Source organism: Pseudomonas sp. IT-P218 (genome assembly GCF_949767605.1).
Classification (GTDB): Bacteria; Pseudomonadota; Gammaproteobacteria; order Pseudomonadales; family Pseudomonadaceae; genus Aquipseudomonas; species Aquipseudomonas putida_AE.
Map to the genome: position 1 here is coordinate 113,595 of NZ_CATKQQ010000022.1, position 230,686 is coordinate 344,280.

At 61.3% G+C, this 230,686-nt stretch carries 184 protein-coding genes, 1 tRNA gene and 4 pseudogenes (2 of these 189 only partly in view); 88 read left to right on the forward strand and 101 right to left on the reverse strand.

Annotated features, from left to right (window positions below; all coding sequences use genetic code 11):
• The 3 genes from ACM6I6_RS14700 to ACM6I6_RS14710 form a co-directional block, all read left to right on the forward strand.
• Positions 1 to 492, forward strand: the 3' portion of a protein-coding gene (locus tag ACM6I6_RS14700) for a LysR substrate-binding domain-containing protein (RefSeq protein WP_274076342.1). The gene continues 393 nt to the left of window position 1, outside the view; only the last 492 of its 885 coding nucleotides appear in the window; its start codon lies off the left edge, out of view; it ends in the stop codon at positions 490 to 492.
• Between the two features lie 100 nt (positions 493 to 592).
• Entirely contained in the window at positions 593 to 1,702 is a 1,110-nt protein-coding gene (gene aguA / locus ACM6I6_RS14705; RefSeq protein ID WP_323605978.1) for an agmatine deiminase, read from the forward strand.
• 3 nt (positions 1,703 to 1,705) lie between these two features.
• Positions 1,706 to 2,803 carry an extracellular solute-binding protein gene (locus tag ACM6I6_RS14710; RefSeq protein WP_323627149.1) on the forward strand — a complete coding sequence of 366 codons (1,098 nt, stop codon included), beginning with the start codon at positions 1,706 to 1,708 and terminating at the stop codon, positions 2,801 to 2,803.
• 113 nt (positions 2,804 to 2,916) lie between these two features.
• On the opposite strand, the gene ACM6I6_RS14715 is transcribed toward ACM6I6_RS14710, so the two are convergent.
• The 4 genes from ACM6I6_RS14715 to ACM6I6_RS14730 form a co-directional block, all read right to left on the reverse strand.
• On the reverse strand, positions 2,917 to 3,534 hold the full coding sequence (locus ACM6I6_RS14715) for a DNA-3-methyladenine glycosylase family protein (protein WP_274076345.1): 618 nt from the start codon (positions 3,532 to 3,534) through the stop codon (positions 2,917 to 2,919).
• A 39-nt stretch (positions 3,535 to 3,573) separates the two neighbouring features.
• The gene (locus tag ACM6I6_RS14720) at positions 3,574 to 4,656 is read right to left on the reverse strand and encodes a bifunctional transcriptional activator/DNA repair enzyme AdaA (RefSeq protein ID WP_414920110.1); all 1,083 of its coding nucleotides are present in this window, start codon (positions 4,654 to 4,656) and stop codon (positions 3,574 to 3,576) included.
• 176 nt (positions 4,657 to 4,832) lie between these two features.
• Positions 4,833 to 5,780, reverse strand: coding sequence for a Dyp-type peroxidase (locus ACM6I6_RS14725; RefSeq protein ID WP_414920111.1), 948 nt, complete (start codon positions 5,778 to 5,780; stop codon positions 4,833 to 4,835).
• A gap of 29 nt (positions 5,781 to 5,809) precedes the next feature.
• Positions 5,810 to 6,430 carry a LysE family translocator gene (locus tag ACM6I6_RS14730; RefSeq protein WP_414920112.1) on the reverse strand — a complete coding sequence of 207 codons (621 nt, stop codon included), beginning with the start codon at positions 6,428 to 6,430 and terminating at the stop codon, positions 5,810 to 5,812.
• Between the two features lie 226 nt (positions 6,431 to 6,656).
• Between ACM6I6_RS14730 and ACM6I6_RS14735 the strand changes: the two genes are divergently transcribed.
• Positions 6,657 to 7,562, forward strand: coding sequence for a leucine-rich repeat domain-containing protein (locus ACM6I6_RS14735; protein WP_406592189.1), 906 nt, complete (start codon positions 6,657 to 6,659; stop codon positions 7,560 to 7,562).
• Positions 7,563 to 7,629: 67 nt separating this feature from the next.
• Here ACM6I6_RS14735 and ACM6I6_RS14740 read toward each other — a convergent pair whose 3' ends face one another.
• Positions 7,630 to 8,526, reverse strand: a complete 897-nt coding sequence (locus tag ACM6I6_RS14740; RefSeq protein ID WP_414920113.1) for a DMT family transporter — start codon at positions 8,524 to 8,526, stop codon at positions 7,630 to 7,632.
• A gap of 87 nt (positions 8,527 to 8,613) precedes the next feature.
• Here ACM6I6_RS14740 and ACM6I6_RS14745 point away from each other — a divergent pair, with 87 nt between their 5' ends.
• On the forward strand, positions 8,614 to 9,945 hold the full coding sequence (locus ACM6I6_RS14745) for a PLP-dependent aminotransferase family protein (protein WP_414920114.1): 1,332 nt from the start codon (positions 8,614 to 8,616) through the stop codon (positions 9,943 to 9,945).
• 81 nt (positions 9,946 to 10,026) lie between these two features.
• Complete coding sequence (locus ACM6I6_RS14750; protein WP_414920115.1) at positions 10,027 to 10,614, forward strand: LysE family translocator; 588 nt, start codon at positions 10,027 to 10,029, stop codon at positions 10,612 to 10,614.
• On the opposite strand, the gene ACM6I6_RS14755 is transcribed toward ACM6I6_RS14750, so the two are convergent.
• Both ACM6I6_RS14755 and ACM6I6_RS14760 read right to left on the reverse strand, forming a co-directional pair.
• Positions 10,615 to 11,448, reverse strand: coding sequence for an AraC family transcriptional regulator (locus tag ACM6I6_RS14755; protein ID WP_414920116.1), 834 nt, complete (start codon positions 11,446 to 11,448; stop codon positions 10,615 to 10,617). It lies immediately after the preceding gene.
• Between the two features lie 33 nt (positions 11,449 to 11,481).
• Entirely contained in the window at positions 11,482 to 11,985 is a 504-nt protein-coding gene (locus ACM6I6_RS14760; RefSeq protein ID WP_274076354.1) for a VOC family protein, read from the reverse strand.
• Positions 11,986 to 12,250: 265 nt separating this feature from the next.
• Here ACM6I6_RS14760 and ACM6I6_RS14765 point away from each other — a divergent pair, with 265 nt between their 5' ends.
• The 7 genes from ACM6I6_RS14765 to ACM6I6_RS14795 all read left to right on the forward strand — a co-directional run bounded on the left by ACM6I6_RS14765 (position 12,251) and on the right by ACM6I6_RS14795 (position 19,521).
• The gene (locus ACM6I6_RS14765; protein ID WP_323627159.1) at positions 12,251 to 12,499 is read left to right on the forward strand and encodes a transmembrane sensor/regulator PpyR; all 249 of its coding nucleotides are present in this window, start codon (positions 12,251 to 12,253) and stop codon (positions 12,497 to 12,499) included.
• A complete protein-coding gene (locus ACM6I6_RS14770) occupies positions 12,499 to 13,653 on the forward strand; it encodes an NnrS family protein (protein WP_414920117.1) in 1,155 nt (384 codons plus the stop codon). Before ACM6I6_RS14765 ends, ACM6I6_RS14770 begins: the two co-directional genes overlap by 1 nt.
• 656 nt (positions 13,654 to 14,309) lie before the next feature.
• Positions 14,310 to 14,765 (forward strand): (2Fe-2S)-binding protein, encoded by a 456-nt coding sequence (locus ACM6I6_RS14775; protein WP_414920118.1) that lies wholly within the window; start codon positions 14,310 to 14,312, stop codon positions 14,763 to 14,765.
• Between the two features lie 5 nt (positions 14,766 to 14,770).
• The gene (locus ACM6I6_RS14780) at positions 14,771 to 16,939 is read left to right on the forward strand and encodes a molybdopterin cofactor-binding domain-containing protein (RefSeq protein ID WP_414920119.1); all 2,169 of its coding nucleotides are present in this window, start codon (positions 14,771 to 14,773) and stop codon (positions 16,937 to 16,939) included.
• Positions 16,940 to 16,952: 13 nt separating this feature from the next.
• Positions 16,953 to 17,534: a hypothetical protein gene (locus ACM6I6_RS14785; RefSeq protein ID WP_274077020.1), complete on the forward strand. Its 582-nt coding sequence runs from the start codon at positions 16,953 to 16,955 to the stop codon at positions 17,532 to 17,534.
• Positions 17,535 to 17,608: 74 nt separating this feature from the next.
• Positions 17,609 to 18,181: a GGDEF domain-containing protein gene (locus ACM6I6_RS14790; RefSeq protein ID WP_323626561.1), complete on the forward strand. Its 573-nt coding sequence runs from the start codon at positions 17,609 to 17,611 to the stop codon at positions 18,179 to 18,181.
• A 251-nt stretch (positions 18,182 to 18,432) separates the two neighbouring features.
• Positions 18,433 to 19,521 carry an RHS repeat-associated core domain-containing protein gene (locus tag ACM6I6_RS14795; protein WP_414920120.1) on the forward strand — a complete coding sequence of 363 codons (1,089 nt, stop codon included), beginning with the start codon at positions 18,433 to 18,435 and terminating at the stop codon, positions 19,519 to 19,521.
• 130 nt (positions 19,522 to 19,651) lie between these two features.
• Here the strand turns inward: ACM6I6_RS14795 and fabI are convergent, their stop codons facing one another.
• The 8 genes from fabI to gloB all read right to left on the reverse strand — a co-directional run bounded on the left by fabI (position 19,652) and on the right by gloB (position 30,432).
• A complete protein-coding gene (gene fabI / locus ACM6I6_RS14800) occupies positions 19,652 to 20,446 on the reverse strand; it encodes an enoyl-ACP reductase FabI (RefSeq protein ID WP_025213267.1) in 795 nt (264 codons plus the stop codon).
• Between the two features lie 20 nt (positions 20,447 to 20,466).
• Positions 20,467 to 22,077, reverse strand: a complete 1,611-nt coding sequence (locus ACM6I6_RS14805) for an ABC transporter ATP-binding protein (RefSeq protein WP_274077017.1) — start codon at positions 22,075 to 22,077, stop codon at positions 20,467 to 20,469.
• Between the two features lies 1 nt (position 22,078).
• Positions 22,079 to 23,098: an ABC transporter permease gene (locus tag ACM6I6_RS14810; RefSeq protein ID WP_274077016.1), complete on the reverse strand. Its 1,020-nt coding sequence runs from the start codon at positions 23,096 to 23,098 to the stop codon at positions 22,079 to 22,081.
• A 1-nt stretch (position 23,099) separates the two neighbouring features.
• Positions 23,100 to 24,173: a microcin C ABC transporter permease YejB gene (locus ACM6I6_RS14815; protein WP_323605954.1), complete on the reverse strand. Its 1,074-nt coding sequence runs from the start codon at positions 24,171 to 24,173 to the stop codon at positions 23,100 to 23,102.
• 4 nt (positions 24,174 to 24,177) lie between these two features.
• Entirely contained in the window at positions 24,178 to 26,019 is a 1,842-nt protein-coding gene (locus ACM6I6_RS14820) for an extracellular solute-binding protein (RefSeq protein WP_414920121.1), read from the reverse strand.
• On the reverse strand, positions 26,016 to 27,824 hold the full coding sequence (locus ACM6I6_RS14825) for an extracellular solute-binding protein (RefSeq protein ID WP_414920251.1): 1,809 nt from the start codon (positions 27,822 to 27,824) through the stop codon (positions 26,016 to 26,018). The genes ACM6I6_RS14820 and ACM6I6_RS14825 overlap by 4 nt, the downstream gene beginning before the upstream one ends.
• A 298-nt stretch (positions 27,825 to 28,122) precedes the next feature.
• Complete coding sequence (locus tag ACM6I6_RS14830) at positions 28,123 to 29,565, reverse strand: LysM peptidoglycan-binding domain-containing protein (RefSeq protein ID WP_406592199.1); 1,443 nt, start codon at positions 29,563 to 29,565, stop codon at positions 28,123 to 28,125.
• Between the two features lie 99 nt (positions 29,566 to 29,664).
• Positions 29,665 to 30,432 (reverse strand): hydroxyacylglutathione hydrolase, encoded by a 768-nt coding sequence (gene gloB, locus ACM6I6_RS14835; protein ID WP_323605949.1) that lies wholly within the window; start codon positions 30,430 to 30,432, stop codon positions 29,665 to 29,667.
• Between the two features lie 65 nt (positions 30,433 to 30,497).
• Between gloB and ACM6I6_RS14840 the strand changes: the two genes are divergently transcribed.
• The 5 genes from ACM6I6_RS14840 to ACM6I6_RS14860 all read left to right on the forward strand — a co-directional run bounded on the left by ACM6I6_RS14840 (position 30,498) and on the right by ACM6I6_RS14860 (position 35,833).
• Entirely contained in the window at positions 30,498 to 31,256 is a 759-nt protein-coding gene (locus ACM6I6_RS14840) for a class I SAM-dependent methyltransferase (RefSeq protein ID WP_274077011.1), read from the forward strand.
• A gap of 90 nt (positions 31,257 to 31,346) precedes the next feature.
• Positions 31,347 to 31,799 carry a ribonuclease HI gene (gene rnhA, locus ACM6I6_RS14845; protein WP_008062270.1) on the forward strand — a complete coding sequence of 151 codons (453 nt, stop codon included), beginning with the start codon at positions 31,347 to 31,349 and terminating at the stop codon, positions 31,797 to 31,799.
• 197 nt (positions 31,800 to 31,996) lie between these two features.
• Positions 31,997 to 32,761, forward strand: a complete 765-nt coding sequence (gene dnaQ / locus ACM6I6_RS14850) for a DNA polymerase III subunit epsilon (RefSeq protein ID WP_406592201.1) — start codon at positions 31,997 to 31,999, stop codon at positions 32,759 to 32,761.
• A 187-nt stretch (positions 32,762 to 32,948) separates the two neighbouring features.
• Complete coding sequence (locus ACM6I6_RS14855) at positions 32,949 to 35,204, forward strand: Orn/Lys/Arg decarboxylase N-terminal domain-containing protein (protein WP_323605852.1); 2,256 nt, start codon at positions 32,949 to 32,951, stop codon at positions 35,202 to 35,204.
• Positions 35,205 to 35,218: 14 nt separating this feature from the next.
• On the forward strand, positions 35,219 to 35,833 hold the full coding sequence (locus ACM6I6_RS14860) for a GNAT family N-acetyltransferase (protein ID WP_274077008.1): 615 nt from the start codon (positions 35,219 to 35,221) through the stop codon (positions 35,831 to 35,833).
• Here ACM6I6_RS14860 and ACM6I6_RS14865 read toward each other — a convergent pair.
• Positions 35,799 to 36,692 (reverse strand): LysR family transcriptional regulator, encoded by an 894-nt coding sequence (locus tag ACM6I6_RS14865; RefSeq protein ID WP_274077007.1) that lies wholly within the window; start codon positions 36,690 to 36,692, stop codon positions 35,799 to 35,801. The two genes, ACM6I6_RS14860 and ACM6I6_RS14865, sit on opposite strands and share 35 nt — an antisense overlap.
• A gap of 87 nt (positions 36,693 to 36,779) precedes the next feature.
• Positions 36,780 to 37,013, reverse strand: coding sequence for a hypothetical protein (locus ACM6I6_RS14870; protein WP_274077006.1), 234 nt, complete (start codon positions 37,011 to 37,013; stop codon positions 36,780 to 36,782).
• A 183-nt stretch (positions 37,014 to 37,196) separates the two neighbouring features.
• On the opposite strand from ACM6I6_RS14870, the gene ACM6I6_RS14875 reads away from it, so the two are divergent.
• Complete coding sequence (locus tag ACM6I6_RS14875) at positions 37,197 to 37,757, forward strand: NADPH-dependent FMN reductase (RefSeq protein WP_274077005.1); 561 nt, start codon at positions 37,197 to 37,199, stop codon at positions 37,755 to 37,757.
• Between the two features lie 9 nt (positions 37,758 to 37,766).
• Here ACM6I6_RS14875 and ACM6I6_RS14880 read toward each other — a convergent pair whose 3' ends face one another.
• Positions 37,767 to 38,426: a TetR/AcrR family transcriptional regulator gene (locus tag ACM6I6_RS14880; protein WP_414920122.1), complete on the reverse strand. Its 660-nt coding sequence runs from the start codon at positions 38,424 to 38,426 to the stop codon at positions 37,767 to 37,769.
• A gap of 55 nt (positions 38,427 to 38,481) precedes the next feature.
• Between ACM6I6_RS14880 and ACM6I6_RS14885 the strand changes: the two genes are divergently transcribed.
• Positions 38,482 to 39,585 carry a DUF2855 family protein gene (locus tag ACM6I6_RS14885; protein ID WP_414920123.1) on the forward strand — a complete coding sequence of 368 codons (1,104 nt, stop codon included), beginning with the start codon at positions 38,482 to 38,484 and terminating at the stop codon, positions 39,583 to 39,585.
• A gap of 103 nt (positions 39,586 to 39,688) precedes the next feature.
• Here the strand turns inward: ACM6I6_RS14885 and ACM6I6_RS14890 are convergent, their stop codons facing one another.
• Positions 39,689 to 40,639 carry a DUF1853 family protein gene (locus tag ACM6I6_RS14890; RefSeq protein ID WP_323626571.1) on the reverse strand — a complete coding sequence of 317 codons (951 nt, stop codon included), beginning with the start codon at positions 40,637 to 40,639 and terminating at the stop codon, positions 39,689 to 39,691.
• Positions 40,640 to 40,750: 111 nt separating this feature from the next.
• Here ACM6I6_RS14890 and ACM6I6_RS14895 point away from each other — a divergent pair, with 111 nt between their 5' ends.
• The 6 genes from ACM6I6_RS14895 to pepN are packed head-to-tail and all read left to right on the forward strand — an operon-like array spanning position 40,751 to position 47,268.
• The gene (locus ACM6I6_RS14895) at positions 40,751 to 41,641 is read left to right on the forward strand and encodes an NAD(+) kinase (RefSeq protein ID WP_274077001.1); all 891 of its coding nucleotides are present in this window, start codon (positions 40,751 to 40,753) and stop codon (positions 41,639 to 41,641) included.
• Positions 41,641 to 42,612, forward strand: a complete 972-nt coding sequence (locus tag ACM6I6_RS14900) for a metallophosphoesterase (protein WP_274077000.1) — start codon at positions 41,641 to 41,643, stop codon at positions 42,610 to 42,612. Before ACM6I6_RS14895 ends, ACM6I6_RS14900 begins: the two co-directional genes overlap by 1 nt.
• Positions 42,609 to 43,478 (forward strand): rhomboid family intramembrane serine protease, encoded by an 870-nt coding sequence (locus ACM6I6_RS14905; RefSeq protein ID WP_323626573.1) that lies wholly within the window; start codon positions 42,609 to 42,611, stop codon positions 43,476 to 43,478. Before ACM6I6_RS14900 ends, ACM6I6_RS14905 begins: the two co-directional genes overlap by 4 nt.
• A gap of 34 nt (positions 43,479 to 43,512) precedes the next feature.
• Entirely contained in the window at positions 43,513 to 43,773 is a 261-nt protein-coding gene (locus ACM6I6_RS14910; RefSeq protein WP_274076998.1) for a YeaC family protein, read from the forward strand.
• A complete protein-coding gene (locus ACM6I6_RS14915) occupies positions 43,770 to 44,600 on the forward strand; it encodes a DUF2797 domain-containing protein (protein ID WP_414920124.1) in 831 nt (276 codons plus the stop codon). Before ACM6I6_RS14910 ends, ACM6I6_RS14915 begins: the two co-directional genes overlap by 4 nt.
• 10 nt (positions 44,601 to 44,610) lie before the next feature.
• Entirely contained in the window at positions 44,611 to 47,268 is a 2,658-nt protein-coding gene (gene pepN / locus ACM6I6_RS14920) for an aminopeptidase N (RefSeq protein WP_414920125.1), read from the forward strand.
• A 142-nt stretch (positions 47,269 to 47,410) separates the two neighbouring features.
• Here the strand turns inward: pepN and ACM6I6_RS14925 are convergent.
• Positions 47,411 to 47,530: pseudogene (locus ACM6I6_RS14925) on the reverse strand (outer membrane lipoprotein carrier protein LolA); the annotation flags it as partial.
• 289 nt (positions 47,531 to 47,819) lie between these two features.
• Between ACM6I6_RS14925 and ACM6I6_RS14930 the strand changes: the two are divergent.
• Positions 47,820 to 48,872, forward strand: a complete 1,053-nt coding sequence (locus tag ACM6I6_RS14930; protein ID WP_414920126.1) for a WD40/YVTN/BNR-like repeat-containing protein — start codon at positions 47,820 to 47,822, stop codon at positions 48,870 to 48,872.
• A 28-nt stretch (positions 48,873 to 48,900) separates the two neighbouring features.
• Positions 48,901 to 51,285: an RND family transporter gene (locus ACM6I6_RS14935; protein ID WP_323605838.1), complete on the forward strand. Its 2,385-nt coding sequence runs from the start codon at positions 48,901 to 48,903 to the stop codon at positions 51,283 to 51,285.
• A 114-nt stretch (positions 51,286 to 51,399) separates the two neighbouring features.
• Here the strand turns inward: ACM6I6_RS14935 and ACM6I6_RS14940 are convergent, their stop codons facing one another.
• Together ACM6I6_RS14940 and ACM6I6_RS14945 are read right to left on the reverse strand one after the other, a co-directional pair.
• Positions 51,400 to 52,119 carry a FadR/GntR family transcriptional regulator gene (locus ACM6I6_RS14940; RefSeq protein WP_323605836.1) on the reverse strand — a complete coding sequence of 240 codons (720 nt, stop codon included), beginning with the start codon at positions 52,117 to 52,119 and terminating at the stop codon, positions 51,400 to 51,402.
• 202 nt (positions 52,120 to 52,321) lie between these two features.
• Entirely contained in the window at positions 52,322 to 54,058 is a 1,737-nt protein-coding gene (locus tag ACM6I6_RS14945; protein ID WP_166620189.1) for an IlvD/Edd family dehydratase, read from the reverse strand.
• 193 nt (positions 54,059 to 54,251) lie between these two features.
• Between ACM6I6_RS14945 and ACM6I6_RS14950 the strand changes: the two genes are divergently transcribed.
• The 9 genes from ACM6I6_RS14950 to ACM6I6_RS14990 all read left to right on the forward strand — a co-directional run bounded on the left by ACM6I6_RS14950 (position 54,252) and on the right by ACM6I6_RS14990 (position 61,173).
• The gene (locus ACM6I6_RS14950) at positions 54,252 to 55,574 is read left to right on the forward strand and encodes an MFS transporter (RefSeq protein WP_274076992.1); all 1,323 of its coding nucleotides are present in this window, start codon (positions 54,252 to 54,254) and stop codon (positions 55,572 to 55,574) included.
• Positions 55,575 to 55,727: 153 nt separating this feature from the next.
• On the forward strand, positions 55,728 to 56,720 hold the full coding sequence (gene araD1, locus ACM6I6_RS14955; protein ID WP_274076991.1) for an AraD1 family protein: 993 nt from the start codon (positions 55,728 to 55,730) through the stop codon (positions 56,718 to 56,720).
• A gap of 10 nt (positions 56,721 to 56,730) precedes the next feature.
• Positions 56,731 to 58,305 carry an aldehyde dehydrogenase (NADP(+)) gene (locus ACM6I6_RS14960; protein WP_414920127.1) on the forward strand — a complete coding sequence of 525 codons (1,575 nt, stop codon included), beginning with the start codon at positions 56,731 to 56,733 and terminating at the stop codon, positions 58,303 to 58,305.
• A 165-nt stretch (positions 58,306 to 58,470) separates the two neighbouring features.
• Complete coding sequence (locus ACM6I6_RS14965; protein WP_323605828.1) at positions 58,471 to 58,767, forward strand: DUF5629 family protein; 297 nt, start codon at positions 58,471 to 58,473, stop codon at positions 58,765 to 58,767.
• Positions 58,760 to 59,929, forward strand: a complete 1,170-nt coding sequence (locus tag ACM6I6_RS14970) for a lactonase family protein (RefSeq protein ID WP_414920128.1) — start codon at positions 58,760 to 58,762, stop codon at positions 59,927 to 59,929. Before ACM6I6_RS14965 ends, ACM6I6_RS14970 begins: the two co-directional genes overlap by 8 nt.
• A 156-nt stretch (positions 59,930 to 60,085) precedes the next feature.
• Entirely contained in the window at positions 60,086 to 60,265 is a 180-nt protein-coding gene (locus tag ACM6I6_RS14975) for a hypothetical protein (RefSeq protein WP_018926171.1), read from the forward strand.
• Positions 60,266 to 60,465: 200 nt separating this feature from the next.
• The gene (locus tag ACM6I6_RS14980) at positions 60,466 to 60,591 is read left to right on the forward strand and encodes a hypothetical protein (protein WP_274076987.1); all 126 of its coding nucleotides are present in this window, start codon (positions 60,466 to 60,468) and stop codon (positions 60,589 to 60,591) included.
• Between the two features lie 115 nt (positions 60,592 to 60,706).
• Entirely contained in the window at positions 60,707 to 60,919 is a 213-nt protein-coding gene (locus ACM6I6_RS14985) for a hypothetical protein (protein WP_274076986.1), read from the forward strand.
• The gene (locus ACM6I6_RS14990; RefSeq protein ID WP_274076985.1) at positions 60,916 to 61,173 is read left to right on the forward strand and encodes a hypothetical protein; all 258 of its coding nucleotides are present in this window, start codon (positions 60,916 to 60,918) and stop codon (positions 61,171 to 61,173) included. Before ACM6I6_RS14985 ends, ACM6I6_RS14990 begins: the two co-directional genes overlap by 4 nt.
• A gap of 9 nt (positions 61,174 to 61,182) precedes the next feature.
• Here ACM6I6_RS14990 and ACM6I6_RS14995 read toward each other — a convergent pair whose 3' ends face one another.
• The 3 genes from ACM6I6_RS14995 to ACM6I6_RS15005 are packed head-to-tail and all read right to left on the reverse strand — an operon-like array spanning position 61,183 to position 66,658.
• A complete protein-coding gene (locus tag ACM6I6_RS14995) occupies positions 61,183 to 61,779 on the reverse strand; it encodes a glutathione S-transferase (RefSeq protein ID WP_414920129.1) in 597 nt (198 codons plus the stop codon).
• Positions 61,776 to 65,417, reverse strand: coding sequence for an AAA family ATPase (locus ACM6I6_RS15000; protein WP_414920130.1), 3,642 nt, complete (start codon positions 65,415 to 65,417; stop codon positions 61,776 to 61,778). Before ACM6I6_RS15000 ends, ACM6I6_RS14995 begins: the two co-directional genes overlap by 4 nt.
• Complete coding sequence (locus ACM6I6_RS15005) at positions 65,414 to 66,658, reverse strand: exonuclease SbcCD subunit D C-terminal domain-containing protein (RefSeq protein ID WP_414920131.1); 1,245 nt, start codon at positions 66,656 to 66,658, stop codon at positions 65,414 to 65,416. Before ACM6I6_RS15005 ends, ACM6I6_RS15000 begins: the two co-directional genes overlap by 4 nt.
• 353 nt (positions 66,659 to 67,011) lie before the next feature.
• Here ACM6I6_RS15005 and ACM6I6_RS15010 point away from each other — a divergent pair, with 353 nt between their 5' ends.
• Positions 67,012 to 68,367 (forward strand): lytic polysaccharide monooxygenase, encoded by a 1,356-nt coding sequence (locus ACM6I6_RS15010; RefSeq protein ID WP_323605815.1) that lies wholly within the window; start codon positions 67,012 to 67,014, stop codon positions 68,365 to 68,367.
• Positions 68,368 to 68,463: 96 nt separating this feature from the next.
• Here ACM6I6_RS15010 and ACM6I6_RS15015 read toward each other — a convergent pair whose 3' ends face one another.
• The 7 genes from ACM6I6_RS15015 to ACM6I6_RS15045 form a co-directional block, all read right to left on the reverse strand.
• A complete protein-coding gene (locus ACM6I6_RS15015; RefSeq protein WP_274076980.1) occupies positions 68,464 to 70,116 on the reverse strand; it encodes a BatD family protein in 1,653 nt (550 codons plus the stop codon).
• Entirely contained in the window at positions 70,113 to 71,846 is a 1,734-nt protein-coding gene (locus tag ACM6I6_RS15020) for a tetratricopeptide repeat protein (RefSeq protein ID WP_274076979.1), read from the reverse strand. The genes ACM6I6_RS15015 and ACM6I6_RS15020 overlap by 4 nt, the downstream gene beginning before the upstream one ends.
• A complete protein-coding gene (locus ACM6I6_RS15025; RefSeq protein WP_274076978.1) occupies positions 71,843 to 72,922 on the reverse strand; it encodes a vWA domain-containing protein in 1,080 nt (359 codons plus the stop codon). Before ACM6I6_RS15025 ends, ACM6I6_RS15020 begins: the two co-directional genes overlap by 4 nt.
• Positions 72,915 to 73,409 (reverse strand): DUF4381 domain-containing protein, encoded by a 495-nt coding sequence (locus tag ACM6I6_RS15030; RefSeq protein WP_274076977.1) that lies wholly within the window; start codon positions 73,407 to 73,409, stop codon positions 72,915 to 72,917. Before ACM6I6_RS15030 ends, ACM6I6_RS15025 begins: the two co-directional genes overlap by 8 nt.
• Positions 73,406 to 74,350 (reverse strand): DUF58 domain-containing protein, encoded by a 945-nt coding sequence (locus ACM6I6_RS15035; protein ID WP_274076976.1) that lies wholly within the window; start codon positions 74,348 to 74,350, stop codon positions 73,406 to 73,408. The genes ACM6I6_RS15030 and ACM6I6_RS15035 overlap by 4 nt, the downstream gene beginning before the upstream one ends.
• 5 nt (positions 74,351 to 74,355) lie before the next feature.
• Positions 74,356 to 75,315 carry an AAA family ATPase gene (locus tag ACM6I6_RS15040; protein ID WP_008150800.1) on the reverse strand — a complete coding sequence of 320 codons (960 nt, stop codon included), beginning with the start codon at positions 75,313 to 75,315 and terminating at the stop codon, positions 74,356 to 74,358.
• 301 nt (positions 75,316 to 75,616) lie between these two features.
• The gene (locus ACM6I6_RS15045; RefSeq protein ID WP_414920132.1) at positions 75,617 to 75,970 is read right to left on the reverse strand and encodes a hypothetical protein; all 354 of its coding nucleotides are present in this window, start codon (positions 75,968 to 75,970) and stop codon (positions 75,617 to 75,619) included.
• Between the two features lie 356 nt (positions 75,971 to 76,326).
• Between ACM6I6_RS15045 and ACM6I6_RS15050 the strand changes: the two genes are divergently transcribed.
• Positions 76,327 to 77,721 (forward strand): hypothetical protein, encoded by a 1,395-nt coding sequence (locus ACM6I6_RS15050; protein WP_414920133.1) that lies wholly within the window; start codon positions 76,327 to 76,329, stop codon positions 77,719 to 77,721.
• A gap of 502 nt (positions 77,722 to 78,223) precedes the next feature.
• Entirely contained in the window at positions 78,224 to 83,113 is a 4,890-nt protein-coding gene (locus ACM6I6_RS15055) for an NAD-glutamate dehydrogenase (protein ID WP_274076972.1), read from the forward strand.
• 161 nt (positions 83,114 to 83,274) lie between these two features.
• Here ACM6I6_RS15055 and ACM6I6_RS15060 read toward each other — a convergent pair whose 3' ends face one another.
• The 4 genes from ACM6I6_RS15060 to ACM6I6_RS15075 all read right to left on the reverse strand — a co-directional run bounded on the left by ACM6I6_RS15060 (position 83,275) and on the right by ACM6I6_RS15075 (position 86,670).
• Positions 83,275 to 83,985 (reverse strand): ATPase, encoded by a 711-nt coding sequence (locus tag ACM6I6_RS15060; RefSeq protein ID WP_414920134.1) that lies wholly within the window; start codon positions 83,983 to 83,985, stop codon positions 83,275 to 83,277.
• A gap of 228 nt (positions 83,986 to 84,213) precedes the next feature.
• Positions 84,214 to 84,624, reverse strand: a complete 411-nt coding sequence (locus tag ACM6I6_RS15065; RefSeq protein WP_323605799.1) for a cupin domain-containing protein — start codon at positions 84,622 to 84,624, stop codon at positions 84,214 to 84,216.
• A 194-nt stretch (positions 84,625 to 84,818) separates the two neighbouring features.
• Positions 84,819 to 85,112 (reverse strand): putative quinol monooxygenase, encoded by a 294-nt coding sequence (locus tag ACM6I6_RS15070; protein WP_046818089.1) that lies wholly within the window; start codon positions 85,110 to 85,112, stop codon positions 84,819 to 84,821.
• Positions 85,113 to 85,236: 124 nt separating this feature from the next.
• The gene (locus tag ACM6I6_RS15075) at positions 85,237 to 86,670 is read right to left on the reverse strand and encodes a PLP-dependent aminotransferase family protein (protein WP_274076969.1); all 1,434 of its coding nucleotides are present in this window, start codon (positions 86,668 to 86,670) and stop codon (positions 85,237 to 85,239) included.
• A 205-nt stretch (positions 86,671 to 86,875) separates the two neighbouring features.
• Here ACM6I6_RS15075 and ACM6I6_RS15080 point away from each other — a divergent pair, with 205 nt between their 5' ends.
• Together ACM6I6_RS15080 and ACM6I6_RS15085 are read left to right on the forward strand one after the other, a co-directional pair.
• Entirely contained in the window at positions 86,876 to 87,316 is a 441-nt protein-coding gene (locus tag ACM6I6_RS15080; protein WP_414920135.1) for a carboxymuconolactone decarboxylase family protein, read from the forward strand.
• A gap of 73 nt (positions 87,317 to 87,389) precedes the next feature.
• Positions 87,390 to 88,370, forward strand: a complete 981-nt coding sequence (locus ACM6I6_RS15085; RefSeq protein ID WP_323605794.1) for a LysR family transcriptional regulator — start codon at positions 87,390 to 87,392, stop codon at positions 88,368 to 88,370.
• A 60-nt stretch (positions 88,371 to 88,430) separates the two neighbouring features.
• On the opposite strand, the gene ACM6I6_RS15090 is transcribed toward ACM6I6_RS15085, so the two are convergent.
• Positions 88,431 to 88,688, reverse strand: coding sequence for a bacteriocin immunity protein (locus ACM6I6_RS15090; protein ID WP_274076966.1), 258 nt, complete (start codon positions 88,686 to 88,688; stop codon positions 88,431 to 88,433).
• Positions 88,685 to 90,658: an S-type pyocin domain-containing protein gene (locus tag ACM6I6_RS15095; RefSeq protein WP_414920136.1), complete on the reverse strand. Its 1,974-nt coding sequence runs from the start codon at positions 90,656 to 90,658 to the stop codon at positions 88,685 to 88,687. Before ACM6I6_RS15095 ends, ACM6I6_RS15090 begins: the two co-directional genes overlap by 4 nt.
• Before the next feature lie 301 nt (positions 90,659 to 90,959).
• Between ACM6I6_RS15095 and ACM6I6_RS15100 the strand changes: the two genes are divergently transcribed.
• Both ACM6I6_RS15100 and ACM6I6_RS15105 read left to right on the forward strand, forming a co-directional pair.
• The gene (locus tag ACM6I6_RS15100; protein ID WP_274076964.1) at positions 90,960 to 91,481 is read left to right on the forward strand and encodes a GNAT family N-acetyltransferase; all 522 of its coding nucleotides are present in this window, start codon (positions 90,960 to 90,962) and stop codon (positions 91,479 to 91,481) included.
• A gap of 109 nt (positions 91,482 to 91,590) precedes the next feature.
• Positions 91,591 to 92,085: a hypothetical protein gene (locus tag ACM6I6_RS15105; RefSeq protein ID WP_274076963.1), complete on the forward strand. Its 495-nt coding sequence runs from the start codon at positions 91,591 to 91,593 to the stop codon at positions 92,083 to 92,085.
• A gap of 94 nt (positions 92,086 to 92,179) precedes the next feature.
• Here the strand turns inward: ACM6I6_RS15105 and ACM6I6_RS15110 are convergent, their stop codons facing one another.
• The 17 genes and pseudogenes from ACM6I6_RS15110 to ACM6I6_RS15190 all read right to left on the reverse strand — a co-directional run bounded on the left by ACM6I6_RS15110 (position 92,180) and on the right by ACM6I6_RS15190 (position 112,299).
• On the reverse strand, positions 92,180 to 92,401 hold the full coding sequence (locus ACM6I6_RS15110) for a cbb3-type cytochrome c oxidase subunit 3 (protein WP_274076962.1): 222 nt from the start codon (positions 92,399 to 92,401) through the stop codon (positions 92,180 to 92,182).
• Positions 92,401 to 92,601, reverse strand: a pseudogene (locus ACM6I6_RS15115) (cytochrome C oxidase Cbb3); the annotation flags it as partial. The pseudogene ACM6I6_RS15115 and the gene ACM6I6_RS15110, both read right to left, overlap by 1 nt.
• Before the next feature lie 513 nt (positions 92,602 to 93,114).
• The gene (locus ACM6I6_RS15120; RefSeq protein WP_414920137.1) at positions 93,115 to 95,481 is read right to left on the reverse strand and encodes a tetratricopeptide repeat protein; all 2,367 of its coding nucleotides are present in this window, start codon (positions 95,479 to 95,481) and stop codon (positions 93,115 to 93,117) included.
• A 187-nt stretch (positions 95,482 to 95,668) separates the two neighbouring features.
• Positions 95,669 to 98,182: a fused MFS/spermidine synthase gene (locus ACM6I6_RS15125; RefSeq protein ID WP_414920138.1), complete on the reverse strand. Its 2,514-nt coding sequence runs from the start codon at positions 98,180 to 98,182 to the stop codon at positions 95,669 to 95,671.
• Between the two features lie 184 nt (positions 98,183 to 98,366).
• Positions 98,367 to 99,947, reverse strand: coding sequence for an arylsulfatase (locus tag ACM6I6_RS15130; protein ID WP_274076958.1), 1,581 nt, complete (start codon positions 99,945 to 99,947; stop codon positions 98,367 to 98,369).
• A gap of 75 nt (positions 99,948 to 100,022) precedes the next feature.
• Positions 100,023 to 101,051: an HAD family hydrolase gene (locus tag ACM6I6_RS15135; RefSeq protein ID WP_414920139.1), complete on the reverse strand. Its 1,029-nt coding sequence runs from the start codon at positions 101,049 to 101,051 to the stop codon at positions 100,023 to 100,025.
• Positions 101,048 to 102,475 (reverse strand): hypothetical protein, encoded by a 1,428-nt coding sequence (locus ACM6I6_RS15140; protein ID WP_414920140.1) that lies wholly within the window; start codon positions 102,473 to 102,475, stop codon positions 101,048 to 101,050. The genes ACM6I6_RS15135 and ACM6I6_RS15140 overlap by 4 nt, the downstream gene beginning before the upstream one ends.
• Entirely contained in the window at positions 102,472 to 104,052 is a 1,581-nt protein-coding gene (locus tag ACM6I6_RS15145; protein ID WP_414920141.1) for a VWA domain-containing protein, read from the reverse strand. Before ACM6I6_RS15145 ends, ACM6I6_RS15140 begins: the two co-directional genes overlap by 4 nt.
• A gap of 1 nt (position 104,053) precedes the next feature.
• Positions 104,054 to 105,046, reverse strand: a complete 993-nt coding sequence (locus ACM6I6_RS15150; protein ID WP_414920142.1) for a vWA domain-containing protein — start codon at positions 105,044 to 105,046, stop codon at positions 104,054 to 104,056.
• Positions 105,033 to 105,608: a DUF4381 domain-containing protein gene (locus tag ACM6I6_RS15155; protein ID WP_414920143.1), complete on the reverse strand. Its 576-nt coding sequence runs from the start codon at positions 105,606 to 105,608 to the stop codon at positions 105,033 to 105,035. Before ACM6I6_RS15155 ends, ACM6I6_RS15150 begins: the two co-directional genes overlap by 14 nt.
• Positions 105,605 to 106,540, reverse strand: a complete 936-nt coding sequence (locus ACM6I6_RS15160; protein WP_274076952.1) for a DUF58 domain-containing protein — start codon at positions 106,538 to 106,540, stop codon at positions 105,605 to 105,607. The genes ACM6I6_RS15155 and ACM6I6_RS15160 overlap by 4 nt, the downstream gene beginning before the upstream one ends.
• Complete coding sequence (locus ACM6I6_RS15165; RefSeq protein WP_274076951.1) at positions 106,537 to 107,517, reverse strand: AAA family ATPase; 981 nt, start codon at positions 107,515 to 107,517, stop codon at positions 106,537 to 106,539. The genes ACM6I6_RS15160 and ACM6I6_RS15165 overlap by 4 nt, the downstream gene beginning before the upstream one ends.
• A gap of 8 nt (positions 107,518 to 107,525) precedes the next feature.
• A complete protein-coding gene (locus ACM6I6_RS15170; protein ID WP_414920144.1) occupies positions 107,526 to 108,473 on the reverse strand; it encodes a transporter in 948 nt (315 codons plus the stop codon).
• A gap of 23 nt (positions 108,474 to 108,496) precedes the next feature.
• A pseudogene (locus ACM6I6_RS15175) lies at positions 108,497 to 109,270 on the reverse strand (DUF1254 domain-containing protein); the annotation flags it as partial.
• A gap of 26 nt (positions 109,271 to 109,296) precedes the next feature.
• Positions 109,297 to 110,748 (reverse strand): DUF1254 domain-containing protein, encoded by a 1,452-nt coding sequence (locus ACM6I6_RS15180; protein ID WP_414920145.1) that lies wholly within the window; start codon positions 110,746 to 110,748, stop codon positions 109,297 to 109,299.
• A gap of 14 nt (positions 110,749 to 110,762) precedes the next feature.
• On the reverse strand, positions 110,763 to 111,554 hold the full coding sequence (locus ACM6I6_RS15185) for a hypothetical protein (RefSeq protein WP_274076948.1): 792 nt from the start codon (positions 111,552 to 111,554) through the stop codon (positions 110,763 to 110,765).
• A 319-nt stretch (positions 111,555 to 111,873) separates the two neighbouring features.
• A complete protein-coding gene (locus ACM6I6_RS15190) occupies positions 111,874 to 112,299 on the reverse strand; it encodes a YciI family protein (RefSeq protein WP_323605766.1) in 426 nt (141 codons plus the stop codon).
• A gap of 357 nt (positions 112,300 to 112,656) precedes the next feature.
• Here ACM6I6_RS15190 and tpx point away from each other — a divergent pair, with 357 nt between their 5' ends.
• From tpx to ACM6I6_RS15225, 7 genes are all read left to right on the forward strand, one after another.
• Positions 112,657 to 113,157, forward strand: a complete 501-nt coding sequence (gene tpx / locus ACM6I6_RS15195; RefSeq protein ID WP_274077334.1) for a thiol peroxidase — start codon at positions 112,657 to 112,659, stop codon at positions 113,155 to 113,157.
• A 178-nt stretch (positions 113,158 to 113,335) separates the two neighbouring features.
• On the forward strand, positions 113,336 to 114,652 hold the full coding sequence (locus ACM6I6_RS15200) for an MdtA/MuxA family multidrug efflux RND transporter periplasmic adaptor subunit (RefSeq protein WP_323605764.1): 1,317 nt from the start codon (positions 113,336 to 113,338) through the stop codon (positions 114,650 to 114,652).
• Entirely contained in the window at positions 114,649 to 117,753 is a 3,105-nt protein-coding gene (locus ACM6I6_RS15205) for an MdtB/MuxB family multidrug efflux RND transporter permease subunit (protein WP_274077332.1), read from the forward strand. The genes ACM6I6_RS15200 and ACM6I6_RS15205 overlap by 4 nt, the downstream gene beginning before the upstream one ends.
• Positions 117,750 to 120,857, forward strand: a complete 3,108-nt coding sequence (locus tag ACM6I6_RS15210) for an efflux RND transporter permease subunit (RefSeq protein ID WP_274077331.1) — start codon at positions 117,750 to 117,752, stop codon at positions 120,855 to 120,857. Before ACM6I6_RS15205 ends, ACM6I6_RS15210 begins: the two co-directional genes overlap by 4 nt.
• The gene (locus ACM6I6_RS15215; protein WP_414920146.1) at positions 120,854 to 122,317 is read left to right on the forward strand and encodes an efflux transporter outer membrane subunit; all 1,464 of its coding nucleotides are present in this window, start codon (positions 120,854 to 120,856) and stop codon (positions 122,315 to 122,317) included. The genes ACM6I6_RS15210 and ACM6I6_RS15215 overlap by 4 nt, the downstream gene beginning before the upstream one ends.
• A 378-nt stretch (positions 122,318 to 122,695) precedes the next feature.
• Positions 122,696 to 124,777 (forward strand): putative bifunctional diguanylate cyclase/phosphodiesterase, encoded by a 2,082-nt coding sequence (locus ACM6I6_RS15220; protein ID WP_323605760.1) that lies wholly within the window; start codon positions 122,696 to 122,698, stop codon positions 124,775 to 124,777.
• A gap of 92 nt (positions 124,778 to 124,869) precedes the next feature.
• On the forward strand, positions 124,870 to 125,616 hold the full coding sequence (locus tag ACM6I6_RS15225) for an SDR family oxidoreductase (protein WP_274077328.1): 747 nt from the start codon (positions 124,870 to 124,872) through the stop codon (positions 125,614 to 125,616).
• A 62-nt stretch (positions 125,617 to 125,678) separates the two neighbouring features.
• Here ACM6I6_RS15225 and mapR read toward each other — a convergent pair whose 3' ends face one another.
• The 3 genes from mapR to ACM6I6_RS15240 all read right to left on the reverse strand — a co-directional run bounded on the left by mapR (position 125,679) and on the right by ACM6I6_RS15240 (position 129,092).
• Positions 125,679 to 127,088 (reverse strand): GntR family transcriptional regulator MpaR, encoded by a 1,410-nt coding sequence (gene mapR / locus ACM6I6_RS15230; protein ID WP_323605758.1) that lies wholly within the window; start codon positions 127,086 to 127,088, stop codon positions 125,679 to 125,681.
• A 144-nt stretch (positions 127,089 to 127,232) separates the two neighbouring features.
• Positions 127,233 to 128,663, reverse strand: coding sequence for a cytochrome c oxidase accessory protein CcoG (gene ccoG / locus ACM6I6_RS15235; protein WP_414920147.1), 1,431 nt, complete (start codon positions 128,661 to 128,663; stop codon positions 127,233 to 127,235).
• A gap of 195 nt (positions 128,664 to 128,858) precedes the next feature.
• Positions 128,859 to 129,092, reverse strand: a complete 234-nt coding sequence (locus ACM6I6_RS15240; protein WP_274077325.1) for a DUF3203 family protein — start codon at positions 129,090 to 129,092, stop codon at positions 128,859 to 128,861.
• A gap of 125 nt (positions 129,093 to 129,217) precedes the next feature.
• Here ACM6I6_RS15240 and ACM6I6_RS15245 point away from each other — a divergent pair, with 125 nt between their 5' ends.
• Positions 129,218 to 129,721: an MgtC/SapB family protein gene (locus ACM6I6_RS15245; protein WP_274077324.1), complete on the forward strand. Its 504-nt coding sequence runs from the start codon at positions 129,218 to 129,220 to the stop codon at positions 129,719 to 129,721.
• A gap of 177 nt (positions 129,722 to 129,898) precedes the next feature.
• Here the strand turns inward: ACM6I6_RS15245 and ACM6I6_RS15250 are convergent, their stop codons facing one another.
• Positions 129,899 to 130,066, reverse strand: a complete 168-nt coding sequence (locus tag ACM6I6_RS15250; RefSeq protein WP_274077323.1) for a hypothetical protein — start codon at positions 130,064 to 130,066, stop codon at positions 129,899 to 129,901.
• Between the two features lie 219 nt (positions 130,067 to 130,285).
• Between ACM6I6_RS15250 and ACM6I6_RS15255 the strand changes: the two genes are divergently transcribed.
• From ACM6I6_RS15255 to glgB, 3 genes are all read left to right on the forward strand, one after another.
• A complete protein-coding gene (locus ACM6I6_RS15255) occupies positions 130,286 to 132,283 on the forward strand; it encodes an alpha-1,4-glucan--maltose-1-phosphate maltosyltransferase (protein WP_406592661.1) in 1,998 nt (665 codons plus the stop codon).
• 142 nt (positions 132,284 to 132,425) lie between these two features.
• A complete protein-coding gene (gene treS / locus ACM6I6_RS15260; protein ID WP_414920148.1) occupies positions 132,426 to 135,767 on the forward strand; it encodes a maltose alpha-D-glucosyltransferase in 3,342 nt (1,113 codons plus the stop codon).
• 2 nt (positions 135,768 to 135,769) lie between these two features.
• Positions 135,770 to 138,004 carry a 1,4-alpha-glucan branching protein GlgB gene (gene glgB / locus ACM6I6_RS15265; RefSeq protein WP_274077320.1) on the forward strand — a complete coding sequence of 745 codons (2,235 nt, stop codon included), beginning with the start codon at positions 135,770 to 135,772 and terminating at the stop codon, positions 138,002 to 138,004.
• Positions 138,005 to 138,083: 79 nt separating this feature from the next.
• On the opposite strand, the gene ACM6I6_RS15270 is transcribed toward glgB, so the two are convergent.
• From ACM6I6_RS15270 to glgA, 10 genes are all read right to left on the reverse strand, one after another.
• A complete protein-coding gene (locus tag ACM6I6_RS15270) occupies positions 138,084 to 139,151 on the reverse strand; it encodes an autotransporter outer membrane beta-barrel domain-containing protein (protein WP_323605749.1) in 1,068 nt (355 codons plus the stop codon).
• Between the two features lie 310 nt (positions 139,152 to 139,461).
• Complete coding sequence (locus tag ACM6I6_RS15275) at positions 139,462 to 142,176, reverse strand: autotransporter outer membrane beta-barrel domain-containing protein (protein ID WP_414920149.1); 2,715 nt, start codon at positions 142,174 to 142,176, stop codon at positions 139,462 to 139,464.
• 229 nt (positions 142,177 to 142,405) lie between these two features.
• Positions 142,406 to 143,206, reverse strand: coding sequence for an endonuclease/exonuclease/phosphatase family protein (locus ACM6I6_RS15280; RefSeq protein ID WP_274077317.1), 801 nt, complete (start codon positions 143,204 to 143,206; stop codon positions 142,406 to 142,408).
• A gap of 851 nt (positions 143,207 to 144,057) precedes the next feature.
• Positions 144,058 to 144,813, reverse strand: a complete 756-nt coding sequence (locus ACM6I6_RS15285; RefSeq protein WP_274077316.1) for a PIG-L deacetylase family protein — start codon at positions 144,811 to 144,813, stop codon at positions 144,058 to 144,060.
• Positions 144,814 to 145,006: 193 nt separating this feature from the next.
• Positions 145,007 to 147,166, reverse strand: coding sequence for a glycogen debranching protein GlgX (glgX, locus tag ACM6I6_RS15290; RefSeq protein WP_323628239.1), 2,160 nt, complete (start codon positions 147,164 to 147,166; stop codon positions 145,007 to 145,009).
• Positions 147,167 to 147,280: 114 nt separating this feature from the next.
• Positions 147,281 to 147,604, reverse strand: coding sequence for a DUF2934 domain-containing protein (locus ACM6I6_RS15295; RefSeq protein ID WP_274077314.1), 324 nt, complete (start codon positions 147,602 to 147,604; stop codon positions 147,281 to 147,283).
• 21 nt (positions 147,605 to 147,625) lie between these two features.
• Positions 147,626 to 150,400 carry a malto-oligosyltrehalose synthase gene (locus ACM6I6_RS15300; RefSeq protein ID WP_414920150.1) on the reverse strand — a complete coding sequence of 925 codons (2,775 nt, stop codon included), beginning with the start codon at positions 150,398 to 150,400 and terminating at the stop codon, positions 147,626 to 147,628.
• Positions 150,397 to 152,475 carry a 4-alpha-glucanotransferase gene (malQ, locus tag ACM6I6_RS15305; protein WP_323607150.1) on the reverse strand — a complete coding sequence of 693 codons (2,079 nt, stop codon included), beginning with the start codon at positions 152,473 to 152,475 and terminating at the stop codon, positions 150,397 to 150,399. The genes ACM6I6_RS15300 and malQ overlap by 4 nt, the downstream gene beginning before the upstream one ends.
• Complete coding sequence (treZ, locus tag ACM6I6_RS15310) at positions 152,472 to 154,268, reverse strand: malto-oligosyltrehalose trehalohydrolase (RefSeq protein ID WP_414920151.1); 1,797 nt, start codon at positions 154,266 to 154,268, stop codon at positions 152,472 to 152,474. Before treZ ends, malQ begins: the two co-directional genes overlap by 4 nt.
• 12 nt (positions 154,269 to 154,280) lie before the next feature.
• Entirely contained in the window at positions 154,281 to 155,867 is a 1,587-nt protein-coding gene (gene glgA / locus ACM6I6_RS15315; protein WP_274077310.1) for a glycogen synthase GlgA, read from the reverse strand.
• A 559-nt stretch (positions 155,868 to 156,426) separates the two neighbouring features.
• On the opposite strand from glgA, the gene ACM6I6_RS15320 reads away from it, so the two are divergent.
• Together ACM6I6_RS15320 and nudC are read left to right on the forward strand one after the other, a co-directional pair.
• A complete protein-coding gene (locus ACM6I6_RS15320) occupies positions 156,427 to 157,239 on the forward strand; it encodes a crotonase/enoyl-CoA hydratase family protein (RefSeq protein ID WP_408601042.1) in 813 nt (270 codons plus the stop codon).
• Between the two features lie 7 nt (positions 157,240 to 157,246).
• Positions 157,247 to 158,077 (forward strand): NAD(+) diphosphatase, encoded by an 831-nt coding sequence (gene nudC, locus ACM6I6_RS15325; protein WP_414920152.1) that lies wholly within the window; start codon positions 157,247 to 157,249, stop codon positions 158,075 to 158,077.
• Here nudC and ACM6I6_RS15330 read toward each other — a convergent pair.
• The 4 genes from ACM6I6_RS15330 to ACM6I6_RS15345 all read right to left on the reverse strand — a co-directional run bounded on the left by ACM6I6_RS15330 (position 158,045) and on the right by ACM6I6_RS15345 (position 160,194).
• On the reverse strand, positions 158,045 to 158,824 hold the full coding sequence (locus tag ACM6I6_RS15330) for a TSUP family transporter (protein ID WP_274077307.1): 780 nt from the start codon (positions 158,822 to 158,824) through the stop codon (positions 158,045 to 158,047). The genes nudC and ACM6I6_RS15330 overlap by 33 nt on opposite strands.
• Positions 158,825 to 158,885: 61 nt before the next feature.
• On the reverse strand, positions 158,886 to 159,071 hold the full coding sequence (locus tag ACM6I6_RS15335; protein ID WP_414920153.1) for a hypothetical protein: 186 nt from the start codon (positions 159,069 to 159,071) through the stop codon (positions 158,886 to 158,888).
• A gap of 25 nt (positions 159,072 to 159,096) precedes the next feature.
• A complete protein-coding gene (locus ACM6I6_RS15340; RefSeq protein ID WP_323607152.1) occupies positions 159,097 to 159,573 on the reverse strand; it encodes a nuclear transport factor 2 family protein in 477 nt (158 codons plus the stop codon).
• A 57-nt stretch (positions 159,574 to 159,630) separates the two neighbouring features.
• The gene (locus ACM6I6_RS15345; RefSeq protein ID WP_414920154.1) at positions 159,631 to 160,194 is read right to left on the reverse strand and encodes a TetR/AcrR family transcriptional regulator; all 564 of its coding nucleotides are present in this window, start codon (positions 160,192 to 160,194) and stop codon (positions 159,631 to 159,633) included.
• A gap of 216 nt (positions 160,195 to 160,410) precedes the next feature.
• On the opposite strand from ACM6I6_RS15345, the gene pssA reads away from it, so the two are divergent.
• On the forward strand, positions 160,411 to 161,754 hold the full coding sequence (gene pssA / locus ACM6I6_RS15350) for a CDP-diacylglycerol--serine O-phosphatidyltransferase (protein WP_274077303.1): 1,344 nt from the start codon (positions 160,411 to 160,413) through the stop codon (positions 161,752 to 161,754).
• A 130-nt stretch (positions 161,755 to 161,884) separates the two neighbouring features.
• On the opposite strand, the gene efeO (ACM6I6_RS15355) is transcribed toward pssA, so the two are convergent.
• The 4 genes from efeO (ACM6I6_RS15355) to efeU all read right to left on the reverse strand — a co-directional run bounded on the left by efeO (ACM6I6_RS15355) (position 161,885) and on the right by efeU (position 166,207).
• Positions 161,885 to 162,709: an iron uptake system protein EfeO gene (efeO, locus tag ACM6I6_RS15355; RefSeq protein ID WP_274077302.1), complete on the reverse strand. Its 825-nt coding sequence runs from the start codon at positions 162,707 to 162,709 to the stop codon at positions 161,885 to 161,887.
• 27 nt (positions 162,710 to 162,736) lie between these two features.
• Positions 162,737 to 164,035 carry an iron uptake transporter deferrochelatase/peroxidase subunit gene (gene efeB, locus ACM6I6_RS15360; RefSeq protein WP_414920155.1) on the reverse strand — a complete coding sequence of 433 codons (1,299 nt, stop codon included), beginning with the start codon at positions 164,033 to 164,035 and terminating at the stop codon, positions 162,737 to 162,739.
• Positions 164,036 to 164,053: 18 nt separating this feature from the next.
• Positions 164,054 to 165,259: an iron uptake system protein EfeO gene (gene efeO, locus ACM6I6_RS15365; RefSeq protein ID WP_414920156.1), complete on the reverse strand. Its 1,206-nt coding sequence runs from the start codon at positions 165,257 to 165,259 to the stop codon at positions 164,054 to 164,056.
• A gap of 102 nt (positions 165,260 to 165,361) precedes the next feature.
• Positions 165,362 to 166,207, reverse strand: a complete 846-nt coding sequence (efeU, locus tag ACM6I6_RS15370) for an iron uptake transporter permease EfeU (protein WP_414920157.1) — start codon at positions 166,205 to 166,207, stop codon at positions 165,362 to 165,364.
• A gap of 232 nt (positions 166,208 to 166,439) precedes the next feature.
• Between efeU and ACM6I6_RS15375 the strand changes: the two genes are divergently transcribed.
• Positions 166,440 to 167,672 carry an MFS transporter gene (locus tag ACM6I6_RS15375; RefSeq protein ID WP_406590685.1) on the forward strand — a complete coding sequence of 411 codons (1,233 nt, stop codon included), beginning with the start codon at positions 166,440 to 166,442 and terminating at the stop codon, positions 167,670 to 167,672.
• 33 nt (positions 167,673 to 167,705) lie between these two features.
• On the opposite strand, the gene ACM6I6_RS15380 is transcribed toward ACM6I6_RS15375, so the two are convergent.
• Positions 167,706 to 168,860, reverse strand: a complete 1,155-nt coding sequence (locus tag ACM6I6_RS15380) for a MalY/PatB family protein (RefSeq protein WP_414920158.1) — start codon at positions 168,858 to 168,860, stop codon at positions 167,706 to 167,708.
• A gap of 307 nt (positions 168,861 to 169,167) precedes the next feature.
• Between ACM6I6_RS15380 and fdnG the strand changes: the two genes are divergently transcribed.
• The 7 genes from fdnG (at position 169,168) to ACM6I6_RS15415 (ending at position 178,234) form a co-directional block, all read left to right on the forward strand.
• A complete protein-coding gene (gene fdnG, locus ACM6I6_RS15385) occupies positions 169,168 to 172,233 on the forward strand; it encodes a formate dehydrogenase-N subunit alpha (protein ID WP_414920159.1) in 3,066 nt (1,021 codons plus the stop codon).
• Complete coding sequence (gene fdxH / locus ACM6I6_RS15390; protein ID WP_414920160.1) at positions 172,234 to 173,169, forward strand: formate dehydrogenase subunit beta; 936 nt, start codon at positions 172,234 to 172,236, stop codon at positions 173,167 to 173,169.
• Positions 173,166 to 173,828: a formate dehydrogenase subunit gamma gene (locus tag ACM6I6_RS15395; RefSeq protein WP_414920161.1), complete on the forward strand. Its 663-nt coding sequence runs from the start codon at positions 173,166 to 173,168 to the stop codon at positions 173,826 to 173,828. Before fdxH ends, ACM6I6_RS15395 begins: the two co-directional genes overlap by 4 nt.
• Positions 173,829 to 173,832: 4 nt before the next feature.
• Entirely contained in the window at positions 173,833 to 174,759 is a 927-nt protein-coding gene (gene fdhE, locus ACM6I6_RS15400) for a formate dehydrogenase accessory protein FdhE (RefSeq protein ID WP_274077293.1), read from the forward strand.
• 45 nt (positions 174,760 to 174,804) lie between these two features.
• Positions 174,805 to 176,223, forward strand: coding sequence for an L-seryl-tRNA(Sec) selenium transferase (gene selA, locus ACM6I6_RS15405; RefSeq protein ID WP_414920162.1), 1,419 nt, complete (start codon positions 174,805 to 174,807; stop codon positions 176,221 to 176,223).
• 1 nt (position 176,224) lies between these two features.
• Positions 176,225 to 178,132, forward strand: a complete 1,908-nt coding sequence (selB, locus tag ACM6I6_RS15410) for a selenocysteine-specific translation elongation factor (RefSeq protein ID WP_414920163.1) — start codon at positions 176,225 to 176,227, stop codon at positions 178,130 to 178,132.
• Between the two features lie 6 nt (positions 178,133 to 178,138).
• Positions 178,139 to 178,234: transfer RNA gene (locus ACM6I6_RS15415), tRNA-Sec, on the forward strand.
• A gap of 43 nt (positions 178,235 to 178,277) precedes the next feature.
• Here ACM6I6_RS15415 and ACM6I6_RS15420 read toward each other — a convergent pair.
• Both ACM6I6_RS15420 and ACM6I6_RS15425 read right to left on the reverse strand, forming a co-directional pair.
• Positions 178,278 to 179,474 carry a HAMP domain-containing sensor histidine kinase gene (locus tag ACM6I6_RS15420; RefSeq protein ID WP_323628214.1) on the reverse strand — a complete coding sequence of 399 codons (1,197 nt, stop codon included), beginning with the start codon at positions 179,472 to 179,474 and terminating at the stop codon, positions 178,278 to 178,280.
• A complete protein-coding gene (locus ACM6I6_RS15425) occupies positions 179,458 to 180,138 on the reverse strand; it encodes a response regulator transcription factor (protein ID WP_274077289.1) in 681 nt (226 codons plus the stop codon). The genes ACM6I6_RS15420 and ACM6I6_RS15425 overlap by 17 nt, the downstream gene beginning before the upstream one ends.
• 104 nt (positions 180,139 to 180,242) lie before the next feature.
• On the opposite strand from ACM6I6_RS15425, the gene ACM6I6_RS15430 reads away from it, so the two are divergent.
• Genes ACM6I6_RS15430 through ACM6I6_RS15440 form a run of 3 tightly spaced genes read left to right on the forward strand, consistent with a single transcriptional unit; the run spans position 180,243 to position 182,942 of the window.
• Positions 180,243 to 180,617, forward strand: coding sequence for a GtrA family protein (locus ACM6I6_RS15430; protein WP_414920164.1), 375 nt, complete (start codon positions 180,243 to 180,245; stop codon positions 180,615 to 180,617).
• Positions 180,595 to 181,557: a glycosyltransferase family 2 protein gene (locus ACM6I6_RS15435; RefSeq protein WP_406590693.1), complete on the forward strand. Its 963-nt coding sequence runs from the start codon at positions 180,595 to 180,597 to the stop codon at positions 181,555 to 181,557. Before ACM6I6_RS15430 ends, ACM6I6_RS15435 begins: the two co-directional genes overlap by 23 nt.
• A complete protein-coding gene (locus ACM6I6_RS15440; RefSeq protein ID WP_414920165.1) occupies positions 181,554 to 182,942 on the forward strand; it encodes an ArnT family glycosyltransferase in 1,389 nt (462 codons plus the stop codon). Before ACM6I6_RS15435 ends, ACM6I6_RS15440 begins: the two co-directional genes overlap by 4 nt.
• 21 nt (positions 182,943 to 182,963) lie before the next feature.
• Here ACM6I6_RS15440 and phaC read toward each other — a convergent pair whose 3' ends face one another.
• A complete protein-coding gene (gene phaC, locus ACM6I6_RS15445) occupies positions 182,964 to 184,667 on the reverse strand; it encodes a class I poly(R)-hydroxyalkanoic acid synthase (protein ID WP_414920166.1) in 1,704 nt (567 codons plus the stop codon).
• A 273-nt stretch (positions 184,668 to 184,940) separates the two neighbouring features.
• On the opposite strand from phaC, the gene ACM6I6_RS15450 reads away from it, so the two are divergent.
• The gene (locus tag ACM6I6_RS15450) at positions 184,941 to 185,999 is read left to right on the forward strand and encodes an AraC family transcriptional regulator (protein WP_414920167.1); all 1,059 of its coding nucleotides are present in this window, start codon (positions 184,941 to 184,943) and stop codon (positions 185,997 to 185,999) included.
• On the opposite strand, the gene ACM6I6_RS15455 is transcribed toward ACM6I6_RS15450, so the two are convergent.
• Entirely contained in the window at positions 185,989 to 187,812 is a 1,824-nt protein-coding gene (locus ACM6I6_RS15455) for a DUF3141 domain-containing protein (protein WP_414920168.1), read from the reverse strand. The genes ACM6I6_RS15450 and ACM6I6_RS15455 overlap by 11 nt on opposite strands.
• A gap of 255 nt (positions 187,813 to 188,067) precedes the next feature.
• Between ACM6I6_RS15455 and phaP the strand changes: the two genes are divergently transcribed.
• The gene (gene phaP / locus ACM6I6_RS15460; RefSeq protein ID WP_323607173.1) at positions 188,068 to 188,649 is read left to right on the forward strand and encodes a TIGR01841 family phasin; all 582 of its coding nucleotides are present in this window, start codon (positions 188,068 to 188,070) and stop codon (positions 188,647 to 188,649) included.
• A gap of 35 nt (positions 188,650 to 188,684) precedes the next feature.
• Here phaP and phaR read toward each other — a convergent pair whose 3' ends face one another.
• The 6 genes from phaR to ACM6I6_RS15490 all read right to left on the reverse strand — a co-directional run bounded on the left by phaR (position 188,685) and on the right by ACM6I6_RS15490 (position 196,742).
• The gene (gene phaR, locus ACM6I6_RS15465; protein WP_323628204.1) at positions 188,685 to 189,233 is read right to left on the reverse strand and encodes a polyhydroxyalkanoate synthesis repressor PhaR; all 549 of its coding nucleotides are present in this window, start codon (positions 189,231 to 189,233) and stop codon (positions 188,685 to 188,687) included.
• 539 nt (positions 189,234 to 189,772) lie between these two features.
• A complete protein-coding gene (locus tag ACM6I6_RS15470) occupies positions 189,773 to 191,041 on the reverse strand; it encodes an OprD family porin (protein ID WP_414920169.1) in 1,269 nt (422 codons plus the stop codon).
• A gap of 126 nt (positions 191,042 to 191,167) precedes the next feature.
• Positions 191,168 to 192,940 carry an acyl-CoA dehydrogenase C-terminal domain-containing protein gene (locus ACM6I6_RS15475; protein ID WP_414920170.1) on the reverse strand — a complete coding sequence of 591 codons (1,773 nt, stop codon included), beginning with the start codon at positions 192,938 to 192,940 and terminating at the stop codon, positions 191,168 to 191,170.
• A gap of 62 nt (positions 192,941 to 193,002) precedes the next feature.
• A complete protein-coding gene (locus ACM6I6_RS15480; RefSeq protein ID WP_274075347.1) occupies positions 193,003 to 194,673 on the reverse strand; it encodes a cation acetate symporter in 1,671 nt (556 codons plus the stop codon).
• Positions 194,673 to 194,999 (reverse strand): DUF485 domain-containing protein, encoded by a 327-nt coding sequence (locus tag ACM6I6_RS15485; protein ID WP_274075346.1) that lies wholly within the window; start codon positions 194,997 to 194,999, stop codon positions 194,673 to 194,675. Before ACM6I6_RS15485 ends, ACM6I6_RS15480 begins: the two co-directional genes overlap by 1 nt.
• 120 nt (positions 195,000 to 195,119) lie before the next feature.
• Complete coding sequence (locus ACM6I6_RS15490) at positions 195,120 to 196,742, reverse strand: acyl-CoA synthetase (protein ID WP_274075345.1); 1,623 nt, start codon at positions 196,740 to 196,742, stop codon at positions 195,120 to 195,122.
• Between the two features lie 233 nt (positions 196,743 to 196,975).
• Here ACM6I6_RS15490 and ACM6I6_RS15495 point away from each other — a divergent pair, with 233 nt between their 5' ends.
• The 3 genes from ACM6I6_RS15495 to ACM6I6_RS15505 all read left to right on the forward strand — a co-directional run bounded on the left by ACM6I6_RS15495 (position 196,976) and on the right by ACM6I6_RS15505 (position 201,062).
• Positions 196,976 to 199,252, forward strand: a complete 2,277-nt coding sequence (locus ACM6I6_RS15495; protein ID WP_414920171.1) for a PAS domain S-box protein — start codon at positions 196,976 to 196,978, stop codon at positions 199,250 to 199,252.
• Between the two features lie 4 nt (positions 199,253 to 199,256).
• Positions 199,257 to 199,892: a response regulator transcription factor gene (locus tag ACM6I6_RS15500; RefSeq protein ID WP_414920172.1), complete on the forward strand. Its 636-nt coding sequence runs from the start codon at positions 199,257 to 199,259 to the stop codon at positions 199,890 to 199,892.
• Positions 199,893 to 199,967: 75 nt separating this feature from the next.
• Positions 199,968 to 201,062, forward strand: coding sequence for an AI-2E family transporter (locus ACM6I6_RS15505; RefSeq protein ID WP_274075342.1), 1,095 nt, complete (start codon positions 199,968 to 199,970; stop codon positions 201,060 to 201,062).
• A gap of 44 nt (positions 201,063 to 201,106) precedes the next feature.
• On the opposite strand, the gene ACM6I6_RS15510 is transcribed toward ACM6I6_RS15505, so the two are convergent.
• From ACM6I6_RS15510 to ACM6I6_RS15540, 7 genes are all read right to left on the reverse strand, one after another.
• The gene (locus ACM6I6_RS15510) at positions 201,107 to 201,688 is read right to left on the reverse strand and encodes a hypothetical protein (protein WP_323608194.1); all 582 of its coding nucleotides are present in this window, start codon (positions 201,686 to 201,688) and stop codon (positions 201,107 to 201,109) included.
• 132 nt (positions 201,689 to 201,820) lie between these two features.
• Positions 201,821 to 202,264, reverse strand: a complete 444-nt coding sequence (locus ACM6I6_RS15515; RefSeq protein WP_323608193.1) for a hypothetical protein — start codon at positions 202,262 to 202,264, stop codon at positions 201,821 to 201,823.
• 140 nt (positions 202,265 to 202,404) lie between these two features.
• Positions 202,405 to 203,985: a sensor domain-containing diguanylate cyclase gene (locus ACM6I6_RS15520; RefSeq protein WP_323608192.1), complete on the reverse strand. Its 1,581-nt coding sequence runs from the start codon at positions 203,983 to 203,985 to the stop codon at positions 202,405 to 202,407.
• Positions 203,986 to 204,202: 217 nt separating this feature from the next.
• Positions 204,203 to 204,640, reverse strand: coding sequence for a potassium channel family protein (locus tag ACM6I6_RS15525; protein WP_414920173.1), 438 nt, complete (start codon positions 204,638 to 204,640; stop codon positions 204,203 to 204,205).
• 146 nt (positions 204,641 to 204,786) lie between these two features.
• Positions 204,787 to 205,137 (reverse strand): RidA family protein, encoded by a 351-nt coding sequence (locus ACM6I6_RS15530; protein ID WP_274075337.1) that lies wholly within the window; start codon positions 205,135 to 205,137, stop codon positions 204,787 to 204,789.
• A gap of 28 nt (positions 205,138 to 205,165) precedes the next feature.
• Positions 205,166 to 206,410: an NAD(P)/FAD-dependent oxidoreductase gene (locus ACM6I6_RS15535; RefSeq protein WP_414920174.1), complete on the reverse strand. Its 1,245-nt coding sequence runs from the start codon at positions 206,408 to 206,410 to the stop codon at positions 205,166 to 205,168.
• 4 nt (positions 206,411 to 206,414) lie between these two features.
• Positions 206,415 to 207,833 carry a PLP-dependent aminotransferase family protein gene (locus ACM6I6_RS15540; protein WP_414920175.1) on the reverse strand — a complete coding sequence of 473 codons (1,419 nt, stop codon included), beginning with the start codon at positions 207,831 to 207,833 and terminating at the stop codon, positions 206,415 to 206,417.
• Positions 207,834 to 208,181: 348 nt separating this feature from the next.
• On the opposite strand from ACM6I6_RS15540, the gene ACM6I6_RS15545 reads away from it, so the two are divergent.
• From ACM6I6_RS15545 to ACM6I6_RS15575, 7 genes are all read left to right on the forward strand, one after another.
• Entirely contained in the window at positions 208,182 to 209,615 is a 1,434-nt protein-coding gene (locus tag ACM6I6_RS15545) for an amino acid permease (RefSeq protein WP_414920176.1), read from the forward strand.
• Between the two features lie 94 nt (positions 209,616 to 209,709).
• Positions 209,710 to 210,675, forward strand: coding sequence for a transporter substrate-binding domain-containing protein (locus ACM6I6_RS15550; RefSeq protein ID WP_414920177.1), 966 nt, complete (start codon positions 209,710 to 209,712; stop codon positions 210,673 to 210,675).
• Positions 210,676 to 210,691: 16 nt separating this feature from the next.
• A complete protein-coding gene (locus tag ACM6I6_RS15555) occupies positions 210,692 to 211,468 on the forward strand; it encodes an amino acid ABC transporter ATP-binding protein (RefSeq protein ID WP_274075332.1) in 777 nt (258 codons plus the stop codon).
• 3 nt (positions 211,469 to 211,471) lie between these two features.
• On the forward strand, positions 211,472 to 212,152 hold the full coding sequence (locus ACM6I6_RS15560) for an amino acid ABC transporter permease (protein ID WP_274075331.1): 681 nt from the start codon (positions 211,472 to 211,474) through the stop codon (positions 212,150 to 212,152).
• Between the two features lies 1 nt (position 212,153).
• Positions 212,154 to 212,801, forward strand: coding sequence for an amino acid ABC transporter permease (locus ACM6I6_RS15565; protein ID WP_274075330.1), 648 nt, complete (start codon positions 212,154 to 212,156; stop codon positions 212,799 to 212,801).
• 297 nt (positions 212,802 to 213,098) lie between these two features.
• Entirely contained in the window at positions 213,099 to 213,686 is a 588-nt protein-coding gene (locus ACM6I6_RS15570; protein WP_274075329.1) for an eCIS core domain-containing protein, read from the forward strand.
• 78 nt (positions 213,687 to 213,764) lie between these two features.
• The gene (locus ACM6I6_RS15575; protein WP_274075328.1) at positions 213,765 to 214,982 is read left to right on the forward strand and encodes a DUF3422 domain-containing protein; all 1,218 of its coding nucleotides are present in this window, start codon (positions 213,765 to 213,767) and stop codon (positions 214,980 to 214,982) included.
• On the opposite strand, the gene ACM6I6_RS15580 is transcribed toward ACM6I6_RS15575, so the two are convergent.
• Positions 214,969 to 215,967: an AraC family transcriptional regulator gene (locus ACM6I6_RS15580; protein WP_414920178.1), complete on the reverse strand. Its 999-nt coding sequence runs from the start codon at positions 215,965 to 215,967 to the stop codon at positions 214,969 to 214,971. The genes ACM6I6_RS15575 and ACM6I6_RS15580 overlap by 14 nt on opposite strands.
• A gap of 122 nt (positions 215,968 to 216,089) precedes the next feature.
• Here ACM6I6_RS15580 and ACM6I6_RS15585 point away from each other — a divergent pair, with 122 nt between their 5' ends.
• Positions 216,090 to 216,491, forward strand: a complete 402-nt coding sequence (locus tag ACM6I6_RS15585) for a carboxymuconolactone decarboxylase family protein (protein WP_274075326.1) — start codon at positions 216,090 to 216,092, stop codon at positions 216,489 to 216,491.
• A 61-nt stretch (positions 216,492 to 216,552) separates the two neighbouring features.
• Here ACM6I6_RS15585 and ACM6I6_RS15590 read toward each other — a convergent pair.
• The 5 genes and pseudogenes from ACM6I6_RS15590 to ACM6I6_RS15610 form a co-directional block, all read right to left on the reverse strand.
• A pseudogene (locus ACM6I6_RS15590) lies at positions 216,553 to 217,025 on the reverse strand (putative sulfate exporter family transporter).
• Between the two features lie 186 nt (positions 217,026 to 217,211).
• Positions 217,212 to 218,909 carry an AMP-binding protein gene (locus tag ACM6I6_RS15595; protein WP_274075325.1) on the reverse strand — a complete coding sequence of 566 codons (1,698 nt, stop codon included), beginning with the start codon at positions 218,907 to 218,909 and terminating at the stop codon, positions 217,212 to 217,214.
• Positions 218,910 to 218,928: 19 nt separating this feature from the next.
• The gene (locus ACM6I6_RS15600; RefSeq protein ID WP_274075324.1) at positions 218,929 to 219,255 is read right to left on the reverse strand and encodes a Rieske (2Fe-2S) protein; all 327 of its coding nucleotides are present in this window, start codon (positions 219,253 to 219,255) and stop codon (positions 218,929 to 218,931) included.
• A 60-nt stretch (positions 219,256 to 219,315) separates the two neighbouring features.
• On the reverse strand, positions 219,316 to 220,584 hold the full coding sequence (locus tag ACM6I6_RS15605; RefSeq protein WP_414920252.1) for an MFS transporter: 1,269 nt from the start codon (positions 220,582 to 220,584) through the stop codon (positions 219,316 to 219,318).
• A gap of 130 nt (positions 220,585 to 220,714) precedes the next feature.
• Entirely contained in the window at positions 220,715 to 221,770 is a 1,056-nt protein-coding gene (locus tag ACM6I6_RS15610) for a 3-keto-5-aminohexanoate cleavage protein (RefSeq protein WP_274075323.1), read from the reverse strand.
• Between the two features lie 184 nt (positions 221,771 to 221,954).
• Between ACM6I6_RS15610 and ACM6I6_RS15615 the strand changes: the two genes are divergently transcribed.
• From ACM6I6_RS15615 to ACM6I6_RS15640, 6 genes are all read left to right on the forward strand, one after another.
• On the forward strand, positions 221,955 to 222,977 hold the full coding sequence (locus ACM6I6_RS15615) for an AraC family transcriptional regulator (RefSeq protein ID WP_274075322.1): 1,023 nt from the start codon (positions 221,955 to 221,957) through the stop codon (positions 222,975 to 222,977).
• Positions 222,978 to 223,607: 630 nt separating this feature from the next.
• Positions 223,608 to 225,512, forward strand: coding sequence for a DUF1302 domain-containing protein (locus tag ACM6I6_RS15620; RefSeq protein WP_414920179.1), 1,905 nt, complete (start codon positions 223,608 to 223,610; stop codon positions 225,510 to 225,512).
• 35 nt (positions 225,513 to 225,547) lie between these two features.
• The gene (locus ACM6I6_RS15625; protein ID WP_274075320.1) at positions 225,548 to 226,906 is read left to right on the forward strand and encodes a DUF1329 domain-containing protein; all 1,359 of its coding nucleotides are present in this window, start codon (positions 225,548 to 225,550) and stop codon (positions 226,904 to 226,906) included.
• A gap of 95 nt (positions 226,907 to 227,001) precedes the next feature.
• Positions 227,002 to 228,087 (forward strand): WD40/YVTN/BNR-like repeat-containing protein, encoded by a 1,086-nt coding sequence (locus ACM6I6_RS15630; protein ID WP_414920180.1) that lies wholly within the window; start codon positions 227,002 to 227,004, stop codon positions 228,085 to 228,087.
• A 28-nt stretch (positions 228,088 to 228,115) separates the two neighbouring features.
• Positions 228,116 to 230,623: an efflux RND transporter permease subunit gene (locus tag ACM6I6_RS15635; protein ID WP_414920181.1), complete on the forward strand. Its 2,508-nt coding sequence runs from the start codon at positions 228,116 to 228,118 to the stop codon at positions 230,621 to 230,623.
• 37 nt (positions 230,624 to 230,660) lie between these two features.
• Positions 230,661 to 230,686: the beginning of an acyl-CoA dehydrogenase C-terminal domain-containing protein gene (locus ACM6I6_RS15640; protein WP_414920182.1), read on the forward strand. It continues 1,753 nt past the right edge of the window; the window shows 26 of its 1,779 coding nt (coding positions 1-26); it begins with the start codon at positions 230,661 to 230,663; its stop codon lies beyond the right edge, outside the window.

Genomic DNA, 230,686 nt, shown 5'->3' on the forward strand with positions numbered 1-230,686 from the left:
GACGCCACGGCGCCGGGCGAGGACATCGACCTGGCGATCACCTATGGCACGGGTCCCGTGGACAGCAGTGCCTATTTCGTCCGGCCCTTGCCGGCGTTGCAGTTTTTCCCGGTGTGCAGTCCCGGGCTGTTCAACCAGGGCACCCTGAAAAACCCCAGGGACCTGGCGCGCCACTGCCTGCTGCACGACGATCAGGACGGCAAGACCTGGACCGCCTGGCTCACCAGCCATGCCGGTGATCAGCGCCCCGAACGGCAACTGTACTTCGCCCACGCCGGCTTGGCTCTGGAAGCCGCGGCCCAAGGGCAGGGCGTGGCCATGGGCGATAACCTGACGGCCCAGGAAGATCTGCTCAGCGGTCGCCTGGTCCGTCCTTTCACCTCAAGCATGACCGCCCTGGGTCAATACGCGCTGGTGTGTGAGCGCGTGCGCCTGGAGCGGCCAGCGGTTACGCAGATGCTGGAATGGTTCAACGATCAACTGGTTGATTGATGAGTTGAATTCAAGTATTCCGAAATAATCATCGTTGGCGAGCAGAGGGCCAGCCACCTTAGCCTGTGGTCATTCCAATGCTCACTGATGAGGTTTGCCCATGGCTCGTTTGCTCGATTCCACGCCTAAATCCGACGGCTTCCGTTTGCCCGGAGAATTCGAAGCCAAGTCCGGCTGCTGGCTCGGCTGGCCGGAGCGCACCGATGTCTGGCGCAATGGTGCCAAGCCGGCACAGAAAGTCTGGGTGCAGATCGTCAGCGCCATCGCCCAGAGTGAACCGGTCACCGTCTGCGCCTCGGCCGCGCAATTCGCCACCGCCCGCCGACAATTGCCGCCGCAGGTACGGGTGGTGGAAATGACCTGCAACGACACCTGGTTCCGTGACAGCGGGCCGTGCTTTGTGGTCAATGACCAGAGCGGCGAAGTGCGCGGCGTCGACTTCGAGTTCAACGCCTACGGCGGCCTCGACGGCGGCTTGTACTACCCCTGGGACAAGGACGACCAGATCGCCAGCAAAATCCTCGAAATCGAACGCTTCGATCGCTACCGCGCACCGTTGATTGCCGAACTGGGCGGCATCCAGAGCGACGGCCAGGGCAGCATCCTCACTACCGAGCAATGCCTGCTCAACCGTAATCGCAACCAGCACCTGGGCAAGGATGAAGTCACTCGCCGCTTGACCGATTACCTCGGCGCCGAACAGGTCATCTGGCTGCCACGGGGGTGCAAGTTTGACGAAACCGACGGCCACGTCGACGATCTGGCGTGCTTCGTGCGCCCCGGTGAAGTGGTGCTGCAATGGACCGACAATCGCGACGACCCGCAGTGGGAAATCTACCAGGAGGCCTACGACATCCTGCGCAGTACCCGCGACAGTCGTGGTCGCGAGTTGATCGTGCACAAGCTGCCGCAACCGGACGTGCTGGAGTGGACCCTGGAGGAGGCCGAGGGCCTGGATCAGCAGGACAGCACCCATACCCGTCAGGCGGGTACGAAAATATGCGCCTCCTATATCAATTACTACGCCGGTAACACCTCGATCGTGGTACCGCTGTTTGGCGACCGCAATGATCAGGTCGCGCTGGCGACCCTGGCCGAACTGTTCCCCCGGCACAAGATCGTCGGCATCGAAAACTCCCGGGAAATTCTTCTCGGTGGCGGCAACGTCGCCTGCATCACCATGCCGCAGTACGCCGGCAAAGGAGTTTAAAAAATGCGCCTGCACAAACTGACCCAAGCGTTAATGCTGGTGCTTGCCCCCCTGTGTGTGCAGGCCGCCGACACCGCCAAACCGGTGGTAAACCTGTACATCTGGGGCGAGTACCTGGCCCCGGACACGCTGACCAACTTCGAGAAAAAAACCGGTATCCATGTCGTCGCCGATCACTTCGACTCCCTGGAAACCGTCGAGACCAAATTGCTCACCGGTCGCAGCGGATATGACCTGGTGTTGACGGCGGGACAGCATCTGTCCCGGGCGATCCAGAGCGGTGCCATCCAGACCCTGGACAAGCAGCAGATACCGCACTTCGCCGGAGTCGGCGAAGAGTTCCGCCAGCACATGGCGGTGTTCGATCCGGGCAACCGTTATGCCGGAATCTACGCCTGGGGCACCACTGGCGTGGGATATCAGGAAGAGGCGGTGAAGCAGCGCCTGGCCGATGCGCCAACCGACAGCTGGGCCATGCTGTTCGACCCGGCGGTGGTGGCGAAATTCGCCGATTGCGGGGTCAGCCTGCTCAACGATCCCAATGAAGTGTTCGCTGCCGTGATGAAGTACATGGGCCTGGACATCAACCGCCAGAGCCTCGATGACCTGAAACTGGCCGAGCAGCAACTGGCGAAGATCCGTCCGTACATTCGCTACTTCGACAATGACCTGAACATCAGCGACCTGGCCAATGGCAATACCTGCGTGGCGATGTCGTGGAACGGAAACGTGGCCATTGCGGCGGGGCAAGCACAAGCGGCTAGCAAACCGTTTTCGTTGCAGTACCGGATACCCAGGGAGGGCACGCTGATCTGGTTCGATGCCATGGTCATCCCCAAGGATGCCCCGCATCCCGAGGCGGGGCTGGCCTTGATGGATTACCTGATGACACCTGAAGTGATCGCGCCGATCACCGACACCATCCACTACGCCAATGCGATCACGGCGGCGGACACCTTGATCGACCCGGCGATTCGCAATGATCCGGGGACCTATCCGGCGCAGGCGGTGCGGGCTTCGTTGTACAGCAAGAATGACAATGGCAAGGCGTTCAACAAGGCGTTGATCCGGGCGTTTACACGGTTGAAATCAGGGTTGTGATTGGCGTCGGGTGATGTGTCGCCTGGAATGCCGTCATCGCCAGCAGGCTAGCTCCCACAGGTTAGGCGGTACACTGTGGGAGCTAGCCTGCTGGCGATGAACGATAACGCGGTCTACCTGTTAGGCACCCGCCACAAATACCAGGCAGCCACAGTCCGATACGGACTCCACGCCAAGCCGATTTCGATCATCTGCTTGCGCGTCGGCTGCACCTCAAGCCCCTTGAGCCGTCGATAGCCCTCGCGCACGCCAAAGTCATCGGCTGGCAAAATGTCCGGCCGTTCCAGGCTATAGATCAGCAGCATTTCCACGGTCCAGCGACCCACGCCGCGCAGGGTGACCAGGCGCTCGATCAGCGCTTCATCGTCCATGGCCAGCGCTGTGGCGTAATCCGGTACTACGCCATCGAGCGCCGCCTGGGCGATGCCCTGGATGGTCGCAATCTTGCTGGCGGAAAAGCCGCAACTGCGCAGTCGATCAAAATCTGTCGCCACGATCTGCTCAGGCCGCGGAAACGCCACCGAGGGGTACAGCGCCAGCAATCGACCGACAATCGCATCCCCGGCCCTGGCGTGCAGTTGCTGGTAGGCAATCGCCCGCACCAGCGACTCATAGGGATCGCGGGCGGCGTGGGGTTGATGCAGGCACGGGCCGACAGCGTCGATGTGCCGACGCCAGTCATCATCCAGATTTGCCAGCCATTGGCTGGCCAGGCGGTAGGGGTCAGGCATGAAGCATCCTTGGCGGGGCTGGGCGAACGCAGCCTGTGATCAGAAGGCCAATTGCTCGGTGATCTGCACCGCGGCCTTTTCCAGCCTGAGCAGGAACGCCTTGCGCGGCTGGCCTCCAGCGTAGCCGGTCAGCGAGCCATCGGCGCCGATCACCCGATGGCAGGGCACGATGATCGAAAGTCGGTTGTGACCGTTGGCCAGGCCGACGGCGCGGCTGGCGCCGGGTTTGCCCAGGGTGGCGGCAATTGCGCCGTAGGTGGTGGTGTGGCCGTAGGGGATGTGGGCCAGCTCGGCCCATACCTGGCGGGAGAACTCGCTGCCGGGCATGTGCAGGGGCACGCTGAATTCAGTACGCTCGCCGGCGAAATACTCGGCCAGTTGCTCTTCGACTTGCTGCAAATGCCCGTTGTGTCCCGGCGCCACGGCATAACCATGGCGACTTTGCAGGCTTTGCACTTCGCGGGTCAGCGAAGGCTGGTCGAGAAATTCCAGGAGCACCAGCCCACGGCGCTCGGCCATGGCGATCATCGGCCCCAGCGGCGTCGTCAACCGGGTGAACAGCAGCGGCTCACTGTTGGCGGCGCGTCCCGGGGTGATGTGGAAGGACTTTTGAAACGCATCGCGAAAGCCGCTCAAGGATTCGTAGCCTGAGTCAAACGCCGCACTGTCAATCGAGTCGCCCTGCTTGATGCCGCCCAATGCCATGCCCAGGCGGCGGGTGCGCAGCCAAGCGTGGAAAGTCATGCCGAAATGCTGCTTGAACCAGCGCCGCAGTTTCAGCGGTTCGATGCCTTCGGCCTGCAATTGGGCGTCGGTCCAGCGAATGTCCGGATCAAGCTCTACCGATTTAAGCAGCTTCTGCACCCAGTCCGGCGCAATCGCGGCGGCGTCCATGGGTTTGCATCGCAGGCAGGCTCGGTAGCCCGCCGCCAGGCACTCGTCGGCGTGAGCGAAGAACTCGACGTTCTCCGGTTTCGGGCTGCGCGCGGTGCAACCGGGGCGGCAGAAGATCCTGGTGGTCTTGACCGCAGTAAAAAACACCCCTTCGTAGGTGGTGTCTCGTTCGAGCATGGCGCGGACCATCTCGGCGTGGGGCGGAAGCAGCGTGTGTGGTAGGTTCATGGGCGAAGCATAGAACGGGGCAGGGACAGTCTCCACCGGAAAATGAACAGAGAATTCCGGTTTTGCAATGACCTGTGGAGCTGCCGAAGGCTGCGATCTTTTGATCTTGATCTTGAAAAAAAAAGATCAAAAGATCGCAGCCTTCGGCAGCTCCTACAAGGGTAACCTTTTCAGTTTCAGGGCTCGCGATCCGCCAGTTCTTCCAGCAGATCCGCCGAGGGCGTGAAAAACAAGCCACCAGTGACAGCGGTGCTGAAATCCAGCAAGCGGTCGTAATTGCCCACGGGCTTGCCGACAAACATGTTCTCGAGCATCTGTTCCAGCGGATCGGGCGAGCGCGCATAGCCGATGAAATAGGTGCCGAATTCTCCCGCACCGGGCCGGCCAAACGGCATGTTGTCGCGCAGGATCTTCACTTCTTCCCCATCTTTGGTGATGGTCGTCAGGGCACTGTGGGAATTGTCCGGTTTGACCGAGTCGTCGAGTTCGATATCGGACAGTTTGGTGCGCCCGATAATGCGCTCCTGCGCCTCGACGGATAACGTGTTCCAGGCATTCATCTTGTGCAGGTACTTCTGCACCAGCACATAACTGCCGCCGCTGAACGACGGGTCTTCATCGCCGACAATCGTGAAGCCGACAGCCTTGCGCCCGACGGGGTTTTCGGTGCCATCGACAAAACCGATGATGCTGCGCATGTCGAAGTAGCGGAAACCCTGGACTTCATCGACGACCGCAACCGCACCGTCAAGCGCCGAGAGCAGTTGCGTCGCCAGTTCGAAGCACAAGTCCATATGTTCAGCGCGGATGTGCAGCAGGAGGTCGCCAGGGGTGGAAATGGCGCGACGTTCCTCCGGCCCGAATTCGCGGAAGCTGTGCAGCGCGGCGGGGCGCGGGTGGCCAAACAAGGTGTCCCACGCAGCCGAGCCAAAGCCACAGATGCACGACAGGTTACCGGCGGGAACGCGTTTGCCCACCGAGCGCGTGAGGGCTGCGACGTCTGCGCACCAGCCCCGCACTTTGCTCGCGGCTTCACTGCCGGGCACCAGGGTGGCGACGATGAAGATCGCGCTGCGGGTGATGGGGCTGCAGATGGCCTGAGCGTCCGGCGTAGATTGATCCATTGGCATGCGCCCCATGAGCGGTAGTTGATTCAGGCCCGACGCGCCATCAGTAACACTGAAGCCGCCGCCGACAACAAACCCGCGCAGCAGCGATTGAACAGCTGCCTGCCCGACGGCTTGGCAAACCAGCGGCGCATGTGCAGGCCCATGTAAGCGTAGGCGCCGATGGCGATCCATTCCAGGATCAGGAACAGTGCTCCCAGCACGGCGAATTGTGGCGTGATCGCGCGGGTTGGATCGACGAATTGCGGCAGGAACGCGGTGAAGATCAGGATCGCCTTGGGGTTGCCGGCCGCCACCAGAAACTCCTGCCGGGCCAACGCCAGCATGCCCGCCGGCGGGGTGGTTACGGCGGTTTCTGCGCCGGGGTTGGCCCGCCACAATTGCCAGGCGAGATAAAACAGGTACGCCGCACCGAGAATCTTGATCCCGTAGAACAGCAATTCCGAGGTTTGCAGCACCACCGCCAGACCGGCCGAGGCGAGGGTGATCATTGCGGCGAACGCCAGCAAACGACCGATGCCGGCCAGGCACGCGGTGCGGTAGCCATAGCGGGTCGAGTTGCTGACCGACAGCAGGTTGTTCGGGCCTGGCGCCATGTTCAGGGCGAAGCAGGCCGGGAGAAAGAGGGAGAGGGTGGCGAGGTCCATTATCGGCTCCAGTAGCGAGAGCGATATTTTTACCACAGGTGCCGTGCGGCTTGACCCGTACAGTCGTGAACCGCAGGCACCGTACAATCAAGAGGGGCAGTGACTATTTGCCGCCAGGCACTCCCGATTATTCCAAACGGGTCTAGCTACCTGACAGTTGTGACAGTTAAAAGCATTTCGGCGATGCGTTAAAAAGGAGTCATTACTCAATGGCCAAGTGACTGACATGACTTCGAATACTGCAACTGTAAAAACTTTTGTCGCGGTGACAATCCCGGCGCCGATCAAGACGCTTTTTGACGATATTGCATTTGCACAAGTGGCGGCCGAGCATATCTCGGCAGCCACGAACACGCCGGTGACGATCGAAGACACGGTGACGCAGGACATGCTGGATAAAGTGACGGTGTTACGGGTGTTGAGCGGCCAGCCGAGAAGAATCACCAGCCTGCAAGGCATTGGACATCTGCGCAATTTGCAGGACCTGATGATAGAAAATCAATTGATCACTCGCCTTCCTGAAGAGTTTGGGACGTTAGCAAAGTTGACGTCGGCGCATTTCGGCAATAACTCAATCAAATCAATTCCGGACTGGATCGGCAATCTCCACAACCTGACCAGCCTGAATCTGAGTTCTCAGTTACCGCGGGGCATTCTCAGAGGCGGTATCCCGGAGTCAATCGGCAACCTGACAAAACTGGAACGCTTTGACGTGGGTAATAACAATAACCTCTGCGGAAAATTACCCGATTCCCTTTCCAGGCTGATCGCCCTCAAATTCATGTTGGTTCAAAGCAACGGGTTTGAAGACATGACCGTCTTGAATGTCATGCCTTCGACCACCAGCATCAATGCCCGCAATCAAGCCTTGGGCGTTTTTGAGCTGGGCAATGTGAGGCAAAACAGTTCGTTGCCCATCAGGCTGCAGAAAATATTTGAGCAGGCCCTGACGCCAGGTGACTACCTGTATGAACCGGGCGGTGTTGAAATCATTGGCAGTCCAGGTGCGTATCTGGATCAAAACCTGCGCTATGTACATTTGCCGACCAACACCCTTGGCACCTCGGAGGCGACGCTGGCTTTTCATGGGCGGCTGACCAGTGTGGGTTATCGCTACACGGTGATCGCGTAACGGCCCACGCTTTTTCAGCCTGTTAAACAAGCGGGTTAAACGGGGAAATTTGTTGCGAGCCGATAAACTACTTCGCGAATTTCTTCGCACCCGCCACACAAAGAATCACCGCCACAGTGACCGCCAGCATGCCAATGCTGACCTGCTCATGCAGCAAAGTCGCCGCCAGCGCCAAGCCAAAAAACGGCTGCAGCAGTTGCAGTTGCCCCACGGCCGCAATTCCGCCCTGCGCCAGCCCGCGATACCAGAACACAAACCCGATCAGCATGCTGAAAAGGGACACGTAGGCCAGGCTGACCCAAGCTGGTGTACTGATGCTGGCAAAGGTTGCGGGCAGCCGCCACAAGGTCAATGCAGCCATGACCGGCAGTGCCAGTACCAGCGCCCAGCAAATCACCTGCCAGCCGCCCAGTGTGCGGGACAACTTCGCGCCTTCGGCATAACCGAGCCCGCAGGCCAGGATCGCCAGCAGCATCAGGATGTCACCCTGGGGCGACGCCGTCAGGCCCTGGGCGACGGCGAATCCGACCACCAGCAGGCTGCCCAGCACCGAGAAGCACCAGAACACCGGCCGTGGGCGCTCGCCACCGCGCAGGACACCGAACACCGCGGTCGCCAGTGGCAGCAGGCCGACGAAGACGATGGAATGCGCGGAAGTAACGTATTGCAGCGCCAGCGCGGTCAACAGCGGAAACCCCACCACCACGCCGAGTGCCACGATCAACAAGGGCACAAGCTGATTGCGCGCGGGGCGTTTTTCCTTGAACAGCAACAACAGGCACAGGGCCAGGATGGCTGCAAGGGTGGCGCGGGCCACCGTCAGGAACACCGGGTCGAATTCCAGCACCGCCACCCGCGTCGCAGGCAGCGAGCCACTGAAAATCACCACGCCGATCAGGCCATTGATCCATCCGCGGGCACTGCTTTCCAGCATCGGGTTTTGCACGTTTGAAGTCCGTTCCATTTAGCTCACTCATTGTCGGGTTGCACGAAAGCCATCGTATGATTGACTATCGGTACAATCAAAAAATTGTCATGGATACATCTCGACATGCCTCGTTCCCGCTACAAAACCCTGGTGGATGCATATGCCGCCGAGATCCGCGCCGGGCGTTTGCCGCCCGGTACGCGTCTGCCGACTCACCGCCAGTTGGCTGCTGAGCACGGTTTGGCCCTGGTCACGGCCAGCCGGGTCTATGCCGAGCTCGAGAGCATGGGCCTGGTCAGCGGCGAAACCGGGCGCGGGACCTTTGTCCGGGAGACCTCATTGCCGCCGGGGCAGGGCATTTCCCAGTCGGTGGTGTCGGCAGGGATGATCGACCTCAACTTCAACTACCCGTCATTGCCCGGTCAGGCCGATCTGCTGCGCAATGCCCTGCGCCAACTCGCGCTGTCCGGTGACCTGGAGGCCCTGCTGCGTTACCAGCCCCACGCGGGGCGCATGCATGAGCGGGTGGCGTTCGCCCGTCATCTGCGCGAACGCGGCCTGAACGTAGCGGCCGAACAGGTGCTGATCGTCAGTGGCGCCCAGCATGGCCTGACGGTGGCGATGATGACCCTGCTCAAGCCCGGCGATGTGATTGCCGCGGACGCCTTGACCTATCCGGGCTTCAAGACGCTGGCCGAAACCCTGCATCTTGAAGTCCTGCCCATTCCCGTCACGGACAAGGGGCCTGATTTGCCTGCCCTGGACAAACTGTGCCGGCTTCGCCCGGTGCGGGCCGTCTACTCGATGCCGACCTTGCACAATCCGTTGGGCTGGGTGCTGGACGCCGATCAGCGCGAGCATCTGGTGGCGATCGCACGCCGGCATGACCTGACGATCATCGAGGACGCGGCCTACGCTTTCCTCGCCGAAGACGTCCCGCCACCCCTGGCTGCAATGGCGCCGGAAAGAACGGTGTACGTCAGCGGTTTATCGAAGAATGTCGCCACCGGGTTGCGCGTCGGTTTTGTCGCCGCGCCGGCGCAATGGATCGCCGGATTTGAACGCACCATCATGGCGACCACCTGGAACACCCCCGGGGTGATGACGGCCATTGCCACGGCTTGGCTCGACGACGGCACTGTCAGCAAACTCGAGGCGCAAAAGCGTGCGGACGCACAAGCCCGGCAAGCCTTGGCCCGTGAGGTGCTGGCGGGGCTCAGGACCATCAGCCATCCGTCTTCGTATTTCGTCTGGCTGCCCTTGGCCGAGGACGCCCGGGCCGACCAGATCGCCATGGCGTTGATGCGCGAGCAGGTGTCGGTGTCGCCCGCCGAACCCTTTGCGATTACCCCTCATGTCCCCCACGCGATACGTCTGGCGCTGGGCTCGGTGGACATGGTCGCGCTGCGCCAGGCGTTGGTGAAGGTGAAGAAGGTGGTCGACTATTACTCATAGCCCAGGGCAGTTTTCTTCAATACGCGCAGCACAGGGCTTCTTACATTGACGCCTGGTTCAACTGACTGAGCAGGTGTGCAAATGAGTTTGATCATGTCCATGGCGGCGTTTGCGTTGGCCGCTTCCATCACGCCGGGGCCGGTGAATATCGTGGCCCTGGCTTCGGGGGCGCGCTTCGGCTTTCGTGCCAGTCAGCGCCATGTGGCCGGGGCGACGCTGGGCTTCGTGTTGCTGCTGGTGCTGATGGGGTTGGGGTTGCATGAGCTGTTGCTGCTGTGGCCGGCAATGACCCAGGTGGTCCAGTGGGCCGGGGTGGCGTTCCTGTTGTACATGGCGTTCAAGCTGGCCGCCGACGACGGCCAACTGCAGGCAAAGGATTCGAACCGGGCGCCGTCGATGCTGTACGGCGCGGTCATGCAATGGCTCAACCCGAAAGCCTGGCTGGCCTGCGTGGCCGGCATGGGCGCGTTCGTCGCCGATGGCGAAGCCCGCCTGGTGTGGCAGTTCGCGGCGGTGTACCTGGTGATTTGCTACCTGTCGGTCGGTTGCTGGGCCTACGCCGGGACGTTTTTGCGCGGCTACCTGAACAATCCGGCGGGCATGCGCTTGTTCAATCGGGGCATGGCGTTGTTGTTGGCGGTGAGTGCGGTGTATCTGTTGGTGCCTTAATCAACCGCGATACTGCCCTGGCGTTGCCGCCAGATGCTGCTTGAACGCCCGTTGGAAATGCGCCTGATCGGCAAACCCTGCTTCCAGCGCCACGTCGGCGATCAGCTTGCCATTGCGCAGTTGATCCCGGGCGAACTGGATGCGGCGGTTGACCAGGAAGGCGTGGGGTGTCATGCCGTAATGCTGCTTGAAGGCGCGGATCAGGTAGGACGGCGACAATTGCGCCGCCTGGCAGATGTCTTCGAGCTTGAGCATCTGCGTGCAGTGCTCGCGGATGAAGTCGGCGGCGCGCTCAAGCTTGAAGTTGGGCTCGCGCAGCGGTTGTTCGGTCGGGTTCAGGTGTAGCTGCACCTCGGTGAAAAACTCCACCGCTGCGCTGTGTTTACACATCACGTCTTGCTGCTCGTCGACCAGCACCTGATACAAAGCCTGCAAACCCATGAAGAGGCCAGGGTCTGCGGTATGGGTGACCGCGAACCGGCGAAACGCCAGATCGTTGCTCAAGCCCAACTGATGCTGCAAGTCGGTGAGCCATGGGCTGTCGACATACAGCATCAGGTACGACCAGGGCTGATCGTCGATCGGATTGCAGGCATGCACATCACCGGGGTTCATCAGCACCACGGTGCCGGCACAAACCTCGGAGTTCGATTGCTCATGGACATAGGTACTGCGCCCGGCGGTGATCGCACCGATGGAAAAGTGCTCGTGGGCATGCCGGGTGTAACAGACCTCACGCCCGTCGGCGATGGAGCGGGCTTCGATGAAGGGCAGGGCATCATCGCGCCAGAAGCGCGGGGCCTTGTCGGTGTCCCTGGGTGTTGCGGGCTTCATGGTCAATCCTAGGCAGATCAGCGCCACAGTGTATTAGTTCTCGCCGTTGAAGGCTCGTTGCAGCTCGGCGATATCGAGTTTTTTCATGTGCATCATCGCCAGCATGGCGCGTTGGGATTTTACCGTGTCGGGGTCCTTGATCATCTCCATCATCGCCACCGGGACGATCTGCCAGGACACGCCGAATTTGTCCTTGAGCCAGCCGCATTGCTGTGCCTCGACAGGCCCGCCGGCGGACAGGCGTCCCCAGAAGTGGTCGACTTCCTCCTGGGTCTGGCAGTTGACCTGGAACGAGATCGCTTCGTTGAAGATGAAGTTCGGGCCACCGTTGAGCCCGGTGAACGTCTGCCCGTCGAGTTCGAAACTGACCGTCATGACCGAGCCGACTTCCCGGCCATGGAATTCCTTTCCGGCCTCGCCGTAGTGAGTGATGGCGGTGATTTTCGAGTGATCGAAGATCGCACAGTAGAACTTCGCGGCCTCTTCGGCCTGACCATCGAACCACAGGCAGGGTGTGAGTTTTTGCATGTGTAGCATGGCGGGTCTCCTTGGCAGGTTTTTGCATGCTGGACTATCAGCGTAGCTAGCCTGCGGCGGTCTGGCCGAGCCGTAGATCGCCGGGTGTGTAAGGATTTTCTACAAAGTGGAGTCTTAATGACCAAGCCTTGTGTCATTAAGACTATTTTCAGCGCGAGTCGTTATGACACCTACGACCTCAGATACCTGATTTGTAAGGGCTAAATATCTGGCACGAGACTTGATGGATGAAACGTACAACTGAACTGCTTCAGGAGTACGGAAAATGTTCCATTTCTTCAGCAATGCTCAGAACGTCCTGCACCTTTCCAGCCGTGTACTTGGCGTCGGCCTGGCCATGTTGCTGGCAGGCATCTACGGCGCTTACCTGTATGCCGGCCATCTGTCGATCGTGGCGCTGGTGGCGTTGCACGCCATGACCATCATCGGACCGACCCTGCTGAAAATCGGCTACGTCATGCGCCTGCTGGCCCAGCACTGGTTGAGCAAACCTCAGCGCGTGGCGCTGGCCTGATGCGCAAACTGGCCGCTACTCCCGTCTTCAGTCTTGGATTTCGCCCGTTCTTTCTGGCAGGTGCCGCGTTCGCCGCACTGGCAGTGGCAATCTGGGCCCTGTGGTTGTACGGCCGCTTGCCCCGCGCGCAACCGGTTGGCGGCATGCTCGCCTGGCATCGGCACGAGATGCCGTTCGGGTTCGCCGTAGCCATCATCACCGGATTCCTGCTGACGGCGGTGCCCAACTGGACCGGTCGCCCGGGGCTCAAGGGCTGGCCATTGATCGGGTTGGTGCTGGTCTGGCTGGTTGCACGAATGGCCTGGTTGCTGCCGATTGCTCCCGCAGGGTTGCTGCTTGTGCAACTGCCCTTTTTGCCATTGCTGGCCTGGGTGTTGGGGCGCGACCTGGTGGCCGCGGGCAAGCGCGATAACTATCCGATATTGCTGATGATCACTTTGCTGGCCGGCTGCCAGGCCATGACGTTGTGGGGGCTCTGGGCCGATGATACGGGTTTGCAGCGGCGGGGCGTATTGGCGGCCTTGTGGCTGGTCGGCGCGCTGATGAGCGTGATTGGCGGGCGGGTGATCCCTTTCTTCATTCAGCGCGGCTTGAATCGTCCAGCACCGCCTGCGGCCAATCCATTACCCACCAGGGTACTGCTGGTGAGCGGGTTGCTGGCCGCGCTGACATATGCCCTCGGTTTGAATGACCTGCCCGGATTCTGGCTGGCGGGGTTGTTTGTTTTGATCGGCAGTCTGCATCTGCTGCGCCTGTGGCGCTGGCATGACCGCGGTATCTGGCGCGTGCCCCTGCTGTGGTCGCTGTATCTGTCGTATGCCTGGCTGGTGGTGGCAGTGTTTGCCATGGCGCTGTGGCACGCCGGCCTGATGCCGCAACAGAGCCTGGCCACCCATGCGCTGGCGGTGGGTGGCATTGGCGGGTTGATTCTGGCGATGATCGCCCGGGTCAGCCTGGGGCACACCGGGCGGGCGCTGCGGCCGTCGAAAGCCATCGTTGCGGGGTTTGCCCTGGTGTTGATCGCAGGGGTGGTGCGGGTGTTGCTGGTGCCGTTATCCGGGTTGGGGTTGGGGGTTTCGGCGTTGTTTTGGTGTGTTGCGTTTGGGTTGTTTCTGGTGGGCTACACCTCAATTTTGCTAAGACCCCGGGTGTAGGAGCCCGCGGCCCCATCGCGGCGGGCCCACGGAGCAGGACCGGAGCGAGGGCATGCCGAGCCTTAGCGAGGCACCGAACGTCAGGGGCAAGAGCCCTTGGTTACTTAGGGCCGGGCGGCGTTCCGTTTTTCCAAGTGACTCGCCGTAAGGGCGAAACCATAAGTGGCCGTTACCGCAGGAATGGATATGTACTCGGTCAACAAATAATAGGTCGGCTGTCAGGCCGCCATCGCCAGCAGGCTGGCTCCCACAGTAGATCGGGTACGGCCGTGAGATACGGGGCAGTTGTGAGGACGCCATCGCCAGCAGGCTGGCTCCCACAGTAGATCGGGTACGGCCGTGAGATACGGGGTGGTTGTGAGGACGCCATCGCCAGCAGGCTGGCTCCCACAGTAGATCGGGTACGGCCGTGAGATACGGGGCGGTTGTGAGGACGCCATCGCCAGCAGGCTGGCTCCTACAGTGGATCGGGGGCGGCCTTGAGAGATGGACGGCTTTATCGGCAATTCGGGCGGGTTTTGTGACCGGTGGTCGATACACCCCGGCCTGCCCGGCAATTTGCGCTTAGCTGAAGGGATAACCCAAAGGCGCGCGTAGGTTGTTGATCGCCAAAGCGGCGCCACCTTCAGAACACCGTGAGTCTGAGGACCTGCGCAATGCTGACCCTGAATATCAATGGCAAGGATCAGGAGCTGGATGTCCCCGCGGACATGCCGCTGCTCTGGGTCCTGCGCGACGTCGCGCACCTGACCGGCACCAAGTTCGGCTGCGGCATGGCCCAGTGCGGCGCCTGCACCGTGCACATCGACGGCACGCCTTTGCGCTCTTGCATCACACCCGCCACGGCCGTGGCCCATGGACAGAAAATCCTCACCATCGAAGGCCTGTCCACCGACGGTTCGCACCCGGTGCAACTGGCCTGGGCCGAACTCGATGTGGTGCAGTGCGGTTACTGCCAGTCCGGGCAGATCATGTCGGCCGCGGCCTTGCTGGCAAAGATCCCGCATCCGACCGACAGCGATATCGACCAGGCGCTGTCGGGCAACATCTGTCGTTGCGGCACCTATCCAAGAATCCGCGCCGCGGTCAAGCGCGCGGCGCAACTGGCTTGATGGCCATGAACAGTATTGATCCGCTGTCGCGTCGTGGCTTTCTCAAGGGCAGTGCCGTGGTGGGCGGCGGGCTGGTGGTGGCGTTTGTCATCCCCGGCGCCCATCGTTTTGCCCTGGGCGCGGAAAACCAGGGCAATGTGTTCGCCCCCAATGCCTTCCTGCGCATCGGCAATGACAATAGCGTCACCGTGTTGCTCGGCCATTCGGAAATGGGCCAGGGCATCTGGACCGGGTTGACCATGCTGATTGCCGAAGAACTGGACGCCGATTGGTCGAAAATCCGCGTCGAACACTCACCGGCTTCAGCCGCCGACTATGGACTTGCCGGGTTCGGCGGCATGCAGATCACCGGCGGCTCGACCTCGACCTGGATGGAGTTCGACCGTTATCGCCAGGCCGGTGCGGCGGCGCGGTTGCTGCTGGTCGAGGCCGCGGCCAAGCGTTTCAACGTCGCACCCTCGGCGATTCGCACCGAGTCGGGCGTGGTATTTGCCGGCGACCAGCAGGCCACCTATGGCGAACTGGCCGATGACGCCGGCAAGTTGCCGGTGCCGGACCCGGCGTCGATCAAGCTCAAGGAGGCCAAGGACTGGAAGATCATTGGCAAACCTACCAAGCGCCTGGATACCCCGGAGAAAATCACCGGCCGCGCCAAGTTCGGCATGGACGTGCAGTTCGACGGCCTGATGACCGCGATGGTCGCTCGCTCGCCGGTGTTCGGTGGCAGCGTCAAATCCTTTGAAGGCGCCGAGGCGCTGGCGATACCCGGTGTGCACAAAGTGGTGCAGGTGCCGACCGGCGTGGCGGTGATCGCCGATCACTACTGGGCGGCGAAACTGGGGCGCGATGCGCTGCACGTCGAGTGGGACCTGGGGCCGAACAGCGGGCTCGACAGTGAGCAATTGCTCGAGGAGTTTCGCAAGCTCGCCGCCACCCCCGGATTGCCCGCCAGCCAAGCGGGCGATGCCCAGGCCGCACTGGCCAAGGCGACCAAGACAATCGATGCCGAGTACAGCGTGCCCTACCTGGCCCATGCGCCGATGGAGCCGCTCAACTGCACGGTGAGCATCACCCAGGACAAATGCGAGATCTGGACCGGTACGCAGTTCCAGACCCTGGACCAGATGATCGCCGGCAAGATCACCGGGCTCAAACCCGAGCAGGTGCAAATCCACACCGAGTTCCTCGGCGGCGGTTTCGGCCGGCGAGCCAACCCGACTTCGGACTTTGTCGCCGAAGCGGTGCAGGTCGCCAAGGCCGTGGGCGGGCCGGTGAAAACCGTGTGGGCGCGAGAGGATGACATCCGTGGCGGCTATTACCGCTCGGCGTTCCTGCACCAGGCGCGGGTCGGCCTCGGTGCCGATGGCCTGCCGGTGGCGTGGCAGCATGTGCTGGTCGGGCAATCGATCATGGCCGGCACCTCGCTCGAAGCCGCCATGGTCAAGAACGGTATCGACAAGACGTCCGTGGAAGGCGTGGCGGACAGTCCCTATCTGCAAGGGTTGGCCAATCATCAGGTGGAGCTGCATTCGCCCAAGACCGGCATCAGCGTGTTGTGGCTGCGTTCGGTGGGACATACCCATACCGCCTTCGTCATGGAATCGCTGATTGACGAGCTGGCCGCAGCGGCCGGCAAGGACCCGGTGGAATATCGACGCACGTTGCTCAAGGCGCATCCGCGGCATCTGGGCGTATTGAACCTGGCGGTGGAGAAGGCCAACTGGAAGGCGCCGCTGCCCGATGGCCATGCCCTGGGCGTGGCGGTGCATGAGTCATTTGGCAGTTACGTGGCGCAGGTCGCCGAAGTGTCGCAGGACAACCTGGCGATCCGTGTGCACCGGGTGGTGTGCGCGGTGGATTGCGGGATCGCGGTCAATCCGCAAAGCATCGCGGCGCAAATGGAGTCGTGCATCGCCTTCGGCCTGGGCTTCACCTTACACAGCAAACTGACGATCAAGGACGGCAGGGTGGTGCAGTCCAACTACCACGATTACCAGGTGCTGCGGCTCAACGAGATGCCGGTGGTCGAAGTGCATATCCTGCCCAGCAGCGAGAAACCCGGTGGCATCGGCGAGACGGGTGTACCACCCACGGCGCCGGCGGTGGCCAACGCGGTGTACGCCCTGACCGGGCAACGCCTGCGTGAACTGCCGCTGCAGTTGTCGGGGGTGTGAAATGAAAAGTGAGATGAAGCGACATCATTGGTTGCTCGGTTCGGTGCTTCTGGTTTGCCTGTTTATCTATGCGACAGAGTTGTTCGCCGAAGACCGGGAAGCCTTGAAGGCGTTCGATACCGTGCAGCAAGTCTTCCAGAGCCCGCGTTGCCAGAATTGCCACATCCCCGGCGAATCGCCGTTGCAGTTCGACGCCGGCCTACCCCACGCGATGAACGTCGTGCGTGGCATGGACGGCAAAGGCGCGGCGGGTCTGCCTTGCGCCAGTTGCCATGCGCAAGACAATCCGCCGGCCAGTTACGGCGCCCATGCACCGCCGGGTGCGCCGCATTGGAGCCTGCCACCGGCGGCGCACAAAATGGCCTGGATCGGCCTGCCCCCGGACATGTTGTGCAGCATGATCAAGGACCGTGCGAGCAATGGCGACCGTGATTTCGCCGCGCTGATCAAGCATGTCAGCGAGGACAAGCTGGTGCTGTGGGGCTGGAATCCGGGTGGTAATCGCGCACCGGTGCCGGTTCCCCACGACATTTTTGTCACTCAATTCAAGCGCTGGGCGGACGCCGGTGGGCCGTGCCCGGTGACGGGAAGCTGACCAACGGCCCGCAGACAGGGAGTCAAACCCGGAATCGAGGACTCTAAACAACATACCCACCCATGGAGTATGTGATGCTGATCTCAGGCAAACCGCACAAACCCGGTGTACGTGCAGGGACGCCACAACAGGAGCGCGAGCTGCTGCGCGATCTGGCCCGCAAAGCCGAACAGGAGTTGATCGGCGTGCAGATGGCGAGCATGGATGAGCTGACACTGCTGCCCAACCGGCACGGTTTCATTGCCCTGGCTCAGTTGGGCCTGGAGGCCTGCCAGCAACTGGGGCGGCCGGCGACGCTGCTGTTCTTCAACCTTGATGAGTTCAAACGCATCAACTATCTGTTCGGCCGCACCGAGGGCGACAACGCGCTGAAGACCTTTGCCGACGTGCTGCGTATCGGCTTTCGGGAGAGCGATGTGGTCGGGCGGCTGGAGGGTTCCTCCTTCGTCGCCTTGCTCCTGGGATCCTCCTCGGTAGACGTCAGCGCAATCAGGGCGCGGCTTGAAGAAATGCTCGATGAGCGTAATGCCATGACGCATCGCGGGTATGACATTCGTTTCAGTATTGGGCAGATTGAGTTTGACCCGGCACTGCATGGTTCGGTTGAGGAACTGTTGGAAGAGGCTGAAGAGGCGCTGGCTCGCTAGAGTTATGGTGTGTTTGCGGGCCTCTTCGCGAGCAAGCCCGCTCCCACAATTAATCGCATTTCAACTGGTTGAGCTCGGTCAAATGTGGGAGCGGGCTTGCTCGCGAAGGCGGTCGTGCAGACAACAATACTTTGCAAAAAGCGGTGGGCGCATCCGACATTACCAGTACCCCTATCAGATCTGCTAGTTCCCAACCTCGCCCGTGCCGAAGATACTCAAGCCTCAGGACCTTGATAGCTCGGAGCCAGCCAATGTCTTCACTTCAGCCAGTTTTGCTGTGCCGGTTTCACTACGATCCACTGGATCGCCTCACCAGTAATATCCAACCTAATAGCCCGCCCAACCAGCGCTTTTATTGTAAAAGTCGCCTGGCAACCGAGATTCAAGGCACATTGAGCCACTCCATTGTTCAGCAGGGAGATCTGCTGCTGGCGGAGCAGCGTCACGAACGCGGTGTACTCGACACCACACTGCTGGGCACCGATCAACAACGTTCGGTGCTGCATACGCTCAAGAACAATCTCCCGCAACGGGACATCGCTTATTCACCTTATGGCCATCATCAGAATGCAAGCGGTTTTACCAACTTGCTGGGCTTCAATGGAGAGCGTGCGGATCCGGTGACTGGGCATTATCCGCTGGGCAATGGTTATCGGGATTTTAATCCGGTATTGATGCGGTTTAACTCTCCTGATAGTTGGAGTCCCTTTGGCGGGGGAGGATTAAATGCGTATGCGTATTGCAAGGGGAATCCGGTGCTGCGGACTGATCCGACAGGACATGCTCCAGTAATGTCCCTTGCAAAGTTGTTCAAGCTTTATAAGGATAAGTCAATTACGCTCGTGGGTAAGCACGCCGCGGATATGAGTTCAGTCCAGAGTCTCGGAGGGAACAAAGGCGCAATGCGAGGTATTAATGTAACGAACAATGAAAGAATACTGAATTCTTCTGTTGCGAAACGACCTGATTTAGAAGTTTTTGATACCTTCATCGTAGGTGATGGTGAACCAGTATTAGTAAAATATACAGCTGACTCTAATGATTTTTTGGAAAACATTACACAATCGAACACTAGTACCTGGATTCCAGAAAAACATTTCTCTAAGCTCGTTTTTGTTCCAGTGGGATCTCCACCTCTCTCGGGAGGTGGAGGTGGAGTTGGAGCTGTTCCTAGGCCAGCTCAGCCTGTCCAGCGAGGTGCACCCGTCCCTCGAAATATTTCGCCTGGAGCGCAACAACGAGTGCTAGATAATACAATCGAAAATGCGCAATCCCGCAGAGTTAGGTCTTCAGAAGATGATCTTAGTAGTCTGCTGATGCTATTACGAACCACGCATTAAGGAGGTGATAATGTCACGCCGTAGTCGCAGCACTATGGTTTTTCCCCTCGGATGTTAAGTTAAAGCTAACGAATCGCACGCAAAAAAACCCGCCAAGAATAGGCGGGTTTTTTAGTTGGCTAACCGAAGATCACTCTTCGAGGTTGCCCATGGCCGTGGTGTTGAAGCCACCGTCCACGTACATGATTTCGCCGCTGATACCGGACGCCAGGTCCGAGCACAGGAAGGCGCCGGCGTTGCCGACTTCTTCGATGGTGACGTTGCGACGCAGCGGGGTTTGCGCTTCGTTGGCGGCCAGCATCTTGCGGAAGTTCTTGATGCCGGAAGCGGCGAGGGTGCGGATCGGGCCGGCCGATACGCAGTTCACGCGGGTGCCGTCCGGGCCCAGGGAGCCGGCCAGGTAACGTACGCCAGCTTCCAGGGAAGCCTTGGCCATGCCCATCACGTTGTAGTTCGGCATGGTGCGCTCGGCGCCCAGGTACGACAGGGTCAGCAGGCTGCCGTTGCGGCCTTTCATCATTTCGCGGCCAGCCTTGGCCAGGGCCACGAAGCTGTAGGCGCTGATGTCGTGAGCGATGCGGAAACCTTCACGGGTGGTGGCTTCGGTGAAGTCGCCGTCCAGTTGGTCGCCCGGGGCGAAGCCAACGGAGTGCACGATGCAGTCCAGGCCGTCCCACTTCTTGCTCAGTGCTTCGAAGACCTTGGCGATTTCTTCATCGCTGGCCACGTCGCACGGGAAGCACAGCTCAGGGCTCGAGCCCCAGCCCTGTGCGAATTCTTCGACACGACCCTTGAGTTTGTCGTTCTGATAAGTGAAGGCAAGCTCAGCGCCCTCGCGATGCATGGCGGCAGCGATGCCGGATGCGATGGACAGCTTGCTGGCGACACCGACGATCAGTACGCGCTTACCGGCGAGAAAACCCATGTGTTGCTCCTCTTTTCAGGTTATTGCGCAGTGGCTGGTGCCAAAAAGGCGGCTTCCAGCAACTGCTGTGTATACGGATGACGGGGGGCGGCAAAAATGCTTTGCGCGTCTCCCTGTTCGACCACTTGGCCATGCTTGACCACCATCAGTTGGTGGCTCAGCGCCTTGACGACAGCCAGGTCATGGCTGATAAACAGATACGTCAGGTTGTACTTGCTTTGCAGTGATCGTAAAAGCTCGACCACTTGGCGTTGCACGGTGCGGTCGAGGGCCGAAGTCGGCTCGTCCAGCAGTATCAACGCCGGTTTTAGCACCAGTGCCCGGGCAATGGCGATTCTCTGCCGTTGCCCGCCGGAAAATTCGTGGGGGTAGCGGTTCCGGGTTTCCGGGTCCAGGCCTACCTCCTTCAATGCTGCAATAATCGCCGCTTCCTGTTCCTCAGCGGTGCCCATCTTGTGAATCCGCAGGCCTTCGCCGACGATCTGGCTCACGCACATCCGTGGGCTCAAGCTGCCGAAGGGGTCCTGGAACACCACCTGCATCTCCCGCCGCAGCGGCCTGACCTGTTGCTGCGTCAGGCAGTCTAGCTGCTTGCCTTCAAAACGGATGCCGCCGCTACTGCCAATCAAGCGCAATATCGCCAGGCCCAGCGTCGACTTGCCGGAACCGCTTTCTCCCACAATCCCCAGGGTCTGGCCCTGGGGCAGGCTGAAATTGATGCCGTCGACCGCCTTGACGTAGTCCACGGTCTTTTTCAGCAGGCCTTTCTTGATCGGGAACCAGACTTTCAGGTCCTCGACCGCAAGCAACGGCGGGCCGACGACATTGGTTGCAGGCTGGCCGCTGGGCTCCGCTGCCAGCAGTTCCCGAGTGTACGGGTGCTGCGGCGCGCGGAACAATTCTTCGCACGATGCCTGTTCGACGATGCAACCGCGCTGCATGACACATACGCGATGCGCAATTCTTTTGACCAGGTTCAAATCGTGGCTGATCAGCAGCAGAGCCATGCCCAGGCGGGCCTGCAATTCCTTGAGCAATTCGAGGATTTTCAGCTGGACGGTCACGTCCAGCGCAGTGGTTGGCTCGTCGGCAATCAGCAGTTCCGGCTCGTTGGCCAGGGCCATGGCGATCATCACCCGCTGGCGCTGGCCGCCGGACAATTCGTGGGGCAGGGCCTTGAGACGCTTTTCCGGCTCGGGAATGCCGACCATTTCCAGCAGCTCCAGGGTGCGCTTGGTCGCGACTTTGCCGACCAGGCCCTTGTGGATGCCCAGCACCTCGTTGATCTGCTTCTCGATCGAGTGCAGCGGATTGAGCGAGGTCATCGGCTCCTGGAATATCATCGCGATCCGGTTGCCGCGGATATGGCGGATGGTTTTCTCTTTCAGCTCCAGCAGGTTCTGCCCGGCATATTCGATGGTCCCCGACGGGTGCCTGGCGAGCGGGTAGGGCAGCAGGCGCAGGATCGAATGCGCCGTCACCGATTTGCCGGAGCCGCTTTCACCCACCAGCGCCAGGGTTTCGCCACGCTTGATGTCGAAGCTGACCCCTTCGACCACCCGCTGGCAGCGCTCGCCAACGACAAATTCGACGGCCAGGTCGCGCACTTCGATCAGATTGTCCTGATTCATTTCACTTCCTCGGGTCGAAGGCATCGCGAGCGGACTCGCCGATGAACACCAGCAGGCTCAACATCAACGCCAGCACGGCAAAGGCGCTCATGCCCAGCCACGGCGCCTGCAGGTTGGATTTGCCCTGGGCGACCAGTTCGCCTAGGGACGGGCTGCCGGCCGGCAAGCCGAAGCCGAGGAAATCCAGGGCGGTCAGGGTACCAATGGCGCCAGTCAGGATGAACGGCATGAAGGTCATGGTCGAGACCATGGCGTTGGGCAGGATGTGGCGGAACATGATCGCACCATTCTGCATGCCCAGCGCCCGCGCCGCACGCACGTATTCGAGGTTGCGCCCGCGCAGGAACTCGGCGCGCACCACGTCCACCAGGCTCATCCAGGAAAACAGCAGCATGATCCCCAGCAGCCACCAGAAGTTCGGCTGGACGAAGCTGGCGAGGATGATCAGCAGGTACAGCACCGGCAAGCCCGACCAGATCTCGAGGAAGCGCTGCCCGGCGAGGTCCACCCAGCCGCCGTAGAAACCCTGCAGCGCCCCGGCAATCACGCCGATCAGCGAGCTGAGCAGGGTCAGCGTCAGGGCGAACAACACGGAAATCCGGAAGCCGTAGATCACCCGGGCCAGCACATCACGGCCCTGGTCATCGGTGCCCAGCAGGTTGTCGGTCGAGGGGGGCGCGGGGGCCGGCACTTTCAGGTCGTAGTTGATGCTCTGGTAGCTGTAGGGAATCGGCGCCCACAGCACCCAGGCGTCCTTGGCCTTGAGCAGTTCACGGATGTACGGGCTCTTGTAGTTGGCCTCCAGCGGGAACTCGCCGCCGAAGGTGGTTTCCGGGTAGCGCTTGAGCGCCGGGAAGTACCAGCCGTTGTCGTAGTGCACCACCAGCGGCTTGTCATTGGCGATCAACTCGGCGCCGAGGCTGGCGCCGAACAGGATCAGGAACAGCCACAACGACCACCAGCCGCGTTTGTTGGCCTTGAACAGCTCGAAGCGCCGGCGATTGAGAGGGGACAGGTTCATCTCAATGCTCCCGGCTTTCGAAGTCGATGCGCGGATCGACAAAGGTGTAGGTGAGGTCGCCGATCAGCTTCACCACCAGCCCCAGCAGGGTGAAGATGAACAGCGTGCCGAAGACCACCGGGTAGTCGCGGTTGATCGCCGCTTCGAAACTCATCAGGCCGAGGCCGTCGAGGGAGAAGATCACTTCCACCAGCAAGGAGCCTGTGAAGAAGATGCCGATGAACGCCGAGGGGAAACCGGCGATCACCAGCAGCATGGCGTTGCGAAACACATGGCCATAGAGCACGCGGTGATTGGTCAGGCCCTTGGCCTTGGCGGTGACCACGTACTGCTTGTTGATTTCATCGAGGAAGCTGTTCTTGGTCAGCAGGGTCATGGTCGCGAAGTTGCCGATCACCAGGGCGGTCACGGGCAGCGCCAGGTGCCAGAAGTAATCGAGGATCTTGCCGCCCATGCTCAGTTCGTCGAAGTTGTTCGAGGTCAGCCCGCGCAACGGGAACCAGTCCAGATAGCTGCCACCGGCAAACACCACGATCAGCAGGATGGCGAACAGGAACGCCGGGATCGCGTAGCCGACGATGATCGCCGAACTGGTCCAGACGTCAAAGTGACTGCCGTGCCGCGTGGCCTTGGCGATCCCCAGCGGGATCGACACCAGGTACATGATCAGGGTGCTCCACAGCCCGAGTGAAATCGACACCGGCATCTTTTCCTTGATCAGGTCGATGACCTTGGCGTCGCGGAAGAAGCTGTCGCCGAAATCCAGCGACGCGTAGTTCTTGACCATGATCCACAAGCGTTCCGGCGCCGATTTGTCGAAGCCGTACATGTGCTCGATTTCCTTGATCAGCGCCGGGTCCAGGCCTTGCGCGCCACGATAGGTCGAACCTGCGACCGACACTTCGGCACCACCGCCGGCAATGCGGCTGGTGGCGCCTTCGAAGCCTTCGAGCTTGGCGATCATCTGTTCCACCGGCCCACCGGGGGCGGCCTGGATGATCACGAAGTTGATCAGCAAAATGCCGAACAGGGTCGGGATGATCAGCAGCAGTCGCCGAAAAATATACGCCAGCATCTGATTACTCCGTGCCCGCAGGGTCGGCTTGCAATTTGGTTTCGATCTCTATGGCCGGTTTCGCATCGGGCTTGATCCACCAGGTGTTGATGCCGATGTCATATTTAGGCGAGACCTTGGGGTGGCCGATGTGGTTCCAGTAGGCCACGCGCCAGGTCTTGATGTGCCAGTTGGGTATCACGTAATAGCCCCATTGCAGCACCCGGTCCAGTGCGCGGGCATGGGCGACCAGGCTGCGGCGTGAGTCGGCGTTGATCAATTGCTCGACCAGCTGGTCCACCACCGGGTCCTTGAGGCCCATGGAGTTGCGGCTGCCGGGCTTGTCGGCGGCCGCGGTCATCCAGAACTCGCGCTGTTCGTTGCCAGGTGAGTTGGACTGCGGGAAGCTGCCGACGATCATGTCGAAGTCCCGCGAGCGCACGCGGTTGACGTACTGCGAAACGTCGACCCGGCGGATCACCAGCTCGATTCCCAGGTCGCTCAGGTTACGCTTGAACGGTAGCAGCACCCGTTCGAATTCGGTCTGGGCCAGGAGGAATTCGATGCTCACCGGTTTGCCGTTGGCATCGACCATCTTGTCGTCGACGATGCGCCAGCCGGCCTCCTGCAGCAACTGGTAGGCCTTGCGTTGCTGGGTGCGGATCATGCCGCTGGCGTCGGTCACCGGGTTGGCGAACGCCTCGCTGAACACCTGCTCGGGAATCTTGCCGCGAAACGGGTCCAAAATCGCCAGCTGATCGGCGTCCGGCAGCCCGGTGGCGGCCATTTCCGAGTTCTCGAAATAGCTGCGGGTGCGTGCGTAGGCACTGTTGAACAACTGCTTGTTGGTCCATTCGAAGTCCAGCAGCAGGGTCAGCGCCTGGCGCACCCGCACGTCCTGGAACACAGGGCGGCGCAGGTTGAAGACGAAGCCCTGCATGCCGGTGGGGTTGCCGTTGGGGATCTGTTCCTTGATCAGCCGGCCTTCGGTCACCGCCGGGATGTTGTAGGCGTTGGCCCAGTTCTTCGCGGTCATCTCCAGCCAGTAATCGAACTGCCCGGCCTTCAGGGCTTCCAGGGCCACGGTGTTGTCGCGGTAGTAGTCGGTGGTCATCACGTCGAAGTTGTAGAAACCGCGGTTGATCGGCAGGTCCTTGCCCCAGTAATCCTTGACCCGCTCATAACGCACCGAGCGCCCGGCCTTCACTTCGGTGACCTTGTACGGGCCGCTGCCCAGCGGCACTTCCAGGTTGCCCTTGTTGAAGTCGCGGCTGGCCCACCAATGCTTGGGCAGCACCGGCAACTGGCCGAGGATCAGCGGCAATTCGCGGTTGTTGCTGTGCTTGAACTTGAACAGCACGGTCAGCGGATCTTCGGCGACCACGTCGGCGACGTCGCTGTAGTAGCCGCGGTACATCGGCGCGCCATCCTTGACCAGGGTCTGGAAGCTGAACACCACGTCTTCGGCGCGCACCGGATGGCCATCATGGAAGCGTGCTTCGGGCCGCAGGTAGAAACGCACCCAGTCGTTGTCCGGGGCTTTTTCGATCTTGCCGGCGATCAGGCCATATTCAGTGAAGGGTTCATCCAGGCTCTGCCTGGCCAGGGTGTCGTAGATCAGGTCGATGTCGTTGGCTGACACGCCCTTGCTGATGAACGGGTTGAGGCTGTCGAAACCGCCGAACCCGGCCTGGCGGAATTTCCCGCCCTTGGGTGCGTCGGGGTCGACGTAATCGAAGTGTTTGAAGTCGGCCGGGTATTTCGGCGGCTCGTTGTACAGGGTCAGGGCATGTTGCGGGGCGGCGATGGCCCACCCTGCGAACAACAGGGCGCTGGCCTGCACGAGCAGGGCGCTTGCGAATTTCATCGATCTTTCTCCGAAGATTTCAGCCACCACGCGCTCAGGCCCAGGGTGTAGGGCGGCGTCGTGACGAAGGCCAACCGGTTGCGGTAGGCCAGGCGGTGATAATTGAGGTACCAGTTGGGAATGATGTAGTGCTGCCACAGCAATACCCGGTCGAGGGCTTTGCCGGCGGCGACCTGTTCGTCACGGTTCTTGGCCGCGAGCAGTTGATCGAGCAGATGATCGACCACCGGATTGGCGATGCCCGCGTAGTTCTTGCTGCCCTTGACCCCGACCTGGCTGGAGTGAAAATACTGCCATTGCTCAAGGCCCGGGCTGAGGGTCTGGTTGAGGGTCATCAGAATCATGTCGAAATCGAACTGGTCGAGGCGCTGTTTGTACTGGGCGCGATCGACCGTGCGCAACCTGGCGTCGATGCCGATGCTGGTGAGATTCTCGACGTAGGGCTGGAGGATGCGTTCCAGGTTCGGGTTGACCAGCAGGATCTCCAGGCGCAAGGGTTGCCCGGCCGCGTTCTGCAAGCGCTGGCCATTGAGCTTCCAGCCGGCCTCGGCCAGCAGGCTCAGGGCCTTGCGCATGGTTTCCCGGGGGATGCCCCGGCCCTGGGTCTGCGGCAGGCTGAAAGGCTCGGTGAACAGCCTGGCCGGCAATTGCTCGCGATATGGTTTGAGCAACAGCCATTCATGGCCGACCGGCAGCCCGCTGGCGGAGAACTCGCTGTTGGGGTAGTAGCTCATGGCGCGTTTGTAGGCGCCGCTGAACAGGGTGCGGTTGGTCCACTCGAAGTCGAACATCAGGCCCAGTGCTTCGCGAACCCGGGGCTCGGCGAATGTCGGGCGGCGGCTGTTGATGAACAGGCCCTGGGTCTGGGTCGGGATCTGGTGCGGGATCTGCGCCTTGATCACCTCGCCACGACGGATCGCCGGAAAACCGTAACCGGTGGCCCAGTTTTTCGCCTGGTGCTCGATGTAGATGTCGAACTCGCCGGCCTTGAATGCTTCGAACGCGACGTCGCTGTCACGGTAGAACTCGACTTCCATGCGATCGACGTTGTACTTGCCGCGGTTGACCGGCAGGTCCTTGCCCCAGTAGTCCTTGACCCGCTCGAACACGATCTGGCGCCCCGGGTTGACTGAGGTGATGCGATACGGTCCGCTACCCAGCGGCGGTTCGAAGGTGGTCGCCTTGAAGTCGCGACCTTTCCAGTAATGCTGCGGCAACACCGGCAACTCCCCCAGGCGCAGGATCAGCAAGGGATTGCCGGCACGCTTGAAGACGAAACGAATGCGCTGCGGATTGAGGATGTCGACCCGCAACACCTCCTGCAGGTTGGTGCGGTATTGCGGATGACCTTCCTTGAGCAGCAGGCGGTAGGAGAATGCCACGTCATAGGCGGTGATCGGCGTGCCGTCGTGGAAGCGTGCCTCGGGGCGCAGGTTGAAGACCACCCAGCTGCGATCCTCGCTGTATTCCACCGACTGGGCGATCAGGCCGTAACTGGAGGTCGGCTCGTCCCCGGATGGCGCGTATTGGCCGGTGCCGACCATCAGCGGCTCGTTCAGTTCGTTGATGCCGTATTGCAGGAAATTCGGCGTGGTCACCGGGCTGGTGCCCTTGAAGGTGTAGGGGTTGAGCGTATCGAAGGTGCCAAATGCCATGACCCGCAACGTACCGCCCTTGGGCGCTTGCGGGTTGACCCAGTCGAAGTGGGTAAATCTGGCCGGGTACTTGAGCGTGCCGAACTGCGCATAACCATGGCTTTCGCTGATCGTCGCGCTTGCGGTGGAGCTCAAGGCCAGGCTGATCAGGAGCGGGAGGAGGGGACGCTTCAAATAAGGAATCCGATCCGGGCGGCTTGGGCATTGTGGATCGTACAGTAACAGCTTGTATGGACAGGAAAAAGACGGCGGCCTCACAGCCGCCCCAGTCTCTCGCGACTGTACCCGATCTACTGTAGGAGCCGGCTTGCCGGCGATGGTCGTTAACGATTACACGTATTTACAGGTTAACCGCGTCGATCCTTGGTTTTTCGCTGGCAAGCCAGCTCTTACAGAGGTCTGCTGAAACATGCGGACAAAAAAAGCCCCTGAATTCAGGGGCTCATTTTTAGTGCGGGTTGGAAACCGTCAGCATCTGTCCAGGCTTCAACGCCTGGCCAACACGAGGATTCCAGCGCTTGAGGTGCTGCATTTCAACGTTGAAGCGCTTGGCCACCATGTACAGCGAGTCGCCTTGCTGAACCTTGTACTGGGACTGCGGCTTCTCGGTCCTGGATTTTGACTTGGCCGCGACCACGGTGTTGATGCGTCCCGAATTGCGCTTGTTGGTGTCTTGCATGACCAGCGTCTGGCCCGGCTTGAGATTCTTGCCGCTCAGCTTGTTCCAGCGTTGCAGGTCCTTGACGTTGACATTGTTGGCCTTGGCAATGGAGCCCAGGTTGTCGCCGCGCTTGACCCGGTAGCTGCGCTTGGCGCTCGCCAGTTGGGTATTGTCCGAGCCTTCGAAAACCGGTTTGAGCTGCTTCTTGCTGATCAACTCGTCCGGGCGCATGGTCTGCAGGCTGGTGGTCAGCAGCTGTGCCTTGGAAGTCGGTACCAGCAAGTGCTGCGGGCCGTCGATGGTGGTGCGCTGCTTGAAGGCCGGGTTGAGCTGGAACAGCTCGTCTTCGTCGATATTGGCCACCGCGGCGACCTTGGACAGGTCCATGCGCTGGTTGATTTCGACGACCTGGAAATACGGTTCGTTGGCGATCGGGTTGAGGTTCACGCCGTAGGCATCCGGCGCCATGACCACCTGCGAGAGTGCCAGCAACTTCGGCACGTAGGCCTGGGTTTCGGCGGGCAGCGGCAGGTTCCAGTAGTCGGTTGGCAGGCCGAGTCGCTCGTTTCGCTCGATGGCACGGCTGACCGTGCCTTCGCCGGCGTTGTAGGCGGCAAGGGCCAGCAGCCAGTCGCCGTTGAACATGTCGTGCAGGCGGGTCAGGTAGTCCATGGCCGCCGTGGTCGAGGCGGTGATGTCGCGTCGGCCATCGTAAAAACGGGTCTGGCGCAGGTTGAAGTAACGCCCGGTGGAGGGAATGAACTGCCACAGGCCCACCGCATTGGCCCGGGAATAGGCCATCGGGTTGTAGGCGCTTTCGATCACTGGCAGCAGCGCCAGCTCCAGCGGCATGTTGCGCTCTTCAAGGCGTTCGACGATGTAGTGGATGTACAGGCTGCCGCGGTCGCCGGCGTTTTCGAGGAACGATGGATTGCTGGCGAACCACAGGCGCTGTTGCTCGATGCGCGGGTTGACGCCCAGGCCGTCCTGCAGCTGGAAGCCCTGGCGCATGCGCTCCCAGACATCCTGCGGGATTTGCGGGGTCGGCTTTTCGGTGAGGAAGACGGGCTTCTGCTTGGCGCGCGCGGCAATGTTCGGCGTGTGCGCCGCATCGGTCTGCGGCGCATGGCTGGAACAGCCTGCCAATGTCGCGGACACAGCCACCGCTATGGCTTGCGCCAGGCGGGTGAGGGTGTCCGAATTGATGGCTTTGCGTATAGATGACGACATTGGCTGGAAGTAAGTTCCGGGCAAAAATGTCGGGCGATTCTAGAAAGCGCACCCTCTGCGGTCAACCTTTCAGAGTTTTTGGACTATCGTGCAAACAGCTCAGAATGTATCTTTCCAGGCTCTTAGCGCAGCAAAAACCATATCGGGCGCGGAGTTATCGGTGCCGGTCCGTTCATCCGCTTTTTCTTTAACGGATGTTTCACCGGTGCGTAAAAACGGATTTGTACGTTTTTCCAGGGCCACCGTGGACGGCAATGTCATGACCCCCGCTTCCCGCTGGCGGGTCACGCTGGCCAGGCGTTCGAGGGTGTCGGCGTTGCCGGGTTCTACAGCGGCAGCGAAGCGCAGATTGCTCAGGGTGTACTCATGGGTGCAGTAGACCTGAGTCTCTCCGGGCAGGGCGGCGAGGCGCGACAGCGAGTTGTACATCTGCTTGGGCGTGCCTTCGAACAGACGCCCGCACCCGGCGGCGAAGAGGGTGTCGCCACAAAACAGCAGGCCGGGGTAATAATAGGCAATGTGCCCCAGGGTATGACCCGGAACGGCGATGATATCGAAATCAAGGCCCAGTACGCTGATGCGATCGTTGTCCTTGAGCGCAACATTGCGCGCCGGGATGTTTTCGCTTGCCGGACCGTAGACCGTTGCGTCCGTCGCTTTCTTCAGCGCTTCGACTCCGCCGACATGGTCATGGTGGTGGTGAGTGATCAGAATATCGCTCAGGACCCATTGCGGATTGTCCTTGAGCCAGGCCTGTACTGGCGCGGCATCGCCCGGATCGACCACCGCACAGCGGTGGGTGCGAGGGTCTTGTAACAACCAGATGTAGTTGTCGGTGAAGGCGGGCAGGGCAGTGATCTGTATCATCGTCGGATTCGCCAAGCTGGAAACAATGGCGCATCTTAGAACTTCCTGGCGCGTTGGAGAATGCAATGACCGATAAAGCGTTCGCTCAGGCTGATCCTGACTGGCTGGCGTTGATCAGCGCAGCCCGTGAGTGGCTGTCCGGCCCCCTCGGCCAATTCCTGCTGGATGAAGAACGGCGCATGCTCGAAGACGAGCTGGGGCGCTTCTTCGGTGGCTACCTGGTGCATTACGGGCCATCGGCCCAGACGCCGCCGTCGGCGCCGCAGGTGCAGCGCAACGTGCGCCTGGGGGCGCCGTTGCCCGGGGTCGAGATCGTCTGCGAGGAACAGGCCTGGCCGCTGAGCGAGCATGCCGCCGATGTGGTGGTGCTGCAGCATGGGCTGGATTTCTGCCTCTCACCCCATGGTTTGCTGCGCGAGGCAGCGAGCAGCGTGCGGCCCGGCGGGCATTTGCTGATCGTCGGCATCAACCCCTGGAGTACGTGGGGGCTGCGCCATGTGTTTGCCCATGATGGCTTGCGCAAAGCCCGCTGCATTTCCCCCTCGCGGGTGGCTGACTGGCTCAACCTGCTGGGCTTCGCGCTGGAGAAACGCCGCTTCGGGTGCTATCGTCCGCCGCTGGCTTCGCCCACCTGGCAGACCCGTCTGGCCGGTTGGGAACGCAAGGCCGGTGACTGGCAACTGGGCGGTGGTGGCTTCTATTTATTGGTGGCGCGCAAGATCGTGGTCGGCTTGCGGCCGGTCCGCCAGGAGCGCCGCGAGCCGATGGGCAAGCTGATCCCGTTGCCGATGGCCAAGGTCAACCGGCGCAACATCGAACCGTGATACTTCCTTTTTTCCGGCCGGGGGTGACCCCGGTCCTGGGCGTCGTCGATCATCGATTGGCGGGCCACTGCATTTTCTGGATAGATTGGCATGAGCGATAGCGTAGAACTCTTCACCGACGGCGCCTGCAAGGGCAACCCTGGCCCTGGCGGTTGGGGCGCATTGCTGGTGTGCAAGGGGGTCGAGAAGGAACTGTGGGGCGGCGAAGCCAACACCACCAATAACCGCATGGAACTGATGGGCGCGATTCGCGGCCTGGAAGAGCTCAAGCGTTCCTGCGACGTGTTGCTGGTGACCGACTCCCAGTACGTGATGAAAGGCATCAACGAGTGGATGGCCAACTGGAAAAAACGCGGCTGGAAAACCGCAGCGAAAGAGCCGGTCAAGAACGCCGACCTGTGGAAGCTGCTCGACGAGCAGGTCAATCGCCATAACGTCACCTGGAAATGGGTGCGCGGACACATTGGCCATCACGGCAACGAACGGGCCGACCAACTGGCCAACCGTGGCGTGGATGAAGTGCGCGGGTTCAAGCAAGCCTGAATGCAATCCCCCTGTAGGAGCTGCCGCAGGCTGCGATCTTTTGATCTTGATTTTTTTTGGATCGCAGAAAATCAAGAGCCAGATCAAAAGATCGCAGCCTGCGGCAGCTCCTACATTGACCGTATTCACGACGCAAACCTTGAGCGTGGTAGTATCCGCGCTTTTGCACGATTGACCGATTGAGAGCTGAGCACCCGATGGCCACCAGATCCGTTGTACTCGATACCGAAACCACCGGCATGCCGGTGACCGACGGCCACCGGATTATCGAAATCGGTTGTGTCGAGTTGATCGGCCGGCGCCTGACCGGCCGGCATTTTCACGTGTACCTGCAACCGGATCGCGAAAGTGACGAAGGCGCCATCGGCGTCCACGGCATCACCAACGAGTTCCTGGTGGGCAAGCCGCGTTTCGCCGAGGTGGCCGAAGAGTTCTTCGAGTTCATCAAGGGCGCGCAGCTGATCATCCATAACGCGGCGTTCGACGTTGGTTTCATCAACAACGAATTTGCCCTGATGGGCCAGCACGATCGTGCGGACATCACGCAACACTGCTCGATCCTCGATACCTTGATGATGGCCCGGGAACGACACCCGGGGCAGCGCAACAGCCTCGATGCCTTGTGCAAGCGCTATGGCGTCGACAACTCCGGCCGTGAGCTGCACGGCGCCTTGCTCGACTCCGAGATCCTGGCTGACGTCTACCTGACCATGACCGGCGGCCAGACCAGCCTGTCCCTGGCGGGCAATGCCTCGGATGGCAATGGCTCCGGCGAGGGTGCGGACAACTCCGCCACGGAAATCCGCCGCCTGCCGGCCAACCGCCAGCCGACGCGGATCATTCGCGCCAGTGAAGAAGATTTGGCCCAGCACATGAAGCGCTTGGAAATCATTAGCAAGTCCGCGGGTGGACCAGCTTTGTGGTTGCAGTTGGCTGAGGCTGAGGCCGAAGCGTCGGCGTAGGTCCTTTACAAGATCGCAGCCTCGTTTCACTCGACAGCTCCTACAGGTGAAATGAGGCTGCGATCTTTTGATCTTAAACAAGATCTGACGACCCATTTCAGTGCATCGCACTCGCCACATCCGCTCCAACCCTCTACCCTGAGGTGATTGGCAGTCTCTGGCCTGCCGCCTCAGGACACTGAGCACCATGTATAAAGATCTGAAATTCCCGGTCCTGATCGTCCATCGCGACATCAAGGCCGACACCGTCGCTGGCGATCGCGTGCGGGGGATCGCCCGGGAACTGGAGCAGGAAGGTTTCAGTATCGTCTCGGCGATGGATTACACCGAAGGCCGGCTGGTTGCCTCGACCCATCACGGGCTCTCCTGCATGCTGATCGCAGCGGAAGACGCCAGCGCTCATTCGCACTTGTTACAAAATATGGCCGAGTTGATCGGGCTGGCGCGGGTGCGTGCCCCGGACCTGCCCATTTTCGCCTTGGGTGAGCAAGTAACCCTGGAAAACGCGCCGGCCGACGCCATGGCCGAGCTCAATCAGTTACGCGGCATTCTCTACCTGTTCGAAGACACCGTGCCTTTCCTCGCCCGCCAAGTGGCGCGGGCCGCTCGCAAGTACCTGGATGGCTTGCTGCCGCCGTTCTTCAAGGCGTTGGTGCAACACACCGCCGATTCCAACTATTCCTGGCACACCCCCGGTCATGGCGGCGGGGTGGCGTATCACAAAAGCCCGGTAGGGCAGGCGTTCCACCAGTTTTTCGGGGAAAACACCCTGCGTTCGGATTTATCGGTATCGGTGCCGGAACTGGGCTCGCTACTGGATCACACAGGGCCCCTGGCCGAGGCGGAGGCGCGTGCGGCGCGTAACTTCGGCGCCGATCACACCTTCTTCGTGATCAATGGCACCTCGACCGCGAACAAGATCGTCTGGCACTCCATGGTCGCGCGCGACGATCTGGTGCTGGTGGACCGCAATTGCCACAAGTCGGTGTTGCACTCGATCATCATGACCGGTGCCATCCCGCTGTACCTGTGCCCTGAGCGCAATGAGCTGGGGATCATCGGCCCGATTCCGCTGAGCGAATTCAGCCGCGAATCGATCCAGTCCAAGATCGACGCCAGTCCGTTGACCCGGGGCCGGGCGCCAAAGGTCAAGCTGGCGGTGGTGACCAATTCGACGTACGACGGCCTCTGCTACAACGCCGAGCTGATCAAGCAGCAGTTGGGCAACAGTGTCGAGGTGTTGCACTTTGACGAGGCCTGGTATGCCTACGCGGCGTTCCATGAATTCTTCGCCGGGCGCTACGGCATGGGTACTTCCCGCAGTGAAGACAGTCCACTGGTGTTCACCACCCATTCCACGCACAAGCTGCTGGCAGCCTTCAGCCAGGCGTCGATGATTCATGTGCAGGACGGTGGTGCCCGGCAGCTGGACCGCGATCGTTTCAACGAAGCTTTCATGATGCACATCTCCACGTCGCCGCAGTACGGCATCATCGCTTCGCTGGATGTGGCGTCGGCGATGATGGAGGGCGGGGCCGGGCGTTCGCTGTTGCAGGAAATGTTCGACGAGGCCCTGAGTTTTCGCCGGGCGCTGGCCAATCTGCGCCAGCACATCGCCGCCGACGATTGGTGGTTTTCCATCTGGCAGCCGCCGTCGGTGGAAGGCATCGACCGGGTGGTGACCGAGGACTGGCTGTTGCAACCGGGGGATGACTGGCACGGCTTTGGCGAGGTGAGCGACGATTATGTCCTGCTCGATCCGATCAAGGTCAGCCTGGTGATGCCGGGCCTGACCGCGGGCGGTGCGCTTAGCGAACGCGGAATCCCGGCGGCGGTAGTCAGCAAGTTTCTCTGGGAGCGCGGGCTGGTGGTCGAAAAGACCGGGCTGTATTCGTTCCTTGTGTTGTTCTCGATGGGCATCACCAAGGGCAAGTGGAGCACGCTGCTCACCGAGTTGCTGGAGTTCAAGCGCAGCTACGACGCCAACGTCAGTCTGGCCAGTTGCCTGCCCTGTGTGGCTCAGCAGCACGGCGCGCGCTATCTGGGCATGGGCTTGCGTGACCTGTGCGATCAGCTGCACGCCTGTTACCGCAGCAATGCCACGGCCAAACATCTCAAGCGCATGTACACGGTTCTGCCGCAAATCGCCATGAAGCCGGCGGACGCCTATGATCATCTGGTGCGTGGCGAAGTTGAAGCGGTGTCGATCGATGCCCTGGAAGGGCGCATCGCTGCCGTCATGCTGGTACCGTACCCGCCGGGTATTCCGTTGATCATGCCCGGCGAGCGATTTACCGAAGCGACCCGCTCGATCATCGACTACCTGGCGTTTGCTCGCACGTTCGACAGCAGCTTCCCGGGTTTCGTCGCAGATGTGCACGGATTGCAACACGAAGACGAGGGCAATGGACGGCACTACACCGTCGATTGCATCAAGGAATGAGGACCTTTCCCAGTATGCAACCGGTCATGAATCCGAATTACCCAGGGCTGTCGGTGCGAGTCGCCGACGAGGGCTTTGCCGCTTACATCTGGGGCAGTGATTTCAGTTTTGAAGTCGCCGCCTACGGTGCTCCTGAAATAGGCCAGCCGGTGGAGCAGTGGCGGGTCACGCCGATCATCCCGTATCGCAAGTGCTATGGCATCGATCCGGAGGAGTTCAGCAGCTTTCGCGATGCCGCCGACAGTGCGATTTTCATGGCGTACCTGGACGATGAGCCTGTGGGCCACCTGGTGATCAGCACCAACTGGAACGGCTTTGCCCACATCGACGAACTGGCGGTGCACGCACCGGCCAGGCGCCACGGCGTGGCCAAGGCGTTGCTGGATGTCGCGCAGTTCTGGAGTCGCAAGAAGAAACTGCCGGGCATCATGCTCGAAACCCAGAACAATAACCTGGGCGCCTGCCGGCTTTACGAGCGTTGCGGCTACGTGATCGGCGGTATCGACCATCTGCGTTATCGCGGCATTGATCCCAATACCGCCGAAGTGGCGCTGTTCTGGTACCGATTCTTCGACAACCCGCTGGAACACCCGATCAGTTCGCCAACATCGCCGCGGCTTGTTCCGTGATGATCGCCAGCAACGCCTGAATGGCCGGCCCGGGCTCGCCGTTCTTCAGGGTCAAGGCGTAGAGGCTGACCGGCACGGCCGGTGCCAGCGGGCAGGCATCGAGCCCGGCCCCTTTGGCGCCGAGGGCGGTAAAGGGGTCGACAATGGCCAAACCTTCACCGGCCTCGACCATGCTGCGCATCATCTGGTGAGTCTGCACCCGGGTTTGTATGACCGGCGCCGGCCGCAGCGCATGCAGTTTGTGTTCAAGCGCCGGGCTGAGCGGGTCATGTCCTTCCAGGCCCACCATTGCCTGACCGGCCAGGTCCTGCAGCGAGATGTACTTCTGCTTGGGTTGCAGCCAGCCGTGGGGAGCGAGCAGCTGCAGCTTGCCTTGGGCGATCGGCTGACAATGGATATCGGCATGCTCGGGATCGTGCAGGCTCAGGCCGAGGTCGCTTTCGCGCAGCAACAGGCTTCGGACGATATCGCGGGTGGGTTGGCTCAGGAGCGTGCAGGGCGCGTCGGGCAGGCGACGGCGAAGGGCGGCGATGCTTTGCGGCAACAAGTGCTGGGCCAGGGGCGGGGTGCAGATGATGCGCAGCGGCGGGGCCAGGTATTGCCGCAGGCTGTTGGCCAGGCGTTGCACCGGTTCGAGGGCATCGTAGAGGCGGGTGATTTCGACCTGCAACTCCCGCGCCTCACGCGTGGCCTGCAAACGCCCGCGAACGCTGGCGAACAGCATGAAACCCAACTGATCCTCGGCGTCGCGCAGGATGCGTTCGACTTCGGCCACCGGCAACTGCAGCCATTCGGCGGCGGTGCCCAGGTGACCGGTCTGCAGGAGCGCCTGGATCACTTCGATATGGCGTAAGCGCATGCGTGAAGTCCATGTTCAGCAGGTGAGGAGTCAGTGTCTGAATCCTAACCCAAGTCTGCGCATCTGCCTTCTGCTCATAACACCAAGTTATGAAACGACGTTTACCGGTTCTCGGGTGATGGTCACGCCCGATTGCACCAGCATGAATTCGTTTTCATCGAGCTTGTTCACGCGATCGCCAATGGCCAGCTTATACGTGGTGACAGGCGTCGAGCCTGCGTAGCCGTCTGCCGGCGGGGTGGATTCCTGGAACTCATGTACGGAATAAATGCGGCCTTCCGCGTCTCTTGCATGGAACTGACCGACGAGTACTGCTGCCATCTGCTTAGAACCTCTGGAGATAAATCACTCAATGTGCGGTGGATAGACCGCCACTGAGCACGGTAAGTTTTCCTACGTAAAAAAAATATAATCAGGACGCAGATATACCCATGTTCATTGGTCGAACCGTCGCCTGATCATCTATAACTACAGGCTCCTCCCACGGACAATCGAGAGTCTTCCATGAGCAATGTCTATAACGTCGCCGTAGTGGTCGGCAGCCTGCGCAAAGCATCGATCAACCGCAAGGTCGCCCTCGCGCTGGCGGATCTGGCGCCGGCCAACCTCAAGCTGGAAATCGTCGAAATCGGTGATTTGCCACTGTACAACGAAGACATCGATGGTGCTTCACCGCCGGCAGCCTACAGTACTTTCCGACAACAAGTCAGTTCATCCGACGCAGTGCTGTTCGTCACCCCGGAATACAACCGTTCGGTGCCGGCCCCGTTGAAAAATGCCATCGACGTGGGTTCGCGGCCTTATGGCAAGAGTGCCTGGAGTGGCAAGCCGGGTGCGGTGATCAGTGTTTCCCCGGGTGCGGTCGGTGGATTCGGGGCCAATCACAACTTGCGCCAGTCCATGGTGTTTCTCGATGTGCCATTGATGCAGCAGCCTGAAGCCTACCTGGGCGGCGCCGGTTCCGCGTTCGACGAGGCGGGCAACCTGTCTGAATCCGTCAGGCCGTTCCTGCAGAAATTCATCGATGCCTACGGCAAGTGGGTTGAACAGCACAAGAAGCTTTGATGCTTTGGATTACGTAGCGCTGGCCAGTCGGCCACAGATCAGCGTTTCCATTTCCGACAACCATGCGGCGGTTTGCGCCGCCGCAGGTTGTGCAGTAACGCAATAACGCCGTCCGCCCCAGGCCATGATGACCCACGCATCGATGGTTGTCTGTGAGGGCTGAACAGGCAAGTCGCTACAGGCGGCGAGCGCTTCGCCCCATTTGCGTGACAGTTCTTCGAACACCCTTCGATGGTGTTTCGGCTCGGCGATCTGGTGTTCGATGAGCGAAACGGCATGGTTGAACAGGGGCTGGCGGTCGTCGACGGGATTGCAGGTCATGTAGATCAGGTGTTTGATCCGGGTCGGCCAGTCCAGGTCATTGGCTTGTACCACCGATTCATCCATGTGCTGTAACAGGGCATCCAGTTGATGCCGTATGTAACCGGACAGCAGCGCCTCCTTGCTCGGGAAATAGTCGTACAGCGTGCCAACCGCAACGCCTGCTTCCAGTGCCACTTCACGGGTGGTCAGACCGGCCCAGCCATTTCTTTGCCAAATCCGAACAAAAGCCTGGTAAATCGCTTCGACGGTGAAAATCGCCCGGGCCTGACTCGGCCGTTTCAGCGGTTTTGCCCGGGGATTGACGGCGGGCTCGCCGCCCTTGGAGTTTCCGAACCCGCTCTTCATTGGCTGCCATTACTCTGGTGCTACCCGCCACGTTTGCGCAGCAGGAGACTGAAAGATGCAAAGTCCAATTACCGTAACACGGCTGATCACCCGTAAAAACGCCCTTGACCAAAGCCGGATCGAGCAGGTGCAACGAAGCCTGATCCCGGCAGCCGGCGAGGTGATCCTGAAGATTGACCGTTGCGCGCTGACGACCAACAACATTACCTACGCCGCCTACGGCCATTCGATGAACTACTGGGGGTTCTTTCCTACAGGGTTGGCGGACTGGGGCCATGTGCCTGCCTGGGGATTCGCCGATGTCGTGGCGTCTGACGTGGCTGGCATCAAGATCGGAGAGCGCTTCTACGGCTACTTTCCCCTGGCCAGCCATCTGTGGATGCGCCCGGAGCGGGTCACCGAACGTGGTTTCTACGACGGTGCCGAACATCGACTCGGGCTGACCTCGGCGTACAACCAATACACCCGTTGCAGTTGGGATGCGTACTACAGCCCGAAAACCGAAAACCTGCAGATTCTGCTCAAGCCGCTGTTCCTGACCTCTTCCATGCTTGCGGACTTCTTGCAGGACAAGCAGTTCTTCGGAGCAGCCCGACTGGTGTTCTCCAGCGCTTCGAGCAAAACTGCCTATGGCACCGCAGTCTGCCTGGGCGATCATCCCGGGCTGGAACGGGTAGCGCTGACCTCTGCCGGCAACAAATCCTTTGTCGAGACCCTTGGGTGCTACGAGCGAGTGGTGTCTTACGCCGAGCTGGCGAACCTGCCCAATGACCGTCCTACGCTGTATGTGGACTTTTCCGGCGACCTTGATTTGCGTGACCGGGTGCACCGGCATTTTGCCGGGCGGTTGGTCTATAGCTGCTTTGCCGGCTCGGCGCAAAGTACCGATGAGGCTCGGCTTACGGCCATCGAGGGGCCGCAACCGGTGTTCTTTTTTGCGCCGATTCAGATCCGCAAGCGCAATGCCGAATGGGGGCCGGAAGGGGTGAGTCAGCATATTGGTGAGGGATTGCTGCAGTTTTTCCGGAAGGTGACGGGTGGTGAGCCGCCGTTGTTGGAGGTGGTGGAAGGTCATGGGTATGAAGCGGCGCAGGCGCTTATTTCCCGTTTGTTTCATGGAGAGGTCGCGCCGGTGGAGGGGCATGTGATTCGGTTGTGACCAGGTTGACCCCATCGCCAGCAGGCTGGCTCCCACAGGGGAATGCATTTCAAATGTGGGAGCCAGCCTGCTGGCGATGGGGCCAGTTGAATCAGCAAAAAACTCAACCCTGCCCCGGCACATTCGGCCAAAGATCGGCCACCAGAAACAACCGCTCCGCTTCTTCCCAGTCACCCAGGGCATTTTCCGTAAGACGCACCAGCAATTGCGCCGGCGCCAGAGGCTCCAGTTCGCTCAGCCAGGCATTGAGCTGTTCAGCGCCCCACGTCTGCTCCCCGGGGTAGTGCGCCGGTGCCAGCCAGGCATGGCGGGGCAGGGGTTGCCAGCGGCCGGGCGGGCTCTGGGCGAAAAACGCCGGCCAGTCCTTTTGATGCAGCCAGCGACCGCGCAAGTGCTGGGGATGCGCGCCACTGGGCGATGATGCCTGTCCCGGCCAGGGATAAAGCAAATAGCCGCCCAGCCACAAATGCGCATTGAACTGGCGGATATCCAGCGCCGCCAGCACCTCGCGACTCTCCGGGCGCGCGGAGATTGGCAGTTGGTGCTGGCTCAGGTGCGCCAGTTTGCGGTCCAGCCGATCGTGGCAACCCGGACCGAGCCACTGCGCGGCGTCTTGTCCGTCGCCGTTCTGCGGGCCGAGGTACAACTTGATCGCCAGTTCCAGGTGATGCACGCCGTCGCGATCGCGCAGCAGCATGTCCAGCTCGCCCAGGGTGTGACCCTCGCGACGGATCGGCATGTTGGCGGCAATCAACTCGATCCCCGGCGCATGCTGCACGGCGAACTGCCAGAGTCGCTCATAATAAAGGCCCAGGCGGCGGGTACGGGCCTGGGCCAGCCAGTGCAGCAAGCCGTAACTGTCCCGGTCGAGTTTTCGCAGCCAGTTTTCCAGCTGTTCCGGGGCCTGCACCCAGTCGCTGCCGGCCAGCGGATGACGTTGTGGCCAGGGCGTGGCGCTGAGCATCGGCGGGGCGAGGATGACCCACGCCAGGTCGCGCACTTCGGGGTGGCGCAACTGGTGGGGTAACTGCAGCAAATCTGGGAATAGGATCATCTTGCGAGCATAGCCCGAATCGCGGGCACACCTTGAAGCTGAAAGGATTTTGTCTATCCCGTGCTTTCGCCCATAATCGTGCTTTTCGCCGTCACAGAGCTTAGGGGCCCCATGGAGCAATTTCGCAATATCGGCATCATCGGTCGCCTGGGCAGTTCCCAGGTGCTGGATACCGTACGCCGACTGAAACGTTTTCTGCTCGATCGTCACCTGCACGTGATCCTCGAAGACACCATTGCCGAAGTCCTGCCGGGCCACGGTTTGCAAACCTCGTCGCGCAAGATGCTCGGTGAGGTCTGCGACATGGTCATCGTGGTGGGCGGTGATGGCAGCCTGCTGGGCGCGGCCCGTGCCCTGGCCAAGCACAATATCCCGGTGCTTGGCATCAACCGCGGCAGCCTGGGGTTTCTCACCGACATCCGCCCCGATGAGCTGGAAACCAAGGTCGCCGAAGTGCTTGACGGCCACTATCTGGTGGAAAACCGCTTTCTGCTGCAGGCCGAAGTTCGCCGCCACGCCGAAGCCATTGGCCAGGGCGATGCCCTGAACGATGTGGTGCTGCACCCCGGCAAATCGACACGCATGATCGAGTTCGAACTGTACATCGACGGCCAGTTCGTCTGCAGCCAGAAAGCCGACGGCCTGATCGTCGCCACGCCCACCGGTTCCACGGCCTATGCGCTCTCGGCCGGTGGCCCGATCATGCATCCCAAGCTCGACGCTATTGTGATTGTGCCGATGTACCCCCATACCTTGTCAGGCCGGCCGATTGTGGTCGATGGCAACAGTGAGCTGAAAATCGTCGTGTCCAAGGATATGCAGATTTACCCGCAAGTCTCGTGTGACGGGCAGAACCACTTTACCTGTGCGCCCGGCGACACCATCACCGTGAGCAAAAAGGCGCAGAAGTTGCGGCTGATCCACCCGCTCGATCACAACTACTATGAAGTGTGCCGGACCAAGCTCGGCTGGGGCAGCCGGTTGGGTGGTGGAGGCGACTGATGCTCGATCCCGCGCGTAGCTACGACCTGATCGGTGACGTGCACGGTTGCGCTCTGACCCTTGAGCACTTGCTCGACCGGCTCGGTTACCACAAGCAAGCGGGCGTCTGGCGCCATGCCTCGCGCATGGCGGTGTTCGTCGGCGACATCATCGACCGCGGTCCGCGGATTCGCGAGGCGCTGCACATCGTCCATGACATGGTCGAGGCCGGCCAGGCGCTGTGCATCATGGGCAACCACGAATTCAATGCCCTGGGCTGGGTCACCCCGGCGCTGCCTGGCAGCGGCAAGCAGTTCGTGCGCGAACACACCCCGCGCCATGCGCGCCTGCTGCACGAGACCCTGACCCAGTTCGAACACCATCCGGCGGACTGGCATGACTTCCAGCAGTGGTTCTATGAACTGCCGCTGTTCGTCGATGCCGGACGCTTCCGGGTGGTGCATGCCTGTTGGGACGCCGGCTTGATCGAGCCGCTGCGGGCCTTGTTCCCCGATGGCTGTGTCGATGAGCACTTCCTCCAGTCCTCGGCCGTGCCCGGCAGTTTCGCCTGCACCGTGTTCGACCGCCTGCTGCGCGGCACCGACATGCGCCTGCCCCATGGCCTGACCATGACCAGCGGCGACGGCCTGACCCGCGCGTTCTTCCGCACCAAATTCTGGGAAGAGGATCCGCAAACCTACGGAGACATCGTGTTCCAACCCGACGCCTTGCCCGACCCGGTGGCCCGCACGCCACTGTCGTCCACCGAGAAAAACACGCTGTTGCGCTACGGCATCGACGAGCCGTTGCTGTTCGTCGGCCATTACTGGCGCAGCGGCAAACCGGCACCGATTCGTCCGAACCTGGCGTGCCTGGACTACAGTGCGGTGCTCTACGGAAAACTGGTGGCCTATCGCCTGGACCAGGAAACCCGGCTCGACCCGCACAAGTTTGTCTGGGTCGATGTCGAGCGACCGGAGGTGTTGCAATGAGCAAGATCGCAGTCTTGCGCCTGCCGCTGGCGGTGGACCTGAGCGGTTTCGTCAAGTTGCTGCAACGCATGCAGGTGCCCCATCGGGTCAGCGAGGAAGCGGGCGAGCAGGTGCTGTGGGTGCCGGAAAACATCAGCCACGACGTGCGGGTGTTGTACGAGCGATATCCCGAGGGCGATCCGGAGCAGAAGCTCGACATTCCGGTGGCACAGACGATGCGACGGCCGAACTTCGCCGACCAGCTACGCCATGGCAAAGCCACTGCCACGGTGCTGCTGCTGAGCCTGATCGTCGGCGCGCTGACGCTGCTGGGCGATAACCTGACGACATTGCGCTGGCTGACCTTTCTCGATTTTCGCGTGGTCGGCGAGTACATCCATTTCGTACCGTTGGCCGACAGCCTGGCGGCGGGGCAATGGTGGCGCCTGGTGACACCGATGCTGATCCACTTCGGCATCCTGCACCTGGCCATGAACGGCATGTGGTATTGGGAGCTGGGGCGGCGCATCGAGTCGCGCCAGGGCAGTATCAACCTGATCGGTCTGACCTTGCTGTTCAGCCTCGTGTCCAACTATGCCCAGTATGTTTTCAGCGGCCCGACCCTGTTTGGCGGCTTGTCCGGCGTGCTGTACGGCCTGCTCGGGCACTGCTGGATCTTTCAGGTCCTGTCGCCGAACAGCGCCTATCGCCTGCCCCGCGGGGTGTTGGCGATGATGCTGATATGGCTGCTGCTGTGCCTGTCCGGGCTGGTCTCGATGATCGGCTTCGGCGAAATTGCCAACGCGGCCCACGTCGGCGGGTTGCTCGTCGGATGCTTGACCGGCTTGTTGGGTGGTTTGTACAACCGCCGTAAACTGGCCGCCTAAAACTGTTATGTGATTCAAAGAGCGCGGAGACCCAATGTCCTCTTTCAACGAAATGATCAAGAACATCACCCCGGACATCTACCAGAGCCTGAAACTGGCGGTGGAAATCGGTAAATGGTCCGACGGTGGCAAGCTCACCGCCGAACAACGCGAACTGTCGTTGCAGGCGATGATCGCCTGGGAAGTCAAGAACCTGCCTGAAGAAGAGCGTACTGGCTACATGGGCCCGCAGGAATGCAGCTCCAAGTCGATTCAAGTGCCCAATATCCTGTTCAAGTCGGATGCCATCCATTGATCGAGATTGGCCGCGGTGCAATCAGTAAAATGTCGGCGCGCCTGGACGGGCCGAACGTGCAATACGCATTTCGCCTGGGCGACGTCGAGGTTCCGGTCAATCCGTTGATCGGCACCACGGTGCGCCTGGAATACCTGGGGGCGATTCACTGCACCCATTGCGGACGCAAGACCAAGACCAGTTTCAGCCAGGGTTACTGCTACCCGTGCATGACCAAGCTGGCCCAGTGCGACGTGTGCATCATGAGCCCGGAACGCTGCCATTTCGACGCCGGAACCTGCCGGGAGCCGGAGTGGGGCCAGACGTTCTGCATGACCGATCACATCGTGTACCTGTCGAATTCCTCCGGGGTCAAGGTCGGGATCACCCGCGCCACCCAGTTGCCGACCCGCTGGATCGACCAGGGCGCCAGTCAGGCCTTGCCGATCATGCGCGTCGCGACCCGCCAGCAATCAGGCTTCGTCGAAGACCTGTTCCGCAGCCAGGTCGCCGACAAGACCAACTGGCGCGCCTTGCTCAAGGGCAATGCGGTGTCGGTGGACCTGCCGCAGATCCGTGACCAGTTGTTCGACAGCTGCGCCGAGGGTCTGCAAGGATTGCAGGAACGATTCGGCCTGCAGGCGATCCAGACGATTGCCGACGTCGAACCGCTGGAAATCCGCTTTCCGGTCGAGCAGTATCCGGCGAAGATCGTCAGCTTCAACCTGGACAAGAACCCGATTGCCGAAGGCACGCTGATGGGGATCAAGGGTCAGTACCTGATCTTCGATACCGGCGTGATCAACATTCGTAAATACACGGCTTATCAGCTCGCCGTGCATAGTTAAGGACTCCAGCATGCGCACCGAACAACCGAAGATGATCTACCTCAAGGACTATCAGGCGCCCGAGTACCTGATCGACGAAACGCACCTGACCTTCGAGTTGTTCGAGGACCATAGCCTGGTCCATGCGCAACTGGTGATGCGCCGCAACCCCGAGCGAGGCCCGGGGTTGCCGCCGCTGGTGCTGGATGGCCAGCAGCTGGAATTGCTGTCGGTCACCTTGGCCGACCAGGAGCTTTCTGCAGCCCAGTACCAGCTGACCGAAAATCACCTGACCCTGCAGCCGACCAGCACCACGTTCACGGTCGACACCAGCGTGCGCATCCACCCGGAAACCAATACTGCGCTGGAAGGCCTGTACAAGTCCGGCACGATGTTCTGCACCCAGTGCGAGGCCGAGGGCTTCCGCAAGATCACCTATTACCTCGACCGCCCGGACGTGATGAGCACGTTCACCACCACGGTGGTCGCCGAGCAGCACAGCTATCCGGTGCTGCTGTCCAACGGCAACCCGATTGCCTCGGGGCCTGGTGAAGACGGCCGGCACTGGGCGACCTGGGAAGACCCGTTCAAGAAGCCGGCCTACCTGTTTGCGCTGGTGGCCGGTGATTTGTGGTGCGTCGAAGACAGCTTCACCACCATGAGCCAGCGCTCCGTGGCGCTGCGCATTTATGTCGAGCCGGAAAACATCGACAAGTGCCAGCACGCCATGAACAGCCTGAAGAAGTCTATGCGCTGGGACGAAGAGGTCTACGGTCGCGAGTACGACCTGGACATTTTCATGATCGTCGCCGTGAACGACTTCAACATGGGCGCCATGGAGAACAAGGGGCTCAACATCTTCAACTCCAGCGCCGTGCTGGCCAAGGCCGAAACCGCCACCGACGCCGCGCACCAGCGGGTCGAGGCGATCGTAGCCCACGAATACTTCCACAACTGGTCGGGCAACCGCGTGACCTGCCGCGACTGGTTCCAGTTGTCGCTCAAGGAAGGTTTTACCGTGTTCCGCGATTCCGGCTTCTCCGCCGACATGAACTCGGCCACGGTCAAGCGTATCCAGGATGTCGCCTACCTGCGCACCCACCAGTTCGCCGAAGATGCCGGTCCCATGGCCCACGCGGTGCGCCCGGACAGCTTCATCGAAATCTCCAACTTCTACACCCTGACCGTGTACGAAAAGGGTTCGGAAGTGGTCGGCATGATCCACACCCTGCTGGGCGCCGAAGGCTTCCGCAAAGGCAGCGACCTGTACTTCGAGCGCCATGACGGCCAGGCCGTGACCTGCGATGACTTCATCAAGGCCATGGAAGATGCCAACGGCGTCGACTTGACTCAGTTCAAGCGCTGGTACAGCCAGGCTGGTACCCCGCGCCTGGTGGTGAGCGAGTCCTACGACGCCGCGGCGAAAACCTACAGCCTGACCTTCCGCCAGAGCTGCCCGGCAACGCCGGACAAGGTGGAAAAACTGCCGTTCGTGATTCCGGTCGAACTCGGTCTGCTCGATAGCCAGGGCGGTGAAATGGCCCTGCGTCTTGCCGGTGAAGCGGCGGCGCAAGGCACTTCCCGAGTGATCTCGGTGACCGAAGCCGAGCAGACGTTCACCTTCGTCGACATCGCCGAACAGCCGCTGCCGTCGCTGCTGCGTGGTTTCTCGGCGCCGGTGAAACTGAGCTTCCCGTACAACCGTGACCAACTGATGTTCCTGATGCAGCACGACAGCGACGGCTTCAATCGTTGGGATGCGGGTCAGCAACTGTCGGTGCAGGTGCTGCAGGAACTGATCGCCCAGCAGCAGAAGGGCGAGGCGCTGGTGCTCGATCAGCGTCTGGTTTCGGCCTTGCGTACCGTGCTGTCGGATGAGTCGCTGGACCAGGCGATGGTCGCCGAAATGCTCTCGCTGCCAAGCGAAGCCTACCTGACCGAAATCAGTGAAGTTGCCGATGTCGAGGCGATTCATACCGCCCGCGAGTTTGCCCGCAAGCAACTGGCCGATGCGTTGTTCGAAGGCCTGTGGCTGCGTTACCAGGCCAACCGCGACCTGTCCAAGCAGACCCCCTACGTGGCCGAAGCCGAGCATTTCGCCCGTCGCGCATTGCAGAACATTGCGCTGTCGTACCTGATGCTCAGCGGCAAGCCTGAAGTGCTGGCGGCGACGCTGGAACAGTTCGAGGCCTGCGACAACATGACCGAACGCCTGACCGCGCTTGCCGTACTGGTCAACTCGCCATTCGAAGAACAGAAGGCCAAGGCCCTGGCCAGCTTCGCCGAGCACTTCAAGGACAACCCGTTGGTCATGGACCAGTGGTTCAGCGTCCAGGCCGGCAGTGTGCTGCCCGGTGGCCTGGATCGGGTCAAGGCATTGATGCAGCACCCGGCGTTCAACATCAAGAACCCGAACAAGGTGCGCGCACTGATCGGCGCGTTCGCCGGGCAGAACCTGATCAACTTCCATGCGGCGGATGGTTCCGGGTATCGCTTCCTGGCGGATCTGGTCATTGAGTTGAACGGCTTCAATCCGCAGATTGCGTCCCGGCAGTTGGCGCCTTTGACGCGCTGGCGCAAGTACGATGATGCGCGTCAGGCCTTGATGAAAGGTGAGCTGGAGCGGATTCGGGCTTCGGGGCAACTGTCCAGTGATGTGTTTGAGGTGGTCAGCAAAAGCCTGGCTTGAGGTTGGTCTTGCTCCCGCAGTGTTCCTCGGACCCTGCGGGGGCATATCTCCCGCAGATGCACACCGATCAACCTGTAGGAGCTGGCTTGCCAGCGATGGCTGCCTTATAGGCGACCCATCTCCCACAGATGTACTGCGATCAAACTGAGGGAGCGAGCCTGCTCGCGAAAAACCTGAGAGCGCCGTGGGGTGTCAGGCTTCCCGTGTCATCGTTGACCTCCATCGCGAGCAAGCTCGCTCCTACAGGTAAGAGCGAAACCATAAGTGTCCGTTACCTGAATAATGGATATGTACACCACCCCCCCAAAAAAAGCGCAATCACCCCACCTGATACCCAATCATTCAGAAATCCCCCATCCCCCTCCGGTTAACAAAACATAACGTGCCGTCGATTGTCAGCCCTTCAAGAACACCGATAGGATAAGCCAGCTTCCGAAGGGGCTCTGGATTGCGGGTTTCAAGACTATGCTTTGAAACAGGTCATCCCGCGAACACCCCTTACGGCGCCCTGAAAGGTTGAACGACCTAACAATAATAATGGGGGAAGGTCTATGAGTGAGCCTGTCATGGGTGTGGGTATCTGCCGCCCGCCGGCATTGCGCAAGTTCGCGTTGCTGGCTACAGCGCTCTCGCTGTTGGGCTGTGCCGTGTGGTCGGCACCGGTGCTGGCCGCTGATGCGCCGGCATCCGACGTTGTTTATTCCGTTGAATCGGCCAAGGCCAGCAAAAGCCTGGTGCTCGATGTCGTGCACGCCGGCAAGCGCCTGGTGGCGGTCGGGGATCGCGGGCACATTCTCTATTCCGATGACCAGGGCGCGACCTGGACCCAGGCCAAGGTGCCAACCCGGCAGCTGCTGACCTCGGTGTTCTTTGTCGATGACAAGCACGGCTGGGCCGTCGGTCATGACGCGCAGATCCTCGCCAGCGAGGACGGCGGTAGTACCTGGACCAAGCAATTCGAAGATCTGAAACGCGAATCGCCGCTGCTCGACGTCTGGTTCCAGGACGCCAGCAACGGCTTTGCCGTGGGCGCCTACGGGGCGCTGATGGCCACCACCGACGGCGGGAAAAACTGGGAAGACGTCAGCGATCGCCTGGACAACGAAGACCAGTTCCACCTCAACGCCATCACCGCAGTCAAGGATGCCGGGCTGTTCATCGTCGGCGAGCAGGGCAGCATGTTCCGCTCGGCCGATTTAGGCCAGACCTGGGAAAAGCTCGAAGGCCCGTATGAAGGTTCGCTGTTCGGTGTGATTGGCACCGCGCAACCCAACACGCTGTTGGCCTATGGCCTGCGCGGCAATCTGTACCGCTCCACCGATTTCGGCAGCAACTGGGAAAAAGTCGAGCTCAAGGCTGAGCGCGGTGACCTGGAGTTCGGTCTGTCCGGCGCGACCTTGCTTGACGATGGTTCGATCGTGATCGTTGGCAACGGCGGATCGGTGATCAGCAGCAGCGACAACGGTGAAACCTTCAGCGTGTTCAACCGTCGCGATCGTATCTCGCTGTCGTCGGTGGTCGCCGCAGGCAATGGCAATCTGATTCTGGCTGGACAGGGCGGCGTTCGCGCCACTTCGCCAAACGGCGCAGAGCTGGGCAAATGAGCCGGGTTAATAATAAGAAGGCGCAGCTATGACTTCCTTAAGCACACCTCATCAGGACAAGGCGACGTTTCTTGAGCGCCTGATCTTCAACAACCGCCCGGCAGTCATCACGATCTGCCTGCTGGTGAGTATTTTCCTGTTCTGGCAGGCGACGCTGATCCGGCCGTCCACCAGCTTTGAAAAAATGATCCCGCTCGAGCATCCATTCATTCAAAAGATGATGGAGCACCGCAACGATCTGGCAAACCTGGGCAACACCGTACGCATTTCCGTGGAAGCCACTGACGGCGACATCTTCTCCAAGGAGTACATGGAGACTCTGCGCCAGATCAACGACGAGGTGTTCTACATCTCCGGCGTCGATCGCTCCGGCCTCAAGTCTCTGTGGAGTCCGAGCATTCGCTGGACGGAAGTGACGGAGGAGGGTTTCGCTGGCGGTGAAGTGATCCCGCAGAGCTACAACGGCTCCCAGCAAAGCCTCGACCTGTTGCGCAACAACGTGCTCAAGTCCGGGCAGGTCGGGCGGTTGGTGGCCAACGACTTCAAATCGAGCATCGTCGACATCCCGCTGCTGGAGTCCTACCCGGACCCGCAGGACCAGGGCAAGCTGCTGGCGCTGGACTACCGCCAGTTTTCCCATGAGCTTGAAGACAAGATCCGCGACAAGTTCGAAGCCCAGAACCCGAACGTGAAGATCCACATCGTCGGTTTCGCCAAGAAAGTCGGCGACCTGATCGACGGCCTGGTGATGGTGGTGATGTTCTTCGGCATCGCCTTCGTCATCACCCTGATCCTCCTGCTGTGGTTCACCAACTGCCTGCGCAGTACCGTCGCCGTGTTGAGCACGACGCTGGTGGCGGTGATCTGGCAGCTGGGGTTGATGCACTTCTTCGGCTTCGGGCTCGACCCGTACTCGATGCTGGTGCCGTTCCTGATCTTCGCCATCGGTATTTCCCATGGTGTGCAGAAGATCAACGGTATCGCCCTGCAATCGAGCGAGGCGGAAAACGCCCTGACTGCCGCGCGACGTACGTTCCGCCAACTGTTCCTGCCGGGGATGATCGCGATCCTCGCCGATGCCGTGGGCTTCATCACGCTGCTGATCATCGACATCGGTGTGATTCGCGAGCTGGCCATCGGCGCTTCCATCGGTGTGGCAGTGATCGTGTTCACCAACCTGATCCTGTTGCCGGTGGCGATTTCCTACGTCGGCATCAGTAAGCGCGCGGTCGAACGCAGCAAGAAAGACGCGGTGCGTGAGCATCCGTTCTGGCGCCTGCTGTCGAACTTTGCCAGCGCCAAAGTTGCACCGGTGTCCATTCTCCTGGCGCTGGTCGCCTTCGGTGGCGGCCTGTGGTACAGCCAGAACCTGAAAATCGGTGACCTCGACCAGGGTGCGCCGGAGCTGCGCCCGGACTCGCGCTACAACAAGGACAACAACTTCATCATCAGCAACTACTCCACCAGTTCCGACGTGTTGGTGGTGATGGTCAAGACCAAGTCCGAAGGCTGCTCGCGCTACGAAGCCATGGCGCCGATCGACGAGCTGATGTGGAAGATGCAGAACACCGAGGGCGTGCAGTCGGCGATTTCCCTGGTGACCGTGTCCAAGCAGATGATCAAGGGCATGAACGAGGGCAACCTGAAATGGGAAACCCTGTCGCGTAACCCGGACGTGTTGAACAACTCCATCGCCCGTGCCGATGGCCTGTACAACAACAGCTGTTCATTGGCGCCGGTGCTGGTGTTCCTCAACGATCACAAGGCCGAAACCCTGGATCGCGCGGTGCATGCGGTGCAGGAGTTCGCCAAGGAGCACAACACCGAAAACCTGGAGTTCATCCTGGCGGCCGGTAACGCGGGGATCGAGGCAGCCACCAACGAAGTGATCAAGAAGTCCGAGCTGACCATCCTGATCCTGGTGTATATCTGCGTCGCGGTCATGTGCATGATCACCTTCCGTTCCTGGGCGGCGACCCTGTGCATCGTGTTGCCACTGGTGCTGACTTCGGTGCTGGGCAACGCCCTGATGGCCTTCATGGGCATCGGCGTGAAAGTCGCGACCCTGCCGGTGGTAGCGCTGGGTGTGGGGATTGGCGTGGACTACGGCATCTACATCTACAGCCGCCTGGAAAGCTTCCTGCGTGCGGGCCTGCCGTTGCAGGAGGCGTACTACCAGACGCTGAAATCCACCGGCAAGGCCGTGCTGTTCACCGGTTTGTGCCTGGCGATCGGCGTGTGCACCTGGATCTTCTCGGCCATCAAGTTCCAGGCTGACATGGGCCTGATGCTGACCTTCATGCTGCTGTGGAACATGTTCGGTGCATTGTGGCTGCTGCCGGCACTGGCGCGGTTCCTGATCAAGCCGGAGAAGCTGGCGGGGCAGAAAGGCAATTCGCTGTTTGCTCACTGATCCAGGGCCAGAAACACAAAAGCCGTAGCCTCAGGGTTGCGGCTTTTTTACATCTAAAATTCACACCAGACCCCTGTAGGAGCTGGCTTGCCAGCTCCTACAGGGGATCGCGTTTTATGAGGGATCGCTGCCTAGCACCACATTCAACGCACTGCGCGCATCATCGAGCTGCACCAGCGTCGCATGCCGCGCGCCCAACGCATCGCGGTTCTCGATCGCCGTGAGTATCGCCTTGTGCCGTGGCAGCGCCAGTTCATGCAGGTTCGGCCGCTGGTTGGAGTGCTTCAGTGCTTCGGCAATCGCCACCGACAGCATGTTGCACAGGTTGGCCAGCAAGTCGTTGTGGGTGGCGTCTGCAATTCGGCTGTGGAAATCCAGGTCCGGTTGCAGCAGGGCTTCCGGTGTCGGCGCGGCTTCCATGCGTTGGTAGGCTTCACCGATGGAGGCGATATCCGCGTCGGTGGCGAACTGCGCGGCGAGGGCGGCGGCGGCCGGTTCGATGATGCTGCGCACACTGGTCAGCAGGTCGAAGAACTGGTTCTGCGGGCTGCTTTGCATCAGCCAATGCAGGACGTCCGGGTCGAGCATGTGCCATTCCTTGCGCGGCTTGACCACGGTGCCGACCCGCGGACGGGAGTACACCAGGCCTTTGGCGACCAGGACCCGGGTGGCTTCGCGCAACACTGGCCGGCTGACGGCATATTCCTCACAGAGCAGGGCCTCGGCAGGCAGTTTGTCGTCCGGCAGGAAACGTCCGGAGACGATCTGCATGCCCAGTTCCTGGACGATGCGCGAGTGCATGCTTTTGCGGTCGGAGGGTTTGCGGTAATCCATGGGGAACGGCGCGGTCCTGGGCGATGGAGATGGCGGGCATGATAGCAGGCGTGGGGAGTGACGGTCGCTAGCACCGGGTTTTGACTGGCGCAGAACGACTGTAGGAGCTGGCTTGCCAGCGAAGAGGCCCTGACAGCAAACATTAGGGTTGACTGTCAGGCCGCCTTCGCTGGCAAGCCAGCTCCTACAGGGGGCGGTGGTGTCAGTGAGAATGACGCGGTACTTCGGCCCCACGGCAACCGACCAGGAAGTCAAAGTCGCAACCCTGATCCGCCTGCAACACATGGTCGATGTACAGCTGACGGTAACCGCCCACCAGCAATTGCTGCGGTGGTTGCAAGTCAGCCATGCGCGCCGCCAGTTCAGCATCCGGAATATCCAGGTGCAACCGGCCGCTGGCACAGTCCAGCTCGATCCAGTCACCTTCCTTCACCGCCGCCAAAGGCCCACCGGCTGCGGCTTCCGGTGCCACGTGAAGAACCACCGTGCCATACGCGGTACCGCTCATGCGTGCATCGGAAATGCGCACCATGTCGGTCACGCCCTGGGCCAGCAGCTTGGCCGGCAGGCCCATGTTGCCGACTTCGGCCATGCCCGGATAACCCTTGGGCCCGCAGTTCTTCATGACCAGGATCGAATTGGCATCCACGTCCAGTTCCGGGTCGTTAATGCGCGCCTTGTACATGTCGAAGTTCTCGAACACCACCGCACGCCCGCGGTGTTGCATCAGCTCGGCACTGGCGGCGGAGGGCTTGAGCACCGCGCCCAGTGGTGCCAGGTTGCCGCGCAGTACACAGATCCCGCCGTCGGCGCGGATCGGGTTGTCGAGGGTACGGATCACTTCGTCCTCGCCATAGATCGGCGCGTCCCTGGTGTTCTCGCCGATGGATTTGCCGTTGACGGTCAAGGCGTTCGGGTTCGGGATCAGGTTGGCTTCGCCGAGACGGCGTAGTACCGCTGGCAAGCCACCGGCGTAGTAGAACTCTTCCATCAGGAAACGTCCGGACGGTTGCAGGTCGACGATGGTCGGCATGCCGCGACCGATGCGGGTCCAGTCGTCCAGGTCCAGCTCCACGCCGATGCGACCGGCGATGGCCTTGAGGTGAATTACCGCGTTGGTCGAACCGCCAATGGCGGCGTTGACCCGGATGGCGTTTTCGAAAGCTTCCTTGGTCAGGATCTTCGACAGCTTCAAATCCTCCCGGACCATTTCCACGGCACGCATGCCGGACATGTGCGCCAACACATAACGTCGCGCATCGACAGCGGGAATCGCCGCGTTGTGGGGCAGGGAAGTGCCCAATGCTTCGGCCATGCAGGCCATGGTCGAGGCGGTGCCCATGGTGTTGCAGGTACCGGCCGAGCGGGACATGCCGCCCTCGGCCGCAAGGAAGTCATCGATGGTGATGGTGCCGGCCTTGACCTGTTCGCTGAGCTGCCAGACCACGGTACCCGAACCGATGTCCTTGCCTTTGTGCTTGCCGTTGAGCATCGGCCCGCCGGTGACGACGATCGCCGGCACGTCGCAACTGGCCGCGCCCATCAGCAAGGCCGGGGTGGTCTTGTCACAACCGGTCAGCAGCACCACGCCGTCGATGGGGTTACCGCGAATCGCTTCTTCGACGTCCATGCTCGCCAGGTTACGGGTGAGCATGGCGGTCGGGCGCAGGTTGGATTCACCGTTGGAGAACACCGGGAACTCCACCGGGAAGCCCCCGGCCTCGATCACTCCGCGCTTGACGTGTTCCGCGATCTGGCGGAAATGCGCGTTGCACGGGGTCAGTTCCGACCAGGTGTTGCAGATGCCGATGATCGGCTTGCCATGGAACTGGTGGTCGGCGATGCCCTGATTCTTCATCCAGCTGCGGTACATGAAGCCGTTCTTGTCGGCGGTGCCAAACCATTGGGCGGAGCGCAGGGTGGGTTTCTTATCAGACATGATCGATTCTCTTATTGTATGACTATATTGTTCGAGCTGAAGCGTAACATAAGCTCAAATTCGTCTGTTTGGAAGTGTTGTTGGGTAAATAGTAATACTATATAGTCGTTTTCAGCGGAGGGATGGCCCTGACGGTTTGCCGTGAGAGGCGTCCCCCAAGGTTCTATAACAACAACAATCGGAGACCGATCTCATGAGCCAGGAACTGCGGCTGATACGTCGCATCACGCTGAAACTGATTCCCTTCCTGATCCTGCTGTACCTGATCGCCTATGTGGATCGCTCCGCCGTAGGTTTCGCCAAGCTGCACATGGGCGCCGACATCGGCTTGGGCGATGCGGCGTACGGGCTGGGCGCAGGGCTGTTCTTCATTGGCTATTTCCTTCTGGAAATTCCCAGCAACCTGATGCTTGACCGCTTTGGCGCGCGGCGCTGGTTCGCGCGGATCATGGTCACCTGGGGCGCTATCACCATCGGCATGGCATTCGTCCAGGGGCCGAACAGCTTCTACCTGATGCGCTTTCTGCTCGGCGCGGCGGAAGCCGGGTTCTTTCCAGGCGTCCTGTACTACATCACCCAGTGGTTCCCGGTACGCCATCGCGGCAAGATCCTGGGCCTGTTCATCCTGTCCCAACCCATTGCGATGATGATCACCGGACCTATATCCGGTGGTTTGCTGGGCATGGAAGGGGTGTTCGGCCTGCATGGCTGGCAGTGGCTGTTCATCGTCATCGGCACCCCGGCGATCCTGCTGACCTGGCCGGTGCTGCGCTGGTTGCCGGATGGCCCGCAACAGGTGAAGTGGATGGACCAGGCGGAGAAGGACTGGCTCAGTGGCGAGCTGAAAAAGGACCTGGAGCAGTATGGCCAGACCCGTCATGGCAACCCGTTGCACGCCCTGAAGGACAAACGCGTGTTGCTGCTGGCGCTGTTCTACCTGCCGGTGACCCTGAGCATCTATGGCCTGGGCCTGTGGCTGCCGACCTTGATCAAGCAGTTCGGCGGCACTGATCTGGTGACCGGGTTCGTGTCATCGGTGCCGTACATCTTCGGGATCGTTGGTTTGCTGATCATCCCGCGCAGCTCCGATCGATTGAATGATCGGTATGGCCACCTGGCCGCTCTGTACGTGCTCGGTGCCATCGGCCTGTTCTTCAGTGCCTGGCTCTCGGTGCCGGTGTTGCAACTGGCGGCGCTGTGCCTGGTGGCGTTCTCGCTGTTTTCCTGCACGGCGATTTTCTGGACCTTGCCCGGTCGCTTCTTTGCTGGCGCGAGTGCGGCGGCGGGCATTGCCCTGATCAACTCGGTGGGCAACCTCGGCGGCTACATCGGCCCGTTCGTGATCGGCGCGCTCAAGGAGTACACCGGCAACCTCGCGTCGGGGCTGTATTTCCTGTCCTGCGTGATGCTGTTCGGCCTGGTGTTGACCGGCGTGGTGTATCGCCTGCTGGAGCGCAAGCATGTGTTGCCGGTGGATGAGTTTGCCGCCAGTGCGCGTGGGGCTACCCGTACCTGACACAAAAATCTGGCAATCACCACCACCCCTGTGGGAGCGGGCTTGCCAGCGATGGCGATCTATCTGACACATTGACGGTGAATGTGCCGCCGCTTTCGCTGGCAAGCCAGCTCCTACAGGGGGGCGGTGTTTTCAAGTAAATGGAGAAAATTCATGCGTTTGGTTCAGTTCGAATTGAGTAACGGCGAACGCCGCGTAGGCGTGGTCGAGGAAGGTCTGGTCCGTGAAGTGCAAGACGCCCGCACGGTGCGCGACCTGGCCCTGGCGGCGATCGAGGCGGGGTGCAATCTTGAGCAGCAGGTGCAGAGCCTCGGGTTGGGCATCAGCCATGACTACGCCGAGCTGCTGGCGCAACTGCGCATCCTGGCGCCGCTGGATCACCCGGACCCGGCGCACATGCTGGTCAGTGGCACCGGCCTGACTCACCTGGGCAGCGCGTCGGCCCGGGACAAGATGCACCAGCAGGCCGGTGATGAAGCTTCGATGACCGACACCATGCGCATCTTCAAGTGGGGCGTGGAGGGTGGCAAACCCGCGGCAGGCCAGGCGGGCGTGCAGCCGGAGTGGTTCTACAAGGGCGACGGCAGCATTGTCGTACGCCCGGGCCAGCCGTTCCCGCTGCCACCCTTTGCCGAAGACGCCGGTGAAGAGCCTGAACTCAGCGGCCTCTACGTCATCGGTCACGACGGCAAGCCGTACCGCCTGGGTTTTGCCGTGGGCAACGAGTTTTCCGATCACGTCATGGAGCGCAAGAACTACCTGTACCTGGCCCACTCGAAACTGCGCAGTTGCAGCTATGGACCGGAGCTGCGGGTGGGCGAGCTGCCGCAACACCTGGCCGGTACCAGCCGTATCCTGCGCGATGGCCAGGTGCTGTGGCAGAACGAGTTCCTCAGCGGTGAGGCCAACATGTGCCACAGCCTGGCCAACCTCGAGTTCCACCATTTCAAGTACAGCCAGTTCCTGCGTCCGGGCGATGTGCACATCCACTTCTTCGGCACCGCGACCCTGTCGTTCGCCGATGGCATCCGCACGCAACCGGGCGATGTGTTCGAGATCAGCCAGGAAGAATTTGGCGCGCCGTTGATCAATGGCATCGCGCCTGTCGATGCGGCTTTCGAACCCGGCACCGTCGGCTCACTTTAAGGAGTTACCTATGATCCTTGGTCACAACTACATCGGCGGCCAGCGCAGTTCGTTGGGCAGCGTGACATTGCACAGCGTCGACGCCGAAACCGGCGAGGCGTTGCCCCATGCTTTCATCCAGGCCACCCCGGAAGAAGTCGATGCCGCCGCCAAGGCTGCCGCTGCAGCGTACCCGGCTTATCGCACCTTGAGTGCCGAGCGGCGCGCACAATTTCTCGACGCTATCGCCGATGAACTGGATGCGCTGGGGGATGAGTTCGTAAGCGTGGTGTGCCGCGAAACCGCGCTGCCTGCCGCACGGATTATCGGTGAGCGTGGCCGCACCAGCGGCCAGATGCGCCTGTTCGCCGCTGTGCTGCGGCGTGGCGACTTCTACGGCGCGCGCATCGACCAGGCCCTGCCTGAGCGTCAACCGTTGCCGCGTCCGGACCTGCGTCAGTACCGTATCGGGCTCGGACCGGTGGCGGTGTTCGGGGCCAGCAACTTTCCCTTGGCGTTCTCCACCGCCGGTGGCGACACCGCGTCGGCCCTGGCCGCCGGTTGCCCGGTGGTGTTCAAGGCCCATGGCGGCCACATGGCCACGGCCGAGCAGGTGGCCGATGCGATCATTCGCGCGGCACAGAAAACCGCGATGCCGGCCGGCGTGTTCAACATGATCTACGGCGGCGGGGTGGGTGAAGCGCTGGTCAAGCATCCGGCCATCCAGGCGGTGGGCTTTACCGGTTCGCTCAAAGGTGGTCGAGCCTTGTGCGACATGGCCGCGGCACGCCCGCAACCGATCCCGGTGTTTGCCGAAATGTCCAGCATCAACCCGGTGATCGTGCTGCCCCAGGCGCTGCAGGCGCGCACGGAAACCATCGCCCGTGGCCTGTCGGCTTCGGTGGTCCAGGGTTGCGGCCAGTTCTGCACCAACCCTGGCCTGGTGATCGGCATCCATTCGCCGCAGTTCACCGCCTTCCTCCAGCTATTGGCCGACATGATGGCCGACCAACCGGCGCAGACCATGCTCAACGCCGGGACCCTGGGCAGCTATGCCAAGGGCTTGCAAACATTGCTCGATCATCCTCGGATCGAACACCTGGCGGGCGATGCGCAACAGGGGCGGCAGGCGCAGCCGCAGCTGTTCAAGGCCGACGTCAACCTGCTGATCGATGGCGACGAGGTGCTGCAAGCGGAAGTGTTCGGCCCCACCACCGTGGTGGTCGAAGTGGCGGATCAGGCACAACTGAGCGCCGCGCTGCACGGCCTGCATGGTCAGCTGACCGCGACCATCATCGGCGAGCAGGCGGATTTCGAGCAGTTCAGCGAGCTGACCGGGTTGCTGGAGCAGAAGGTCGGGCGAATCCTGCTCAATGGTTATCCCACCGGGGTGGAGGTGTGTGATTCGATGGTCCATGGCGGGCCGTATCCGGCGACGTCGGATGCGCGCGGCACGTCGGTGGGCACCCTGGCCATCGACCGTTTCCTGCGCCCGGTGTGTTTCCAGAACTACCCGGACAGTTTGCTGCCGGAGGCGCTGAAAAACAGCAATCCACTGGGTATCCAGCGCCTGGTGGATGGCCAACCGTCCCGCGAGGCGATCTGACCCCCCTGTGGGAGCGAGCTTGCTCGCGATGGACTTAAGGGCACCGCGTATAGCCAGAAAACACGCGTAATCGTTAACGACCATCGCGAGCAAGCTCGCTCCTACAGTTGTTCAGCGGTGTGGCTGAGCTATCATTGCGTTTTTCCCATTCAAAGATTGACTGCCATGACTGCTGCAACCGACACCTTGCTCAACGCCCTCGAACACTGCGGGATGGTGGAAATCGACGGCTACCACGCCTTCGAGTTCTCCCTCGATGAAGACGACAACCTGCACATCGAATGCATGGACGGTCGAAATGCCCTGCACTGGGAATTCACTCCCGCGCAGATTCAGGCGGCAACGTTCGATGCGACCTTGCAAAGCTGGCTGATCAATGACAACAACGGCGAACACCGGCTGGTGTGCCTCGGCGACGTCGTCAGCGGTGACAACGACGACGATGATCAACAGGATGCGTAACCTCTGGCCGCTATTGATCGCCGGTAGCATCGGCGCGATGGGCGTGCAGGTGGCGGCCGCCGACGACTATCAATTGCTCGTGGGTTCCTACACGGCCGGCCAAAGCCAGGGCATCTATCGCCTGGCCTTCGACAGTGCCACCGGCCAGATCGACGCCAAGCCGCTACAGGTGATCAACAGCGAAAATCCGTCCTGGCTGACCCTGTCCAAGGACCAGCAGCGCCTGTTCGTGGTCAATGAAAATGGCCCGGGCCAGGCCGATCCGGTCGGGCGCGTGAGCAGTTATGCCATTGACCCCAAGACCCATGAGTTAAGCCTGATCAACCAGGTACAGAGCCTGGGCAACGAACCGACGCATTCGGGTCTCAGCCTTGATGCCAGCCACTTGTTCGTCAGCAACTACTCGGTATCTGAAGATCCGGGTGGCACCCTGGCGGTGTTGCCGCTGGCGGCCGATGGCACGCTCAAGCCTGTGGTGCAGATGAGCAGCCATCCGGCCAGTCGGGTCAATCCCGAGCGGCAGACGTCGGCGCATGTGCATTCGACGGTCTCGTCGCCCGATGGCAACTATGTGTTTTCCAACGACCTGGGGGCGGACAAGGTGTTTGTCTACCGCTTCGACCCCAAGGCCAATCCCGACTTGCCGTTGACCCCGGCGACTCCCTCGTTCGTTCAGTTGCCAGCGGGCAGCGGGCCGCGCCATTTGCTGTTCAGTGCCGATGGCAAGCATGCCTGGCTGACCATGGAAATGAGCGCGCAAGTGGCGGTGTTTGATTACCGCGACGGCAAGCTGGAGCAAACCCAGATGGTCGACCTGGCTGCGGGTCAGCCGGTTTCGGACAAGGCCGCCGCGGCATTGCATGCCTCGAAGGACGGCAAGTTCCTCTATGTCAGCAACCGTGGCACCGCCAACCAGTTACTGGTGTTCGCCATCGACCCAGCCACCGGCCACCTCAAGGAGCTGCAACGTCGCGCGGTAGAAGGCGACCATCCCCGGGAATTCAGCCTCGATCCGAGTGGCAAGTTCCTGCTGATCGCCAACCAGAAAAGCAACCAGATTGTCGTCGTCGAGCGCGATGCCAAGTCCGGTTTGCTGGGCAAAACCGTGCAAAACCTGCCGATGGATGCCCCCAGTGACCTGAAATTCCTGGTGCGTCAATAGGCCGCAGGCCCCGGTTGATGGGGCCTGCATCCTTCTATCGATGAGCGTGATATGTGGAAGTGCTACAAAGCATTTCAAGCGGCTAAGCCTCGAGGGTTAAGTTTGCTTCACGGCCCCACCGGCCAGGCAAGCCAACTGACTTCGAGGAACTCCCGCATGAACTTCAATCTCTTCTCCGTGATCGCCGCTTCCGCCATTTCCGCCACCGTTGCCCTGCCAGCCAGCGCCAACGTTGAAATCAGCGACAAAAAATCCCACACCCAGAGCTACACCCAGAAATACTTGCAACAGAGCGCCAACTTCTACGCCGCGCTGGACCACAAAAACCAGCACTGAAATTCCAGCCCTGCCGCCTTTATGCAGGAGCGAAGTCACTTGCCGATCGAAGCCCAGGCTGCGAAAGGCGTTGAAGTGATGTCGCTCCTGCATAACGCGTTTGCGACAAGCCATCCTGTAATGCTTGATATCAGGTGGCCATGCCTCTAAATTTGACGCTGATTTTTTGACTCCTCCTTCATCAGAAAAGGATTGCCAAAATGACCCTGCGTCTCGCCGTCGTACTGCTGTCCCTCTACTCGACCCCCATCCTGTCCGCTGCCGTACCCATTCCCGGCGAACCTGACGCTGCCCGCGAGCGCATGATGAGTTTTATTGAAGACTGAGATAGTCTGGGTTAATGATCAACGAAGTTGATATTTGCTATGCATCAGACTCGTTGGTTACCGGTGCTTTTTTGATTGATTCTGTGGACTCTGAAACATGTCCACGGAGTTCATCATGGCCAGCTCGATCATCACCTCTGCCAAACACGGCGCCTATGTGGCTATCGGTCTTTACCTGGTCATGGTGCTGGTCATCAGTCTTTCGCCGCAGTCACAGCAAAGCGTCGAACCGCCGATTCATGTCGCACACCCAGGCATCCAGTTTGAACATCGCGCACAGCAGGCGATGGTCGATCCGGCGGAACTGGCGGGAGTGGGCGGAGCATGAACCGTTGCAAACTTTTGGTCATCGCTTTCCTGGCCTTCATCACCAACGGATTTTCCTTGCTGGGGATAGGGCAAGGTTCGATAGGCGGCGTAGCCCGGGCCATTGAGGCCAATCACAACATTGCGCGCAACATCGAAACGGCAAAGGCCATGGGCATGCTGGCCGGCAATCCGCCGATCAAGTCCGAGGAAAGTTTTTTCGGACCGTTCCAGGTGGATTGCTCGGCCATTGGCATGTGTGAAGTGTTGGCGTAACAGAGGGGGCTATTTCTTCATGATCGATGTGAACAAATCGGACTCCAGAAACCGCTGCAGCCACGCCTGCAGACGTCGATAGGGCGTTTGCGCGAACCACTCGCGGTCGACATGGGCGAATTGCCGTATGAACGGCATCAGCGCCACGTCGGCCAGGCTCGGGTGATCCGTGAGCAGGTAGTCGCGTCCCTCCAGTAACTCATCCAGTTTGCGCAGGAACACCTCGCCTTCGGCGCGATAGAGCGCCATCGGTTGCTCAGGATAGCGCTCGGCGTACTTGTAGCGATTGAGGTGCACTTTGAAGTGCTGATCGTTCTCCTCGATCAACGCCTCGATGGCCAACTGTCCTTGCGGATCATCCTTGAGCAACCAGTCCTGCGGGTCATGGCGGGCGACGGCCCAGCGCATGATGTCCAGGCTTTCATCGATGACCTGGCCGTCCACGTCCAGCACCGGCACCGTGCCTTTGCTCGACAGTGCGAGCATCTCGGAGGGTTTGGCCTTGAGGCTGACTTCGACGATGTCCACGGGCACTTCGCAGTAGCGCAGCGCCATGCGTGCGCGCATGGCGTAGGGGCAGCGGCGGAATGAGTAGAGCGTGATCATTTCACCTCCAGGGTGCTCAGGCCGTTGCCCTGGCGGCGGACCTGGATCTGCACCGGAATCCGCTCATGCATTTCCTGCACATGGGAGATCACCGCGACCTTGCGCCCCTGGGCCTGCAGGCCGTCGAGGGCGTCCATCGCCAGTTGCAGGGACTCCGGGTCGAGGCTGCCGAAGCCTTCGTCGATGAACAGCGATTCGATTTTCAGCGTGCTCGAGGCCATCGATGCCAGGCCCAGCGCCAGGGCCAGCGACACCAGGAAGGTCTCGCCACCGGACAACGAATGCACCGAACGCAGCTCGTCGCCCATCTCGGTGTCCATCACCAGCAAACCGAGCATGCTGCCGCCGCGTTTCAGGCGATAGCGCCGTACCAGTTGGCGCAATTGCACGTTGGCGTGGTGCACCAGCAGGTCGAGGTTGTAGGCTTGGGCGATCTTGCGGAAGGTGTCGCCGGTGGCCGAACCGATCAACGCGTTCAGGCGTGCCCAGCGCTGGTATTCGCTGTACGCGTCGGCGATCTGTTGCGCGAGGGCCTGATTGGCGTTCTGCCGGCGCTGATCCTCGGCCTGTTCGGCACGCAATTCGGCGCAGAGCTGCTCGCTGACGCCGAACTGGTTTTGTAACTCGGTAAGCGCGTTGGCGAGCTGTTCGTCATCGAGGTTGCCGTTGTGCTGCGCCTGATGATCGAGCAAGCGCTTGTCACGCTCCTGTAGCAGGACATTGGCCTGTTCGATGGCTTTTTCGCTGTGCTGCAAGCGTTGGCGCAGTTCGCTGACATGGGCGTCGTCGACCCGCAGCAGGTCGTCAAGGCCAGCGTCATCCAGTTCCGGGTGGCGGGCGCGCCAGTCGGCGATTTTGTCGCCGAGCTCGCGCTGTTCGCTTTCCAGGGTGTGCAAACGCTCTTGCTGCGCCTTGAGTTCGGCGGCGATTCGCACGAGCTGCGTGAGTACGTTCTGCAGTTCCGTGGCCGTCGTGGTTTCGGCGTTGCGCGCCTGTTCCACGTCCTGCTCCAGCTGCTGCTGCCACTGTTCGGCACTGGCGTGGGAGGCGAGCAATTGTCCGAGCGCCTGCTGGCTCGCCTGTTGTTGCGCGGCCAGTGCATTGAACTGCTGCTCGGCGGTTTGCAATTGTTGCACACGGGTTTGCTGCCGATCCTGTTCCTTCTCCAGGTGTTGCTGACGCTGTTGCTGCTCGGCAAGTTCTTCCTTTTGCTGATCGAGTTGCGCCAGGCGCTCGGCGATCTGCCGATCGAGCTGCATGAAGGTCGCGGCGGGCTCGAGACGCAGCGCTTCCAGGGTGTCGGCTGGCAACAGGCTGGCAAACGCGCCGAGTTCTTCGTCCAGGCGCTGGCGGTCATTGCTCAGCTCACGCTGTTGATTGTCCAGATGCTGGGCCGCTTGCTGGTGCGCGGTTTCGGCGTGGCGCAATTGCTGGGTCAGGCGCGCGGCGTCCTGTTGCAGGGTGAGCAGGGCGGTTTGCCGTTGTTCGTCCTGGCTGATGCTCTGGTTCAACTGGGTGTTTTGCTGGCTGAGCCAGGCGCCGCGCTTGGCGTAGTCCTGATTGTGCAGGGCGGTGGCCAGCGGATGCGCTTCCAGGCTTGGCGCCAGGGCTTGTTGCTGGGTCGCCAAATGTTCCTGCTGTTGCAGCAGTTCTTTTTGCTGGGCGATCAGTCCGCCCACTTCCGCCCGCAGTTCGGTCAGCTTTTCCTTGAGCTGGTCGACCGCTTTTTGGGCCGTTGCCTGCTCGCTTTCATCATGGCGACCCAGGCTTTGCAACAGGGCTTCGGGTTGATGATAGGGATGCTCGTTGCTGCCGCAGACAGGGCAGGGCTGGTCATCCTGCAACTGCGCGCGCAGTTCCTCGACACTGGCGCTGCGGGCCAGGCGCTGGCGCTCCAGCAGCTCGCGGGTGACGGTCAGGGTCTGCTCGGCGACGGCGAGTTCAGCCTTGGCCTTTACCCCGTCCTGGGTCAGGCGCTCACGTTCCTGTTGCGCAGCGACCTGGCGTTGCTGCAACTCGGCGCCGCGCTTGTCCAGGTCCTGCTGGCTGTCCCACAGCCGCGTCAGGTCTTCGATGGCCCGCAATTGCTTGCGGTTGTCCTGCAACAGGCTGCCGAGGATGCCGATCTGCTCGGCGACGGCGTCTGGTTCGGCGCCGGCCTCCTTGAACAGCACCTCCAGTTGCTGTTTCTGCGCAGTGAACGCCTGCGTGGTGCGCACGGCGTTCTGTTCGAGGTTGGCCAGTTCGGCCTGGCCCTTGTTCAGGCGATTGCCGATCAGCATCAGCTGTTGCAGGCGATCGCGGTAAGCGTTCCATGCCTCGCTCAAGGGCGCCAGATGTACGCTCTGTTCCAGCTCGGCCGCCATGCGCTGCAAGTGTTCGCCAGCCCGGGCCTGTTGCTCGTGCAAGGTTTGAATCGCGCTTTGGCCCTGGGTGCAGGCTTGCTCGGCGCTCTGTCTGGCTTCGGCGGCCAGGGCCGTGTCCTTCGCCAGGCGGGCGAGGGTGCTTTGTTCCTCGAAGGCCTGACGCAACAGCGGCGCACATTCGGTTTGCCGTTGTTGCGCTTCACCCAATGCGATCCGGGTCGTGCCAAGGGCCTGTTCCAGTAGCGCCTGACGCTCGCTGAGTTCGCCGTGCTGGCGGGTATGCTGGGCGATTTGCTCGGCCAAGGGCGTGAGTAACGCATCGACCTCGGACTTGCGGGCGAACTGGTGCCGTTGCGGGGCGAGCTGCTCCAGGCGCGTCAGCTGCACGCGCTCGCCGGCCAGGCTGTCCCAGGTTTGGCGGGCGCTGTGCAGTTGTTCGGCAGCAGCCAGTTGCGCGTCATGCAAACGGCGCAGTTCGCTGAGCCAGGTGTGCTGCAGTTCAAGCTGCTTGAGCTGCGCCTGCTGATGTCTAAGCTGCTGCTGCGCGGCGTGGAAGCGCTCGTCGAGCTCGGCGCGGGCCTCAGGCGCCAGGGGCGTGACGCCGCTGGCCTGGTCCTGCAGCAATTTGTGGGCTTCGCGGGCTTCTTTGGTCTTGTCGAAGGCCCGCCGGCCCAGCCGGGTGTATAGCGCCGTGTCGGTGAGTTTTTCCAGGAGTTCGCTGCGGTCGTTGTCATCGGCCTTGAGGAAGGCGCTGAACTCGCTCTGCGCCAGCAGCACGGCCCGGGTGAACTGTTCGAAATTCAGGCCCAGTGCGGCTTCGAGCTGGGTCTTGTATTCACCTTTCTGGCTGGCCAGCAGTTGATCCTGATCGAGGTCGCGCAGGCTCTGGCGGCTGGCTTGCAGTTTGCCACCGGCCTTTTCCCGGGCGCGATTGGCTTCCCAGCGTGCGCGATAACGGCGGCCGTCGACGCCGACAAAATCCACTTCGGCATAACCTTCGCCAGTGCCGCGGCGCAACAGGGTGCGCGGGTCGCCGGTGCCGATTTCGCCATCGGCGTCCGGTACCTTGGCGTCGCGCCCGGTGTTGTTCAGGCGCGGCACGGCACCGAACAGGGCCAGGCACAACGCGTCGAGCAGGGTGCTCTTGCCGGCGCCGGTGGGGCCGGTGATGGCGAACAGTCCGGCACTGGCCAGGGGTTCGGCGGTGAAGTCGATTTCAAACGGCCCGGCCAGGGAGGCGAGGTTTTTCAGGCGGATGGCGAGGATCTTCATGGCTGTTCGTCCTCCATCTGCACGTCTTGCAGCAGCTCGGCAAAGTCCTTTAGGGTTTGCTCATCGACCTCGCTGCCGTAGTTGTCCTGCCAGGCACGGCTGAACAGTTCATGGGGCGTGAGCTGGTCCAGTTCGATCAACCCGGCACCTTCATCGGCACCTTCACGGCTGCCGTTGCCGGCGTATTCGGCGGCGATGCGCACCAGGCGCACGGCCTTGCCTTCCAGGGCGCTTTCCACTTGATGGCGCAAGTCCGGTTGCGGCTCGTCGAGGCGTACCCGCACTTCCAGCCAGGGCTGGCGCTGGTAGTCGGCCAGCAGGTCGATGATCGGCAGGTCGGCCAGTTGCACAAGGATGTCGGCCAGGGGCGCAGGGCCGATACGTTGCAGGTTCACTGAGCGAGGGATCAGTTTCGGTTCGACGCTGACCAGGGTTTCGCCGTCGAGTGTGATGACGAGAACCTGATGCTGGTAGCCGATCTCCGAGAACGACAACGGAATGGGCGAGCCGCTGTAGCGAATGCGCTCCTCGCCGTTGACCTTCTGTGGCTTGTGCAAATGCCCCAGGGCGACGTAGCTGATGGTCGGTCCGAACAGGCTGGCGGGCAGCGCTTCGGCGTTGCCGATGATCAGGCTGCGTTCGGAGTCTTCCGACACCGAACCACCGGCCATGTGCGCATGGCTGATGGCGATCAGTGCCTGGCCGGGCTGTCGTTTGGCATTGGCCGCTTCAATCAGCCATTCGTGAACCTGGCCGATGCCGCGCAAATAGTTGTCGCCCAGATGGGCGCCGGTGACTTCGGCCGGGCGCAGGAACGGTAGCGCCAGGCACCAGGCGGCAATGTCGCCTTGGGCATTTGGCAGTGGCAGCAACAGGCGTTCGGCGTCCAGTTGCCCGTCATCCAGCCACAGCACGCGGCCCAGGGCATGGGTGCGCAAGCGGCGCATCAAGGGCGCGGGCAGTTCGATGCGTGAGCCGGAATCGTGGTTGCCGGCGATCATCACGATGGTCAGCAAGGGTTGCTGCTCATGGGCGCTGACGATGAAGTCGTAAAGGCGTTCCTGGGCTTTGACCGGCGGGTTGACCGTGTCGAAGATGTCGCCGGCAATCAGCAGCACATCCGGCTGATCCAGCTTGAGCTGGCGCAGCAGCCAGTCGAGAAAACAGCCGTGCTCAAAATCGCGATCCTGGCCGTGCAGGTTCTGCCCGAGGTGCCAGTCGGAGGTGTGGAACAGACGCAAGGGCAACTCCGCTACAAAAAAGGTGATGGCCGCGAAGACAAATGATGGCGGCGAAAGGGGAGAGAGTTTACTGGCAAAAGACTGTTGTTGCAGAACACCTTTGAAGGTCAAGACGTCTGCATTCGGTGTTGAAAACCTGCGACCGTCTGTCCCCACTGTCAGATCTGTCAGTAGGCGCCAGGGCGAGCCGGGTATTCAATGGATTCGAGCATGGAGCCTTACAGTGCAAGCGACAGGGTGTGCTTTCCAATAGAAGGGAGGCGAGGCAGGTCGGACAGTGGCTGATGTGGTTAGGGCGTTACATGTGATTCCAGGGTTATCGAAGTTACTACGATTGTTAATGGAGAAATACTATGTCACAGGGTCGTCCGAACTCTATCAGTAGAAGCAACAATGCGCGTCATGGCCACGTTTTTTCTCCCTCTTCACGGGCACATTTTGAGTGGCTCGCGGGGAGACTCGACTTAGGGGCTCTGAACCAACGCGAGTCCGGCAAGTTTTTTCCTCTGACTGCCGGCGGGCTCAGGGATACTTTTGCCAAAGATGACGACGCCAACGTCCCGCCGCCTCCGGATGGAAAAATTGCCAGTGCCAATCAACTGACCGGTGCACAACTGGATGAACCAGGGAGTCATTGGAAAAAACATGATGTGCGAAGTGGCGAAACGCTGGACATTTCCTGGCGTTTCAGCGCGAAGCACGCGACCCGGCGCTGGAACTATTTCATGACCAGGGAAGGTTGGGATCCTGACAAGGTCCTGTCGCGCGACCAGTTTGAAGCGGAGCCGTTTTACACAGTGCAAATCAACCTGCAACCGCATTGGTCCCATGGCGAGCAAATGTTGCCCGCTTCACCCACCACCCATGGTGTCCCACTACCGGAACGGGACGGGTACCACGCATTGCTGGCCGTCTGGGAAGTGGCCAACACTTCCATGGCTTTTTACCAAGTGATTGATCTGAATTTCGTGCCACCGGAAGGCGGCGGTGAACGGCCGGATCCACCGACTGGACTGGCTGCTGTCAAGGTCACTGACAAGCAGGTACTGTTGAATTGGAATGCAGGAACCGGTCCCTTTCCGATCGCCTCCTACCGCATTTCGCGTAACGGAAGATTTTTGGTTGATGTAGACGCTCCGAATCTTGCTTTTGCCGATAACAGCGTGGCGCCTGAAACCCAGTACACATATGCCATCAGCGCGGTCGACGATCGCAGCCATATCTCTGCGCCCAGCCGGCCGATTCAGGTGCATACCTTGCCAGAAGGTGGAGCGGGGCCTACCGCTCCGACGAACCTGCACAGCATGGGCCAGACCACACAAAGTGTCAGCCTGATGTGGGGGGCATCCACCGGCACGGACCCAATAGTCGACTACCTGATCTATCGGGACGACATTCATATCAAAACCGTGAGCGTCACTCAGACCTCTTTTGTCGACTCTGGCCTCACACCAGACACCCCATACCGTTACGCGGTGAAAGCGCGCGACCTGAACAACAAGCTTTCGTCGTCCAGTAACGTTCTGAGCGTCAGCACTGAGAGTGGCGGGGGCGAGTATCCGGCATGGAAACTGAACACTCAGTATGCAAAAGACCAGCGAGTGAGACACGCTGCAAAGAACTGGTCCTGCCTTCAGGCACACACCTCGTACGTAGAAGACTGGGCCCCTGGGGTGGGCGACAATGTGCTTTGGGTCAAACTGGCCTGACCTTTGACGGACTCATTGTGCTTTGCTGAAAGGCCTTGATGATCGCAGCCTGCGGCAGCCCTTGGAGGGGCTGCCGCAGGCTGCGATCTTTTGATTTTATTTCGGATAAAGCGGCGGCAACCCACTGTCCCCAACCGGATCCTGAACCCGTTCGGCAATCGGAATCGTCCGGATCGCCCGCCACAAATCTTCCCCTTGCCAATGCTGGCCGGTTTCGCTGTACAGAGCGCCGTTCAAACCGTCGAGGGCGTCGGACAGCGGGACGAAGCGGGCGGCCATGTCGGCCAGGGTTTCCGGTTGTTGGCGGGCCCAGGCGTCGAGCGCCTGGCGGGTGGCGTGGGAATCGTTGGCCTGGCAGGCACGCTTGAGGTCGTCGAGCACCGTGCGTGGGCTCGGGCCGGTTTGTGCCGCCCGCAGGATTGCTGGTTGCCAGCGTGCCCGCCACCAGAGGCCGAACCCCAGCAGGGTGGTGCAGGCGAGGATCAGGGTGCTGAGTTTCCAGCGCCAGAGGGTTTCGTTGCTGGCACTGCTGTCCATTGGTGTGGCGCCGGCCGGAGTATCGACCAGCAGGCTCGGATTGGCCGCCACCTGCAGGGTCCGGGCGGGCAGGCTGCTGTGCTCCAGATGGTCTTCGAAGGTGTTCCACCAGACCACCTCGACCGACGGCAAGTCGATGGCGCCGCTGCGCGAAGGCACCAGCGCCTCGCGATCTTCGCGACTACCCACCAGGCCTCGTTCGGTATTCTGGTTACCCAGCACCGGTTGATCGGGATAGCGTCGCAGGCCACTGACCTCGGTGCCGGGCAGGGGCGGCAGTTGCGAACTGGCCAGGCCTTCGGCCTTGACCGTCAGGCTGCGGGTGAGCGAATCGCCGACCTGGACGTGTTCCGGCTCTGGATTCCAGCTTTCGCTCAGGGTCAGGCTGCGAGCCGGTAGCCAGGGCAGGTCGGCGGGATAGGTGATGGGTTTGGCCTTGACCGTCAGCAGGATCTCGCCGGAGCTGACGCGCATCAACTTGCCGGATTTCGGCGCCTGGGCGCTGGCGTCCTGCACGGGCTGCGCCTCCACCAGTGCGGCATTGAATATCTGCGCCGGGATGATCAGTTCACCGCTGTGTTGCGGGTAGATCGCGTAGCGCATCTCGATCACGCCATGGCGAATGCCGTTGATGTCTTTCTCGTAGGTGCGTGACTCGCCGAGCTGTTCGATGCGCGCGTCGGGAATTTGCAAGGGCGGCAGGCTGCTGTCGTCGTACAGGGACACCGAATGGTAGATGCGCAAGGTCAGGATCGCCTGGGCCTGCACGTACACGGTGGTCTGATCGAGGCTGGCGTCGATGAACACCGCTGCCTGCTTGTTCGGGCTCGCCTGGGTGTCGCTCTCGACCACTTGCACGGTGATCGGCTGGCTCTGCACGTCGCCCAGCGCGAGCGGGGGGATCACCAGGGTGCCGTTGTGCAAGGGCAGCAGGGTGACGATCCAGCGGGTGGTGGCCTGGTTGTCGCCATTGAGGGTGTTCAACTGGTTGACCTGGCGGGTGCCACGCACTTCGAACAGGGGCTCCAGTGGCGTCAGGTCCGGCTTGCCGAACTGGGTCACGTCGTTGGATTCCAGGGTCAGTTCGATGGTCTCGCCGGAATTCAGGCGAGCCCGGTCGACACTGGCGACCAGCTCGGCTGCCTGGGCCTGCACGACACAGAGCAACAAGGCGGGCAGCGGGGCGAGCATGAAGGCGGTGAAGCGGGTCATCGAGTTTTTCCCTGATCCTGATGTTGTTGCTGTTCGTACCAGAACTTGCGTCTGAGCAATTCACCCGGGTCGTCCGGGATCTGCCTGAGCCATTGCTCCAGCGCCTGCTGCTGCTCGGCATCGAGACTGTCGCTGGTCGGGGGCATGGGGGCAATGGTGTGCTGTTCATCTCCCAGTTCGCTGCCCGGGACCTCGTTGGCGCCGGGGCGCGGCGGTGTTGTGGCGGACGGCTCGGTGGCGGCTTGGGTCGGTTCGCCAGCGGTTTGCGGCTCACCCGTTGTCGACGGCTGCGCAACGCTACTGGGTGGTGTTTCCTGCGCCGAATCGGCGGCCTCCTCATTGGCGGCTTTGTCAGGGGCGGGCGCGGTGGCTTGCTGCTTGAGCAGGCTTTCCACCAGGGCCTTGTTGGTCAGGGCCGGGCGCAGATCCGGTTGGCGTTCGAGGGCCTGTTCATAAGCATCCACGGCCGCCTCCAGCTCGCCGCTTTTGGCCAGGGCGTTGCCACGATTGTAGTGGGCGTGGGCGTCGTTGCCCTCGGCGAACCGCTGGGCGGCGCCCGTGTAGTCGCCGGCTTCGTAGAGAGCCACGCCTTGCCACTGGTGATCTTCGAAGTGCCGGGCCGCCTCGGCCGGGCGTTTCTGCTTGAGCAAGTGCTGGCCCTGCTGGTCGGGGCGCAGCCACAGGTCCTGGAAGTCGAAGGCATAGCCCGGTTGCGGCAGCATGAAAAATAGCGGCAGGCAGAACAACCAGCCGCGACGACCGGCGCAGGCGGCCAGCAACAGCAGCGGCAACAGCAGCCAGTAGCCCTGGTCGGCCCAGGTGTCGAGGCGCAGGGTCTGGCCGTCGTTGCGCAGGTTGCGCGGCCCGTCGAGCAGGCCGAGGGCGCGCAGATCGCCATCGCTCAGGCGCGCGTGGCGGTAGTGTCCGTCCAGCTCGTTGATGAAGGCCTTCAGGCCGGGCTCATCCAGGCGCGACACCAGGATCGCTCCCTGTTCGTCCTTGAGGAAACTGCCATCCTCCTGGGTGATCGGGGCGCCGTCGGCGGTGCCGATGCCAAGCATGAGCAATTGCGTCGACTTGCCGCTCAAGGCGCGGCTGATGCCCAGGCGCTCCGGTTCGCTCAGGGAAGTGCCGATCAACAGGATCCGACCGTCGCCCAGTGCGGCCTGTTCCAGCAAGGCCAGGGCCTTGACCACCGCCAGATCGGCACGCTGGCCGGCTTCGGGCATCAACGACGGCTTGAGCGCATCGAGCAGGTTGCGGCTGGTGGACAGGTCGTCCGACAGCGGCACCAGGGTGTGGGCGCTGCCGGCGTAGACGACGATTGCAGTCTGCGCGTCGTTGCGGCTTTGCAGCAGGTCGAAGAGTTTGCGCCGGGCCTGTTCCAGGCGGTTTGGCTGAACGTCGGTGGCGAGCATTTGCGGGGTCAGCTCAAGGATTACCACCAGCGGGTCAGCGGGTTTCTGGCTGATCTGCTCGACGCGGGAAAAGCTCGGTCCGATCAATGCGACGACAGCGATCGACCAGGCCAGGCCCAGGGCGATCCACGGCAGTTTGCTTTCGCGTCCGCTGCCGCCACTGAGCAACGCCGCATGGAACGCCGGCGGCAGGATCATCTGCCAGCGCCCCGCGCGCTTCTGCCGATGCCACAGTTTCCAGAGCAACCAGCCAAGCAGCGGCAGCGACAGCAGCCACCAGGGGCGGAAAAAGTACGGCCAGAGTGCGCTCATCGGCGCCTCCGCAGGCGCAGGCGTTTGAGGCGCTGGCGCCAGTCAGGCAATGGCGATTGCAAGAACAGGTCCTTGGTGAAAAATCGTTGCAGCGGGTTGTCCGGCCACAGCTCGCGCACCACCAGCAGCATGCTCAGCCACAACGCCAGCGCCAGCGGCCAGTGGTACAACGCCTGGGCCGGACGGGCCTGGGTCGGTTGCTGGGTCACGGGCTCCAGTTTGTCGAGGGTGCCCTTGATCGCTTGCAGTTCCTGGCCATCGCGAGCGCGGAAGTACTGGCCGCCGGTGGCGTCGGCGATCGCCTTCAAGGTGGGTTCGTCAAGATCCAGGCTCGGATTGATCCCCAGGAAACCGGGGGTGCCGCTTTCTTCCGGGTCGGCGCCGATACCGATCGGGTAGATTTTCACCCCTTCCTTGGCCGCCAGGCGCGCAGCGGTCAGCGGATCGATTTCGCCGCCGTTGTTGGCGCCATCGGTGACCAGAATCAACACGCGGCTTTGCGCCGGGCGTTGTCGCAGGCGCTTGAGGGCCAGGCCGATGGCGTCACCGATGGCGGTGTTCTTGCCGGCGATGCCGATACGCGCTTCGTCGAGCCAGACGCGCACGGTATGCCGGTCAAACGTCAGGGGTGCCTGCACGTACGCCCGGCTGCCGAACAGGATCAGCCCGACCCGGTCGCCGTCGCGACTTTCGAGGAAATCGCCGAGCAAATGCTGGACCAGGGTGAGGCGGCTGACGTCATCGTCCTGCCACTGCATATCGGGAAAGTCCATCGAACCGGACACGTCCACCGCCACCAGCAGGTCGCGCCCGCTGGCTGCAATCGGCAACGGCTCGCCGAGCCATTGCGGGCGCGCGGCGGCGCTCAGCAGCAGCAACCAGAGCAGCAAAAACGGCGCCTGCTGACGCCAGGCGGGCAAGTTGGCCCGGGCGCGGCGTTTGGCCAGGCCTTCGAGGTCAGCGAGAAAACTGACCTTGAGTGCCGGTTCGCCACTGTCGGCCACCGGCAACAGCACACGCATCAACCAGGGCAGCGGCAGCAGGGCGAACATCCACGGCCAGGCGAACTCAAACATGTTTGCGAATCCAGGTGTCGACCGCCTGGGTCAGGCCGGCGATGGCCTTGTCGTCCAGCTTGCATTCGGGCTTGTAGGCGCCTTCGACCAGCACCATCCAGCGGGTCAGGCCGGCAGCGGGGCAGCGGTTGTCGAGAAAAGCCAGCCATTTGCGGCCATTGAGGGTATGGCTCTGGCTGTAGGGGTAATGGTTGCGGCACAGACGCTTGAGCAGGCCATTGAGTTGCTGCAGCCAGGCACCGGCGGGCGCGCCGTCGTAAGGTTTGGGCATGCGCGCCAGTTCCGCCAGTGCGGCCACGCGCACCGGGTCCAGCGGTTGTTCGACGGGGGCTACCGGTTGCTGGCGAGTCAACAGGTGCCGCAGCTTCCACAGGCCAAAGCCGATGGCCGGCAGCAACAGCAGCAGCAACCACCAGCCCGGTGCCGGCGGCCAGAACTCCACGGGGGGCGGAGAAATCAGTGGCTGCAACTGCTCGAGACTGCTCATCGACCTTTCCCCGGCTGCTGTGGGTTGAGGTACTCGCGCAGTTGCTCGACCATTTCACTTTGCGTGCTCAGCGGCATCAACAACACTCGAAGCTTCTGGGCCAGCAGCTCCCAGCGGGCGATGCGCGCTTCGGCCTGGGCACGGTAGGTCTGGCGCAGGTCGAAGTTGAGCGTGTCGAGTTCCAGTTGTGCGCCACGCTCGGCGAAGCGCAACAGTCCGGCGGCAGGCAGGGCATGATCCAGCGGATCGGACAATGGCAGCAGCAACAGGTCGCAATGGCGCGACAACAGGCTCAGCTGTTGTTCGGCGCTTTCGGACAAGGCGCGCTCGTCGCAGATCACGATCGCCAGGCTGCCGGGCCGCAACACCTCCCGCGCGCGGCGCAAGGCAATGCCGAACGCATCGCGATCGGGCTCGCTTTCGGTGTGCAGCGACTGGTTGACCCGCACCAGGCGGTTGAGCAACTGCAGCAGGCTCTGTTTGCTGCGCCTTGGCTTGATTTCGTAATGCTCATTGTCGCCGAACACCAGGCCTCCGACCCGGTCGTTATGCCCCAGCGCGGCCCAGCCGATCAGGCTCGCGGCCTGGGCGGCGAGCACCGACTTGAACATCAGCCCCGAGCCGAAGAACAACCGACGACTCTGCTCGACCATGATGAAGATCGGCCGCTCGCGTTCTTCGTGAAACAGCTTGGTGTGGGGTTCCTGGGTCCGGGCGGTGACGCGCCAGTCGATGCTGCGCACGTCGTCGCCGGCTTGATAAACCCGCACCTGATCGAAATCCACGCCACGGCCCCGCAGCTTGGAGTGGTGCAGGCCGATCAGCGGGCTGCGCTGGCTCGGTGTGGAAAACAGCTGCACTTCGCGCACGCGATGACGCATCTCGATCAACTCGGCGAGGCTGACACGGATGCCCGGTTCGGGCGGCAGGATGGCGTTCATCGGGGTCAAGCGACGGCTACGACGTCGAGAATCCGCTGGACCACCCGGTCCTGGTCGATACCGGCGGCTTCGGCTTCGAAGGAAAGAATGATGCGGTGGCGCAATACATCGAACAGTACCGCCTGGATGTCTTCGGGGCTGACGAAGTCGCGCCCGGCCAGCCAGGCGTGCGCCCGGGCGCAGCGATCCAGGGCAATCGAACCGCGGGGGCTGGCGCCGTAGGCGATCCATTCGGCCATTTCCGGATCGAACTTGGCCGGGGTGCGCGTGGCCATGACCAGTTGCACCAGGTATTCCTCCACGGCGTCAGCCATATACAGGCCGAGAATCTCCTTGCGTGCGGCGAAGATCGCCTGCTGGCTAACCCGGCGTTCGGGCTTTGTTTCGCCGTTCAAGGCTTCGCCACGGGCTTGTTGCAGGATGCGGCGTTCAACAGCCGCGTCTGGAAAACCGATTTTCACGTGCATCAGGAAACGGTCCAGCTGCGCTTCGGGCAGCGGGTAGGTGCCTTCCTGCTCGATCGGGTTTTGCGTGGCCATCACCAGGAACAACGGCGAAAGCTCATAGGTGCTGCGTCCGACACTGACCTGGCGCTCACCCATGGCTTCGAGCAATGCCGATTGAACCTTGGCCGGGGCACGGTTGATTTCGTCCGCCAGCACCAGGTTGTGGAAGATCGGGCCCTGCTGGAACACGAAGCTGCCGGTTTCCGGGCGATAGATCTCGGTACCGGTGATGTCGGCAGGCAACAGGTCGGGGGTGAACTGGATGCGATGGAACTGCGCTTCGATGCCTTCTGCCAGTTCCTTGATGGCCTTGGTCTTGGCCAGGCCAGGGGCCCCTTCAACCAGCATGTGGCCGTCGGCAAGCAGGGCGATGAGCAAGCGCTCGATGAGTTTTTCCTGGCCGAGAATCTGCGTTGAAAGAAAGGTTCGCAGCGCTAGCAGCGCTTCACGATGTTCCATCGATGACTGTTCCTGGAGAGGGTGACCGAAGACGTTCGTATAACGCCAGGGCTGGGGGCGTTACTTTAATCCATCGCGGGGGGCGGCGACTAACGGCATTTTGTGCAAAATGCGGGAAATGGTTGGGGATTTGCTGGTTTTTGCAGGGCGACAGTCCTGAGGTGACTGTCAGGGCCTCATCGCTGGCAAGTCGAATCGTCGCGCCGCAGTCCTACAGTTATTGGCGGTGTGGATGCTATCAGTGCAACACAGCGGTCACTGTAGGAGCTGGCTTGCCAGCGATAGGGCCGGTTCAGCCACATCAAATCTGACTGATAAAGGTCCCGGTACCGTCAAGGATATTCTTCAGGGTTTCCTGAACCTCCGCCAGATCCACCATGTCCGGGTCAAAAGTGATCTCCAGCACATCATCCCCATTCAACGCATCGGCATCCGCCGCGGCGATCTCGATCTTCAGCAGGGTAGGGCTGAGGGTAACCTTCACGCCATCCAGGGTCGAAGGCTCGCCATCGAGGGTGATCTCAAGCTCATCCTCATCCGGATACCGACTTATGAGAAACATCTCACCCTTTTCGCTATGGCAGCACAGCATCGCCATGTCGTCTTCTTCTTCATCGCAAGGGTTGACGATCAAGAGGGCGGTGGTCATTTGCATGGGGAATTCCTGGCTCGGCGAGCGTGATGAACGTAAAAAAATGCAATTCTGCCAGTCCACGGATATTTCTGCTGCCTCAGGTTGCTGAGGTGGCGGGAAAACACCGATTTCCATTATCACTCTGATGTATCGAAAAGCCGATACAACTAGACCCTGTGAATGATGAAGGGTACTTCTCACGGACTTTTCCTAACTTGCCATAGGAAATTTCCGATCCTGTTGCAGGAGGTTTGCGAGCCCTGAAAATAACGCCAGGAAGCAGGTTTTTTACTTGTCTTTGCGCATTTCAATCCCTTAGCGTGATCGCCCAGACGCAAAGGATTGCGCAGTCAATCATGTAAAAAGGACCTCTTTCGATGAGTCAGTATTTCGAACGGGCAGATGAGATCAAGCACCTGTCCGAGGAACAAATCGAGCAACTGTACCAGCGCTATCTGGACGGTGAAAAAAGTGCCGACCTGAAAATCGAGTTCAACATTGCGCCTGAAGTCCGCAGTCTGTTGAAGATATTGCCGCCGATCATCAGCAAGGACCTGACGTGCCCCTACTGCGACCTGCCCATGTGGGTGCGCCGGCACGCCAAGGGTACCCCTGTCTCACTTCGTAACCCTTTCAAGTGCGTGCGTTGCGAGCACTATCACCATGAGCCTGGCCACCAAGGGCGAATCAAGCGCTGTACCTGCAATGAGTGCTACAAGCTGCGCCAGCAGGAAATCGCCGCCCAGGCGCAGCGTGATCGTCTCGAGCTGCAGAAACGCTACGCCACGCCGCGTCCGTCGGTGCCTTATGCATCGCTGGGCTTCGTCCAGAAACTGGCACTGCTCGCCTTGCTCGACGACGGCCAGGTCGACGGTGGCGAGCGCATTGCCTCGCTCGCCACCGGGGTCAGGAGCGAACCTCTGGCACCCACTGATGAGGCCAGTGAAGCGCTGGTGAGGAACCTGCACGAGACCGGAGCGCTGGACGTCGACCTGGATGGCGACATCAAGGCCTTCGATCGGGCGTCCGGCTACCAGATCAAAGACTTCTGCTCCGTGCGCTGGCTACCCAATGTCGCATTGGAACCCGGCATGCGCGGCACTCGCGACGCACTGTACGGAGCTTTGTATCAAGAGCTGTCAGGCAGTGTTCAGCCCGCCTGGAAAAGCGAATTGTACGCCTTGATGTTGAGCCTGGCCCGGGACGAGTCGCTTCAGTACATCCAGATCCTGGCCAGTGAAGTGAGTTTTGTATTCAGTGCCCAGGGGCGCGCCGAAACCGTTGTCGGCCAGCTTCTGCAGGACTTTTCGGTGAGCCACATCTACTACTTTGCGCGGTTGGCGGTGAAGAATGCCGCGCATTTCTACGCCACCGGCAATTCCAAGGGCCGTAACCACGCTTGCAACACCATCCCGGGCAACATGTTGGGCACGGCGCAGGATGCAAAGGCGCGAAACTGGCGCAAAACCGCCTATCGCGATTCGCGAGTGCCGCAGTCGGCCTTGCACCGAATCCTGTATGACGTGGTACTCAAGGACAGCGGAGCAGGTTTCTCCAAGTCCCCGGGCCTCTACTGGCGTGACGAACTGGTGCCACGGTTTTTCTCTGGCAATGGCTGCACGGCGGACCAGGCCGGGCATCTGCAGCTGTTCTGTCGTGAATGTGATTCAACCAACGTCGATGCCAGCATGGACAAGAAGACGATTCAAATGCTCTGTTACGACTGCGCGACAGTGAGCCGATTTCAGGCGTTCGATGACTTGATCGACTGAATCGGTCGAGGTTCCTTCAATGAGCAGCATTAGCGTCCATGGTCGGTTCGGCGATCATGGATGTTGTCAATTTCTGGTTGGGGCGGGGAGGGCGCGTCCCGACCTGCCGTTCTGGTACGGTTGTCCCGCAAAAACTGTGCAATCAGCCCCGAAATCGCCTTCGGCTGCTAGTGTTGTTCAATGCGCGCCTGCAGAGCAGCGTACCGTTGACCGAATATGTCGCAGCACCGCAAGCATGGGCCTTGCCGCACTCGTTAAGCTGCGCAACGGATGAGCACCCGTAAAGGCATTGCGCTGCACCCGGCCCAGTCGCTTTTGCAGATGCCCATTCACGGAAGGTGAATGTGACCCGAGTGTCTCGTTTAGCTTCACCCTCCTGTCGCCCTGTTTCCTCTGCCCGAGAATCAGGAGCAGGGTGACGGATAGCTTTGAAACATAGCCCCGAACAGGGGTGTTACGCGCGACGCTTTCATCAATAACAAGCCCAAGCGGAGTACCACAGATGGCGTTCTTCACCGCAGCCAGCAAAGCCGACTTCCAGCACCAACTGCAAGCGGCACTGGCGCAGCACATCAGTGAACAGGCACTGCCACAAGTGGCGCTGTTCGCTGAACAATTCTTCGGCATCATTTCCCTGGATGAACTGACCCAACGTCGGTTGTCTGACCTCGCTGGCTGTACTCTTTCTGCGTGGCGCCTGCTTGAGCGCTTCGATCACGCGCAACCGCAAGTGCGCGTCTACAACCCCGATTACGAACGCCACGGCTGGCAGTCGACCCACACTGCGGTCGAAGTGCTGCACCACGACCTGCCATTCCTGGTGGACTCGGTGCGCACCGAGCTGAACCGTCGCGGCTACAGCATCCACACCCTGCAGACCACCGTGCTGAGCGTGCGTCGTGGCAGCAAGGGCGAGTTGCTGGAAATCCTGCCAAAAGGCACCCAGGGCGACGACGTGCTGCAAGAGTCGTTGATGTACCTGGAAATCGACCGTTGCGCCAATAACGCCGAACTGAACGTGCTGGCCAAAGAGCTGGAGCAAGTGCTCGCTGAAGTGCGCGTGGCGGTGGGCGATTTCGAGCCGATGAAAGCCAAGGTCCAGGAAATCCTCACCAACCTGGACAACAGCCAGTTCGCCGTCGATGCCGACGAAAAGAGCGAAATCAAGAGTTTCCTGGAATGGCTGGTGGGCAACCACTTCACCTTCCTCGGCTACGAAGAGTTCGTGGTCAGCGATGAAGCCGATGGCGGTCACATCGTCTATGACAAGGACTCCTTCCTCGGCCTGACCAAACTGCTGCGCGCCGGCCTGAGCTACGATGACCTGCGCATCGAAGACTACGCCGTCAACTACCTGCGCGAACCGACCCTGCTGTCGTTCGCCAAGGCAGCGCACCCAAGCCGTGTACACCGTCCGGCTTACCCGGACTACGTGTCGATCCGTGAAATCGACGCCAACGGCAAGGTCATCAAGGAATGCCGTTTCATGGGCCTGTACACCTCCTCGGTGTATGGCGAGAGCGTGCGGGTCATCCCGTACATCCGCCGCAAGGTCGCGGAAATCGAACGCCGTTCCGGCTTCCAGGCCAAGGCTCACCTGGGCAAGGAACTGGCCCAGGTGCTCGAAGTGCTGCCGCGCGACGACCTGTTCCAGACGCCGGTGGACGAGCTGTTCAGCACCGTGATGTCAATCGTGCAGATCCAGGAGCGCAACAAGATCCGCGTGTTCCTGCGCAAGGACCCGTACGGTCGTTTCTGCTACTGCCTGGCCTACGTGCCGCGTGATATCTACTCCACCGAAGTACGGCAGAAGATCCAGCAAGTGCTGATGGATCGCCTGAAAGCCTCGGATTGCGAGTTCTGGACCTTCTTCTCCGAGTCCGTGCTGGCCCGTGTGCAGCTGATCCTGCGCGTCGACCCGAAAAACCGCATCGACATCGACCCGCAGCAGCTGGAAAACGAAGTGATCCAGGCCTGCCGCAGCTGGCAGGACGATTACTCGGCGCTGACCGTCGAAAGCTTCGGCGAGGCCCAGGGCACCAACGTGCTGGCCGACTTCCCGAAAGGCTTCCCGGCCGGCTACCGCGAGCGTTTCGCAGCGCATTCGGCTGTGGTCGACATGCAGCACCTGCTGAGCCTCAACGACAAGAACCCGCTGGTGATGAGCTTCTACCAGCCGCTGGGCCAGGTCGGCCAGCGTGAGCTGCATTGCAAGCTGTACCACGCCGACACCCCGTTGGCGCTGTCCGACGTCCTGCCGATCCTGGAAAACCTCGGCCTGCGCGTGCTGGGTGAATTCCCGTACCGCCTGCGTCACACCAATGGCCGCGAGTTCTGGATCCACGACTTCGCCTTCACCGCAGCCGAAGGCCTGGACCTGGATATCCAGCAACTCAACGACACCCTGCAGGACGCGTTCGTCCATATCGTGCGCGGCGATGCCGAGAACGATGCGTTCAACCGCCTGGTCCTGACCGCCGGCCTGCCTTGGCGTGACGTGGCGCTGCTGCGTGCCTACGCCCGTTACCTCAAGCAGATCCGCCTGGGCTTCGACCTGGGCTACATCGCCAGCACCCTGAACAACCACACCGACATCGCTCGCGAATTGACCCGGTTGTTCAAGACCCGTTTCTACCTGGCGCGCAAGCTGAGCAGCGACGATCTCGAGCAGCGTCTGGAACATGCGATCCTGACCGCGCTGGACGACGTCCAGGTGCTCAACGAAGACCGCATCCTGCGTCGCTACCTGGACCTGATCAAGGCCACCCTGCGCACCAACTTCTACCAGACCGACGCCAACGGCCATAACAAGTCGTACTTCAGCTTCAAGTTCAACCCGCACTTGATCCCTGAACTGCCAAAACCGGTGCCGAAGTTCGAGATCTTCGTCTACTCGCCACGCGTCGAAGGCGTGCACCTGCGCTTCGGCAACGTCGCCCGTGGCGGCCTGCGCTGGTCCGACCGTGAAGAAGACTTCCGTACCGAAGTCCTGGGCCTGGTAAAAGCCCAGCAAGTGAAGAACTCGGTGATCGTGCCGGTGGGTGCGAAGGGCGGCTTCCTGCCGCGTCGCCTGCCACTGGGCGGCAGCCGTGACGAGATCGCGGCCGAGGGCATCGCCTGCTACCGCATCTTCATTTCGGGCCTGTTGGACATTACCGACAACCTGAAGGACGGCGCCCTGGTGCCGCCGACCAACGTCGTGCGCCATGACAACGATGACCCGTACCTGGTCGTCGCCGCGGACAAGGGCACCGCGACCTTCTCCGACATCGCCAACGGCATCGCCATCGACTACGGCTTCTGGCTGGGTGACGCGTTCGCCTCCGGTGGTTCGGCCGGTTACGACCACAAGAAAATGGGCATCACCGCCAAGGGCGCGTGGGTCGGCGTACAACGCCACTTCCGCGAGCGCGGCATCAATGTCCAGGAAGACAGCATCACTGTGGTGGGCGTCGGCGACATGGCCGGTGACGTGTTCGGTAACGGCTTGCTGATGTCCGACAAACTGCAACTGGTCGCGGCATTCAACCACCTGCACATCTTCATCGACCCGAACCCGAATCCGGCGACCAGCTTCGCCGAGCGTCAGCGACTGTTCGACCTGCCGCGTTCGGCCTGGTCGGATTACGACACCAGCATCATGTCCGAAGGCGGCGGCATCTTCTCCCGTAGCGCCAAGAGCATCGCGATTTCCCCGCAGATGCAGGAACGCTTTGACATCCAGGCCGACAAGCTGACCCCGACCGAACTGCTCAATGCCTTGCTCAAGGCACCGGTGGACCTGTTGTGGAACGGCGGTATCGGTACCTACGTCAAGGCCAGCAGCGAAAGCCACGCCGATGTCGGCGACAAGGCCAACGATGCGCTGCGCGTGAACGGCAACGAACTGCGCTGCAAAGTGGTGGGCGAGGGCGGTAACCTGGGCATGACCCAACTGGGGCGTGTCGAGTTCGGTCTCAATGGCGGCGGTTCCAACACCGACTTCATCGACAACGCCGGTGGCGTGGACTGCTCCGACCACGAAGTAAACATCAAGATCCTGCTGAACGAAGTGGTTCAGGCCGGCGACATGACCGACAAGCAGCGTAACCAGTTGCTGGCGAGCATGACCGACGAAGTCGGTGGCCTGGTCTTGGGCAACAACTACAAGCAGACCCAGGCCCTGTCCCTGGCGGCCCGTCGCGCCTTGCCGCGGATTGCCGAGTACAAGCGCCTGATGAACGATCTGGAAGGTCGCGGCAAGCTGGATCGCGCCATCGAGTTCCTGCCGAACGAAGAAGCGATCAACGAGCGCATCGCTGAAGGCCATGGCCTGACCCGTGCCGAGTTGTCGGTGCTGATCTCCTACAGCAAGATCGACCTCAAGGAGCAGCTGCTGGGCTCCCTGGTGCCGGATGACGACTACCTGACCCGCGACATGGAAACCGCTTTCCCGCCAACCCTGGTGAGCAAGTTCTCCGCAGCGATGCGTCGTCACCGTCTGAAGCGCGAAATCGTCAGCACCCAGATCGCCAACGATCTGGTGAACCACATGGGCATCACCTTCGTTCAGCGACTCAAAGAGTCGACCGGCATGAGCCCGGCGAACGTGGCCGGTGCCTACGTGATCGTGCGTGACATTTTCCATCTCCCGCACTGGTTCCGTCAGATTGAAAACCTGGACTACCAGGTGTCCGCCGACGTGCAACTGGAGCTGATGGACGAGCTGATGCGCCTGGGCCGTCGCGCCACGCGCTGGTTCCTGCGTGCCCGTCGCAACGAGCAGAACGCTGCCCGTGACGTCGCGCACTTCGGTCCGCACCTGAAGGAGTTGGGCCTCAAGCTCGACGAACTGCTCAGTGGCGAGATCCGCGAGAACTGGCAGTCGCGCTACCAGGCATACGTCGAAGCCGGTGTACCGGAGTTGCTGGCGCGCATGGTGGCGGGTACTTCGCACCTGTACACCCTGCTGCCGATCATCGAGGCCTCCGACGTGACCGGCCAGAACCCTGCGGACGTGGCCAAGGCCTACTTCGCCGTGGGCAGCGCGCTGGACATCACTTGGTACCTGCAACAGATCAGTGCCTTGCCGGTTGAAAACAATTGGCAGGCCCTGGCCCGTGAAGCGTTTCGCGATGACGTCGACTGGCAGCAACGTGCGATCACCATCTCGGTCCTGCAACAGGGCGACGGCACCCAGGACGTGGAAACACGCCTGTCGCTGTGGATGGCACAGCACGGCAGCATGATCGAACGCTGGCGCGCGATGCTGGTGGAAATTCGTGCCGCCAGCGGCACGGACTACGCCATGTACGCAGTAGCCAACCGTGAACTGCTGGACCTGGCGCTGAGCGGGCAAGCGGTGGTGACTACCCCCGCACCAGCCAGCGAAGTGCTTGAGCCGGCGGCCTGATCAGGCGTTGATTGAAAAAGCCCCGCATTGAGAGATGCGGGGCTTTTTTTCGCCCAGGTTTTTATAGCGTCAATTCTGGCCCCTTCGCGGGCAAGCCCGCTCCTACAGTGGTACGCGGCTAACCTGTAGGAGCGGGCTTGCCCGCGAAGAGGCCCTATCTTTCAATACAACTTATGACCTTGTTTATTATCAACCATCGACACTTTATCTGTCGGCCTGGTCAATAAATTACTGAGCGACTGGTCAAACTTCTGCAGTGCCCTTACTTGCACATTCTGCTGTTCATTAATATCGGCAACGATCTCTTCACTGCGTTTATAGTCGGCCCACACCGGGCTCAGTGCTACGGCGTCATGGCCTCTTGCAGTGCCGATATAGTTGAAGTTGCGATCATAGAAGTCGGCACTGACATTGGCCTCGACGTCCGAACTGCGCGAGGTGATCAACTGGCTGCGGCTGTCGACGATTGCAACCACGTCCGGTTTCGCCGCCTTGAGGCTCTGCATGTCCGGGTACACCGTGACCGAACCGAACTGCCGTTGCAGCGAGGCCTTGACCCAGTCCACCGCCAGGTCGGGCTTGGACGTGGCGACATAGGCATCGTGAATCGGTTGAACCAGCAGGCTCTGGCCAAAGCCGGTGCCGGCATTGGCCTGGTATTCCTGCAGGTAGACGCGATTGGCCTGGGTATTGCGGCTGTAGACCACGCCCAGGGAAACGTCATGGCCGTTGGGAATGCTGGAGGCGCTACTGCGACCTACGGGGGCGGTGAAGATGCCGTCCAGCGAAGAGACCGCGGTAGGTGCCGTGGGAATCGAGCAGCCGGTTAACAGGGCCGTTATTGTCAACGTACTGACAAGTGCAAGTTTCATGGTGTTTCTCCACTGAAACAACATCAGTCGGAAAGTTAAGTTGCCGGGCATGGCCGGCAGTGACTTCAGACTAAACCGGGAGTCACTGAATGAAATAGCCAATATCCGCTATTATCCGGTGATCAATAGTTTTATTTGGTTTAAAGAAGTGCGGTTAAGTGCCCTGGGAAATAAAAAGACCCCAATCGCAGATTAAAGCCTTTTTATTTATGGCTGTTCGTTCAGCGATCAGTCTTTCAAGGGGACCAGGACTTTTTCGTCCGGCGACAACACCATGAACACCAACAGTTTTGCAGGTTGGGTTGCGCTGGCGTTTTTCGAGACCAGATGTTCCGAGCCAGCGGGTTCGTACCAATACTCACCGGCCTTGTACGTGATCTCTTTTTCGCCCTTCACCTGAGAAGTGATCGACCCCGAAAGCACATAGGCCATGGCCGTGCCGTCATGTTTGTGGGCGATCGACGCTTGGCCTGGCTTATAGTCGACCTCGATCATCAAAGCCTTTTTGCCTGGGGCGTTTTTCAGCATCTGGTCCTGCAACACCGTGACCTTTTCTGAAGGATCACCGGCCTCATGGGCAAACGCCGAGGTGCAAACGGTCAAGGCAAGGGCAGCGAGAGAGAAGCGCAAAACGTTCATGGTTGATCACCTGCAGTGGTTAGTCGTCAGGGAACAATCTATGGCGTCGGTGGGAACAAACAAACAGCCAATTTTCGGGAAGGACAGGGGACCAATGTGCGGCGATTGAACGAAAAAGATCGCAGTCCCCGACCACGTTTGCAGAGGTACCCATACTCTGCAAGCGCGACCAGGGACTGCGATCTTAACCGTGTTTATCTGATCGGAAAGCTGTTGAAGTCGACGGCGTTGGCCAACTGGCAATCGATCAGGTCGATGAAGCCTTGCACCTGGGGACTGTTGAAATGCGATTGCATGGCCGTTTCCGATTGCCAGTGGGCGCTGACGGTCCAACGGTTACTGTCCTCAGGGCAGCGGTCGACCATATAGGATTCACAGCCCGGTAGTTCGCGCAGGGTATCGACAATTTTTTGCAATTGCTGACCCAGTTCATCCGAGCGGCCGGCGACGGCCTGCACCTTTACGGTATTGATCACGTTGTAGGACATTGGCACACACTCCTGAATCAGGCCGGACGAATCCTGCTCATTGAGGGATAACGCCTATGCAGGATAGGCCTGCACCTCCGGACCACCAATAGCCAATCGCTTAATAAAGCCGCAGACCAATCCGTCAGGCAACCTGCTGCAAAATGTCCCGAAAACGATCCAGGGCGATGTCGATGTCCAGGGTCTCGATAGCGCCGAAACCGAGGAAAAACCCGGCCTGGGGCGCTTGCTGATAGAAAAAGCTGTCGATGGCATAGAGCCCGACTTCAACTTTTTTCGCCAGCTCGATCACCAGTGCCACATCCACTGGCACCTTGCACAGCACCACCATGTGAAAACCCGCCGTGGTCGGCACCGCCTCGAGCCAGGGCGAGAGATCACCGGCCATGCGCGCCAGGATACGCTCACGCCGGCCCGCGTAGATCGTGTGGCAGCGACGAATGTGCTTGAGCAGGCAGCCTTCGGCGATGAATTTGGCCAGTGCCCATTGGGGCAGGGTGGAGGTGTGCAGGTCGGTGAGCTGTTTGGCGCGCACCACCGCCTCGAGAATCGCCGGCGGCAGGATCGCGTACCCCAGGCGCAGCTCCGGCAGCAGGGTTTTCGAGAAGGTCCCGACATAGGCGACGATCCCGCGTTCATCCATGCTTTGCAGCGAGTCCGTGGGGCGGCCTTCGTAGCGGAATTCGCTGTCGTAGTCGTCCTCGATGATGATCGCGCCCAGTTCATGGGCCTTGGCCAGCAAGGCGATTCGCCGCTCCTGGCTCATGGGCATGCCCAAGGGAAACTGGTGGGACGGGGTGACGTAGATCAGCCGCGTTCCGCGGGGGATTTGCTCCACCACAATGCCTTCGGCGTCCACCGGTACGCCCATCACAGTGGCGCCGTGGGTGCCGAACAACAGGCGCGCCGGTGGATAACCGGGGTCTTCCATGGCCACGATGCTGCCAGGGCGGGTCAGCACCCGGGAAATCAGGTCCAGGGCCTGTTGCGCTCCGTTGCACACCACCACGTCCTCATCCCGGCAATTGACCCCGCGAGAAAAGGCGATGTGTTGCGCGATGGCATTACGCAGGGCCGGCAGGCCTTCAGGCAGGCTGTAGAAACCCTTGGACCCGGCAATCTGGCGCAACGCATGGGACGTGCAGCGGCGCCAGTCGTCCTGGGGGAACTGGCCCTTGCTGGTGGCGCCGCCAATGAAGTCGTAACGCAGCGAGCCTTCCAGCGTCGGGTGGCGCAGAAATACCGGAAGTTTGCGCCAGGACTCGATCACCTCAAAGCCGGCGAGCTCGTCAGGGCTCTGCTTGCGCTCGACTTTCGTGGCCCGGGCGTTGACGTAGGTGCCTTTGCCGATCACCCCGGTGAGGAAGTTTTCATAGGTCAGCTGGGCATAGGTATCGGAAATGGTCTTGCGTGAAATGCCCAGTTGCTCGGCCAGCAGCCGGCTTGGCGGCAGTTGCGAACCGGCTGCCAGGCGGCCTGATTCGATAGCGCTGCGCAGTTGCTTGTACAACTGGCCCGCCAGGTCCTTGCGGCCGTTAATGACGACGTGTAGTTCCATACCGGCAAGGCTCCTGGGCTGTTGAGGCGCGTGTGCATCGCGCCAGATTAACCGCAACTTGTGTTTATACATAAGTTGCGTGCAGGAAAAACCGCCAATTGGTCTGCAGCCCGGTGGTCCACGGAAAATTCGCCCAATTGGATCTGTAACGCCGCGTTATCAACGACTACCTTGGGGGCACATCGTCGCTACCTGAGATCGCGCCATGAAACCCCGCCTGGATTACTACAGCGCCTCGCCCAAGGCGATGAAAGCGATGATCGCCATGGAAGCCCTGACCAGTAGCCTGAGCATCGAGATGGCGCTGCTGCACCTGGTCAAGATCCGTGCCTCGCAGCTCAACGGCTGTGCGTTCTGCACCGACATGCACTCGGTGGACGCCCGGCGCCTGGGCGAGACCGATCGCCGCCTGTATTCGATTGTGGTCTGGCGCGACAGCAACTTCTTCAATCCGCGCGAGCGCGCGGCCCTGGCCTGGACCGAGGCGGTGACGCTGCTGTCCCAGGACCATGTGCCGGATGAAGTCTACGAGCAGGCCCGGGCGCAATTCAGCGAAGCTGAACTGGTCGATTTGACCATTGCCGTCACCACCATCAACAGCTGGAATCGACTGGCCGTGAGTTTTCGCCAGACACCCAGCGCCTGAGCGCCTGTCACACGTCTTTCATGCACGATGTGCAAGATGGAGCTCCCGGTGAAAGACCGACAGGGAGTCATCGATGTCATTCATGGAAACCCGCAGTTCGCTGCCTGTAGCGCAATATCGCGCAGCCTTCGATAAATCCACGTCCTGGCGCACCCGTGCGGCGCAGATCGATCCGCTGCTGGCGCAGTGCTTCAGCGTCACCGCCCGCTGCGGCTGCTTCATGCAGGCGGCTCGCCGCCTCAACATCAAGGCGACCCGGTTGCGCCAGCAATTGACGCAGCTTGAAAGGCAGTTGCAGTGTTCGCTGTTCAGCGCTTCGGAGAACGGCCTGGTGCTCAGCCGTGACGGCCTGCAACTGCACAGGCAGCTGACCGCGCTGGCGCACGAACGCGACTTGCCGGTGATCGAACAACCCCGGGTGCGCCTGGCCGTCGCCGAGACCATCCTGCACGACATCCTCGGCCGCGACCTGGTGGCGTTGCTGCGACGCAATGCCAGTGCGCGTCTGGACATCATCAGCCTCGACAGCGAATTGTCCCTGCAGGCTGTCAGTGCCGATGTCGTGGTGTGGCTGGCGGGGCCCGATTCGCCGATGCCGGGACCGAGTTTCGCCGTCAGCGAACCGCGATGCCTGGCGCGACTCGACTACGTGCCGCACATCGCCAAGCGTTATTCCCGGGTCGCCGCGCGGCCGGAAGGCCTCGATGACCTCGCCGACTTCATGCTGGTGCAATGGCAGCATGATCGGCAGATCGACAGTTTTCGGCCATGGAACGACCTGGTCGACCAGCGCCTGGCCGGGGTCGTGCAGTCGCATTCCTACGAATTGATGCTGGAGATGGTCCGTTGCAGCGCCTGCATCGGCCTGTTGCCCGGCTACATGAGCCACTTTGATCGTGGCTTGATCGGTTTGCCGGGGTTGTTCGGCCAGCCGATGCAGCGCCAGGTGTGGATGGCGGTGAATGCCGAGTCCCTGGGTGAGGTGCAGGTGCAGACGATTGTCGAGTTGATCCAGAATACCTTCGAAGAGCGGCGGGAGTGGTTCGAAGGTTAGACAAGGCGAATAACCCAGTCGCCGGGATTTTTCCTGGGGACTGGGCTTGGCAGGTTTTGACTAGGACGTTTTGAAGCCAGGTTTGCCATTGGCGGCTCGCCATTCTTTTACTTTAGCCACAATAGCTTCCGGGGTGGATTCTTCATCGGATGCGGCGTAGTAAATCAAGTCAGACCCATCTGGATGCTCTGCGATAGCTTCGAACTCCAAAACCGCGGCCACTTGTTCTTTTTCCGTTTTGTAGGTCGATTCACAGATCATTTTAACAAACAGCAGAAACTCTGCTTCTGTGTGCTCTTCAAATTTTCTAATGCTCATATTGATTTCTTCTCATTATGTATCTGGCCGTGTAGCTTCGGAGTGACTATGCGAATGTTATCGACGTCGAAAACCTTTCCTTCTTTCGATAGGTATGTTACATGATGAAGCTCAAATTTGACTTGCCCTCCGACTCTATCTCCTTTTTTAACGAACGGTGCGCGACCGCTCTTCATCTCGAAAATGTTATTGCTCCGGAATTGTTTCGTTAGCTCCGGGTCATTTGCCACCGTTTTCCAAAGCTGTTCTCGAAACGATCTGAAATTCCTGAATTCTCTACCTCTCAACTGATCGGCAATGTGCGTCGGAATTGGCACTCCTTCACCTTGCGACGATGTTTCTAACCACACACCCGACACGTTTTGCCCAGTACCCGTTGCAACCCCTGCATCCTCCCGCGGATCCCTGAACACAACATAAATCGGTGGTAGACCCGAGTCTGCCGGGAATACGGTGATGAAGTCATCAAAGCCAGCTTCCGCAACCGCTGGAAAGGTGTCAATCCTCCCCTCAACAGGCGTAACCGATGCACCAGTGTAGACCGGTGGAGCAGGCAACTCAGCAGGCGAAGTGGTTGAGCTGTTTCCTGGATTGACGATGGGAGTCCACGTCAAGGTTCTCGGTGGCGTGTCTGTAGTCTGGACGCTGTAGACAATCTGCTCAGCGTTAAAAGTAGCAGTCACGACCCGCACGTTTGCCGGAACGCTCACGCCATCGGTCAAGGCGACAAATACTTCTGACAGATCCTCCGCCGTTGATTTCGAACTGATACGAACGGGCAAAACAACGCTACCACCAGCGGCGGCAATTGCTGACAGATCTTGCCCTTGATCAGGCGCCAGATCTGCGAGGGGAATACTCAATGCGTAACGCCCGGGCAGTTCCCCATTCGCCAGCTTGGGCGAATAGATCAATGCAGAAACGCCAACAAATAGACCCGCAGCGGTGCTGGCCACAAAACTGGTCAACGCAGCAATGGCGGAACGGATGGCCGCCTGCAGGGTAAGTGCCGTCTCTATGGCCGCTATGTTTCCCGCCGAAGTCAATACAACCGGGCCTGTGGATGAAAGTGGCCCAGATGCATGGAACGTATTGGCGCTACGGATAGCCTCCTCTAGCTGACGGGCCTGTTCTGCTGCCAACCGCTGAGCCTCTGCCTCAGCGGCAATCCGCGCTTGTTCTTCAGCGATGCGCTTGGCTTCCGCCAGTGCAGCAATTCGCGCCTGTTCAGCAGCTTCGGCAGCGAGTCTTTGCGCCTCTGCTTCAGCAGCGAGTCGAGCCTGTTCCGCTGCTTCGGCCGCCAGGCGCTGTGCTTCGGCCTCAGCAACGAGACGAGCCTGTTCCGCCGCTTCGGCCGCCAGGCGCTGAGCTTCGGCCTCAGCAATGAGACGTGCCCGTTCTGCCTCTTCAACGGCCATCAATTCGGCTACGATATCGGTTAGACGGTCATTGAGGATTTTCGCTTCCGAATTCAATAGGCGAGCGCTCAATGCCGCCTTGTAGGATTCAATCCAGTCCTGCGCGAATATGTAGTATTCGATGGGTGGCCAATTTCCAGGGCGCATCCTGAATCCAGTCGTCGGATCCGCTCCGTCGTACGATTGGGCGATAGCCAGTTGGGCTTGGTAATCTCTTGCCTTGTGCGCAATAAGCGCCTTGATTGCTGTTATTTGTAATGCCAGTTTTCCACTGGGTGTTGAATCCTTGATGGCCGCCTCAGCGGCAATTGCGGAAAGCTCCGCCACACTTTTTTGGATCGTTGAGTTTGCGCTTGCCTCATATTCATTTTTTGCTGCCTGGCTTCCCTCAAAGAGTAGTTTGTCAGTTCTTCTTATAATTTCTCCATGGACACTTGCTGTCCATCCAGGTACGGGTGGAGGTCCATATCCACCGCCAAACCCATCGATTGAATAATCCTGTTCTGTATCGGGAGTAATGACAATGGGGCCAATATCTAATTGTTTGAACATAACCTTTCCTTGGTTAGGGGGTATCAAAACAATAAAGCAAAATATAACGTGGGTGCACGGTTCAGTATCCAGCTGCCTGGTACTCGTGCAAGTAGTAAATTAATACATTTGTAACGAGCTCTGGTCTCTTGAGGAGATTCGCAATAAGCATAGGTTGTTTGTTTTAAAAATGAATCTACGAATACCACCACGGATTTTTTGCCGCTACAGCACTGCTAATTGGCGTACTCTTCTTATATTCCCGCCCAGTGCAAAGCGGTATAGAGTAACTGGCCATGCCTGTCTCAAGGATGAATCACCCATGACCGCCACCGACGCTGTCATCACCCTCGAACGCCTCAACGATTCCCACGTTGAAGGCATCACCGCGCTTTACCGCGAACCGCTGGTTGCCCGTCAAACGCTGCAAATGCCGTTTCCGTCCTCCGAAACCTGGCACAGACGCCTGGCGACGGACAACGAGCGGGTTTTTCAACTGGTGGCCGTGCACCAAGGGACGGTTATCGGCAGCATCACCCTGGAACAGTTTTCCCGTATCCGTCGCAGCCATGTCGGCAACTTCGGCATGGGCGTAGCCCCTGCGTGGCAGGGCAAGGGCGTGGGTTCGACACTGTTGGCGGCGGCGCTGGATATCGCGGACAACTGGATGAACCTGCGGCGGGTCGAGCTGAGCGTGTATGCCGACAACGAAGCCGCCATCGGCCTGTACCGCAAGTTCGGTTTCGAAAACGAAGGCCTGTTTCGCGACTATGCGGTGCGTGACGGTGCCTTCGTCGATACCTTGAGCATGGCGCGCCTGCGCCGCATGCCCGGAGCCGATTGATCGCTCGCCAGGGGTAAACGCCACCGCTCGTACGTTTAGTCGTACGTCGGTGGCGCGCATCTGCCATGCTCAATGTCCGCAGCACTGCTCCAACCATAGGAACACCGCAATGGACGATGTACAGCAACTGGGTGAGATGCTTCGCCACTACGCAGAAAGCGAAGCGCACAAGAAGCAGCTGTTCGAGACGCAATCGAGCGAGTGGGCGGCGCGCATTGGTGAGCTGTTCGACCAGATCCAGCAATGGCTGGAGCCGGTCAAGGCGCCCCATTTGCTGGAGGTCAGCCGCGAGGCGTATGTCGCGTCGGGGCCGAGCGTGCCGGTGGAGAGCTCCACCTTCAAGACTGAAAAGCTGAGCATCCTGATCGCCGGCAAACCGGTGGAGTTCGTGCCCGACGTGATGGGTGTCGGCGGTCAGATTTCACTGGCGGTGATGGGGTTTACCGCGGCGCGTTATGGCAGCGTATCGCTGGTCTGCCTGCCGCCGTCCACGAGCTGGCAGTGGCGCAAGACCAATGGCTTGAAAGACCCCGATACCTTTGCCTTCGACGGGAATTTCCTCGCCCAGCAGTTGCAGAGCCTGATTCCTCGCGAACGCGGCTGATCCAAGACCGCGATGGCTGGCTAGCCAGCTCCTACACGGGTTGTACGGTCCCTGTAGGAGCTGGCTTGCCAGCGATGGCGTCCTCAGCTTCACCTCAAACCTCCAGATTTCCCCAACCCTTTCGAGGCTCTTGCGGCGCCACCGCATTGATGGTCTTGCCCGTCGCGGCTTCCACCCGCCGCGCAACCTCCGGATCATCGGCAAACGGAATCAAACTGGCATCGTCCAGGCTTTCAGCCGTCTGATGGCGCAGGCAGTACTCGATGGCGACCCACCCAAACACCACCCCCAGGATATTCAACAGGATCTCGGCCATCAGGCTATCTGCGCCTCACGTTCAGCCATCGCCACGTCAGCCACCCGCACCGTGCGCCACAGGTTGTATGCCATCACCAGCATGCCGGTGAGGAACAGCACACCCCCGGCAAAACGCACCACGAACCCCGGGTGGCTGGCCTGCAAGGCCTCGACGAAGGAATAGGTCAGCGTGCCGTCGTCGTTGATCGCGCGCCACATGCGGATCAGAACCAGCATGACGTGAATGCGCGGGGTATTTCTCTGATATGGTTTTTCCACATATGGCTGAATCTGTTACGAAGATTAGCATCGGTCCATAGTCATATGCCTCTGTAGGAGCGAGCTTGCTCGCGAAAAACCCGAGAGCGCCACGGGGTGTCTGGCTTCACGCGTTATCGTTGACGTCCATCGCGAGCAAGCTCGCTCCTACAGGGTTATGCGCCAAATCCTGTTGAGGTATTTACATGTATCAGTACGACGTGCAGAACGGCCTGTACATGCAAAAGCACGTTGCCGGAGGTCTGGATGGCGTGCATCCACCTGAGCCAGTCGTTCGAGGATATCCGGCACCTGGGTCAGGCGGTGAGTCAAGTTGTTCATTGGCAGGGCTGACGTTTTCGCGAGCAAGCCCGCTCCCACATTTGATCTTCAGAGTTCACAAAATCTGTGACCCGAACAGATCCAATGTGGGAGCGGGCTTGCTCGCGAAGGGGCCTTGGGATCAGCCACCAATCACTTCAGCGCCGGATCTCCCATGTTCATTTTCTTCCAGCCCTGCAACAACACCTGGGCCTTGGGTTCCTGGCCGTTATCCAGGTAGTACTGGATCAACGACAGCCGGGCATTACGGTTGGCAGGCTGCACTTTCAACAGCCGTTCCAGCTCCTCACACGCCGCATCGACCTTGCCGCTGTCATGCAGGGCCACGGCCAGCACGTAGCCGTACTGCGCACTCTGCGGCTCCAGTTGTGCGGCCTTGCGCAGGAACGGCATGGCCTGTTCGGCTTTGCCGGCGCGCACCAGTGACAAGCCCTGGGTGTGTTGCAGCAGTGCCGCATCCGGGTGTTCCTTCAGGCTTTGCGCCATCAGCGCCTGGGCTTCCTGGCTGCGACCATTGGCCTCCAGCCACTGCACCAGGGTCACCAGCGCCGGGTAGAAGTCCGGGTCGCGCTGCAGTGATGTGCGCAACAAGCCTTCGACCTCTGCGGTGCGGCCGTTGGCCTGATAGAGCATGGCCAGGTTGATGTTGGCTTCGGCGCGTTCGGCCAGGCTCTTTTGCACGGCTTCGTATTCGCCGATGGCAGACTCCCAATTGCCCTGGGCGCTGCCCAAGCCATTGCGGGCGACGCTGAGCAAGTCGCGGGCCGCCGCGATGCGCACGGCCTTCACCGGGTCGCTCAACAGGGGCGTCAACAGTGGCGCACGCTCTGGCGGCGGCAGGAATGCGCTAATGGCACGGATGGCGCTTTCGCGCACTTGCGGTGCCGGGTTGGCCAGGTCCTTGGTCGCCAGTTTCAGCGCCTGCTCACTGGGGTACAGCGGCAACTCCGTCAACAGCGTCGCCCGTTGGATCGCCGGCAGGTTGCTGCGTTGCAGTTGCTCGTACAAGGCTTGCGCGGCGCCGGGCTGGCCGTTGCGAATCAGCCACAGGCTTTCGTCGTAGCGTGGGGCTTGCAAGGCGCTGGCGTTGGCCGTGTTCCAGAGCTTGAACTGCTCGGTGACCTTGTCGCCGGCCTTGCCCTGGTGACAGGTCAGGCAGGCGTCCGGCGTGCCGAGTTTTTTCGCGCGCTCGGGGTTGGGGATGCTGAAACTGTGGTCATGCCGGAAGTCGTTGCCCATGTAGAACTTGCCGGGCATATGGCAATCCACGCACTGCGAACCTGGCTGGCCCATGGTGTGGCGGGTATGTTCGATGGAGTCGTAGTTCTTCGCTTGCAGGCCTTTGCCGTCGACGGTTGCCACCGGTGTCTTGCCGGCGGTGTTGTGGCATTGCAGGCAGACGCCGTTACCCGGTGCCTTGAGTTCGCTGCTGTGGGGGTTGTGGCAGTTGCTGCAACGCACCCCCTTGTCGAACATTTTGCTCTGGGCGAAGGAGCCGTGCTCGAACACTTCGTCCTTGATCTTGCCGTCCAGGGCGTACAGCTCGCGGGTCAGGGCGCTTGGCAGGTAATCATCCATCAGGCGCTTGCCGACGGTGAAGCCATCGCCCAGCGGCGCGCGGCGCGAGTGACAGCGGGCGCAGGTTTCGATTTCGACGGTGGCGTTCTTGTCCTTGAGGTCGACGGCGAACCCTGCGTGGATCAGGTCGGTCTTTTTCGCCGTCCATTCCAGGTGATTGGAAGCCGGACCGTGGCAGGCCTGGCAGCCGACGCCGAGGCTGTTCCACTGGCCGTCGAAGGTGTTTTTCGCGGCATCGAAATTGCGCTTGTAACCGGTGGTGTGGCACTCGACGCACATGAAGTTGGCGTTCTGGCTGGGTTTGCTCCAGTGCAGCGGGTCCTTGAAGGTCACGCCCTGGCCCGGATAGAGATGAAACCAGCGGTGCTTCTCGGTATCCCAGGCGATGCCCAGGGCTTGCAAGCGACCTTCGCCGACTTCGATCAGGTACTGCTGCAACGGTGCGATGCCGAAGGTGTAGGCGACCTTGAAATCGGTGTTCTTGCCATCGATGCCGGGGGTGTTGACCCAGAATCCGTCGTCCTTGCGCGAGAAGCGGGTGGTTTCGTTTTCGGCTTTGAAAGTGACGTTGTTGAAGTCGCCCAGCATGGTCTCGGCGTTGGCTTCCTGCATTGCCAATTGGTGATGGGAACCTTGCCAGTCCTTGACCTGGGCGCTGTGGCAGCCCTGGCATTGTTGTTCGTCGACCATTTTCGCCGGCGCCACGGCAATGGGTTGCGGTTGTGGTTTGGCGGGCTGTGCGACAGGTGCGCTGACCGGCGCAGGGGGCACGGGGGCCGGTTGGCTGCTGAACAGGAACCAGCCGATGCCCGCGACCGCCAGCAGCAGGATGCCGATGGTGACGGGGAACAGGTAACGATTGATCAGGTTCGGTTGCGAATCAGGGTTTGGCTTTGCTGCGTTATTTTTATGTGTCGGCATTACGACTTCCGTAGTCCAGGTGCGTTTGCCGTCAGGCGCGCGTTGAGGCTCGAGGCAGCTTTGCCGGAAGGGCGGCGTGTGTCAAATGATGGTTTTGGTGAAGCGGATGGCCCCTTCGCGAGCAAGCCCGCTCCCACAGGGGAACGCATTCCAATGTGGGAGCGAGCTTGCTCGCGATAGCGATCTGTCATTCCCCGACAAACCAGCGGAAATACGGATTCCCGCCATCCCCGCGCATCACCTCGCGCACATCCCTGGCCCAGGCATCCCGGTCACCGTCATACGCATGCAGGCTTGCCCGGTAGAACTGCATCAGGCGTTGCCGATGAGCATTCATGCGCTCGTTGAACCCGGCATCGGCATTCACCAGCGGCGGCGCAACGTGCAAGTCCAGCAGGGCTGGCAGCACTCGGCTGATTTCCTTGGCTCGCACCCACGGCGCGTATTCGATTCGAGGCTGATCGTCCGTCACCGCGGGGGCGTCAGCGGCGAAGCGCTCCAGGCCGGCGCGATCGGTCACCCAGGTCGCGAGCAGAGCGGCGGCCGAGCCGATGCCGACGTCCTGCAAGGTGCTGCGTACGTTGTCCTGCTGGAAGCGCTGGTTGATTTTCGCCGCATCCAGCTCTATCGGCTCCATCGAGCCCACCAGCAGCATCTCGTGGAACTCGCTGGTCCACAGCGTCGCGTAAGGGAAGACATCGAGGAAGCTGCGCACCAGCGAACGCGCGTCGTCGATGTTCTGCGTCGGCAATGGCAGCCACTGGGCGACCAGGCCCTGTTTCTGCAGGCGGCTGGCGGCCAGTTGATAGAAATCCCGGGAATACAGGTTGACCACGCCGGCAGCGGAGGGCGGTGGCGGTTCCAGGGTGATCAGGTCGTAGGGCTGCGGGTTGCGCAGCAGTTCCTGGCGACCGTCGCGCAGGCGCACGTCGACACCCGGGTCGGCAGCCGCATTGAAGTTGCCCTTGAACAAGGGCGCCGCCTTGACCACCGAAGGCAGCAGCTCGGCGACCACCCGGTGTTCCAGGCCCGGATAGCGGGTGAGGGCACCCGCCGTGATGCCCGTACCGAAACCGATCACCAGCGCCGAACGCGGTTCGCCGTTGTGGATCAACAGCGGCAACAGCGCCTGAATCCGCATGTAGCGCAGCGAAGGCATGGCATCGCCGGTATTGGACACGCCCTGGATGTACAAACGCTGGAACGCCCGCTGGCCCTTGCCCTGGGTGACCACGGCCACGGTGCCGCCGCGTCCTTCCTCGTAGAACGCCAGGGTACCGTTGCGCGCGCCGGGCAGCAGGCTGGCCAGTTTGTCCACCGGGGTCAGCAGCGCCAGCGCCAGCGAGACCAGGCCGACCGCGATCACACCCTGGCGCCGGCCTTTCTTCACGCCATGACCCTTGCGCACCGCAAAGTAGCCGATTCCGGCGGCGATGATCGCCAGCAATCCCAAGGTTCGTACCAGCCCTAGCAGCGGGATCAGCACAAAACCGCAGAGCATCACCCCGACGATGCCGCCCAGGGTATTGAACGCTACCACCTCACCGACATTTCGCCCGACATGCTCGCGCCCGACGCTCAGGCGCAGGGCCACGGGAAACGCCGCGCCGAGCAGCACGGTCGGCACGAACACGATGCTCAATGCGGCCACCGCAAAGCGTACGCTCATGCCCAGCAATTCACTGGCACCCCATGACAACACCCAGGCTTCGGCCACGCTTTGCGCGAGCACTAGCCAGCGCCCCAGCAGGGCAATTTCCAGCAAGGCGATCAAGCCGGCACCGGCGATCAGCAGGCCGAACACCCCCCAGGGATCGCGCAGGCGATCGACCCGTCGGGCGAGCAGGGCGCTGCCGAGGAACAGCCCGGTGAGGTAGGTCGCCAACACCACGGCAAACGCGTAGGTGCGGGTACTCATGAACTGCACGATGGATTGCGACCAGACCACTTCGTAACCCAGGGCCACCCCACCGGCAATCGAGTACAGCCACAGGGCCAGGCGATCCGGCGCCTTGTTGGCGTGGTGCTTGACCGGTGCCTCAACGGCGGGCGAACGATGGCGCTGGAACCACAGGGCGCCCGCGGCCGCCAGCAGGTTGAGCATCGCGGCGGCCAGGGCACTGCCGCGCACGCCGAGGGTGGCGATCAGCACGAACGCAGCGAGCAGCGTGCCGGCGATGGCGCCGGCGGTGTTGGCCGCGTACAGGTGGCCGCCGGCCTTGCCCAACTGCTGCGGGTCGCTGGCCAGGGAGCGAACCAGTACCGGCAACGTACCGCCCATCAGCAGCGCCGGAACGCCCACCAGCACAAACGGCAGCACCCAGGCCAGCAGGCCGATGTGTTGTTCCAGCCAGGCGAAAGGGCTGGCCGCGACGCTCATGGCGAAGGTCGCGCCGACACCCAGCACCGCCACCAGCACTTCCAGCCCGGCGTACAGCAGCACCGGTTGCTGCAGGCGGTCCGCCCAGCGGCCGAACAGCAATCCACCCAGGGCCAAGCCAGCGAAAAATGCGCTGATCCCGGTGGTGATGGCGTACACCTCGACGCCCACCACCAGCGACAGCTGCTTGATCCACAGCACCTGGTACACCAGCGCCGCGGCGCCGGAGACGAACAGCAGCAGGGCGGGGATCAACAGCGCCGGGGAGGCGACGTGGGGGGCGGGTATGGCCGACGACTTGCTGGCGACACGTGAGGACATTGCGGATTGCCTTGTTCCGGTTCAAGAACACCTGTGACTGTGCCGTCCCTTTCGCGAGCAAGCCCGCTCCCACATTTGGAACGCGGCCCCCTGTGGGAGCGGGCTTGCTCGCGAAGGGGCCGATGCGGTCCCAAGTCGAAAATAAGTCCGCTCGCCGGTGAAGGCGAGCGGCGGTCAAGCGGTCTTACTGTGCAGCTTTCATTTTTTCAGCAATTTTCGCATCTACCGCAGCACGGATCTGGTCAACGCTGAAGCTGGCCGGTTTCTGGCTTGGTGGGTAATCGATGAACGTTTGCAGGAACGCAGCCGACTTCATGACTGCCATTTCAGTCAGGTAAACGTTCTTGGTGGTCCAATCGTAGTATTGGTCGGAAACGATGTCGGCCCTTTCGTACGGGTCCATCCGCAGGTTGAAGATTTTCGGTACGCGCAGGCATACGAACGGTTCGCTCCAGACTTTGAAGCCGCCAGGTGCGCGCTGCTCGCAGAATACCGCCTTCCAGTTATCGAAGCGCATCGACACCAGCACGCCGTCGTCGTTGAAGTAGTAGAACTCCTTGCGCTCGCTTTTAGGCTGTTGGCCGGTCAGGTAAGGCAGCTGGTTGTAACCGTCCAGGTGCACCTTGAAGTTGTTACCGCCCGAAGTCGGTGCCCAGCCTTTGAGCAGCTTGTTTTTTACGTCAGGCTCACCCACGGCAGCCAGCAAGGTCGGGAACCAGTCCAGGCCCGAGAACATCTCGTTGGACACTTCACCCGGTTTGATTTTGCCTGGCCAGCGAATCATGGCTGGAACCCGGTAGGCGCCTTCCCAGTTGGAGTTCTTCTCGTTGCGGAACGGCGTGGTCGCGGCGTCCGGCCAGGAGAACTGGTTCGGGCCGTTGTCAGTGGTGTAGACGACGATGGTGTTGTCGGTGATTTTCAGGTCATCGAGGGTTTTCAGCAGCTTGCCGACGTCGCCGTCATGTTCGAGCATGCCGTCCGCATAGTCGTTGCCGGGCATGCCGCTCTGGCCTTTCATCGACTCGCGTACGTGGGTGAACAAGTGCATGCGGGTGGTGTTCATCCAGACGAAGAACGGCTTGTCGGCCTTGGCCTGTTTCTCGATGAACGCTTGCGCCGCCGCCGTGGTTTCGTCGTCGATGGTTTCCATGCGCTTGGTGGTCAGCGCACCGGTGTCTTCGATCTTGCCGTCGGCGAAGCTGTGGATCACGCCCCGGGGTGACACGGCCTTGACGAACTCGGGGTCGTCCTTGGGCCAGTACGGACGCTCGGGTTCTTCTTCGGCGTTGAGGTGGTAGAGGTTGCCGAAGAACTCGTCGAAACCGTGGTTGGTCGGCAGGTATTCATCCTTGTCGCCCAAGTGGTTCTTGCCGAACTGACCGGTCGCATAGCCCTGGGATTTCAGCGCCTGGGCAATGGTGATGTCACGCTTTTGCAGGCCGACCGGTGCACCCGGTACGCCGACTTTGGATAAGCCGGTACGCAGAGGCGTCTGCCCGGTGATGAACGACGAACGTCCTGCCGTGCAACTGTTCTCCGCGTAATAGTCGGTGAACATCATGCCTTCCTTGGCGATGCGGTCGATGTTCGGCGTCTTGTAGCCGACCACGCCCATGGAATAGGCACTGATGTTGGTCTGGCCGATGTCGTCGCCAAATATCACCAAAATGTTGGGTTTATCGGCAGCCCCGGCCGTTGCCGAGATTGCCATCACCGACGTCGCGACCAGGGCGAGTTTGGGTAGCCACTTGCGTATGCGAGTCATAAGACTTGCTCCTTTTTGCTCATTGGCGTCGCTTGAATACGACAAACGTTTATTGCAGTCCTGCGTTACGCTTTCTTATTGCACTTGCCCGGTTGTGGCGGCATCGAACGGATAGATCCGGCGCCATTCGGCGGCCATGTCGACGACGGTCCAGCCACGTTTGTTTGCTTCGTCCAGCGCCTTGTCCAGCCGACCGATCTGCGATTGGCGGTCATAAGCCCATTCGCGTTTGGCGTCGGTGTGGTGCACCAGCCCCATGAATCGTTTGCCCGACCCGGCCGCGGTCCACTGCAGCATCTGCAGGTCGCCGTCGGAGTTGCCGAAGGCGAGAATCGGTCGACGGCCGATCACGGCGTCGATGCTCACCGGTTTGCCCGGCCCGTCATCGTTGTGCGCCAGTTTCGGGGTGCGCAGGATCGACGCCTGGCCATCCTTGTACTCAAAAGTGGTGACGAATGTGGTGCCGATCACCTGCTCGGGCGGGATGCCGTAGACCTTCTCGGCGAAGGCGCGCATGAAGCCGGTGTCGCCCCCGGAAACGATGTAGGTCTTGAAGTTCTGGCTGCGCAGGTAGTCGAGTATTTCCAGCATCGGCTGGAAGATCATCTCGGTGTAGGGCTTGCCGGTTTTCGGATGGCGGGCCTGGGTCAGCCAGGTCTTGGCGTAGTCGTCGAAGGCTTCGGTGGTCATGCCGGTGTGGGTCGCACCGAAGATTTTCATCATGCCGTCGAGGCCGCTGGCGGCGAGGGCCTTGTGATCGTTTTCCAGCACGGCCTGGAACGGCTGGGTGGTTTTCCACTCCGGGTGCTGCGCTGCGGTGCGCTTGACCTCTTCCAGGGCGAACAGAAACTCGAAGTACATCGGCTGCTCGCTCCACAGGGTGCCGTCGTTATCGAACACGGCGATACGGTCCTCGGGTTTGACGAAGTCCTTGCTGCCCTGATCGGTCACCGCTTGCACGAATTCGATGATGTTCTTTTTCGAGGGGCCGTCGTTCCATGACGGCAATGGTTCGGCGGCCTGGACCAGCAATGGCAGGCTCAGGGCAAGGGTCAATAGAAACCGGAAACCGTGCAGTTGGCGCAGCGATACGGAGCTCATCATGGGACATCCTTCTCGTGAACGGGGTTGAGTGGTCGCAGTGCGGTAGCGAGTGATTCCTGCTTGTGTTCGGCCAGACTATGCAGCGTAGTCAAGGATTCGTTGAGTTGGTGCAGCGCCTGATCCTTGGTCGGCTGGCGGCCGTAGCACGCACGCAGGAAGGCTTGCAGGCGCGGGCCGAAGCCGGTCAGCTTCAGGCCGTTGCGGCTGCGGCGGGTCCACAGGTACAGGGCGCCCAGTTGTGGCGGTTGGCCATCCAGTTGCGCCGGGATCTGGCGCCAGGCGTAGTCGGGCGATTGCAGCCACGCCGCGTGGCGGGCACGGCGGCGGGCCTGCCAGGCGAGGTGCGCGCGGTGCACATACGGGCGGGCAAACCAGGCGAGCAAAATCACGCCCGACAGCAACGCCAGCAGGCTCAGGGCAACACCCGAGAGGTGCAGGCGATTGCCCTGACCGAGTTTTTTCAGGTCTTCGGTAATCGAGAACACGGGCTTGTAAGCGCTGTTGGCGGCGGCGTCGAAGCTTACGGCCGGGACCTGGGCGATGCGGGTCTGCTGGCTGCTGGCGTCAAACCATTTCAGCTCGATGGCCGGCAGGTTGTATTGGCCTTGTTTGTCGATGCGGTAGGTCACGCTGTCGATGCGCTGGCCGCCGGTGAAGTTGCCGCGCCCGTCGTCCAGATTGCTGATTTGCGGGGTTTTCGGGTATCGGCTCAGACCGCTGACATCGCCCAGTGAAGGTGTCGGCAGCGACATGGCCAGGGCACCGTCAGCCTGAAGCGTAAGCTCTCGGGTGAGGCTGTCGCCAACTTTGGGCGGCGAGGACGAATCAACGATCTTCTGGCTGAACCGCAGCCCTTGCGCAACCAGCACCGGCTCGCCGGGCAGGAAACCTGGCGGTTGCGTCGCGGTGAAGTGCAGTGCTTGGCTTTGCGCGCTGAGCTCGCTGGTGGCCTGGCCCGGGGTGACCCGCACTGTCAGCGGTGGGATGTCGAAGGCCTGGGCCAGGTTTGGCGTGATCAGGTAGGTGTAGCGCATGCCGTTGAAGGATTTGCCGTCGAGCGTCTGGTTCAGGTGCTCGGCGTGGCCATCGGACGGCATCACCAGTGCACCGGGCAGTTTCAGGTCGGGCAGGGTGGGGGCGCTGGTGAACCAGGTGTCGGTGAGTACGTCCAGGCGCAATTCGACGAGGCTGCCGACCATGGCGGTGTCGGCGGGTTGCAGGGTGGCCTGGACGCGCAGGTCGGGTTCGGCGGCGAGGGTGGTGGTGCTGATCAGGCAGAGGAGCAGGGTACCGAGTTTTGTGGTGACTGATCTGGCGCTTTCGCGAGCAAGCCCGCTCCCACAAGGGATCTGTGGTGTACAAAAATCCCCTGTGGGAGCGGGCTTGCTCGCGAAGGAGGCGACTCGGTCTTTGAGAATGATCATGGCCTGCCTCCCACCTGATCCTGCAAACTGAACTTTTGTTTCAGGAACTTCGCCGGCGATGTCGTCAGGTTCTGCAACCACTGGGCATCCGACGCCGCCTGTTCGGTCTGCACCTGTTTGCCCTGGCCCTTGCCCGGTGCCTTGTCCATCTTGATTTCGTCGGGTTTGACCTCAGGGGCGTTTTTCTCCGCGTCTTCGGTGTCTTTCTGCAGGGCGATGGCCAGGGCCAGGTTGGCCGTGGCTTCGGGGAACTGCGGCTGCAACTTCAGCGCCTGGTTGTAGGCCGCGATGGCCTGGTCGAACTTGAAGCGGCGCACGTAGATGTTGCCCAGGTAGAAATACGCCTGGGGCGTTTCCAGGCGCGCGAAACTGGCCAGGGCCAGGTCGAAATCGGCGGCGTTGTAGGCGGCGATGCCTTTCCAGTACGGGTCGACGAAATGCGCGGCGGCCTGGGGGAAGTGTTCGTGCTCGAAGGCCCAGCGACCTTGCTGGTCCGGGGTGAAAAATGCATCGGTCAACGCATTGGCTTGTGCCGGTGCCGGTTGATAGCCAATACCGATGGCCAATAAAAGACCGGCCATCCAATTCACACTCCAGCCCTTGCGCACGCTGAAAAACGCCAGCAATAGCAGCGGCCAGCACAACCAGTAACCGGCATCCTTCCAGTGCAGCTCGCGCTGTTCATCGCTGGCCGACTGGAAGTGCTGCTGGGCGTGCAGGTCGACCCAATCCAGGTCGTCGTCATTGAGTGTCAGACTGCCCAGCGGCGCATCCAGGGCTGACGCCAGTTGCTTGAGGGCGGCCTGATCGAAACTGCCCAGCGCCGGGCGACCATTGCTGTCGGTGCGCGGCTGGCCGTTGGCATCGCGGATGATCCCGCCGTCTTCGCTGCCGACCGCGAGGATCAGCACTTGCAGCGCGCTGTCTGCCAGTTGTTTGTCCAGGCCGGCCAGTGCCGAGGTGTCGGCGCCGTCGGTGATCAGCAACAAGGTGCCTGGAGTTTTTTCCGCTGCCAGCAGGCGCTTGGCCTGCTCGATCACCGCGCCGACGTTTTTCCCCGGTTTGCCGATCAGTTCGGTGCCCAGCGCCTGGATGAAGGTGTCGAGCAGGGCCGGATCGTCCGTCGGCGGCAATACCAGGTGGGCGCTGCCGGCGTAGGCGATCAGCGCATTGCGCGCACCGGCGCGACGCTGGATCAGGTCATGCAGCTTATGCTTGGCCGCTTCCAGGCGACTCGGTTGCACGTCGGTGGCATCCATGGACGGCGACAAGTCAACGGCGATGATCAATGGCGCCCGGTTCTCCAGGAAGTCCGGGCGATCCTGTTCCCAGGTCGGCCCGGCGGCGGCAACCGCACCGATCATCAACAGTGCGCAGACCAGGTGCACCGGGCGTAGCCATTGCTGATCCTGCGGGGTAATCAGCAAGTGCGGCAGCAGGTGTTCGGCGATGTTGCCGCGCAAACGCCGCTGCAAGTCGCGGCTGCGGCGCCAGAGCAGTGGCAACAACGCCGCAAAAGGCAGCAGCAACAGCCAGAGTGGGCGCAGGAAGTGGAAGTCGCTGAGGTTGATCTCCATCTCAGGCCTCCTGCCGCTGGCGTGCGATGGCCAATCGAGGAGATAGCATGGCGATCAGGTGATAGAGCGCGAGCAAGGCAATCGCCGCCCCGAGCGGCCACCAGAACAGATCTCGTTTGGGTTGATGGCTGAGGGTGTTCACCTGATGCGGGGTGAGCTGGTCGAGGGTGCTGTAGACCTGATCGAGGGCGTTGCGGTCTTCGGCACGGAAGAACTTGCCACCGGTGGCCGTGGCGATCTGCTGCAATCCCTGCAAGTTGACCTTGGCTTCACCGGAAGCCTCGGGGTCGCCAATGCCGATGGTGTGGATCACCACGCCTTTGGCCGCGGCCATTTCGGCTGCGTGATCCGGGGTGATGGCGCTGCTGGTGTCGTTGCCGTCGGTGAGCAAAATCAGCACTTTTTCCTGCTCATGAGCCTGATCGAGCAGTTTCAGGCTCAGGCCAATGGCATCGCCGATCGCCGTGTTGGGGCCGGCCATGCCGATGCCGGTGTCGTCCAGCAACAGCGACAGGCTGGCGTGATCGAGGGTCAAGGGCGCTTGCGGGTACGCGCCGCTGCCGAACACGATCAGGCCCAGGCGATCCTCTTTGCGTTTGTCGATAAAGCCATGCACCACTTCCTTGACCGCGGCCAGGCGATTGATCTGCTGGCCGTTGGCGTCGGTGAAATCGGTGGTTTCCATGGACTGGGAAATGTCGATGGCCAGCATCAGGTCGCGCACCGGTTGCTGGCGCTCGATGGGTTGTTCCACGTACACCGGCCGGGACGCGGCCAGCAGCAACAGCGCCCACACCAACAGGTTCAGCAGCAACTGCCAGTGATTGGTGCGCGTACCGGCCTGACTCGGCGCCTGGCCGACCGCGCGGCTCATGGCTGCGAAAAACGGCACACGCACCGCGCTGCGCGCCTCACGGTAATCGGGCAAGAAGCGATAGCCCAGCCATGGCAAGGGCAAAAGCAGTAACAGCCAGGGGTAATCAAGCTGCCACATGGTGATGCTCCACCCAGTGTTTGCAGGTGTTGAACAGTTGCTGGCGCTGCTCGTTGGGCATGGCGCGTAACACGGCATCGGGTGCATAGGCCAGTTGTGCAAGCTGTTGGCTGAAATCTGCGGGCAGGAGGGCTTTACTGTGCCGTTGCAGGAAGGCCTGCCAATCCGCATTCTCGAGCGCTCCGGGACCCTGTAGGAGCTGGCTTGCCAGCGAAGGCGGCCGCCAGAACACTGCACGCCTCAAGGCCCCCTTCGCTGGCAAGCCAGCTCCTACAGGGGATGTGTTCGGCATGGAGATCGCGGTGCGTTTGAGCAACTCGGGCAATTCGCGCAACGCATTCAGATCGTCACTGCGCTTTTGCAGCTGCGCCAAGCGCACCAGGGCCTCACGGCGATAACGATCACGTCGCCATTGCACATAGCGCCGCGCGCTCAGCAGCACAACCGCCACCACCAACACAGCCAGCAGCACCCACCAACCCCAGGTCTGCGGCGCGTAACTGACCGGCGCGGGCAGGGCGATCTCCTTGAGTTGCTCGATGCTCGGCACATTCGGGTTCACCGCCGTGCTCCCGCTCGTTTGCCCAGCTCGGCGCGCAGTTGTTCGTGAGCTTCGGTGGCGGTGCTGAACATCATCAACGGCACCTGGCTGCGTCGCAGCAGCGTGGCCACGTCCTTGAGCCGACCGCTGAGAAAGTCACCCAACGGCTGGTGCACCTGGCGACGTTCCACCGCCAGTTCAACCTGCAACTGGCCCTGGGTGATCAGCAGACGGCCGTTCCTGGGCAGATTCAGCGCCAGCGGATCGTAGACCTGCATGGCGATCACATCGTTGTGCGCCGCCAGCTGCCGCATCAACTGCAAAGTGCGCTCGCCCGCGCCGGCAAAGTCGCTGACGATGCAGATCAGATGATCATGCCCGGCCAGCGCCAGGCACTGCTGCAAAACCTTGTCCAACTGGTCTTCGCCTTCGGCGTCGGCATTGGCCGCGTTGAGTTCCTGATTCTGCTGGGCGATGCGGCTGCACAAGGCTTCGATGCGCTTGCGGCTGCGCAGGGGCGCGATGCTGTCGATGCGCTGATCGTTGAACACCAGCCCGCCGACCCGATCCCCCGCGTTGAACACCATCCACGCCGCCAGTGCGCCGAGTTCGGCGGCGACGGCGGATTTGAAGCTGCGTTGCGAGCCGAAAAACATCGACATGCGCTGGTCGACGACGATCAACGCCGGGCGGTCCCGTTCTTCGGTAAAGGTGCGCACCACCGGTTTGCCGGTGCGCAGCGACGCCCGCCAGTCCAGATGACGCAAATCGTCCCCCGGCTGATAGCGGCGCAATTCATCGAAATTCAGGCCACGGCCACGCAGGCGCGACGCATGGTTGCCGGCCAGGATGCTGCCTTGAGGTTGGCGGGCAGCAAAACTCAGGTCACGGGCCTTGAACTCCAGCGCCATCAATTGCGCCAGAGAGACATAGACCAGACCGTCGACATTCATGCCGCAATCGCGACTTTGTCGAGCAGACGGTCGAGCACCTGATCGGCCGTTACGCCGTCAGCCACCGCGTCGTAGCTCAGTTGCAGGCGATGGCGCAGCACCGGGTGCACCACGGCGCGCACGTTGTCCGGCGAGACGAAGTCCTGGCCTTGCAGCCAGGCATCGGCGCGGGCGCAGCGATCCAGGCCGATTCCGCCGCGCGGGCTGGCACCGATGTTGATCCAGCGCCCGAGGTCGGCGTCGTAATCGGCCGGGTGGCGGGTGGCATTGATGATGTCGATCAGGTAGCGGTCGATGGCGGGGGACACATGCACCGCACTGACTTCCCGGCGTGCGGCGAAGATCACGTCCTGGGACAGCTCGAAGCCTTGTACCGGCGCAGTCTTGGCACCCAACGCCACTTCTTCCTCGCGCAGCAGGCGCAGCACCTGGCTCTCGTTTTCCGCGCTCGGGTAATCCAGCAGCACCTTCATCAGGAAGCGGTCCATCTGCGCTTCAGGCAGCGGGTAGGTGCCTTCCTGTTCAATGGGGTTTTGCGTTGCGACGACGATGAACAGTTCCGGCAGCGCATGGCTGTTGCCGGCCACGGTGATCTGCCGTTCTTCCATGGCTTCGAGCAACGCGGCCTGGACCTTGGCCGGGGCGCGGTTGATTTCGTCGGCCAGGATCAGGTTGCCGAACAGCGGCCCCGGCTGGAAGCGGATCTCGTTCTTGCCTTCGACCTGGTGCAGCACCTCGGCACCGGTAATGTCCGACGGCAGCAGGTCCGGGGTGAACTGGATGCGACTCATCTTCGCGTCCAGGTGTTTGGCCAGCGCCTTCACCGTACGGGTCTTGGCCAGCCCCGGCAGGCTTTCCAGCAGTAGGTGCCCGTTGGCCAGCAGGCCGACGAGAATCTGCCGGATCACCTGGTCCTGGCCGAGCACCGCTTCGGCGATGCTCGCTTGCAGGGCGTTAAGGTCGTTGAGTGCGCTCATGTCTGCTCCTAGAAAAACGCCAGGGTCATGTTGGCGGCGACGCCGTTGCCTTCAGGGCGGTTCTTGGTGTCGAACTCCGGCACCCAACGCAGGCTGAAGTTGGCCTGGGCATCGGCGAACTTGCCGGTCCAGCCAATCACCGGGCCGGCACCGACCGAACGCCCGCGAAAGCCACTGGAGGCGCCCGACCCGGAGTCATCGTTGATCTGCTGGATGTAACCGGCGGCCATGCCGGCCGCCCAGCCATTGCCGAAACCGTGGGTCCACAGCAAGTCCAGGGTGAAGAGGTCACCGTTCTGGTAGTCCGTCTCGTCGTTCTCGGTATAGAACTCCAGCCCACTGGACAGGGTGAACTCGCCGCCCTTGCCGTCGAGATGGGTGAAGGCCACGGTGGGCATGAAGGTGTAGGTGTTCTGTCCGGCGTTGGCCAGGCGATCGACGTCGTAGGCGCCTGTGGGCACGTAGATCGGCAGCGAGAACGAGATGTGGTTGACCTCGTCGAAGTGATAGCCGGCGGCGATCGGCGTTACCAGCATGTCGGCAAACTGGGTGGCCTTGTCCTCGGTGCCCAGGGTACGGCCACGGGGGCCGGTGATGCTCGCGGTAACGTCGGTGTACTGCACCGGCACGCCGATGGCCGAGGCGTAGTTCCAGCGACCCTTGCCGGTGTCCCAGACATGGGTGAAGTTGGCCATGGTGTAGGACACCTTCATGTCCAGGTCGGTACTGATTGCGCCACCTATCGGTATCTGAGAGTTGCCCTTGAGATCACCGTCGTACCAGATGCTGGTCAGGGACATCACCCAGCCCGGTTCCGGCGGCACGATCCCGGCATTGGAAAACACTTGTTGCCCGGTGATTGGCCGGCCAACGCCACCCTCGACTGCGAGCACCAGCGGACTACTGCCGACCAGGCACAGCGCTAACAACGAGCGCACTACGTAAGGCTTGATCATGACTTGCTCCGCTTACTGGCTTCGATGCCGATTTTCGCGAAACGCCCGAGCAGGTCTTTTTCCACGTCCTGGGGCGGGGCGAACGACAGCATGAAATTCAGGTAGCGAAACAGGTCCGGGGTGTCGCTCATGGTCGGCGTGGGTTTCGGCCAATCGACCTTCGGCGCGGCAGGCGGGGCTTTTTGCTTGTCGTAGTGGCTGAGGGTTTCAACCTTGTAGCCCTTCTGGATCTGCTTGACCTTGGCCAGGTCCTTGTCATCGAACAACTGCGTGCGATACAGCGCGTAGGCGATGTTGCTTTCGCTGCGCAGCAGGCGGTCGATGTTCAGCGGCTGCCGGCCTTGCCAATTGGGGCCGGCAATCATGAAATGGCCGCCGTTGTTGCCGGTGCTGCGGGTGCCCAGGTAGGCGAAGTTCTGCGTGTAGGCGTCAATCAATTGCACCGAGTAATAGCGATGCTCTTCGATGGGCGGCAGGGTCAGCACCACCGGCTCGGCGCGCAGGTCCATCCAGACGAAGGAGTAAGGCGTGTCTGCATTCGGCGTGACGAACGCGGTGTCCTTGGCGGTGAATGCCTTGGCGGTGTTGCCGATCTGGTTGAACGGCGCCTTGAAGTTCGGGCTCTGCTTGTCCACGGCCTGGGTGTAGAGGGTCTTGTACATCTCCACCACCGGGAAGCCGTACAGATAGGCCTCCTTGGCGATGCCCCGTGCTTCTTCCGGGGTGGCGGTGAAATCGGCCCAGGCACTGCTGCTCAAGGTGAGTACAAGGGCGGATAACAGAATGCGGTTATTCATGACACTTCCTTAATGAACACGCGGCGTCATTCCACGGCCGTGATGTCGTCGAGTTTCCAGCTCTTGTCGAAGTAGGCCAGGGTCGGGGCATACAGGCGGAAATAACTGAACCAGTGTTTGCCCGGCAGGGTTTGTACCCAGTTGCTTTCGAAACCTTGTGGAGCGGTAGGGCCGAAGTACAGGTCTACCGAACCATCGGCGTTCTTTTTCAGATCCTGGCGCGACGACAGGTCGGCCTTGCGCTGCGGGTTGTCGATCAGGCAGCGGCTGTCGATGTCATACACCGTCATCGACCAGAACTGCTTGGCCGGCGGGTTGGCGCCGACGTGCAGGCGATAGCTCTTGGCACCGTCGAGCCAGTTGCCCTTGGCATCGGTGTAGGCGCCGAGGTAGGTCTGGCCCAGGCCCGGGGTTTTCGAAACCATGCCCTTGGTGTTGGTGACCGCCTCGTAGAACCAGGCACTGCGTTCCCACAGTTGGTCGTAGTAAGCGACGCGCTGGGAAGGGTCGGCGATGTTCAACACCGTGTCCCACTGCCGGTCCGGCCAGTACTGGGCACCGGGAAAGCGCTTGGCGAAGGTGTTGGCCTTGGCAATCAGCTCGCCGACTTGTGCACCTTGTTCCAGGGCCTTGCGCTGGACATCGGTCGGGTTGAACGGTTTGCCCTTCTCGATGCCAAGGCTCGCGAGCATGGCCATGTAGAAGCGATCACGTTCGTTGACCGGTTCTTTCTGTATGATCTGGTGCAAGCGCTCCCAGTACGCCATGCCCCGTGGCTGGGTGCCGGACCAGGCTTTGCCGCCGGGGGAGAGCAGTTTGGTCTGGCTGGGCTCCGCACGCTTGGCGTAGGGGTACATCCGGAATTGCTCGACCAGTGCCTTGCCCTTGGCCGGGTCGGGGTCGAGCACGCGAAAACCTACCAGCACGTTCATGGTTTGTGACCTGGCCAGGTAATACTGGCCTGCATCGGCCGGTGGTTCGGCACCCGGTGGCAGCACCAGGTATTTGCCGCCCTTGCCTTTGTCCGGGCCGGTCTGGCCCATGTCGATGATCGCCCGTTGCCAGAAATCGCCAATACCACCCGCAGTGGGGCCAGGGGGCAGTTCGATCACCAGCGGCCCGGTTTCATTCAGATCGACGAAACCCAGGATGTAGGGTGTGGTGGCGTTGGCGGTGATGACGCCAAGCTTGTCTTCATAACTGTCGAGCACCATCAGGTCGCCATTGTGGGCGCCCAGCTTGTCGCGGAATTGTTCCTGCCATTGTGCGTAGGACACCAGCGGCAAGGCCCACAGATAACTCTGGGTCGCCTGCTGGAAGTCCAGTTCGGCATAGAGTTTGGCAATGGCGTCATGGGCGGGCAGTTCGCCTTCCATGGCGATCTTGCCGATCCGGGTGTCCAGTTCCTGGGCACCCACTCCGCAACTGACGAACATCGTCATCAGGCTGAAACCGGCTGCGCGAATGGCACCGTGCATAGGCGGGGGATTCCTTATTTACCGAAAGTGGCGTTGAGGCCGACGAACAGGGTGAATTGCGGCATGCCATCGCCTTTTTTCTCGACGGTCCATTGCGGTTCGATGAAGGCGTTGAGGATATTGGACCCGTCCTTCCACACTTTGCCACCACCCAAACCGAGTGGGATGTAGTGGGTGTCGTTCTTCAGGTCGAAGGTCCAGATGCCGGTGGAGCGCAGGTACCAGCCCTTTTCCAGGTTATGGATGATGAAGGGCTGCATCGTTGCGCTTTCGACGTTGGGCCGGTCGTGGTCGCCGGCGAACGAGCTCTGGTATTGCACCAGCGCGCCCAACAGGCCGCGGGGTGAAGAGTCGATCGCAACCGCGGCCAGACCGGCTTGCCATTTGCCGGTACCGAGCTCGTCCTGGTCGGCAGTGGGGGCGGTGATCATCGGGCCGATGCCCAACTGCACGCCTTCGGTCTTCACCAGGAAAATATCGAACAGGTTCAGGTCACCTTCGCCGGTGCTGTAGCCACTGTTCGGGTCCGGGTGGGTACTGATCGGCGCCGTGGCGCGTATCAACTGCGGCACGCTAATGTAGTCGTTGGGCGCAATCGGCAGGGTGCCGCGTATCAGCAGGTCATTGGTATGGATGTTGGTGTCGTAGTACTTCGGGGTGTAGTAGTCCTGAGCGCTCATGCCCGGGGCGAAATTCAGCGGGTTGTTGCTTTTGTTGGCGGTCTCGGCGTTATCCGCCTGGGCGCAAACAACAGGCGCAAGCAAGGTCGCCAAAAAAAAGGCGCGCGTCCCCGGTTTGTTCAACATGATTCCCCGATTCCTTGGTGGCTCATTTGGATGACTCGGCACTTGGCGGCCGTTACTGCGTAAGCTCTTTCCTATCAGCCTGTAGGATATGTCTGTAGACGCTAGCAGTTAACCAGCGATTCGCTAGTCGAAGGGGTTAATTCTTTGGTTTTGTGTGCGGGTTCGTATTAATTTTGTGTACTAAAAAGTTGATACGAATCAGGGGGTTGCGGGGAGTAATTAGAAGCTGGCGTATTGGGGCGCGCTTTGGTGGCAAGGCTCGCGCCTGCAAGAGGTTGCTACCTGCAGGCGCGAGGCGTCTGGGTATTTGCTGTAACCTTCAGCTCTTTTTCCCCTGCCCGAACGCCCGCTCTTCCTGCTCGCGCAACTCCGGTGTCAACTCTTCGCCGAAATCCTCCAATTCGAATACCTGGCGAATCTCGATCTCGGCTTCGGTGCCTGGCATCGGGTTGGGGCAACGCTTGACCCATTCGATGGCTTCTTCTTTGGACTTCACTTGCCACAGCCAGAAACCGGCGATCAGTTCCTTGGTTTCGGCGAAGGGGCCGTCGATGACCGTGCGCTTGTCGCCCGCGAAGCGCACGCGGGCGCCTTTGCTGCTCGGCTGCAGGCCTTCGCCGGCGAGGAGGATGCCGGCCTTGGCCAGTTCCTCGTTGTAGTTGCCCATGGCGGTCAGCAGTTCGGTGCCGGGCATGATGCCGGCTTCGGAGTCCTGGCTGGCTTTGATGATGATCATGAAACGCATGGTGGAGTCTCCGTTGGATTTGGATGGTTCAGTTATAGTCGAACGATCACCGGCCAAATCGACAACGCTGTACCAACAAATTCCTGGGTACACACCGATCCCTGTAGGAGCTGCCGCAGGCTGCGATCTTTTGACCTGACTTTATCGCTTCGAAGATCAAGATCAAAAGATCGCAGCCTTCGGCAGCTCCTACAGGGAAACAGGAAACAGGGGGGCAGGGGCGGGTCAAGGGTTGTATGCAATTCTGTGCGCCGAAGCATGACAATTTATGTTTGGCCATAGGTCGTCGGACAATTTCGTGGTTAACTTCTGCCTCTTCAAAATTCTCCACCACCAACGTTCAGAAGGACTCCGTTCATGGCTCAAGTCACTCTTAAAGGCAACCCGGTTCAAGTCAACGGCCAACTGCCACAAGCCGGTTCCAAGGCGCCAGCCTTTTCCCTGGTGGCCGGCAATCTGTCCGACGTCACCCTGCAAGACTTCGCCGGCAAGCGCAAAGTGCTGAACATCTTCCCAAGCGTCGATACCCCGACCTGCGCCACTTCCGTGCGCAAGTTCAACGCCCAGGCCAACGATGTCGCCAACACCGTGGTGCTGTGCATCTCCGCTGACCTGCCGTTCGCCCAGGCTCGCTTCTGCGGTGCCGAAGGCCTGGAAAACGTGCAGAACCTGTCGACCCTGCGCGGTGCCGAGTTCATCGAGAACTACGGCGTGGCCATTGCTGACGGCCCACTCAAAGGCCTGACCGCCCGTGCCGTGGTGGTACTGGACGAAAACGACAACGTGCTGCACAGCGAGCTGGTCAAGGAAATCGCTGAAGAACCTAACTACGAAGCCGCGCTCGCCGCTCTGAAGTAAGTAAAGCATTACAATTGTTAACGGCCTGGCCCTGTCCAGGCCGTTTTCATTTGTGTTTCAGTATGTTGGATATCTCTCCTGTTACGTAAGCCGAAGGTAAATTGCCGGTAAAGGCGCTTTGCTTATGACCCACCAGTGCTTATCGTTCAGCCTCATGTAAAACAAGCCCACGCGCCCAATGGTTGATCACTCAATGCAATCCTCCGCTTCCCGTAGTCCTCGTCGCTGGCTGTTTGGCCTGCTTGTCCTGTTGGTCATCGCCGCCCTGTGCTGGAAATTCTGGCCGGGCAGCGCTGCGCCGAAAGAGGGTGCGGGGCAAAAAGCCGTGGCCGGGCACACCGGCAGGTCAGGCGGGATGCGGCCGGGGTTTGGCGGCGCGGCAGGGCCTGTGCCGGTGCGTGTGGCGCCGGCGGTCACGGGGGATTTCCCGCTGTATTACAAGGCGCTGGGCACGGTGACGGCGCTGAACACCATCAACGTGCGCAGCCGTGTCGGTGGTGAGTTGATGAAGATCTATTTCGAGGAAGGGCAGATGGTCAAGGCGGGTGACCTGCTGGCTGAAATAGACCCGCGTCCCTACCAGAACGCCTTGCTCCAGGCTGAAGGCACCTTGCTGCAGAACCAGGCACAGTTGAAAAACGCCCAGGTGGATGTCGAGCGCTATACCGGCCTGTACCGTGAGGACAGCATCGCCAAGCAAACCCTGGACACCGCCGTGGCACTGGTCGGTCAGTACCTGGGCACGGTCAAGACCAACCAGGCGGCGGTCAACGACGCCAAGCTCAATCTGGAATTCACCCGCATCCGCGCACCCATTGCCGGGCGTGTCGGCCTGCGCCAGCTGGACGTCGGCAACCTGGTGGCGGCCAACGACACCACCGCGCTGGCGATCATCACCCAGACCCAACCCATCAGCGTGGCCTTCACCTTGCCGGAAAACAGCCTCGACGTGGTGCTGGCCCGCTATCGCAGCGGTGCCAAGCTGCCGGCCGAGGCCTGGGATCGTGGCGACACCAAGCTGCAGGCCACCGGCGTGCTGCAGAGCCTGGACAACCAGATCGATGTCACCACCGGCACCCTGAAATTCAAGGCGCGCTACGAAAATCGCGACCAGGCGCTGTTCCCCAATCAGTTCGTCAATGTGCGCCTGCTGGCGGACACCCTCAAAGGCGTGGTGCTCGCGCCATCCGCAGCGATCCAGTTCGGCACCAACGGCACCTTCGTCTATGCCCTGGATGGCGACAAGAAGGTCAAGATCCGTCAGTTGAAGATCGGTGCCAGCGACGGCGAGAACACCGTGGTCACCGAAGGCCTGTCCGCCGGTGATCGGGTGGTGCTGGAGGGCACCGACCGCCTCAAGGACGGCAGCGATGTGGAAGTGGTCAACGACCCGCAGCAAGTGCCGACTAACCCCGCCGGCCACCTGCAGGGCAAATCCGCGGCCACCACGACTGAACCGGCACCTGCCGACAAGGCGAAAAAGGGCGGCGCATGAATCTCTCGCGGCTGTTCATCCTTCGCCCGGTTGCGACCACCCTGAGCATGCTGGCCATTATCCTGGCCGGCGTGATCGCCTATCGCCTGCTGCCGGTGTCGGCCTTGCCCCAGGTCGATTACCCGACCATTCGCGTCATGACCCTGTATCCCGGCGCCAGCCCGGATGTCATGACCAGCGCCGTGACCGCGCCGCTCGAGCGCCAGTTCGGGCAGATGCCCGGCCTGACCCAGATGGCGTCCACCAGCTCCGGCGGCGCCTCGGTGCTGACCCTGCGTTTCAGCCTCGACATCAACATGGACGTCGCCGAGCAACAGGTGCAGGCGGCGATCAACGCCGCGACCAACCTGCTGCCCAAGGATTTGCCGGCACCGCCGGTGTACAACAAGGTCAACCCGGCCGATACCCCGGTGCTGACCCTGGCAATCACCTCCAAGACCATGCTGTTGCCCAAGCTCAACGACCTGGTCGACACCCGCATGGCGCAGAAAATCGCCCAGATCAGCGGCGTCGGCATGGTCAGCATTGCCGGTGGCCAGCGCCAGGCGGTGCGGATCAAGGTCAACCCCGAGGCCCTGGCGGCCAACGGCCTGAACCTGTCGGACGTGCGCACCCTGATCGGCGCCTCCAACGTCAACCAGCCAAAAGGCAACTTCGATGGCCCGACCCGGGTGTCGATGCTCGATGCCAACGATCAACTGACCTCGCCCAAGGATTACGCCAACCTGATCCTGGCCTACGCCAACGGCGCGCCGTTGCGGCTCAAGGACGTGGCGGAAATCGTCGACGGCGCCGAGAACGAACGCCTGGCGGCCTGGGCCAATGAAAACCAGGCGGTGTTGCTGAACATCCAGCGCCAGCCAGGGGCCAACGTGATCGAAGTGGTGGACCGGATCAAGGCCTTGCTGCCGAGCATCACCGACAACCTGCCGGCCGGCCTCGATGTCACCGTGTTGACCGACCGCACCCAGACCATTCGCGCCTCGGTCACCGACGTGCAGCACGAACTGCTGATCGCCATCGCCCTGGTGGTGATGGTCACCTTCCTGTTCCTGCGCCGGGCCAGTGCCACGATCATTCCGTCGGTGGCCGTGCCGCTGTCGTTGATCGGCACCTTCGGCGTGATGTACCTGGCCGGTTTTTCGGTCAACAACCTGACCCTGATGGCCCTGACCATCGCCACCGGCTTCGTGGTGGACGATGCGATCGTGATGCTGGAGAACATTTCCCGGTTCATCGAAGAGGGCGACAGCCCATTGAACGCGGCGCTCAAGGGCGCCAAGCAGATCGGTTTCACCCTGATTTCCCTGACCCTGTCGCTGATCGCCGTGCTGATCCCGCTGCTGTTCATGGCCGATGTGGTGGGGCGGCTGTTCCGCGAATTCGCGATCACCCTGGCGGTGGCCATCCTGATTTCCCTGGTGGTGTCCCTGACCCTGACGCCGATGATGTGCGCGCGATTGCTCAAGCGCGAGCCAAAGGAAGAAGAGCAAGGCCGTTTCTACCGCGCCAGTGGCGCAGCAATTGATTGGATGATCGCGGCTTACGGGCGAAAGTTAAAGTGGGTTCTCAAGCACCAGCCGCTGACGCTGATGGTGGCCATTGGCACCTTGGCGCTGACGGTGTTCCTGTACATGGTGGTGCCCAAGGGCTTTTTCCCGGTGCAGGACACCGGGGTGATCCAGGGCATTTCCGAAGCACCGCAGTCGATTTCCTTCGCCGCGATGAGCGAGCGGCAGCAGGAGCTGGCCAAGGTGATCCTGGCGGATCCGGCGGTCGAGAGCCTGTCGTCCTACATCGGCGTCGACGGCGACAACTCGACGCTCAACAGCGGTCGGTTGCTGATCAACCTCAAGTCACACAGCGACCGCGACCTGAGCGCCACTGAAGTGATCGCGCGCTTGCAGCCGGAACTGGACAAACTGGTGGGCATCCGCCTGTTCATGCAACCGGTGCAGGACCTGACCATCGAAGATCGGGTCAGCCGCACGCAGTACCAGTTCAGCATGTCGTCGCCCGATTCCGAACTGCTCAGCCTGTGGAGCGGGCGTCTGGTCGAAGCCCTGGCCCAACGGCCGGAGCTGACCGACGTGGCCAGCGACTTGCAGGACAAGGGCCTGCAGGTCTACCTGGTGATCGACCGCGACGCCGCGTCGCGGGTCGGGGTGTCGGTGTCGAACATCACCGATGCGCTGTACGACGCCTTTGGGCAGCGGCAGATTTCCACGATCTACACCCAGGCCAGCCAATACCGCGTGGTCTTGCAATCGCAGTCCGGCGAGAAGATCGGTCCGCAGGCGCTGGACCAGATCCACGTCAAGACCACCGATGGCGGGCAGGTGCGCCTGTCCAGCCTGGCACATATCGAGGAGCGCCAGGCGCAACTGGCGATCACCCATATCGGCCAGTTCCCGGCGGTGATGATGTCGTTCAACCTGGCCCCCGGCGTGGCGCTGGGGCATGCGGTCGAGATCATCGAACAGGTGCAGCAGGACATCGGCATGCCGATTGGCGTGCAGACCCAGTTCCAGGGTGCGGCCGAAGCGTTCCAGGCGTCGCTGTCGAGCACCTTGCTGCTGATCCTGGCGGCGGTGGTGACCATGTACATCGTGCTGGGCGTGCTCTACGAGAGCTACATCCACCCGATCACCATTCTCTCGACCTTGCCCTCGGCGGCGGTCGGCGCCTTGCTGGCGTTGATCCTCAGCGGCAATGACCTGGGGATGATCGCGATCATCGGCATCATCCTGCTGATCGGCATCGTCAAGAAGAACGCGATCATGATGATCGACTTCGCCCTCGACGCCGAACGCAACCAGGGCATGGACCCGGAAACGGCGATCTATCAGGCGGCATTGTTGCGTTTCCGGCCGATCCTGATGACCACCCTGGCAGCCTTGTTCGGCGCGGTGCCGTTGATGCTGGCCACCGGTTCCGGCGCGGAATTGCGGCAACCCTTGGGTCTGGTGATGGTCGGCGGCTTGCTGTTGAGTCAGGTCCTGACCCTGTTCACCACGCCGGTGATCTACCTGTATTTCGACCGCCTCGGTCGGCGCTGGGGTCGCAAGCCTGAAGCCGTGGAAGCGGTAGAGCAGCCATGAACCTCTCCGGTCCTTTCATCAAGCGCCCGGTGGCAACCATGTTGCTCAGCCTGGCGATCATGCTGCTGGGCGGCGTGAGTTTCGGCCTGTTGCCGGTTTCGCCGTTGCCGCAGATGGACTTCCCGGTGATCGTGGTCCAGGCCAGCCTGCCTGGCGCCAGCCCGGAAGTCATGGCTTCCACCGTGGCCACGCCGCTGGAACGTTCCTTCGGCGCCATCGCCGGGGTCAACACCATGAGCAGCCGCTCCAGCCAGGGCTCGACCCGGGTCATCCTGCAATTCGACCTGGACCGCGACATCAACGGCGCGGCGCGGGAAGTGCAGGCGGCGATCAACGCCTCGCGCAACCTGCTGCCCAGCGGCATGCGCAGCATGCCGACCTACAAGAAGGTCAACCCGTCCCAGGCGCCGATCATGGTGTTGTCGTTGACCTCGGACGTGCTGGAAAAAGGCCAGCTCTATGACCTGGCGTCGACCATCCTGTCCCAGAGCCTGTCGCAAGTGCAGGGCGTCGGCGAAGTGCAGATCGGCGGCAGCTCCCTGCCAGCGGTGCGCATCGAGCTCGAACCCCACGCGCTCAACCAATACGGCGTGGCCCTGGATGATGTGCGCAACACCATCGCCAATGCCAACGTGCGCCGGCCCAAGGGCTCGGTGGAGGATGGCCAGCGGCTGTGGCAGGTGCAGGCCAACGACCAGCTGGAAAAGGCCAAGGACTACGAGTCGCTGATCATCCACTACGCGGACGGTGCCGCCCTGCGCCTGAAGGACGTGGCCAAGGTCAGCGACGGCGTCGAGGACCGCTACAACAGTGGCTTCTTCAACGACGATGCGGCGGTGCTGCTGGTGATCAACCGCCAGGCCGGGGCCAACATCATCGAGACGGTCAACGAGATCAAGGCCCAGTTACCGGCGTTGCAGGCCGTACTGCCGGCCAGCGTCAAGCTGAACCTGGCCATGGACCGCTCGCCGGTGATCAAGGCCACGCTGCACGAAGCGGAAATGACCTTGCTGATCGCCGTGGCCCTGGTGATCCTGGTGGTGTTCCTGTTTCTCGGCAACTTCCGCGCCTCGCTGATCCCGACCCTGGCGGTGCCGGTGTCGCTGGTCGGCACCTTTGCCGTGATGTACCTCTACGGTTTCTCGCTGAACAACCTGTCGCTGATGGCGTTGATCCTGGCCACCGGGCTGGTGGTGGACGATGCCATCGTGGTGCTGGAGAACATCTCCCGGCACATCGACGCGGGGGTTCGGCCGATGAAGGCGGCGTACCTCGGCGCCCAGGAAGTCGGCTTCACCTTGCTGTCGATGAACGTCTCGCTGGTGGCGGTGTTCCTGTCCATCCTGTTCATGGGCGGGATCATCGAGAGCCTGTTTCGCGAATTCTCCATCACCCTGGCGGCGGCGATCGTGGTGTCGCTGGTGGTTTCGCTGACCCTGACGCCGATGCTCTGTGCCCGCTGGCTCAAGCCACACACACCGGGCCAGGAAAACCGCCTGCAGCGCTGGAGCCGGCGGGCCAACGACTGGATGGTCGGCAAATACGCCACCAGCCTCGACTGGGTGCTGCGTCACAAGCGCCTGACGCTGCTCAGTCTGTTTGTGACAATTGGCGTTAACGTTGCGTTGTATATCGTTGTTCCTAAAACGTTTCTTCCTCAGCAGGACACCGGTCAGCTGATCGGTTTCGTGCGCGGCGACGATGGTCTGTCGTTCAGCGTGATGCAGCCGAAAATGGAGATCTTCCGCCGCGCCGTGCTCAAGGACGAGGCGGTGGAAAGCGTCGCCGGGTTCATCGGAGGCACCAACGGCACCAACAACGCGTTCATGCTGGTGCGCCTGAAACCGATCAAGGAGCGCAGTATCTCCGCGCAAAAGGTCATCGAACGCCTGCGCAAGGAAATGCCCAAGGTCGCCGGCGCGCAACTGATGCTGATGGCCGACCAGGACCTGCAGTTTGGCGGTGGCCGCGAACAGACCTCGTCGCAGTACTCCTACATCCTGCAAAGCGGGGATCTGGGCGCGTTGCGCGAGTGGTATCCGAAAGTGGTGACCGCCCTCAAGGCGCTGCCCGAACTGACCGCGATCGATGCCCGCGAAGGGCGGGGTGCCCAGCAGGTGACGCTGATCGTCGACCGCGACCAGGCCAAGCGCCTTGGGGTGGACATGGACATGGTCACGGCGGTGCTCAACAACGCCTACAGCCAGCGCCAGATCTCGACCATCTACGACAGCCTCAACCAGTATCAGGTGGTGATGGAGGTCAATCCGAAGTACGCCCAGGACCCGATCACGCTCAAGCAGGTGCAGGTGATCACCGCGGACGGCGCGCGGATACCGCTGTCGACCATCGCCCATTACGAGAACAGCCTGGCAGACGACCGGGTCAGCCACGAAGGCCAGTTCGCCTCGGAAAGCATTGCCTTCGACATGGCCGAAGGCGTGACCGTGGAGCAGGGCAGTGCCGCCATCGAGCGGGCCATTGCCTCGGTGGGACTGCCCGAAGACGTCATTGCGAAAATGGCCGGCACCGCCGATGCCTTTGCCGCGACCCAGAAGAGCCAGCCATGGATGATCCTCGGCGCGCTGGTGGCGGTGTACCTGGTGCTGGGCGTGCTGTATGAAAGCTACATTCATCCGCTGACCATTCTCTCGACCTTGCCTTCGGCGGGTGTCGGCGCGCTGTTGTCGATTTATGCCCTGGGCGGTGAGTTCAGCCTGATCTCATTGCTTGGCCTGTTCCTGCTGATCGGCGTGGTGAAGAAAAACGCCATCCTGATGATCGACCTGGCGTTGCAGCTCGAGCGCCATCAGGGCATGGCACCGCTGGAGTCGATTCGCAATGCCTGCCTGCAACGTTTGCGGCCGATCCTGATGACCACCCTGGCCGCGATCCTCGGCGCCTTGCCGCTGTTGCTGAGCCGCGCCGAAGGGGCGGAAATGCGCCAGCCGCTGGGCCTGACCATCATCGGCGGGCTGATCTTCAGCCAGGTGCTGACCCTTTACACCACCCCGGTGGTTTACCTCTATCTCGACAAACTGCGCCATCGCTTCAACCGCTGGCGTGGGGTGCGTACCGATGCTGCCCTGGAAACTCCGCTATGACTGACCGTTCGCTGTTCAACCTGGCTACACCGCTGATCACCGCCCGTGGCTCGCGCTTGCTGAGCCTGTCGCTGTGCGTGGCGATGCTCAGTGCCTGCGCCGTCGGCCCGGATTACCAGCGCCCGCAAACCGCGGAACCTGCGCAGTACAAGGAAGCGGCCGGCTGGCGCCAGGCCAATCCGAGCGATTCCCTGGCTCGCGGTGCGTGGTGGGAGCTGTACGGCGATCAGCAACTCAATGGCCTGATCGACAAGCTCAACAGCGCCAACCAGACCGTCGCCCAGTCCGAAGCCCAGTACCGCCAGGCCCAGGCCCTGGTGCGCAGCGCCCGGGGTGCGTTTTTTCCGACGGTGGACCTGACCCTGGGGAAAAACCGCTCCAGCCAGGGCACCGGCAGCAGCAGCTCCAGCCTGACCAGTTCCTCCAGTGGTATTCGTGACACCTACACCGCCCAGGCCGGGGTCAGTTGGGAAGCGGATGTCTGGGGCAAGTTGCGCCGCGGGCTGGAAGCCGACACCGCCAATGCCCAGGCGAGTTTTGCCGACCTGGCGGCGATGCGCTTGAGCCAGCAGTCGGAACTGGTGCAGAACTACCTGCAATTGCGGGTGATCGACGAGCAGAAGCGTTTACTTGAGGCGACCGTCGCGGCCTACCAGCGCTCGCTGAAGATGACCGAAAACCAGTACCGCGCCGGGGTTTCCGGCAAGGACGCGGTGGCCCAGGCGCAGACGCAACTCAAGGGCACCGAGGCGGACATGGTCGATCTGATCTGGCAACGTGCCCAATTGGAAAACGCCATCGCCGTGCTGATCGGCTTGCCGCCGGCCGAATTCAGCCTGGCGGAAACCCAGACCATCCCGGCCTTGCCGGCGGTGCCATTGAGCCTGCCTTCGCTACTGCTGGAACGCCGCCCCGACATAGCCTCGGCCGAGCGCTCGGTCATCGCCGCCAACGCCAACATCGGGGTGGCCAAGGCCGCTTATTACCCGGACCTGACCCTGAGTTTGAACGGCGGTTACAGCAGCAGCACCTCGAAAGACCTGTTCAGCCTGCCGAACCGTTTCTGGTCGGTCGGCCCGCAACTGGCCATGACCTTGTTCGACGGCGGCCAGCGGTCGGCGGAAGTGGACCGCAGTGAAGCGGCCTACGACGAAACCGTGGCCAAATACCGTCAGACCGTGCTCGATGGCTTCCGCGAGGTGGAGAACTACCTGGTCCAGCTCAAGGTGCTGCAGGACGAAGCCGTGGTGCGCCAACAGGCGCTGGACGCGGCCCGCGAGTCGTTGCGCCTGACCGAGAACCAGTACAAGGCGGGGGTGATCGCGTACCTGGATGTGGTGGTGGTCCAGGCCGCGGCATTGAGCAATGAACGCAGCACCCTGGACCTGCTGCAGAGCCGCCTGATTGCCAGTGTGCAGCTGATTGCGGCGCTGGGTGGCGGGTGGGATGGTCAACTGTAGGAGCTGCCGCAGGCTGCGATCCTTTGATCTTGATTTTTAAAGGCAACGTCAAGAGATCGCAGCCTGCGGCAGCTCCTACAGGGGGGTGTGTTATGCCACAAGATCTATGTATCACCGCAAAACCTGTAGGAGCTGGCTTGCCAGCGAAGACGTCCGAAAGACTGGCGCAAGGTTCGAGGACGCCTTCGCTGGCAAGCCGGCTCCTACAGGGGGGCACGAGTGCGGACGGAGTTAATGTAAAACCTTAAAACAAGCGTTTCATCGCCTTGCTGGCCTTTTGCTCATTTTGTGAGTGCGTTCTCATTTGGAATCAGTACAATCGCCGGATTTATACCTCCGAGAACGGAAGCAGTACGGGGGTGATAACGAGACATCTTCATGCTCATCGGTAGTTATTCCCCAACGCTGGTAATCATTTCGCTTTGTGTGGCCATCCTCGCCTCTTACACCGCACTGGACCTGACCGGGCGCATTGCCACGGCCAAGGGCCGGGCGGTGCATTGGTGGACGGCAGGCGGGGCGTTTGCCATGGGCGTCGGGGTGTGGTCGATGCATTTCATCGGCATGCTTGCGTTCAAGTTGCCTATCGACCTGGGATACGACCTCCCCATCACCTTGCTGTCACTGCTGATCGGCATCCTGTCCTGCGGTTTCGCCCTGTGGCTGGTCAGCCAGGCGCGGTTGCCGGCCTGGCAGCTGGCGTTCGGTGCGCTGGTCATGGGTGCCGGGATCAGTGCCATGCATTACACCGGCATGGCGGCCATGCGCATGCAGCCGGGCATCGATTACGACCCGACGCTGTTCGGCGCGTCGCTGTGCATAGCGGTTGGCGCCTCGGGCGCTGCACTCTGGATTGCGTTCCGCCTGCGCCAGCACACACCTTATGTGCGCCTGATCCGTGGTGGCGCGGCGGTGATCATGGGCATTGCCATTGTCGGCATGCACTACACCGGCATGGCCGCCGCGCAATTTCCTGAGGGCAGTTTTTGCGGCGCAGCCGTCAATGGCCTGCGCGGCAATGGCCTCGACAACCTGGTCCTGATCACCACCCTGGCGGTATTGTGCATCGCCTTGCTGACCTCGATCCTCGATGCGCGCCTGGAAGCCCGGACCGCCAACCTTGCCCAGTCGTTGACCGAGGCCAATCGCGAACTGACCCAACTGGCCCTGCACGACACGCTGACCGGCCTGCCCAATCGCGTGTTGCTGGCCGATCGCATCGATCAGGGCATGTCCAGGGTCGACACCGAGGGGGGATGTCTGGCGTTGATGTTCATCGATCTCGATGGCTTCAAACCGGTCAATGACGCCTTCGGTCACCACATGGGTGACCAGTTGCTGCGCGAAGTCAGCCTGCGCCTGCGCGAGGATCTGCGTGGCCAGGACACCCTGGCGCGCATCGGCGGCGATGAGTTCGTGCTGCTGGTGCAATTGAGCGAGCCGGACGACGCGATGAACCTCGCGGCCCGCCAGGTCAGCCTGATCGGCCGTTCGTTCCGGGTGGCCGATCATGATTTGCAGATCTCCGCCAGCGTCGGCATCGCCCTGTATCCGGGCAATGGCCAGACCGCTCACGAATTGCTGATGAACGCCGATGCGGCGATGTATCACGCCAAGGGCACGGGCAAGAACGGCTACAGCTTTTTCGATGCCTCGATGAACAGCAATGCGCGCAAGCAGCTGCAATTGCTCCAGGACCTGCGCAATGCCGTGGAGCAGAAAGAGTTCAGCCTGCACTACCAGCCCAAGTTCGATGCCAACAACGGCCGCCCGGTGGGCGCCGAAGCGTTGTTGCGCTGGGAGCACCCGACCCAGGGCATGCTGTTGCCGGACAAATTCATCGAACTGGCGGAAAAGACCGGGCTGATCATTCCTATCGGTGAGTGGGTGCTCAACGAAGCCTGCCGCCAGATGCGCGAATGGTATGTGCTGGGCTACACCGATTGGCGCATCGCGGTGAACCTCTCGGCCTTGCAGTTCTGCCATGTGGGCCTGGTGCAGAGCGTCGCCAAGGCGCTGGCCACGCACCGTTTGCCAGCCAACAGCCTGACTCTGGAAATCACTGAAACCACGGCCATGAGCGATGCCGATGCGAGCATGACGGTGTTGCAGGAGCTGTCGGACATGGGCGTTGACCTGTCCATCGATGATTTTGGTACCGGTTACTCGAGCTTGATGTACCTCAAGCGCCTGCCGGCCAACGAGCTGAAGATCGACCGCGGTTTTGTACGCGACCTGGAGCGTGACAGCGATGACGCCGCGATCGTATCGGCCATCGTCGCCCTCGGCCAGGCACTGGGCTTGCGGATCGTCGCCGAAGGCGTGGAAACGGGCTCGCAGCAGGACTTCCTGACCCAGCTCGGTTGCGATTCGTTGCAGGGTTATCTGCTGGGGCACCCGTTGCCAGCCGAACGCTTCATGAAAGAAATCCACCGCGCCGAGCAGTTGGCCTTGGCTTGATCCGGCCGGACCGATGAGGGTTTCATGCAAAATCCGCCAATGGCGGTTATTCTTCCCCCCGACTGCATAGGGTTGAAAGGGGGAAAGTTTGCATGGAAAAAGTCATCGTCATCACCGGCGGGAGTCGCGGCATCGGTGCCGCTACGGCGCTGTTGGCTGCCAAACAAGGCTATCGGATCTGCATCAACTACCAGGCCGATGAGCAGGCCGCGCAAACGGTGCTGGACCAGGTCCGCGCTTTGGGCGCCCAAGCCATCGCGGTGCGCGCCGACGTCAGCATCGAAGACGAAGTCATCGCCTTGTTCAACCGGGTGGACAGCGAGCTGGGCCGGGTCACGGCGCTGGTGAACAACGCCGGCACCGTCGGGCAAAAATCCCGGGTCGACGAGATGTCCGAATTCCGCATCCTCAAGATCCTCAAGACCAATGTGCTGGCGCCCGTACTCTGCGCCAAGCACGCCATCCTGCGCATGTCGCCCAAGCACGGCGGGCAGGGCGGCAGCATCGTCAACGTATCCTCGGTGGCCTCGCGTCTGGGCGCACCCAACGAGTACGTCGACTACGCAGCCTCAAAGGGGGCGCTCGACACCTTCACCATCGGTTTGTCCAAGGAAGTGGCGGGTGAGGGGATTCGGGTCAACGCGGTGCGACCGGGCTACATCTACACCGATTTCCATGCGCTGAGCGGCGATCCGGATCGGGTCAGCAAGCTGGAGTCGGCGATTCCCATGGCCCGTGGCGGGCGCCCGGACGAAGTGGCGGAGGCGATTGTGTGGTTGCTGTCGGACAAGGCGTCCTATGCGACGGGGACCTTTGTCGATTTGGGTGGTGGCCGGTAAAGATCAAGATCAAAAGATCGCAGCCTGCCCGTAGGAGCTGCCGCAGGCTGCGATCTTTGCTTTTAAAATGATCTGACTATCCGCCCCAACGTCTCCATCGCCTTCTCCGCAGCCTCATCCCATGGGCTGCCATAGTTCAACCGAATACAATTCCTGAAGCGCTGGGTCGGCGAAAAAATCGGCCCCGGTGCAATGCTGATCCCTTGCGCCAACGCCATCTGGAACAACTTCAACGAATCCATCTGCTCGGGCAGTTCCAACCAGAGGAAGTATCCTCCAGCCGGCTGGCTGACACGGGTCTGCGCCGGGAAATAGCGGGCAATGGCTGACAGCATGGCGCTTTGCTGCTCCTCCAGGGCGTAACGCAACCTGCGCAAATGGCGGTCATAACCGCCGTGTTGCAGGTAATCGGCAATCGCGGCCTGGGCCGGCATCGAGGCACAGAGCGAGGTCATGAGTTTCAGCCGTTCGATCTTCTGCGCATAACGTCCGGCGGCGACCCAGCCGATGCGGTAACCCGGGGCCAGGCTCTTGGCAAAAGAGCCGCAATGCATCACCAGGCCTTCGGTATCGAAAGCCTTGGCCGGTTTGGGCGCCTGTTGGCCGTAATAGAGTTCGGCGTAGACATCGTCCTCGATCAACGGCACTTGATGAACGCGCAGCAATTCCACCAGTTCGCGTTTTTTCGCTTCGGGCATGGTCGCGCCCATCGGGTTCTGGAAGCTGGTCATGCACCAGCAGGCCTTGATCGGATGGCGTTCCAGGGTTTGCGCCAGCACGCCGAGGTCGATGCCGTCCCGCGGGTGCACGGGGATTTCCACGGCCTTGAGTTTCAAGCGCTCCAGCACTTGCAGGCAGGCGTAGAACGCCGGGGCTTCGATGGCCACCAGGTCGCCGGGTTGCGTCACGGCTTGCAGGCACAGGTTCAGCGCTTCCAGGGCGCCGTTGGTAATCAGCAACTCTTCCATGGGCAGCATCAGGCCGCCGACCATGTAGCGCAGGGCAATCTGCCGGCGCAGTTGCGGGTTGCCCGGCGACATGTCGGTGACCACCATGCGCGGGTCCATGTCGCGGCTGGCGCTGGCCAGCGAGCGCGACAGCCGCTGCAGTGGAAACAGGGTCGGGCTGGGGAACGCCGAACCGAAGGCGACGGTGTTCGGGTCCTTGATCGAGTCGAGGACCGAGAACACCAGTTCGCTGACGTCGACTTCGGTGGATTCATTGACCTGGCTGCTGATCTCCGGCTCGGAAAACGGCCGTGGCGCATGGGCGTTGACGAAGTAGCCGGAGCGCGGGCGGGCGCGGATCAGGCCGCGCCGTTCGAGCAGGTAATAGGCCTGGAACACGGTCGAGGGGCTGACCCCGTAGGTCTGGCTGGCGTAGCGCACCGACGGCACGCGCTGACCGGGCCCGAGGACGCCGGTGCGGATCAGTTCAGCGATTTCATCGGCGAATTTTTCGTAGCGTTTCATCGTTAGCCTGGATTGGTGTCATTCAAGAAACCGAGGTGACTTTTTCGCTGGCAAGCCAGCTCCTACAGGTATTGCAGCGTTCATGTGGGAGCGGCGGTTCGACGATTCGACTTGCTCGCGAATGGCGCACCGCAGTCTAAAGCCTTAACGGTTCATCGGCGCAACAAACCGGCTCTTGGCCACGCTGTAGACGCTTGGCTCATCGCTGTCGACGACCTTGAAGCTGATGCTCTGCGAGCTGCTGCCTGGCCGTTCCGTGGTCATCGCCACCGACACCGGCACATCGACAATCTCGCCCGGTGCCAGGCTCAGCTCGGTCTTGCCCTGCAACTGGAAGCCCTCGCCGTCGACCAGGGCCAGGTGGTAGTCCTGGCGTTGCTGGGTCTTGTTGATGACCTTGAGGCTGTAGATGTTCTCGATCTGCCCCTGACTGTTCTCGCGAAACAGGCCGCGGTCCTTGCTCACGTCCAGCGACACCATCGGCCGCTCCATCAGCGCGATGACCAGTGCAACGATCATCACCAGCAGCACGGCGGTGTAACCGATCAACCGTGGCCGCAACAGGTGAGTCTTGCCGCCCTGCAACTGATGCTCCGAGGTATAGCTGATCAGCCCGCGCTCGTAGCCCATCCTGTCCATGATCGAATCGCAGGCGTCGATGCACGCGGCGCAACCGATGCATTCCATCTGCAAGCCGTCACGAATGTCGATGCCGGTCGGGCACACCTGCACGCACAGCTGGCAATCGATGCAGTCACCCAGGCCGACCTCGGCCGGCTTGACCTCGCGCTTGCGCGGGCCACGGTTCTCGCCACGGGCCACGTCGTAGGAAATGGTCAGGGTGTCCTTGTCGAACATCACGCTCTGGAATCGCGCGTACGGACACATGTGCATGCACACCGCTTCACGCAGCCAGCCGGCATTGATGTAGGTGGCGCCGGTAAAGAACAGCACCCAGAACAGGCTGACGCCGCCCATCTGCAGGGTCAGCAGTTCTTCGGCCAGCGGACGGATCGGCGTGAAATAGCCGACGAAGGTCAAGCCGGTGAGCAGGCTGATCGCCAGCCACAAGCTGTGCTTGGCCGAGCGGCGCAGGAATTTGTTCAGCCCCCAGGGCGCCGCTTGCAGCTTGATGCGCTGGTTGCGTTCGCCTTCGGTGATTTTCTCGCACCACATGAAGATCCAGGTCCAGGAGCTTTGCGGGCAGGTGTAGCCGCACCAGACCCGGCCGGCGAACACGGTGATCGCGAACAGGCCGAACGCGGCAATGATCAGCAGTGCCGAGAGGAGGATGAAATCCTGCGGCCAGAAGGTCGCGCCAAAGATGTGGAATTTGCTTTCGGAGAGGTCCCAGAGCACCGCCTGGCGACCGCCCCAGTTCAGCCAAACGGTGCCGAAGAACAGCAGGAACAGAACACCCGCGCCGCTGATGCGCAGGGTTCGGAACAGACCGGTGAAGCTGCGGGTGTGGATCAGGTTGTCGCTGGACTTGGCCTTCATCTTTGGTCGCGAAGGCTCGAAAGTCTGTACTAAGGGGGCGCTTTCTACGGTTCGGACGGGGATTCTATCGCTCATGGTCTTTCGCTCATCAGCCTCCATCAGGCAGAAGCACTATGAGCGGCGATCTGTTTGCATAACAGACTCAGGTATTGCATTAAAAACCGGATCAGATGCTCGCGGCAGCCCGGCCTGCGACAAGTTGAAGCACCTGTCGCGGCGGGGCGTGGGCGGCTATATCACACGCTTGCAGGCCTTGTTGATCCGGGTCAGTCAAATCACCGAATCACTGTCGGTGGCCTTCAAATGCCGGCGACCGTCCACCGCACCTGCTACGGTCAAAGCGTCGGCTTCTGCTTCGGTGATGTAGATGCGCTGGCCTTCGAGGTCGACTGCCGACATTGCTTTGGCGCTATCGGTGATGATGGTCACATCGGGGCACAGGCGAATTTCCTCGCCGTTTTCGGTGATAAAGAAGCAGGTCTCGTTCTCGATGCGTACGGTCATGACGTGATCCTTGTTTTTTACGACTGATGCAGCATTAGGCTATCGGCGGCGAGCATCGTTCTGTGCAACTGATTAATGGTTGATGTGGTCCATCCTCCATCACTTTTTCAAAAGGGAATGCGCCAATGAACGCCTGGTGGCATGAAGTCTGGGTGACCCTGCAAGCGGAGTTCGCCGACATCGGCGATGCCTCGCAATTGACCCGCATCACCGTGCGCCTGCTGATGGCGGCGGTGCTGGGCGGCATCCTCGGGTTCGAGCGCGAGCACAAGGGCAAGGCCGCCGGGGTGCGCACGCACATGCTGGTGGCGCTGGGTGCGGCGTTGTTCGTGCTGGTACCGCAGATGTCCGGCTCCCAGGCCGACGCCATGAGCCGGGTGGTGCAAGGCGTGATCGCCGGGATCGGCTTCCTCGGCGCCGGCACCATCCTGAAAAACCAGGAAGGCGACGAAGGCCACGTCAAAGGCCTGACCACCGCCGCCGGACTGTGGATGACCGCCGCCATTGGCGTGTCCGCCGGGTTGGGGCGGGAGGCGACGGCGGTGCTCAGTACGTTGTTGGCGCTGCTGATTCTTGGCGTGATGCCGAGGATCGTGAAGCTGATCGATAAAGACAAAGACCCAATGTAGGAGCGAGCTTGCTCGCGAAAAACCCGAGACCGCCTCGGAGTGTCAGGCTACCAGCGTCATCGTTCACGACCTTCGCGAGCAAGCTCGCTCCTACAGTTTGCTTCGTCGTAGGGCTCGTGTTCGGGGTGCTTTCCCGCAATCATTCCCCCAGCGCGCCAGGGGAACGATCAACTGTCTTCATTCAGGGTTAACAATCACCGGTGGCATGGTCGTCGGTGGCTCTTCCCTGGGTGGCGGGTTGCTGCCAGGCGGATCCTGTTCGGGTACAGGCTGCGGATCGCTGGGTGGAATCACCGGGTTATCGATGTTCGGATCGGGGGTTTCGGCCGGGAATGGGTTGTTCATTGTTCATCTCTCCAGTGGCACATGGCGTGAGTCGTGCTTAAGTTGGTTGACCACTGCGTGGAGGATTTGATTCCCGGCAGATCCTGCTGAACTTTTACCGGCGGCCGGCGCTCGGAACCTAAGTGAGTTCATTCCAGGGTGAAGTGCCCGGCGGGATGAAAACCAGACATCAGACACCAGACACAAGAGCGTCCATGGGGCGTAAAGGAGTGATGCTCGATGACTGCTGAAAAACCGAATGAACTGAGCTACAACCCGCACATGCCGCTTTCACAGGCACTGTTACTGCCGCGAATCGTGATTGAAAATACCCTGCCGACCCTCGAAGGCGGGCAGTTTGCGGTCAAGGCCGTGGTCGGCCAGGACGTGGTGGTGACCAGCAAGGTGTTCGCCGACGGTCACGACAAACTGGCCGTGCGGGTGCGCTGGCGGGCCGAGGGCGATGAGGTCTGGCAAAGCGAGGTCATGGCCGAACTGGGCAACAACGGCTGGCAAGGCCAATTTCGGGTCGAGAGCCAGGGCCGTTATGTGTTCTGCATCGAAGCCTGGATCGACCAGTTCGCCAGCTTTCGCTACGAACTGGAAAAAAAGCATGCCGCCTTGGTACCCGTCAGCCTTGAGCTGCAGGAAGGCCGACTGCACGTTCAGCAAGCGGCCGAACGCGCCGAAGGGCAGCTCAGCGAAGATTTGGCAGCCTTGCACCATGAACTGTCGGGCCTGCTCGAAACCGAGCAGGTGGCGTTGTTCCTGCACCAGCGCAGCGCGGAGTTGATGGCACAGGCCGATCATCGTGCCTACCTGAGCCTCAGCCCGGAGTACCCGGTGGACGTCGAGCGCCAGCTCGCGCAATTCGCCAGCTGGTACGAACTGTTCCCGCGCTCGATCACCGACGATCCCAAGCGCCACGGCACCTTCAACGATGTGCATGCACGGCTGCCGATGATCCAGGACATGGGCTTTGACGTGCTGTATTTCCCGCCGATCCACCCGATCGGCCGCAGTTATCGCAAGGGGCCAAACAACTCATTGACGGCCGGGCCGGACGATCCAGGCAGCCCCTATGCCATTGGCAGTGAGGAGGGCGGGCACGAGGCGATTCATTCGCAGCTGGGCACCCGCGAAGACTTCCGGCGACTGGTGGCGGCGGCTGCGGACTACGGCCTGGAGATCGCCCTCGATTTTGCCATCCAGTGCTCCCAGGACCATCCATGGCTCAAGCAGCACCCGGGCTGGTTCAACTGGCGGCCCGACGGCACGATCAAATACGCCGAGAACCCGCCGAAAAAGTACCAGGACATCGTCAACGTCGACTTCTATGCCGTCGAGGCGATCCCCAGCCTGTGGGTCGAACTGCGCGACATCGTCGTAGGGTGGGTGCAGGAGGGCGTGAAGATTTTTCGCGTCGACAACCCGCACACCAAGCCGCTGCCGTTCTGGCAATGGCTGATCGCCGACGTTCGCGCGCTGTATCCAGAGGTGATTTTCCTCGCAGAAGCCTTTACCACCCCGGCGATGATGGCGCGGCTGGGCAAGGTCGGTTACTCCCAGAGCTATACCTACTTCACCTGGCGCAACACCAAGGCCGAGCTGGCGACCTATTTCACCGAACTCAATGAATCGCCGTGGCGCGAATGCTACCGGCCGAATTTTTTCGTCAATACACCGGACATCAACCCGGCGTTCCTGCACGAATCCGGGCGTCCCGGTTTTCTGATACGCGCAGCGCTGGCGACCATGGGTTCGGGGCTGTGGGGCATGTATTCGGGGTTCGAGCTGTGCGAGTCGGCGCCGGTACCGGGCAAGGAGGAATACCTCGACTCCGAGAAGTACGAGATCCGCCCCAGGGACTTCAATGCCCCCGGCAACATCATCGCCGAGATCGCCCAGCTCAACCGCATTCGCCGGCAAAACCCGGCACTGCAAACTCATCTGGGCCTGAAGGTCTATAACGCCTGGAATGACAACATTTTGTACTTCGGCAAGCGCAGTGCCGATGGCAGCAATTTCATTCTGGTGGCGGTCAACCTCGACCCTCATAACCCGCAAGAGGCGAATTTCGAGTTGCCGCTGTGGGAAATGGGTTTGCCCGATGACGCCAGCACCCAGGGTGAGGACTTGATGAGCGGCCATCGCTGGACCTGGCACGGCAAGTACCAGTTCATGCGCCTGGACCCGGCGTATCAGCCGTTCGGGATCTGGCGGATTACTACCTCTTAGATACACCACCGACACCTGTAGGAGCCGGCTTGCTGGCGATGGCGGTGCATCTGACAACTGGATGGTGCCTGCCGCACCGCTATCGCCAGCAAGCCGGCTCCTACAGGGGTAGTGGTTAATTCGAATTCAACAGGAGTTTCAAATGGCGAAGAAACCCAAGGCAGCCACTTTCATCAAGGATCCGCTCTGGTACAAGGACGCGGTCATCTATCAAGTTCACGTCAAATCCTATTTCGACTCCAATAACGACGGAATCGGCGATTTTCCCGGTCTGATCGCCAAACTCGACTACATTGCCGACCTCGGCGTCAATACCATCTGGCTGTTGCCGTTCTACCCCTCGCCACGCCGCGACGACGGTTATGACATCGCCGAGTACCGGGGCGTCCACAGCGACTACGGCACCATGGCCGACGCCAAGCGCTTCATTGCCGAGGCGCACAAGCGTGGTTTGCGGGTGATCACCGAACTGGTCATCAACCACACTTCGGATCAGCATGCGTGGTTCCAGCGCGCCCGCAAGGCGAAAAAGGGCTCGGCAGCCCGGGACTTCTACGTCTGGTCCGATGACGACCAAAAGTACGATGGCACCCGCATCATTTTTCTCGACACCGAAAAATCCAACTGGACCTGGGACCCGGTGGCCGGCCAATATTTCTGGCACCGCTTCTACTCGCACCAGCCGGACCTGAATTTCGACAACCCGCAGGTCATGAAGGCCGTACTGTCGGTGATGCGCTACTGGCTCGACATGGGCATCGACGGTCTGCGCCTTGACGCGATCCCGTACCTGATCGAGCGCGACGGCACCAACAACGAGAACCTGCCCGAAACCCACGACGTGCTCAAGCAGATCCGCGCCGAAATCGACGCGAATTATCCGGACCGCATGTTGCTGGCCGAGGCCAACCAATGGCCGGAAGACACTCAGCTGTATTTCGGCGACACCGATAAGTCCGGGCTGAACGGCGACGAATGCCACATGGCGTTTCACTTCCCGCTGATGCCGCGCATGTACATGGCGCTGGCCCAGGAAGATCGTTTTCCGATCACCGATATTCTGCGCCAGACACCGGAGATCCCGGCCAATTGCCAATGGGCGATTTTCCTGCGCAACCATGATGAGCTGACTTTGGAGATGGTCACCGACAGGGAACGTGACTACCTGTGGAATTACTACGCGGCCGACCGTCGCGCGCGGATCAACCTGGGGATTCGCCGGCGCCTGGCGCCGCTGATGGAGCGTGATCGCCGGCGCGTGGAGCTGCTCAACAGCCTGTTGCTGTCGATGCCCGGCACGCCGACCTTGTACTACGGTGACGAGATCGGCATGGGCGACAACATCTACCTCGGCGATCGCGACGGCGTGCGCACACCAATGCAGTGGTCGATCGACCGCAACGGCGGGTTCTCCCGTGCCGATCCGGCCAGCCTGGTACTGCCGCCGATCATGGACCCGCAATACGGCTACCTGTCGGTCAATGTCGAAACCCAGGCCGGTGATCCGCATTCGCTGTTGAACTGGACCCGGCGCATGCTGACGGTGCGCAAGCAGTCCAAGGCGTTCGGGCGCGGCACGTTGAAAATGCTCTCGCCGTCCAATCGCCGGGTGCTGGCCTATACCCGCGAATATACAGGGCCGGACGGCAAGCACGAAGTCATCCTGTGCGTGGCCAACGTTTCGCGCAGCGCCCAAGCCGTGGAGCTGGACCTGTCGGCGTACGTTGGCATGGTGCCGGTGGAGATGCTCGGCGGTAACGCGTTCCCGCCCATTGGCCAGTTGAGTTTCCTCCTGACCCTGGCGCCTTACGGTTTCTACTGGTTCGGCCTCGCCGCGGAGAACCAGATGCCGAGTTGGCACGTGGAACCGGCGCAAAGCCTGCCGGATTTCACCACCCTGGTGCTGAAAAAACGCATGGAAGAGCTGCTCGAAGCACCATCGCGCTCCACCCTGGAGCAGGCCATCCTGCCGAACTGGCTGCAGAACCGCCGCTGGTTCGCCGGCAAGGACGCGGCCATCGAACAGGTCAACCTGGCCTACGGCGTGCGTTTCGGCGATGCGCAGCACCCGGTGTTGTTGAGTGAAATCGAAGTCACCAGCGCAGGCGTGACCAGCCGCTATCAACTGCCGTTCGGCTTCATTACCGAAGACCAGATGGGCGCCGCATTACCCCAGCAACTGGCTCTGTCGCGCGTGCGCCGAGGCCCGCAGGTCGGTCTGATCACGGATGCCTTCAGCCTGGAAAACTTTATCCGCACGGTGCTGCAAGGCATGCACGACAACAGGGTGCTACCGTCGGACGGCGGCGAGATCCGTTTCGAACCCACTGCGCAGCTTGCCAAACTGGGCCTGACGGCGGAGTCGGATGTGCGTTACCTGTCCGCCGAGCAATCCAACAGTTCGGTGGTGGTCGGCAATAGCCTGGTGTTGAAGCTGATTCGCAAGGTCGCATCCGGCGTGCACCCGGAACTGGAAATGAGCGCGTACCTGACCGCTGCCGGCTTCGCCAATATCTCGCCTCTGCTGGGCTCGGTGGTGCGTCGGGATGCAGCGGGCGAAGACAACCTGCTGATGATCGCCCAGGGCTACCTGAGCAACCAGGGTGATGCCTGGGAATGGACCCAGAACAACCTGGAGCGGGCGTTGCGCGACGAGCTCGCCGATGCCATGTCCGAGCAGGAGCAGCACTACAACGCCCTTGGCGAATTGAAGGATTTCGCTGCCATGCTCGGCCAGCGCCTGGGTGAAATGCATAAGGTGCTGGCGGCGTCGAGCGACAACCCCGACTTTGATCCGTACATCACCACGCAAAAGGATGCGCTGGCGACGGGCAAGGATGTGGTGGCACAAATCGAGCATGCGTTGAAGTTGCTCAAGCAGCATCAAAATGAACTGAACCCGGCGGACAAAACCCTGGTCAGCCGTTTACTGGACCATAAAAAGGCCATACTCGGCCATGTCCAGGAGCTGGCGAAAAAGACGGCGGGTGGCCTGCGGATCCGTGTGCATGGCGACTTGCACCTGGGCCAGGTGCTGGTGATCAAGGGCGATGCGTACCTGATCGACTTCGAAGGCGAACCGGCACGTCCGCTGCCGGAGCGTCGAGGCAAGCACAGCCCGTACAAGGATGTCAGCGGCGTGTTGCGTTCCTTCGACTACGCGGCGGCCATGACCATCAATGTGCACAACGTTGATAACACCGACCAGGCCCAGGCAGCTCGCCAGCGGGTCGGCGATCGTTATTTGAGTGAGGCAAAACAGGCATTTATCCACGCTTATCGGCTGGCGGCAGCTACGCTTGGCCATGCGTGGCAAGATCCTGAAGGCGAAGATGCCGCTTTGGCATTGTTCGGTCTGGAGAAGGCGGCTTATGAAGTGGCCTACGAGGCGGAAAATCGCCCCGGTTGGCTGCCCGTGCCGTTGCACGGTTTATATGGATTATTGAGTGGGCTTAAACCCTTTTCCGATCTTGGTGGAGAGTAGTCATGAGTTTCTCGAACAAGGAAACGGGTCATCATCACAGTGAAGCGCTGCTACCCAAAGCGCGGGATATCGATGCGCTGGTACGCGCCGAGCATCGCGATCCCTTTGCCATTCTCGGTCCCCACGGCGATGGCGCCGGCGGACAATTCATCCGGGCCTATCTGCCGGGCGCCTTGAGCGTGCAGGTGGTGGACAAGGAGTCCGGGGAAGAACTGGGCAACCTTGAAGCGACACAGACCCCCGGGCTGTTCGCCGGTCATTTCCAACGGGCACAGCCGTATCTGTTGCGAACCCGCTGGGCCGGTGGCGAGCAGATTGCCGAAGACCCCTACAGTTTTGGCCCGCTGCTGGGCGAGATGGATTTGTATTTGTTCGCCGAAGGTAACCACCGCGATCTGAGCAGCGCCCTGGGCGCCCAGTTGAAGACCGTGGATGGCGTCGATGGCGTGCGCTTCGCCGTGTGGGCACCGAACGCCAGGAGGGTGTCGGTGGTGGGGGACTTCAACGGCTGGGACGGTCGTCGTCATCCGATGCGCCTGCGCCACCCCACCGGTGTCTGGGAGCTGTTCATTCCACGCCTGCAAGCAGGGGAGGCCTACAAATACGAAATCCTCGGCAAGGACGGGATCCTGCCCCTCAAGGCCGATCCCATGGCGCTGGCCACCAGCCTGCCACCGGACACCGCCTCGAAAGTCGCCCCGCCTTTGAAGATCGACTGGCAGGATCAGGACTGGATGGCGTCCCGCGGCGAGCGTCAACGACCGACGGCGCCGTTGTCGATCTACGAACTGCACGCCGGTTCCTGGCAATGCGAGCTGGATGACCTGGGCGAAGTCGCCCGCCAGTACACCTGGCCGGAGCTGGGCGAGCGCCTGATTCCGTACGTGAAAGAACTGGGCTTCACCCACATCGAGCTGATGCCGATCATGGAGCACCCGTTCGGCGGTTCCTGGGGCTATCAATTGCTTTCGCAATTCGCCACCAGCGCCCGCTACGGCACCGGCGACGAATTCGCCGCCTTCGTCAATGCCTGCCACCTGGCGGGCATCGGCGTGATCCTCGACTGGGTGCCGGCGCATTTCCCCACCGACACCCATGGCCTGGCCCAGTTCGACGGCACCGCGCTGTACGAATACGGCAACCCCCAGGAAGGTTTTCACCAGGACTGGGACACCCTGATCTACAACCTCGGCCGCACCGAAGTGCACGGCTACATGCTGGCGTCGGCGTTGCACTGGCTCAAGCATTTCCACGTCGATGGCCTGCGGGTCGATGCGGTGGCGTCGATGCTGTACCGCGACTACTCGCGCAAGGCCGGCGAGTGGGTGCCTAATCGCCATGGCGGCCGGGAGAACCTTGAGGCCATCGACTTCCTGCGTCATCTCAACGACGTCGTGGCGCTTGAAGCCCCCGGGGCGCTGGTGATCGCCGAAGAGTCCACGGCCTGGCCGGGTGTCAGCCAGGGCACGCAACAGGGCGGCCTGGGTTTTGCCTACAAGTGGAACATGGGCTGGATGCACGATTCGCTGCATTACATCCAGCAAGATCCGGTGTACCGCGCCCATCACCACAACGAACTGAGCTTTGGCCTGGTGTACGCCTGGTCGGAGCGTTTCATCCTGCCGATCTCCCACGATGAAGTGGTGCACGGCAAGCACTCGCTGATCGACAAGATGCCCGGCGACCGTTGGCAGAAATTCGCCAACCTGCGGGCCTACCTGAGCTTCATGTGGACCCATCCGGGCAAGAAACTGCTGTTCATGGGCTGCGAGTTCGGCCAATGGCGCGAGTGGAACCACGACCAGCAGCTTGATTGGTATCTGTTGCAGTACTCCGAGCACAAAGGCGTGCAGAAGCTGGTGAGCGACCTCAACCGGCTGTATCGCGAAGAGCCGGCGCTGCACGAGCAGGACGACGTGCCGCAGGGCTTCCAGTGGCTGATCGGCGACGATGCGATCAACAGCGTCTACGCCTGGATGCGCTGGAGCAAGGACGGCCAGCCGATCCTGGTGGTGGCCAACTTCACGCCGGTACCGCGCGAGGCCTATCGCGTCGGCGTGCCGTTTGCCGGGCAGTGGAGCGAGGTGTTCAACAGCGATTCGTCGATCTATGCCGGGTCCAACTATGGCAACAGTGGCGGGGCAACGGCCGAGGCAACACCGAGCCATGGGCAGGCATTGTCACTGGCGTTGAATCTGCCGCCGTTGGCGGTGTTGATGTTGCGCCCGCAAGGCTGATCAGGCGCCGTCTTCGCGGGCGATACGACGTGCCCGCGAAGCGCCTGCGTTGGGAACTGCTGAGTACCGGCAGTTTCCCTCACCAACGCATCCTTACCCCGAGGCTGCCAATCAGCCCGTTCAAATCATTGTCATCCACATCACTGCTGTAGTCGGCGCTGACGTACAGGCTCACGGTGGGTGTCATTCTGGCGACCAGACCCAAGCCCAGTTCGACCGTCGAGGAGTTGCGGCTGCTGCTGATCTTGTCGACCTGGTCGAGGGAAACGGTATTGCCGGTGTACACCGTGTGCCACAAGTTGGTGCGCACATAGGGTTCAATGGGCAGGCCGTTGATGTCGTAGCTACCTTTCAACTTGGCACCGACCCGGCCGCTCCACGAGGAGAGGTCACTGGAGGAGGCGTTGCCGGAACCGGCATAGGGCGTATCCAGGGTGATGCGCTGATTGATCAATTGCGCCTGGGGTTCGACCACCCAGTTCTCACTGATGCCAATCGGGAACCCGCCTTCGACCGAGAGCGTCACCGCACTGCCTTCGGTAATTTGTCGGGCGCCTTGTTCATTGCGGCTGTAACCGTTGACCCGACCACCGCTGGCCGACAGATCGACGTGCCAGCCCTGTGGGCCGGTCAGGCTGTAGTAGGCGCCGAGGCTCTGCCCTTGCAGGTTGAGGGTGTCGTTGCGCGGGTCCGATTGCGCGCGATTGGTCATCAAGCCGTTGCCGGTGCCGTGGAACTCTGCAGTCCCGCCGATCAGGCCGACCCGTTGTGTATGACCGCTATTGCTTCGCAGGGTCACAAGCGCCGGGCTTTTGTGTTCGCCGGAGCCGGGGATGGAAAAACCCTGGGCCAGGGCATCGGTTTGTGCCTGGCGCGAGGCCTGGCCATAGAGTTGATCCCAGGCACCGGGCGCGGCGTCTTCGACGGTCAGGCTGGAACTTCGGGTATCGGCAATCGGGCTGAAATGGCCGGGATAGGAGCTGGCGAGTGCGGGCAAGGTGAGCACGGGGATATCCTGGCGATACCAGGGGGTCGTTTCTTCCTCGGCGGGGGAGGCTTGCACTTCCATCGACGAACACAACAGCAGGGTACTGGAAACGGTGCAAATACTGACGCGGATCTCTTGTGAGGTGAATGAAGTCTTCATGGAGGTCTACCTTGCAATCGCATGCGGTATCTCGCTCTGGCGTCTCTCCTACCCCGAGTGAGGGGCGACCGAAGGAATTAGGGCAAGCCGACGCCTGCCCGTTTTCACGGGTGGCGGCGGTTGGTCCTGATGGTGATTCCGGGGTAGTACCGTGAAGTCAAGAAGACCCCTGCCATTGCGTCAAGAAAATGGCCGATAAATGGTAGGGGTATTTCAGATCATATAAGTGACTGATTTACGACGCCTCCCTAAGTTCTTGTTTATTGGTTGAAACGTCAAAAAACTCGCGAGCTAGAGCCGTTTTCGAGGCTTACCAACTCACCCTGACTCCCACGTTACCGCTCATTCCACGCAAGGGGTTGCTGTCGATATTGCTGCTGTAATCGGCATTGGCATACAGGCTCACAGCGGGCGCAAGGGTGAGGATGGCACCGATGCCCAGATCGGCCGATGAGGTGCGTTGTTCGGTCTTGATCTCGGTGCTGTCGCCGAATGTCACGGTGTCCGTTCCCGACATTGTGTGCCACAGGTTGGCGCGCAGGTAAGGTTCCAACGGCAGGCCCGCGACCTCGTACCGCCCCTTGAGCCGGGCGCCGAGGCGGCCGGTCCAGGCCGGGTCGGAATCGAACGACACCCTGGAAATACCGTCGTCCTGACTCTTCAGCTTAACCTGCTGATGGATGACCTGTGCCTGAGGTTCGAGCACCCAATTGTCTGCCACTGCAAAGGGGTAGCCGGCCTCGACCGAGAGGGTCGTGGCGTGGCCGTCGTTGTCGATTTTCAGACCACGGTCGGAGTGGCTGTCGCCGTTGAGCCAGGTGTACATGGCCACGGTATCGACATACCAGCCCTTGGGGTCGATCAGGGTCCAGTAGAGCCCGAGGCTGTCGCCTTGCAACTCGACCTTGCCGGCGCGCTGGTCATGGAAACCCTGGTTGAAACCGTCGACATCACCCTGCAAGCGACTGTGACCGACGAAAAAACCAGTGCGCTGGGTTTGCCCGGTGGACGTTTGCGAAGCGAACAGATCGTTGCCCACCTGGAACCCGTTCAGCGAGCCGTCGAGCCGTGGCGTGACGGTACCGGCCCAGGTCTGGTCGAAGTTTTTCCCGTAGGCCCGACCCCAGCCCGCACCAAAGGCACCGGTTTCGTTGAGCAGTCGTTGGTCACCCTGTCGATCATGGAAGGTGCCGAGCGCCGTCAGGGCCAGCTGCGCGGCCGCCGGTGGCAATACGGACCAGACCGGGACTTCCTGACGGTACAGGGGAATGGGCGCTGCACCGGGTTCAGGGACCGGCAATGGCGGCGAGCCGACGGCCGCTACCGGCGTCGCGAGCGGCGCCGCGTCCGGGGGTACCGGAATCGGTGGCAAGGCAGGATTGGGGTTAGGCACCGAGACCGGTGCAACCAGAATCGGTGGCAAGGTGGGATCCGGGTTGGGCACTGCGACCGGTGCTACCAGGATCGGTGGCAAGGCAGGATCCGGGTTGGGCACCACAAGCGGTGGAACCAGAATCGGTGGCAAGGCGGGGTTCGGATTGGGCACCTCGACCACTGGCGCGGCCACTACGGATGAGCGCAGGAACCAACTGTTTTCGCTGCCAGCGGTGACGCCGCCCTTGAACAGTTGGTAATCGAAAGCGCCGGCCGATAACGGGGTTCTTAGCGTAAAGGCGCCACTGTCGCTGATGGCCGTTCCCTGGGCCTGGACAACCTGAATGCCGTTTTGCAGGGTTGCCGCACCCGTGCCACCCAGGTTGTTGACGGTAATCGAGGTGGTGCCGGTCAAGGTGCCGTCTTTGACCACCAGTTTGTCACTGGGGGAACTGTCATCGCCCAGGACGCTTTGTACCCACAACTGGCCGCCGTTGCCCGCATAGTTGCCCTGTACCGTCAGGGTGTCGCTGGTGCGGCTATTGCCGCTGCTCAGGTCGATGACCCCGGCGTTGTTCAGCGTCGCACGCTGACCTGCGGTAAACGGGGTGAGGCTGCCCTGGGTCGAAGTCACGACACTGCTACTGTCGATGTTGAACACGCCGCTGCCAGTGTCGCTGTCACCCAGGACGAAGTTGCCGTCGAAGTCGAACCGCGAGCCTTTGTCCAGGTTGACGGTTTCCCAGTTGGTGTAACGCGCAGCGCCGCTGGACGTGGTGTTATCGAAGGTCAGCAGGTCGCTGCCGTTGCCTCCATCTATGGTCGGCGTCTGGGCCAGGATGGTGTCATTGAGATTGCGCAGGGTTGCCTGGTCATTGCCATCTCCCATCAGGATCGCCGAGCGGATGATCCCGCCGCCTTCCCAGGTCAATGTGTCATCGCCCACGCTGGTACGGATCTCGCCGACGATTTCGCCGCCGGTCACCGTAATGCTGTCGTTGCCACCGCTGACACTGATGTTGCCGCCAATCCGTCCACCGGAAACGATGATGGTGTCAGTCCCGAACCCGGTGACCAGATTGCCGAGGATCTGCCCGCCAGACATGTCGAACAGATTGTTATCGAGCTTCATGTCGACCCGGCCGATGCTGCCGCCGGTCATCCTGGCGGTGTCGCCGTCTTCGAAGGCGCCCGTGATGGTGCCTGCGCTCATCTCGAAAAAGTCGCGACTGTCGCCCTGGGCCAGCGACTGGAGGGTCCCGCCGCTCATGACAAAGGTATCGACGCCATTACCCTGGTTCACCGCCCCGGTGACCTGGCCGGCACTGATGTTGAACGTGTCGCTACCGTCGCCCTGATTGACGATCCCGGTGATGACGCCGGAATTCATGCCCAGGGTGTCGTTGCCGGCGCCGAAGGTCACATTGCCTGTGATCGAGCCGCTGCCATTGGCGGGAAAACTCAGGCTGTTGTTACCGGCAAGGTCAGTCAGCGGCCCGCTGTTGCCGCTGTCGCAGACGAAGTTGTCGTTGCCGGGGGAGGGGGTGAGGTTACAAGCCGCGTTAGCGGGCAGTGACCAGCCCATGCAGAGCCAGATGGAAATGGCACAGGCGCTGTAACGGTAGTTGGGCAGTTCTTTGCAAAGCTTCATGCTCGTCTCCGCGTAAGAATCGGCACCCTGTGTCTTGCCAGCAGGGCAAGGCATCAAGTGCATCGGCAGCGCGAGTTGCGAGACATCATCAGGAAGGCAAAACCTTTCGGGCAACGACGGCTACGGGGCCTGTCCGCACGATTCGTTCGAAACGGACGGGAGCACCGTAGCAGGTGTTTTTTGGGGTATCTACTGTCACAAATGACAGGTAGAGATCAGATCAGACGCATCACAGATGTACTTCGACCGCCAATGGCAGGTGATCTGACAGGTGCGTCCAGGGCTTGTGGCTGAGGATCTTCGGCTCATGGCTGCTGGCGTTGCGCAGGTAGATCCGGTCCAGGCGCAGCAACGGGAAACGCGCCGGGTAGGTCTTTGCAGGACGGCCATGGTGGCGTTCGAAGGCTTCGTGCAAGTAGTCGCGACGGGAGAGGGCGGCGTTGCCCTGCAACTGCCAATCGTTGAAGTCGCCGGCGATGATCACGGGCGCCTCATCGGGCAAGGATTCGAGCAATTGGCAGAGCAACTGCAGCTGCAACTGGCGATGACTCTCCAGCAGGCTCAGGTGCACGCAGATCGCATGGACCTCGGCGTGACCCGGCACGTCCAGCACGCAATGCAACAGGCCACGGCGCTCGGGCCCGGTAATGGAAACGTCGAGGTTGCGGTATTCGCGGATCGGGTATTTGGACAGCAGCGCATTGCCGTGGTGACCGTCGGGGTAGACCGCATTGCGTCCGTAGGCGAAGTCGCTCCACATGCTGTCGGCCAGGAACTCGTACTGCGACATTTGCGGCCAGTTGTTGTAGCGCGAGGAATGGCGCTCATGTTCACCGACGACTTCCTGCAGGAACACCAGGTCGGCTGAGGTGCTGCGTACCGCATCGCGCAACTCCGGGAGGATGAAGCGCCGGTTGAGTGCGGTAAATCCTTTGTGGGTGTTGACCGTCAGCACGCGCAGTCGATGGATGACCGGGGGGTTGTCCAACGGTATTGAGCCAAGGGTCTGGCGATTAGAGTCGCTGCTCACTTTCACTCCTCTGAATCCGGGTTGCTTATGTATGCGACTGATCTGGCAGCGTGCAGTTCAGCTCTTTTGCGTACTTATCCATTTCCTTGGTTTTCGCGGCTATCCCCGATCAAACTGTAGGAGCTGGCTTGCCAGCGATGGTCGTCAACGATGACGCACACTGATCTGGTAGCGTGCAGTTCAGCTCTTTTGCGTACATATCCATTTCTGCGTAACGCCACCGCGGATGTACCCGATCAAACTGTAGGAGCTGGCTTGCCAGCGATGGTCGTCAACGATGACGCACACTGATCTGGTAGCGTGCAGTTCAGCTCTTTTGCGTACATATCCATTTCTGCGTAACGCCACCGCGGATGTGCCCGATCAAACTGTAGGAGCTGGCTTGCCAGCGATGGTCGTCAACGATGACGCACACTGTCTGAGTGACGGTGTTGTCCAGATTTTTTTCGGTCAACACATAAGAGGTCGGCTGTCAGGCCGCCTTCGCTGGCAAGCCAGCTCCTACAGTTTGATCGGCGTACATCTGCAGGAGATTGCTTGGCTGTCAGGCCGCCTTCGCTGGCAAGCCAGCTCCTACAGTTTGATCGGCGTACATCTGCAGGAGATTGCTTGGCTGGCAGGCCGCCTTCGCTGGCAAGCCAGCTCCTACAGTTTGATCGGCGTACATCTGCAGGAGATTGCTTGGCTGTCAGGACGCCTTCGCTGGCAAGCCAGCTCCTACAGTTTGATCGGCGTACATCTGCAGGAGATTGCTCGGCTGTCAGGCCGCCTTCGCTGGCAAGCCAGCTCCTACAGTTTGATCGGCGTACATCTGCAGGAGATTGCTTGGCTGTCAGGACGACTCGGTCTATTCAGACAAATACAATCTCATAAGGCAACCGCATCCGCTCCAGCAACACCCTCGGCAACCGCGGGGCAACCCCGATGGCCGGCTCGCCGTCGAGCTGACTGGCATACGCATGGGTAGCGTGGCTCTTGCGCGCCACCGTCCAGGTGTCCAGGCGCACTTTGCGTGCCCGATGCCAGGGGATCAAGGCGCTATCGCGGTTTGGCCAGTGCCATGCCCAGACAGGTATTTCAGTGAAGACGGCGCCCGCGATGGTGGCCGCATTGGCGCTGGCGCGGCCGACGGCGTCATGGTCGCTGGTGCCGTCATCGCACCAGGTGCTGAACACCACATCGCCCGGACGCAGATAACGGGCGATGAATTGCGTGAGCGCCTGTTCATGCTCGGCCAGGGAGTTGTCGGTGAAACCGCCGCGAATCCATTTCAGGCTGTGCATCGGCAATCCGAGCCGGCGCAGGGCCTCGACGCTTTCCTGGGAGCGGAACACGCTCAGGCGCTTTTCCGACCATTGCTGGGAGCCTTGATGACTGGCGCTGCCGTCGGTCACCGAGATCAGTTGCAAGGGGTGTCCCGTGGCGGCGAGCAACTGCAGCAGACCGCCGCAGGTCAGCACTTCGTCGCCGGGGTGGGGGGCGATCACCACTGCGCGGGCTCCGGGAGGGAGAAGGGATTGGGTACCGATGACCGGGATATTGGCCAGTTGCGGGGCGCTGTTCCAGATTTGCTCGGCACAGCTGTCACTGATGGACACGGATTTCATGGCGTTACGTCCTTGTTACATTCGCCTTCAGGCGTGCGCGACGCAAGTGCGGCAGCAGCCGTGAGGGCGGGTTGATAGCGAAGCGCGGCGCTCCGGACCCTGGACAGCCGCGCATCGAGTATTGCTCATGTAGCGGTATTCGTCGCCCCGGATGTGCTCGCAAGAAACAATTTTTCCGGCGCGCCGGCTGTTTTTACTCCTCTTCCTCCCGTTGCAGTTCGAATAACAGCAACGAACGCCCGGTGACCGAGTACTCGCGACCGAAGTCGAAGCGTTCCTGGCCGCGTATGGACGGTTGGTTGGTGTCGATCAGGCAGGTCCAGAAACTGCCATCGGGCACCTCCGGCAGGAGGAAGTTGACGATGTCGTGATGGGCGTTGACCACCAGCAACAGCGTGGCGTCCGCCCCTTTGCGGCGAATCCCGGTTTCCTGGGCGCGGCCGTCGAGCAACATGCCGAGGCAGCGATTATGCGCATCGTGCCAGTGCTCGGTGGTCATTTCGCTGCCATCCGGTGCGAGCCAGGTGACATCCTTGACGCCGATGTCCTCGTTGTAATTGCCCACCAGGAAGCGCCCGCGGCGCAGGATCGGATAGGTCAGGCGCAATTTGATCAGGCGCTTGACGAACTTGAGCAGGGCCTTGCCGTCTTCGCTCAGGTCCCAGTTGACCCAGCCGATTTCGCTGTCCTGGCAATAGGCGTTGTTGTTGCCTTCCTGGGTGCGGGCGAATTCATCGCCGGCCACCAGCATCGGCGTACCCTGGGCCAGCAGCAAGGTGGCAAAGAAATTGCGCATCTGGCGCTGGCGCAGGGCGTTGATTTCCGGGTCGTCGGTGGGGCCTTCGACGCCATGGTTCCAGGACAGGTTGTTGTTGCTGCCGTCCTGGTTGTCCTCGTCGTTGGCCTCATTGTGCTTGTCGTTGTACGACACCAGGTCATTGAGGGTGAAACCGTCGTGGGCGGTGATGAAGTTCAGCGATGAATAGGGCCGCCGGCCGCGTTGGTTGAACATCTCGCCGGAAGCGGTCATGCGGCTGGCGAAGTCCGCCAGCTGGCCATCGTCGCCTTTCCAGAAGGCGCGCACGGTGTCGCGAAACTTGTCGTTCCATTCCACCCAGCCCGGCGGGAAGCGTCCGACCTGATACCCGCCGGGCCCGCAATCCCAGGGCTCGGAGATCAGCTTGACCTGACGCAGGACCGGGTCCTGGCGGCAGGCCACGAGGAAACTGTGGCGCTCGTCGAAGCCGTCGTGATAACGCCCGAGGATGGTCGCCAGGTCGAAGCGAAAGCCATCCACATGCATCTCCGAGGCCCAGTAGCGCAGGGAGTCGGTGACCATCTGCAACACGCACGGGTGGCTCAGGTCCAGGGTGTTGCCGGTGCCGGAGTCGTTGATGTAGAAGCGCTTGTCGTCAGGCTTCAAGCGGTAGTAGGAGGCGTTGTCGATGCCGCGCATGGACAGGGTCGGACCCTGTTCGTTGCCCTCGGCAGTGTGGTTGTAGACCACGTCGAGGATCACTTCCAGGTTGGCTTCGTGCAGGTGCGCGACCATCTCCTTGAACTCGGCGATCTTGCCGCTGGCCAGGTAGCGCGGGTCGGGGGCGAAGAAAGCAATGCTGTTGTAGCCCCAATAATTGGTCATGCCTTTGTGCAGCAGGTGCTGGTCGTTGACGAAGGCGTGGATCGGCAGCAGTTCGACACTCGACACGCCCAGCTTGCGGATGTGCTCCAGCACTTCGTCGACCATCAGCCCGGCAAAGGTTCCGCGCACGTTTTCGGGGACGGCGGGGTGACGCATGCTGTAGCCGCGCACGTGGGTTTCATAAATGATCGTCTTGTCCCAGGGCACGCTGACCCGGTGATCGTGGCCCCAGGTGTGCGCCGGATCGATCACCTTGCATTTGGGCACGAAGGGGGCGCTGTCGCGTTCGTCGAAACTGAGGTCGCGGTCCGGGTGGCCAATGGTGTAGCCGAACAAGGCCTCGGACCATTTCAGGCGGCCGATCAGTTGTTTGGCGTAGGGGTCGATCAACAACTTGTTGGGGTTGAAGCGATGGCCGTTGGCCGGGTCGTACGGGCCGTACACGCGGTAACCGTAGATCAGCCCCGGATGGGCGTCGGGCAAGTAGCCGTGGTAGATCTCGTCGGTGTATTCCGGCAGCTCGATGCGTTCGAGTTCGACTTCGCCGGCATCATCGAAAATGCACAGTTCGACCCGGGTGGCGTTGGCCGAGAACAACGCGAAATTGACCCCCAGGCCATCCCAGGTCGCACCGAGTGGAAAGGGCAGGCCTTCACGGATGCGCGAGGGTTCGGCACGGGGAGGCGGCGTTTCTTTCTTCGGACGGGACATATTTGCTCCAGCAACAGCGGACAGTAACGGGGCTCAGTATTTATTTCGCGGGCGAGCACACCCCTCGGTGGCGAGCGGGCTCGCCACGCAATGATTCAATGCAACGGCAGAAGCTTAGACCGCTGGCGGTTTTCGCGCCGCACGGGGCTTTTTCTCGGCAGCCTTTTCCCCAGGTGGTATCACCGCAGAGGCAGCAGCCGGCTTGGCCTTGGCCTTGGGTTTTGGTGCTGCAGCCTTGCCATTGAGCTTGGCATCGCCCTCTTTGCTCACGGCGGGCTTGCTTGCCGGGGCTTTTGCCGGCTTTTTCGGCGCCAGTTTTTCGGCTTCGGCGAGTTTGCGCGCCATCTCCCAGTGCCGTGCTTCCTGGCCCTCGGGTTTGCCTTCAGACTCCCAGATCTGATAGGCAAACTCGCGGATACGCTTATCGTCGGTACTCATCGCATTGCTCCTGAACTGAACTCAAGTGTGGGTAGTTTGGATAAAGAGATTGACCGGGAAATCCCCCAGCGCGGCGCTGATCATCAGCTCCCTGTTTTTTGTGACTGCGACGCTTGTAAAAAGTCCCTTCAGATTTTCCTCGGCGGTTGTGAAGGGCAAACTGACCCGGGTGTTGCCCCACTGCTGCGCGTCCACCTGAGGCTCGGCACTGTTTTCCAGCAGAGCCGAGCAACGGATCGGCACGATGACGATGGCGCGCTTGGCCTCCCATTCACGTACAAATCCCAGCACCCGATTGGCCTGACTGCCGATGACTTCGAGGGGTTGGTAGGTCCCGCGTCGAAACAGGTCGGCGTACTCGGCCCGCAGGTTCAAAGTCTGCGCAATCAACGCTTGCTTGATGCGCCCGTCGCGCCAATGCGTCAACAGATCAGGCAGATCCAGCGATTGCTGCAAGGCCCGTTGGCGGCTGGCGTAATCCACCGGCCGGCGGTTGTCCGGATCGACCAGGGTGAAGTCCCAGAAGTCAGCGCCCTGATAGAGGTCCGGCACGCCCGGCACGGTCATGCGCAGCAAGGTTTGCGCCAATCCGTTGAGGGCGCCGGGCAAGGCGATGGTGCGGGCGGCCTTGCCTAGGGCGCTGCGCAGCAGATCACCTTCCGGACTCAACAGCAGGCGCTGGGTGAAGCTCTCGGTGGCCTGTTCGTAAACCTCGTTCGGAGCGCTCCAGCTGCTCTGCAGCTTGGCTTCACGCAGGGCCTTGCGTTGCCATTGGCTGATGCGTTTGGCGTAGTCCTCCAAGGCCGGTTGGTCGTCGAGGTGCAACTCCAGCGGCCAACTGCCGAGCAGTGCCTGATAGAGAATCAGCTCATCGCCCGCAGACGGCATCTGGTCATCGTCGCGCAACGGGCGGGCGAGGGCGCGCCACAGGCCGACCTGTTCGACGTACCATTTACTGCGTTCACTCAAGATTGCCAGGCGCGCCCGGGTATCCTCGCCACGCTTGTGATCGTGGGTCGCGGTGGCGAGCAGGTTGTCCGGAAAATTGGCCAGGCGTTGGGCGCATGCCCCATGAAAATCGGCCACCGGGGCGCTGAACTGCTCGGTGCTGAAGCCAACGTCATTGCGCGACAGCAGCACCGCCGAGCGATAGAACGCGGTGTCTTCCACGGCCTTCGCCGCGGCAGGTGACGTCAACTGTTGGAATCGCACGCAAGCATGCTTGAGTCGTTTACGCAGGCGACCGGCCGGGCGTCCACGCCAGGCCTCGCCGCCCAGCCAACCTGCCAGGCACTCAAGCACTGGCCAGTCGGCTTCGCTCAAAGTCTGGCGGGCGCCCTCCATGGCTTGCTGGAAAAACACCTCGTCCTGGGTCGAACGCCCCAGGGCACCGATGTAGGTGCGATACACCGAGAAATGCACGATCAGTTCCTGCAACGCCCGACGGATCGCCCCAAGCGTCAAGTCGCGGGTCATCAGGTCATCCCGGGCCACTTGCAACAGGGCCTGGGCGACACTTTCGAAATCCCCGGCGAGCGAACCATTGAGAATCTGCTGGCGCGCCAGTTGTGCTTCCTGGCGGAAGTCAGCCGGGCGCTCGCTGTAGCGCTGCCAGAGTTCGCCAAGGTTTTTTTCACCCTCGGGGTCGTGTTGCAACAGCGACAACTGGTTCATGAATTCGTAGCCGGTGGTGCCATCCACCGACCAGTCGCGGTGCAGGCTTTCGCCCTCGCCAAGGATTTTTTCCACATAGATCGGCAGGTGCCGGCCCGGTGCCAGGCTGTCGACCCGCCGCCGCAGTTTGCGGCAGTAGCCCCGCGGGTCGGCGAGGCCGTCGATGTGGTCGATGCGCAACCCGTCGACCAGCCCTTGCGCCACCAACTGGAAAATCTTCGCGTGGGTCGCCTCGAACACCGCCGGACGCTCTACGCGCAAGCCACCCAGCTCGTTGATATCGAAAAAACGCCGCCAGTTGATGTCGTCCGCGGCGGTGCGCCAACTGGCGAGGCGGTAGCTCTGGCGTTCCAGCAAGTCGTGCAAGCGCTGGAAGCCCTCGCTGGTCTTTGAGTCGTAGGCTTGCAGATTGTGTTCAATGGTTTGCAGCATCGCCGGATCGCAGGCCAGTTCCCGTAGCTCCTCTTTTAACGGAATCGCCAGCCTGTAGGCGTCGGTCTGGTAACTCAAGGTGCTGAAGCGGTCCGCCAGTAATTTCAGCGGCTCGGCATCGGCCTTGAGCAGTTCGCCGTATTGGCTGGGGCAGATCGGAAAGTGATGATCGTAATGCTCGACGTAAAACGTGCCGCGCTTCGCATCGAAACGCAGCGCGAGGGTACCGTCCTGCAAGGCGATGCCGTAGTCGCTGCCGAGGAACGGCAACAGCAACTGGCCTTCCATCAAGGGGTCGGGCGAGTGCCACTGGATATCGAAGAACTCGCCGTACGGGCTCAGGCGTCCCCACTCGAGCAAGTCCAGCCACCAGGGATTGTCATTACCGCCGACCGCCATGTGGTTGGAGACGATATCGAGGATCAACCCCATGTTCTGCGCGCGCAGGGCACTGACCAGGCGACGCAATGCCGGTTCACCGCCGAGCTCCGGGTTGACGCTGGTCGGGTCCACCACGTCATAACCGTGCATCGAACCGGCGCGGGCGCTCAGCAGCGGCGAGGCGTAGACATGGCTGATGCCGAGGCGGGCAAAGTAGGGCACCAGCGGCACGGCGTCGTCGAGGGTGAAGCCTTTATGAAATTGCAGTCGCAGGGTGGCCCGTAGTGGTTCGATATTGATTTGATTCATTGGTCACGCTCGGCCGCCTGAAGTCGCGCGCAGGCGAGCAGTTCCAGGCGCCGGGCGGCATCCGGGTCGTCGAGCAGCGCTTCGCTGTACCCGGGCAGCCGTCGCGACCAGTTGGGGTGCGTATCGATGGTGCCGGGCAGGTTGGCCTGCTGTTCGATGCCCAGCGCATCCTCCAGCGGCAGCAGCACCAGCGGCGCGCGGGTGTGGCCGAGGAAACGCACACTGGCGTCGAGCACCTGATCGGTTTCATGGGACTCTTCGCGAAAGTTCTGCGGGTCCTGGCTCAAGGTCCGGCGCAGGCCTTCGCGCTCGCGCTCACGGTGCTGGCGCCACTCGATTTCAGCGCTGGCATCGACCAGGCCGAGGCGGGCGTTCCAGTCGATATCGCGGCCATGCCACCAGCCATTGAGCGTGGGCAGGTCGTGGGTGCTGGTGGTGGCCAGGGCGTTGTCCGGCCAGTCGAGGATCGGTTTGAAGTGGGTGTTGTCCTGTTCGAACAGCAACACGCGCATCCCGAGCATGGCGCGGGCGCTGAGTTTTTCCCGCAAGCCATCGGGCACCGTGCCCAGGTCTTCACCGAGCACAATGGCCTGGTGGCGATGGGACTCGAGGGTCAACAGCCGTAGTAAGTCGTCCAGCGGGTAATACAGGTAGGCGCCATCGGCTGGCGACGCACCATTGGGGATCACCCACAAGCGTTGCAGGCCCATGACATGGTCGATTCGCAGGCCCCCGGCGTGGGCGAAGTTGGCCCGCAGCATTTCGATGAAAGCGCGAAAGCCATTGCGCACCAGGCCTTCGGGGGAGAAGGCGGAAATGCCCCAACCCTGGCCCGTGCGGTTGAGAATGTCCGGTGGCGCGCCAACGGTGAGGGAGGCGAGCAGTTCGTCCTGGCGACTCCAGGCCTGGCTGCCACCGCCATCGGCACCCACGGCCAGGTCGGCAATCAGGCCAATGCCCATGCCGCTGCTGCGGGCGGCGGCTTGCGCGCGCTCCAGGCACCGGGTGATCAGCCACTGGCAGAAGGCGAAGAAGCCGATGCGTCCGGCATTCTCTTCGGCGAATTCGGCCAGGGCGGCGCTGCGCGGGTTGCGCCACTGCTCCGGCCATTCACGCCAATCGAGGCTTTGCCCTTGGGCCAGGCGTGCCTCTTGAATGGCTTCGAAGCGGCAATGATTTTCCAGCGCTTCACCCCCGGCATGACGAAAGCTGCTGAAGTCGGCGTGCAGCGGATGTTCGCCCTGCACGAAGCCTTCGTACAGCGCCTGTAACAGCCGATGCTTGGCTTCGGCGGCGGTCGGCCAGTCGATCAATGGTAGCTCTTCCAGGTGCTTGAGCTCGGCGGCCAGGCCCGTGGCATCGATTGCGGTGCGCATCGCGCGCTCACCAAGAATCGCTCCCGGCGCGCAATACAGGCTGTTGAGAAACAGACGGCTGGAAGGCGAATAGGGGCTATAGCGGTGGGTGTCGTTGGCGAACATGGCATGCAGTGGACTGATCGCCAGGGCTTCGGCGCCGCGTTCACCGGCCACTCGGGCCAGGTCTTCCAGCGCCTGGGTGTCGCCAAAACCGCCATCGCCGGCACGGCGCAAGGCGTACAGTTGCACGCTCAGGCCCCAGGTACGCGGGATCGGGCTGTCCACGGCATCGCCCACGCTGTAGCAGCGGGCGGGGGCCACGGCCAGGGTGAAGCTCTGACCATCGATGTCGACGTGCTGGTAACCGACCGGAATCAGCCCGGGCAGGACGGCCTCGGCATCCAGTTTCAGACTCAGGTGCGAGCCATCTTCGAGATGGACCTCGCAGGGTGTCAGCGGCTCGAAAAAGTGCGCCAGGTTGAGTCCAACCCCGACATCGGCGGTGATCAGCGGCGGCAGGTGCCGGGTTTCCTGGACCTGTTGCAATTCGACCAGGCTGGCGTCGATTTCCTGGGCGCTGCCGGCCGGGTGGCCGAGACCGGTGAGGACGTTGCGCAGCACTGCGGGGGCGACTTTTTGCGGGCGGCCATTGGCGTCGATCCAGTCGACTGCAAGGCCGGCCCGGGTGGCCAGGATTTCCAGTTGCGCATCACTCATTGGCGCTCTCCATCAAGGGGTAGCAAAGGGGCCGCGGCCGTGAGGCTGACAAGCGCGCAATACGGGGGCAAGGTGCCTTGATCCAGCTGTTGACCGGACCCAGGCGGCTGTTCGAACAGTAAAGAAGCATTGACCGGTGGCGTGTGGCGTATTGGCTTGGCGCTGAGGTTGAGGTCGATGCGCAAGTGGCTGCCATCGCCCAGGCGCCAGGACGCGCTCACCGCTGCGGTGCCGAGCACCTCGGCATCCAGCGCGTGGGTACCGGGCAAAAACGCAATGATATGTCGATGCCGGATCTGCAACAGTTGCCGATAGAAGTCATGGACCGCCGATGGCGTGGTGTAGGCAAGGGCAGGGCGCGATGCTTCGAAAGTCTGTGGTGCGTTGGGATCGGGAATCTGTTCGCGTTTATGCGGGTCGGCAAAGGCGCTGAACGCGGCAAACTCATTGCGCCGTCCTTCGCGCACCAGCCGTGCCAGTTCGCCATGGTGGCTGGTGAAAAACAGGAAGGGTTGTTCGGCGGCAAACTCATCGCCCATGAACATCAGCGGGATCATCGGCGACAGCAGCAACAGCACCGTCGCCGCTTTCAACGCTTCGGGGTGGGCCAGTTGATGCAGGCGCTCGCCAAAGGCGCGGTTGCCGATCTGGTCGTGGTTCTGCAAAAACAGCACGAATGCAGTGGGTGGCAAATGCCCGCTGGGCTCGCCGCGTGACTCGCCGTGGCGGTTGACGTGGCCCTGGAACACAAAGCCCTGGCTCAGGCAGCGGGCCAGTTGTTCGGTGGGGTTTTCGGCATAGTCGGCGTAATAGGCATCGGTTTCGCCGGTCAGCAGCACGTGCAGGGCGTTGTGCCCGTCATCGTTCCACTGCGCATCAAAGCCCTGCTCGAGCAGGCTGGCCTGGTTATGTTCGTTTTCCACCATCAGCCACACATGGCGCGACGGATCGCTCTGCTCGCGCACCCGCTGGGCCAGTTCCTGGAGAAAATCCGGGTCTTCGATGGCGTGGACCGCGTCCAGGCGCAAGCCGTCGAAACGGTACTCCAGCAGCCACATCAAGGCGTTGTCGATGAAGAAGTCGCGCACCTCGCGCCGACGGAAATCGATGGCTGCTCCCCAAGGCGTGTGCCGGTCTTCACGGAAGAAGCCCTTGGCGTAGCGATGCAGGTAATTGCCATCGGGCCCGAAGTGGTTGTAGACCACGTCGAGAATCACCGCCAGACCGAGGCCATGGGCGGTGTCGATCAGGTGCTTGAGCTGCTCGGGAGAACCATAGGAGGCCTGGGGCGCATACAGCAGCACCCCGTCGTAGCCCCAATTACGCTCGCCGGGAAACTGCGCGATCGGCATCAACTCGATCGCGGTGATCCCAAGCGTGACCAGGTGCGCCAGCTGTTGCTCGACACCCGCGAAGCCGCCGAGCGCACCGACGTGCAGCTCGTAGATCACCGCTTCGTTCCAGGGGCGTCCCAGCCAGGTGGTGTGCCGCCATTGGTAGGCGAGCGGGTCGACCACCACGCTGTACTGGTCAATGTCCCCGGCCTGGGCGCGGGAGGCCGGGTCCGGCACCTCCAGCTCGCCATCGATGTTGTAGCGGTAGCGCGTACCCGCCGGGCAACGGGTGTTGATCACGAACCAGCCGTCGGCCTGGGGCAACAACGGCAAGGACTGTCCATTTTCCAGCTCGACACTGACGTAGAACGCATCGGGAGCCCACAACGCGAATCGCGTGTTTTGCGGGTCCAGTTTGATTGCGCCGTGGGGCCAGGTCTCAAGGGTCCGTAACGGCATCTCTAAAGCCTCTTACTGTTTGTGCGATTTCCCCAAAGCTTTGGCTACTAGCTGTTCGTAGAGTTCAGCATAAGGTTCGACCGCCTTGCACCAGTTGAACGGTGCGGCCATGGCGCGGCAGCGCATGGCGTTCAGCAGGCCGGGGAATTCGAAGACCTTGAACGCACGGCTCAGGGCTTCCTGATAGCTCTCCACCGTCGATTCATCGAACAGGAAGCCGGTCACGCCGTCTTCAATGGTGTCCGCCAGGCCGCCGGTATTGCGCGCCACCGGCAACGAGCCGAAGCGCTGGGCGTACATCTGGCTCAGGCCGCACGGTTCATAGCGCGACGGCATTAACAGGAAATCGCTGCCGGCAAACATCCGCCGGGCATCGGTTTCATTGAAGCCGATGCGCACGCCGATCTGCCCGGGGAAACGCAGGGCCAGTTCGCGCATGGCCTGCTCTTCTTCCGGCTCGCCACGGCCAATGATTGCGATCTGGCCACCGGATTTGACGATGTATTCGGAGACCGCTTCGGTCAGGTCGAGGCCTTTCTGGTAAACCAGGCGCGAGACCACGGCGAACAGCGGGCCTTCGCTGTCCTGCAGGCCGAACAACTGGCGGACATGGGCGGCGTTGACCGCCTTGCCGTCCCAATCACCGATTTTGAAGGGGCAGAACAAGTGCGGGTCGGTGGCCGCATCCCAGCTTTCATCGATGCCGTTGGGAATGCCGCTGAGCAGGCCTTGCTGGGTCTTGGCGGCGAGAAAACCGTCCAGACCGCAGCCGAAGTCCGGGGTGGTGATTTCCTGGGCGTAGGTGGCGCTGACCGTGGTGATGTGGCTCGAATAGGCCATGCCGGCCTTGAGGAACGACATCTTGCCGTAGAACTCCATGCCTTCCTGTTGCAGGGCGTGCTGCGGAATGCCCAGCTCGGGGCAGGACCCCAGGCTCGTCACGCCCTGGTACGCCAGGTTATGAATGGTGAACAGGGTGGGCGTGCGCTGGCCGCGCCAGTGCATATAGGCAGGGGCCAGGCCGGCCGGCCAGTCATGGGCGTGCACCAGGTCCGGGCACCAGTGGATTTGTGCGAGGTTGGCGGCGATATCGGCGGCGGCCAGGCCCAGGCGGGCGAAACGGATATGGTTGTCCGGCCAGTCGCGGCCGTTGTTGGCGCCATAGGGCGAACCTTCGCGCTCGTAGAGCTCAGGGCAGATCAACACATAAATGACCAGGCCGTCGGGCATGTCCATGCGCCCGATCTTGCACGGTGGGAGCGCCGCGTGACCGCCGAGTTCACCGATGATGTGAATCGGGTTTTCACTGTGCATCACCTGCGGATAGCCAGGGATCAGTACCCGCACATCGTGCAGATGCGCCATGGCCCGCGGCAGTGCGGCGGAAACGTCGCCCAGGCCACCGGTCTTCACAAGGTCGGCAATCTCGGAGGTGACGAACAACACTTTCTTCTTGTTGGGATTCTGGCTGGCCACCGGTGTCAGCGTCCGGGTCCCGGTAACGCTGATCGGTTGCGCGCTGGGAGCACTCACGGCGCTCGATTCGCCGACCTGCTGATGAGCCAGCTCTCCCTGAACATCCAAAGCCGCACTAATCATATGAATCTCCCGTGTTGTTGATCTAATTCTCAGGTCTGGCAAACGGTGTTTCGTGGCCAATGGGTGTGGCCATGCGCAAAAGCGCTACGCGTCGGCGAGCAAGCGCTCCCCAAATGCGTTGAGGCAGTATGGGTGAATTAACCATTGCAAGGATTGCACCAGTCGCAACGCACCTACCTTTCACTCGACCGGACACGTGGGGCAAAAGTTTCCACTTTTTTTCCACTTTGTGACCGACCGGTCTCCCCCGCGAAAATCAGTCTAGGCCAGAACTTAGAGCGGTAAAGCGCTGATGGCAAAATTGTTCGACAATCGGTTGATTTAGGTACGAACGTGCTGGATACCGGTGCGAACGCACCGACGAAGTGCAGGTTTTTATGCGTTTTGGCCTCAAAAAGTCACGTGGCAGTCATATGGATGTGCGTAGCGTCGCGGTGCGCAAGCACTGTTATGGTGCACTCGCCCGCGTCCCGCTTTTGGCCGAACCACTGCCTTACCGCCAGCCATGGTGCCTTGTTATAGTTCGGGCTCTTTTTTTGCCCGGTAAAGGATCACTAGCATGTCTCAGTACACAGCGTTCAACGTCGAACTGGTGGATAAAGTTGCCCATGTGCAGATCAACCGCCCGGAAAAGATCAACTCGATGAACGCTGCCTTCTGGACCGAGATCATCGAGATCTTCCAGTGGATCGACGACACCGACGAAGTTCGGGTGGTGGTGATCAGTGGCGCCGGCAAGCATTTCTCCTCCGGCATCGACCTGATGATGCTGGCCGGCGTAGCCAATGAGTTGGGCAAGGACGTGGGGCGCAATGCGCGCTTGCTGCGGCGCAAGATCCTCAACCTGCAGGCTTCCTTCAATGCGGTCGACCATTGCCGCAAACCGGTGCTTGCGGCTATCCAGGGTTATTGCCTGGGCGGCGCCATCGACCTGATCGCCGCTTGCGACATGCGCTACGCCGCCGAAGACGCACAATTCTCGATCAAGGAAATCGACATCGGCATGGCCGCCGACGTCGGCACGCTGCAACGCTTGCCGCGGATCATCGGGGACGGCATGCTGCGTGAGCTGGCTTACACTGGTCGCACCTTCGGCGCCGAAGAAGCACGCGGCATGGGCCTGGTCAATCGCGTCTACAGCGATACCGCCAGCCTGCTCGACGGCGTCATGGGCATTGCCCGGGAGATTGCGAGCAAGTCGCCGATTGCCATTACTGGCACCAAGGAGATGATCAGCTACATGCGCGATCATCGCATCGACGACGGCCTGGAATACGTCGCCACCTGGAACGCCGCCATGCTGCAATCCACCGATCTGCGCGTGGCCATGGCCGCCCATATGAGCAAACAGAAACCCGAATTTCTGGATTGAGTGAAAAATGACTCCACGCTGGACCACGGCAGTACTGGACACCGACCAACCCGACGGCTGGGCGGTAGCGCGCAGCCCCGAAGGCTTTTTGTTCGATGACAACGGCGCACTGTTCCCGCGCGAATGGCTCAAGCGCCAGGACCTGCCGATACTCGCCGAGCACGGCATCGGCCATCTGGATGGCGAGCCCGTCTATTTGCTGGAGTTGCGCGCCCCCGGCGATGTGCCGGGCTGCGGCTGGAAAGGCTTGCGGGCATTCATGCTCGAGGGCGATCACACCCTGTTCAAGGTACTGGGCTACGCCGCGCAGATCGGCACCTGGGCCCGCGAGCACCGTTTTTGCGGCAACTGCGGCCAGGCCATGACCCAGGTGCCGCGCGAGCGGGCCATGTATTGCCAGCCGTGTGACTTGCGCAGCTACCCGCGGATTTCCCCGAGCATGATCGTGCTGGTGACCCGTGGCGATGAAGTGCTGCTGGCACGCTCGCCACGTTTTGTTGCCGGGGTCTACAGCACGTTGGCGGGGTTTGCCGAACCTGGCGAATCGGCGGAGGATTGCCTGATTCGCGAGGTGCGTGAAGAAGTGCAGATCGAGGTGAAGAACATCCAGTACCTGGGCAGCCAGTGCTGGCCGTTCCCGCACTCGATGATGCTCGGCTTCCATGCGGAATATGCCGGTGGCGAGATCGTCTGCCAGGAGGACGAGATCGAAGACGCCCAGTGGTTCAACGTACATGAGCTGCCGCCGTTGCCGGCGTCACGCTCGATTGCCCGTTACCTGATCGACGTCTACGTGGCGCGGCGCCTAGGCCACGCTGAACCAGTGCTGCCAGGCTAGCCGTACGGTCAGGCCCAGCACCACGGTGATGAACACCGGACGAATGAACTTCGCGCCGCCGCTGATGGCGGTGCGAGCGCCGAAGAAAGCCCCGACCATCACTGACAGGCCCATGCAGAGGCCAATGATCCAGTCCACTTGCCCGGAAAACACGAACACCGACAGCGCCGCAATGTTGCTGACGAAGTTCATGCTGCGCGCTACGCCGCTGGCCTTGACCAGATCGATCGGGTACATCAGCAGGCTGCTGACGGTCCAGAACGCTCCGGTGCCGGGGCCGGCCACGCCATCGTAGAAACCCAGGGTGAAGCCTTGGGTCGATTGCCACTTTTTCCTGATCGGCGCGTCGCTGTCCAGCGGCGCTTTCGGCGTGCCGCCAAACAACAGGTAAAGCCCGCAGGCAAACACGATCACCGGCAGCATCTTGTTCAGCCATTCCGCCGGCAGGTAATGCGCGACCACGGCGCCGGTCAGCGCGCCGACCAGGGTGCCGACGATGGCGTGCATCCACTGCCGGGGGTGGAACAGCTTGCGACGGTAGAAGGTGAAGCTGGCAGTGGCCGAGCCGAAGGTCGAACTGAGTTTGTTGGTGCCCAGCACCAGGTGCGGCGGCAGGCCGGCGGTCAGCAAGGCCGGGGTGGTCAACAGCCCGCCACCTCCGGCGATGGCGTCGATGAAACCGGCAATGAAAGCGACAAAGGCCAGGATGGCCAGGGTGGTAAGGTCAACGCTGAGTTCGAAAGGCATGGAATCGGCTTAATCGGCGGGGGGCAGCAAAGGGCTGCGGGGAAGGGCCGGTATCTTACCTTTATCCAACTCTGGCTGCGACCTGGCTGGCCCCTTTTAGCTTGAACTGTTGCTGTGCCAACAGCGCAGCAGCAGATTGCGCCTGAAACACCCAAATCGTTGTAGGAGCGAGCTTGCTCGCGATGGACTGGAGAACGCCGCGTTTAGCCAGAAAGCGCGCGTTATCGTTGACGTTCATCGCGAGCAAGCTCGCTCCTACAAGGGGGGCGGTGTTACAGGCCGAGGTCCGACAGGCTCGGGTGATCGTCAGGCCGACGTCCCAGCGGCCAGTGGAACTTGCGATCGCTTTCCTTGATCGGCATGTCGTTGATGCAGGCGAAGCGCCGGGCCATCAGACCGTCCTCGTTGAACTCCCAGTTTTCATTGCCGTAGGAGCGGAACCAGTTGCCCGAATCGTCGTGCCATTCATAGGCATATCGCACGGCGATGCGGTTGTCGGTGAAGGCCCAGAGCTCCTTGATCAGCCGATAGTCCAGTTCCTTGGCCCATTTGCGCGTCAGGAAGCCCTTGGCTTCTTCTCGGTTGTTGGCGAACTCGGCGCGGTTGCGCCATTTCGTGTCCAGGGTGTAGGCCAGCGATACACGTTCCGGATCGCGGGAGTTCCAGCCATCTTCGGCCAGGCGCACTTTTTCGATGGCCGATTCACGGGTAAATGGCGGCAATGGCGGACGGACTTCGGCGTTAGACATTTCATGTCTCCCTGGTAAGTTAAAGTTCAAACAAGTTGTCGGTACTTGATGTTGTACTTACAGGTCCAATAACTTTCGCGCCATGCATTGCGCATTATCGGCGGCACTGTAGTCACCCATGACAAGTGCGACGGTGATGGCTCCGTCGATCAGGATCAGCAGCTGCTTGGCCAGCATCTGCGGATCCTCGGCGCCATATTCGGTACACAGCTCGCACACGTAGTCGAGCAGCTTCTGCTTGTGGTCTTTGGCGACCAGGCGAACCGGGTCTTGCGGGTCGCCGGTTTCGCCGCTGGTGTTGATGAATGCACAGCCGCGGAAGCCTTCGCAGGCGAACCAGGCCTTGAGCACGGTAAACAGGTTGAGCAAGCGCTCGGCCGGGGTGGGTGCCTGGTTGACTTCGCTTCTGTACCAGTGCATCCAGCGTTGGTCCCGGCGTTGCAGGGCGGCGACGACCAGCTCCTCCTTGTTGGCGAAGTAGCGGTAGATACTCTTTCTGGAGACGCCGGCGGTTTTCACCAGGAGATCCATGCCAGTGGCGGAAATGCCACTTTTGTAGATCAACTTTTCGGTGACATCCAGGATGATGTCGCGGGTGTCATTGCTATTGATTTCGTTCATGTGGCCAACAGTAGAACGACCGTTCTCCTTGGTCAAATGTTATTTTTGCGGCGTTCATTAAAAAGCCTTCGCTGGCAAGCCAGCTCCCACGGGGAGTGCGATCAAACTGTAGGAGCTGGCTTGCCAGCGAAGGCGTCCGATCAGACACCAACAAGACCCAAACCGAACGATGGTGTAAGCTCTCAAGCTCTTCGGATTCGACCCATTGCGAGCCCTATGCCGTCGCTTTTCAAACGCTCCCTGCTGCCTAAACTGCGCAGTTTTCCGCTGACCGCCGATGCCGTCACCATCCTCTCTGGCGCCGCCGAGTTCCGTCGTTGCCTGCTGGAAAAAATCGCCAGCGCCACCCAGCGCATCTATATCGTCGCGCTGTACCTGCAACAGGACGAGGCCGGCCAGGAAATTCTCGATGCCTTGCACGCTGCCAAACTGGCGCGTCCGCACCTGGACGTGGTGGTGGTCGTTGACTGGCTGCGCGCCCAGCGCGGGCTTATCGGTGCCGGCAAGCAGCCGGGCAACTCGGCCTGGTATCAGGAAATGACCCGCACCCGTGAAAGCGTCGTGCCGGTGTATGGCGTACCGGTGCAGACCCGCGAGCTATTCGGCGTGCTGCACCTGAAGGGTTTTGTCATCGATGACTGCGTGCTCTACAGCGGTGCGAGCCTGAATAACGTCTACCTGCACCAGTTCGACAAGTACCGTTACGACCGTTACCACCTGCTGCACAACCGCGCCTTGGCCGACTCGATGCATCACCTGGTGCAACACGGCCTGGTGGCCTCCAAGGCGGTGCATCGCCTGGACCTGCCAAACCTGCCGACCACCCGCAGCCTGCGCAACGACATCGGCGACCTGCGTAGCCGCCTCAAGCACGCGGCCTACGACACCACCCAGGGCTCTACGGATAAAAGTGGATTGTCGGTCAGCCCGTTACTGGGCGTCGGCAAGAACAACCCGTTGAGTCGGGTGATCATCGAGCTGATCGCCAGCGCCCGGCATCAGCTGACCATCTGCACGCCTTACTTCAACCTGCCATTGGCGGTGACCCGGGAGATCAATCGGGCGCTGGCCAGGGGGGTGAAGATCGACATCGTGGTCGGTGACAAGACCGCCAACGATTTCTACATCCCGCCGAGCGAACCGTTCAAGGTGATTTCGGCGCTGCCGTATCTGTACGAGATCAGCCTGCGCCGTTTTGCCAAGCGGCATCAGCGCAACATCGACAGCGGCCAGTTGAACCTGCACCTGTGGAAGGACGGCGACAACACTTATCACCTCAAGGGCATGTGGGTCGATCAGCGCTACACCTTGCTGACCGGCAATAACCTCAACCCGCGGGCGTTTCGTCTCGACCTGGAAAACGCCTTGCTGATCGACGATCCGCACAACGAACTGCTGGAACCGCGCCGCACTGAGCTTGCGCAGATTTTCCAGCACACCCGGCGCATCGAGCGCTACCAGGACCTGCAAACCCTGCCGGATTACCCGGCGGGGGTGGCGAAGTTTCTCAAGCGGGTGAGCAGGGTGAGGGTTGAGCGGTTGCTCTACCGCATTCTGTAAGACCGAAAAAAAGCTTCGCTGGCAAGCCAGCTCCTACAGGTTCAACGTCGATCACATAATTACGTGATCGACCTAAAACCCTGTAGGAGCTGGCTTGCCAGCGAAAGCGTCCGCCCAGACGCTACAAATCTCAGTTCAACCCCAACTTTCCCCGCAACGTCGACAAATCCTCAGCCAGCGTATTCACCGGCCCAACCAACGCCTTGCGATCATTCTCCTTCACCTTGTCGTAAGTCTCGAATCCGCCATCCTGGGTTTTGTACTTCGCCAGGATCTTGTCCACCGTGGCAAAGTTCTTATCGACCTTGGCAACAAACGCCGCGTCCTGTTTCTCGATCTGCGCCCGGAACAGGTCGACGATCTTCTTCGCCCCGTCGATATTGCCCTGGAAGTCATAAAGGTCGGTGTGGCTGTAGCGATCTTCCTCACCGGAGATTTTGGTCGCGGCGACTTCTTCGAGTAGCGCCGCGGCGCCGCCGACGACTTTTTCCGGCGGGAAGGTCAGGCCGGCGACGCGGGTTTGCAGGTCTGTGACGTCCTTGTTCAAGCCATCGGCGAGTTCCCCCAGGCCCTGGGTGCTGTTTTGCGAGAACAGCGAGTACTCGATGCGGTGGAAGCCGGTGAAGTCTTCGGCTGTCACGCCTTTTTCGTGGTCGTCGACGCGGGAGTCGATCGAGGCATCGAGGTCACTGAACAGCTCGGCGATCGGCTCGATCGACTCGTAGTAGACGCGCGTCGGCGCATAGAGTTTTTTCGCGGTCGCCAGGTCGCCTTTTTTCACCGCGTCAGTGAACTGCCGGGTGTGGCTGGCCAGTTCATCCAGTTGCTCGGTGACGTAGATCTTGTAGTCCGAAATCGGCTGCACCAACTCCAGCGGCGCCGTTGCCGCGAATGCCGAAAGCGGGGAGTTGAGCAAGCCTAGGGTCAGCAATAACGCGAGTGGCGACTTTTTCATGGGGCGGTTCCGTCAGGGTTGTGGTGGTCACATTGTTGTTTTGGCTTGTGTGGCTTCAAGCAGCGAGCGGCCCAGGAAATCCTGGTCACCGGTGACACCCGGCAGGGTGAAGAAGTACCCGCCGCCGACTGGCTTGAGGTATTCCTCCAGCGGTTCGCCGTTGAGTCGGGTTTGCACGGCAATGAAGCCTTTCTCCAGATCGGCCTGGTAACAGATGAAGAGCAGACCCATGTCGAGTTGGCCGTTCTTGTTTACACCGTTGGAATAGTTGAAGGGCCGGCGCAGGATCAGGTTGGCCTGGGTCGCGGCGGTGCGCGGGTTGGCCAGGCGGATATGCGCGTCGAGCCGGGTCAGCTTGCCTTGGGGGTCCTTGCCATAGTCGGGGACTTGCGATTCATGCTGGCCGCCCATGGGCGCACCGCTGGCCTTGACCCGGCCCAGAATGCTTTCCTGTTCCTGCAGCGGCGTACGGTCCCAGCGCTCGACGAAGTTGCGGATAATCCGCACCGCCTGATAGCTGCCATTGGCCGCCCAGGCCGGCTCGTCGCTGCCGGGCTGAACCCAGACGATGCGGTCCATGGCTTGGGCATTGTTGGAATCGGGGTTGGCCGAGCCGTCGCGAAAACCCAGGAAGTTGCGCGCGCTCTGTGCCGGCATACCCGGTTTGGCCGGGGCCTGGGGCGGCACGCTGCCTTCCTGCTTCCAGCGCACCAGGAGCAAGTCCGGCAGGTTTTTCACGATGTCACGCAGGGCGTGGATGTTGGTATCGGCGGTGTTGGCGCAGAACTGGATGCTCAAGTCGCCGTGGCAGCAATCAGCTTCCAGCGCATCGTTGGGGAAGCCGACCATCCGGATCAAACGCTTGGGCTTGACGTCGCTCAGGCCGAAACGCTCGTCAAACAGCGATGCGCCCACAGACACGGTGATGGTCAGGTTATCCGGCGTGACCACCGGCCCGAGAATCCCCGAATCCACCGGGGGCAGTTTCGGATCGACCTGGGCCACCGGGCCGCCCTTCATCAAAAACGCAATGCGTTGATTCAGGGTGCGAAACAGCCGCTCCAGGTCATCGCGATCGCTGGCCAGCACATCAAAGGCCACCAGCATGCCGGACGCCGGGCGTGGGGTGATGATGCCGCTCTGGTGTTTGCCATGGAAGTCATGGCGGTCATGGGTGCGCTCGCTGCTGGGCGCCTCGGTCACTTGCGCGGGGCTGGCGGCCATGGCCGGGCAGCTCAAGGCTCCACCTGCCAGTGCGACACCGGCGGCGCCCATGCCCATCAGGACCCGGCGGCGCTGAAGGTTGAATTGCTCTGAATCGTTCATCTGAAAGTCGTCTTCTGCTTACAGGCCGGAAAGGCCAAGGGCGGGGTCTATGGCATCGAGTGCGGCGGCCAGTGCCTTGGCCTTGTCGGCGATCTGTTGGCGTTGTTCGGCGCTGACGCTGTCGTAGCTGGCATAACCGTCGCCGACCTTGAAGCCGTTGAGTTCGCCATCGAAGTCGGCCAGGGCCGTGTCGATGTTTGCCAGCAGTGGCGCGGCGGATTTGCCCAGCAATGGGCGCAGCAGCTCGACCACCTTGCGGCTGGCGTCCAGGTTGCCGGCGAAGCCGTTGAGGTCGCTGTGGCTGTAGCGCTCCTCTTCGCCCGTGCTGGCGCCTACCTGTGCGATGTTGTCGAGATTGCGCACCGCGATGCTCACCAGTTGCTCCGGCGCCAGGGACTGGGCCAGCAACTGTTGCTTGAGCGCCGTGACGTCTGTCAGCAGGCGTTGGGCAAACGGTGCCAGGCCGTCGAGGTTGCGTTGCTCGAACAACGCATATTCGAGGCGATGGAAGCCCACGAAACCCGGATCCTGTTCGCGCTTTTCGAAGTAGTCCGCACGGGCATTGATCGCGTTGTCCAATTGCCCCAGGCGTTGAGCGGCGGGCGCCAGTCTCTGATATGCAACGCGCGCCGGCAGGTACAGCGCCTGCGCCTGTTCGAGGTCGCCGGCCCCAATGGCTTGCTCCAGGGCCGTGACCGCCTTGGTCAGCATCGAACCCTGGGTGCTCAGGTACACGCGGTACTCCGACAGCGGCCCGACAAACGCCAGTAAGGCAGGCCCGGCCTTGGCGGCGGCTTCCGACGCCGCCGTCGGGGTAACGTGCAGCGTGCCGCGCGGGTTGCTCAGCAGGCCGCAAGTGATGGTGTAATCGCCGGGCAGCAGGTTGGCGTTGATCACCTGGCTCAGTCCGGGCGCGATGTTTTCCCGTTCCTCGATCACCAGCACACCGTCGAGGATTTCCCATTCGACGGCGCGATCGGAGCGGTTGACGATGCGAAAACTGGAACTCCCGGCCGGCACCGTCAGGGCGTTCGGCTCGCAGCTGTGGCCGGCAATGGTCACCAGCACCTGGTCATGGTTGGCCTGGCGTTCGCGCTTGGCCGCGGCCAATTGCGCGGCATAGTAGAACAGGCCGCCGGCGGCGATCATCACGATCACCGAACCGGCCACCGCCCAGCGCAAGGCTCGGGGTGGGGAGACCTGGGGTGGAGTTTGATCTGGCATGGTTGCCCTTACTGACTGGAAGCGGGGGAATGGACTAACCCTGTAGGAGCGAGCTTGCTCGCGAAAAACCATTGGGCGCCGCTGGAAATCTGGTTTGGCGCGTTATCGTTCACGACCATCGCGAGCAAGCTCGCTCCTACTGGGGCGCGGTGCAGGGATGAAGAACATGACCGCCGCCACCAGCAGATAAATCAGATAGGCCCCGAGGGTGCTGACGGTCGGGGCGTCCTGGTAACCGAACATCCCGGCCAGCACCGAGCCCAGTGGGCCGTCCATCGGCAGCGAGGTGCTGAAATCGAAGAGCACGGTCTGCCAGTGATTCCAGATCCCGGCCTCATGCAGCGCCTGCACCGAGTTGGCCAGGATTCCCGCCGCCACCACGAGGATGAACAGCCCGGTCCAGCGGAAAAACGCGCCGAGATTGAGGCGCATGCTGCCGCTGTAGATCAGGAAACCGACGACGATGGCCAGCACCAGGCCGAGCAGGGCGCCTATCGGTGCCGACGGGCCTTCGCTTTGCTGGAATACCGCGAGCAGGAAAAACACCGTCTCCAGGCCTTCGCGGGCCACGGCGAAAAACACCATGGCGATCAGCGCGATCACCTGGTTCCGGGAACCGGCCAGAGCGTTGTCGAGGGAAACGTGCAGCGAGTGCTTGATCGAACGCGCCACTTTGCGCATCCAGAACACCATGGAACTGAGAATGCCGACCGCTACCAGGCCGACCAGACCCTCAAACAGCTCCTGCTGCTTCTGCGGAAACTCGGCGCTGACCAACTCCAGGCCACCGCCCACCAACAGCGCGAGGGCGGCGGCGAGGAACACCCCGACCCACACCGCGGGCATCCATTGGCCGCGGCCGGTCTGCTTGAGATAACTGGCGATAATGCCAACGATCAACGCGGCTTCAATGCCTTCGCGCAGCATGATCAGGAAAGGAACGAGCATTCAGCACCGTGGGGAATTAGATAGGGTGCTAAGTTGTAACATAATGACACTCATTCCCATATGGGAGTGATTGACAATTACCTGAACCTAAGCTGAACAATCGTTAAGATGTTAGCCGTCTTGCTGGCGATGGGGCCGCTGGATATTGCATCCGGCTTCAGGACGCCTTCGCTGGCAAACTCGCTACGCACTTAAATCAGGACGCAAGCATGGGCCTCATGGACGATTACTCATGATCTCTATTGTCGATCGCTTTTCACCGTATACCGAAGCGCTGAACGTCTCATCTTTTCGCAATTTGCTCATCGGGCAAAGCCTCTCGATGGCCGGTGACGCTATTTGCCTGGCCGCGTTGCCGATAGCCCTTATTCGAAGTGGATTCGCAGCGGACGTGTTCGGTTTTGTCATGGCGGCAGTCGGGGTAGGTACCGTGATGGGGGCCTTGGCCGGAGGTTTGCTGGCGGATCGACAGTCGGCGAAACAGGTGCTGATTTACACCGATACGGCTCGGGGTATTGCGCAGCTCACCGCCGTGGCGCTGATCTTCTGCGGTGCGCCTTGGTGGTGCCTGATCCTTGCCTATCTGATCTTTGGCATCGGCATCGGGGTATCCCGTCCGTGTGCCCAGGTACTGCTCGTCAATTTGCTGCCCAAGCAAGCACTGGTTGCCGGCAATGGTGCGATGAACTTTGTCGATAACCTGGTTGCTGTGCTGTTTCCCGCGACGCTGGGCGTGTTCATCATTTTCTGGGACCCGGTCTGGGGCATCTTGATCGATGGTCTGACGTTCTTTTGCGCTGCCGTTTATACGGCGAAGTTGCCCGATATAGAGCGACGTGAGTGCGAGGAGGGGATCTCGATCCGAGAAGCGGTCAGCGGCATTAGCGTTATTACCGGCAATTCCATGCTCTCGCTGGGTTTTGCAGCCACGCTGGTGGTGAACGTATTGTGCTTTCCGATTTTTCTGGTCGTCGCACCCTATGCCATCAGCGATCGCTTCAGTCAGGAAATGTGGGGACTGTGTCTGGCCGCATCGGGATTCGGTGCGTGCATTGGATCTGTCATCACGGTTCTCGCTTGCGGCCATGAGCGACTGATCAGTCTTGCCGTGGCCTGCGGCTTGCTGCTGGCTGGCGCGATGGCGCTTCTCGGCATGGGAAGCTCGTTCTGGATGGCGATACTGGGGGCGACCTTCGTGGGCATCGTCGAAGCGGCCTGGTTGACGGGATGGGCCACCGCGATGCAGACACTTTCTCCCGAGAAGGACCTCGGCAAAGTGGTGGCGGTCGATACGTTCTTTACCAGTGGACTGCACCCCTTCATTTATCTAGGAAGCGGAGTCGTCGGCGGGCTGGTGGGTTACTCCCAGACCCTTTCCCTCACGGCAATCGTCAGTGCCGTAGGAACACTGTTGATTGTGCTGGCGGCTTTTACGGTCATGCCAAGGCGAGCTCAAAAACTGTAGGAGCCAGTCTGGCTCCTACGGGACATGACAGGATCAAGCGTTACGATGCCGCAAACTACGCTCCATCCGCGCAATCCCTTCCTCCAGCAATGACCGCGGGCAGCCGAAGTTCAGGCGCACGAACTGTTTGCAGTCATCGCCGAAATCCAGGCCAGGGCTCAGACCGACCTTGGCCTGTTCGAGGAAGAACTGTTGCGGGTTATCCAGCCCCAGCGCTGAGCAATCGAGCCAGGCCAGGTAAGTGCTTTGCGGCACGTTCAGGGTGATGCCCGGCAAACGGCTGCGCACGGCGTCGACCAGGTAATCGCGGTTGGCCTGCAGGTAGTCTTTCAATGCGGCGAGCCACGGCGCGGCTTCGCTGTAGGCGACGCGGGTGGCTTCCATGCCCAGCGGGTTGACGCTGTCGACCATGCCGCAGCGGGCATGATTGACCTTCTCGCGCAGGTGGCGGTCCTGGATGATCATGAATGAGGTCTTCATGCCGGCGATGTTGTAGGCCTTGCTGGCCGACATCAACGTGATGGTGCGCTGGGCGATTTGCGGGCTCAGGGACGCCATCGGCAGGTGCTGGCGGCCGTCGAAGCACAGTTCGGCGTGGATCTCGTCGGAAATGATCCAGGCCTCGTTGGCCAGGCAGATGTCCGCAATGGCCAGCAGTTCTTCGCGGCCGAACGTTTTGCCCAACGGGTTGTGCGGGTTGCTCAGCAGCAGCGCGCCGCCGCCTTGCAGGGACTCGTTCAAGGTCGACAGTGGCGTGGCGTAGGTGCCGTCCGGCTGCGGGTCGAAGGTCAGTTCGACCTTGTTCAGGCCCCAATGGCCTGGCGCGTGACGCAGGGGCGGGTAGTTCGGCACTTGCACGACCACGTTCTGTGCCGGCTGTACCAGCGCCTTGAGCGCCATGTTGAAGCCCGACTCGACGCCCGGCAGGAAGATCAGCTCCTGCGGCTCGACACGCCAGGCGTACTTGTTCCACAAATCGGCCACGATGGCTTCGCGCAAATCGTCCTTGGCCATGCTGTAGCCCAGCAGCGGGTGTTCCAGGCGCTTTTGCAGGGCCTGGACGATCACCGGCGGCGCGGCGAAATCCATGTCGGCGACCCACATCGGCAGCACGTCGGCCGGGTAGCGGCTCCATTTGGTGCTGCCAGTGTCGTGGCGATCGAACATCTGATCAAAATCGAAAGTCATGCGCAGTCTCGTAAAGGCCGGTTAATCATGGTGGCCATGATAAGCACCAATCCCTGTGGGAGCGAGCGGGACCTGTAGGAGCTGCCGCAGGCTGCGATCTTTTGATCTTGCTTTAAAAAAATCAAAAGATCGCAGCCTCGTTGCACTCGGCAGCTCCTACAGGGGGCGCGTCGCCCGACGGTCGGTTCTCATGGTGAATTCGACAGCCTTGTCTAAAATTCAAGAGGCGGTAGCCAGACTGCCGCCACCGTGATTGTCCAGAAAAACCCGCCAAAGCAGCGGATTTCCACCTGATCAGGAGTGCACGATGGACCTCAGCCGTCGTCAGTTCTTCAAGGTCGCCGGTATCGGCCTTGCAGGCTCGAGCCTGGGCGCGTTGGGCATGGCCCCGACTGCCGCCTTCGCCGAGCAGGTGCGCCACTTCAAGCTCGCCCACACCCATGAAACCCGTAACACCTGCCCGTATTGCTCGGTCGGTTGCGGGTTGATCATGTACAGCCAGGGCGATACTGCCAAGAACGTCGCGCAAAACATCATCCATATCGAAGGCGACGCCGACCACCCGGTCAACCGCGGCACCCTGTGCCCCAAAGGCGCAGGTTTGCTCGACTTCATTCACAGCCCCGGCCGCCTGCAATACCCGCAGGTGCGCAAGCCCGGCAGCAGTGAGTGGACGCGCATTTCCTGGGATGAAGCGCTCGATCGCGTCGCCGACCTGATGAAGGCCGACCGCGACGCCAACTTCATCGAGAAGAACGACCAGGGCCAGACGGTCAACCGCTGGCTCACCACGGGTTTTCTCGCGGCATCGGCGGCGTCCAACGAAGCGGGCTACATCACCCACAAGGTGGTGCGCAGCCTCGGCATGCTGGGGTTCGATAACCAGGCGCGTGTCTGACACGGCCCGACGGTGGCAAGTCTTGCCCCGACGTACGGCCGTGGAGCCATGACCAACCACTGGACCGATATCGCCAACGCGAACCTGGTCCTGGTGATGGGCGGCAACGCAGCAGAAGCGCACCCATGTGGCTTCAAATGGGTGACCGAAGCCAAGGCGCACAACAAGGCGCGGCTGATCGTGGTCGATCCGCGTTTTACCCGGACCGCCTCGGTGGCCGATTATTACGCGCCGATCCGCACCGGTACTGACATCGCCTTCATGGGCGGGTTGATCAATTACCTGTTGACCGAGGACAAGATCCAGCACGAATACGTGCGCAACTACACCGACGTATCGTTCATCGTCAAGGCCGGCTATGGCTTCGAGGACGGGATTTTCAGTGGCTATGACGCGGCCAAGCGTACGTACACGGACAAGTCCGGCTGGGGCTATGAACTCGGTGAAGACGGTTTTGCCAAAGTCGACCCGACCTTGCAGGATCCGCGCTGCGTCTATCAACTGATGAAGCAGCATTACAGCCGTTACAACATCGAACTGGCGAGCCAGATTTGCGGCATGCCGGTCGATGCGATGCAGAAAATCTGGGAGGAGATCGCCACTTGCTCGACGCCGGGCAAGACCATGACCATCCTCTATGCGCTGGGTTGGACCCAGCACTCGATTGGCGCGCAGATCATCCGCAGCGCGGCGATGGTGCAACTGTTGCTGGGCAACGTCGGCATGCCGGGCGGGGGCGTTAATGCCTTGCGCGGGCATTCCAACATTCAGGGCCTGACCGACCTGGGCCTGTTGTCCAACGCGCTGCCGGGTTATCTCACGCTGGCCGGCGATGCCGAGCAGGACTACAACGCCTACATCCTCAAACGCACGCAGAAACCGCTGCGGCCGGGGCAACTGTCCTACTGGCAGAACTACAGCAAATTCCACGTGAGCCTGATGAAAGCCTGGTACGGCGCCAATGCCACACTGGAAAATAATTGGGCGTACGACTATCTGCCGAAACTGGACATTCCCAACTACGACATCCTCAAGGTGTTCGACCTGATGGGCCAGGGCAAGGTCAACGGCTACATGTGCCAGGGCTTCAACCCGATTGCGGCGTTGCCGGACAAGAACCGCGTGATGGCCGCGCTGGCCAAACTCAAATGGTTGGTGGTGATGGACCCGCTGGCCACCGAAACCTCGGAGTTCTGGCAGAAGGTCGGGCCGTACAACGACGTCAACAGCGCCGACATCCAGACCGAAGTGATTCGCCTGCCCACCACCTGCTTTGCCGAGGAAGACGGTTCGCTGGTCAACAGCAGTCGCTGGCTGCAATGGCACTGGAAGGGCGCCGACGGTCCCGGAGAGTCGTACACCGACATCCGCATCATGAGCGAGCTGTTCCTGCGCCTGCGCCAGCGCTATCAGGCCGAGGGCGGGGCCTATCCCGACCCGCTGCTGAAACTGTCGTGGCCGTACAAGGTGCCCGACGAACCGTCACCGGAAGAACTGGCCAAGGAGGTCAACGGCTACGCTGTCACCGACTTTACCGACGCCACGGGGGCGCTGATCAAGGGCAATACGCAACTGGCCGGGTTCGGCCAGCTCAAGGACGACGGCGGCACGGCGTCCGGTTGCTGGATTTTCTGCGGCAGCTGGACCGAAACCGGCAACCAGATGGCCCGGCGCGACAACAACGACCCCTATGGCATGCACCAGCACCAGGGTTGGGCCTGGGCCTGGCCGGCGAACCGGCGGATTCTCTATAACCGCGCCTCGGCCGACCCGCAAGGCAAGCCCTGGGACGAGAAAAAACGCCTGGTGTGGTGGAACGGCAAAGCCTGGGCCGGTACCGATGTACCGGACTTCAAGGCTGACGTGGCGCCGGAAGCGGGGATGAATCCATTCATCATGAACCCCGAAGGCGTGGCGCGGTTCTTCGCCGTCGACAAGATGAACGAGGGCCCATTCCCCGAGCACTACGAGCCGTTCGAGACGCCGATCGGCATCAACCCGCTGCACCCGCAGAACAAGAAAGCCACCAGCAACCCGGCGGCGCGGATCTTCGATTCGGTCTGGGATTCCCTGGGCGTGGCCAAGGACTACCCGTACGCCGCCACCAGCTACCGGCTGACCGAGCATTTCCACTTCTGGAGCAAGCACTGCAAGCTCAACGCGATCACCCAGCCCGAGCAGTTCGTCGAGATCGGCGAAGTGCTGGCCAGGGAAAAAGGCATCGTCGCCGGCGACCGGGTGCGGGTCAGCAGCAAGCGTGGCTTCATCGAAGCGGTGGCGGTGGTGACCAAGCGGATTCGTCCGCTGCAGGTCAACAACCAGGTGGTGCACCAGATCGGTATCCCGTTGCACTGGGGCTTCACCGGGCTCACGCGCCACGGCTACCTGACCAACACCCTGGTGCCGTTCCTCGGCGATGGCAACACCCAGACCCCGGAATCCAAGTCATTCCTGGTCAACGTGGAGAAAGTCTAAATGGCCAGCCAAGACATCATTGCCCGCTCGGCCACCACCACCGTGCCCCCATCGGTACGCGACCAGGAGGAAGTCGCCAAGCTGATCGACACCACCAAGTGCATTGGCTGCAAGGCCTGCCAGGTCGCCTGCTCGGAATGGAACGAGCTGCGCGACGAGGTCGGCCACAACCTTGGTACCTACGACAACCCCCAGGACCTGACTGCAGAAACCTGGACCCTGATGCGTTTCACCGAGCACGAAACCGACGCCGGCAACCTCGAATGGCTGATCCGCAAGGACGGCTGCATGCACTGCGCCGAACCCGGTTGCCTGGCCGCGTGCCCCAGTCCCGGGGCGATCATCAAGCACGCCAACGGCATCGTCGATTTCAACCAGGATCACTGCATCGGCTGCGGCTACTGCATCACCGGTTGCCCGTTCAATATTCCGCGCATCTCGCAAAAGGACCACAAGGCCTACAAATGCACCCTGTGCTCGGATCGGGTGGCGGTGGGGCTGGAGCCGGCCTGCGTGAAAACCTGTCCGACCGGCGCCATCGTGTTCGGCACCAAGCAGGACATGAAGGAACACGCCGCCGAACGCATCGTCGACCTCAAGAGCCGCGGCTTCGACAACGCCGGGCTGTACGACCCTGCCGGTGTCGGCGGCACTCACGTGATGTATGTGTTGCACCACGCCGACACGCCGAAGCTGTACGCCGGCCTGCCGAGCGATCCGGTGATCAGCCCGTTGGTCGATCTGTGGAAAGGTGTGAGCAAACCCCTGGGCCTGTTGGCCATGGGACTGGCGGTACTGGCCGGATTTTTCCACTACGTGCGCGTCGGCCCGCAGGTGGTCGAGGAGGATGAGCTGCCGCCGCCCATCGATCCTGCCGTACATGAAGTCGATCCGACGGTGCACACCTATGATCCGAAGCGGGAGGACAGGCCATGATCCGCAAACAGATCCTGCGCTATACCGCCAACCAGCGCACCAACCACTGGCTGGTGGCGATCCTGTTTTTCATGGCGGGGCTGTCCGGGCTGGCACTGTTTCATCCGGCGCTGTTCTGGCTGAGCCACCTGTTCGGTGGCGGGCCCTGGACGCGCATCCTGCACCCGTTCATGGGCGTGGTGATGTTCGTGCTGTTCCTCGGGTTGGTGGTGCAGTTCTGGCGCGCCAACTACTTCATCGACAACGATCGCCTGTGGCTGCGGCGCATCGACCGGGTGATGAAAAACGAAGAGGAGGGCGTGCCTCCCATCGGCAAGTACAACCCCGGGCAGAAGCTGCTGTTCTGGACTTTACTGCTGTGCATGTTGGGACTGCTGTTCACGGGGCTGGTGATCTGGCGCGCGTATTTCAGCGAGTACTTCGGCATCACCACGATTCGCTGGGCGATGCTGCTGCACGCGCTGGCCGGTTTCGTGCTGATCCTCTGCATCATCGTGCACATCTACGCCGGCATCTGGATCAAGGGCTCGGTCCACGCCATGCTGCATGGTCGGGTCAGCCGCGCCTGGGCCAGGAAACATCACGAACTCTGGTACCGCGAAGTGACCCGTGACGACGAGCGTCCGCGTCCCGACCCACCGCTGGGCAAAAAAGGATAACGATTTGGCCACCATCCTGGAGCCGGGACAGATCGAAGCGGCGGCGACATCGCCGCCGTTTCTGCACCTTCCACCGCAAAACCTGTTCGCCTTGCGCGCGCTGCGCCTGGAGCGCCTTGCCGAAGGGCATCCGCTGGCCGATTACCTGCGCCTGGTTGCGGGGTTGTGCAACGTACAGCAGCAGCTGATGGACGATCCACCCGCGGCGGCAGTGCCGGACCCGCAACGCATCCGCCTGTGCCTGGAGCATGGCCTGCCGCCGTTTGCCGCCGACAGCCTGGTGCGCGAGGACGCGTGGCTGGCGTATCTGCAGGGGCTGTTGCAGCACTATCAGCCACCGCCACAGCCGGCGGTGGAAAACGCCGTGGCGACCTTGCGTGAGGCCAGCGTCGGGCAACTCAAGGCCTGGGCCATTGCCCTGGTCAGCGGGCAGTTCGCCTTGCTGCCGGCGGCGCTGGTGCCATTTCTGGGGGCGGCCTTGCAAGTTGCCTGGAGCCATTGGTTGCTGAGCACAAAGGACCTCACGTTGAAACCCGGCAACAGCCTCAACCAATGCCCGGCTTGCGGTTCACCGGCCATGGCCGGGGTGATCCGCCATCGCGGCAAATACAACGGCTTGCGCTACCTGGTGTGCTCACTGTGTGCCTGCGAATGGCATGTGGTGCGGGTCAAGTGCGTGTATTGCGAGCAGAGCAAAGGCTTGCAATACGTGAGCCTCGACAGCGACCGCCACGCCGCGGACAAGGCACCGCTGCGCGCGGAAACCTGCCCTGGTTGCCACAGTTATCTCAAGCAGCTTTATCTCGAATGCGACGCCGAAGCCGAAGCCTTGTCCGCCGACCTGAGCAGCCTGATCCTCGACATGCGCCTGGAGCAGGAGGGCTTTGTGCGTCCTGCGCCCAATCTGTTGCTGGCCCCCGGGGGCGACTGAAGCGAGCGTCTACACTCAGGCGGTCAACCTTTGCCGGAGCGCCTGATGTCCGCCCGATCTGCCAGCCAAGCCTTGCGATTGCCTTCGATCGACAGCCTGCTTCGCCATCCGGCCTGCCAGCCGCTGGCCGAACGTTATGGGCGCCACGCCTTGCTCGCCAGCCTGCGCCAGTTGCTCGATGACTTGCGCGAACCGGTCCTGGCAGGACTTCTCAACGAGGTCGAACTTACCCCGCACGTGCTGGCGGGCAGGGCGGGCGAGCGTCTGGCCAGCCAGCACCGCAGCCACGTGCGCCGGGTGTTCAACCTCACCGGCACGGTCCTGCACACCAACCTGGGCCGCGCCTTGTTGCCGGAGGAAGCCATCGACGCCGTGCGAATGGCCGCGCGCTATCCGTTGAACCTGGAATTCGACCTGGACAGCGGCAAGCGCGGCGACCGCGACGACCTGATCGAGGGCCTGATCCGCGAGCTGACCGGCGCCGAAGCGGTGACCGTGGTCAACAACAATGCCGCCGCGGTGCTGCTGACCCTCAACAGCCTGGGCGTTCGCAAGGAAGGAATCATCTCCCGGGGCGAACTGATCGAAATCGGCGGCGCCTTTCGTATCCCCGACATCATGGCGCGGGCCGGAGTGAAACTGGTCGAGGTCGGCACCACCAATCGCACCCATGCCCGCGACTACGAAGCCGTCATCGGCCCGCGCAGCGGGTTGATCATGCGGGTGCATGCGAGCAACTACAGCATCGAGGGTTTCACCACCCGGGTGCCGACCGCCGAGCTGGCGCAACTGGCGCACCAACATGGCTTGCCGCTGCTCGAAGACCTCGGTAGCGGCAGTCTGCTGGACCTGACCCGTTGGGGCTTGCCGGCCGAACCGACGGTGCGCCAGGCCCTGCTCGATGGCGCGGACATCGTCACCTTCAGCGGCGACAAGTTGCTCGGTGGCCCGCAAGCCGGGTTGATTGTCGGGCGCAAGGCGTTGATCACGCGGATCAAGAAAAACCCGCTCAAACGTGCGTTGCGGGTCGACAAGCTGACTCTGGCAGCGCTCGAAGCGGTGTTGGGGCTGTACCGCAACCCTGATCGATTGGCTGAGCGCCTGCCGAGCCTGCGCCTGCTGACGCGTACGCAGGCCGACATCCTCGCTCAGGCTGAACGTCTGCAACCGTCATTGGCACGGGTGTTGGGCGCTCATTGGAGTGTCAGCGCAGTGCCGGCGCTGGGCATGATCGGCAGCGGCAGCCAACCGGTGGCGCGCTTGCCCAGTGCCGCGCTGTGCCTGCGACCGCTTACCTCCAAACGTCTGCGCGGGCGAAGCCTGCTTGGGCTCGAAGAAGCGCTGCGCGCCTTGCCGATCCCGGTGCTCGGGCGCATCGACGACGACGCCTTGTGGCTGGACCTGCGGCAACTGGACGACGAACCGGCCTGGCTGGCGCAACTCGATCAATTGCAGGTGACCTGAGATGATCGTCGGCACTGCCGGGCACATCGACCATGGCAAGACCGCATTGCTCGAGGCACTGACCGGGCAGGCCGGTGATCGACGCCGCGAAGAGCGCGAACGCGGCATGACCATCGACCTCGGCTACCTTTACGCCGCCCTCGAGCCGGGCACGGCCCTCACCGGTTTTATCGACGTACCCGGGCATGAACGCTTCACCCACAACATGCTCGCCGGCGCACAGGGCATCGACCTGGTGTTGCTGGTGGTGGCCGCCGACGACGGCGTGATGCCGCAGACCCGGGAACACCTGGCCATCGTCGAACTGTTGGGCATTCCCCGCGCACTCGTGGCGATCAGCAAATGCGACCGGGTCGAATCCTCCCGGGTGCAAGAGGTGCGCGAGCAAATCCAGGCCTTGCTGACGCTGGGGCCCTATGCCAATGCACCGTTGATCACGCTGTCGAGCGTGACCGGGCAGGGCATCGACACCCTGCGCCAGGCGTTGCTCGATGCCCAGCGTGAGGTGCGGCAACGCAGCCTCGCTGGTGGCTTTCGCCTGGCGATCGATCGGGCATTCAGCGTCGCAGGCGCCGGGATCGTGGTCACCGGCACGGCGCTGTCCGGCGAGGTGACGGTGGGCGATACGCTGTTGCTCGGTCCCCTCGGCAAACCCGTGCGGGTGCGTGGCCTGCATGCGCAGAATCAAGCCGCCGAACGTGCGACCGCAGGACAGCGCGTTGCCTTGAACCTGAGCGCGGATCGCCTGGCGCTGGAGCAGATTCATCGCGGCCAGTGGCTGTCGACGCAGTGGCTGTACGCACCGACCCAGCGCCTGGATATCGACCTGCGGTTGTTGCCCGGGGAGCCTCGCGCCTTCGAGCATTTTCAACCGGTGCATGCGCATATCGGCACTCAAGACGTGACCGGGCGCGTGGCCCTGCTGGAGGGATCCAGCCTGGCGCCGGGTGAGCGGATGTTCGCGCAGATCCTGCTCAATGCGCCGGTGCAGGCCGTGAAGGGCGATCCGCTGATCCTGCGTGACCAGAGCGCGCAACGGACCCTGGGCGGCGGTCGCGTGCTCGATCCGTTCGCACAGAGCCGACACCGGCGCAGTCCCGAGCGACTGGCGCAGCTACAGGCGTTGCGGGCGAGCACTGGCCTGGAAGCCGTCATGCCGACACTGCTGGCCAACAGTGACAGCGGGCTTGACCTGCAACGCCTGGAACGCCAGTTCAACCATCCGCGGGCAAACTGGGTGTTGCCGGATGACGTGCGCCTGATCGAAACCCGCCAGGGTCCGCTGTTGTTCAGCGCCGGTCGCTGGCAGGCCTTGAAAGCGGATGTGTTGGAGCATCTGGCGCGCTTTCACCAATTGGAGCCGGACCAGATGGGGCCGGACCGCGATCGCCTGCGTCGATTCAGCGGCACGGCACTCGATCGCCCGTCCTTCATCAGTTTGCTCGACGAATTACTGGCCGATGGGGTCATCACCACCAGCGGGCCATGGCTGCATCTGCCCAGTCATCAAGTGCGTTTGAGTGAAGAGGACGAAGCCCTTTGGCAACAGTTGCAGCCGCGGTTCGACGACGCCGGGTTCAATTCGCCGTGGGTGCGCGAACTGGGTCATGATGAGGCCACCGTGCGCTTGCTGTTGCGCAAGATGGCCCGGCTGGGGCTGCTGCATCAAGTGGTCCGCGACCTGTTTTACACCGATGCGGTGATCCGGCGATTGGCGGCTATGCTGATGCAACTGGCCGAGGCTGACCCGGTGATCCAGGTGTCGGCGTTTCGCGATGCGGTGGGACTGGGGCGCAAGCGCAGCATCCAGATTCTCGAATATTTCGATCGGCTCGGGCTGACCCGGCGGTTTGGCGAAAGGCGCCACATCCGCCCGGACAATGCCCTGGCCCGGTCCACGGATCATTGATTTTTTGGAAGGTAATCGCGCCCGGTGGCGCGGCCGGGCTTCAAACCCGGTTGGGGACGGCATCCGTTCCCGGGCAGGTTCGACTCCGGCTACCTTCCGCCAGTTTCCCTGGCTCGCGCAAAACTTTGGGGGTGAGCATCCTGCGCTAGCCAAGTTGGCTTATTTTAGCGGAGTAAACTGTCGAGGTAGAGCGTATGTGCAAGCTCCAGCCGGCATATCGGCATATCCTCGAAACGATTTCCAGGCCGAATCCATATCCTGCAACTGATTCAACTTCAGTGAGTGTATTTGAAATAACCAGGCTGTTCTGGTTGGCGGCAATCAGCAGGCGCTGTCCGCCGTGCTGGATGGCGTTGTTGATGAGGTTGTGAATCAAGCTTTTCAGCAGTATTGGGTCGGCGCTGATCATCAGGTCCTGTTTTACCTGAAGCTGGACACTCATCGAGTCGATTTTCGGTTGGTGTCGCAGCAGTGCGTCGTTCAGCAGTTGTTGTAGATTAATGTTGGCGCATTTTTGACCGATCTTCTCGCGGCTTAGACAAAGGAACAGTTCAATCAAATCTTCCATGTCTCTTGATGCCTGCTGCAGGCGTTGAAGATTGCGCGCCTTTTTCGTCTCGTCGCAGCCGGGCAATTTAATGACAGCCAGGGAGTTTCTGATAATGCTCAGCGGAGTTCTTAACTCATGGCTCACATGTCGGGTGAAGGCTTGCTCTCTATCCAGCGTATTTTCCAGGCGTTCAAGTGCTCCACTGATCACTCGGCTTAGAACACCTACTTCATCCTTGCGATGATTGCTTTCGAGCTGTTTGGTCTTGAGGGGGTGTCGGGACAGATCCTTGGCTAACTGCACAACCGGCGCGGATATGATTCGCGCCATGACAATCGAAACTACTGCGCCCGCTATTATAATGAGTCCGGCCAGTGCCCAGAGCAGACTGATTGTTGTTGGCGCAAAGCTGTCCAGGGAACTCATTTTGGACTCGTCAAGTATCATGTAGATCTTGTTGGCTGTGCCCGGCATTTTTTTGATGAGAACGTGCGTATCGCCGATTTCGTGCAGTCCCTCACTTAGTGGTTTGGCAAAGTCTGGCAATTCGAGGCTATCACCCCAGAACGTCTGCAGATAACTTGTATTGGGTAACGGTGTAGCACTTGCGTCTTGCACGTACTCGCGCTCGAACGCCTCAAATTCACGCTTCAGGTAATGTTTGACGATGTAGTCCTCTGTCATCGAGATCGAGGCCCAGATCAACACGCTGTAAATGATCGCAACGAGGGTAGAAAAGGGGATCAGTATGGAGAGGATCCGGACAAAAAAGGAATTAGTGGGGGATCGCAAGCCGGTATCCTTTTCCGTGGAGGGTGACCAGTGAGTGATCCAGGTTCAGCTTGGCGAGTAGCCGTCTGAGGCGGTAGATGTGGGTGCGCAGTGGATCGCTGTCGGGTGGATCAGAATCGGGCCAGATAGCGAGTTCAAGCTGCCTTCTGCTGAGGGGGCTTGGGGCTGCCTCGACAAGCATCTTCAATATTCGAAACTGTATATCGGGAAGTTGGGTCCGCAGCTCTCCACGACTGACCATGAACGTTGCTTCAGTCAACTCAAGGTCCCCGCACATTATCGGAGTCGAAAGCGGCCGGGGTCGTTGCCGGCGTAATAATGCGTTGATCCTGAGCCTGAGTTCTTCAGGTTCAAATGGCTTCACCAGATAGTCGTCAGCACCCGCCTCGAACCCGTCCCGCTTGTCAGCCAAGGTGTCGCGGGCCGTCAGGAATATGATGGGCACGGTATTGCCTTGTTCCCGGATCCGCCTGCAGGTGTCGAACCCGTTCAGTCGCGGCATCGTGACATCCAGAATGATGGCGGCGTAATTATTGGACTTCAACAATTCCAGGCAGGATCGCCCATCGTAGGCATGATCTATATCGATTTCGAACTCCGAAAGATAGTCGCATAGTGTGCCGGCCAACGCGACGTCGTCTTCAACCAATAATATTTCATGCATGGACAATGCTCGCGTTAATGCTTGTCAGGCATTGTACTGAGTAAAGTGTGAACCGATTGTGAATGTGATAATCCGTTCACACGGGGCCGTGTAATGTTGGCTGCATGAATACATTACTGTTTCCCCGTTACCTGATATCCGGTTTGACTGCGACAACAGTGCATTTTGCGCTCTTGCTCCTTCTAGCGCCAGTTTTCGGCGGGTTGCTCAGTAGCACCATCGGCGCGATAGCGGGCGCTGTCGTTAACTACTGGATCCTCAAGGCCTGGGTGTTCCGCAACAGAGCAGCACGACCCGTCAACTACGCGGCTTTGTGTGTATTGAGTGTTGCCTTCAATGCACTGTTCATGGCCGTGATTTTGAGGCTGGGGGCAGGTGCATTACCCGCCCAGATACTGTCTTCTCTGCTGGTAATGATCGTAAATTTTACAATTTCTAACAATTGGATATTCAAATATGCAGCAACCAGACTCAAGTAGTCCGCCTTGTTATGACTTGACGGTAATTATTCCTTGTTTTGAAGAGGAAGATGTATTGCCGATTTTTCATCAGCGAATCACTGATGTAGTGCGTGAGTTAAACATGCGAATCGGACTGCTTTATGTAAATGATGGCAGTGCGGATAACACCTCTGATCTGCTTGATGAGTTTGCGCGCGAACCGGATGTGCGTTGTTTACACCTGAGTCGAAACTTTGGCAAGGAGGCCGCCATGTGGGCGGGAATGGAACACGCAAACGCTCGTGCCATTATCTTCATCGATGCGGATCTCCAGGACCCTCCAGAGTTGATCCCTTCAATGATCGTGCATTGGGTGGCGGGTTACGACGTTGTCAATATGCAGCGCAGAAAGCGTGACAGTGATTCCTGGCTGAAACGAACAACCGCTACTGCCTACTATCGGATCATGCGTGTATTGGTGAAGGATTTCTCTTTCCCCTCGCAAGTCAGCGATTTCCGGCTGTTAGGCAGCGCGCCGCTGGCAGCGCTCATCGAACTGAAGGAAAGGTCTCGGGTTCTGAAAGGGCTGGCCGGGTGGATTGGTTTCAAGAGTATTTGTTTGCAATATGATCGCGAGGGTCGGGAGGCGGGAAAGACCAAGTGGAATATGCCAAACCTCCTGGGTCTGGCCATCGACTCTTCACTTTCATTTTCACACAGCCCGCTGCGCTGGTTCAGCTATTGCGCCGCCCTGGTCATGACGATGTCCGTTATCGCTTTTGTCGGTGCCTTGATAACGGGCAATGTGGGTTATGAGAACTTCATCCTTGTTGTACTGGCATTGATGACTTGCGGTATCGCCTTGGTCGGGGAGTATGTCGGGATTCTGAAAGTGGAGGCAAAGGGCAGGCCGCATTATTTTCTGAGAAAGTCGACTTCCCGGATTGCGGATAGTGCCCTGCGGGAGCGGTCGGCATGACTCAGGTTGATCAGAACCGCTTGTTATGGTTGATCCTGGTTGCCATCTGTCTGGCCAGGCTGGCGGGATTGGCGTTTTACCCGTTGATGGATACGTCGGAGGCGCGTTATGCGGAGGTCGCTCGCAAGATGGTGACCCTCGATGACTGGATCACCCCGATGTTTGATCATGGCGTTCCGTTCTGGGGTAAGCCACCCCTGTCGTTCTGGACCCAGGCGCTGAGCATGAAAATTCTGGGCGTGGGTGAGTTTGCCAGCCGTTTTCCTGCCTGGCTCATTCACGTCGCAACCTGTGCGGTGATCCTGAAGTTCTGTCGCGAAGAGCGCGACCTGAGGACAGGTTTGATCGCTTCGATCATCTACTCCAGCTGCGCGCTCGGCTTTATAGCGAGTGGGGTTGTCCTGACTGACCCTGCGCTGAGTTTCGCCATGGTGATTTCTGCGTATGGCTTGTGGAGAGGGGTTACTTATCATGACCTGACCTGGGCCAGAATCGGGTTTATAGGCCTGGGTTTGGGCATGTTGGCCAAAGGCCCCTTATCCATTGTTCTGGTGGGTATGCTGGCAATGGTGTGGGCTGCCTCGACGCGGAACTGGAAACGTTTTCTTCATCTACCCTGGTTGTCTGGCTTGATTCTGCTGGCCGCGGTGTCTGTGCCTTGGTATTACCTGGCTGAAAACAAGACCCCGGGATTCTTGAATTACTTCTTTGTTGGGGAACACTGGAGTCGATACGTCATTTCGAAATGGCAGGGTGACCTTTATGGCAGTGCCCATGCAGAAACATTAGGGACGATCTGGATATATCTGATCGGTAGTCTGTTTCCATGGACACTCTGCCTGTGGATGCTGCACAAGGCGCGCAATCGCTATGGCTGGAACCCTGATTTCTACACCTTCCTTTGGGGATGGGCGCTGGCAACCCCGCTGTTTTTTACCTTGGCGGGCAATATCCTCTGGACCTATGTGTTGCCTGCCTTACCTGCCTGGGCAATCTTGTTGGCCGAGAGCATTTCAATGTACAAGCGCCAGACCATCCTCTACCTGTTGTCAGCTTGCCTGCCAATAACGGGTGGGGCCCTGGTGCTGCAAGGATCGCTGAGTGAAAGGCCGCAGAACCAGCGGGAGATCGTCAGCCTGTGGAACGAGCACAGTGCGGATGCGCCCGGAGAGTTGTTCTACCTGGACAGAAGATCCTACTCGGCAGAATTCTACAGTGCCGGTGCTGCCAGGCGCGTTGAAAGTATCGACGCGTTGCCTGGCGATGGCAGGTTTTACCTCTCCTTGCGCTTGCGCAACCTGTCCGAGGGATTGTTGCAAGAGCTCGGTTGTGAGGAATTGGGGCAGGCGAATGAGAGCTTGCTGCTCAGGTGTGGTCGTCTGTAGGAGCAGCCGGTCGGTCGACGCTCATTGCATCACATACCGCCCCGGTGCCGGTTCCAGCGCCGGGTATTGCGCATTGCCGGCGCTCGGTACCGATGCTTCGCGTTCTCCGGCATGCTCGGCCAGCCAGGTGAACCAGTCATTCCACCAGCTACCGGAATGCTGCTCGGCATTGTTGAACCAGGTGTCCGGGTCTGGCGTCAGGTGATCGTTGGTCCAGTAGTGGCGCTTTTCCCTGGCGGGTGGGTTGATCACCCCGGCGATATGCCCCGAGGCGCCGAGAACGAAGCGTTTGCTGCCGCTGAGCAACCCGGTGCTGGCATAAGCGCTCTTCCAGGGCACGATGTGGTCGTCATGGGTGGCGAGGATGTAGGCCGGCGCATCGATGGCGCGCAGGTCCAGCTTCACCCCGCAGCAGTCCAGTTCGCCGGATTTCAGGTCGTTCTGCAAATAGGTGTGGCGCAGGTACCAGCAGTACATCGGCCCCGGCAGGTTGGTGCTGTCGTTGTTCCAGAACAGCAGGTCCAGCGCGTTCGGTTTCTGGCCCTTGAGGTACTTGTCGACGTTGTAGTTCCACCACAGATCGTTGGGGCGCAGCAGTGAGAAGGTGTTGCCCATGTCCTCGCCCTTGAACAAGCCGATGGGGCCGTCGATTCCGCCGATGGTGCGTTCGCGGTGGGCCACCAGTTGTTCGTCGACGAAGATGTCGATGGGACCGGTGTCGAGGTAATCGAGGAAGGTGGTCAACAGGCTCACGCTGGCGATGGCCTTGTCGCCACGTGCCGCCAGGACCGCCAGCGCCGTACTCAGCAGGGTGCCGCCGATGCAGAACCCCACGCAGTTGAGGCGCTGCTGGCCGCTGATTTCGCGGGTCACCTGCAGGCCTTTGATGATGCCGCTCTCGATCAGGTCATCCCAGGTGGTGCCGGCGTGGGCCTGGTCGAAGTTGCGCCACGACATCAGGAACACCGGATGACCTTGCTGCAACAGATGGCGCACCATCGAGTTGTCCGGGCGAAGGTCGAGGATGTAGTACTTGTTGATGGACGGCGGCACGATGAAAACAGGGCGTTGATACTGGGTATCGGTTTGCGGGTGGTACTGGATCAGCTGGAACAGTTCATTTTCGAATACGACTTCTCCAGGGGTGTTGGCCAGTTCTTCACCGACCTTGAAGGCACCGCTGTCGCACTGGCGCATCTTGCCTTCCTGCAGGTCGCTCGCCAGGTGCAACAGGCCCGTGAGCAGGCTGCCACCGCGGGTATCGACGACGCGCTGCAGGGCATCGGGATTGCTCGCCAGAAAGTTGCTGGGCGCGCCGGCGGCAATGGCTTGCTCCACCAGATACAGCAGGCGCTGGCGCGGTTTTTTGTCCTTGATCGGCAACTGGTCGAGCAGTTTGAGCAAAAAACCGGCGTTGAGCAGGTAGAACGCGGCGAGGGAGCCAAACAGTGGAGTGCTCCAGTTGCCGCTGGCGAAACGTCGATCATCGAAGGTGAACGGCTGTCCGGTCAGCAGCTGCTGGCCGAGTCCGGCCCATTGCGCTTGATAGTCGGACTGAAGGCTGTCCAGGGTTTCCCGGGGCAAGTCGAACCAGTCGTTGTACGGCTGCCCGGTAAACCAGGGATTGCTGCTGACCCAGAGGCGTAATTGTTGCACTGCAAAGGAGGCGACGAACGGGACCTGGCCAGACCAGAAAGTGTTGAAGTTTTGCGTGTTGTTGTCCATGGAGCTCCTTGCCCGCAGAGGAAGAACGGGCAGTATTGTTTTGCGCTGCAAGAAGCGGAGTGTTGGGCATTGGCGGGCGTTGCGGAAGTGTTGCGGGGTGACTGTTCGGTGTCCAACGGTGCCACGCCCGGTCACCGGTCGGATGCAGCGCAAAACACCGATAAACCAAACCTGTATCAATACTTCAAAATGAGCGGACACTCAGTATTCACCAAGCCGCAATCAGTCGTGCTCCGGGCAGGATGTCCGCTTTCAGTCGTCATCGAGGACGCCATGTTCAGAATGAGTTCAGGCTACGCCAACGTACTGGTCACTACGCTCTCGGCCGAGGGGCTGGATGTCGCCAGCCTGTGCCGGGAAGCCGGGTTGGACCTGGAACTCACCCACACGCCCGGGGCGCGGTGCGAGAGAAGGGTGCTCTATCGCCTGTGGCAACTGGCCGCGCAAGCCGCAGGGGATCCGGACATCGGCCTCAAGGCCTATGGGCATTTCCATCCCGGCACCTTTCAGATCGTCGGCTACACGATGATGTCGAGCCTCAACCTTAAACTGGCACTTGAACGCCTGGTGCGCTTCAGTCCGTTGATCGGCACCGGCTTCAGCCTTTTTTTCGTCCCGGAACAGGAGCATTTCCGCCTGGCCTCCCTCGATCACCAACAACCGGGCTCGATCAAGCCACGCCAATATGTGGATGCGGGGTTGGCGTCCCTGCTGGGTTTTTGCCGTTGGCTGGGAGACGGCAAGCTGCCGCAACCCTTGAGTGTGGAATTCAGCTATCCGGAACCTGCGGACACCTCGGAGCATCGACGCCTGTTCGGTTGCGACCTGCAATTCGGCTCGGCCTACGACAGCATCCTGTTCGACGGCCAGGAGATCCTGCGGCCACTGAGCATGGCCAACGAGGCGCTGGCGGTGCTGCATGACAGCTTTGCCGAGGCGCAGCTGGACCTGTTGTCCGGTTCTTCCATCGTCGGCAGGCTCCGTGCACTGATCACCGAGCGCTTGAGTCATGGCCAGGGACAATGCGACATGGAGTCGATCTCCGGCGCCATGAACATCAGCAAACGAACGCTGCAACGCGCACTGGAAAAGGACGGCACGCAATTCAAGGACGTGCAGAACCTGGTACGACGAGAGTTGGCCGACTTCTACCTGCGCCATTCTCACTTCAACATGAAGAATGTCGCGTATCTCCTTGGTTTTCATGACCACAGCAGTTTCAACAAGGCGTGCAGCCGCTGGTTTGGCATGACCCCCGGCCAGTATCGCGCCGATGAGTCATGTGCTGTGCCGCTCACCTCTCACCCTCAGGTAGTGCTCGTCAATGCTTGAACTGCAGGCTGCCGAGCGCGCCATACACACCATAGAAACACAGTTCCTGAGCCGCATCGCGCACATCGCGGTAGCCGTCCATGGCATCGTGGACCTGCTTGGAAAACAACGCCTGCCAGGCCAGCAACGGGTTGTCCGGGCTGGCGGGCTGACGATCATGGCGCACCTGCGCGGCGCTATCGGCCAGCCACCCCAGCCCCGGGTTGGCGCTGCTCCACAGCACCTGCTGTTGCTGGAAGGGATGGGCCTTGCGCAACAGTTCGGCAGTGGGCTCGTTGATCAGCTGACGTAACCATGGCCGGACAAAGCCGTCATACAGGCTGTTGTTGATCGCGGACGCGCGATCGACCAGGGCGAATTCGCGATCGTCATCGCGCTGCGGCGCAACGTCGCCATGGATGTCGGCTATGCGTCGGCTTTCGAAGCGCACGGAGTAGGGGGCTTGCGCGTCTTGCGGCACGTCATCGATCAGCATTTCATACAGCCCGGCCGGCAGCGCATTGATGGTCTCGACCGCGCCCAGCAACTGACGGTGCTCGCGCCGCGCCACTTCGCCGGAAACGAAGATACCCAGGTGACCGATGCTGGCATGGCGCAGATACACGATAGTGCGCCCGGCGCTGTGTAATGCCAGATCGCTGGGGTAGACGTCGGCGATCCAGTCGAGGGCCTGTTGCGGTGAGGTGATGTTGTCACCATAGGAACAAAACACCACCACCGGGACTTCTATGCGCTTGAGATCGAGCCCGTTGCTCTTGCGTCCGGGGCCGCCGGACAAGCGATTGCCGATGAACAGGTCGTCGACGATCATCTCGATCTCCTCGCCATTGAGCAGGGTCGGGCTGCCCCACCAACGCTCGAAGTCGAGAAACCGGGGCGCTTCGCTGTCGACTTCACTGAACAGGTGGTAATACTTGCCCCACCAGGCATTGGCCGGGTCGAGGTTCTCGAAATTGCTCACCAGCCAGGTGCCATCGAAACGGTCATTGCCCAGGTCGCTGCCCAGGCGCGCCATCCAGCCACCGCCCAGCAGACCGCCGGTGTAGCGCAGCGGATTGCGCCCGTTGACGCCAGCCCAGTATGACAACGGCGCGCCGTTGACGATGATCAGGCCCGGCAACTCCGGCCGGTCCGCCGCCAGGCCCATCAGCGCCCAGCCTGCCTGGCAATTGCCGATTACCACGGGTTTGGCGCTGTGTGGATGGCGCTCACTGACCACTTCGATAAATCGCGCCTGGGCGCTGACGATGTCCGCCAGCGTCTGCCCGGGTGCAGGGGCATGGCTGAAGGCGATGAAGTAGGTGGGGTGACCGGCGCGCAGGCTCTCGCCGATGACCGAATCCTGTTTGAATCCACCAATGCCGGCGCCGTGGCCGCCACGGGGGTCGATGATGATCACTGGCCGCTGCTGGCTGTCGACCGGTTGCAAGGGCCCCGGGAGAATCTGCAGCAGCGAGTAGTTGACCGGACGCGGCAGGTCCATGCCGTCGACCAGGGTCTGATGATCGAACTTCAACAGCAACGGATACCCGGCGCGTTCGTGGGCCAGCGAGTTGTCGCCGCGCTGCCGCAAGGTATCCCAGAACAATACGCTGCGCTGGCCGAGGTCCGTGAGGTACTCCTGCCAGTCAGCGGCACTGGGTTGCCTGAGTTGCCCAAGGCTCGAGGCTGCATAGGTCGTTGCATGGCGTTTGTGCATGGCGTCGCGGATGTTGCGGGCATTGAGGCGCTGCAGATGATTGAGGTGGTCGAACGGACCCGCAACGGTGCAAAACGGTTTATTGTGCGGCGCGGTAATTTCTTCCTGACCCATCATGATCTCCTGATGCCTTACACGGGGAACGGTCGTTGCCAGGCTCGTCGATTAAGCGGGCTTTGGTACTCGGCCGTCTGAGTTGAGGAGTCTAGCGCTAACAGGCGTGGGGTGGGCAAGGTTTATTTTGCACTGCACAAAATAAGCATTGCCAAACTTTTTTGTGCGCTGCAATATGAAGTCCAGCGCGATGACTGCCGGATCGCTGTCGCGTCCTCAGGTCCCTTCGGGCCTTTCAGTACCAGGAGTTCAAGCATGTCTTTTTTCAACCCGGAAAAACTGCAAACCGTTCAGAAAGCCAACCTCGATCTTTTGCAGCAGATCAGCGGCAAAGTCTTCGCCAGCGTTGAGCAGCTGAGCCAGTTGCAGTTCAAGGCACTGCGTGAATCCACCGAAGAGCAATTCGAAGGTGTGCGCAAACTGCTGGCTGTTCGCGATCCCCAGGGCTTCGCCGATTTGCAGGCATCTTTCAGCCAGCCGAACGCACAGACCGAACGCCTGGCCGAGTTCAACCGTCAGGTGCAGGCTCTGATCGTGGGCACCCATTCGGACATCGCCCAATTGACGTCGAATCAGGTCGAGGCGGGTACTGCGCAGGTTCAGGAATTTGTAGAAGAGATCAGCAAGAACGCACCGGCCGGTTCCGAGCCTGTGGTGGCGGCATTCAAATCGGGCCTGGCGAATGCCGGTACGGTGTTTGAAAGCGCGCAAAAAACCGCAAAACAGGCGACAGAGGCCGCTCAGGGTAATTTTGACAGCGCCTCCGCCGCCGCTGCGGACGCTGTTGCGAAGGCTGCTCCGCAAGCAAGTAACAAGGCCACCAACGGTAACAAGTAAGTCAAATCAGTAAGGCTGCACCGATGGCGATGGGTTTATTCCCCATCGCCATTTTTTTTGTCGCTGCCATCGGTAGTCGGCTTGGCGCCAAACAGGCCGAACATGTTCTGCGTATTCAGGTAAAGCGCCTTGGACTGGTCGACGTACTGGCGCATCAGGTCCTGCATCACCGGTGCCTGCTGGTGCATGAAGGTACTCCAGGCTTCGGACGACTGCGCGCCCGTCTGCGACTGGATGTCGATCACGGTCTGGATGCTTTTGTCGAGGTAGCTGCCGAGTACGCCCTGGTAAGGGCCGTAGAACTGGATGATCCCCATCAGCATGTCGCTGGTGAAGATCGGCTCACCGCCGCTTTCGGCTTCCAGGATGACTTGCAGCAGGATGCTGCGGGTCAGGTCTTCGCCACTCTTGGCGTCCACCACCTGGAACGCGACTTTATCGACGACCAGCTGGCGTATGTCCGCCAGGGTCAGGTGGCTGCTGGTGTGGGTGTCGTAGAGGCGGCGATTGGGGTACTTCTTGATCAGGCGGGGTGTGGGGTCGGTCATGCGGGGTGTCTCGTGGCGAGCCAGGTTTGCAGGCATCTTAACCTACTATGGCCACCGCCGCGGATGTACCCGATCCACTGTAGGAGCTGGCTTGCCAGCGATGGAGGTCAACGATGACGCGGGAAGCCTGACACCCCGCGGCGCCCTTAGTTTTTTCGCTGGCAAGCCAGCTCCTACAGTGGATCGGGTACGGCCGTGGGAGATGGGTCGGTTGTGAGGTCGCCTTCGCTGGCAAGCCAGCTCCTACAGTGGATCGGGTACAGCCGTGGGAGATGGGTTGGTTGTGAGGTCGCCTTCGCTGGCACGCCAGCTCCTACAGTGGATCGGGTACGGCCGTGGGAGATGGGTTGGTTGTGAGGTCGCCTTCGCTGGCAAGCCAGCTCCTACAGTGGATCGGGTACAGCCGTGGGAGATGGGTCGGTTGTGAGTGGATCGGGTACGGCCGTGGGAGATGGGGAGATTGTGAGGTCGCCATCGCCGGCAAGCCGGCACCTACAGGGTAATGTGTGCATTTGTAGTTACGTATCTTCCAGTAGGAGCTGCCGCAGGCTGCGATCTTTTGATCTTGCTTCGGCTTACCAGATCGGCAACGTATAGCTGACGATCAGGCGGTTTTCATCCAGGTCGCTGCCAAAGTTGGTCGAGCGAACCGTCGCGTTACGCCATTTCACGCCGACGTTTTTCAACGCACCGCTTTGCACCACATAACCAATGTCGGTATCGCGCTCCCATTCCTTGCCCTCGGGACGGTTGTTGCCCAGGTCAATGTTGTCGCCGGTGAGGTAGCGGGTCATGAAGGTCAGGCCTGGCACGCCCATGGCCGCGAAGTTGTAGTCGTAGCGTGCCTGCCAGGACTTTTCGTCCTTGCTGGCGAAGTCGCCGATCTGCACGAAGTTCACCAGGAACGCGTCGGCACCGTTGATGTAGGCGAAACCGGTGTCGCCGCTCATGCCTTGATAGCCCAGGCCGAAAGCATGCCCGCCGAGGCTGTAGGTGAACATGGCGCCGATCGCGTTGTTGTCGACATTGCTGCCGCCATCGTCGGTAGAACGGGCGTAACGCAGGTCGGTCTTCAATGACTGGCCGGTGGTCACCGGCAACAGGTAGGTCAGGTTGACCATGTGCTGGTCGTAGAAATTGTCGAGATGGCCGTAGGCGTAGCCGGTGGCGAGGTTGCCGGTCCACTTGTAGTTCAGGCTGGCGAAATCGAAGCTGTCGCTGGTGACATGGCGGGACGTGATGCCCTTGGCGCCGGTGCGGGTGATGCCCATGTCCTCGTAGTCCGAGGAGTCGCGCTGGTTGACCTGCGTCAGGCGACCGGCATCCACGGTCAGGCCTTCGAGTTCGAGCGAGGTCAACTGACCGCCCTTGAAGGTTTGTGGCAACAGGCGTGAATCGTTGGCCAGTACCGTCGGCAGTTTCGGCAGTAGCGTGCCGAGTTTCAGTGTGCTTTTCGAGGCGCGCAGTTTGGCGGTCAGACCCAGTTCGCCGTATTCGTCCTGGGCGCCTTTGCGCGTGTCGCTGTGACGCTTGAGCAGGCCGGAACCGGCGCGATCGGGGCTCGAATCGAGTTTGACGCCGAGCAGGCCAATCGCATCGAACCCCACGCCGATCAAACCGTCAGTGAATCCCGATTCATAGCGCAGCAGAAACCCCTGGGCCCATTCCTCTTGTTTGGATTGCGCGGCGTTGGCCTGGCGATAATCCCGGTTGAAGTAAAAGTTGCGCAGTTCCAGGCTGGCCTTGCTGTCCTTGATGAAGTCAGCAGAAGCAGGCGCCGTGAGGCTGATGACGCCGCCGGCCAACAGGAGACGGGTAGCGAGAATACGAGTGCTGCGGTCCATGGTGAAGCCCCTTGGTTTTTATTTTTGAAATGACGGGCACAGCAGCCCCTGCCGCGGTGGCAAGGGCCCGGGAAGTAAAAACCGCGACGCCAAAAGAGAGGAGCCGACGCCGCGGCGGTTCAATCGTCAGAACTGTTCGGCCGACAGGCCATACAGCGAGGCGCTGCCAGCACGAATGGATTGCTCCAGGCTCAGAATGCGTGGCAACAGGCGGTGGATGTAGAAGTCGGCGGTGGCGATTTTCGCGCCGTAGAAACTGTCGTCCGCGCTGCGTTTCTGCCCGGCAACCTGGGCCATGCGCGCCCACAGCCAGGCGTAGGCGACGTAGCCGAACAGGTGCAGATACTCCACCGAGGCGGCGCCGACTTCGTTGCGGTTGGTGGCGGCCCGATCCTGCAGCCAGTCGCTGATGTCCTCCAGCCGTTGCACGGCATCGAGCAGTTGTGTGGCATAGGGGGCATCGGGCCGGGCGGCGAAGCGGCGAATCTCGCCGGTGAACTGGCGCAGCGCGAGACCTTTGTCGGCGAGCACTTTGCGCCCGAGCAGGTCCAGCGCCTGGATGCCGTTGGTGCCTTCGTAGATCTGCGCGATGCGCACATCGCGAACCAATTGTTCCTGGCCCCACTCACGAATGTAGCCATGGCCGCCGAACACCTGCTGACCGTTGATGCAGCTTTCCAGGCCGGTATCGGTGAAAAATGCCTTGGCCACCGGTGTCAGCAGCGCGACCAGGTCCTGTGCGCTTTCCCGTTCCCCGATATGGTCGGAAAATTTCGCCAGGTCAAGTTGTTGCCCGACATAACTGGCGAACGCGCGCCCCCCTTCGGTCATGGCCTTCATGCTCAGCAGCATGCGGCGCACGTCGGGGTGAACGATGATCGGGTCGGCCGCTTTGCCCGGCGCCATGGCGCCTGTGGGTGAGCGGCTCTGAAGGCGTTCGCGGGCGTACGCCACGGCGCTCTGGTAGGACGCTTCGGCACAGCCGATACCCTGGATGCCGATGGACAGGCGTTCGTAATTCATCATGGTGAACATCGCCGCCAGGCCCTTGTTCTCCTCGCCGACCAGCCAGCCGCTGGCGCCGTCGAAGTTCATCACGCAGGTCGCCGAAGCCTTGATCCCCATCTTGTGTTCAATCGAGCCGCAACTCACTGCGTTGGAAGCGCCGAGGGAACCGTCGGCATTGACCAGCACTTTGGGCACGACAAACAGCGAAATACCTTTCGGGCCCGCAGGCGCATCCGGCAGTTTGGCCAGCACCAGGTGCACGATGTTCTCGGTCAGGTCCTGATCGCCGCCGGTGATGAACATCTTGCTGCCGGTGATCTGGTAGCTGCCGTCAGCCCGAGGCTCGGCACGGGTGCGGATCAGTCCCAGGTCGGTGCCGGCGTGGGCTTCGGTCAGGCACATGGAACCGGCCCAGCGGCCTTCATACATCGGCGGCAGGTAGAGGTTTTTCAGGGTCTCGCTGGCATGGGCATCCAGCGCCAGGCAGGCGCCGGAACTCAATGCCGAATACAGCGCAAAACTCGAGTTGGCGCCGTAGAGCATCTCTTCGAATTGCACCGCCAGCATCTTCGGCATGCCCATGCCACCGAACCCGGCGTTGCCGGACAGCCCGACCCAGCCGCCTTCGATGTAGGTGGCGTAGGCCTGTTTGAAACCGCTGGGCGTGGTGACACGACCCGCATGCCACTGCGCGCCTTCTTCGTCGCCGCTGCGATTCAAGGGCGCAATCAGCTGCGAGGTGACTTTCGCCGCCTCCTCGAGAATGGCGTCCGCGGTATCGGCGTCGACACTGTCGGCCAGGGCCGGCAGGCGCGCCCACAGGGCCGGGGCGTCAAAGACTTCATGCAGGACAAAGCGCAGGTCGCGCAGCGGGGCTTTGAAATCGGGCATAACGTGAACCTCAAAAGGACGGTTGTGCGATGGGCACGGCAGCGAATGCCGTGCCCTTGCAATCAATGGCTGGAAGCGCTGGCGGCACCCAGGCCGGTCTGCGCGCGCACGAACTGGTCGGCGTAGGCGTCACGTTCCTTCTCGGCGCGCACGCTGCGGTCGAGCCGGGACACCACGACAATCACCAGGAACGCCAGCGGCATGGAGAACAGGGCAGGGTGGTCGTATGGGAAAATGGCGTGGGTATTGCCAAGCACCGTGACCCAGACCGCAGGCGACAGGATCACCAGCACCAGTGCGCAAATCAGACCGGCAAAGCCGCCGATGATCGCGCCTTTGGTTGTAAGCCCTTTCCAGTACATGGCCATGATCAGCACCGGGAAGTTGGTCGATGCGGCAATACCGAAGGTCAGGCCCACGAGGAACGCGACGTTCATCTTCTCGAACAGAATGCCCAGCAGGATCGCGATGATGCCCAGCCCCACGGTCGCCATGCGCGTGACGCGCATTTCCTGTTTCTCGCTGGCCTTGCCTTTCTTGAACACGGTGGCGTAAAGGTCGTGGGAAATCGCCGAAGCACCGGCCAGCGCCAGCCCGGAGACCACCGCGAGGATGGTGGCGAACGCCACAGCCGCGAGGAAACCGAAGAACAGGTTGCCGCCGACCGCTTTGGCCAGGTGCATGGCAACCATGTTGCCGCCGCCGATCAGGGCACCGCCGACTTCACCGTTGACGTAGTACTGCGGATCGGTACCGATGATCACCATGGCGGCAAAACCGAGGGTGCAGACCACGAGGAAGAAGAAGCCGATGAAGCCGGTAGCATAGAACACCGACTTGCGGGCTTCCTTGGCATTGGGCACGGTGAAAAAACGCATCAGGATGTGCGGCAGGCCGGCGATGCCGAACACCAGGCCCAGGGACATCGACGCGGTGTTGATCGGGTCGGCGAGCATCGAGCCCGGGCCCATGATGTTCCAGCCACTGGCGTGGGCCTGGACGGCCTTGTCGGCCAGGGTCTCGTAGCTGAAACCGAACTGCGACATCGCCATGACCGCAAGCGTGGTGCCGCCGGCCAGCAACAGCACGGCCTTGATGATCTGTACCCAGGTGGTCGCGATCATGCCACCGAAGATCACGTAGACCAGCATCAACGCACCGACGATCACCACGGCTACCGGGTAGTCGAGGCCGAACAGCAGCTTGATCAACTGACCCGCGCCGACCATCTGTACGATCAGGTAGCAGCACACCACGGTCAACGAGCCGAAGGCCGCGAAGATCCGCACCTTGTTCTGATCCAGTCGATAGGAAACGATGTCGGCGAAGGTATAGCGCCCCAGGTTGCGCAGACGCTCGGCCATCAGGAAGGTGATGATCGGCCAGCCGACGAAGAAACCGATGGTATAGATGAAGCCGTCATAGCCCTTGGCAAACACCAGGCTGGAAAGCCCCAGCAGGGTGGCCGCGGACATATAGTCACCGGCAATCGCCAGGCCGTTCTGGAACCCGGTGATACCACCGCCCGCCGTATAGAAATCGGAGGTGGACTTGGTCTGGCGCGCAGCCCACCAGGTGATGGCCAGCGTGCCCAGCACGAAGACGAAGAACATGCCGATGGCATTCAGGTTGAGCGGTTGTTTTTCCACCGCGCCCAGCGCGGGCGCGGCAATGGCGACGGAAACAGGCAACAGGCCGGCAGCGGCGAGGGCAAGCGTACGGAACAGGTTCATCACTTGCTCTCCTCGAGAATGGCGGCGCCCAGTGCGTCGAAGCGGGTGTTGGCGCTGTACACGTACCAGCCGGTCAACAACCAGGAAAACACGATGATCGCCGCGCCAACCGGCATCCCCAGCGTCAACATCCGATGTTCCCCAAGCGGCGCATGCAGCCACTGCGGGGCAAAGGCCACAATCAGCATGAACAGGTAATAAATGCCCAGCACGGCGGCGCTCAACGACCAGGCCAGGCGCGACCGGCTACTCACCAGTTGGAGGAATTTCGGATTGCCGCGAATGCGTTCGCAGCGTTGCGTATCGGTTGAATGGATGTCGGTCATCGCTAGCTCCACTTTGTTCTTGTTATCGGTCTGTGGGGGCCGGGCAGCCGTATTCGGCGTGCACGAGCCCGAGGCGGCAGGTCAATCACCTGCCACCGTGGGGTACAACGTGGTTTTCGGTTAGAGCGCCTTGGCCCGGTCGCGCAGCACGTACTTCTGCACCTTGCCGGTGGACGTCTTCGGCAACAGGGTGAAGATCACGGTACGCGGCACCTTGAATCCGGCCAGGTGTTCGCGACAGAAACTGATGATGTCGGCTTCGCGAACGTCCTGGTGATCGGCCTTCAAGGTGACGAAGGCGCAGGGCGTTTCGCCCCATTTCTCATCGGGGCGGGCGACCACGGCCGCTTCCATCACGCCCGGGTGCCGGTAGAGCACGCCTTCGAGCTCGATGGTGGAGATGTTCTCGCCGCCGGAGATGATGATGTCCTTGAGCCGGTCCTTGATCTCGACGTAACCATCGGGATGACAGACCGCCAGGTCGCCGGTGTGGAACCAGCCGCCTTCGAACGCTTCGGCGGTGGCGGTCGGGTTCTTCAGGTAGCCCTTCATCACGGTATTGCCGCGCATGAAGATCTCACCGATGGTCTGGCCGTCACGCGGGGTGGGCTCCAGCGTCGTCGAGTCGCCGACCATCACGCCTTCGAGCGTTGTGTAGCGCACGCCCTGGCGGGACTTGATCTGCGCCCGCTCATCCAGGGGCAGTTCATCCCATTCGGCATGCCAGGCGCACAGCGTCACCGGGCCATAGGTTTCGGTCAGGCCATAGACGTGAGTGACCTGGATGCCCATCTCTTCCACGGCGCCTATCACTTTGGCCGGCGGTGCGGCACCGGCGACCATGGCGTTGACCGGGTGATCGATGGCCGCTTTCGCCGACTCCGGCATGTTCACCAGGGCATTGAGCACTATGGGCGCGCCGCACAGGTGAGTGACCTGATGCTCGCGGATCAGCGTGAGGATTTTCTGTGGGTCGACCCGGCGCAGGAACACATGCACACCGGCCATGGCGGTAATGGTCCAGGGGTAGCACCAGCCGTTGCAATGGAACATTGGCAGGGTCCAGAGGTACACCGGATGGTTGCCCATGGCCCAGGTCATCTGGTTGCCCAAGGCGTTCAGGTACGCGCCGCGGTGGTGGTAAACCACGCCCTTGGGGTTGCCGGTGGTGCCGGATGTGTAGTTCAGCGAGATGGCTTGCCATTCATTGACTGGCCACTTCCAGTCGAACGCAGGGTCACCTTCGGCCAGCAACGCTTCGTAGTCCAGGTCGCTGACGGCCTGGCCTTCGCCGTATTCCGGGTCATTGACGTCGATCACCAGGGGCGGGTGATCCAGCATGCCGATGGCTGCGTGAATCACGCTGTGGAACTCGCGGTCGGTAATCAGCACCTTGGCCTCGCCGTGCTGCAGCATGAAGGCGATGGCTTCTGCATCCAGGCGCACGTTGAGCGGGTTGAGCACGGCGCCGATCATCGGCACGCCGAAGTGCACTTCAAGCATTTCCGGAATATTGGGCAACATCACTGCCACGGTGTCGTCCTTGCCGATACCGCGCCCGGCCAAAGCCGAGGCCAGGCGCCGACAACGGGTATAGGTCTGCGCCCAGGTGCGGCGGATCGAGCCGTGGATGACGGCGGGGTAGTCCGGGTAGACGTTGGCGGTGCGCTCGATGAAGCTGAGCGGAGACAGGGCAATATGGTTGACAGCCGAAGGGCCTAGCCCTTGTTCATAGATCGACATGTACGGGTACTCGGTGGCTGATTGTTAGCTCTATGGGAGCCCCTGCGGTGTACGCGCCGGGGTCGCCTTTTTTATGTCCGGTTTACTTTATATAACATTCATCCATTGGTATGGAAGTACAACCTAAGCAATATAGTAAATGTACTATATTCAATTAGTCCGGTACCAAATCACTTGCCCCCGGACTTCCGTAGCCGGTATATGCTTGGATTTATTGAAGAAGTGGACCGGCAATGACCCTGACTCCCGTTCGACTGCACAGCTGGTTGCGCCTGCAACGTGAAGGCGTGTCCCTGGCTGCCCGGGCCGACGCGCTGTGTCATGCGCTGCAGGAATGCCCGGAAGTGCAGCGGGCGGTTTACTTGAGTTGGCAGCCCAATGCGCGGATCTACAGCCATGAGGGGGCGGCCCAGCATTTCCCGCCGGGCCTGGGCGACCCGGCGCTGGCCAGCGATCAGTTATTGTTCGAGCAGCTGATCGAGGCCGGGCGCCTGGACCTGGCGCAAGTCCGGCAATTGGACTGCTGGCTGGCCGGCCGCCTGCGCCGAGCCGCCATCAGCCATGGCCAGGTATTCGACCTGGCCTTGCAGCCGGGGCAGGCGGGATTGCTGCTGGTGGAAGTGTGCGAGGGGGTGAGTCTTGACTGGCTGGGCTGGGTGCGGGATTTGCTGACGACGCTGTTGAGCAGCGTCAACGGCATGCTCCGCGGCTCGCCGCTACTGGGCCACGATCCACAACCGAGCCTGTTGCTCGATGCACAGGGCCGACCGCTGGAGTTCAATGCGGCGCTGTTGGCCCTGCTGGCCGAGAAGCCATTGCCTGATGTATTGGTTTTTTTGCCAGTCAATCATCGGGTGCTGGTGCGCGCCTGTCTGGATCAGCAACGGGCCATCGAAGGTGTCGAGGCTCAGTTCGAAACGCAGATCCTGATCTGGACATTCATTCCCGACCCGCAGGACAACCGCGTGCTCGCCCGTTGCCGCGACGCCACGACCCAGGTCCTGGCGGAACGAGAAGCGACCACCGCACGCCGGCTTTACCGGCTGATCATCGAAAACACCACCGACCTGATTTCCCGCCACACCCCGGACGGGCGCTTCCTCGATGCGTCGCCCGCGTCCTGGACCCTGCTCGGCTACTGGCCGGAGGAATTGCGCGGGCAAATGGCCCAGGGCCTGTTCCATGGCCAGGATCTGGCCGGCCTGATGCAACGTGCACGGGATGCGCTGGAACAGGATGGCTATCACACCATGACCTATCGCATCCGCCATCGCGACGGCCATTACCTGTGGTTCGAATCCGCCAGCCGGGCGATCCGCGAAACCTATACCGGGGCGGTGGTCGAAGTGGTGAGCGTCTCCCGGGACATCACGGCCCGGGTGCTCGCCGAGGAGAACAAACGACGCCTGGCCGAAGTGGTCGAGGCCAACATCGATCCGGTGTTGTTCATCGCTCCCGAGGGCCTGGTCACTTACCTCAATCCCGCCGCGCGCCGCATCCTCGGGATTGATGAGCAGCAATCCATGCCGGCCCTGGCCGATCTGTTCGCCAGCGGCGACCTTGCGCGCCTGCAACGGGATGGCTGGAGCAGCGCCGAGCGCGATGGCGTCTGGAGCACCGATGCGCGTCTGCAACCACCAGGCGGCGGTACGTCCGTGCCGGTATCGCTGGTGTTACTGGCCCACCGTTCCGCCGGCGGCGAGCGTTATTACTCGCTGGTGGCGCGGGACATGACCGAACGGGAACTGCGCGAAGCGCAACAGCGCCGCCATCAAGACGAACTGGCCCACACTGCGCGCCTGGTCACACTCGGTGAACTGGCCTCGGGCATCGCCCACGAAATCAACCAGCCGCTGGCTGCCGTGGTGAATTACGCCAACGCCAGCCAACGCTATCTACAAACACTGGGTTCCAATCCGCAGGCCGCCGTCCGGGTGGCGCAAGGCCTGGAACGCATCACCCATCACGCCACCCACGCCTCCGAAGTGATCCGCCGGTTACGCTCGTTTTTGCGCAAGGGCCAGCGGCGCATGCAGGCGCTGAACCTGACCGACATTGCCCGCGAAGCCGTGCGTTTATGCGCGTGGGAGGCCAGTCATTGCGAAGTGACAATCGAGGATCGACTGCCGGATAATCTGCCGCCTGTTTATGCCGACCGCGTGTTGCTGGAACAGGTGCTGCTCAATCTGTTGCGCAATGCCATCGACGCCAACCGTGACCAGCATCCGCACGAGCCCTCGCTGATCGTGATGGCGGTGGAGCAGGGCAGTGGCGCCACCGTGGAAATCAGTGTGCAAGACCAGGGCCCGGGCGTCAGCGAGCCCGAGCTCGAGCAGATATTCACCCCGTTCTTCACCAGCAAGCCCGATGGCCTGGGGCTCGGGTTGTCCATGAGCCGCAGCATCATCGAAGGTTTCGGCGGCGAACTGAATGCCCGGCGCCAGCCTGTCGGGCTGCTGATGTGTTGCCGATTGCCGCTGGCCGGCCCAACAAAACAACAACAGGAATGACGTAATGGCAGGTGTGGCGGAGCACGTGGTGTATGTGGTCGACGATGACCAGGGAATGCTCGATTCGACGGTCTGGTTATTGGAGTCGGTCGGCCTGACAGCCCTGCCGTTTACCAGTGGTATCGAGTTTCTCGAGGCCTGCGATGCCAGTCTGGATGCCTGCGTGCTGCTCGACGTGCGCATGCCCGGCATGGGCGGGTTGAACGTGCAGGAGGAAATGCGCGTACGCCAGCTGAATCTGCCGATCATCTTTGTCAGCGGGCACGCCGATGTGCCCATCGTGGTCCGTGCGTTCAAGGCCGGTGCCCATGATTTCATCGAGAAGCCCTATAACGAGCAGTTGCTGCTGGACAGCGTGCAACAGGCGCTGGGCAATTGCGCCGCGCAACGCTGCGGCAATCAGGGCCAGGAGGCGTTGCAGGCCCGCTTGCTCACGCTGACGCCGCGAGAGCGGGACGTCATGTTGCCGTTGGTGCAGGGCTACACCACCCGCGAAATCGCCGAGCAACTGGGGGTCAGTGCCAAAACCGTCGATCTGTATCGCTCTCGCGTCATGAAACGCATGCAGGCCAACACACTGCCGGACCTGGTGGGCATGGCGATTGCGGCAGACATGGTGGATCCACTTAAATTGCGTTGATCCTTCACGTTGTGAATTGTGCGTCTATGCTGGGCTAACCGGTTTTCCTTCCCAGTGAACTGTCAGGAGACGTCCATGGTACCCATGCCGCTGTCAGAGAAGGCCTTGTCCCGCGGGTTGCTCGATATTTTGATCCGCGCCGGACTGATTGTCGTGCTGGTGCTGTTCTGCTTTGAGATTTTTCGCCCGTTTCGCGACTTGATGCTGTGGTCGGTGATCCTGGCGATCACCCTCTACCCCTTGCAACAACGGCTGCGGGGACCGATGGGAGAAAAGGACGGACGTATTGCGACGCTGATCGTGCTGGTGGCCATCGCCATTCTCATGGTCCCGATCTACCTGTTGGGCACCTCGATTGCCGACTCGGTCGAAAATGCCATGACCGTGGTCCGGGACGAAGGCATCCGCATTCCGCCTCCGTCCGATTCCGTTGCCAGCTGGCCACTGGTGGGTAAACCGCTGTCGGCGCTGTGGCTGCAGGCGTCTACCGACCTTCCCGGACTGACGTCGAAGTACATTCCGCAAATCAAGGACGTCAGCCTGTCGGTACTGGGCAAGGTGGCCGGCGTCGGCATGGGCTTGCTGATGTTCATCGTCGCGCTGATCCTCGCCGGGATCTTCATGGCCTATGGCGAAGCGGGTAGCCGCGCCTCGGTGCAGATCGCCTCGCGGATCAGCGGACCTGAAAAAGGTCCCCAAGTGGCCACCTTGTGCACCGCAACCATCCGCGCCGTGGCGCTCGGGGTGGTCGGCATCGCGTTCATCCAGATGCTGCTGGTGGGGCTCGGGTTCGTGTTCAAGGGGGTTCCCGGCGCCGGGTTGCTGGCATTGGCGGTGCTGCTGCTGGGCATCATGCAGCTGCCGGCAACCTTGATCACAGTGCCGGTCATTGCCTTTGTCATCGCGACCGAAGGGGCCAATACCGTGACCATCATCTTCTCCATCTATGTCTTCGTCGCGGGCCTGGTGGACAACGTGCTCAAGCCATTGATGCTGGGGCGCGGGGTCGACGTGCCGATGCCGGTGATATTGATCGGGGCCTTGGGCGGGATGGTCACCGGCGGCATCCTGGGCTTGTTCATCGGCCCAGTGGTGCTGGCGGTGGGTTACCAGTTGTTCTGGCAGTGGGTGCAGGATCCGCCGCCGCCGGTGGTGGAAGAACGACTGTAGACAGGATCGAAAAGGGACCGGCGCGCCGTCGGCCGGTTCCTGCTTCAGAATCCGAGGTAACAGCAGTAGACAAGGGCCAATGCGGCGGCGACACCGAAGGCTCCCAGCGCCTTGATGGTCAAGGGGTGCGTGGACTCGGGGTTGATCTCGCGCTGCAGGCGGGGATCGGAGTAGGCCACCGGTTGATAGGGCCCGCGCATGATTGCCAGGTAGGTGTAGCGCAACCCGATCAACAGGAACAGGCTCGCCAGGCTGAGGAGCAGGGTGGCAAAGGTCGCAGGTCCGGCCGCTTTCCCGTGGTCATTTTCGCAGGCCGCGCTGTCGACTGCCACGACACTGATTTGCCCATGATCCGTCGAAGGCCGTACGCCTTCATTGAGCAGCCCGGCCTGTTGCACCAGGTCCAGAGTCTGGTACTGCCAGAGCGTCGTTGACCCTTCCCGGCAGTAGGTGAACCTTCCGGGGCTTGAGGCGGCGACGATGCACGCGTCGTCGATCCCACGCTTCTTGAGGGTTTCCATGGCGGTGCGGGAGAAGTCCAGATCGAGCACCGGCGCAATCCCCGTGGCGCAAACCGCGCCCGAGACCAGCAGACTCCCCACAACGCCGATAGTTGAAGTTTTCAAGGCTGGACTTCCTGGTTTTTATTGGCTTTTTTGTCAGGGACGCGGAGCTTTAATGAACCTGCCAGTAGTGGAGTCTAGAACGCGTTAGTCACTTTGATAAGCATGCGCATTTAAAAATTTGAATTGGCCAGGCTAATCGCAGTCATCGGCAACGGCCTTCTCGGCACGCTGGATTTCCTGCTTGATGTCGGTGGTGATGCGCTGTTCCTTGCGTTCCTGGACGAGGAACTTCTGCTCACCCCGGGACTTGACCTCTGCGTCTTCAGCATGGATCTGTTTTTCGATGGCGGCAGAATGCTGGTCGATCACGGCATCGACCTCGGCTTCGTTCTTTGCCGTATCCAGCGCCGACACCAGTTTGCCGGCCTCGGCCTTTTCGGCTTCGGCATAGGCCTCCACCGACAACCCGGCGGCCAGGGCCCGCGCCTGTACTTCCAGGTCCTTGAGGTGCTGGCGCGCTAAGGTACAGACCGCTTCCTGGCGCTGACTCTGCAGGGTTTTCCAGGTGTTCAGTCCATAGACAGCGGTACCGATGACGACGACGGTAACAGCGACCCCCAGTAACTTGGCTTTCATTCCATCCCCTCAAGTGGCCACGAAACAGCCTTTGGCAATGATTCCCGAATCCATTCGGGGGAAAGAAAAGCGTAGCAGACTGGGTGGCACTCAAGTGCCATCTGGTTCGCAAGAAAGGCTTTGCAGGAGAAAGTTCGCGCTTATGCAGGGTTACTTTCACTTGACGGGTTGGCGGCGCACCAGCGATTTCGTCCCTGACGTTTCGCTGCGTAAAGCAGGGCGTCGGCGGCTTTGATCAGGGTGGCCGGCGTCACGTCCTCGACGTTCGGCCGGTGGGTGGTGATACCCGCACTGGCCGTGACCCTGCCCAGGGGATGGGCATTATGCTCGATGTCCATTGATCGAATGGCCTGCAGAATCTCTTCGGCGACCTGGGCTGCGCCCGCGCCATCGGTATTGGGAAGCAGCACGGTAAATTCCTCGCCACCGTAGCGGACGGCCAGGTCCCCGGGTCTTTTGACCGCCTGCTGGATCGCGGCGCCTACCGCACCCAGGCAATCATCGCCGGCGGCGTGGCCGTAGCTGTCGTTATAGCGCTTGAAGTAATCGACATCGAGCATGATCAGTGACAGCGAGGAGCCCTGGCGTGCAGCCAGGCGGATTTCCTCCGGCAGCGCGGTGTCCAGGCGGCGACGATTGCCCAGGCCGGTCAGGCTGTCTGTCAGCGCCATATCGCGCATGGCCTGGTGCGCGTGACGCAACTTTCTTTCCGTCACCATTCGCTGGCGCAACTGACTCAAGACGATGAGCCCGAACACCGCGAGCACCCCGATCAGCACCACCAGCACCCAGCCGGTTTTCAGCAGATCGCGACGCCAGGGGGCGATGATCGAATCCCGGGACAGTCCGGCTTCCACCACCAACGGGTAGGTGGTCAAGGCCCGGTAACCGTACAGACGCTCGGTGTCGTCCACGACGGCCTTGACTTCGGCGATGCCCTGGTTGGCATTGGGCAGGTAACGCTGGAAAATCTCGCTGCCCGCCAGGCTCTTGCCGACCACGGAGGCAATGAAGGGGCGGCGCACCAGGATTGTTCCGCTGCGGGTGGCCAGCACCAGGGCACCCTTGTCATCGATCTTGAAGTCGCCGTAGTAGTCGACGAAGTAGCTGACCTTGATCGTTCCCAGCAGAACGCCAGCGAAGGTGCCATCCGGATTGTTCAGGCGCCGGGAGATGGGGATGATCAGGTCGTTGGTTGATCTACTGGTGACTACCTCGCCGATGCGCACGTTTTTATCCGTGTGCGTGCGGTGATACTGGAAGTAATCGCGGTCGGCGTTGTTCACCAGCTCCGGCGTTGCGTCCTTGTCTGTCACGATCCATTGCCCGTCAGGGCCGTAGATGAACAGGCCATGCAGCTGCGGCATGATGTTCGATTGCTGGACCAACAGTTTGTGGATACGCGGGACGTCGATGTTCTGCAAGCCGTCGCCTTCCACCCGCTCACCGAGCGCGGCAGTCAGTACATCCACTTGCCGGATGGCATCTTCGGCGTGCTGCGCCGTGGCTCGCGCCAGGTTCGTCACCGAGTCGCGGGCCGAGGCGAAGGCTGACCGGTAGTCACGCCACGTCCGCCAACCCTCGACCGCGAGAAACGCCAGGACCACCACCAGCATGAAGCTCACCGTGAGCCGGAAGACCGCCCCAGCACGCAGCGTTCTCGCAGAGACAGTTTCAACGCCGCCATCAACCAGGGTTGGTGGCTGCTTGCGTCCAGGCATCAACCTCTCCTTTTGCGAGCGATCTGGGCTCGCCGAACGCAACCTGGGCTATACAAGACCGACAAATGACAGGATAACCAGGACGATTACGACGGCACCAACGATGTAGATAATATTGTTCATGGGGACCACCTCTGTCTCTCAAGGGAATGCGACACCGGGGTGTCTAGTACAAATGACACCTGCGGTCGTACATGCGTTCCGCAATCGGCCACCATCAGTCCTTGAAATCGTCCCGGGTTCTCGTGTGAGCCTGTTGGTAGATGTGGTTGACCATCGCGAAGAACAGGCCCGTGGATAACCCGCACATGAGGATGCCGGTCAAGCCTTCGATTGGCGCGAGCAACCGCCAGGGCGTTGCCAGCACCACCTCTCCGTAGCCAATCGTCGCGTAGGTGACAGCCGAGAAGTAGAGTGCCGTTTCGAGATCGGGCAGGCATTGCTGCCACAGATAAAAGGCGGCCCAGATCGAAATTTCCGCCAGGTGCAGAATCACCAGGTAGACCGCCACCCAGGCCAGCCTCCAGCTGATGGCCCAGAGTCGCGTCGCAGCCTTGCGGCGATTCAGAAGCCTGAGCATCAGCGCGATGCCGACGGCGTGCACGATCACCGTACTGACCGCCAGCCCCCAGGCGAAAAGGATGTTTGAAGACATGGGTGTTTCTCCGTCCGTATCGACCCAGGCACCCGAGCGTGGCAGCAAGGAGGGTGCCGCTTGACTCTAGTCGATGGACGGCTGGGCAACCAGCGAGCGCTTTCGCGCCTGGGATTATTGACCAAGCAGGAGCATGCGGAAAAAATTCATCCCCGCGCCGCGCAGACAATCACCTCGACCAACAACGCCTTGTCCGCCAGTTTCGCCTCGCCACAGGCCCGGGCCGGCGCATGTCCGGCCGGTACCCAGGCGTCCCACACGGCATTCATCGCTGCAAAATCGGCCATGTCGGCAAGCCAGATGGTAGTCTGCAACAGTTGTTCCCTGGAGGAACCGGCTTGCTCAAGCAAGGCATCGACCCGTGCCAGCGCATCGCGGGTCTGCCCGGCCACGTCGTGATGGCGTTCGCCCACTTGCCCGGCCAGGTAGACTGTATTGCCGTGGATCACGATCTGGCTCATGCGTGGGTTGGTCTGTTGGCGCTCGATGGTTTGCATCCATTGTTCTCCTTTGGAAAGACGTTGCTCAGAAGCGTTGCACGGAAAAACTGTCCAGCCATTGGGGCGTTTTGCCGGCGATGCAGTCGGCGACCAACTGGCCGGTGGCCCCGGCCAGCGTCAGGCCCAGGTGCTGATGGCCGAAGGCGTAGATCATGCGCGGCTCGTTCGGTGACGGGCCAATGACCGGTAGCGAGTCGGGCAGGGAAGGGCGAAACCCCAGCCATTTGCGCGCGACCGGTTGCGTCAGGCCCATGACCCTGCGCACGTGACGCTCCAGATAATCGAAACGCTGCGGATTGGCCGGGTCGTGGATCGAACCCAGCTCCACCGTGCCCGCCACCCGCAGTCGGCCCGCCATCGGTGTCATGTAGAACGCGCTTTCCACCGGGCAGCACGGGCGGTTGAGCAAGGTGTCCTGCAGGTCGAATTCGAGGTGATAGCCGCGCTCGGTATCCAGCGGGATGTGATCGCCCACCTGCCGGGCCAGCGCCGCTGACCAGGCGCCGCCGCACAGCACGACGCGGTCGGCGCGCCAGGATTTTCCTTCCACGCAGCTCAAGTACAGGCCATCGCTTTTACGTTGTACACCGATGACCGTGGCCTGATGCAGCGCACCTTCGGCAATCAGCGGGGCCGCCAGCGCTTCGATGAAGGCGCGCGGGTCATCCATGTGTGAGGACTCGGGAAACAGGATGCCGGCCACCGCCTTGCCCGCCAGGGCCGGCTCCAGTTGTTCGACGTCTGCCGCGTTCAACACTTGCTGGGCAATGCCCAGTGAGCGGCGCAATTCGATCGCCGCCTGGGCACCGGCGAAACCTTGCTCGGTGCCATAGGCATAGAGGCAGCCGTTATGGCGCAGATGCCCATCGGCCTGCGGGCAGTCGTCCAGCAACGGCGCATAACCGCTGTAGGTGTGTTCGAGGATGCGGGTCAGCGCCTGGGTATTGGCTTCGCAACGCGAGGCGCGACATTCATTGAGAAACCGCAAAAGCCATGGCATCAGCCGGGGCAGCCGTGCCCAGTTGATGACGAAGGGCGACTCGCGGGAAAACAGCAGCGACGGGATGGCTTTCAGCAGCGACGGCTGGGCGATCGGCATCACGCCGTAGGGGGCCAGGGTGCCGGCATTGCCGTAGGACGCGCCGCTGGCGATGGCGTCGCGCTCCAGCAGCACCACCCGGTAACCCTCGCGGCGTAGCCAGAGTGCCGTGGCTACCCCGACCACCCCGGCGCCGATAACGGCGATTTCACAATGAACTGGCTGTGTCATGTCCTCAGATCCGGTTGTGCATGTGGAGATGACCCTGGCGTGCCAATTGACTGATGACGCTCAGGGCTTTGATCAGATGCTCCCGTGACAGGGCCGCCGAGATGTTGATGCGTACCGCTTGCGGCGAAAGCTCCGGGCGCAAGGTAAAGGCGCCACCGGCCAGCAGTACCACGCCGCGATCCTGGCAGAGGCGGGCGAAGCGCGAGCCGGTCCAGGGTTCGGGCAGTACCAGCCAGGCGTGGGTACCGGTGGCGCTGTGCTGGAACTCCAGGCCTTGCAGGTGCGTGGCGAGCAGCGCCTGGCGGATCCGCAGTTCTTCGCGCTGTTCCGCGACCAGCTGCTCGGCATGCCCGTCTTCGATCAGGCGCGCGGCGATCAGTGCGGTCAGTGGCGAGGTGCTCCAGCAGTCGATGCGCTGCATGGCGGCGATGTCCTGCACCAGGGCGGGTGGGGCCATGACAAAGCCCATACGCAGGCCCGGCGCGATGCACTTGGACAGGGCCGAAATGTAGATCGTGCGCTCTGGCAGCAAGGCGACGAAGGGCGGCGGCGACTGATCCAGCAGCGGGCGATACACGTCGTCCTCGATCACCAGCAGATCGGTTTCGCCGATGACGCTCGCCAGTTGTGCACGGCGTTCGGCGTCCAGGGTGATGGCGGTCGGGTTATGGATCGACGGCACCAGGAACAACAGCCGCGGTTGATGTTCGGCGCAGGCCTGGCGCAGCGCCTCGGGAGACATGCCGCGCTCGTCGGCGTCGACCCCGACCAGGATCAGCCCCAGCGAACGGCACAGGGCATTGATGCCTTGATAGGTCACGCTGTCGGCCAGCACGGTGTCGCCGCTGTTGGTGAGGCTGCGCAAAGTACTGGCGATGCCGTGCTGCGCGCCTTCGACGATCAGCATCTGCGAGGCCTGGGCCTCGACGCCGGTGTGCCGCAGCCATTGCGCCGCCGCCTCCCGGGCCCACAACGGACCTTCGGAAGGGTGATAGTCCTTCATGTCGGCAAAGCGCGGGTCGCTGGCAAGACGCGGCAGCAACTGCGCCAGTACCCGGTTGAAGCCGTCGGTGGCCGGACGATTGACGCTCAGGTCGACGGTGCCCGGAGCATTGTTCGGTGCCGATTGAAACTGCGCCGCCGGATGCCGGGGCTGCGCGACCTGGGTACCGCGCCCGGGCCGACTTTCCACCAGGCCTTTTTGCTGCAGCACCGCCATGGCCTTGGTCACCGTGGTGATATTGACCCCCAGCGCGCTGGCAAAGTCTCGATGGGGCGGCAGGCGCTCGCCGGCCTTGAGCCTGCCATTGGCGATGGCCTCGGCCAGGGAATCGGCCAGCTGCGCGTAAAGGGTTTCGGCTTTGTCACGCTGCAAGGCGGCACTGGCCTTCAGTTCATCCAGCAGTTGTTCGAATTGACTCATGGTGCTTTATCCCTGTTGTCATGCTCGTAGCGGGACAATGAGCAGATTTGTATTGCTTTTTATCCGATACAAGGCCCATTGACAAGCTAAAAATCCGTGATTAGTGTGTGAGTTGTAATGCATGTCATGCAACACAATAAGAAAATGGCTGCCATGCTCAGCCCCAACGGGTACGCACATGACCAATCAGATGATCCAGCCAGGTTCCGCCCTGGCGACCCGACACCACCGACCATCAAGCCTGTTCGCGGGCGGCACAGAGTATCCGGTGTGTTGTCCCCCTCGCGCAAAGTCTTCGGTGAAATTATCCGGTCGCTCGACCCTATCCAATGCAGCGGAGGCCTTCCGATGAAAAGTGCCCAGCCAACCGAGACAAAACCCGGCCAACAGCGCCTCAGCGGGGCACTGCGCCAGCGTCACATCACCATGATTTCCCTGGGCGGGATCATTGGTGCCGGCCTGTTCGTCGGCAGCAGCGCGACGATCCAGGCGATCGGGCCGGCGGCTTTTCTCAGTTATCTCGCCGCCGGCATCGTGGTGATGCTGGTCATGCGCATGCTCGGTGAAATGGCCGTGGCGCTGCCCGGGGTCGGTTCCTTTACCGAATACGCACGGATCGGCCTGGGCAACTGGGTCGGCTTCACCAGCGGCTGGTTGTACTGGTACTTCTGGGTGATCGTGGTGGCGGTGGAGGCGGTGGTCGGCGCCAATATCCTGGAGCAGTGGATACCGCTGCCGGCCTGGATGATCGGCCTGAGCCTGCTGGCGATCATGACCGCCATCAACTGCCTGTCGGTTAAATCCTATGGCGAGTTCGAATACTGGTTCGCCTCATTGAAGGTGTTCGCGATCATCGTCTTCATCGTCGTCGTGGGCGCCTACCTGTTCGGTTTCGCGCCCAGCACCAGTACGCTGCTGGGCAACCTGGTGAATGACCGCGGCTTCATGCCTTACGGCGTGAGTGCGGTGCTGGCCGGGGTGCCGACAGTGATTTTTGCCGTGGGCGGCGCCGAGATCGCGACCATTGCCGCCGCCGAGTCCGACGACCCGTCGAAGAACGTGGCGAACATGACCCGCTCGGTGATCTTTCGCGTCATCACCTTTTATGTCGGCTCGATATTCCTGATTGTCTGCGTGGTGCCTTGGGGGCAGATCGTCGCCGGTCATTCGCCGTTCGTGGCGGCGCTGGACGTGCTGCGCATTCCCGGTGCGGCGATGATCATGCAGGCGGTGGTGTTGGTGGCCGTGCTGTCGGCGTTGAACTCCGGGCTGTACGTGTCTTCGCGGATTCTGTTCGGCCTCAGCCAGCGGGGCGATGCGCCGGCGAAACTGGCGGTGCTCAGCGGGCATAAAGTACCAAGGGCCGCGGTGCTGCTCAGCAGTGTCATCGGCTACATCGCCATCATGGCGGCGATCATTTCCCCAGAGGGCGTGTTCCTGTTCCTGGTCAACGCTTCCGGCGCGGTGATGCTGTTCGTGTACCTCGCGGTGGCGCTGGCGCAGATCAAGGTGCGCCGCCAGGTCGAAGCCACCGCACCGGCCCGGCTGACCCTCAGGATGTGGCTGTTCCCCTGGCTGTCCTATGCTGTGGTGGCAGTCATCGCGGGTGTATTGGTCGCCATGGCGTTCCAGGAATCCTTGCGCACCCAGTTCCTGGCCAGCCTCGTCAGTCTTGGCGTGGTATCCGCTGCCTATCTGATGCTCAAGCGTCGTCGCTTGCAGGCCAACAAACCCCATGTCAGCGCCATCGACATCCTGGAGGGATTGCCTGCGCGTTCATGAGTCACAGGTCACTCAAACAGCAGGAGGCAGGCGCCAGGGACGGTTATCAAGGCTTGTACCGGTCAAAACAATAATATTTGCCTATAGGTGATCTATGTCCGACTTCAAGTTCGATTCTCAGGGTTTCTCCCGGCGCGGGCTGCTCAAGGCAACTGGCTACGGATCATTGGCGGCATTGCTGGGCAGCGCGCTGGGCCCGATGTCTGTTGCCTTCGCTGCCGGTGCGCCGATCAAGACGGTACGCCCCGGCTACCTGACTGCGACCTGCCTGGGCGACATGCCTTTGGGTGCGCTGCGCGAGGGTGTGCCCGTCGGCACGGACCTGGAACTGCTCAAGCTCATCGCCGACCGTCTCGAGCTCAAGCTCGAGGTACTGACGATGGGCTTCCCGGCCGTCGTCGAAGCCGTGAGGTCGGGACGTGCCGACTGGTTTGGCGGCAACTTCGCCTGGAATCCCATGCGTTCGAAAATCCTGCTGTTGACCGACCCGGTGTTCTACACCGGCGCCTACGTGATCATGCGTGACAGCGAGCCGTTCGACACCTCGATCACCGTCAACGACGTGAAGGGCCGCACCATCGGCGCCATCACCGGTTATTTCACCATCCCCGACATGAAGAAAATCGAGGGCGTGAAGGAGGTCAAGCTCTACGACAACACCGACTCCTGCCTGCGTGACGTGCGCGCCGGTCGCCTGGATTTCGCCGTGCTGGATGCGCCGACCATCGACTACATGATCCTGCAGGACCCGAGCCTCAAGCTCAAGCAGATCCCCATGACCTACGATGAAAAATTCCCCAGCCTGACCGCCAAGTTCGAGGCGATCTGGGGCGTTCATCCGCAGAACCAGGACCTGTTCGATGGCGTGAACCAGGGGCTGCGCTGGTTGAAAGCCACGGACCAGATCCGGCCCATTCTCGCCAAGTACGGCATCAAGAACCCCGATTACCTGGTGCCACCGGCCAAGGATCCGCGCATCGGCGTGGACCGCGACGAGAAGGGCAACCTGATTGGACCGTTCGCTCACCCCGCCCGGGATTTCAGCCAGGCCTTTGCCTGAGTCGAGGACATAGCTCATGGCTGAATCAACTCCACTGGTGCGAATCGAGGGGCTGCACAAGTCCTTCGGTAGCCTGGACGTCCTCAAAGGCATCGACCTGAATGTGCAGCAGGGCCAGAAGATCTCGCTCATCGGCCCAAGCGGCTCGGGCAAGACCACCTTGCTGCGCTGCGTCAACTACCTGGAAGAGCCGACCAAAGGCGACATCTACATCGATAACGAACTGATCGGCCAGCGCCTGGTGGGCACCCGCAAGGTGCCCATGAGCGACAGGGAGCTGGCGCGGATGCGCGCCGGGATCGGCATGGTGTTCCAGCGCTTCAACCTGTTCCCGCACCTCTCGGTGCTGGAAAACATCATTCTCGGCCCGCTCAAGGTGCAACAGCGCAACCGCGCCGAGGCGGTCGAGCTGGCAGAAGACCTGCTGAACAAAGTCGGCATGTTCGCCAAGCGTGATGCGTTCCCGGAGCAGCTCTCGGGCGGGCAACAACAACGCATCGCCATTGCCCGGGCGCTGGCGATGCGGCCCAAGCTGATGCTGTTTGACGAGGCCACTTCGGCGCTGGATCCGGAGCTGGTGGGTGAAGTACTTGGCGTCATGCGCAAACTGGCCGAGGAGGGCATGACGATGATCATCGTGACCCACGAAATGAGCTTCGCCGAAAGTGTCTCCGACGAGGTGATCTTCATGGCCGATGGCAACATCGTCGAGCAAGGGCCGCCCCGGCAGATTTTTCGCGAGAGCCAGGTCGAGCGAACCCGCAACTTCATCCGCGCCGTGAAGGAGCATTGATCAATGCTCGATACCACTGCGCTGCACAAAGCCATCGAGATGCTGCCGTACTTTTTGAATGTGCTGGGCATCGGTGCATTGACCACCGTTGGCTTGACCGCCGCCGCGTTCGTCGTCGCTGCACTGCTGGGGTTCTGCCTGGCGCTGATGCGGCTGTCGCGCAGCCGGGTGCTGAGCCTGATCGCCAGCGTGTACCTGGAGATTTTCCGCAACATTCCGATCCTGACCCAGCTGTTCATCCTTTACTTCGGGCTCACGTACATCGGCATCACATTGCCCGCCATCGGCGCGGCGATCATCGGTTTCGGCCTGAACGGGGCGGCGATCCTGTCGGAAGTGTTCCGCGCGAGCATCCGCACCATCGACCGTGGGCAAAGCGAAGCGGCGTATACCATCGGCATGACCCGGTCGCTGGCGATGCGCATCATCGTCTTGCCCCAGGCGTTCAAGGTCGCCATTCCTGGCATGGCCAACTTCGCAATCGGGCTGCTCAAGGACACCTCCCTGGCATCGGCAGCCGCCGTGCCGGAGCTGACGTTCAAGGCCAAGATGCTGGTCAGCGAAACCTACCAGACCAACCTGATCTACTTCCTGCTGGCCATGATCTACCTGGTCCTGAGCCTGGTGCTGTCCCATTGCGCGGCGCGCACCGAACGCCGTCTCAAAGTCGTCAAGGAGCATTGATATGGGCTATGGCGAATTGTGGGAAGCAACCCATGTTGAATTGCTGGCGGCCGCCTGGGCCACGCTGCAATTGGCCTTCGGCGCGTTGGTCATCGGTTTGATCGTCGGTTTGCTGGTGGCGCTCGCACGGCTTTCGAACAGTCGGCCGTGGCGTCGGGCGGCGTTGTTCTACATCGAGGTATTTCGGGGCACGCCGGCATTGGTGCAGTTGTTCATCGTCTACTTCAGCCTGACCGAAATCGGCGTTCAGTTCAGCTCGTTCCAGGCCGCGATGATCGGCCTGGGGCTGAACGCCGCGGCGTACCTGTCGGAGATCTACCGCTCGGGGCTGGAGGCCGTGCCCAAGGGGCAAGTCGAAGCGGCGAAGGCGATTGGCATGCCCCATCTCAAGGTGTTGCGCTGGGTCGTATTGCCCCAGGCCATTCGCATCGTGCTGGCGCCGATCGGTAACGTCGCGATCTCTCTGTTGAAAGATACATCCGTGGCTTCGCTGATCGCCGCGCCGGACCTGATGTTGCGGGCCCAGGACTTGAGCTCCGTGTACTTCATGCCGCTGGAGATCTACATCCTGGTCGGCGCGATCTACTTTGCGTTGTGTTACCCGCTGTCACTCGGTGTGCGATTGCTTGAGCGCAGGACGAGGCATTGATCCGTTCGAGTAGATTGAGGCGACGCTTTAGCGTTACATGGGCATGGATGCATTTGCGATGACGCCATCGCTGGCAAGCCAGCTCCTACAGGAATTGTGGGGTATGTTGAGTTTGTGGTGAGACGCCGATCTGTAGGAGCCGGCTTGCCGGCGAAGGCGTCCTTGAGGGCCTCTTCGCTGGCAAGCCAGCTCCTACAATGGGTTGCGCCGCACGTGAATCCGTGACCGCCGCGAGTGATTGGGTAGAATTCAATATTCTTGAGGTGATTGCCAACTTCGACAGGAAGTAAAAAAACCTTGGCTCAACATTCCGCCTTCTCACCATGGCTGGCACTCCTGTTTCTGTGCCTGACACTTGAAATACCCGCCCAGACCAGCGCCTGCCCGGCCGGCGAGAAGCAGGTGTGCCTGGACGGTTGCATCTGCCTGCCATTGCCTGACGACATCTACCAGATCGCCGGGCCGGCCCTCGCGCTGTGGCTGACCCAGGCCCGCGCCGAAGCAGCCATCGCCGGCACCCAACCCATTCCACCGCAGATCCGTTTACAACTGCTGCGCTGGTACGACCCCGGCGTCCTCGATGCCGCGCGCTACAAAGTCAGCGACAACGGCCAGTTCAGCGCCGCCACCGCCATGCTGCAAAACCCCGACGTCGGTGCCGTGACATTGATCGACATCATCCTCTTTCGCGACGCCGAAACCGCCGAACAGAACGTCGCGCTCTGGGCCCACGAATTGAAGCATGTGCAGCAGTACCAGGAATGGGGGGTAGACGGATTTGCCCAGCGCTATACACAGGACTTCAATGCCGTGGAGGCGCCGGCTTATGCCATACAGGCCGAGGTCAGGCGGGCGGTGCGGGATCAGAAACAGGTGTCGCCTTGAAAGATCGCAGCTTGCGGTAGTGACTCGTGGGGCCATGAACCTGTCCCACCCAAAACAACTCCAACACGGTCATACCCCATGCACCCCTTACGTCAAAGCCTGCACAACGAACTGCACGCGCGCCCGTCACTGTATTTCGATGAACCGGCCCATGTGTTTCACCTGGCTTTCCTCGGCAGCGAACAGGTGTGCAATGCCTTTCTTCAGGACTGCTGCCTGGCCGGCCTCGATCTGACTGCCGTCCAGGGCATCACCCAGCTCGACGGCCACGCGCTGAAATGGGAGCGCCATGCCGAGTTTTTCACCCTGACCCTTGTGGTCACTTCCTCCAGCGATGAGCTGTCCTGGACGGCGCTGCCCGACGTACTGGCGCAAAAAATCCAGGCGCATTTGCCGGCGCTGATCAATTCGGTGCAGATCGTGGTACGCGGTGAAGCGCAGCTGGAGCTGTCCCGCTACGGCTTCAAGGACCCTTGTGGTTCCTGCGTGGGGGGTGGCGATGCGGTGGTCTGGAGCGATTTTCGGATCAGCGAGGATGGCAGCAACCACCTGTTGTTCATCAACCGGCGCCTGAACGCGTACCGCCAGGGTCGGATGATCCGCCGGCTACTGGAAATCGAGACCTACCGGATGATGGCCTCGTTATCCCTGACCATGGCCAAGGAAGTGAGCGCGCAGCTGGATGTCTTTGACAAGACCCTGGTCACCCTCTCGGAACGTAACGCCGACCCCGACGGCAGTAATGCCAAAGCCCTGCTGGCGGATATTTCCAACCTGTCTGCCCAGGTGGTCAGCAGCACCGCGAAAACCCGCCACCGCTTCAGTGCCACCCAGGCCTATGCCCAGTTGGTGTTCGAGCGCCTGGGTGAATTGCGCGAAAGTCATGTGGGTGATTGCCAGCGCCTTGGCGTGTTCATCGAACGCCGCTTCAAGCCCACCGTCCGGTACTGCACCGCCACCGAGCAGCGACTGGAGCATCTGGCCGAAAGCGTGGCCAACCTGGGCGATCTGCTGCAGGCACGGGTCCAGGTCGAAATGGAAGAACAGAACTCGGAAATCCTCAAGAGCCTGAACGCCCGCGCCGACGCGCAGATCAAGATCCAGCGCGCCGTGGAAGGCCTGTCGATCATTGCCATCAGCTACTACCTGCTCAGTCTCCTCAAGCTCGGTTACTCGGGGCTGCACCTGCTCGGCGTCGAGCTGACCCCGCGCGAGGCCATGTTCGCCATGGCGCCGCTCGCGATCGGGATTCTTGCGTGGATCATCCTTCATATCAAAAAAGTCAAAGAGCATTGAAACGCCGAAAGGATGACGGACTGCAGGCGAACAGCCGACTGAACCAGCGGGAGAAGGCGCTCAATTCGGAAAAGCCGAGGACACCGGCAATTTCGCTCAAGGGATGGTGGGGGTTAGCCAGGTAACGGGTCGCCAGTTCCCTGCGCACTTGATCCAGCAGCGAAGAAAACGTTGCACCCTCGCGCGTCAGTTGCCGATGCAGCGTCCGGCGGTCACGTCCAAGGTGGGCCGCCACCTGTTCTACGGAGCACCGCCCGGTAGGCAGCAGCGTCCAGATCATCTGGTGCACCTGTTCCAGCACGGCGGTCCTGGAATCTTCGTGAATGCTTTTCAGGTACTGATGAACGTGCCGGGCCATTTCCGGATCGGCACTGGGCAGGGCGCGATCCAGATCACTGCTGCGACAGACAATGCCATCGAGCAAGCAGTTGAACTGTACCGCGGTACCAAACACACGCTGATGCCGGCCATCTTCCCGTGGCGCGCAGTGGCGAAAACACACGGCGGTTGGGTGCCAGTGGTCACCCAGCAGGGTCTTGAGCATCCGGTGAGTCACCGCTACCGCCAACTCTACGGACTGGCGTACGAACAAGTGGCTCACGGTCACCAGTTCAAGCCGCAGCACCGCCACGCCGGCGTTTTCTTCAATCTCCAGGACCAGCCCCTGATTGTGCAGATAAAGAAATTCCTGAAGCGCTTTCAAAGCCGAGCGCAGAGTTGGCTCGCGCCACAGCAGTGCCAGGGGCCCGAGATTGGAGGCTTTGCGACTTTCCGCCAGGCGCAGGCCGAAATCTTCCACGCCGGCTTGCCGCGCCGAACGGTCCAGCAACCGCGCCACCGCATCGATGGAAATTTTCAGGTCTGGCTGCAGCAAGCAGCGCGGCTCAAGACCGACAGCACGCAATTGCTGCATGGGATCGACGTTCATCGAGCGGGCAATTTCCGCGTAATTAGTGAGGCTGGCACTGCGAACAAGACCTTTCATTGAGGCGTTACCCATACGTTGCACATGTCCCGAGATGTCATGCCCGTGCCCCCTGGAGTCAATACGAGGGGCACTGGAATGCTTAGAGTTGAAAGCAACCACTCAACCTTGAGGAACTGCAGATGAACGAAGATCAAACCCGGACCGACACCCCAACCTGCGATGCCATGCGTGAAACCGGCAACTGGAATCCCGCCTGGGACTCACTGACCGAGCTGGATGCGCAATGGGTGGAAAAATTCTTCGGCATGGCCACACACCCGATACGCAAAGGGGTATTGGAACCCAAGACCTTCGAATTGATCGCCATCGCCGTCGATGCCTCCTGTACCCACATGTATGCCCCGGGCGTGCGTCGCCACATCCGCAAGGCACTGGAACTGGGCGTCACCATCGAGGAAATCCTCGCGGTGCTGCAGCTGACCTCGATACTGGGCATTCACAGCATGGCGCTCGGCGCACCGATCCTCATCGAGGAAGCCAAAAGACTCGCCGACGAGGGACCGGTACAAGGCACATTCTGAAATCATCACGACTCCTCCAGCTCTGATGCGAAGGCCGGATCGGCCTTCGCTTGTCCGCGCTTTACAATCCCCAGTGCAGCAACAGCAGCACCAGCCCGACCAGAAATACGGTTTCCCCGACCATCAGCAGGATTGGCTTGAGGCCGATCGTGGCGAGTTCCTTGAGCTGCGTCTTCATGCCCAGGGCGCTGATGGAGATCACCAGGCACCAGCGCGACAGTTCGTTGACAAAGCCTTGCACCGCCGGCGCGATCCAGCCGGTGCTGTTGATACAGGCCAGGAGCAGGAAGCCCACGGCGAACATGGGCAGCAGCGGAGGGCACTTGCCAGTGGCGTCCGCGCCCTGTGCACGAACTTGCCATCGCCGGCCAGAAAATTCATCGCGATACCGAGCAGCAGCGCGAACAGCATGACCGGTGCGCCATAGTGCTCGGCGAGGAAGGTCGCCGCGATGGCAACGATCACGCTGACGAAAAAACCCGGCGCAAGGTCGAGTGCGCGGGGGTGAATATTGACGAGAGCGATAGAGCTCATGGAGTTTTGTCCTCGCAGGCGATGCCATGGGGAGGTGAGCAACTGCCAGTGCGGCAGATGATTCACTCTAAGGCGATGGCCGCTGGAGAACTTCTCATTTGATGCCAGCGACCTTTCAATTGATGCCAGATTCGGCCGCTGGATTGCCGGGTCGAGCAGGGCGCCATGGACCCGGCGTAGCGTCGTTCATCCGACCAGGATCGATTCAGGCGAACTGCCCGCGGTGGCGAGTACGCGCAAATCCTTGCGCAATATCTTGCCCACCGTGGACTTGGGCAGTGCCGTCAGGAACCGCACCTGGCGCGGTACCTTGTAGGCCGCAAGGTGTGCGCGGCAGTGCTGGACCAGCGTGGCTTCGTCGAGTGTGGCGTTGGCCGCCTTGACGACGTAAAGGCAGACGGATTCACCACTGCGCTCATCCGGCATGCCGATCACCGCGCATTCGCTGACGCCTGGGCAACTGGCGACAACGACCTCCACTTCGTTGGGGTAGACGTTGAAACCCGAGACAATGATCAAGTCCTTTTTGCGATCGACGATCTTGAGCAAACCATCGGCGGCAAAGATGCCAATGTCTCCGGTGCGAAAGTAACCATCGGCGGTAAACGCCTTGGCATTGGCAGTGGGTTTTTGCCAGTAACCGGACATGATCTGCGGCCCCTTGGCGCAAATTTCCCCGGCCTCGCCGAGGGTGGCGGGTTGATCATCGTCCTTGAGCAGCACGATGTCGGTCGAAGGCAGGGGCAAGCCCACAGCCGCCGAAAACTGGCTGCGTCCCATGACGTTCAGGCACAAGATGGCCGACGTCTCGGAGAGGCCGTAGCCTTCGAGGATTTCCTGCCCGGTGATGGTCTTCCACTGTGTGGAGGTGGCCGGCAGAACCGCCGCGCCGCCGCCAATGGCCAGGCGCAGGCGCGAGAAATCCACTTCACCGATGCGCGGATGGCGGACCAGCGCGCCATACAGCGTATTGACCCCGGTCAACAGCGTCGGCCGGGCGTTGATCAGTGTGTCGACCAGGTCATCGCTGTTACGCGCATCGGGGACCAGCCAGTTCTCGGCGCCGGCCGAAAAACCGATCAGCAGATTGATCGTCAGGGCGAACACGTGGAACAGCGGTAGCGCTGTCACCACCACGTTGGCACCCTCGGTGTCGAACATGTCAGGCAGAAAAGCACGCGCCTGCAGGATGTTGGCGATCAGATTGCGGTGTGACAGCGCCGCACCTTTCGAGGGGCCCGTGGTACCCCCGGTGTACTGCAGAAAGAGCAAGTCGTCGCCCGTCAGCTCGACCGGTGTCAACGCCAGCTGGCCGCCCTCGTGCAGGGCATCGGTGAAACGCGTTATCGGAAAGGCCGGCGAGGAGGGGAGGTCGAACTCGCCGTTCCCCACGGGCCCGTCCAGGGTGTCGCCGGGGTGGACCACGATGACTTTCCTGATGGTGGTGCTGACCAGTATCGATTCCAGCGCAGGGAGGGCACTGGCGATGATGACAATGGTCTGGACCCCGGCGTCATTGAGCTGGTGCAAGAGCTCCTGCGGGGTGTACGTCGGGTTGACATTAACCTGGGCTGCACCGGCCCGCAGGATACCGAACATGGCGACTGGAAACGCCGGGATATTGGGCAGCATGACCGCGATACGATCCCCGCGCTGCACGCCCAGGTGCTGCAGGTAGGCAGCCATTGCGCGTGACTGCTGGTCTACATCGCCATAGCTGAGTGAACGCTTGAAGCAGTGGAATGCGGTGTGGCTGGCATAACGCTGCATGGCCTGTTCGGCCATGGCGACAACGGTAGGACAGGCATCCGGGTTGATATCGGCAGGTACGCGGGCGTCGTAACTCTGTTGCCAATGACGAGGGGGAGTGAAGGGTGTGGTCATGATCAACCTGCTATTGAAGTTATTGGTGGCGGGTGATGGGTTGGGGCAGAGTGATACGAATGCGTTCGTCGACGACCTCTACCGGATAGGCGCGCACGTTCATGCCACCACCGCGCATGCAGCCAGTGGCGAGGTCGAAGCTCAGGCCATGGGCGGGGCATCGCACGAAGCGACCCTCGAGTTTGCCGAACAACAGCGAGGCGCCGCTGTGGGGGCAACTGTCGTCGATGGCGTAAATCTGGCCATCGATGTTGAACACTGCGATATCGATGCCGTCGGATCGCACGCGAGCGCGCTTGCCGATGCCCAGGTCAACGGAACCGGGCACATCCAGGGTATGCGTCATGTTTTGCCTCCAGAGTGTGGCGGGGCTTGGCCGGCGACTGGCGCTTGCGATGGCGCCCGATCAGGAACAGGGTTGCGGGCAGATGCGCTCAAGATCAGTGCGATAGTTGCGAACCCCGACCATCAGCACCAACGCGGCGGCAATCCCCGCCAAGGGCAGCAGTTGCAGGGCCGAGGCCAGGCCAATGCGATCGGCGAGCAAGCCGGTGACGAAGGGGCCCGGGGCCATGCCCAGCAGGTTGTTGGCAATGGCCAGTGTGGCCATGGCGGTGCTGTGCAGGGCCGGCGGCGTCAGGTCGGCGACCATGGTGCCGGAGGGGCCGACGATGCCGCCGCCCACGAACATCGCCAGGCCGATCATCACCAGTTGAGCAATACCCACCGGCAGCGCAAAGGCCAGGGTCAACAGCGCACTGCAGAGCAGGCAATAGCCCATGGTCAAGCGGATCTTGCGGGTTGGCGAACCGTTGCAAAGCCGGTCGGCGATGGCGCCGCACAGTGGCATGCCGACCGCCGTGCAAAGCATGAAGAGGGCGGCGATGGCACCGGCGCTGGTCAGCGGCATGTCGTAGAAGCGATTCAGATAGCTGGGCAACCACGTCAGCAAGGCGGCGATGGCGAACAACTGCAGGCCGCTACCGATATAGATGCTCAGCACCGACGACGTCGAGAACAGGCTGCTGAGTGGAGGATGGGCCTCGGCCGGGCTCGAGCCCGAGCGAGTGCGTGGCGATTCAAGGCGGCCAGGGCGCACGACCAACGCGTACACGACCGTCAGCCCAATGCCATAGATGGCCATGCCCACAAAGGACGCTCGCCAGCCAAAATGGCTCGCGAGCACTCCGCCCAGGCCAATGCCGAGCACGGAACCGACCATGCTCCCGGCCAGGAAGGCCCCAGTGACCGTGGACCGCTGCTGCGGTGGAAAGATGCTCAGTACCACGGCCAGTCCGACGCTGCCATAGGCCGCTTCGCCGACGCCGATGAAGAAGCGCGCGACGAACATTTCCTGATAGTCGGAGGCGAAACCGCACATCAGGGTGGCCAGGCTCCAGATCGCCGCCATCAGAATGAGGCTGCGGATGCGTCCCAGGCGATCGGCGACCACCGACAGCGGAAAGGCAAGCACACCGACGGCAATGGCGACGACGCCGGACAGCGCGCCCAGCTCGGAATCGGAGAGGCCCCATTCGGCCTTGAGCTGCGGAAAAACCACCGTCAGCACCTGCCGCGACATGAAGTCTGACAGCAGCAGGCCGAAGGTGAGGGCGAAGACCACCCAGGCGTAGGGCCTTGCGACGCGTCGCCAGGTGTCAATGCGTACTTCCATTGGTGCATGCAAAGTCACGGAGTCTTTCCTCTTGTTACGGCCGCGTGCAATTCGCAGCTCTTGAAATGACGTGTTGCGGGGTTTGCGGGACGCACGCCGGTCTGGCAAGCGTGCCACCCGCAGGGTGAGCTCAGCCGAATTGGGTAAAGCCTTTCTGACCGGATTGACGGTTCGGCGCAAAGCCGTTCTCGGCCAGCGTCTCGTCGGCGTCCTTGTAGAACGTGCCGATCTTGTAGATCTCGCGGGCTTCTTTGCCATTGGCCACTTCACGACCCATTTCCCGGGAAATGCGCACCAGTTGCTCGATCTGCTCGACGTTGCTCATCTTGCGATCACGGCCCTGGGTCCAAAGGTTGTCCTCGGTGCCGCAACGCACATGCATGCCCATGGCAATCGCCATCACGTTCAGCGGCAAGACATTGAGCATGGCGGTTTCCAGAGTCAGCACGGCACCGTCCGGACAGGCACGCACGAAGTTCGCCAGGTTGTAGAGGTTGGGCGCGTCCGAGCCACCACCAATCGCCACCCAGGTCAGGACCAACGGCACGTTGCAGACGCCACGGCGCATCATGCGCTCGACTGTTTCGAACGAGGGGATGTTGCCGAGCTGGAATTGCGTCTGAATGCCAGCTGCCGAGAGGCGCTTGATGTGCTCTTCAACCCATTCCGGGCCGGCCGGAATGGTCATTTCGCGGTAGGCGCGATAGATCTCTGGTGTGGCAATGCTGGTGCCGGCAAGATCGGCCTCGCACATCTGCTCGACGATGTTCATCTGGTTGCTGTTGATGGCAATCGTCACCTGGTCGGGCTTGGGCGAGAGTTCGGCAAGCATGTGGCGGGTGTCATCGGAGAGCCATTTGGCGACGTCGCTATCACCTTCCGGGGCGAAGGAAATCGAGCCACCGACCTGAATGATCATGTCCGGTACCGCTTCTCGTACGCCGGCGATCAGTTCATTGAACTTGGACAGTCGCTTGGAGCCTTTACCATCGAGCTCACGGACATGCAGGTGAAGCACAGTAGCGCCGGCGTTGTAGCAATCGACAGCCATTTGCACCTGCTCTGCCATAGTGACGGGGATGTCTTCCGGGAAGTCCGAAGGCATCCACTCCGGCGCGTAGGGAGCAACGGTGATGACGAGCTTCTGTTGATTTTCGGGGTGCAGGGATCCGTCGAGAAAGTTCATGCATGACTCCAATCTGTTGTTGTTTTTGTGACGCGGGTTTATGGCTTTCACTCTGGGCCAGCTGACCGCTGCAAACTTCTCATGTCATGCCAAAAAGCTTTCATTTCGTGCCAGGAACCGCGGTGCTGGCAATCGGTGCCATATAATCGATCGCAGGCGGTAAACATCAGGCAGGGGAGATGAGATGGACGCGTTCGTAAGAGCCGCAACGCTCAAGCACTACATCGAGGTGGCGCAGACTCTGGCTTTGAATCCGGGCGAGATGCTGCGTGACGTCGGCTTGCTGCCAACCCTGCTCGACGACCCGGAATCCTTGCTGCCGCTGGATGCGGCGCTCAGGCTGCTGGAGAATTCCGCCGAGCGTTCAGCGTGCCCGACCTTTGGCTTGCGCATGGCACAAGCGCGGCGCATGTCGGATATCGGAGTGGTCAGTTTGCTGCTCAGCCATCAGCGCACGCTAAGGGACATGTTGCTGACCAGTATCGAGTATCGGCACCTGCTCAACCGGACGCTGGCCATGAACCTGGAGACCACGGGCAATATGGTGCTGATCCGCGAGGAGATCATGGCAGAGGCGGGCATGCCCAAGCGTCAAGCCACCGAACTGGCCATTGGTATCCTGCACCGTACGTGCAAGTCGGTCATGGGCAACCAGTGGAATCCGCAGAGTGTTCATTTCAGCCATGAAGCGCCGGCAAGTGCGCATGAACACACGCGATTCTTCCGCTGCCGGGTGGTGTTCGACGCCGAATTCGATGGCATCTTTTGCAGTAAGGAGGACATCGATCAACTCAACCCACAGGCCGACCTGGCGATGGCCGGCTATGCCCGTCAGTTCATGGACTCGATGGCAGGCGCCAACGAACGCTCGGTGATTTTCGACGTGCGCAAGGCGATCTATCTGTTGATGCCGGTTGGACGCGCCACTATCCATCAGGTGGCTTACGCCCAAGCGGTCAGTGTGCGAACCCTGCAACGGGAACTCGACGAAGAAGGCCTGACATTTTCCGCGTTGCTCAACGCGGTACGTCGCGAACTGGCGCTGCGCTACATGGAAAACCGCAACTATTCCCTGCAGCGTGTGGGGATGATGCTCGGTTATACGGTTCCCACCTCATTCACGCGCTGGTTCTGCGCCGAATTCGGCTGTGCACCACGGGAATGGCGCAACCGCAACAAACAGCTCGCCAGCGATTCCTTCACCTGACCGCTCGATGTCCCACTGTAGGAGCCGGCTTGCCGGCGAAGGCGTCCTGACAGCCAACCAATCTCTCGCGACTGTCCCCAATCAACTGTAGGAGCCGGCTTGCCGGCGAAGGCGTCCTGACAGCCAACCAATCTCTCGCGGCTGTCCCCAATCAACTGTAGGAGCCGGCTTGCCGGCGAAGGCGTCCTGACAGCCAGCCAATCTCTCGCGACTGTCCCCAATCAACTGTAGGAGCCGGCTTGCCGGCGAAGGCGTCCTGACAGCCAGCCAATCTCTCGCGGCTGTCCCCAATCAACTGTGGGAGCGGGCTTGCCCGCGAATGCGATGGGCCAGTCACCATCAATGTCGGCTGTGATGGCCTCTTCGCGGGCAAGCCCGCTCCCACAGGTCTTGCGAATGCCGCTCGATGATGGGGCGACCGGCCGGCCTGACCGGTTTTAACGACCGCCTGTCCGGCGTCCCGAAATGTCAAACCCATGCCCCGGCAAGTCAATCCGGTTCACAGCGATTTTCTTAAAGTGAATTCCGGGATCAGCGCTAACCCCACCCGTAGCACGACCCCAATTACACGTCGTTAGCCGCCATGGCTGACCTCAAGCCACAACAAAAACAATAAAGGTGTATCACCCGATGAAGAGTCGCAATCTCCTGTCTGCGCGACGCCAATTGCTCGCCACGGCTATCCTGGCCACGAGCCTGCCGGCTGCCCACGCTTTCGAGCTGGATACCGGTAGCGAGGACTGGTCGGTCCGTTTCGACAACACCGTCAAGTACAACTATGGCGTGCGGACGGAAAGTGCCGACACGCGCATCCTGGGTACGCCCAACAGTAACGACGGTGATTACAACTTCCGCAAATCCGGCACCAACATCACCAACCGTGTCGACCTGCTGACCGAGCTGGATGTGGTCTACCAGAACAAGACCGGTTTTCGTGTCAGCACGGCGAGCTGGTACGACAAGGCATATGAAAATACCGGCTCGAACGCCAACCCGTTCCCCAATGGCAACGACGATTATTCTTCGATCGCCGGGTTTGGCGGTCGTCCAGGCGCGCCGGCCGTGTTTGGCAGCCCGCACCTGAGCAACTATGCCCAGCGCTACTACAACGGGCCGTCCGGTGAAGTGCTCGATGCCTTCGTGTTCTACAACACCCAGGTGGGCGACGATTCCCAGCTCAGTATCAAGGCTGGCCAGCACAACGTGTTCTGGGGCGAGACGGTACTCAGTCCGGTGCATTCGCTGAGCTATGGCCAGGCGTCCCTCGACCTGGCAAAGGCGGCCGCATCGCCCGGTACCGAAGCCAAGGAGCTGTTCGTTCCACGCAACCAGATCTCCACGACCTTTACCCTCAACCCCGAACTGACCTTCGGCGCCCAGTATTTCCTCGATTGGGAAGGCGCGCGCTTGCCTGAGGCCGGGACCTTCTACAGTGGGTCCGACGTGGTGGGCTTCGGCGCTCAGTCATTCCTCCTGGGGCATACCGGCGGTGCGGGACTGGCGGGGCCGAACGGCACGCTGACCACCGTTCGACGCGGGCATGACTACACCCCGGACAACCGCGGGGACTGGGGCCTGATGCTCAAATGGTCGCCCGAGTGGCTGGACGGAACCCTGGGTGCCTACTATCGCAAGACTTCGGACATCCTCCCGCAAGCTGTTCTCGACACCCGAGGCTTGACCAGTGTCGGGGGAGTGGCGGGACTGCGCAACTCGATCGGCACGACCTCCTATGAATTCGCTTATGGCGATGACATCGACATCTACGGCCTGAGCCTGTCCAAGGAAGTGGGCGGCGTCAGCATCGGCAGTGATTTGAACATTCGCCACAACATGCCGCTGGCCAGCATTCCGGCAATCATCAGCGCCGCAGGGCCTGGCGGGTTGCAGGCCGGGCTTGGCTTGCTGCCGGCGCGTAATCCGGGTACCGGCGTGATCACCGATGTGCCACGCGACGGTGACAGCCTGGCCGCCACGGGCGACACACTGCACTGGACCATCAACGGCCTGGTCGCCATTGCCGACACGCCGCTGTTCGATTCAGCGACCCTGTTGGGCGAGCTGTATTACAGCAACCTGTTGAGCCTCGATAGCAAGAACAAGGCGCTCTACAAGGGCGAAGACACCTATCGCGGTGTCGACAAGCCGACCCGCGACAACTGGGGCATCGCCGTCAACTTCACGCCGACCTGGTACCAGGTGTTTCCCGGTGTGGACCTGAGCGCGCCAATGTCGGTCAACGTCGGTATCGACGGTGTTTCGCCTGTGGTAGCGGGCGGTGCGGAAGATGCCGGCAACTATGCGGTCGGAGTGAGCGCGGCCATCTACAACAAGTACTACGTCGACCTCAAATACGTCGACGCCTTCGGCAAAACCACCGACTGCAACGACGGCGCCACCGATGGTGCGCCCCCTAACGCCCTTGATGGCACGCAGCGGTACACCTGCTATGCGGGCGGTCTTGCCTCGGCCTCCGGTTCCGGTGCCACCGAGGACCGGGGCGCGGTTTACCTGACACTGAAAACCACCTTCTGATTCACCCAGCCTCGCGAAAGCAGGAGAACAACAAGATGAAATTCGCCTATACCCTGATGGCCGCTTCTCTGGCCCTGGCCCTTGCCGGGCCTGCCCACGCCGCCGTCGATGCCTCTGAAGCCGCCAAACTGGGGAACCAGTTGACCCAGGTCGGCGCCGAAAAAGCCGGTAATGCCGACGGTTCCATTCCGGCCTATCAAGGTGGCCTGAGCACGCCCCCGGCCGGCTTCAAGGCGGGCGACAAATTGCGCCCGGACCCTTTCGCTGCCGAAAAGCCGCTGCTGGTGATCGACGGCAAGAACGTCGACCAGTACAAGGGCCAACTGACCGCGGTGACCGCCGAGCTGGCCAAACGTTATCCCAGCTTCAAAATCGAGGTGTTCCCGACCCACCGCACCGCCGCGTTGCCTAAAGGCGTGCTGGACAATACGGTAAAAAATGCCACGGCGGCACGCTCCACCGAAGGCGGCAATTCCATCGAAAACGCGCTGCCAGGCATTCCATTCCCGATCCCCAAGACCGGTGCCGAGGCGATCTGGAACCACTTGCTGCGTTATCAGGGCGTCAACCTGCAGACCAAGTACGACAACTGGAATGTCGACTCCGCCGGCGTCGCCAGCCTGGCCACCACCGGTATCGCCCAGATCAACTATGCCGCCTATGACGACCTGGCCAAACCGCTCGCCGCCGCGGACACCTATTACCAGATCAAGCTGGCCTTCACCGGTCCTGCCCGTCGTGCCGGCGAGGCTGTGTTGGTGCGCGATGCGGTCAATCCGCTGGAGCAACCGCGCCGTGGCTGGCAATACCTGCCGGGCCAGCGCCGCGTGAAGCTGGCGCCGAGCCTGGCCTACGACACACCTAACCCGGGCAGCGCGGGCGCCTCGACCTGGGATGATTCCTTTGTGTTCAACGGTGCCCTGGACCGCTTCGACTGGAAGCTGGTCGGCAAGCAGGAAATGATCGTTCCGTACAACACTTACCGTGTGACCTATCAGAACGACCTGAAGCCGATGATGACCCCCAACCACTTGGCGCCCGAGTTCGTGCGCTGGGAAAAACACCGGGTGTGGGTGGTCGAGGCGACCCTCAAGCCAGGCGCCCGGCACATTTACGCCAAGCGCCGCTTCTACCTGGATGAGGACAGCTGGGTCGCCCTGGCATCCGACCAGTACGACGCGAACGGCCAGCTCTACCGCGGCGTCTTCACCTTCCTCAGCCAAAGCTACGACCAGCAAGTGCCGGATGCCTCGCCTTACCTGAGCTATGACCTGGTCGGTGGCACGTACAGCGCCGTCGGCTTTCCAGGCCCCTACGGCGGCATCAAGTACAGCGAGGCGCTGAGCAAGACCCAGTGGTCTCCTGAATCGCTGGCGGGTTCCGGTATCCGCTGACAGCTTCGCCGCTACTGCCGATTGCTGATCGCGCAGTTTTTGCGCCGGGTCGTACCCAGGTACCACCCGGCGCCTTTTTGCCAAGAGGGCGCAACATGGGCTCCTGTAACAAGAAGATCGCGCCACGGGTGCTGGGGATGCTGGGGATGCTGCTGGTATTGCTGCAGGGCGGCGCGCAGGCATCATCCTACGTTGACGTGCTGGACCTGCCGGCGCAGTCCAGTGCACTGGTGCAGCGCAGCCCCTTGCTCGGGGTGACCCAGGCAGGGCAGCGCCTGGTCACAGTGGGCCAGCGTGGCCATATCCTTTATTCAGATGACGCCGGCCTGCGCTGGCAGCAAGCCGACGTGCCGGTCAGCTCTGACCTCACGGCGGTGAGTTTCCCTTCGGCAACCCACGGCTGGGCGGTCGGCAATGACGGCGTGGTGTTGCACAGCAGCGATGCCGGCGTCACCTGGACCCGGCAACTCGATGGCCGCCAGATCGGCGAGCTGATGCTCAAGCACTACAGCGCCCTGGCCAAGGCCGAGCCGCAGGTCGAGCAATGGGCCCTGTTGGCCGCCGACGGCCAGCGGCTGATGGAGGAGGGTGCCGACAAACCGCTGCTCGACGTCTGGTTCGCCAACGACAAGGTCGGCTATGTGGTCGGCGTGTTCAACGTGATCCTGCGCACCGAAGACGGCGGCCAGACCTGGACCCCATTCCAGGATCGTACCGACAACCCGCAAGGTTTCCACCTCAACGCCATCACCTCCACCGGCGATGCGCTGTACATCGCCGGCGAACAAGGCCTGCTGCTCAAATGGGATGACGCCCGCCAGCGTTTCATGGCACTGCAGACGCCTTATGAGGGCAGCTTTTTCGGTGTGGTCGGCCAGCCCGGCGAAGTACTCGCCTATGGCCTGCGCGGTCATGTATATCGCAGCGCCGATGGCGGGCTCAGCTGGACCCGGCTCGACAATGACCTGCAGGTCAGCGTCACCGCTGCCACGCTGGACGTCGACGGCCGCTTCCGGCTGTTCACCCAGGCCGGGCACATGCTCATGAGCCGAGGGGGTAATGCCCCGCTGCAACTGATGCCGCAAGCCCGACAGTCACCGGTGGCCGGTGCCGCATTGGCCGTCAATGGTGCGCTGGTGCTGGTTGGCGGTCTTGGTGTGCGTACGCTGCCCGTCGAATAACGATAAGAACCAGAGTGAGTACCCAGTCATGGGCAATTTGAAGCAAGACACCCTGCCGGTGATCCGCGAACTGCCGGACTTCGACCGGCGCTCCGGCAATCTGCTGGAACGGCTGGTGTTCAACCATCGACCGCTGTTCATGCTGCTCATGGCCCTGGCCACCGTGGTCCTGGGCTACATGGCCATGACCCGTCTGGAACTGCGCCCCAGCTTCGAAAAGATGATTCCGCAGAGCCAGCCCTACATCCAGAATTACCTGGAGAACCGCCAGTCGCTGCGCGGCCTGGGCAACTCGGTGCGGGTGGTGGTGGAAAACACCCGGGGCGACATCTTCGATCCGCACTACCTGACGGTCCTCAAGCAAGTCAATGACGAGCTGTTTCTCATGCAGGGCGTCGACCGCGCCTGGATGAAATCGCTGTGGAGTTCGGCGGTGCGCTGGACCGAAGTTACCGAGCAAGGCTTCCAGGGCGGCCCGGTGATGCCTGACAGTTATCAGGGTTCTGCATCGGACATCGAGCAACTGCGCCAGAACATCAACCGTGCCGGCATCGTCGGCAGCCTGGTGGCCAGCGACTACAAGTCCAGCATGCTGATCGTGCCGCTGTTGGACAAGGCCACGGCCACCGGCCAGGGCATCAACTACCACGCCTTTTCCCGCCAGCTCGAAGAGCGCTTGCGCGACAGGATCGAGTTCGCCAGCGACGCCGTGCACATGGCCGGGGAGGAGGGCAAAGGTCAATACAAGATCCGTGTGATCGGTTTCGCCAAATTGATGGGCGACCTGATCGACGGCCTGATCCAGGTGATGATGTTTTTCGGCCTGGCCGTTGTCACCTCGCTGCTGATCATCTACGCCTACACCCGTTGCGTGCGCAGCACCTTGCTGGTGGTCGGCTGCTCGCTGATCGCGGTGGTCTGGCAGTTGGGCATCGTCGCCTGGCTGGGTTATGCCATCGACCCGTACTCGGTGCTGGTACCGTTCCTGATCTTCGCCATCGGCGTGTCCCACGCGGCGCAGAAGATGAACGGGATCATGCAGGACATCGCCCGTGGCACGCATAAGCTGATCGCCGCGCGCTATACGTTTCGCCGTCTGTTCATCGCTGGCGTCACCGCGTTGCTGGCCGATGCGGTGGGCTTCGCCGTGTTGATGCTGATCGACATTCCGGTGATCCAGGACCTGGCGATCACCGCCAGCATCGGTGTGGCGGTGCTGATTTTTACTTCCTTGCTGCTGATGCCGGTGGCGCTGTCCTATATCGGCGTCGGGCGCAAGGCGGCCGAGCGCGCGCTGAAAATCGACACCCGTGCCGAGCACCACAAAGGCTTCGGCAAACTCTGGGACCTGCTCGATCGCTTCACCACCCGCAAGTGGGCCACCGGCACCGTGCTGGTCGCTGTGTTGCTGGGCATCGGCGGCTTCATGGTCAGCCTGCAGTTGAAGATCGGCGACCTCGACAGCGGGGCGCCGGAGTTGCGGGCCGACTCGCGCTACAACCGCGACAACGCCTACATCACCAGCCACTACGCGCTATCCAGCGATCAGTTCGCGGTGATGATCAAGACCGCGCCGGAAGGCTGCCTGGACTACAAGACCCTGATCCTGGCCGACCGCCTGGCCTGGAAGCTGCAGCAGCACCCGGGGGTGCAGACCACCGTGTCACTGGTCAATGCCGTGCGCCAGATCACCGCCGGCACCTTTGAGGGCAACCCCAAGCTCAACAACATCCAGCGCAATCAAAACGTGCTGAACTACGCCGCGCAACAGGCCTCGGTCAACGCCCCGGAGCTGTTCAACACTGACTGCTCGCTGATGCCGGTGATCGCCTACCTCAAGGATCACAAGGCCGAGACCCTCGACGCCGTGGTGGAGATCGCCGAGCAGTTCGCCAGGGAAAACAGCAGCGAGGATCGCCAGTTCCTGTTGGCCGCCGGCAACGCCGGCATCGAAGCGGCCACCAACATCGTGGTACGCGAGGCCAATCGCACCATGCTGCTCTATGTTTATCTGGCGGTGACGCTGTTCTGCCTGATCACCTTCCGCAGTTGGCGCGCCACGCTGGTGGCGCTGCTGCCGCTGGTGCTGACCTCGATTCTTTGCGAAGCCTTGATGGTGGCCATGGGCATCGGCGTGAAGGTGGCGACCTTGCCCGTGATTGCCCTGGGCGTAGGGATCGGGGTGGACTACGCCTTGTACCTGCTCAGCGTGCAACTGCAGTACCAGCGCCAGGGACTGTCGCTGTCCGAGGCCTATCGCAAGGCCGTGGCCTTCACCGGCCGGGTGGTCGGGCTGGTCGGTATCACCCTGGCCGCCGGCGTAGTGTGCTGGGTCTGGTCGCCAATCAAGTTCCAGGCCGACATGGGCATTCTGCTGACCTTCATGTTCCTGTGGAACATGCTTGGGGCGCTGATCCTGATTCCGGCGCTGTCGTATTTCCTTTTGAACGACGATCGGCGCCGCCAGGAAGCGGGAGTCCAGGGTCAAGTCACCGGCCTCAAGCCTCACTACGATACGGGCACTAACGAATCCTGAATCTGCATTGTCCAATTTTCAAGCGAGCGATTTCATCATGGCTGACTACAAAGCACCCCTGCG

Excerpts from the sequence above, each read along its gene's own strand:
- dnaQ (WP_406592201.1), top strand. The coding sequence starts at position 31,997 with ATGGCCACCAGATCCGTTGTACTCGATACCGAAACCACCGGCATGCCG.
- ACM6I6_RS15145 (WP_414920141.1), bottom strand. The coding sequence starts at position 104,052 with ATGGAGATCAACCTCAGCGACTTCCACTTCCTGCGCCCACTCTGGCTG.
- ACM6I6_RS14790 (WP_323626561.1), top strand. The coding sequence starts at position 17,609 with ATGCTGATCTCAGGCAAACCGCACAAACCCGGTGTACGTGCAGGGACG.
- ACM6I6_RS15535 (WP_414920174.1), bottom strand. The coding sequence starts at position 206,410 with ATGACACAGCCAGTTCATTGTGAAATCGCCGTTATCGGCGCCGGGGTG.
- ACM6I6_RS15205 (WP_274077332.1), top strand. The coding sequence starts at position 114,649 with ATGAATCTCTCGCGGCTGTTCATCCTTCGCCCGGTTGCGACCACCCTG.
- efeO (WP_274077302.1), bottom strand. The coding sequence starts at position 162,709 with ATGAAAAAGTCGCCACTCGCGTTATTGCTGACCCTAGGCTTGCTCAAC.
- ACM6I6_RS15220 (WP_323605760.1), top strand. The coding sequence starts at position 122,696 with ATGCTCATCGGTAGTTATTCCCCAACGCTGGTAATCATTTCGCTTTGT.
- ACM6I6_RS15600 (WP_274075324.1), bottom strand. The coding sequence starts at position 219,255 with ATGACGCATACCCTGGATGTGCCCGGTTCCGTTGACCTGGGCATCGGC.
- ACM6I6_RS15330 (WP_274077307.1), bottom strand. The coding sequence starts at position 158,824 with ATGCCTTTCGAACTCAGCGTTGACCTTACCACCCTGGCCATCCTGGCC.
- ACM6I6_RS15050 (WP_414920133.1), top strand. The coding sequence starts at position 76,327 with ATGAGTCAGTATTTCGAACGGGCAGATGAGATCAAGCACCTGTCCGAG.
- ACM6I6_RS15440 (WP_414920165.1), top strand. The coding sequence starts at position 181,554 with ATGACTCAGGTTGATCAGAACCGCTTGTTATGGTTGATCCTGGTTGCC.
- ACM6I6_RS15045 (WP_414920132.1), bottom strand. The coding sequence starts at position 75,970 with ATGCAAATGACCACCGCCCTCTTGATCGTCAACCCTTGCGATGAAGAA.
- aguA (WP_323605978.1), top strand. The coding sequence starts at position 593 with ATGGCTCGTTTGCTCGATTCCACGCCTAAATCCGACGGCTTCCGTTTG.
- fabI (WP_025213267.1), bottom strand. The coding sequence starts at position 20,446 with ATGGGTTTTCTCGCCGGTAAGCGCGTACTGATCGTCGGTGTCGCCAGC.
- ACM6I6_RS14975 (WP_018926171.1), top strand. The coding sequence starts at position 60,086 with ATGAACTTCAATCTCTTCTCCGTGATCGCCGCTTCCGCCATTTCCGCC.
- ACM6I6_RS15140 (WP_414920140.1), bottom strand. The coding sequence starts at position 102,475 with ATGATCATTCTCAAAGACCGAGTCGCCTCCTTCGCGAGCAAGCCCGCT.
- ACM6I6_RS14875 (WP_274077005.1), top strand. The coding sequence starts at position 37,197 with ATGAGCAATGTCTATAACGTCGCCGTAGTGGTCGGCAGCCTGCGCAAA.
- ACM6I6_RS15015 (WP_274076980.1), bottom strand. The coding sequence starts at position 70,116 with ATGACCCGCTTCACCGCCTTCATGCTCGCCCCGCTGCCCGCCTTGTTG.
- ACM6I6_RS15215 (WP_414920146.1), top strand. The coding sequence starts at position 120,854 with ATGACTGACCGTTCGCTGTTCAACCTGGCTACACCGCTGATCACCGCC.
- tpx (WP_274077334.1), top strand. The coding sequence starts at position 112,657 with ATGGCTCAAGTCACTCTTAAAGGCAACCCGGTTCAAGTCAACGGCCAA.
- ACM6I6_RS15165 (WP_274076951.1), bottom strand. The coding sequence starts at position 107,517 with ATGAGCGCACTCAACGACCTTAACGCCCTGCAAGCGAGCATCGCCGAA.
- ACM6I6_RS14745 (WP_414920114.1), top strand. The coding sequence starts at position 8,614 with ATGCCTCGTTCCCGCTACAAAACCCTGGTGGATGCATATGCCGCCGAG.
- ACM6I6_RS15455 (WP_414920168.1), bottom strand. The coding sequence starts at position 187,812 with ATGGGTCAGGAAGAAATTACCGCGCCGCACAATAAACCGTTTTGCACC.
- ACM6I6_RS14970 (WP_414920128.1), top strand. The coding sequence starts at position 58,760 with ATGCGTAACCTCTGGCCGCTATTGATCGCCGGTAGCATCGGCGCGATG.
- ACM6I6_RS15270 (WP_323605749.1), bottom strand. The coding sequence starts at position 139,151 with ATGAAGACTTCATTCACCTCACAAGAGATCCGCGTCAGTATTTGCACC.
- glgA (WP_274077310.1), bottom strand. The coding sequence starts at position 155,867 with ATGATTAGTGCGGCTTTGGATGTTCAGGGAGAGCTGGCTCATCAGCAG.
- ACM6I6_RS15605 (WP_414920252.1), bottom strand. The coding sequence starts at position 220,584 with ATGGAAGTACGCATTGACACCTGGCGACGCGTCGCAAGGCCCTACGCC.
- ACM6I6_RS14730 (WP_414920112.1), bottom strand. The coding sequence starts at position 6,430 with ATGGACCTCGCCACCCTCTCCCTCTTTCTCCCGGCCTGCTTCGCCCTG.
- ACM6I6_RS14750 (WP_414920115.1), top strand. The coding sequence starts at position 10,027 with ATGAGTTTGATCATGTCCATGGCGGCGTTTGCGTTGGCCGCTTCCATC.
- phaP (WP_323607173.1), top strand. The coding sequence starts at position 188,068 with ATGTCTTTTTTCAACCCGGAAAAACTGCAAACCGTTCAGAAAGCCAAC.
- ACM6I6_RS15345 (WP_414920154.1), bottom strand. The coding sequence starts at position 160,194 with ATGAACGAAATCAATAGCAATGACACCCGCGACATCATCCTGGATGTC.
- ACM6I6_RS14985 (WP_274076986.1), top strand. The coding sequence starts at position 60,707 with ATGGCCAGCTCGATCATCACCTCTGCCAAACACGGCGCCTATGTGGCT.
- ACM6I6_RS14905 (WP_323626573.1), top strand. The coding sequence starts at position 42,609 with ATGAGCAAGATCGCAGTCTTGCGCCTGCCGCTGGCGGTGGACCTGAGC.
- ACM6I6_RS15520 (WP_323608192.1), bottom strand. The coding sequence starts at position 203,985 with ATGCCTGGACGCAAGCAGCCACCAACCCTGGTTGATGGCGGCGTTGAA.
- ACM6I6_RS15565 (WP_274075330.1), top strand. The coding sequence starts at position 212,154 with ATGGGCTATGGCGAATTGTGGGAAGCAACCCATGTTGAATTGCTGGCG.
- ACM6I6_RS15505 (WP_274075342.1), top strand. The coding sequence starts at position 199,968 with ATGGTACCCATGCCGCTGTCAGAGAAGGCCTTGTCCCGCGGGTTGCTC.
- ACM6I6_RS15105 (WP_274076963.1), top strand. The coding sequence starts at position 91,591 with ATGGACGATGTACAGCAACTGGGTGAGATGCTTCGCCACTACGCAGAA.
- ACM6I6_RS15545 (WP_414920176.1), top strand. The coding sequence starts at position 208,182 with ATGAAAAGTGCCCAGCCAACCGAGACAAAACCCGGCCAACAGCGCCTC.
- ACM6I6_RS15250 (WP_274077323.1), bottom strand. The coding sequence starts at position 130,066 with ATGAACAACCCATTCCCGGCCGAAACCCCCGATCCGAACATCGATAAC.
- ACM6I6_RS14860 (WP_274077008.1), top strand. The coding sequence starts at position 35,219 with ATGCAACCGGTCATGAATCCGAATTACCCAGGGCTGTCGGTGCGAGTC.
- ACM6I6_RS15635 (WP_414920181.1), top strand. The coding sequence starts at position 228,116 with ATGGGCAATTTGAAGCAAGACACCCTGCCGGTGATCCGCGAACTGCCG.
- ACM6I6_RS14740 (WP_414920113.1), bottom strand. The coding sequence starts at position 8,526 with ATGGAACGGACTTCAAACGTGCAAAACCCGATGCTGGAAAGCAGTGCC.
- ACM6I6_RS14720 (WP_414920110.1), bottom strand. The coding sequence starts at position 4,656 with ATGAACCTACCACACACGCTGCTTCCGCCCCACGCCGAGATGGTCCGC.
- ACM6I6_RS14935 (WP_323605838.1), top strand. The coding sequence starts at position 48,901 with ATGACTTCCTTAAGCACACCTCATCAGGACAAGGCGACGTTTCTTGAG.
- ACM6I6_RS15125 (WP_414920138.1), bottom strand. The coding sequence starts at position 98,182 with ATGTCCTCACGTGTCGCCAGCAAGTCGTCGGCCATACCCGCCCCCCAC.
- ACM6I6_RS14760 (WP_274076354.1), bottom strand. The coding sequence starts at position 11,985 with ATGCTACACATGCAAAAACTCACACCCTGCCTGTGGTTCGATGGTCAG.
- ACM6I6_RS15070 (WP_046818089.1), bottom strand. The coding sequence starts at position 85,112 with ATGTCCTACAACGTGATCAATACCGTAAAGGTGCAGGCCGTCGCCGGC.
- ACM6I6_RS14865 (WP_274077007.1), bottom strand. The coding sequence starts at position 36,692 with ATGCGCTTACGCCATATCGAAGTGATCCAGGCGCTCCTGCAGACCGGT.
- phaR (WP_323628204.1), bottom strand. The coding sequence starts at position 189,233 with ATGCCTGCAAACCTGGCTCGCCACGAGACACCCCGCATGACCGACCCC.
- ACM6I6_RS15010 (WP_323605815.1), top strand. The coding sequence starts at position 67,012 with ATGTCACAGGGTCGTCCGAACTCTATCAGTAGAAGCAACAATGCGCGT.
- ACM6I6_RS15245 (WP_274077324.1), top strand. The coding sequence starts at position 129,218 with ATGAACGCCTGGTGGCATGAAGTCTGGGTGACCCTGCAAGCGGAGTTC.
- ACM6I6_RS15000 (WP_414920130.1), bottom strand. The coding sequence starts at position 65,417 with ATGAAGATCCTCGCCATCCGCCTGAAAAACCTCGCCTCCCTGGCCGGG.
- ACM6I6_RS15485 (WP_274075346.1), bottom strand. The coding sequence starts at position 194,999 with ATGACCGACATCCATTCAACCGATACGCAACGCTGCGAACGCATTCGC.
- ACM6I6_RS14810 (WP_274077016.1), bottom strand. The coding sequence starts at position 23,098 with ATGAACCTGTCCCCTCTCAATCGCCGGCGCTTCGAGCTGTTCAAGGCC.
- ACM6I6_RS15295 (WP_274077314.1), bottom strand. The coding sequence starts at position 147,604 with ATGAGTACCGACGATAAGCGTATCCGCGAGTTTGCCTATCAGATCTGG.
- ACM6I6_RS14815 (WP_323605954.1), bottom strand. The coding sequence starts at position 24,173 with ATGCTGGCGTATATTTTTCGGCGACTGCTGCTGATCATCCCGACCCTG.
- ACM6I6_RS15285 (WP_274077316.1), bottom strand. The coding sequence starts at position 144,813 with ATGAAATCCGTGTCCATCAGTGACAGCTGTGCCGAGCAAATCTGGAAC.
- ACM6I6_RS14900 (WP_274077000.1), top strand. The coding sequence starts at position 41,641 with ATGCTCGATCCCGCGCGTAGCTACGACCTGATCGGTGACGTGCACGGT.
- selB (WP_414920163.1), top strand. The coding sequence starts at position 176,225 with ATGATCGTCGGCACTGCCGGGCACATCGACCATGGCAAGACCGCATTG.
- ACM6I6_RS15320 (WP_408601042.1), top strand. The coding sequence starts at position 156,427 with ATGTCTCAGTACACAGCGTTCAACGTCGAACTGGTGGATAAAGTTGCC.
- ACM6I6_RS15555 (WP_274075332.1), top strand. The coding sequence starts at position 210,692 with ATGGCTGAATCAACTCCACTGGTGCGAATCGAGGGGCTGCACAAGTCC.
- ACM6I6_RS14940 (WP_323605836.1), bottom strand. The coding sequence starts at position 52,119 with ATGGATTACCGCAAACCCTCCGACCGCAAAAGCATGCACTCGCGCATC.
- ACM6I6_RS15095 (WP_414920136.1), bottom strand. The coding sequence starts at position 90,658 with ATGTTCAAACAATTAGATATTGGCCCCATTGTCATTACTCCCGATACA.
- ACM6I6_RS15630 (WP_414920180.1), top strand. The coding sequence starts at position 227,002 with ATGGGCTCCTGTAACAAGAAGATCGCGCCACGGGTGCTGGGGATGCTG.
- ACM6I6_RS14735 (WP_406592189.1), top strand. The coding sequence starts at position 6,657 with ATGACTTCGAATACTGCAACTGTAAAAACTTTTGTCGCGGTGACAATC.
- ACM6I6_RS14855 (WP_323605852.1), top strand. The coding sequence starts at position 32,949 with ATGTATAAAGATCTGAAATTCCCGGTCCTGATCGTCCATCGCGACATC.
- ACM6I6_RS15210 (WP_274077331.1), top strand. The coding sequence starts at position 117,750 with ATGAACCTCTCCGGTCCTTTCATCAAGCGCCCGGTGGCAACCATGTTG.
- ACM6I6_RS15495 (WP_414920171.1), top strand. The coding sequence starts at position 196,976 with ATGACCCTGACTCCCGTTCGACTGCACAGCTGGTTGCGCCTGCAACGT.
- ACM6I6_RS15470 (WP_414920169.1), bottom strand. The coding sequence starts at position 191,041 with ATGGACCGCAGCACTCGTATTCTCGCTACCCGTCTCCTGTTGGCCGGC.
- ACM6I6_RS14910 (WP_274076998.1), top strand. The coding sequence starts at position 43,513 with ATGTCCTCTTTCAACGAAATGATCAAGAACATCACCCCGGACATCTAC.
- efeU (WP_414920157.1), bottom strand. The coding sequence starts at position 166,207 with ATGCTCGTTCCTTTCCTGATCATGCTGCGCGAAGGCATTGAAGCCGCG.
- ACM6I6_RS15575 (WP_274075328.1), top strand. The coding sequence starts at position 213,765 with ATGCACCCCTTACGTCAAAGCCTGCACAACGAACTGCACGCGCGCCCG.
- ACM6I6_RS15515 (WP_323608193.1), bottom strand. The coding sequence starts at position 202,264 with ATGAAAGCCAAGTTACTGGGGGTCGCTGTTACCGTCGTCGTCATCGGT.
- ACM6I6_RS14755 (WP_414920116.1), bottom strand. The coding sequence starts at position 11,448 with ATGAAGCCCGCAACACCCAGGGACACCGACAAGGCCCCGCGCTTCTGG.
- ACM6I6_RS15065 (WP_323605799.1), bottom strand. The coding sequence starts at position 84,624 with ATGAACGTTTTGCGCTTCTCTCTCGCTGCCCTTGCCTTGACCGTTTGC.
- ACM6I6_RS15225 (WP_274077328.1), top strand. The coding sequence starts at position 124,870 with ATGGAAAAAGTCATCGTCATCACCGGCGGGAGTCGCGGCATCGGTGCC.
- ACM6I6_RS14950 (WP_274076992.1), top strand. The coding sequence starts at position 54,252 with ATGAGCCAGGAACTGCGGCTGATACGTCGCATCACGCTGAAACTGATT.
- nudC (WP_414920152.1), top strand. The coding sequence starts at position 157,247 with ATGACTCCACGCTGGACCACGGCAGTACTGGACACCGACCAACCCGAC.
- ACM6I6_RS15625 (WP_274075320.1), top strand. The coding sequence starts at position 225,548 with ATGAAATTCGCCTATACCCTGATGGCCGCTTCTCTGGCCCTGGCCCTT.
- ACM6I6_RS14980 (WP_274076987.1), top strand. The coding sequence starts at position 60,466 with ATGACCCTGCGTCTCGCCGTCGTACTGCTGTCCCTCTACTCGACCCCC.
- ACM6I6_RS14945 (WP_166620189.1), bottom strand. The coding sequence starts at position 54,058 with ATGTCTGATAAGAAACCCACCCTGCGCTCCGCCCAATGGTTTGGCACC.
- ACM6I6_RS15425 (WP_274077289.1), bottom strand. The coding sequence starts at position 180,138 with ATGCATGAAATATTATTGGTTGAAGACGACGTCGCGTTGGCCGGCACA.
- ACM6I6_RS15620 (WP_414920179.1), top strand. The coding sequence starts at position 223,608 with ATGAAGAGTCGCAATCTCCTGTCTGCGCGACGCCAATTGCTCGCCACG.
- mapR (WP_323605758.1), bottom strand. The coding sequence starts at position 127,088 with ATGAAACGCTACGAAAAATTCGCCGATGAAATCGCTGAACTGATCCGC.
- ACM6I6_RS14960 (WP_414920127.1), top strand. The coding sequence starts at position 56,731 with ATGATCCTTGGTCACAACTACATCGGCGGCCAGCGCAGTTCGTTGGGC.
- araD1 (WP_274076991.1), top strand. The coding sequence starts at position 55,728 with ATGCGTTTGGTTCAGTTCGAATTGAGTAACGGCGAACGCCGCGTAGGC.
- ACM6I6_RS15200 (WP_323605764.1), top strand. The coding sequence starts at position 113,336 with ATGGTTGATCACTCAATGCAATCCTCCGCTTCCCGTAGTCCTCGTCGC.
- pssA (WP_274077303.1), top strand. The coding sequence starts at position 160,411 with ATGCCGTCGCTTTTCAAACGCTCCCTGCTGCCTAAACTGCGCAGTTTT.
- efeB (WP_414920155.1), bottom strand. The coding sequence starts at position 164,035 with ATGAACGATTCAGAGCAATTCAACCTTCAGCGCCGCCGGGTCCTGATG.
- ACM6I6_RS14765 (WP_323627159.1), top strand. The coding sequence starts at position 12,251 with ATGTTCCATTTCTTCAGCAATGCTCAGAACGTCCTGCACCTTTCCAGC.
- ACM6I6_RS15080 (WP_414920135.1), top strand. The coding sequence starts at position 86,876 with ATGAAACCCCGCCTGGATTACTACAGCGCCTCGCCCAAGGCGATGAAA.
- ACM6I6_RS15585 (WP_274075326.1), top strand. The coding sequence starts at position 216,090 with ATGAACGAAGATCAAACCCGGACCGACACCCCAACCTGCGATGCCATG.
- ACM6I6_RS15580 (WP_414920178.1), bottom strand. The coding sequence starts at position 215,967 with ATGAAAGGTCTTGTTCGCAGTGCCAGCCTCACTAATTACGCGGAAATT.
- ACM6I6_RS15180 (WP_414920145.1), bottom strand. The coding sequence starts at position 110,748 with ATGCACGGTGCCATTCGCGCAGCCGGTTTCAGCCTGATGACGATGTTC.
- malQ (WP_323607150.1), bottom strand. The coding sequence starts at position 152,475 with ATGAGTGATGCGCAACTGGAAATCCTGGCCACCCGGGCCGGCCTTGCA.
- ACM6I6_RS14770 (WP_414920117.1), top strand. The coding sequence starts at position 12,499 with ATGCGCAAACTGGCCGCTACTCCCGTCTTCAGTCTTGGATTTCGCCCG.
- ACM6I6_RS15255 (WP_406592661.1), top strand. The coding sequence starts at position 130,286 with ATGACTGCTGAAAAACCGAATGAACTGAGCTACAACCCGCACATGCCG.
- ACM6I6_RS14715 (WP_274076345.1), bottom strand. The coding sequence starts at position 3,534 with ATGCCTGACCCCTACCGCCTGGCCAGCCAATGGCTGGCAAATCTGGAT.
- ACM6I6_RS14890 (WP_323626571.1), bottom strand. The coding sequence starts at position 40,639 with ATGATCCTATTCCCAGATTTGCTGCAGTTACCCCACCAGTTGCGCCAC.
- ACM6I6_RS14995 (WP_414920129.1), bottom strand. The coding sequence starts at position 61,779 with ATGATCACGCTCTACTCATTCCGCCGCTGCCCCTACGCCATGCGCGCA.
- ACM6I6_RS15500 (WP_414920172.1), top strand. The coding sequence starts at position 199,257 with ATGGCAGGTGTGGCGGAGCACGTGGTGTATGTGGTCGACGATGACCAG.
- ACM6I6_RS15525 (WP_414920173.1), bottom strand. The coding sequence starts at position 204,640 with ATGTCTTCAAACATCCTTTTCGCCTGGGGGCTGGCGGTCAGTACGGTG.
- gloB (WP_323605949.1), bottom strand. The coding sequence starts at position 30,432 with ATGATACAGATCACTGCCCTGCCCGCCTTCACCGACAACTACATCTGG.
- ACM6I6_RS14880 (WP_414920122.1), bottom strand. The coding sequence starts at position 38,426 with ATGAAGAGCGGGTTCGGAAACTCCAAGGGCGGCGAGCCCGCCGTCAAT.
- ACM6I6_RS15130 (WP_274076958.1), bottom strand. The coding sequence starts at position 99,947 with ATGACTCGCATACGCAAGTGGCTACCCAAACTCGCCCTGGTCGCGACG.
- ACM6I6_RS15160 (WP_274076952.1), bottom strand. The coding sequence starts at position 106,540 with ATGAATGTCGACGGTCTGGTCTATGTCTCTCTGGCGCAATTGATGGCG.
- ACM6I6_RS15450 (WP_414920167.1), top strand. The coding sequence starts at position 184,941 with ATGTTCAGAATGAGTTCAGGCTACGCCAACGTACTGGTCACTACGCTC.
- ACM6I6_RS15100 (WP_274076964.1), top strand. The coding sequence starts at position 90,960 with ATGACCGCCACCGACGCTGTCATCACCCTCGAACGCCTCAACGATTCC.
- ACM6I6_RS14930 (WP_414920126.1), top strand. The coding sequence starts at position 47,820 with ATGAGTGAGCCTGTCATGGGTGTGGGTATCTGCCGCCCGCCGGCATTG.
- ACM6I6_RS15610 (WP_274075323.1), bottom strand. The coding sequence starts at position 221,770 with ATGAACTTTCTCGACGGATCCCTGCACCCCGAAAATCAACAGAAGCTC.
- ACM6I6_RS14885 (WP_414920123.1), top strand. The coding sequence starts at position 38,482 with ATGCAAAGTCCAATTACCGTAACACGGCTGATCACCCGTAAAAACGCC.
- ACM6I6_RS15475 (WP_414920170.1), bottom strand. The coding sequence starts at position 192,940 with ATGCCCGATTTCAAAGCCCCGCTGCGCGACCTGCGCTTTGTCCTGCAT.
- ACM6I6_RS14795 (WP_414920120.1), top strand. The coding sequence starts at position 18,433 with ATGTCTTCACTTCAGCCAGTTTTGCTGTGCCGGTTTCACTACGATCCA.
- ACM6I6_RS14725 (WP_414920111.1), bottom strand. The coding sequence starts at position 5,780 with ATGGATCAATCTACGCCGGACGCTCAGGCCATCTGCAGCCCCATCACC.
- glgX (WP_323628239.1), bottom strand. The coding sequence starts at position 147,166 with ATGTCCCGTCCGAAGAAAGAAACGCCGCCTCCCCGTGCCGAACCCTCG.
- ACM6I6_RS15090 (WP_274076966.1), bottom strand. The coding sequence starts at position 88,688 with ATGAGCATTAGAAAATTTGAAGAGCACACAGAAGCAGAGTTTCTGCTG.
- ACM6I6_RS15490 (WP_274075345.1), bottom strand. The coding sequence starts at position 196,742 with ATGTCGATCTATGAACAAGGGCTAGGCCCTTCGGCTGTCAACCATATT.
- ACM6I6_RS15085 (WP_323605794.1), top strand. The coding sequence starts at position 87,390 with ATGTCATTCATGGAAACCCGCAGTTCGCTGCCTGTAGCGCAATATCGC.
- ACM6I6_RS15020 (WP_274076979.1), bottom strand. The coding sequence starts at position 71,846 with ATGAGCGCACTCTGGCCGTACTTTTTCCGCCCCTGGTGGCTGCTGTCG.
- ACM6I6_RS15595 (WP_274075325.1), bottom strand. The coding sequence starts at position 218,909 with ATGACCACACCCTTCACTCCCCCTCGTCATTGGCAACAGAGTTACGAC.
- ACM6I6_RS14805 (WP_274077017.1), bottom strand. The coding sequence starts at position 22,077 with ATGAATCAGGACAATCTGATCGAAGTGCGCGACCTGGCCGTCGAATTT.
- ACM6I6_RS15170 (WP_414920144.1), bottom strand. The coding sequence starts at position 108,473 with ATGATCAAGCCTTACGTAGTGCGCTCGTTGTTAGCGCTGTGCCTGGTC.
- ACM6I6_RS15615 (WP_274075322.1), top strand. The coding sequence starts at position 221,955 with ATGGACGCGTTCGTAAGAGCCGCAACGCTCAAGCACTACATCGAGGTG.
- ACM6I6_RS15240 (WP_274077325.1), bottom strand. The coding sequence starts at position 129,092 with ATGACCGTACGCATCGAGAACGAGACCTGCTTCTTTATCACCGAAAAC.
- efeO (WP_414920156.1), bottom strand. The coding sequence starts at position 165,259 with ATGCCAGATCAAACTCCACCCCAGGTCTCCCCACCCCGAGCCTTGCGC.
- ACM6I6_RS15430 (WP_414920164.1), top strand. The coding sequence starts at position 180,243 with ATGAATACATTACTGTTTCCCCGTTACCTGATATCCGGTTTGACTGCG.
- ACM6I6_RS15110 (WP_274076962.1), bottom strand. The coding sequence starts at position 92,401 with ATGGCCGAGATCCTGTTGAATATCCTGGGGGTGGTGTTTGGGTGGGTC.
- ACM6I6_RS15540 (WP_414920175.1), bottom strand. The coding sequence starts at position 207,833 with ATGAGTCAATTCGAACAACTGCTGGATGAACTGAAGGCCAGTGCCGCC.
- ACM6I6_RS14775 (WP_414920118.1), top strand. The coding sequence starts at position 14,310 with ATGCTGACCCTGAATATCAATGGCAAGGATCAGGAGCTGGATGTCCCC.
- ACM6I6_RS15275 (WP_414920149.1), bottom strand. The coding sequence starts at position 142,176 with ATGAAGCTTTGCAAAGAACTGCCCAACTACCGTTACAGCGCCTGTGCC.
- ACM6I6_RS14870 (WP_274077006.1), bottom strand. The coding sequence starts at position 37,013 with ATGGCAGCAGTACTCGTCGGTCAGTTCCATGCAAGAGACGCGGAAGGC.
- ACM6I6_RS15190 (WP_323605766.1), bottom strand. The coding sequence starts at position 112,299 with ATGCGTTTCATGATCATCATCAAAGCCAGCCAGGACTCCGAAGCCGGC.
- ACM6I6_RS15035 (WP_274076976.1), bottom strand. The coding sequence starts at position 74,350 with ATGAACGCCATCCTGCCGCCCGAACCGGGCATCCGTGTCAGCCTCGCC.
- ACM6I6_RS15135 (WP_414920139.1), bottom strand. The coding sequence starts at position 101,051 with ATGATGAGCTCCGTATCGCTGCGCCAACTGCACGGTTTCCGGTTTCTA.
- treS (WP_414920148.1), top strand. The coding sequence starts at position 132,426 with ATGGCGAAGAAACCCAAGGCAGCCACTTTCATCAAGGATCCGCTCTGG.
- glgB (WP_274077320.1), top strand. The coding sequence starts at position 135,770 with ATGAGTTTCTCGAACAAGGAAACGGGTCATCATCACAGTGAAGCGCTG.
- ACM6I6_RS15530 (WP_274075337.1), bottom strand. The coding sequence starts at position 205,137 with ATGCAAACCATCGAGCGCCAACAGACCAACCCACGCATGAGCCAGATC.
- ACM6I6_RS14785 (WP_274077020.1), top strand. The coding sequence starts at position 16,953 with ATGAAGCGACATCATTGGTTGCTCGGTTCGGTGCTTCTGGTTTGCCTG.
- selA (WP_414920162.1), top strand. The coding sequence starts at position 174,805 with ATGTCCGCCCGATCTGCCAGCCAAGCCTTGCGATTGCCTTCGATCGAC.
- ACM6I6_RS14990 (WP_274076985.1), top strand. The coding sequence starts at position 60,916 with ATGAACCGTTGCAAACTTTTGGTCATCGCTTTCCTGGCCTTCATCACC.
- ACM6I6_RS15560 (WP_274075331.1), top strand. The coding sequence starts at position 211,472 with ATGCTCGATACCACTGCGCTGCACAAAGCCATCGAGATGCTGCCGTAC.
- ACM6I6_RS15435 (WP_406590693.1), top strand. The coding sequence starts at position 180,595 with ATGCAGCAACCAGACTCAAGTAGTCCGCCTTGTTATGACTTGACGGTA.
- ACM6I6_RS15120 (WP_414920137.1), bottom strand. The coding sequence starts at position 95,481 with ATGCCGACACATAAAAATAACGCAGCAAAGCCAAACCCTGATTCGCAA.
- ACM6I6_RS15150 (WP_414920142.1), bottom strand. The coding sequence starts at position 105,046 with ATGTGGCAGCTTGATTACCCCTGGCTGTTACTGCTTTTGCCCTTGCCA.
- rnhA (WP_008062270.1), top strand. The coding sequence starts at position 31,347 with ATGAGCGATAGCGTAGAACTCTTCACCGACGGCGCCTGCAAGGGCAAC.
- ACM6I6_RS14820 (WP_414920121.1), bottom strand. The coding sequence starts at position 26,019 with ATGAAATTCGCAAGCGCCCTGCTCGTGCAGGCCAGCGCCCTGTTGTTC.
- ACM6I6_RS15550 (WP_414920177.1), top strand. The coding sequence starts at position 209,710 with ATGTCCGACTTCAAGTTCGATTCTCAGGGTTTCTCCCGGCGCGGGCTG.
- ACM6I6_RS15030 (WP_274076977.1), bottom strand. The coding sequence starts at position 73,409 with ATGAGCAGTCTCGAGCAGTTGCAGCCACTGATTTCTCCGCCCCCCGTG.
- ACM6I6_RS14895 (WP_274077001.1), top strand. The coding sequence starts at position 40,751 with ATGGAGCAATTTCGCAATATCGGCATCATCGGTCGCCTGGGCAGTTCC.
- ACM6I6_RS15060 (WP_414920134.1), bottom strand. The coding sequence starts at position 83,985 with ATGAAACTTGCACTTGTCAGTACGTTGACAATAACGGCCCTGTTAACC.
- ACM6I6_RS15025 (WP_274076978.1), bottom strand. The coding sequence starts at position 72,922 with ATGTTTGAGTTCGCCTGGCCGTGGATGTTCGCCCTGCTGCCGCTGCCC.
- ACM6I6_RS14780 (WP_414920119.1), top strand. The coding sequence starts at position 14,771 with ATGAACAGTATTGATCCGCTGTCGCGTCGTGGCTTTCTCAAGGGCAGT.
- ACM6I6_RS15395 (WP_414920161.1), top strand. The coding sequence starts at position 173,166 with ATGATCCGCAAACAGATCCTGCGCTATACCGCCAACCAGCGCACCAAC.
- ACM6I6_RS14965 (WP_323605828.1), top strand. The coding sequence starts at position 58,471 with ATGACTGCTGCAACCGACACCTTGCTCAACGCCCTCGAACACTGCGGG.
- pepN (WP_414920125.1), top strand. The coding sequence starts at position 44,611 with ATGCGCACCGAACAACCGAAGATGATCTACCTCAAGGACTATCAGGCG.
- ACM6I6_RS14710 (WP_323627149.1), top strand. The coding sequence starts at position 1,706 with ATGCGCCTGCACAAACTGACCCAAGCGTTAATGCTGGTGCTTGCCCCC.
- ACM6I6_RS15040 (WP_008150800.1), bottom strand. The coding sequence starts at position 75,315 with ATGGAACATCGTGAAGCGCTGCTAGCGCTGCGAACCTTTCTTTCAACG.
- ACM6I6_RS15375 (WP_406590685.1), top strand. The coding sequence starts at position 166,440 with ATGATCTCTATTGTCGATCGCTTTTCACCGTATACCGAAGCGCTGAAC.
- phaC (WP_414920166.1), bottom strand. The coding sequence starts at position 184,667 with ATGGACAACAACACGCAAAACTTCAACACTTTCTGGTCTGGCCAGGTC.
- ACM6I6_RS15340 (WP_323607152.1), bottom strand. The coding sequence starts at position 159,573 with ATGTCTAACGCCGAAGTCCGTCCGCCATTGCCGCCATTTACCCGTGAA.
- ACM6I6_RS15075 (WP_274076969.1), bottom strand. The coding sequence starts at position 86,670 with ATGGAACTACACGTCGTCATTAACGGCCGCAAGGACCTGGCGGGCCAG.
- fdxH (WP_414920160.1), top strand. The coding sequence starts at position 172,234 with ATGGCCAGCCAAGACATCATTGCCCGCTCGGCCACCACCACCGTGCCC.
- ACM6I6_RS15480 (WP_274075347.1), bottom strand. The coding sequence starts at position 194,673 with ATGAACCTGTTCCGTACGCTTGCCCTCGCCGCTGCCGGCCTGTTGCCT.
- ACM6I6_RS15185 (WP_274076948.1), bottom strand. The coding sequence starts at position 111,554 with ATGTTGAACAAACCGGGGACGCGCGCCTTTTTTTTGGCGACCTTGCTT.
- ACM6I6_RS14830 (WP_406592199.1), bottom strand. The coding sequence starts at position 29,565 with ATGTCGTCATCTATACGCAAAGCCATCAATTCGGACACCCTCACCCGC.
- treZ (WP_414920151.1), bottom strand. The coding sequence starts at position 154,268 with ATGCCGTTACGGACCCTTGAGACCTGGCCCCACGGCGCAATCAAACTG.
- ccoG (WP_414920147.1), bottom strand. The coding sequence starts at position 128,663 with ATGAGCGATAGAATCCCCGTCCGAACCGTAGAAAGCGCCCCCTTAGTA.
- ACM6I6_RS14840 (WP_274077011.1), top strand. The coding sequence starts at position 30,498 with ATGACCGATAAAGCGTTCGCTCAGGCTGATCCTGACTGGCTGGCGTTG.
- ACM6I6_RS15055 (WP_274076972.1), top strand. The coding sequence starts at position 78,224 with ATGGCGTTCTTCACCGCAGCCAGCAAAGCCGACTTCCAGCACCAACTG.
- ACM6I6_RS15380 (WP_414920158.1), bottom strand. The coding sequence starts at position 168,860 with ATGACTTTCGATTTTGATCAGATGTTCGATCGCCACGACACTGGCAGC.
- ACM6I6_RS15300 (WP_414920150.1), bottom strand. The coding sequence starts at position 150,400 with ATGAATCAAATCAATATCGAACCACTACGGGCCACCCTGCGACTGCAA.